The sequence below is a fragment of the Clostridia bacterium genome, from assembly GCA_026414765.1.
In the GTDB taxonomy this organism is placed as follows: Bacteria; Bacillota; Clostridia; order Acetivibrionales; family DSM-27016; genus SKW86.
Genome location: JAOAIJ010000043.1, coordinates 57,672 through 288,357, shown reverse-complemented (window position 1 = coordinate 288,357; position 230,686 = coordinate 57,672). Strand labels below are relative to the sequence as shown.

Here is a 230,686-nt window from a genome sequence, read left to right as displayed (position 1 = left end):
TGTTTTAGGAATAGGTACAAATGTTTTTCTGCTATCTATAAAGCTTGCTATAGGGTTTATCAGCAAAAGTCAGGCAATGATAGCTGACGGTTTTAACAGTGCCGGAGACGTTTTTGCCTCAACAATGACGTATACAGGTAATAAGATAGCAAGCCGTCCTGAAGATAAAAATCATCCCTTCGGACATGGAAAGGCCGAATATATTTTTTCAATGATCGTTAGCTTTTCACTGCTGCTTGTTGCCTATAAAATATTTATGAATTCCCTGAGTTCAATAATTAACCGTGCTCAGCTGGTATTTTCATGGTGGTTAGTCGCTGTTGCTTCTATTACCATAATACTTAAACTCATATTGTTTTTATATACACGCAGTGCAGGCAAAAGTCATGACAGTCTGCTTATACTTGCAAATTCCGAAGATCATAGGAATGATGTATTTGTAACCGCATCAACACTTATAGGGATCTTCATGAGTCAGGCTGGCATATACTGGTTTGATGGTATAATAGGTATCTTCATTTCTCTTTGGATAGCGTTTACAGGAGTAAGGATTTTCTATGGCGCATATAAAGTACTGATGGATACAAACTTTGATGAAACATACAGGGATGACATATACAAAGCTATAGAATCTATTGATGGAGTGGATCATATCGACAACATAAGTGCAAAGCCGGTTGGAATAGGTTTCATAGTTATTGCCAAAGTATCGGTCAACGGCACATTGTCAGTAAATGAAGGTCATAGTATAGCAGCCCGTATTAAGGAAAAGGTAAAAACCTGCAAGAACATAAAGGATGTTATAGTTCATATAAATCCAGCATAAAAACAAAATATAATTCAAACAAGTAGAAGAGGTATAAATAATGAAAGATACATTCGAAAAAACTTATGGTTTTGTTATGAAATATATGATGGCTGCTGCAAATCCATTTAAAAAAATCATAATTCAAACTGAATGTGAAATTCACAAATTTATAAATTTACAGGCACTGGAAATCATAAAAAATGATAACTACATCGATGCGTACAGTTTTTTTAGCGACTATATTCCCCAACTGAATGAAGGAGTAACATGGGCTGACCAGAACTTTAAAAGTTCAGGTCATTTCTACAGCCCTTCCAAAAATAAGGGGCTATACGGTAATAATAATGCTTTGTCCCTGGCTTTGGATTACTATGGCAAAGCGTTGCGATATTGGTATGAAGGTGACGCAAACACCTCTACATTTTACCTTGGTGCAGCAGTACACCTTGTTCAGGATATGACTGTTCCCCAGCACGCCAATATCCGTCTTCTGGATAACCACAGGCAGTATGAAAATTTCATTAAAAGAACATATCTCAGCACTCCCGAATTTGCTGTTTTCAAAGGAGGCTACTATATTGAAAATATTGAAGAAGCAGTTAAGTGTAATGCACGTAATGCTATAAAGATATACTCTAAACTTAAAGAAATACAAGAGAATGAAAAAAGGTACTATACCATTACCAAATTCACTCTTCCTCTTGCCCAAAAAACGACTGCAGGGTGTTTTATAAGATACTATAAAGATATTTTCAAACACGCTGATTAATCCTTTGTAATCAGCCAAAGCTTTATCATAAATGAAAAAAGCCAATACATTATTTCACCTATATTATTATTTTTATCATATGTCTGTTCATTTCAACAAAAAGTGTCCCAGACGTAAACATCACCATCGGGACACTTTTTAGGGGGTCAAAATGTATTTTGTGAGGCATTAATAATTATTTACATATTTCAAATTAATATACGCATTTTTTATTTGTTTGCAAAAAAAAACTACATACCGGCTTCACGCCGTACGTAGCTGTAATACAATTCTATTTCTATAGTGCCTTTACTTTTGGAATCATTAAGGTGTAGCCTTCACTCAAGTTAACTATCCGGTTATACCTTACCTCATATTCTATATGGTCATTATCCGGAAAAGTAACGTAAGCGTGTCCTACCATTTCTTCCTTATGTTTTTCAATCTTTACTTTAAACTGATCTTCATCTACTACTCTGTAAATTCCCTCGTAATAAAATCTATGGTTATATTCTTTTATAATATCAAAAATTATTTTTTCGTAAGGATCTGCCTGTCGAAGCATATAAACCCCCTGATGATAATTAGTTTGATTTATTAATGTTTATTATTCTTGGAATATTTCGTCAAATAATAGAGTTAATAAATAATCCCTTTTTTTACAATAATTATATCATAGTTTTTATTTGCATCAACAAGATTTCATTTATATTGTCAAGTATTTTTATGCAGTCTCTATAGACGCTGCATCTTGAAGGTTCAGTTCTTCTATAGCCATCTCCCTTAACTTGTACTTCTGAATCTTTCCGCTTGCAGTCATTGGAAAAGTGTCAATAAACTTAACATATTTAGGTACTTTATGACGCGCCATATTACCTTTTACAAAAGCCTTTACTTCGTCTTCTGTCAACACTTCTCCCTCTTTAAGGATAATATAAGCCATAACCTCTTCACCGTATTCCTTGCTGGGAACACCGATTACCTGGACATCCTTCACTTTAGGATGGGTGTAGAGAAATTCTTCTATTTCCTTAGGATAGATGTTTTCTCCACCCCTTATAATCATATCCTTGATACGTCCGGTTATTTTAAAATATCCGTTTTCATCCATAGTTGCAAGATCACCTGTATGGAGCCAGCCTTCACTGTCTATAGCTTGTGCTGTTGCTTCTCCCATTTTGTAATAGCCTTTCATTACATTATAGCCCCTTGCCACAAACTCACCTGCGACACCATGAGGAACTTCTTCGTTTGTTTCAGGATTGATGATTTTTGCTTCAACAAAAGGAAGTGCTCTTCCCACTGTCGCAACCCTCAAGTCTATACTGTCATCCACTCTTGTCTGTGTGCAAACAGGAGAAGCTTCCGTTTGCCCATAAGCTATTGTTATTTCACTCATATTCATCATATCCACTACCTGCTTCATTACCTTGATAGGACATGGTGAACCTGCCATTATACCCGTTCTGAGACTTGAGAAATCAAACCTGTTGAATTCTGGATGCTCAAGCATGGCAATAAACATTGTAGGCACTCCGTGTACTGCAGTACACTTCTCAGTCTGAATTGCCTCCATAACCTTGAGCGGCTGATAATACTCTATCGGGACCATAGTTGTCCCATGAGTTACACAAGCCATAATACCAAGCACACACCCAAAGCAGTGGAAAAACGGCACAGGTATGCATAGCTTGTCTTCGCTGGTAAGATTCATGCAGTCACCAATACACATACCATTATTTACTATATTGTAATGGGTAAGCATGACTCCCTTGGGGAAGCCTGTAGTACCTGATGTATACTGCATGTTTATAACATCATGGATATCAAGGCTGGACTGTCTTGTTTTCAGTTCTTCGTCGCTTATTGTGTCGGCAAGCTTGTACAGTTCATCCCAGTTGAACATGCCTGGGTGATTTTTATCCCCTACATAAATAACATTTTTCAAGAAAGGAAGATTGGATGAATTGAGTTTTCCGGGTTCAATATTCTTCAGTTCTGGACACAACTCATTAATGATATCGACATAGTTGCAATCTTTAAAACCTTCTATGAGAATAAGTGTACTGGAATCCGATTGTCTTAAAAGGTATTCTGCCTCAAAAATCTTATAGTTCGTATTTACTGTAACCAACACTGCTCCGATTTTCGCAGTTGCAAACATTGCCAGCAGCCACTCCGGATAATTAGTAGCCCATACTGCAACATGGTCGCCCTTTTTTACTCCCATTGCAATAAAGCCCTTTGCTACTACATTACATAAATCTCTGAATTCGGAGTATGTTTTTCTAAAAGGTCTGTCAGTGTATAGAACTGCATCATGGTCCGGATACCTGTCAGCCATCTGATCTAGTAAATCACCTACAGTAATTTTTATTAACTCCTTCATTGCAATCCCCCAATTTACAAAATAGATTAATTTTTATAAAGTTTATTTATTAATTTAATTAACAAATTACAAACACTTAAGCATTACTAAATAAAAAAGCCTCTCATCTCCTGTAAAAAGAGACGAAAGGTTTATATCCTCCGCGGTACCACTCTGTTTGACACAGTATATGCTGTGTCCTCTCGAATTCTGTTAACGGTAGATTCCGTCCGAACTACTTGCAGCTGCACCCGCCTTAAGACAGATGTGCATCAGCTTTCAGTCGAAAACTCCAGGGTGAGCTTCATCAAGTCATTCATTGCCTTACACCAACCGGCAACTCTCTTGAGAAATCCTTTGATTACTTATCCCCTTCATAGCCTTATTACTTATAAAAATAAGCCAGGACATTTCAGACGCAACTGCCCTTGGCCTATCGCCTATTATTCAATATATTACTATGCAACTATATTTGGTGTCAATAAAATGTTTTAAGAATTATACAATTTTTATTTCAACATCAATAAACGTGTTATTTCATAAGCATATTAGCAATATTGATTATTACCGGACCAATCAGTACGGAAAAAATAGTCGGAAAAATGAAAAGTATCATGGGAATCAACATCTTTACCGGGGCCTTCATGGCTTTTTCCTGTGCCCTCTGTCTCCTTTTCTGTCTCATTTGCTCTGACTGTATTCTCAGTACATTACCTATACTGACCCCTAGTTGATCCGCCTGGATTATTGAACTTATAAATGTCGTAAGATCCTGTACCCCAACCCTTTCAGCCATATCTCTTAGTGCATCCCTTTTCTGCTTTCCCACCTTGATTTCCTGCAGCACTCCGCCAAATTCTGTTGCAAGAGGACCGGGCATTTTCTCAATTACTCTAGCTAGGGCACCATCAAACCCCAGTCCTGCTTCTACACTTACCGTAAGCAAATCCAATATGTCGGGAAGTGAATTCCGTATACTCTTTTGCCTGTCAGCAACTTTTTTGTTTAGTATAAGATTTGGAAGGATCAAACCAAGAGAAATTTCTACCATTATCAGAAACAAAATACTTCTTACTTCCATATCTCTGTAATAACCCAGTGCAATTGACAGCAAGGGAAGGCATAATATGATTACAACCTGAAAGTTGATCCAGTCTTTTACAGTTAGATTAAATGGATTTCCTGCCATTATCACCTTTTTATCAAAGGCATTTACAAACTCTTTGGGAGTTATTTTAAGTATGGTCTTGCTTATATCATCCAGTACAGGTTTTATTATACGGATGAACAGAGGCTGGTTTAGCTCACTGTCATTACTCTTCATATCCTCTTTGGATATCTTCTCCAGTCTGATCCCAATCGTATTTTTATTTCTGAAAAGTGTTTTGATGACTGTATAAAAAACGAAGTAAACTGTCATAAATGTCATTGTAACTGTCAAAAACAGAAGCATAGAATCATCCCCCAAAATGCTAATATTTGATTATCATCTGCCTATACATCAATTTTTACAATCTGAGTTATGAAATAAATGCCTATAAGCTCCATAAATATTGAAAATACCAGTATTCCCAAGCCTATAGGGTTATTGAACAGCATCCCCACATGCTGAGGATTTACTACAAAAAGTATCAGTCCGAGCGCCGGAGGTAATAATGATATTATGATCCCGGACATTCTTCCCTGAGCGGTAACCGTTCTTATTTCACCCTTTATTTTGATTCTCTCCCTGATCGTAGTTGATATGTTGTCCAGGACTTCCGACAGATTTCCACCGACCTGTCTTTGAATCAATACAGCTGTCACAACAAGTTCCAGATCATCACTGTCGACACGGGCTACCAGATTTTCCAATGCCTTTTCCGTTGTCGTACCCAGGTTTACCTCTTTTTGCATTAATAAAAATTCATCAGAAATAGGGCCGTTCATTTCCTTCGCTACTGTATCAACTGCTTGAAAAAAACTGTAACCTGCTTTCAGCGAATTGGATATCAGTGTAATAGCATCACAAAGCTGATCATTGAGTTGTTTTAACCTTCTCTTTATTTTTGACTTTAAAAAAAACGTGGGGAGCAACCACCCAATCATACCTGCCCCCACGGAAAGGAGAATGGCTCTATTAAATGCTTCTTTACTTGTTATGAGAAAAGTAACAAGGGCTGCAGCGGTGAAAAAAAACAAGCATACTGTAATGTATTCTTCAGGTTTGAGAAGTATATGAGCTCTAGTCAGCTTCATCTGTATATTCTTTTTATACCCATCCAGGAAACGCGCATTTCCTATTTTCTTTGAGATAATACCAAATCCGATTTTAAGCTCCTTATTACTGCTTTTCTTCTTTTCTTCCCTTAATTCCTCCATGTTAATATATTTTTTTATCCTGTTTATAGAGTTCTTTTTTACTGCCAGAACCTTAAGAATAGGAAATAAAAACATTATTACTGTAATAAATGTAGCTACTGCAATCAATTGCAACATAGCAATACCTCCTGTTTTTACGGAATAAACAAATCCTGTGGTATCCCGATGCCTGCTCTTTCAAACTTGTCAAGAAACCTGGGTTTTATTCCTGTAGGTACGATTTCTCCCGTTATCTTCCCCTTCTCATCCTTTCCTGTCTGCCTGAAAATGAATAAATCCTGAAGGGTTATTACTTCACCTTCCATGCCCAGTACTTCAGTAATATGTGTTATTCTCCTGCTTCCGTCCCTTAATCTGGACTGCTGCACTATCAGGTCAACAGCAGATGCTATCTGCTCCCTTATAGCTCTGACAGGCAGATCCATTCCCGCCATAAGCACCATTGTTTCTAGCCTTGCGAGCATATCTCTTGGGGTATTGGCATGTCCGGTAGTCAGAGAGCCGTCATGGCCTGTATTCATAGCCTGAAGCATATCAAGAGCCTCTCCGCTCCTTACCTCACCTACTACAATCCTGTCAGGACGCATACGGAGCGAGTTTCTTACCAGATCTCTTATTGTGACTGCACCTTTTCCCTCTATATTGGCAGGACGCGTTTCAAGTTTTACTATGTGCTCCTGCCTGAGCTGCAGTTCGGCTGCATCCTCTATAGTAACTATCCTTTCATCTTCAGGGATAAAGGATGAAATGACATTCAGAGTTGTTGTCTTACCGCTGCCGGTACCTCCCGAAACTACTATGTTAAGTCTTGCTTCTACACAAGCTTTCAGAAACATAGCCAGATTTGGAGTTATTGTCCCGAAGTTTATCAGGTCTTTTACAGTATAAGGCTTATCAGAAAATTTTCTTATCGTAATAGTTGGTCCGTTCAATGCCAATGGAGGAATGATTATGTTTACGCGCGAACCGTTTGGAAGTCTCGCGTCGACCATAGGAGAACTCTCATCGATTCTCCTGCCTAGAGGAGCAACAATTTTTTCAATAACATGCATCACATGCTGATCATCCTTAAAATTTACATCGCTTAAAACCAGCTTTCCCTTCTTTTCAACATATACCATATCAGGTCCGTTTACCATTATTTCAGATACCGCGGGGTCTTGAATCAAAGGATTTATCGGACCAAACCCAATAGTCTCATCTATTATTTCAGAGATGATCTTTTGCCTTTCAGCCTTTGAAATGTACGTTCCCTCTTCATTCAATACATTTTCAACAATAGCTGTGATTTCCTGTTCAAGTTCTTCTTCTCCATTTTCCTGATCTATTGATTTTAGTGTATCAGCTTTTATTTCATCTATGATTTTTATATGAATCTTTTCCTTTATATCCTGGAAAGGATCTTCCTTTTGAAGTGATTGTACCTTTTTCACCTTCTGGCTTTTATTTTCACTGGTTTCCGTGATTCTTTCCTTTTGCAGCCTTTCCATAAGCGACATGACAAACACCCCCGTCAAAGTCCCAGCATTTTATAGTCCGAATATCTTCTTGAATATACTGCCATCCTTTTCTGAAATTTCTTTTTCATTTATTATTTCTCCGGCCATTGTGGTTATTGCTTTAGCTACCTTTGTTTCTGTTCTTGTCATTACGAAAGGAAATCCTTTATTGGCTGATGTTATGACAGTCTGGCTGTCTTCTGGTATAAGCGACCAGATAGGATGCTTAATTGTATTTTCAAAATCCTTGTATTTTATACCATATTGCTCAGACGCCTTATTCAATATAACTTTTATTTTATCCTTGGGGTAATGCAGGGAATCCATTACGTCCAGACCGGATTTTATGTTCTTAATAGTTGGAAGGTCCAATGTTGAGATCATCAGTATCCTATCAGACATGTCAAGAGACGCAAGTACAGTTTCGTGGAAGCTTGCAGAGGTATCGATCACTATGTAATGATTACTTGCCTTTAAGGTATTGATTATCTTTTCTATATGCATCGCTGTTATGTACTCTGCATACTCAGGTTTGACAGGTGCTGCAAGTACCCGCACCCCAGAAAAGTGTGTTACCAGGTATTCATCCATCAGATCTTCATCTAGCTGGTTAATTTCCTTAATAAGGTCACTGATAGTATTTTTTACCGATACATTAAGCATAATTGCCACATCACCAAATTGCAGGTCCAGATCTACTAAAGCAACTTTCTTTTTTGTTGCTCTAGCCAGACTTACTGCCAGATTTGAGGCTATCGTAGTTTTTCCTACTCCGCCTTTAGTACTGAATACCGTTATGACTTTTGACTTTACTACCTCTATATCCTTTTGCACAACAGTATGCTCTCTTCTCTTGTGTTCAATTTCATAAGTTTTAATAATTGTCCTCACCAGATCGTCACCAGAAAAAGGCTTGTTCAGAAAATCTCTTGCACCTGCCGTCATAGCCTTTCTCATGTACTCATTTTCCCCTTGCACAGACATAATAATAACCGTTGTTTCAGGCACATTCAGAGAGATTTCTTCTGTGGCCCTTATACCATCCATTACCGGCATGTTTATATCCATAAGAACTATATCAGGCCTTGCTTCCTGTGTTATAAATACGGCTTCCTCCCCATTTTCCGCTTCTCCGATGACCTCTATCCGCTTTTCAAAGGATAACAGGGCCTTAATATTATTTCTTGTTTCTTCTGTATCATCTACAATAACTATTTTAATCTTTTCCATACCATTCTCCCCCTTAACCATCCATCGTCTGCGGGTTTATTTATGTTTATTGTTTGGCAGCTCCCTGCATCAATGCTTTATTTGGCATAATATCTTTCTTTATAACGCCTTCCGGATTCGACTGTCTTTTATCTTCTGCATTTCTTAAGGCAAGCCTTATCCTACCAAATTCCGCTGCATATATTACTTTCTCTGCATCAGAGGGTGATACAGCAAGTGTCACAGTTTTGGGAAGCTCTTCCTTTTTTTCCTCTGAAACTGTCATTTCCTGTCCTAAAGCAAGGATTTGGACATTTTGTACAATAGTCCTTGTTACTTTTATAGTTCCTTCATCCTTGTCGAACTCAAAGCTTGCTACTACATCAACCATATCATCAGGCTTGATAAGATTTGCAACCTGTATTTCTTCCGTAACTGCTATACTTACCGCTCTTTTTCCATCAGGGACATTGTAGGCAAGGTTCAGCATCTTATCTTCTACCAATCTATCTCTTAAAATCTGCTCGCCTTCTATTATTCTGTCTTTTATTCTCTTTCCGATAATATCTGCCTTATTCAATACAGCGCTGACATTTACAAGTTCTCTGGTTACCTTTGCCTCCTTCAGATCATCTTCCTGTACTTTATATTTTGCAGGCATGGTTTTAGCTGCAACATAAACTTTGGTATATTCGACAGTTTCCGGCTTTGTAGTAGCCTTCTTTACGTACGTATAAACTAAAAATGAAGTAACCAGAGCCATAATCAATGCTAAAAATATTACTTTCTTATTTACAGATTCCATAAGTATCCCCCTTAAGAAACTGGTAATAACTAATCAATGGACAATCCTTATACCCGTAAGGCCAAAATCTTCTATACCATCACTGGTACTTCCCTTTATTGTTTTCCTCAAGAAAGTTCCTCTTAACTTTATATAGCCTTTATATTCTTCAAAGCCCTTAATAAAAAAAGCAGTAAAGCCTTTTATTTCCATAGTACTTTCTCCCGACAGTCCAAACTTATCTACTACCGGCAAAATCACTATCATTTTTTCATTTATTGTACTACCGGAATAATTTTTTTTTGTATCTCCGTATATTTCAAAAAATGTCTTAAATCCCTCCTTTGTGCTATTGTATATGTTATCCTTTAAGGCATACACACCGTCTCCTACCTGTAGTGATTTCCTATAACCGTACACAATATTTGCTTTTAAACTGCGTTTTCCCAGATCTATAGGAATTATTGAAACAATATTTTCGTCCGATTTCTTATTAGAAAGGACATATTCCTTCCCATATATAAACTTCTGCCTTGTTATAGCAAAAGGTCTTATTCCTACTACCGAACAGACATTTGATACTCTTGCGGTGCATTTTGCTTTTATCTGTTTTTCTTTAAATCCTATTAATTGCAAAAAGATGTATCCAAAAGGTTTTTCGAGCTTTACAGTCAATTCTTTTGAATTGCCGGATATATTTATATCAAGCTCGTTCAATTCACTGATGGTTTTTACTGCATATTTCCTAATCATATTTTCAGCATTACTTCTATCGGTAATCAATAACTCTGCACCGTATCTGGCTGATTTTTCCGCACCCTTCTTGAGCCTGAAATTTTCAACAGCAGCATAGGCTATGTCAGCGATTACCGCGGATCCCAATATTACTATAAGCGTAGTACATATTATGATTATCGGGGTGCTCCCTTTATTATTTATAAAGCATTTTACACTCAATTTTTCTTTACCCATACCGATCATCCTTTGTACCTGTAGAATTTATTCCATCCTCATCACGGTTTTACTCTTCAAATGTACCGGATTTGGAATTATTGAACCGATTATCGGTGTCAGCAACATGTTCTCATACTCTATTGTTACGGATACTTCGTCACCCTTTTTCCTGATGGATTCTGAAGGATAGATAGTAGTTCTTAGCTTTGTTTGCTGCAATGAAACTGTAAGATTGGTCACTACTACTCTGATTTGAACATCCGTCAAACCCACAGCAGCACTTCTTGCGGCTTCCCTGGAAGCATTAGACATGATCAGGTAGTTGTTAAACAGCAATCCAAAGTCTATAATACCCATCAAAATAACTATGATTATTGGTAGTACAAGCGCTGTTTCTACAACCGACTGGCCTCCCTGTTTTTTTCTTTTTAAACAGTACATTACTTCACCTCCAATGAACCTGGTTTGCCTGTAAATTCTAAAAATGCCCTACCTGCTGCCAGATAGGGCATTTTTGCATAGTCATGTCAGCCTCCGAGAGCAGTGACTATAGTCTGGAAGAAGCCTCTGATCTGTGTACCCATAGTTGTTAAAAGAGTAATTACGACAACTGCTATCAAACCAATAATCAAACCGTATTCAACCATACCTTGTCCTTTTTTGTTTCTTGACATAGCTTTCAACATTTTCATCATAAAATTACCACCTTTCACATAAATGATTTTTTCCATTTTCTTTTAATGCTGATTTCTCTTTAGTGGTTAGCGTTAGATTGTTTTATGTTCTTTTAGATGTCATATTGCACTCAGAAAATTAGTAAGAGATGTGAAGAAGTTTGAAACAGCCAGACCCAATGCCGTCAATGATAGTATTACAACCAGTGCTATGAGGGATACTATAAATAAATACTCAACTATCCCCTGTCCCTTTCTTTTCTTTATATATCTCTCCAGATATACGGCAAGTTTCTCTGTCACACAAGCAACCCCTCCTTCATCTGCTCTGTCCTGTTTTGTATCATAGTATAATTATAAAACCATAGAGCTTTTAAAACCATGCGTCAAAATAACTTAATTACATAATATATTTTTCCTAGAAACAAAACGGGAAGTAAGTACTTATAAGTACTTACTTCCCGGGACTTTTTTACTATCAGCCTATGAATATAGTTGACTATTATGTTTATAAACCAAACTGGTTTTCGTGCTTTCAGGTTTTTATGTTATGCTTGAATGCATATATTGCAGCCTGAGTCCTGTCTGATACGTTGAGCTTTTTAAAAATATTCGATACATGGTTTTTTACAGTTTTTTCACTTATGTAAAGTTGTTTTGCAATCTCCTTGTTTATCATACCTTCCGCTATGAGCTCAAGTACTTCAATTTCTCTTGAAGTAAGACTGTTTTCATCATTTTTATCCTTTTCGTGAAGAGTAACCCTGTTAAATTCCTTTACAAGTTCCTTCGTCATATTGGCCTGTATATATGACTGCCCCTGATGTACACTTCTGATAGCTTCTATCAGGACTGAAGGCTCTGCATCTTTCAGCACATAACCTTCCGCTCCCATTTGTATAGTTTTGAACAGGTATTCCCTGTCCTCATGTATTGTTAATACAATTACTTTTGAAGCAAGCTTCTCATCTTTGATTTCCTTTATTGCCTGTAAACCGTTCAATGTAGGCATGTTTATATCCATCAGCACAACATCAGGTTTTTGCTCTTTTGAAAGTCTTACAGCTTCACTTCCGTTTGAAGCCTGCGCCACGACAGTAATATCATCTTCAAGCTCCAGAATTTGCTTCAGCCCCTGTCTGACCATTGAGTGATCATCAGCTATCAAAACCCTTATCTTACTCATGTTTGACCTCCTCTTCCTGCAACAAAGGAATAGTTATGTTTATTCTTGTACCTTTACCCGGCTCAGAATTTATTTTAAACTCTCCGCTTAAAAGATCAATTCTCTCCTTCATGCTGAACAGCCCAAAACCACCGTTTATATCTTCACTTTTGACCTTTAAGTCATCCGTATTAAAGCCTCTCCCGTCATCATAAATATAGAGTTTTAAATCCTTTTCAAAGAATTCAAGGTTTATCACAGCATTTTGTGCAGCAGCGTGCTTTTTTATATTACTCATTGCTTCCTGAACAATTCTGAACACCGTTAAAGCTATAACAGGCCTTATATCATCAAACAAGCCTCTGGTTTTGAAAGCTACCGAAATACCGGTATCCTCCTGAAAGGTCATTATATACCTTTGAAGAGTAGGCACCAACCCAAGGTCATCCAAAGACATAGGTCTTAGATTGTAAATAATCTTCCTTACGTCCTGCAGGCTTTCTCTGACAATCTTTTTAAGATTGTTAAGTTCCACCTTTGCCTTGATAATATCTACATCAATAAGTCTTTCGCATATTTCAGCCTTTAATACGACGTTTGACATGGATTGAGCAGGACCGTCGTGGATATCTCTTGCCACTCTCTGGCGCTCTTCCTCCTGGGCTTTAATAATTCTTAATCCCATTAGCTGCCTTTGCTGGATATCTTCAAGCTGTACGCTCAGTTCCTGCAGATCTCCTGTCAGGTACCCCAATGCCACTCCAACGTGGGTAATGAGGTTGTCCGCCTTCTGTACTGTCTTATAGGATTCCTTTATCCTCACTTCAAGGTCATTCCGGCGCTTAATAAAAAACTGCTCCTGTTCACGTTTTACTGCCAACTCTATACGAAGGTTATCGGCTTTTTCATAAGCCTCCTTTAGCTCTTCCTGACTATATCTTTCATAGTTTTTATTTACCAGCAGCAGTTTTCTTTTGCTCTCCTTCAACTCAGCTTCAATGACTTCAACGTTTTCTATAAGTTCTTTAACCTGAGTTTTCAGCTGATTCAACTCTTCTTCAAGCCTCTTGCACTCTTTTCTGGCACCTTCGGCTATATCAAAAATTTCACTTTTTGATGAATTTATCGCTTCAATAGTTTTTTTTACTATCTTATCAAGTTTTACCACATCAAGCTTGTGACTAGTCATTTTTTACCTCACATTGAAAGCAAGAAGTTTCTATCCCTTATTACACTCTCTTCTCCGACCATATTATACAGAATATTACAGACTTAAACCGGCAGTTCCATATATATTTCGCGTAATATCGGCAAAAATATGGTGTAGCTGCAATAATTAAATTTTATTTTGGATTTATATAATAGATAAAACCGGATATATCAGAATACGTACTTATGAAATAAACTGAGTATTCCGCCAACTCTTACAAAAAGGTTATGAAACCCAGAGTTGATAGCAATAAGTATTATTCTGCATAAAAGTATATAATTCCTTTGTAACATTATACCATAGATATTTTCTTATGAAAATCGGAATATTATACATATAGTCAAAACATAAAAATATAAGAATTCTTAAAATTTACAGTTGACAAGTAGCACCTTTGCTCTTATAATATAAAAGTGTCCGAGAGAGATAAGCGCCATTAGCTCAGTTGGTAGAGCACCTGACTCTTAATCAGGGTGTCCTGGGTTCGAGTCCCCGATGGCGCACCAAAGAAATGAAGGCTTCCAAGATTATACTTGGAAGTCTTTTTTCGTGTTTTGGGGACAAAGTCTAAAAATTCTCTTAAGTATGCTTATTTGCTAAACCTGTAACACTTTATATATATCACCATTAATTTTATTATCAAAATACTGCTTAATCTCAAAAAAAGATTTCCATTTTGGAATAGTTAATTCATTAAAGCCCCTTCTTAATACAACATCAACAAGTCTTTTTTCAATAATATTTTACTTTAACTCTATTTTTTCTGGAAACGCTATCTTTCTAGATATATTCCACATCTTATCGATATAAGCCGTTGTGTATTTCTGTTCTAAATAATGATATATATATGCTGCCTTATTAGTTAAGTAGTACGTATTATTTTCTTTAATTAACAAACCTAATTTTTTTGCAATAAAAAACTCTATGCCAAACATTTTTGTGATCGGCTTACCTATTAGTCTTTCAAAAGCGTCTCCGTTTATATGAAGGCTATATGCACTCCAGAAAAGATAGTAAACCGCTCTCTGTCTTTTAGTAAAATTAAGAGTTAAAGCTGTAGGCAAATTATTACTGTAAACACGATTAATATATTCCTGTACAGAAAATGTGTTGATCTTAAAGATGTCTTGTAAGAGTGTTGTAGCTGATACACCAAATCCTAAAAATGTATCTCTTGTAACTGATGAATATTTTCCTGTTTTACTTTTTGCGAATGTCCATACGGAAGTTCGGTTAATTTCCGGCTTTGAACACAACTCGTTTAGGTATTCAAGCATAACTCTTTTTTCTTTATGAGATAATGGTTTATACTCATTATTTGCAAATGTAAAATCTATAAATGGATACGTTGAGATTTGGGTTGCTCCACATCTAAAAGCTGTCTCAATATCGTTTTTAAGCGTTTGTTTGTCTTGACCTGGAATTCCAAAAATCAAATCCATGTCAATAACTGAAAAGCTATATTTCTTTAATAAACTAAGTTTTTCCTCAATCCCTATATGTTTTCTCCCCAATTTTTGTAAACATTCTTCATTAAATGATTGTACTCCGATACTCACCATAGAAACACCTGCATTTTGCAACTTACCTAATATCTCGTCAGTTACTTCATCTGGGTGAATTTCAACTCCTACACCATCATTGATTTCAAAATATTCTTTAAGCTTTTGAATAATTTCAGAAAGGCTATCTATTAATAATGTAGGCGTTCCGCCCCCGAAATAGAGACTCGTCACAGCTTTTTTCCCGCGCATGCCTTTACAAACCAAATCTATTTCTTTCATTAATGTATCTTTATACCTTAAAGCTAATTTTTCATCATACAGTTCTTTGCAATATGGGCAAAAACTACAAATTGATTTACAAAAAGGTATATGGACATATAGTCCCAAATTTTTCATACTCGCAAAATTTAGCTGGTTAGAATATCTGCCTTTAAAAGTAAACGCTTTAAATGACCTAGTCAACAGAATTCTTAATAATGAAGTTAATAACATTTCAATTCCCCTAAATATATTTTAGATATGTTCTTAGCATATCGATAATAACGTTGATATTTCCGTCAAAAACCATTGCATATTCAGCAGCAAAAAAGTAGCCGCATTTTTCACACAATCCCTCTATATCCACACACCTGCCGCAGATATACTGTTTGCCGTCTTCGATAACCAAACATTGATAGCAGGGAGTGCGGAAGCTATTATTGACTATGTATTTGAAGGCACTTTTGAGGTTAAAGATAGGATAACCCTGTTTGATTAAGCATTCAATACGTTTACATGCATTTTTCTTTTCTTCTACACTTAAGCACAAGTATTCCGTATTAGGGTATGGAGTATGGAAGTTAAATGAAACAGCCCTTATGTTCTTCTGCTCCCTTGAAATCCGGCTTACTTCTTCTATATCGTTAAAGTTTATTTTGTTAATTGCCATATACAAGCATATATTATTTGAGGTCGCATTGCTAATATTGTTTATTATTTTGTCATACGTATCCCCTCTTATCCTGTTATGGTTTTCTTTTGCTCCATCTAAACTTAGAAGTACTAAATCTGCCTCAGGCAAATCAATTTTGAATGTTCCGTTTGTAACAACATTTACGATAAGAAACCCTATTTTTTTTGCCTCAACCACTAAATCTCTGATGTTTTTCCCATCATCTTCCCAGAGAAAGGTTTCACCCCCACAAAAAAATAATATTCGTATTCCTTGTTTATGAAGCATATGCATTTCTTGAACAATGCTTTTATATGGATATATTTTGCAATTGATGTTATTAACTGCACAGTGTTTACATGTCAAATTACATTTATCTGTAAGTATAATTGTGGCAAGGATTGGTTTCCTTTTCTTAAATAGAATAGTAGTTGTTCCAAACAAAGCGAACTTTATGAATGAACTCGCCTTTATATTGATTCCCCCTTCTTGTAAAGTGGCTTTAAATCCTTTTCTCTTTAGCATTTTTTTAGTTAAGTAATAAATCCCAAGAACTCTAATCTCGGGATTTATTATTACGCTAAATGTGTTATATCAAATTTCTACATAATTTTCAATATTTCTGCCGGAAAATATAATGAATCTAAGTTTTGCGCCAAGATAATATCGTGGTTTCACATTTACTCCAGATGGAACCAATCCCTCCAATAATCAGTAGCATCAAAAATCTTTTCATCTTCTTTATCAAGCTTAGTAGGATTATCAGGAAATCTTACATTATACCCAAGTTTAGATAAAATATTATTTGCTGTCGGAATCAGCTCAAACCATATTTTATACTCTTCACCTGGGCGTCTCCGTAAACGCAGAGCAAAAAGCTCGCCTTCATATAGCTTTTTAAACAAATATGTACTGGCTAATATTATCGAAAATTCATGGTAATTTCTTTCCAGATACAGTGTAATAAGGGCTTGTTTAATTGAAACCCATAAGTAGTCCAATCTGCTGTCCTTTTTTAGCACTTTTATTATTCTTGTATTTACAATGATAATATCTTCAATATCCCCTTCTATAGCAGCGATTTTATTTCCTACAATCAAATCTATGTAGTTGGTTTCTTTTAGCATCCTCCAGAAATCAATGTCTTTATTTCTGAAATCTTTCAGAACATCAATAATAAAATCTTCAGTAAGGATTTCTTTTAATTTTTTATCAATCTCTGAAGAATTTTTTACCCATTTTATTGATGTCCGCTGATGCTTCCTACTAAAAATTACCTTTTCTATATCATGTGATAAAATAAGCTTTTCTTTAATGTTTTCATATAGATCCAAAACAACAGGATTTATTTCCGGTGTAAACAGTTCTGGCGCATTCTTAATTAAGAAATCATTTATACTCATTTCCTTACCAATATCCCTTGATATAGTTCCCAGATTATCAACCAGCCTTGATTCAATAGTCCAAAATGAGCCCATATCCATTAATTCGTTCAAAGATACCAGTTTTCTATTTACATTATATCCGTTCTTCTCTTTCTCAACCTGTTCTATAACTACCAGTGGCAGATCTTCAAGCAATTTTTCCAGATATTCCACTATTTCCTGTTCCGAAGTACATTCTATAATGGACATATATACAAAATACCCTGCTGAAGATGCTTGGGATAATGGATTGTTACTATGACCTGATATCCTCCTGACTTCGTCAGCAACATGCCTAAAAAGCAACTTTGCACAGTTTTTCGCTACTGAATAGTATTCATCGTCATACTCCAAATCCGAACGAGAAACAGTTGTTCTTAGTTTTGAATTACCTCTTATCGACAATATTGCACAAATCTTTCCTTCATCAAATCCTGGCAATTCATCAGAAACCCTTATACCTTCAACGCACACAGCAGGAGTACTATTAGCACTACTAATACTTCCGGAAACTACTGTTTTCTCAGGATAATGCCCTTTTAGAGTAGTAAAGGCTAATTCAAAAACTTTTTCGCCTTTGTTTTCGTCATAACTTACTATATCATATCTTGACTCGATACCTTCCTTATGAATAAATTTCTCCGGGTAAAAATGCTTCAATGCATCTTGTAGGCATCTAAATCCTATATTTTCTTCCGGTTTATCCAGTTCTCTATAAACAACTTCACACTCAGGCAAAATTATCCAGTATTTCAATATTTCGTGTATGCTTCTACTGCTTAAGTCGATTGAAGGACGTATTTTTAGCTTGATTCTTGTTCCATGTGGTTCAATGTCTTCCAGTTCCTTTGCGCCTTTAAGTAGAGGCTTCAAAAGATAATTTGCATGTACCGAACGCATTTTTATCCGATGCCCGGAGGAATTTTTGCACGTGATTATTTCTATATCGTCCGATATCATAAAACATGTTAATATTCCGATGCCAAATCTTGAAATAGGTGAAAAATCGCTATTCTGGCTTAGAAAAACAGGGTTGTTATAGAAAGAGGAGCCTACACGCATTAAATGGTATTTTATTACGTCTTCATCCATTCCAATACCATTGTCCTTAATTACCAATTCCCTTTCTGACGGGTTCCATTCTACCTGAACTCTTCCCATAACAGGAGTATCCTTCTTATCAATTGTGATTTTCTTATCCAGGTAGAATTGATACCTTACAGCATCAATGGCGTTCTGCATCAGCTCTCTGATTGCAACCATAGGATCGTTATACAATGTATGTCCGACAAGAAGGTCTAACAACTTACCCCTGTCTAACTCAAACTTTAACGGTTGAGGAGAATTTCCTTCAACACTAATGTCACCTTCAATTTTATGCCAAGGAAAGCAATATTCTTTAGCATCTTCAATTTTACTACTGTTTTCTGCCCATCTTTTTGTTTGTTTCAGTTGCTCATCGGCATACGCCAAATACTGTGTTAATGAAAAAAATGGTGTTTCCTCCGAAAAATCTGCCTTAACTACTATGACATGAGTATCAGTATCACTCGGGTTATATTTCTTGCATTTCATATAAACGGCAGTAGTTCCCATATGTGTCTGCCATGCATCTATACCTCTAGGGTCTGATATGTTAATCAGTTTGTACATTGTCGATGGGGTTCTGTCTTTTGTTATATGAAGTAGATCAGCAGTCCTGAGAATCAATGCCGCATATTGAACATTTGCATATTCGTACCGGTTGCTCCCGTATCTTTCATATAGCGGAAATAATTCATAATTATCTAAATTATCACTATCATGGCTTTCACAAACATTTGCTAAGTTTAAAAGAAATCTTTTAGGCAAATTTCTTAGGGAATCTTGTAATTCACAAATCAAAACATTCAGGGAATCACTGTAGAAATAAGAAACCTTTCCTAATATCCATTCCTTAACTCTTAAAGCATGATTCTTTCTGACATATTCCTGATAAAGAAAACACTCTCTCTCATTAGCAGACAGACTTTTTAGCCTCAGTAAGTAATCGACATATTCAACGTTTGATTCAATATCGGATACAAATTTCTTAAAATCTTTATTGCTTTCCCTCTTATAGAATTCATCTTTGCTTACAAACATCCCCAAATCATGCAAGTAAATGGACAATACAATTAATAGCCAATCTACAGGACTCATCTTTTCCTTTGTATTATCAGGAATTAACCAGTCAAGCATTTCTAACATAGAGTTTATGTGCTTCATGTTATGTAAAGTATAGGTAGAGAATAAGTTTTCTACCTTGCCAATCATTTCAACTATACTCTCAATCTTTTCTTTAAGCCCTAGTAATGAAAAACTCTTGAATTCAGGTAAATCCCTTGATAAATCAGCCTTATTTTCTGCAAGAGTAAATAAATTCCGCAATAGCTCCCCCACCTTCCTTTATAATATTTTATATAATTTTCCTTATTTCTACAAGAAAATTTTACATAATATGACCAATATTACTAAATGGTAATTACAGATACTTGCGACCCTATAACGAACCAAAAGCTTGTAACTGTGCAGTTACAAGCTTCTCACATGACACTCCTAAGTACTACTAGTATTTCTTATGTATCCGTTGTCTCACAAAATCTCATTTCCTGAATCTATAAAATCTGACACTTTTTCGATGAGTTTTTCAACATCAAAGGGTTTGATAATATAATATTTTGCTCCAAGGGAAACTGCCCTCTCAATAAAAGTCTCCTGGCTAATTGCAGAAACAACAATAGTCGGAATTTTTTTATTTATCCGCTTCATTTCTTCCAGTAAACCAATACCGTCCAGAACCGGCATGATTATATCCGTTATAACTAAGTCTATATCCATGCTTGCAACGATCTCCAATGCCTCAAGTCCGTTTGAGGCATCAATGATTTTATAGTCAAATACATTATTCAGATGGATTTTTAGCAAATTACGGTATTCTATATTATCATCTACTAACAGGATGGTTTTCTTTGGAGTTATTTTTTCATTGCTTGTCGAAATACCGAGTTTATTTAGAAGCTTCTCCAGATTTATTTTTTCTTTTTCATTTATCAATATACAGTTCCTGTCTCTAATATCAAAAAGAAACCTAGTTATATTATTTACTATATTTTCATGTTCTTTAAATTCTTCAATAAATGGCATTGAGGCGACTTTATCAACAGCATCAATTATTTTGCTATACTCCAAATACTTACCTTTCCAGTACTTGTAATACTCGAAAATCATCTCATCTTCAAAAATATGCGAATCAATGGTAACAATAGGTAATATGCGGTTAGTATAGTATTCATCCTTAAGAAGTTCCATAACTTCATACATACACATTCTTGACTTCAGGTAATGTTCACTGACCAGCATCAAAACATAATCCGATTTCTGAACATTATGCTTCATAAATTCCCTTATACTTTGAGTATATACTAAATCGCGGATATCTCTTACTAAGCTTAACCCGTATTTAATAAACGTTTCATCTATCTCATCAACAATACTTCTGTTTTTATGTGAATATGAAATAAATATTTTCATAAGTATACCTCGCATAAATGTATGCTATATTTTTCTACACTAAATGATAAAATCCCTCCTTGATTTATGTATTTTTCAGATTATTTTACATACTTTTTCCTGTCCTGCCATAACTCTCTGCTCTTTATTTCTTTTCCCCGCCTGAAATGCGCAGCATAGTATTTCCACCTTTTTGAAACTCATAACCTACCTTTTCTTCCTCTACATCATAACCATAGTTTTTATATTTGAAGATGATTTCATTTACATAAGGTGATCTTACCGCATTTACATCTACTAAAGGAAATATCCTGATCTCTTTGGAAACCCGCAGCATTTCACTTATTGATTGCAAATGAAAATCCAGCGACAGATTGTCAGTATACAAAAAAAGAAAATGTGAAGCCAATGACAGCTCAAACTGATTATCCTGAAACGGCAGTACCGGTAATCCCGCAAATACATACCGGCCTTCTTTCCTTCCCTCTTCATAATCTGATAAAAACTCCTTCATAGCCGCCATCCTTACTTCCCCTAGGTCTTCAACAGTTTTAATTTTTGACCATATAAACTTATCCCGGTTTTGTCTGGTCTGGTTAATAACATTATGATATGTTTCTTCAATACGCCGGGCAATATCCTCGCCGCTGAACTGATAAACCGGATCAACCGATATTACCTTTTTTCCTTTTTGTTTCATGCTGCTGTTAAAGCCGGCTGGACCGTCACCACAACCTAAAATGCTCTTATCCAGATCGGATTGAGTTAAGTTGAACATATCGACATATTCCTCAAAAGACCTCCCCCAAGGGACAACTGATTCATATTTGAGTGCCATTTTGCACCTCCAAAATAATTTTTCTCAGATAATAAAAAAACTCTTGCCCTAAAATAGGACAAGAGGTATTTCTCCTGCTCACAAGCCCATTTAATACAAACATCCATATCGTATTTCCATCAGCAGCAACTCTCTGTGATTTCAACCTGTATCTACTCTTCCTGTTCATCATTTTAACCATATTTTAAGCTATTATATGTTAATTTATTCCCAGTGTAAACATCTTTTTTAGAAATAAGAACTTGAGTATCCACCTTTCCAGTTTTCTTTATCTTTAAACTGCAATAACATTATTTCCCAGTATTACATATAGCTGTTTTTTATAATATGGCTGTTGAAGCAAACCGGATTTTATACGATTTGCCCTGTCATGCCCGTAGTTTTACTGCCTTCCGCATCCGTTGATATCCTTTTTTTGAGCCTCTACAGCATATATATTACAGTATTCCTTGTTGCAAAATGGAAAATTTCCAAATTTTATATTATATTTACAATTACTGTGTTATAATAAAGTATATAGATAATTCTGCAATTTTACTGGGGGGAAGTGATACTGATGGATTCATTTTCTATATGGCCAATTTTACTCATAACCATACCGGAAGAATTTTTTGTATTGACAATATGTCTGTCTGTGTCAGGATACAAGGATGTTTTTAATTTCAGAAAGTCGGGGTATGCCGCAAAATTCATTGTAACCATATTGTTGATGACCGCATGCTGTGTCATTTATGTGCTTAACATGGAAGGCTCGAATACAATAAAATTCTTAGTTTTAACATTTATAAACTTAATAATTATAAATGTTTTGTTTAAACATAACATCGCTAAGTACATCGGTGGCTTAATAGTTTCTTCAATTATAATAATTATTGGAGAATCGATATCACTGATTATTTTATCAAAAATCTTTAATTTAGCTGCAAACCAAGTTTATCACAGTATAATATATGTAACACTTCTGACATTACCCACCAGAATACTTCAGATTGGAACACTTTACTGCATTTGTCATTTTAAGAAAATCCATATTGAAGTAAAAAGCCTGACTAAAAGCGAAGTATTATTACTATTACCCTGTATACTAATTATATTAATGTGTATGTATCAGATTGAATATCTTTTTAATATTGAGCAGGTTAAGAGCAACAAAGAAACCATAATATTACTTATAAATGCTTTTATTACTATACTATTTTCTGCTTTTACCGTATTTAGACTTATGCGTATAGAAAAAAAACTATTGTTTGAATCCTATTTATATAACTTTGACCTATCCAGAATTAAGCAGTTAATTGAAGAGGGTAATTCCGGTTATGCAGCAGAATTGATTGACTTAACATTAAAAGAGAGAAAATACTACAGCTAATCACTAAACTAAAAAGGTGGGATAATTATGAAATTTAAATTTCTAAAAACCGTAACAGTTATAATAACACTTATATCAACTACATCAGCACTTTTTACCTGTAGATGGCTCTTCTACCAGCCACGTGAGCCAAAGTGCATTAGACGCCTTAGTTAACAGCAGTGTCATGCCCTCTTCTTTAAATTTCATGTAAGTCCGATTTATTGTATTTAATCTCTCTTGCTTCATAAGTCATTCAATATTACCTGAATTTTATCAATACCCGGCAATTTGAAGGGTGTTTTATGTTATTTGTACTTTTATTTTTTGTGAGCAAAACCATATAAGTAGCCATAAATAGGGTCTTATTCTATTTACGGCTACTTATATGGTTTGTTAGCTTTTATTAAACTATTCTAAAAAGTCGTTTTTGTAACGCTTTTTTTTAGAATTGGAATAGACAATCTAAAGAGTAGGTATCCAACTATACACCCTACAAAATTGAGTAATATGTCATCTACATCCGTAATCTTGTAGGTTGCTCCTATTATAAATGATATCAAAAACTGCAACAGTTCGATAGCAACAGAAGCCAGAAATCCGACTAATGCTACCCTTTTAAAACTAAACAAGCTTTTGAAATTCATAGGGAGCAAGGCTCCCATTGGAATAAAAAGTATAATATTGCCAATTATTTGTCTTATTACCGTATGGGTATTGCCATCTTTAATCATGCCCCCAATACTTTTAAGCGGAACAAAATTATTTTTAAGATAGCGTGTTGTCTTTAAAAATTCTATATCTATAGAGTGTATCGGCAATGGGAACATTGTTACTGATACAACACCCACTATGTAAAAGTAAAATAAAAAGAAAACAATTTGCTTTTTAAAAGGCACCTTTCTCTTTATGCCAATTACTAAAAATGCTACATAAACAACAACAGAAATCAATTGTAATAACAATGCTTTTAACATGAAATTCCCTTTCTAGTAGTTATAGAAGCTTACTGTCGGATTGGATGAGCTTCCTGCAGTTAATGTTACTCCATCGACAGCCTTTGACAACTCTACATAATAGTTACCACTTCCTACATTAGTCCATTTAGCTGTACTTTTAGTGTCTCTATTCATTGTTACTATTCCTATAGTGTCATCAGTGAAAAAATTGGAACGTTTTAGTTTAACAGAATATGTTTTATTAAATGTATGAACAAAAGGCGATGACACAGCAGTTGCTGAAAATCCAATATTCTGTCCATCAAATGAACGCGTTTCACCACGAACATTGCTATCAAATGAAAACCAAGTATCATAACTACTTGCCTGAACAGCAACCATTAACAGTGACGATGTTATTATAACACCCGCAAAAATACCTAATAATTTTCTTTTCATGATAATATCCCCCTTAAGTTTAGTTTAATTATTAGTATTTTCGATTATATCATGTATATATTGTAAAAATTGACATTTTTTTGTCGTTCGCTAAAATAAAAAATTTAGTAATATTTTATGGAGAATAGACTACGAACTTAGCAACTGTATTAAGTAAGTTGATAGTAATAATCCTCTAATTTTTACCCTAGAACTTTTCTTAAAGCCTTGATCAACAAAACACCTGTAATTGCAGGTACTATCTGCCCTATGCAGATGCTTAAAGCCAGCAGCTTATACGGCACAGGCAGCAGGTAGGACAGCCAGAGGGGAACCATAAGCCCCGGCCCGAAAATAATAGGCACCACAATAAACCACTCGTTTAGTTTCATCCTTCTTATCAGATAAACAGCCCCTGATGTAATGATGCCTACTATGGTTCCTCCTATCATATCCAGAGGTCCGAGTCCTCCCATAAGTGTATTGCTCAGGAAGTTTGATATCCCCAAAGGAATGATAAGGAACGGATATTTGTAGCTCAGTGCATACATCGCTGTTGCAATCCTTATCTGATATTGGCCGAAAGCAAAACTCTGGGTTATAAACATTATAACCACATATAACGCTATTATTATAGCAGAAATCGTTAACTTCCTCACAGGCTTCATTTTTTTCTCCATTTCCGGCTCATAATAAATGAATTTGAATAAACTTATTTATCCGTAAAACTTTGCTTGTATCTTACAGGGTCTTCAAACCCTGCATCTCTAAAAGCCTTTATCCTCAACCTGCAGCTGTCGCAGACTCCACAGGCGTATTCATCTCCTCTGTAGCACGTCCAGGTACTGCTGTAATCAACTCCAAGCTTCATTCCAAGCTGTATCTCCTCAAATTTTTTCATATTTATAAAGGGTGCACGTATTGTGATTTTTCTGCCGTGCTCAACTGCACATACGGTACCAAGATTCACGGCTCTTTCCATCTCTTCAATAAACTCTTTTCGGCAGTCTACATAGCCTGAGTAATCAACCTCGCTGACACCGATAAAAATATCCTGTGCTCCTTTCACTTCTGCATATGACGCAGCATAAGCGAGGAATATCATGTTTCTGGCAGGTACATAGGTTACGGGAATACTGCTGCTTTCCGGATTTCCCTGCGGAACTTCGATACCTTTATCGGTAAGGGCAGACCCTCCCCAGGCATCCATATAGGTTTTGATTGTTATATGCTCCTTGACCCCGGCCATTTCAGCCAACCTCACGGCACAATCCAATTCTCTGAAGTGCCTCTGCCCATAGTCAAAAGACAACGCATATACTTCATACCCCTCCTGCTTTGCCAGATACAACACGGTAGCCGAGTCTAGCCCCCCCGACAGTAAAACAACAGCTTTTTCCATTACTGCTTCTTCCTTTCCATGTAATTGCAGCAGCCTATAGCCCCGTTAAATTGGGGATCGTAAAGAATAACAATTTCGTCATAATCATTTTTCAGGTATTCTGCAAGGGCATTGTTCCTTGCTACTCCACCCGACATTACAAGACTTTTACCGCTGAATTTTTTTAGCAGCGGCCTTAGCCGTTTATAAAGCGAGTAGTTAACCCCGGCGCAAAGCTGTTCGGTTTTATATCCTTCTGCTATCCTTCCGATCAGTTCCGACTCTGAGAAAACAGAACAGGTGGAATTCAGTTCTACAGGATTTTGATAATGTCCGGACATTTCGTCAAGGCTTATCTCAAGCACTGCCGCCATGTTTTCCAGGTATCTTCCGCAAGAAGCAGCACATTTTTCATTCAGTTCCAAATCCGTTATGATGCCTTTTTCCACTTTTACCACTTTCACATCCTGACCGCCTATATCCAAAAGGATAAAGTCCTTTAATCCGGTCTGGAATAACGCGCCATACACGTGGGCCTTTATTTCGTTGATGGCTTTAAACATGCCGATATCTGTATTATTTCTTCCGTACCCGGTTGAAACAGCAGCTTCTATCCCCCGTACATCAAGCTTGTTCATATCAACCTCAAGCTTTCCCCTGTATGTACAGAAGTCCCTGTAAAACATCATGGTACTGATTTTGTTCCTGTAAATTATATTTTGAGCATCCATTACTACGATTTTGACTTCTCTGCTTCCCAAATCAATCCCCAGTACTTTCAAACTGCAACCTCCTTCATATCCGACAGCATATCCAGAAAGGCCTCAAGTCTTAACTTTGTCCTGGACTCAAGGCAATTTGACTTGTCACCCTCAATAGTCAGAACAGGAATATCCAAATGCCTTTTTATTACAATGTCCTCTATTGCTCTGTGGCAAAACGCCTGAGTATAGTGGATAATTCCATCCAGCTTTCTTATTTTTATCTGTTTTTTTATTTCCCGCAGCCGGAAACTCATGTCATAAGGATAGGTATAATCAAAATACTGCCCGTAAATGTCTTTTGCTTCCGCCGCCCTTGGAAAAGCAAATTCTCTCTGCACCTCATTAAAAACAAAGCGTGAATTGAACTTTTCCACATATTCATAAATATCACAGGTCATTGGAGGCACTCCGATAAAGCCAAGACGGATTGTTTCCTCTCTGAGAGGCCTTTTCACTATCTCCGATATTCTTTTTTCAAGCATACGGGAACATCTGGAAATATCACTGCCGAAATCACTAAGCACAACCTGACAGATGTGGTTTTCAAAGCCGGTAGCTTTATTGTGTATATGAGTAAGCTCATCAATAACTTTTGCATACTGTCTGATGTCATTCAAATGCCTGCGTACAGCTTCCACCTGTTCTAAAGATACGCCAAACATCTCCATAAAACTGTTGATTGCCAGAGTGACATCACTTAATGTATGGCTGTGGGGATAAGAAAAAGCCTTAAGCTTGATACCCCTGCCTTTGAGAACCTCCAACAGCGCTCTGGTGTTTGAACAGTCCCCTTCCACAACTCCCACTACCTCATCTATTCCATTCTTTATGCAGGCGCCGTATATACCTTTTATCCATGCGCATGAGCTTTTGGGAAAGCCCTCCCTCTCCGCACAGTCTATATATTGGCCATACGACTCAGACGATATGAAAAGATTGTTTAGATCAATTACTTTATATCCTGCTGCTATCAGCACCTCAACCGGTACTGTTGTGGTAATCCCTATGGTTTTCATCAATATCACCTCCGCAAAGCAAGACGATTTTTTATACAACAAAAAAAAGGGCATACGCCCCCTATAAACAAAATAAGCTATCTTACCGATAGCGAGTCCGTAGTTTTGTTTATAGACAGGATGGTTTCGAACTGTCTTATTTAACTGTACTATTGTTAAATATAACATGTTCCTGTTTTACATGTCAATTCAAAATCTATGTAACTGCTATCAGATTTAACCAATAATAATCCCTATGTAAATACCACTATTAGGACTCACTACAGTCATATGGTTTAGACACACTGACATTAGTTTTTTAACTTGTGCTTATTCAGAACTTATACAGATACCATTTGCAGGTACTTATCTCGTACTTCAGTTCATACACCTTTTCAACCCCCTCTATTTCGCTTTGGCATCTGTAGATAAGCATCTTGTTCCCGGCCAGCTTCTCTTCACTGCTCTGTGTGATACTATCCACCTTTATAGTAATTAACTCCTTGCTGTCATCCTTGATTTGAAACCTTATAGGGGTAACTGCTCCGTTTTCATTTGACATGCATATCATTTTTATTGGCTTCATATATACCTTCATCTGCTACACCACCTATTACATATCCTACTACTAATATATTACAGAACACATGTTCGTATTCTATTATATATGGGAAATTACTTCTTGTAAAGTTAAGCTTTTCTAAACAAAATGAGCAGAACCTCAAAAAAACGGCATATTTACCCCATATTTTAAAATAAATGTTTGCACGAACACGTGTTCGGGGTTATAATATTATATATGAGGTGGAAAACTTATGAGTAAAAGGATTATATTCCACATAGATGTAAATAGCGCTTTTTTATCCTGGTCAGCAGTTCATGCACTTCAGCATGGCGCCACTATTGATTTTCGCGAAATACCGAGTATTGTAGGGGGAAATCAAGAAACGCGTCATGGGATTGTCCTTGCAAAAAGCATTCCTGCTAAAAAATTTAAAATACAAACCGGAGAGCCTGTTATTCAGGCTAAAAGGAAGTGCCCCAACCTGGTTATAGTTCCCCCTGATTACCTCCTCTATATGCAATGCTCAAGTGCAATGCTGGAAATCTTACGGGAATACAGCGACCGGATACAAATTTTCAGTATAGACGAATGTTTTTTAGACTATACCGGTATGGAAAAGATTTTGGGAGATCCTATCCAGACAGCCTATATAATAAAGGAGCGTATTAGAAGTGAATTAGGCTACAGCGTCAATATCGGAATATCTAGTAATAAGCTGCTGGCTAAAATGGGAGGAGATTTGGTAAAACCGAATAAAGTTATAACCTGCTTCCCGGAAGAAATGCAAACAAAGCTTTGGCCATTACCTGTTGAAGACTTATATATGTGCGGAAGGCAAACCGCACCCAAACTTCATTCAATGGGTATCTATACAATTGGAGATCTCGCAAATTCTGACTTGCAGCAGTTGCAATATAAGCTGAAATCATGGGGAATTATGTTATGGCAGTATGCAAATGGCATAGAAGACTCAGAAGTTACCCCGGGTGGTTCCATACCATATATAAAAGGAATAGGAAATGGTACTACTATACATTTTGATGTAGAAGACAGAGAAACAGCCTACAAGGTTTTGCTATCACTTACAGAAATGGTAGCAATGAGGTTAAGGCATGGGGGGTTCTGCTGCAGGCTCGTATCTGTAAGCATGAGGACTAATGAACTGCTTTCATACTCACACCAAAAAAAGTTGTATGTGCCCACTGACTGTACTAACCAAATATACCATGAGGCATGCAGGCTTTTTGACAAAGCATGGAAAGGGCAGCCCATAAGGCACCTTGGTGTGCGTGTAAGCGACCTCTGTACCAATGAATTCGTCCAGCTTTCACTGCTTGAAAACAATTTTGAAAAGCAAAGGAAAATAGACAGGACTATTGATAACTTAAGGATAAAATTCGGTACCAAATCTGTATTTAGGTCCACATTCCTACACTCCAGGCTATCTCCCATAACCGGCGGAATTACTGAAGAAAACAATTTTGTAATGAGTTCTATCCTATAAAATATAACATCCAAAAGCATATAATAGATTAGCTGGCAACTGCATGGTATCTTTATTGTTTGTCAAAAACTGGGGTACCTGTTTCTTTTTTGTGCAGGCAATATGGATAATTCCTCCCTGTACTTTGAAACTGTCCGCCTTGCAATCTTAATTCCTTTTTCCTCCAGTAATCTTCTTATCTGCTCATCACTTAAAGGTCTGGACTTATTCTCAGCTATAATAATTCTTTTAATCATATTCTTTACTCCGCTAGAAGATAAACTTTCGTCTAATGCAGAAGAAAAAAAGAATCTTAACTCATACACTCCCATTGGAGTTTGTATATACTTGCCATTCACAGTTCTGCTGACAGTAGATTCATGTACTCCTACACTATCAGCAACCATCTTCATAGTCAAAGGTTTCAGGAAGTTACAGCCCTTCAAAAAAAATTCCCTCTGATGCGTAACTATAAAGTCAGTAATATCCAATATGGTCTTTCTTCTTTTTTCTATGGCGCGAACAATGTCCAATGCCTTTGAAAGTCTGGCTTTTATATAACTGGTAATATCACTGCTAACCGGCTCTGACTTCAAAAGGCTTATATAACTGCGATTAATCCTGAGCGAAGGAGAATTATCATTTAAAAACATTACCGAAAATTCACTATTAATATTACGTACTTCAAGTTCAGGTTTTATATATTCAATTTTTCCTGCACTAAACCCAACACCTGGTTTAGGGCTTAGCGTTCTGATTATATTATGAATCCCGATTACTTCTTCGATGGAAACACCTAATGTTTTAGAAATCAAGGTATACTTTCTTTCACTGATTGCTGCCAGATGATTCATTATGATACTTCTTATCAAGCTGTTATCGATTTCTTTATCTCTAAGCTGGATTAAAAGACATTCTTCAAGATTCCTTGCACCTATTCCTGAAGGCTCCATATTCTGAACGCATTTTAGCCCGGCTTTCATATCAATTTCAGAAACCCTTATTATTCCAGCTGACCTCTTAATACTTAATTTGAAATATCCCTGTTCATCAATACTTTCAATTATATATGCAGCCGCTTTTCTAATTTGAGGTTCCAATTTCAACTCCTTTAACTGCATCATCAAGTACTCTTTTAGCAGAATTCCACTTTTAAAGTAAGCTGAAAACTCCGGTTTGCTTTGCGGATTAATATCATCATAATCATCTGATTCACAATCATTTGCATTTAACTCTATAAAATTTTCAACCTCATCACCATGCTCTTCCTCTTCAAGCAGCGGATTATCAACCATTGCATCCTCAATATACTGCTCAAGCTCAATAGCAGACATCTGAAGTATTTGTAACTCTTCCATTATTTTAGGTGTCATATGAAGTTGTTGACTTTGATTTATTTGATTGTCTAAAAAAACATCCATTCCAATCACCTAATTTCCATGCTATCATGTATTTGATAGTATGATATAACTCTGATGTGAAGATTTAATGAAGAATAGAAAATTGTAATATGTTAATGATTTCTACTTGAATTGATTTTATTTTGAAAATAGAAAACTAAGGATATTTCACCTTAGTTTCTATATAAATTAACTGGCACAAGAGGTTAAATTACTTCTCCTCTGAGAAAGTCAGCTTTAAAATAATTTTGACTCCATCCCTTACAACAGCTGCGTCTACTGTATCTCCTGCCTTATATCTCTTCTTTATTGCATCAAGGTCTTTCATCGTCTTTACTTCCTTCCCTGCAATACTTACCAGGATATCTCCTTTTTCAAGTCCTGCTTTATCCGCTCCACTGCCGGCAGTAACTTCCATGATGTAAACCCCAACAGGTAAGTCGTATTGAGATGCAAGTACTTCTGTAATCTCCTTCCCTGATATTCCGATGAGAGGCCTGCCTTTTACATATCCGAACATCACCAACTGATCCACTATGGGTTTTGCATCATTTATAGGTATAGCAAACCCTAATCCTTCAACCCCTGCTTCCGATATCTTTATGGTGTTTATTCCTATAACCTGTCCTTGAGAATTCACCAGTGCTCCACCACTGTTTCCAGGATTTATGGCTGCATCAGTCTGGATGAGGCTCATTGTCTTATCTTCAGTTTCTACTACTCTATTCAAAGCGCTTACTACTCCAACCGTTACAGATCCTGCAAACTCCATTCCCAAAGGATTTCCTATTGCAATTGCCGTTTCTCCTACTTCCAGTTTTGATGAATTCCCAAGTTCTGCAACAGGAAGGTTATCCAGCTCAATCTTTATAACTGCTAAATCATTCTTACTGTCCCCACCGATGAATTTGGCTTTAGCCTGCCGCTTGTCAGGTAAAAAAACTTCCAGTGTAGTATTCTTGCTTGTCCGCAGCTTAGTATCTGCATACTGAACCACGTGGTAGTTTGTCATTATGTATCCATCCTCGCTGATGATTACACCTGAGCCTTCAGCTTTCGATCCGCCGAGTCCATTGCTTAAGTATCCTGTCTGCTGGTTAGCAACCGTCATTCGTATCCCTACGATTGACGGTCCTACCTTCTTAGCTATTTCAGTTACAGGAGACCCTTTTGCAAGTGCAGTCTTAACTATATTTTTATTTTCTATTTCAGCATTAGTGTTATTCACATTAGATACTATCCCTGCTTTCTGAATTAAAGCAGTTTGCTTTTTCAATTCATTTGAAAATTTCGTAAAGAGCACGCCTCCTACTGCTGCACTGGTGACCATAGCTGTTGTCAGCACTAAAGCTATATATGTTTTGAAGCCGGATTTCCTGCTTTGTCTTTCGTACCTCGGTCTTGCGTACACTGAATTTTGTTTTTCGAAATCTTTGTTCTCATCCAGATTTATAACAGTATACTCATCATTATTCAAAAAGAACTTATCATCCATAATAAACACCCCTTTGTATTTGTTTATCTCATATCTTTATATTAGAAGGATTTTATGGAGATTTAATGAAGAATATTTGAATAATATGTGAAAAAACTTTTAAGAATATATGAAATATGCTAGAATCCTACTGATACCGGACTTTTTCCGGTATGAAAGATTGATCGAAAGGAATAGCTAACAAATGTTTGTCCAATATACTGCAGAATTTCTAGAAAGGTTAGGCATATTTGCTATCCTCGGAAGCATTGCATTGAGCACTATAATTGCCGTCATTGGTATACTTCCCTCATTCTTTGTTACAGGTGCTAACATATTAACTTTCGGACCATACTGGGGTTTCTTTATTTCCTGGAGTGGAGAAGTGATCGGAGCTTGGGTTTCATTTCACCTATATAGGATGGGATTGAAGGATATGGCTGGAAGTATTGGCAAAAAGCATTCCCTGCTCGACATAATAATATCATCCGGTGGAATTAAAGCTGGCTTGCTGATATTTCAAGGCAGGCTTATACCTTTTATACCTTCAGGGTTTGTAACTCTTGCAGGTGCTATATCCAATGTCAGCTATCCCATATTTATAATTGCATCCGCTCTAGGCAAACTCCCATCCATCGCATTGGAGTCTCTTATAAATAATGACATTATCAACTTCAATGGCAATTGGCTCAGACTCTCCATTACTCTTGTTTCAATCATTATAATTACAATTCTTCTGAAAAGGAATGATAAGGCTCATTAATAACAGTATCAGGTAACTTTCCCGGTCCCATCTCTTGAGCACTTCAAATGTTTTACAATATCCATCATGAGGTTTGTTTCCAATTCTACAGTCAATCCTGCTTTCTCCAGATTATCAACCGTATTCCTGTTTATATTTGCACCTACTATCCTTACTACCACAGGATTAAGTATATCCATAAAAAAACCTATAAAAGGTTTCTTGCTTCTGACATGCTCAAGCATTATGATTTTCCCATCCTTTTTACAAACCCTTCGTATCTCTCCCAGACCCTTTACCGGATCAGGAACCGAGCAAAATACACAAGTAGTCATCACTGTGTCAAAGGTTTCATCCGGAAAATCCAGTTTCTGAACATCCATTAGCCGTAAATCGACCTTTCTTCCAAGCTTTTCGACCTTATGTCTGGCCCTCTCCAGCATTTTCTCACTGAAATCTATGGCTATAATCTCTGCATCCTTGGGGTAATACTGAATATTTTTTCCTGTCCCCACACCTACTTCAAGTACCTTACCCTTGGCCTCTTCCCATATCATTTTTCTCCACTCTCCCATCTTGCCGCCTTCCATCATCTTTTCTGTCATATCAAAAAAACCGGCTGCTCTGTTGTATCTCTTCCTGATTTTTTCTGTTTTATTTTCCATGTCAATCTTCCCTTCACTATTATTCTTACCTCAGACAATATTTCTCAGATCATACGTACTAATAAGAAAAACAAGGTAATGTTACTTTCTTACCTTGCTTTCATCAATATTCCAGCCTATTTTCGTGTTTCTTGCTTGTTTATAGTCCCACTAAAATCATCCCTCAACAAACCAAATCCGGGTTACTGCAAGAATAGTTTACGTTATCATTCCTTTATCGTTATGCCGTTCGGCCCTTTACCTACAGCTACAGTGCCTACCACAGTATTTGATGATGTATCGACCACCGAGACGCTATTTGCTCCTGTATTTGTTATAAATACATTCTTTCCATCCTTTGATACTACTGCTCCGTGAGATTTAGAGGCTGCAGGAATTGTAGCAGTGACTTCAAGGGTTGCAGTATTTATTACGCTGACATTTGAAGTTCCTGTATTTGCAACATATACATATTTTCCATCGGGAGTGACAAAATTTTGCACCGGATTTCCGCCTACTGCTATAAGTTTCTTAACCTCTAGTGTAGAAACATCTATAACATCAACTCTATTCTCATCACCGATAGTCACAAATACCAGCTTGCTATCAGGGGTAACGGCAACCTGAGTAGGCATTTTACCCACTTTTATTGTTTTACTTACCTTATTTGCCGAAACATCAATCACCGATATATTATTTGAGTTTGAATTAGCTACAAATATATACTTCCCATCTGGTGACATCCTTAAGCCATGTGGCATCTGTCCAACAGGAATTTTAGCAGTCACTTTACCACTTGCCAGGTCAACAACATATACATTTCCCTTAGTATCAGAGCCACCCATATGAGCATCTCCGCTTTTCATCCCAGCGCTTTCAGCCATCTCGCCTACAGTGACATACGCTTTCTTGGAATCAGGTGAAAAAATGATGTGACTTGGCCCCTCGCCGACTTTTATAGTTTTAGTAACTGTATTCGTCTTCGTATCTATGGCAGATATTGAATTGCTTTTATTTTCTACAACATAAACAAAATTACCATCAGGTGTAACCTGTACATTATGCGGACTCTGTCCGACTGGTACAGTAACAGTAGTCTGCATGGTAGCCATGTTTATGACAGATACTGACGAGTCGTCCTCATTTGCAGTATACACATAATATTCGGTCATATTCCCCATAGGCCTCTGTGCTGTGTTTTGCTGCGGCGTTTGTTGAGTTTGGGCGGAATCAGTATTGTTTTGCTGCGGGGATTGCTGAAGTGTCCTGGGGTTACAGGCTGTGATAGTTATTGTTGATAATAAAGTAACAAGTAACATTTGTGTCGATTTTTTCATAGCAATTCCTCCGATTGAATTTTTCAAACTTATTATTTGCTACTTTAAAAAAAATAACCGCCATGCACACATAAGGTTTATTGACTTATCGCAGCCTGTACTTCTTAGAATACATTCATATTATGTCAAACACACTTCCGTATACCGTGAATATTATAAGAATGAAGTCATATAATCTAGGAGGGAATGTTTTATGCCTAAAAGCCGAATATATCAACAAATAATAACAATGAATCGTGAGATACATACTTATATGAGCCTGCTATGCTTAGTACCATGTGTCTATACAAGAAATGTCTTAATCAACCTCATAAATGATAGGCTTAACTATATCAATTCAATGATTTATAAATTAGATAATGAGGCTGGTATGTCAATAGCAGGTACAACTGTAACAAAGGGCATTCCTGACAGCACTTATTCTACCCAAAGCAGTACAAATAGCAGTGAAAGCGGAATCGAACAACTTACAAAAGGAATACAGCCAAGTGCCCTGTATAACATCAGCAGCATTCCGCCACAAAGTACCAATATTAATCAGTCAGTATTTACAGAAGAACAATTATCAAAATACGATGGTATAGACGGAAACCCCGCATATGTTGCTGTGAATGGTGTGATATATGATGTCACCAATAATGCCGCCTGGGCTGCAGCAACGCATTTCGGGCTTGTTGCCGGGCAGGATTTGACACAGGAATTTGCATCCTGCCATGCAGGTCAAAACATATTATCAAAACTAAATGCAGTAGGACGGTTAGTAAAATGAATAAAGAAGGCTTATCTTGTCCCGATTATCAAAGTAAAAGTCAAACTGCTAAAAGGCTTTTAAATGAAATAGACGAAAACATACGTAATGGGACTTTAACTAAGAGAAATCTAATTTGGCTAGAGCTGACCGGATGCTCAGGTAACATCATATCCCTCATAGATGGAACAAATCCTGATTATGAATATATGCTTACAAACATGGTAAACCTGCTTTTTAATAACAGCCTTATGTCGGACTGGGGTGAAGAAGCAATTGAAAAGCTTATGAACGCACCAGGAACAGATTATATACTTGCTGTGGAAGGTGCTGTTGCAACAAAAAACAATGGTTTATATAACATCATAGGAAGATGGAAAGGCAAACCTTTTACTGCGCTGGATGCGATAAGGCTATTAGGTGAAAAAGCTGCCTATGTAATCGCTGTCGGTGCATGTGCAACTCATGGGGGCGTCTCGTCTGCATACCCCAATCCATCACAAAGCGTAAGTATTCAGTCTCTTCTTAAACGAAGGGTCATAAAACTTCCCGGATGTCCATGCCATCCTGACTGGTTCTTAGGAACACTTGCACACATACTTCTATATGGCGAACCGGAGCTTGATGATGTGGACAGACCGATTCTGTTCTATGGTATCCGTATTCATGACAGATGCCCCAGAAGGTCTTTTTATGACCAGGGGATTTTTGCAACCAGACTGGGTGAGCAAACCTGTATGTACAAATTAGGTTGCCGTGGGCCGGTAACAAGAACCGACTGTCCTATACGGCTATGGAATAAATATGTGAACTGGCCTGTCAAGGACGACACTCCTTGCATCGGATGCTCACAGATTGGTTTTCCAGACAGGATGGAGCCTTTCATTAGCTATAATACGACAAGGAGAAGTGAATAAATGACACAAAGAATAATTATTAACCCTGTTACGAGGATAAGTGGTTTTTTGGAAATTGAGGTACAGGTTGAGAATAACATAGTTACTGAAGCCAGGACTAAAGGCTTCTTGTTCCGCGGATTTGAAAAAATGCTTTTAGGCAGGAGTCCCTTCGACGTTGTATATTTTACAGAAAGAATCTGCGGTATATGTTCTACAGCACACGCAACAGCTGCGGCACTTGTCCTCGAGGATGCACTTGGCTTCACTGTATCCGAACAGGGCAAGATTCTAAGAGATATATTACACGGTTGTGAATTCATACAAAATCACATAAGACATTTTTACCAGTATACAACCCCTGATTTTGTAAGACTCCCCGATATCCGCCCCCTCTACCCTGTTGAACATTCTGATTTCCGCCTTCCTGACAGTATAACCACAAGGATAGGCCAGCATTATTTTGAATCTCTGGAAATCAGCCGAAGCGCACATGAAATGCTGGCTGTCCTGGGAGGCAAAGTCCCCCATAACCATGGTATATTTATTGGTGGAATAACCACCCAGCCTACTACTGATAAAATCATCAAGATTAAGTCATTGCTTCAGAAGATAAACCAGTTCATAGTTGACAAAATGATGCCTGATGTCTATTCCATTGCGGAATATTATAAGGATTACTTCAGTATCGGAAAAGGCTATGGAAACCTTTTAAGTTACGGTATTTTCAATAATTATAAATCTCTTGGCACTTTATATGTCGATCCTCTTGTCTACTTTTCCGACGGAAGAACAGAAGGCTTCAACCCCGTTAATATTACTGAGGAAATTGATTATTCCTGGTTTTCAGGAGGTAAGAATACATATAAGCCCTTTGAAAATGGTAATATCACTGACAATATGAACAAAGCCGGCGCTTACACGTGGATCAAGGCCGCAAGGTATAAAAATCTACCTTTTGAGACTGGACCACTGGCAAGACAGTGGCTCAGTGGAGAATACAGACATGGTATATCCACAATGGACAGGACAGTTGCAAGAGCGTTGGAAGCGAAAAAGGCAGCTGAAGTTGTTGGAATCTTACTAGATAATGTAGTTCCCGGAATTTCACTGCAAAGTAAGTATGATGTTCCTGACAGCGCTCAAGGAAGTGGGCTGGTCGATACTACCAGAGGTTCTTTAGGGCACTGGCTTAAGTTAGAAAATAAGGTTGTGTCCTTTTACCAGATCATCACGCCCTCTGTATGGAACCTTTCACCACACGATAATGAAGGTCTTAACGGCGTAGCAGAACAGGCACTTATTGGTACAACCATTAAGGACACTGAAAACCCGTTGGAGCTGGGACGTATCATACGCTCCTTTGATCCTTGCGTATCCTGTGCGACCCATGTCTACTGTGAAGGGCGTGAAATAAAGTGTATTGAGGTAAACCCATGAAAATTATTGTTTTAGGTATAGGAAACCGGCTTTTAATGGATGACGGTATAGGCGTCTATGTTGTTGATGAGTTAAAGAAAAGAGATTCCACAAGTGTTATTACATATGTAATCGGAGAAACAGATATTGACTACTGTTTGGATGAGACGGAAGATGCAGATTATCTGTTCATTATAGATGCGGCCCAATCTGGGAATCCACCTGGACACATAATGGTATTCAAACTGGAAGAAATCGTGACCATGAATGATATAGGATTGACAATGCATAACCTTCATCTGTTTGATATGCTGGTATATTCAAAAAACAGACTTAAAGGTCTTATTATAGGAATAGAGCCTTATATGATAGATTATTGTTTGGGTTTAAGTATAGTTCTAACTACTAAGCTAAAAGAAATCACCGGTCATGTGAAGGATATTATTAGCCGCTCCTTACAAGAATACACATACTGATATATAATTTAATCATCTAAGAAATTACAATAATTTACCAGATGAATCTTCATAAATTCTTCACATATCTTTGATATCATTTTCAAAAAATGTCCTGGAGGTTCCTATGTCCAAAACAATAGCTATTGCAATTGTAATAATATCTGTTCTTTTAATTGCACTAGGAGGATTCTTTATCTTTGAACATTTTTACAGTAGTCATTCAACAGGGGATATAGCCCATACTTCTTCGGACACTTCATCTCAAGAAAAAATTTCTCCTGATAGTAAAGTCTTAGAAGATTCAAAAAATCTGAAAGATGAGAATACTCAGCCTCAAGCTTCAGAATCTGATAAGCAAAAGACATTCACCAAGGAAGACCTTGCAAAGTACAATGGTAAGGATGGTCAGCCATGCTATGTAGCACTTTACGGTGTGGTATATGACATAACCAATGTGAAAGGCTGGAAAAACGGTAGTCATGGTCATGGGATTCTTGGTGGTAAGGACTGGACCGCTGCTTTTGATAAGCTGGCCCCCAAAAGCCACAAGAACCCTGACTTTCTTAAAAAGCTGCCTGTTGTAGGAGTATATGTAGGAGAAAGATCAACAGAAATACCAAAACAATTAGATAAGCATTGATTGAAGATAATGGAGAAATTACTAAAGATTAGCTATTTTCTTGTACATTCATTTTCTGATGATATTTACTACAAACTTAACTGATAGGAATTATTTATATAAAAGCAGGGCTAAACCCTGCTTTTATATTTACGTATGCCAGGATGCATATATGTTATGGGAAATGCATCACCTATACTATTCAGGTTTATTGAATTTGTTATTAGGGTCAGGCGTATAATTGGATTTGAAATCTGTGTATTCTACGCTCTGCATCATGCCTCCGGCAGCATGATGTAGTTCGTGACAGTGCTGAACCCAATTGCCAGGATTATCTGCCTTAAAGGCAACCACATATTTCTCTCCCGGTTTCACTAATAGAGTATCCTTCATAATAGGTGCTCCACTGACAGTCTTACCGTTCTTGGACAATATCTGGAAGAAGTGTCCGTGAAGGTGCATAGGGTGATCAACCTCACTCTTGTTTTCATAGGCCATTTTTACCAAATCGCCGGTCTTTACCTTAAGAGCAGGTAACTCACTGAAAACTTTACCGTTTATTGTATATTGCTGTGTCTTTCCATCTGTCTTTATATTGAGCTCGGCATTGTAGTTTACTGTAAACTGTTGGTTCATTGAATACTTTCCTTCAGTAGGCGTTCCGTAATTAGCCAGATCAAAGGATGCATATTCAGCAACCATGGCTTCCTCCAGTGTATTTCCGCTTCCACCTTCCACATTTACGGGTATTCTGAGCTGTTCATTATAAGCATTGTCATCATGGGCATCTATCACAAAATTATCGTTTGAAGTCACTGTGAACTCTATATCATATCTTTCTCCGGGAGCAATATTAATTATTTTGTCCTTAATCAATCCTGCTCCATTTATGTCCTGTCCATCAGTACTCACTACCTTTATGTTCTGGCCCGGTATATGGATTCCATGGGAACGGTAGCCTGCATTGATGAATCTCAGCCTTACCATATCGCCCTTTTTCACATTCAAAGGTTTTATGAGATCTCCGGATTTACCGTTTACAGTATAAATATCATACATAAATGCCATCATTTCTTCTTCTGTCATCGGAGTACCGTCAGAAGTCATGTCCATACCCTCCATATGACCATCAGATTTCTCATTACTTCCTCCCATGCCCTCCATTTCTTCCATCCCACTTGGGTCACTCATCCACTCATCAAGTATAAGTGTAAAGTCCTTGTACTCTTTTATTTTTTCCTTAGGCTCGACTATCAACGCTCCATAAAGGCCTTTATCTACCTGAGATGAGCTTTCCTGATGTGAATGGTACCAGTATGTTCCTTCTACATCTGCTGAAAATTCATATACGAAGGTTTCTCCCGGTTTCACAGAGTCCTGGTTGATTCCCGGCACACCATCCATAGCCGATAAAAGCGGATATCCATGCCAATGTATAGTTACAGGTTCTTTTAGTTCATTCTTAAGTTCTACCTGTACAAAATCTCCCTGAGTTACCCTGATCTCTGTCCCGGGAACTGAGCCATCGTATGTCCATACGGGTATTTTTATTTCAGGTGCGATTTCTAAACTGCTTTCCTTAGCCACTATTGAAAACTTCTTAAGCGGTTGACCATCACGTGGTTTTACAACGTTTTTTGCGTAATCATGAGTGTTTTGATAAGTAATTTCAGATGATTTACCTGTAGCGGATGTATCTGTGCTTCCCTTCATATCCATACTTTTCTGCATCATCGGTGAATAGTTATTATACCAGGTCAGACCTGCTGCAGCTGCCACTATTACAGCTGTTATAGATAAAACCGCCAACATCCTGTTGCCCAAAGCCATACCCTCCTATTCCTATATAATTAATATAATATTAACACATACCAATGCTGAGGTAACGTGGATTTATTTGTTATCAAGATATAGCTAGGGCGAATCTACTGATTCGCCCTAGCTATATCTTTACCTTTTTTAAAAGGATTTTTTTACGTTGGCAGTGTCTACATCATGCTCATTCCCCCACTGCTCATGTTTCCACTACCTTGCTGCATATTGCCCATGCCCATCATTCCATTCATCATACCCATTCCACCCATATTATTCATATTTCCCTGCTGCATCTGCATGTTTCCACCCATGCCACCGTTCATCATACCTAATTGCTGTTGTATCTGAATCAACTGCTGCTGTATCTGGTTGATTTGCTGTTGCAGCATATCATTGTTGTTCATGTTCATATTACCTTGCATATTGCCCATCTGTGAATTCATATTCATACCATTCTGCATATTCATATTACCGTACATCCCCTGCTGATGCTGCTGGTGAACATTAGTTCCTTGTCCATTCATGTTCATGTTGCCATTTGATGAGATAAGACCCAGAACTGTAAAACTAATTAAAATTCCTGCCAAAGAAAACACCGCCAGTTTTATCCATCCATTGTTTGCCATAATACGACCTCCCATTTTTTCTTTTGATTCAGCTTTATTATCTGTTGCTTTAGCCTGTACTGCTATTTTGGCCTTTTCAGCCGTCTCGTACTTGGTTGTACCCCGATCCATCAGAAAACTGATGAATCGCCATAGTGCAAAGCCTGTACCCATGAAAAGAAGTATCAGCAAAACAACCATGTATAGACTACCTGCCGCCCCCAATAAATTCATATTCATCAATCCTCTCTTTGTCAAAGTATCGAATGCCCTGAGAGTATACTATCTTAATATCCATTATAAAAAATAACTATGACTTCCTTTAAACTTGATACACTATCAACTGTAGGTTAATAATCACTTCACCCATACGATTCCCAGTATTGCAGCTCCTCCTATTATCAAGGGTAAAAGAAAGAATACTATACCGGTCGTAAGAAAATTAAGCTTGAATACTATGTCTGATTGTCCCCGATGATGGCTGCTCATACTATTCATAGCACTCTTATTATCATCTATACTGAACAGATCATATATTGAAGCATTTGATACATGCATTTCTTTCATCATACCACCCATGTTCTTATCCATCATCGGGGCTTTATTCTCCTGTGGATGACTCCACTGAAATACAAGTGTCACCGCAATAAGCGCTATAAATATGAAAGTCAACCGCCAAAAGTTAATTTTCTTTTTATGGAACATTTTTCATCATTCCCTTCAGTCATGCATCTTACATTAATTGTTTTTTTAAACTTTTGACTATCAATTATCAACTGTAAACTGAACCTAGTCCCCCCTCTGTGCAGACCTGATTGCAAAACCTGCAATCACACACACCAGGATAATAGGTACTGCCATAGAAGAAGATAAAGCTATTACAGAGCTAAGAACTCCGTCATTCTCAATATTCATTGCCACGCCCATCATGGAACTGTCCATTGCGCTCATCATACCCGTCATGTACTTCATAACCTCATTTTCAGTAGGGCCGGGCTTCAACATTGAGATTATGACTCCGGAAGCAAGATAGAAGAAGAATGTTGCCAAAAACCATATGAATAGTTTGAACCAGGGTTTCTGCATCACAGCCTTTTCCTCCTAACCTTTTAAGTCTCGTTTACTGTCTTCTTTGGCCATATCAGGGCATGACATTATCATCGTTGTTATAAATGTAAACAGCTGATAGCCGCTTTTCCCAGACACAAACCATGCAAGAGGTTTCGTATCTTTTTTTATATTTCTGTATACTTCATAAACAATAGATATGAAAGTCATTATTACAAAAACTGCTGCTGCCATACGATGAACGTAATCAGCTGTTGTGTAATTGAAATTAAGTGGCCATCCGTATTTTGCCCCAATCATACTGAATCCGCTAAGTACAAGCAGTGACCATACTATCGCCCAAAGCCAGTGCATAATGAAATCAAAACGGATGTTCATTATGCTTCAGCTACTTTTTCTGTACCACAATCCGGACAGCATTTCCATTCGGCATTCATTTCTTTACCGCAGAATTTGCACTCTACCCTGTGTTTTGCGGCATCTTCTTTTTTCACCTTCTTTTGTACAGGAGTCTTCAAGAGGTTTGATATAAAACCCAAAATCCCAATTATCAAGGCTGTTACAAATATGATAAGTATTACATTAATCACACTGGCTGGACTTACATTTTCAAACAGTCCCCCGAATAAGCCGGCAGATATGGCTGTATGGTTCATCTGAGCGGTATCTGTATTGCTGCTGGTGTTATTTATATATGTCTGAACGGTATTTGATAGGATTATTGTCTGTTTTGTAAAATCATCACTAAGAAGGTTCAGTGCAGCCACACCCTCAGCAAGCTTGAATACACTCTGATGTATCTGGTTCATTCTATTCTTATCGTAAACTAGACCGTCTGTAGAAACGTAAGGATTGATATTGACAAGATTAGCTGCCTCGCTGACATATATATATGCCTGATTCAGTTTATTTTTGTTTTGTACAGTCTGATTATACTGATTTGAGTAATACTGAACCAGATTTTGAATACCAGAGCTTGCATTTTCTGCCTGGTAGGTCAGTTCATTATTCAATTGCTCCAATAATGCCATCCCTACAGAAATTTTATATAATCCAGAATGCAATTTTTCCATCTTATTAGGATCGTATGCTGTCCCCATATTCTTCATTGTAGTATTTGGAGACACCGCACCTGAAGGAGCAGCATTATCTTTTTTGGAATTACCCGCCTGCATATCTGAGGTATCCTCAGAATTTCCCTTATCTGGGGCATAAGGGTCAACTGTCATTAACTCCAGTGCTTCCTTGAGCACTGCTGTCGATTTATTGAGTTTCTCTTTATTCAGTAATATCACGTTTGCCTGATTCAGACCCACATGATTATTTAAGGATTGCTGATCGCCGGAACTATTCTGATTATGCTTGGAGCTGTCCTGCTGAATCCCCTGCATGTTTTGATGAGCGCTTGAAGCCGGATTAGTCTTGTCTGTCGATTCAACTGCGGTCGTGTTCTGTGTCCCTGACATATCCATAGCAGAATGATCCGTGTAAAGAAAACTGTATCCAATATAGCCAAGACCACCTATTATAATGGTTATTAGAAATAATACTAAGAACCCTTTTAAGAACTTCATTTTTACACCCCTTTGCCTATTTGTTGACAATTCCTTTCCTCTTTTCTGTCTGAACCTTTACCTTGATTGCCTATTGCTATCTCATCATATGGTGAACTGATACACCGGCTACACCCAATACCACTACTACAGCTATAACAACAAGAATTAATATCGTTTTTTTACTCACATTTTTCACCCTCTCACATAGAATTTTAGTTATTATCCTGATAAAACTATCTTATTTGAATGGTGTGAAGATTTTATGAAGATTTGATACTTTTTCCGGATTTTTTATGACAACTTGCTTTTCCTTAGCTCTCACTTCAGAATAGGCTATTTTACAGAGATTTTTTAAAGATAAAAAATAGAACCACCCTATGCGGATAGTTCTAAGTCTTCACATTAGCCCTTTTTCCAATTTCCGAACAATTCCTTGCTCTGTTCAAGGAACTCCTTAGATATTGTGATAGTGGAAGCATCTTCAGTTTTGTTTTCTTTCATTACTGGTACAGGGTTACAACCACCTCTTACTACCTCTACGTCATCAACGCCAAACCTATTCCCACAGTTCTGGCAAACAAGCTCACTGCCTTCCTGAACATAATAGCCTCTACCTGAATCGTAACATACCTGACATGTATTCAATGCGGTTCTTATAGTACCGTCTGATGCTTTTAACGCTACTACCTCCATATTAGTTTTGCCAACTTTATATGGGTAGAATTTTGCTGTTTCTGAAATCTCACTTTTTGTTATTACCAAATCCCCACCACTTGCAGAAGTGCTTTCTTTTTCATTTGATGAACCACTGCATGCAGCCAGACCAGTAACAAATATAACCGCAACACCTAAAATAACAAAAATACTTTTCTTTATTTTTTTTGTGTTTGCCATAGTTTTCACTCCTGTTTTTAAACTTTTGTTTGATTGTAACAGGAAGTTGTGAAGATTTTATGAAGAAAGCAAAATAAGACCTGGCCGCAAACGCCAGGTCTTATAAGAAATCTTAGTGCATTCCCATTCCGCCCATCATACCCATACCACCTTGCATGTTTCCGCTCATACCACCTTGCATACCCATCATGTCATGCATCATCATACCGCCGCCCATGCTTCCATTCATGTTCATACCACCTTGCATATTCATGCCACCATTCATGTTCATACCATCCTGCATATTCATGCCACCCTGCATATACATTCCATTATGCTGACTCATCTGCATTCCGTTCATCTGGTATCCATACCCCATATTCATCTGTCCATTGCTATACCCGCTAAACAGGCTTAAACCCCAGAGAATTCCAAAGCTTATAACAATACCAGCAAGTGATACAACCGCCAATTTTATCCATGAATTATTAAACATGCTATTTCCCTCCTTACTAAATATTTTGGTTATTTGCTTCTTTACCACAGTATGGACATACCTTCCAGTCATTTTCAAGTTCTTTACCGCATGTACTGCATTTCTCTTTGATCACAGCCGTTTTCTTTCCAGTGAAAGTACCTTTGATTTTTTCAACATCTTCAGCTGTAAACATATAATTCTTAATCGCCATTGCTATTCCTGCAATCAGTCCCACAATGAAAAGTACGAAAAGTATTTTTATTAGTGATAACAGCAAGAATGAAATCGTACCTGTCAAACCTAAACCATAACCCATATATAAATGCCCCCCATCATGGTTTCCACTGAAACCGATTCTAAATCCAGAACCTGTACCGTTTATTAATACAAGTATCAACCATAGTCCGATGATTACTGCCAGCAAGACACCAATAAGCTTAATGATCGGATTTTTAGCTGTCATAATTCTTTCACCCCCTTTTTTATTATGCAAATATAATAAGCAAAAACCATGCCAACCCTATATCAATGAAATAAACTGTGGATATATTGTGTTTTCATACAAGGCAAGTATAAAACTGTGCAAAATCCAACACCTGTCTGTATGAATTAGTACACCTGCATCAAAAACGCTCAAGTTATATAAATACGAAAAAATCAAATAAAAACAATACTGCTATCACTTGTTTAGTTCAAATTTATCCATCCGGTATATCAATGCATGTCGTGATATACCGAGTAGTTTTGCCGCCCGGGTCTGGTTCCACTCAGCCTTTTCAAGAGCCTGTCTTACAAAGCTTTCCTCAACTTCCTCAAGAGAAATTCCTTTGTCAGGGAGTATAAACAAATCTTTTTTATTTGCAAAAGATTCCTTTACCACATCCTTAGGTAGTACCGATGCAGTAATTTTGCCTTCAGCCGATAATATTACCGATCTTTCGATTATGTTTTCAAGCTCCCTGATATTGCCTGGATAATCATATCCTTTGAGTATATCCAGGGCATTTTTATCAATCCTTATACTCCCTTTATTCATCTCCACAGCATACTTTTCAATAAAAAAATTTATCAGAAACTCCAGGTCTTCCTTTCGTTTTCTTAGTGGAGGTATCTCTATGGGTATTACCTTTAACCTATATAAGAGGTCTTCTCTGAATCTACCTTCTTCCACCATCTTTTCAAGATCTCTGTTAGTTGCTGTGACTATCCTTACATCAGATTTAATAACCTCAGTTCCGCCTATTCTTTCATATTCATGTTCCTGAAGTACCCTAAGAAGCTTTACCTGTAGCGAGAGGCTCAATTCCCCTATTTCATCCAAAAAAAGTGTTCCCCCTTGAGCCCTGTCAAATCTACCGAGTTTTCTGTTCTGAGCTCCTGTAAACGCACCTTTTTCATATCCAAACAACTCACTCTCTATAAGGTTTTCCGGTATAGCACCACAATTGACTTTTATATAGGGCTTATTTTTCCTCAAACTTTTATTGTGAACGGCACTTGCAATAAGTTCCTTTCCCGTACCGCTCTCTCCAGTAATAAGAATAGTTGCAGACGTATCTGCCACCCTGTCTATGACTTCAAATATTTCTCTCATACTTTTACTGCTGCCTATGATCCGGTCATCATACCTTTCAGCAAACTGTAATCTTAAGCTGTCGATCTCATTGCAGAGCTCCTCAATTTTCAGAGCTCTTCCTATTGCAATTTTCAACTCCTCTATATCAAATGGTTTGGGCAAATAATCCAGTGCCCCAAGTTTTAAGGCTTCTACAGCAGCATCTGTACTGCCGTGTGCAGTTAACATTATAACTGGTATAGTATCGTTTATGGTCTTTATTCTTCTCAATGCTTCCATACCATCTATCACAGGCATTCTAAAATCAAGCAGAACCATATCCGGCTCTCTGTCTATGAACAGATTGAAAGCTTCTTCACCATTCACAGCTTCGATCACTTCAAAGCCCTCTTCCTTAAGGTTTTTTGACAGTATCCATCTCATATTCCTTTCATCGTCAGCAATCAATATCTTTTTCATAAACTGCTAAGATACCTCCTTTAGTTGAGGCAGAACAATCTCAAAGGTAGTTCCCTGTCCTCTCTTGCTAATGACATTTATCTTCCCGCCATGTTCTTCCACTATTCTATGGACTATCGAAAGTCCAAGCCCTGTACCATCATCCTTTGTTGTAAAAAACGGATTGAATATTTTACTGATATCTCCGTCAGTAATTCCTGTACCGGTATCTTTAAAGCTAATACCGACTGCTTTATCCAAATCCTCTTTTATGCAAACTGAAAGTTTGCCCCCGCCATTCATGGCTTGTACAGCATTAAATATTATATTTATAAATGCTTGCTTTAGTTGCTCCTTGTCACCAATTACATCTGCACTGCATACTTCTTCAAAAATCAATTCAACCTTGTGTTGTTCCATGTACTTTGAAGTGACGGTAAACACTTCTTTCAATATACTACTGATTGAGAGAGACATTTTTTTGTTTCCTCCCGGTCTTCCAAACTCCATTAGCGCCTTGACAATCCTGTTTGCCCTTTCAATTTCCTCATCTATGATTTCAAGTTCATTTACAACCTCAAGATTTGTACTCAACTCATTTTTCATTGTCTGTCCTATAGCTTTTATGATTCCTAACGGATTTCTTATCTCATGAGCAATGCCGCTTGACAGTTCTCCTAAAGCCGCTAATTTATCATTCCTTTGCACATGCTGCTGCAGTCTTTTTACTTCAGTTACATCTTCTAGGATAATTACAAGCCCCTTTTTTGTTTCTTCAAATATCAAGGGATACAGGCTTATTTTTATAGTTCTTACAGTATTATCATCTTTCATAATCAATTCAAGGTTATCATATGCAATACCTTTTCTTACTGAATCATATATCCTTTCATTCACTTCCTTGCAGCACGAAAAAGCATCGGAGAAATTCTGCCCTATACAATTATCTCCAACCTTAAGTATATTCTTTGCCCCTTTGTTTATCATCGTAATGAGAAGATCGTTATTTACAGCAACAACACCGCTTTTTATGCTCTCAATAATACCACTTGTATAGTTTTCAAGAAGGATATACCGTTTTAGTTCATCGTCAAGTCTCTTAAGACTCATGTTTTCCTTTTCAACGAGAATGCCTGTAATAATACCGATAGCAAAAAACAAAACTATATCTAGTAAATCATTTATGGCCTCCCACCCGAAGCCTCCAAAAGAAAGCAGTAAAAATGGAGAATATATTATCCCCACTAAAAGTGATACGGTTACCCCTCCTCTAAAGCCAAAGACAAATGCCGCAAGTATAATTGGTATATAGTATAGGAGCCTGTAAAAGCCATGGACCGGAGAATCGGGTAAACCCACAAAATAATGCAAAACACTTATCAGTACGACCATCATTGTAATAACAATTTTATACTTTATTCGCTTCTTCATCTTCCTCCACTTCCGTCTGTTGGCTCTTCGCAATAAGGGCAATACTTCCAGGATGTTTCAACTTTTTCTCCACATTTTTCACATTTCTTCTTTAGAGTTTCCTTACATATAGGACATACATTGAAATCCTCTTTGACTGGATTATGACAATTTGAACACCTTTTGGTTGTGTCTGAGGTTGCCTTAAAGATATTCTCTCCTTTGGTTATAAAAAAGTAATATATCGTTACAGCTATCATCAATAAAAAAAATAGAGTCATTTCACTTCACCTCTTTTGTATTTACGTTTGCCCCACAGTACGGGCAGACCCTCCAACGCTCATCTTGTATCTCCTTGCTGCATTTTGGGCACCTTGTACTGCTCCTTCCAGGCTTTATCAGACCGTATACCAGTATCCCTGAAGTCAGGATCACTATAATGACAATGAAGCGCGAGTCTACAAAGTAGTTATAATTGTTATACATTCTCCAGTGCATTCCCATACCCAACCGATTTTTATATAGCATCAGAAATGGAGCAATGAAATGGTTATATATCAATAAAAACCCCAGCACGCCTAGTAGCCATAACATGATTTTTTTATTTTTCATGTCTATCCCCCCATATTAGTTTTACATAATAAACAAGCAAGAATTATGCCAAGGATAACGGTGGTTAACACTTTTTTTGTTTATGTAACTGAACGGACTTTTCTAAGCAAAAAAATAAGAGCTAATTAAGATAGCTCTATTTTAAAGTATATTTATGAAGATTTTATGGAGATTGGGTATTACACTAAACCTCACCTATAAACATCAAAATATTGGGATATCAATTCTTTTGTTTTGTCTTTATCACTAGCAAAATAATACGTTTTATCCTTTTTATATATATCTTCTCCCGGCAGTATAAAAGTTTTTGCCTTTTCATAATTAATATTAGCCAGCTTAGACGCAATAATCGCTATATCTGATACCCCTATATTGGTTTTGATTTCCTTCAGGACAACATCAGCAACCTTAGTAAGTTTAGTAATATATCTTATTTTCATTTTTTGACGAACTATTTCTTTTATAAAATAATGTTGTGCATTTATCCTTTTCAGATCACTTCCGTCATAATACTTTGCTGTTTTTTCATCATAAATGTTTGATTTTCTGAATCGGACAAACTGCTCTGCTTTTTTCCCGTCTAACCTGTTCCACCCCTTCTTCAAATTTATATGCAGACCTTGCTTTTTGTCGTCATACTTCATATCAACAGGCACCTCAATATCTATTCCGTCCAGTATATCTATAACTTTCCGGAATAAAGCTGTATTGATTACTGCATAATAATCAATTTCTGCACCTAATAAACTCTTTACAGTTTCGACGGTTTTGTCTATTCCTTTAGCAGAGTATACTGAATTTATTTTTGTTATACTGCTTTTTGTATTTGTGATTCTGCTGTCTCTCGGAATAGAAAGTATATTCAATGTACCGGTGTCCGTATTAAGATTGACCAGCATTATTGTATCTGTATTTCCTGAAGTACTATCGCAGCCTAATACCAGCAAATTCAATGATTGCTTTACTCTTTTGTTTATCTCATCCGAACCGTTTATTGAAGCGTTATCATCCTGCAGGTTTACAGCTGCTTCTTCACCTTCTGCAGCATTTACAATCACACCGCTAAAGGGCATGTTTGAGTTAAAATACAGACTGCAGACTAAAGCTACTAAAAATATGCAAATTAATATTGATATGATCAAAAAAATTGATTTACGTTTCATAAAATTTTCCTCATAATGATTTCTCGATTTTTTTGTAATTTTTAAAGTAGATTTTGTTATTGTTATATGAAGAAAACACTGATAAACCATTATCTTTTTGAACTGAAGTATTTTAACACGGCTTCAGAAATAGTTTTAGCCAGCCTGGTCTGTTCCTTTTCATCGGTCAGCCATTCAAACTCATAGGGATTTGGTACAAATCCGCTTTCAATCAGAATTGACGGAGTCCATGTACCGCGTGTGACATAAAAATTTCTTCTGTTTGTACCATGTTTATTGCGATCCAAGCTTTCAATCGTACGGCTATATACTGCTTCAGCCAAATTCTTCGAGTGTACTCCACGATAAAAGACTGAAAATCCGAATATTTTGGATATATCTACATTATCGTTCATACTGTTTGCATGTATTGATATAAACATATCCGGCTTTTCATTTCGTGATGCTGCAAGGCGTTCTTCAAGAGATATTGTTTTGTCTGTTACTCTTGTCATAACAACTTTCGCTCCAAGCTTTTTAAGCTCAGTTTGCAGCTTCAGTGCCGTTTTTAAGTTTATAGTCTTCTCTGCATAACTCAAGCCCAACGGACCTGTTGCACCTGCCTCGCTGCCTCCATGTCCGGGATCGAGCATTATGGTAATACCTGTGAGAGGGGTCTTTCCCTTTTTGACATTTACAATTCTTTTTATATACAATGTCACTCCGGAGGACGTTTTCTCAACATAATACCCCTCAATACTCTGGTTTTTCTTTAATGACAAAGTATATTGAATACTACTGCCATCCTTAGACACCTCTACAGATGATAAAAGTGAATTTTTGGGCAACACAGGGATTGGTGCCGCGGATGTTCTTGAGATATTCATTTTTATTGCCTCTCCATCAAAGGATGCGATTGCCGCTACTGGATAAGATAAGTCAATTTTTATGCTGTCCCACTTCTCCCCAGCTTTATAAACCGCCCTTTTTATCACAGGACGTATTTGCTGTTTTGATGCATATATTTTTACATTACTCTTTTTTACCCACTGTCCAAATGACAGACGTACATAACTGCCTGTCATTCCCGTTACATAGTCCACCATTCCGTTATAAAGCTCAAAATCTGCACCGTTAGCTGAAGATGGACTTTCATAACTATCTACGACCCTATTGATGATTTGGGCATAGAACGGAGAATCTTTCATAATAACTCCTACTTTTGCAGGCGCAGAGCGCTTTTTCTCCGTACCCATATATTTCATTGTATAAACAGGTGTTCCAAGGTCAATATTCCGTGGAGTTCCTTTAAATGCCGGTACTATATATTCATAAGTATAGGTAGTGGGATAAGCTTCCAGACCGGCTGGAGCTGTAACCGAAGGTGTCATCTTATAGCTCCTGTCCCCTATGTCCACAGTAACTTCAGAACCTACAGGCGCCTGACATGAAAAGGTTATTTTCTCGCCTTCAGTTCGGTATTCCTGAGTCTGTGGAAAAACGGAAGAAGTAGGAATATCTATAGTATCCATCTTTTTTGGTTCAGATGATCCGGCTTCCCTGAATATGACCCGTGTATCGTATGAACCTTCCTGTGAGAAAGCAAATGTGTTCTGTCCTTTTTCAAGCGGCACAAGAATTCCGAAGTAGCCCCGATTTGAACGTTCCTCTATAAGTCTACCATTTAGATACAGCGGTTTACCTGGATCGGATGAACCATTCAGATAAAACTTTTCAAAGCGTGTACGTATATTTTCCGAAGGACGCGTCATATTAACCGGTATTTTGGCAACAACTCCGTCACGCTGCTCATATATAGCTTTTATAACTGCCCTCAAAGAAGGATTTTTTGTCAGAGCTCTATAATTAAAAAACATACTTCCTTTTACTTCTGGGGTTTCTGAATTAAGTCTGAGTTGTCTTGCTATTTCATTTACTCCATACCATGGACTTGACGGATCAGAATTTCCGGCGCGGTAAGCAGCCTGCCCGATATACAGGTCAACTGCCGTATCCTTCACCGTATTTTTCCACCATGATACCAGCTTGCTGTAATCTGCTACAGAATACCCTATATTCCAATACAGCTGAGGTGTGATATAGTCAATCAAACCATCCTTTACCCACTTCCGTGTATCGGCATATTGGTCATAATATGACTGCATCCCTTTTGTATCACTTCCTAAAGAATTCTTGCTTTTATTTGCCCATATACCAAAGGGGCTGATACCGAAACGGACATTTTTACCGGTGTCTCTTATTGAACTTGACAAATCACTGATAAGTGAGTCTACATTTGCTCTTCTCCAGTCGTCAATACTTTTATATTCTTTCCCATATTTCTCATATGCTGCCTTGTCATCGAAATTTTTACCCGGATAAAAATAATCATCGAAATGAATTCCATCTGCATCATAGTTTTCTATTATTTCCATAACACCATCTATTATAAGCTTTCTGACTTCCGGAATACCCGGATTGAAATATAGGTTTCCATCAGAATACTTCACGGTATATTCAGGGTTATTTACAGCAGGGTGTGAAAAATACAAATCAGAAACACCTGATACAGGTTCTTTAGTTATCCTGTAAGGATTTACCCATGCGTGCAATTCCATTCCTCTATTGTGTGCTTCACTAATCCAAAACTCAAGAGGATCAAAACCTTCATCAGGCATCAGTCCCTGACTACCGGTCAAATACTTTGACCACGGAAAATACTTGGATTTATATAAAGCATCAGAAGCAGGACGGACCTGCAGGATAATTGCGTTCATACCCATATCTTCTGCGTCTTCAAGTATTTTTACAGCTTCACTTCTTAGTATTTCCGGATCGGTTGCAGGCTTTGACGGATAATCCATATTTAGTACAGTTGCTACCCACAAACCGCGAAAATCTCTTTTTGTAATACTTCTTACAGCACCAGAGACCATTATTACAGGTAGTATTAATGAAAGAATCAAAAGTAAGGCTGTGGTTTTAAGTATCTTTTTCATATCAGGCTCCAATTTTATTTTTTTAGTAAATGAGTACAAAAAAAGCGGTCTGCTCTGTAAAGAGCTTCCCACCCCAGAAGCAACCAATCTTGAAAGCAGTTTTATCTGCCCAACCGTAATAGAATATTTAGCTTAAGTAAATTATATCACCGTAATAATTGAATAATCAATATATTAACCGAATTGTAAAAAAACTGTATTATTTTTATATTATTGATTCAAAACCCTTCTTGCAGTCATATATGATTTCAGATAATAAGCATCCGACAGACTGGTAATTGTGACATTATACCTGGGTGAAGCAGCATGAATGAATTTGCCGTCCCCTATGTATATTCCAACGTGATTAATGTTGGTACCTGTACCGTTAGTATCGAAAAATACCAGATCACCCATTAACAGCTTATCCTTTTCGACAGTGATACCTTGGTTTGCTTGACTGGCAGCCGTTCTCTCCATATTGATATTAAAGCTTGCAAATACATATTTGACAAAACCTGAGCAGTCAAAGCCTTCTTCTGGTGTATTCCCTCCATACTTATATTTTGCATTTAAGAGAGTTGATGCATATTCTATAACTTTCTGTCCTAGCGGCTTTGAATCTGTCTGTTCCTCCTGTGGAATCGTATCGGTTTGTATACTTGACGGTGTAACAATAATTTGCTGGACAGATGCTTGCAAATCCACTGGTGAAACGGCTATAACATCGTTCTGTTGAACTGAAGGTGCTTCTTTTATCTGAAGGTCTAAAGGCTCTTCATCTTTTATTTTTGTATTGTCCGGCCTTTCATCATTGCCACGGGATACCGGTATTTCTGCTTCTCTGGCTTTCATTGCTTTGTCTATTTTTATGTAATCACCATAAACCCAACCTTTTAAGTCATCTGAAGTTTTGATACTGTACCATTTCTTTGATGAATCAAGTATATAAAATGTATCACCTTTTTTTAACTTTCTGATAACTTCTGATGCAGTATCAGGTTTTTTCCTCAGCATTAGTACTTTTACATCCACTTTGCCGGTAGCTTGCACAGTTTCCGAAATTCCGGGAGTTTCAGTAATTTTCAGATAATCACTGCTTATCCAGCCTTCTTTTTTCTTATACATTACCTTGTGCCAGCCTTTTGAACTGTCAATTATATTAACTTTCTCTCCATATGTAATTTTTACAATAATCTTTGAAGAAGTATTCGGGGATTGTCTTAGATTTACGACTTTACCGGTAATTGTTCCGGTTTTGCAAATAGAACTGTTGTCAGCAAAAACAACCGCTGTAGAAAACAAAGTGCTTAGAATCAGTATCAAAGTACAAAAAAATACTTTTTTTCCTTTGTATTTCATTATTTTACCCCCTCATTTTCCCATTTGCTTGCTGACGGGCTAGAATAACCAGTAAATGAAAATTTTATCTGTTTTACATAAAGTATAGATTTTTATTGTCATTTTGTCAAATCTCTGGATAAGTGATATGAAAGGGATAAGTACATAATACACGATTTATAGACGTGATTATTTACCAATCTAAATTTATTATCGATTATCAGTATGATCAAAGCCGTAATGTAGAAAAGAAGGTATATTCCACCCTTCTTTTATATCTATATCAAAATGTGCTATCTTTTGTCTATATAGCCCCGGACTTAAGATGTATTAACTCTTATTTTAAGAGATTACTGCAAATTCCTTTCACCGATTCTTTTTGTAATCAGCTTCGGTACCAAAAATGCAAATCTTTTTATTAAAAGGAGAATAATTATAGTTAATACTAAGAAAATAATTATTTTAGTAAAACGAAAAGCTTTATTTTCTTCTTTTTGCTCAGGTATTGCTTCAATATTGCTTTTGGCAACAATATCAACCCTGCCAAGGACTATATTGTTGTTCATATACTCTATATACCCTACCTTATCTCCCTTGCTGACAGGAGCTTTCAAAGGCAGATTGTAGTTTTCCTTTTTAGAAATATTCCATTTGCTCTTGTCTAACGGAAGAGCACTTTTAAAATCGCTGGAAGTAACCAACTCAACTGTCTTTGTATTATTTGCACCAACAACATCAACTGTTTTAACTGTAACTCCTGCATCAATTAAAGTCTGATTAGAATAATTTTCAAACCCGTATTTTAATAATTCTTTTGCATATTTGAATACTGCGTTGTTGCCATGCATGACATGCATCACTACCGCAATCAGCTCCATTCCGTTCTCGTTGACTGCAGAACACAGTATGTTATTACCTGCTGCACTTGTATACCCTGTTTTGATTCCATTAACATAAAATTTCTTTTCTGCATTATCTATGCTGTAAGCATACTCATTGCTTTTCCATATAAGCCTGTTTGTAGTTCTGAAATAGCCCCATTTCTCATGAAAGTTTGTAGAAGGCATATCTCTGTAGTATTCTTTAGCAACTATTTCTCTGATTCCATGTATTGTCATGGCATGCCTTGCAATCATTGCCATATCCCTGGCGGTTGATAGGTGTTCCCTATCGGCTTTTGCATCGTCTTTACCGCACGGATTAACAAAATTGGTATTATAGGCCCCAAGAAAAGCGGCTTTTTTGTTCATCATTTTTACAAATTCCTCTTTGGATCCTCCTACATTTTCCGCAATTATATTTGCTGCTTCATTCGCAGACTTTATTAATGTTATGTTTACAAGGTTTTCAAGTGTAAGATTGCTTTCACCGGGCTCTATTCCGACATGCATCCCTCCCCTGCCTATGTCATATACAGCTTTTTTAGACACATTCATGATTGTATCAGGTTTGCAGTTTTCAAAAGCAAGAATAGCTGTCATAATCTTTGTTGTACTGGCTGGACGCAGTCTGATATCAGCATTTTGTTCGGTTATCACCTGTCCTGTTTTTGAGTCGATAAGTATATATGAAACATCGTCTGAAATATCCGGAAGACCTGCATAAGCAGTATTTGAAAGTATATTGAGTATAATTATAGCCATTATTACAATAAGACTTTTTTTCATATATTTCTCCTCAATAGTGTTTTACCAGCATAAATTTGATAATTTGTTTTTCCACACTATTATTTAAGCACTTGTTCTTCGGTTTTTCAACTGATTTATAGGATTTACACATATTACCTATTGTAAGATAAATAAAATAACACCATAAACTATATATAATAAATCCCGGTCATATGTTATAATAAAACCATATATTATTGAGTTTTACGTATTTGTGAGGTTTTACATATGAAAAATCATATTCAGGAATCACCCTTGATATTGAAAGATTTTTTAAATTACATGGAAACCATCCGGGGAAAATCTAAAAACACAGTTCAGGTTTACTTCTATGACCTTAGAGTGTTTTTCAGATTTTTAAAAATCCACTTTGGAGTTATAGATAAAAAAACAGATTTTGACTCAATAGCTATTTCTGATGTAAACCTGGATTTGATCAGCAAGGTCACTTTAAGTGTCCTTTATGAATTCATGTCTTTTGTCAGCCGGGAACGTGACAATACTGCAAGTTCGCGTGCACGCAAAGTAGCAAGCCTTAAATCTTTTTTCAACTATCTCACAAACAAGTCAAAACAACTGTCAATAAATCCTGCTAGTGAGCTTGAATCTCCAAAGCTTTTGAAACGGCTTCCCAAATATCTGAATATCGAAGAGAGCAAAAAACTTCTTACTTCTGTCAAAGGTAAGTATTCCGAACGCGACTATGCAATACTTACTCTGTTTTTAAACTGTGGAATGCGTCTTTCGGAGCTTGTGGGAATAAATCTGAATAATATAAAGAACAATACATTAACAATAATCGGCAAAGGAAATAAAGAAAGAACGGTTTATCTTAATAATGCCTGTATAAAGGCTATAGAAGAATATTTGAAAGTCAGATCTGTAGAAGGTGTAAAAGACAGGAATGCTCTTTTCCTCAGTGAGCGTAAACAGCGCATATGCAATAACATGGTTCAGAGAATAGTAAAAAGGTATATAATAGAAGCAGGTCTGGACCCTCAAAGGTATTCTACACATAAGCTGAGGCATACTGCCGCTACTCTTATGTACCGTTATGGCAATGTGGATATCAGAGCATTACAGGAGATCCTTGGACATGAAAGCATATCGACAACAGAGATATATACACATTTGGACAATAAGCAGCTAAAGGATGCAGTGGACAGTAATCCTCTTGCCAATTTTAATACAGGTAGTTTTAAAGATTCAAATTAAATTTTTGCTCGAAATATTTACAATCTTCTTACGTTTATTGAATTGCGGAACTTTATTTGGTAAAATTTTATTTATTGTTACTTTTAATGAGTATTTTAAAACAAGCTGCTTAATACATGATTTGACAAAAATTCCGATATTGTTATATACTTTAATTGTTTTTTGACATAATACTCTGAAAGCACTTGGAAAAGGCTTTTCAAGTGCTTTTGCATGTAAGGATTTATTTTTATTGATTTATTTTAGCCGGAACTTTGTAAGTATCGTTTCGTCATATTTATCATAATAACCATTTATTAATATGGGTTATTATATGTATTTTTAGTACAATAGTTGTTATAAGGATCTTAAGAAAAAGAGGTTAAGACATGAATGCAAGAAAATTTTATCTGACACTAAGTTCAATAGTATTGTTTTTTTTGTTTGCTGCGGGTATCGTTTTACTAGGATATATTAATAACAGTTCAGCAGGTGATTTTTTTGCCAGTGATATTATGAAGGATTTTTTCAGCAGCACAAACCCTGTAAATGTACTTGTTTTGGGCGGAGATAAGGTTAATGGCAATACTGACACCATGATGATCGTGAATTATAACCCTAAAACGGCAAATATCAGTGTACTTTCAATTCCCCGGGATACAAAAGTAAAAATTGACGGTTCTACCCATAAAATAAATTTTGCTTACCCTCACGGAGGAATTAAGCAGGCCGTATCTGCAATAAACGACCTGATAGACATAAATATTAATTATTACGTTTACGTTGATACATCTGTATTCAGAGATGTGATTGATGAACTTGGCGGTGTTGATATATATATACCTGCAAATATGGATTATGATGATGATATTCAGAAGCTTCATATACACTTGAAAAAGGGTCAGAGGCACTTGAACGGAAGAGAAGCAGAAGGTTATATGAGGTTCAGACATCCAAACTATTATAAGAAAAGCGATAAGGAACTGCGGAAGTATTATGATGGAAGCGATATAAAAAGGATTGACGCACAGCAAAATTTCATAAAAGAACTGATACGCCAAAAAGCTAATATTTTATACCTTCCAAAATTCAACAAAATATTGGATATGGTATTTGATAGAATAGAAACCAATGTTACACTGAATGAAGCTTTAAAAATGTCAAATAATATTACACAAATAAAAGCAGATAATGTAACCACCTTTAAACTTTTGGGCGAAGATAAAAAGACTAGCGGTAGTTGGTATTACGTATACAACAATAAAATACTGAATAACAATACTAAAGAAGTATTAAATGCCGATGCAGTTATTTCAGAGTTTTTCAAGGCAGATGAAAGCTTCAGTGAATTTAGTAACGGAGGAAGTAAGAGCAGGGATACGGAAAAAGAAAGTAATACGCGAAAAGGAAGTTCTAAAACAAAAAATACAGTTAAGCGGAGTGTTACAAAGAAAAACCCTTCAAATACAGAAAGCTCGATTAAAGGGACAAAAAAACCTGAACCGTGATTTTTACAGCAAATTTAGTATTTTAAACAAGGAGATTTCTGATGCTGGAACATATTGAAAAGATATTAAAAGTAATAATAGAAATAATCAATTCCTTCGGTTACTGGGGAATCGGTATAGGAATGCTAATCGAAAGTGCTTGCATTCCCCTGCCGAGTGAAGTTGTGCTTCCCTTAGGAGGAAATATGGTAAGGGCTTCAAACGGTGCCATGTCCCTTCTTGGTGCAAACATTGCAGTAAATCTTGGAAGCATGGTAGGTTCTTTAATAGCATACACTGTGGGTTATTTTGGCGGAAGGCCTTTTATATTAAAATATGGAAAATACTTTTTTGTATCACAAGACCATTTTTATAAAGCAGAAAACACCTTCAACAAATATGGTGTTGCAGCAGTTTTTTTCGGAAGATTGCTTCCGGTTATAAGAACATTCATATCGCTTCCTGCAGGTATAGCCAGAATGGACCTGAAAAAATTTCTTACTTTTTCTCTGGCAGGTATGATACCATGGAATTTTACCCTAATATATCTTGGGTACTGGTTTGGTAAAGACTATGAAACAGTTGTCCGCCCTATTTTCAAAAGATTTGAATATGTAGTAATAGCAGCAATTATCTTATTACTCTTTGTCATAGTGTTCAAAATGTTTTTTAAGAAGAAGAAAAATTGAGGGTTGTCTACAAAACATAATCTTCTACGAGGTAAAATATGAACATAAGAAAATTTGCACTTTTGACCAGTACGGTTGTTATGATTTTTCTCTTTGCTACCGGTATTTTTGTACTTAACTACCTCAGCAGCAGTACTGTCAGTGCAGCAAAAACTGGAAATAAAAATGTTCTTGGCGGTATTTTGGAAGGTATAAAGGAAATACAGGAACCCGTAAATATACTTGTGCTTGGCGGCGATAAGGTAAATGGAAATACTGACACCATTATGCTGGTTAACTATGATCCCTCATCAACAAAAGTAAATGTTATTTCGATTCCGAGAGATACAAAAGTATATATCGAGGAAAAAGAAAGAAAAATCAATTTTGCGTATCCACATGGAGGAGCAAAACTCGCAGTTGAAACTGTAAGTGGACTTTTACAGGCAAACATCAAATATTTTGTTTATATAGACACGTCAGTATTCCGTAAAATAATTGACAAACTTGGCGGTATAGAAGATTTTTATGTTCCACAAGATCTTAATTATGATGATGATGCTCAAAATCTCCATATCCATTTAAAAAAAGGACTACAGGATCTGGATGGCGACAAGGCAGAGCAATATATGCGATACAGAGGTTACGGCCGTAAGGCTACTGAATTCTATGACGGCTCTGATATCAAGAGAATAGATGCTCAGCAAAACCTGATTAAAGAGCTTATAAAGCAAAAAGCCAATATGTTTTACATACACAAATTTAATGATGTTGTAACAGATATATTTGACAGTCTGGAAACAAACATGATGCTGAGCAAGCTGATAGGGCTGGCACAAAATATAGGCAGCTTCAAATCGGAAAATGTTAGTTTTTATACGCTTCCCGGCAGTAGTAAATATTCAAATGGAGTATCTTATTTTATACATGAAGAAGAAAAAACAAAGGACATTATCTCTCAATTTTTTAGCGCCTCTGAAGGATTTGACGGAAGTGAACAAGTTATAGGAAATTACAGTAAATATGTTGAAGATATGACGAAAAAGAACAATTCAGAAAGTACTAACTCTATACCTAAAAAGAAAAAGAGTTATACAAAAAACAATCCTTCCAATAAAGATACAAATATCAAGAAAAATCAAAAGCCTGCACCATAAGCCTGTACCCTGCATTTATAAGCAGGGTACTGTTGTATTACGAAGAGCCTGACGGATATCCGTCAGGCTTCGCCATTTATCTTTTCCAAATATAGCTTTTGATATAATTTTACAGCACAAAACTAAACGAAGGATGCATACTTTATGACACTTATTATCAATATTTTAGTCTTCCACCACTATATACAAAAGGTTATCCTCCAGCATATAGAACAGTGGAACTATCAGTATGTTACGGTACTTCTCCCTCAGGCGTTTGCTTTCACTTAAAACAAAACCGATTTCATCGTTGATTTCAAATACAGGAGCAAAACTCATAAAATGTTCTTCTGCCTGTTCGGCATTCCATCCGGCGTTATTTATCATTCCTTCTACAAATTTTTCTTTTTTTGACATAAGGTTCACCATACCACATTCATTGTGGGCTATAAGCACTATACTCCTGACTCCGCCCATTGCAATGGCATATGATATCTTAAATTCATTATAGCGTAAATTTCCTCCACCGGTACGGATTATATAAGCATAGTTATTGGGGATACTAAGTTGTTTGCGGTTATCCATACACATTCCGACCAATAATTCCGCATTCTGATGGCTGCCGAACGTATGATTCAGATTATGATATTTAAGAAGCTGTTCTACAGGAGTATTTCTGTACTGCAGGGGTATATCCTTCTCGCTTGATACTTTGATTAACTTTTCCATATAATTGTTTCATCAGACAAATATATTAATAAATATGTCCGATAAATCATCTCTCCTATCTTTATACTATAGCCTCATGGGTATCAACTGTGCATAGTCATTCAGTGTACCGTTGCATATACAACACTCTATAATCTTCCTGCCTAACGGGTTTAGCTCAGGAGAAATGAATTTTGCAAGCTCCTTCTTAAAGAAATCCGAAAGTATCTTGGCACCAGCATCATACCCTTCAAAGCCTATCTCAGGCTGAAGATTAGGCTGTAAAAACGCCTTTGGCAGGAATGTTCCGTCAACCTTCAGGCTTTCAAGTGAATATCCAAGCAGCGAACATCTCGATTCAACCAGCTGCTCTGTCCTGAATTTGGCACTACCACGTCTTGCGAGATACTCTCTTGCTATCCACTGCGGCATGAATCCCACCTTATATACGCCTATGTGCTGATTCGGAATAAGTATATACCGGGTTCCCGATGTGTTGATTACCTGCTCAAGGAGGAGATTAGCCTGGTCAATCCTTCGTCCCGTGGCAAAAGGCCAATATGAGCCGACACCTTCACTACTCATCCCTTCAGAATCTGTTATGCTTGGGTTATCATAGCCTCTCGGTGCCACTAATCTCCATAACCACGCAAGGCTTGGCGGAAGTATATGAAACATTCCCATGATTCCGTATGTCGGCTTTTCACGGGTACAGGGCGGAGTTCTAACGCCAAAGCTTCTCACATCTATCTCAACCGGTTCATTTACTATATCCGGAATAAACCTCCTTGGCATTATAACCCTTGGATTGGGGCACGGTTTTCCTGGTTCGTCCATTGTATGCTCCCATATAAGACATGTTGAACCAGGTATTCCTTGGAGATTCAGAAATATAAGCGGCTCTTTAGGATGTACGCATAATTTCTCATAGTGTGGATCTGTACCATATTTGTTTATATGGTTTATTCTTAAAAACCATCCTTCTTCAGCGTCTTTTACTATAAGCTTTTTACTTCCATTCTGAAGCGATGGATGGCAAAGTGCCATATCATCGGTAACCGGCTGCAGCTCACAAGTCTCTTTCAGTTCAAGATAGGTCTTTTCATTGGTTACAAGATTTTTTCCGAGTAATATTCGTCCATCCATCTCCTTATGGACCGGCTCAATCATTTCACTTTTTCCTCCGCCGCTAGCACCCTCATGCATTACGGTTATTACATTCTCATAAGGTGTTATGACTTTTACAGTAGAAGCATGTACAGTAACCCATCCCTCAATTTCTCCTATATTAAGCAGTACGCCGTATATTCCCTTTTTTGCACTCGGTCCCGGGTACAGATTATATGAAAACAACTCATGCATTTCATTTAGTCTGTTATGCACCACAACCTGTTTCCCGTCAAAATGTGTGTGTCTGAAAGGTGGAGCAAGATATATCACTGCCTTAGGCTTGAAGCCCTGTGGTATTTCATTTTCAGGAATAAATCCCTGTAAGTCCGCAAGGCCTGCAGCAAAAAAACCTGCATTGACAGGCGCAACTAGTAGTGCCGGGTATCCTAGATCGTTTCCACCCGCCATAAATGGCATTACTATAAGTTTCTGCTGTTTCAACCAGTCAAAAGTCATGTTACGCAGGGGCTTGAAATCCTCTCCATATACATCCCTATATCTCGGTTTGTCTGTTTCTCCTATGTCAGCAACAACCATACAATCTGGGTCTCTTCTTCTCATATACATGTCCATATAGTTTACCACAGCGCCGTTTTTACACTTTGCCACAGTTGCTTCCGTTACTCTGCCATGATCAGGGACGTCATACCATACCTCAAACATCATATTCTCTTCATGTCCCATTGCAAGATTAAGAAGTTGTTTGCGGTTTGCGGGCACAATTGCCTTTGTACCGCTTTCAAGCATATTTTTTAGTTCTTCCGGTAAATTAAACCTTTCTAATACATTTTTGTCCATTATAAATCCTCCTTAAAAATAAAAAACCAATACTCATCAACCTGATTAATCAGGTTGATGAATATTGGCCTACACTACGACAAGTTTTTACCCTTCGTTTGGTCAACCAAAATATTCAGTTATGCTTTAAGCCTTTTTTCAAGGTCACAACCCACAGTAAGCACAATTACTTTTTCTCCTGTTTTAGTGCTTACATCCGAGTGGGTACTTAAAATCTCAATATCCACTACTGTCCTTATAAGCTTTTCAAAAGGCTCTCTCCCATTTTCAAATAAGGCTGTACGCATGTCCTTTATAAGTTTTATACCATGGTTATTGTCAGCAAGCTTTTGTTCGGACGGATTAAGAAAACCGTCAATAATAATAAGTATGTGATTTTGAATTATTCTGGTCTTTATATCCTTAGGGCCACGTCCCATGTATTCCTTTTCAAACTTGCTTACCATATCACTTATCCGGGCCTCAACCTGCCCCTTAGTCATCTTAACGTTATCCACGGTACTCCTCCAACCTTATAATATATAATACACAGGTTAACCAATAAAGTAAATAGGTTTTTGAATTTTTCACTAACTTCACTTGCATATTTAGCTGTTTCTGGATTAATACGTCTATTATTTTGAATAAATAAACATTACTTCCTGCATTCAAATTATTTTCTAAAATCTTTATTATATATTAAGCATTTTTCTTTAAAATTTTATTCGTCTGCTGTACATATATTTCTTCATATATTCACCAGACCATAAGTCAGTAACAGAGCTATGAGAAGTAGGGGAATAGTCGTATATCCTCCCGGAAAATATCCCTTTGCTCTTAACATAAATCCAATATGTCCAATAACATTCAGTATTTGGATTATAGCAAATACCCAGATTAAAGGTATGGAAACACTCTCATTTTGCATAGCCAAAACCAAGGTCAGCACCGCATATGAATAGATAACTATATTGACACCTACAAAAACCCGCTTTGGAATTTCACCAAAAGGAAACTTAATTCTGAAACCGGTCCGTATTTCTTCAGCAAGATGTACCGCTAAAGTAAGAACAAGTAAGACATACAGTTTGATTACCAGGCTCAAATTCATCCCTCCAAGTTACAGCCCTGTGTAAGAATAAATAAAAAAGACTCCTAACATAATCCTACCTATGGACTGTGTTAAAAATCCCGCTACCGTTACCGGTTCCAAATCCAGGTTCAATCAACCCTGCCAGTATGCCTACCGGCAATTAAACTATCTTATTAACAAGATGATAATATATCAACTGGAAATGTTTTGTCAATAACATCGTATATAATAATTTATTTTGTCTGATATCCCAAGTCATTTATTATATCCTTTATAGTATCTACTGAAACACGCTCGGGATCAAACTCAACCACTACTTTTTTACCCTCCAGATTTACATCAACATTCTCAACACCGTTTAATGCTCCGACAGCTTTTTTTATAGTGTTTTCACAATCTCTGCCGGATATTCCGTCAACTTTCAAGCTTACCATTTCTCCCGTCATACAATACCTCCATTTGTTCTTTATTAATAAGCCATTTATTAGTATATCATTTTATTAAAGTTTAATAAACATATTTTGGTATTTTGTCTAAAATTTTCATTGTTTTTTATGCCCATTTTACTCATATGCATAAAAATTCAATTAAATTTCTAAAAATATAAACTATATACTCTATAACGATATATTATCTTATATCAATTTAACATTGATTACTGCAGATTATACAGGCATATACCACAAATAAAAAGAGCACCCGCTGGTGCTCTTTCTTATTCTTATTACATCATACTCATTCCGCTCATGCCGCCTGAAGAACCTCCCGACATGCTGCCTGACGAACCTCCTGACATTCCTCCCATGTTCATCATTCCCATTCCGCCCCCGCTCATATTGCCCATAGGCATACCCATCATGCCCATTCCGCCCATGTTGCTCATTCCACCTTGTGGCATTGATTGCATCTGCATTCCACCCATATTATTCATCATGTATTGCTGCATCTGATTTATCTGCATCTGCATCTGATTTAACCTGTGCATAGTCATTGTATTCATATCAGGCTGCATTCCGGAAGACATATTCATCATCCCCATGCTACCCATATTACCCATGCTGCCCATAGGCATAGTCCCCATTGCTCCACTCATACCCGGCTGCATTCCCGCATGTCCTGTCATATTATATCCGGACATGCCTCCGGGTGACATGAAGCTAAGAACCGCAACAGCGATAATTATTCCAATAAAGGAGAAAAGCGCAAGTTTTAGCCATCCGTTATTCTGCATAACCAAACCTCCATTTCGAATATTCATTTTATTGTTTTGCTTTTTTGTGTTTTCCAGATTGAATATATACTTTGTAAATGCTGTTATTAATAGTCCTAATCCTATAATTAACAATAATATCAATATAAGCATATACAATGAGCCGATATTTCCCAGTATACTCATTAAATCTTATCTCCCTTCATTCTATTTCAGCCATATTATTGCCAGGAATATTGTTCCTGCTACAATAAACGGAAGTAAGATTATGATTGTAGCAGTAGTCAGGTAATGAGCAGAGTTCAAAAAGCTGCTAACCCCGCTGTGGTGTCCTGCCATACTGTCTTGTCCTGTCACGCTTTCCATTTTTTCCTGCTGTTTTATCAAATCCGACACCGTTATATTTTTAAGATGCATGCTGCTCATCATGTTGCCCATGCTTGTATCCATCATGCCTGCTTCTCTCTCTCTGTTGAAGCCGAATGAAACAGCCAGTGCCAATACAGTAATTGCTCCAAATATTAGCGCAAGCCGCCAAAAGTAAAGCTTTTTTCTATCCGGCATTTTTATTCCTCCTGAGAAACCTAATAATCAGCCCAAGCACAATACTTAATGCAATTAATAAGGGTGTAATAGCCGAAGCATTGGTAATAAGCCTATTTAAAGCAAAGTCATTCTCTATAGTCATAGACAATCCCATGAGAGAACTGTGCATCGCTTCCATCATCCCCCGCATGAACTGCATAACCTGAAGTTCGGTGGGACCGGGACTAAAAGCCGATATCAATATCCCCGAAGCCATAAAAAAGAAGGCAGTAGCTAAAATCCATATGCACAACTTAAACCAAGATTTTTGCATCATTGTTTTATCCTCCTCTTTGCTTATGGATACTTTTTCATGTGCTTTCAGTTCCCTTCTTTGTACCGGGCTTATTATTACCTGGCTTAGACTTAGAACGGGGCCAGACAAGTGCGTGGCACTTCATATAAATATGCCAGATTACACTGGCAACTACTATATAAGTCAGTTTTTCATGTATATATAGAGCAAAGGATACAGCAGTCATATTTGAATCCATGCATATCCATATGATTGCACCTGTTATTATGAATATCAGCGTCGTTATAAAAGTAAACAGCTGATATCCTCCTTTTCCTATCATAAACCAAGCAAGCTTTTTATCTTCGTTCCTTATTCCTCTTATAACTTCATAAGCGACGGAAACAAATGTAAGCAGGACGTATACAGCTGCTGAAAGCCTATGCACGTAATCGGCAGATACAATATCATAGTTCAGAAGCCACCCGTACTTTGCTCCAACCATTGCAAGTCCGCTCAATGTAAGCAGCGCAAATGCAACTGTCCAGAGCCAGTGAATTATAAAATCAAATCTAATCTTTTCCACTTTTATTTCTCCCATATTAAGTTTTACTGTGTATTAGCGTTATTCTCATTAGTATTTGTATTACCACCCTGATTAGCTGTATTGCCTTGGTTCGGACCACCGGTCTTCATAAAATTGAATGTCCCTGCATCATATTGTTTTTTCAAATAGCCTAATAGTGCAAGTATAAGGGATATCACCAATATAAAAGTCAAAACTCTGATGAGCAAGCTTAAAAGCCCCGCAACACTGAAGACAGGACTAAACCCTCCATATCTGCCGACATGACTCTCCATCCCGTATCTCACCCCTACACCGCCAAAGCTTCCCAGCAGTGCGAATAAAAGTATTATTCCAAGTACAGCAATAGTAATTATTGATATAGTTTTTAGTACCGGATCATTTTTTATAGACTGGAAAAACTGTGTACCTCCTGTACTATCCTTGAGAAATATATTCTTTATCCACATAACTATGCCGACTACTACGGCAATAATCAATACAGCCAATAGAAGCTTTATAAGCAGCATTAAAAATCCACCTAAAAGAGTATCGATTGAATATCCATAGCCTGTTCCAGCCATTCCTCCCATATGATCCATGTTTCCACCTCCTGTCATTTGATTGAAAAGAAATACGAATGCTATAGTTCCGGCTATTAAAGTTAAGATTGTCCTTATTAATAGGTTGTTTTTGTGGCCACCAGGCACTTTATCACCTCGGTTTAGCGTAATGTTGAGTCGTTATCTGAATTACTCCCGCCTGTTCTCCGGGTATTGTCATTCCTGAACACACTGAAAATAGCACCTAAAATTCCTGCAATCAGACCAACCACCATAACTATCAATATCAGATTGAATACCGTTGATGTATTAATACCGGAAAATAATCCCATTGTACTGTGATTCATAGTTTGTGTCTGATATGCATTGTTTGTAATACTCTGTATCATACTTGAAGCTATTGCCATCTGAGCTGTAAAATCTTCATTCAGTCTGTTCAGCATTGTCATTCCTTGTGCAAGCTTAAATACCCCCTGGTGAAGTTGAGCCATTGCATCTTTATTGTACGGATATCCGTCAGGACCTCCATACGGATTTACATTAATAAGCGTTGATGCCTGGTTAAGCAGGTTAATCGCATTATTCAGTTTTGTTTTGTTCTGTAAAGCAATATTATATCTCTGAACATGAGTCCGATAGTCCGGCGGATTAGTTTCCGCCATTGACGACTGGATAAGCAGGTCATCCCCAAGCTGGTTTATGGTCATTATCCCTTGGGCTAGTGTGAATATGCCGCTATGAAGCTGCTGAAGTTTACCCTGATCGTAAACATAATTCTGTTTTTCTTGTGTATTCACTGTACCCTGATTAGTATTTGCAGGCGGTGTCTGTTTATTAGGGGTATTATTGGCAGGTGGAGCAACATTTACAGATGTGTTCCCGTTTGGATATACATTGACTGTCCCACCTTGTGTTGATTGTATGTTGCCCTGACTTGCCGAAGGGAGTGTTGCCTTCGAGTACGGGTCAATACTTATTAAGTCTATAGCCTGATTTATCATCCCTATAGCCTGATTCAGCCTGTCCCTGCTCTGAACTGCAGCAGTATTAGGCGATGCATTTCCCTGATGAGTGCTGCCATGCTGGTTTTGTACATTCTGCCCGCTACCTGTATCAGCAGCTTGGTTATGACTTGGCGCTGTAGTTTCAGGCGTATTATTCATCCCCTGATGATTCATACCACCCATAAAAAACAAGCTATAAGCTATATATCCCAAGCCACCTATAATAACCAGTATAAGAAATGTAGCAAGCAATATTCTTAAAACTTTCATTTTCTTACCTCTCTTAAAACAGTCTAACTTGAAAAGAATAATATTCTCGTTTCATGTGTCCATATACCGCAAAAATCAACTCATTGCGCAACCAAACTACTCTAATTCAATATCTCCCAGCCTGATAAACAAGGAAATATTTTATATGTAATAGTTTCTTAACATTAATGCAAAATTATTCGCTATATCTTCAGTTCCAGAATATGCTTAGATTCTATTATGCAAATAGTTTCCAAGTATTTCTTCGATTATAAATACACATATTACGAACTCTCCAGAATATCAAAAAGAGCCCTATTCAGGCTCCTTGATATTTTTTATATCCCTGCTGACACGCTTTATCTGCTTCATCAATATGGCAACGTCCATTGCCAGTATCACAGTGTTTCTGAATTTCTTGCTTTTCACAAAATCACCTCTGAATTATTATGTCCAGGTTTATGTAAATTTATTATTTATGCAGCTTATATCAGGCTCCTAAATAATTGAACGATACTTCGACGGAGTCACTATAACTCTTTTTTTGAAGAAGGAAATGAAAAACATTTTCTTTTTTGATAAACTGAACAAGAGTAGATACAACTTTTTCCTTTTTAAGAAATATGAAAAGCTTCCAAACCAACCCTGGAAGCTTTATATGAATAGCATTATTTTTGTTCTGTATTAGATAAATATTTCATTTCCCCTGAATTCTCTGCCGTCCTCATTAGTAATTTCGGCATTTTCCTTGTTCCATGTTGTAATCTTACCGCACAATGGACAACATACCTCATTATCACACATGATAGCCATTTTTAAAGCATCTGTGCTTTCACAATAAACTGATGAATCAAATGATTTGTTACAGTTTGTACATTGAATATGAATTATTTTGGTATCGCCCATAATAATCCCTCCATTTCATACTTATACTTTTACTTTTTTTACCGCTTTTCTTATCAACCATCTACTGCCCAATTAATTTTATCATATTTTCCATATTTCCCATAGAATTATTATTCATTTCATCATTACATACACCATCCTTCCGAATATAGATACCCAAATGCAAGTCTTACTCTTAAGCTTATAGTTGGTTGCCTATAAATTATATTCATGCAAAGCAGTAAAAATAATAAGGTATAGTTCTATTATTCAAAATGGTATTATTTAGCGGTTGAAAGCCCATACACTTCAGAGTATAATTCATAAGCACTAATTTTATAATTTTTCCCGTTTTGAAGTATTAATGAAAAGAAATGCCTAAGTACGTAGAAAGAGGTGTTCATATGAATATGGATAAGTTTAAATATTTACTTACAGCTATTATACTTGCTTCCCTGCTCGTAGTCGCACAACCGTCAGTGAGTAGTGCACAAAAATCTAATATTGAATTTACTATACCAGCAATAGTGCTTGTACAAAACAAAACAGAAAAAATGCTTGTTAATCATAATTTTGAATCTGATTCAAAAATATATATTCCTATGGAAAAAGATACGGATTCAGGTTTTTATGTGACAATGCCTGGTTCAATGCGTTAGTTTATCGTATAGAACCTGATATGCTATGTTTCTGAATATATGTTATTGCTTAGATATGAAAAAGAGCGCTTTCAAGATATCAATAAAACAAGCGCTCTTTTCTTTATCACTTTTTATTTCAGTTTCTAGTCTTCACTAAGTTGATTTAGCGGCACTTCCGCCCTCTTTTTGCTCTCAAGGTAAGTAACTTCTGCATTTTCTCCCCTGATATTTTCCAACCATACTGAAGAATTTTTGTGCTTTACTTCTATTACTCCATTAGAATTAATGATCTGCCTTGCCCTGATACTATCCATGTTTTCAACTCCTTACATTTATTAGTACTGCTGGGATTATTACGACATATTCACCCTAATAATATTATTTCTTAATTCGTTATGTTTATTATAAACTTTATTTATTACCGTTTGTATCTTCTTCCGAAGGAGACTCCTTGTCATATTCATATACTATCACCTCCTGAGGCCGTATCAATATGTTATTATAAGTATATCCAGGCCTTACAGTACCGTGAATAGTGTTATTTTTTTCCTCATTTCCGGTTTTTATTATTTTGATTATTCTTTGTCTATCCTTATTAAACCTGCCCGATAACTCTATTTCGTGTAATCCTTCCTTCTTAAGGATATTCCCCAATTCAGTGTACAGCATTTCAACTTTTTCACCCTTGTTATCTCCAAACTCTGATTTCATAAGTAATACCTTGTCCCTTAGATCTATCAGTCTGAAAAAAACTCCGGATATTTGTGCCGTATTTTCGCTTAATACAGCTTCAACCTTTGACTTGCTCAATTCTTCTGAATTGACCCGTGCACTTCCTGACAAACTGACCTTAGCAGTTGCGTATCCTGAATTCATCTTATAATCCCTGTGTTCTCTTTTGTTTTCCAGAATCAATCTTTTTTCTAATCTCTCTAAAAGTTCATAGGATGTACCAAGAATCTTTCCTATCTCATTGTTTTCTCCCTCGCTAGGAGCTTTTAGTCCGTTCAGTTTGTAGGCTAGCTTCTCAATTCTATGAACCGTATTTTCAATTTCTTTTTTACCTTTACTTTCAAACAGCGAGGTTATAGACTTGAGTATCATAGTATCCCTTACCCCCTCACACTCTACCAATATTCTCCATAACAAACAGTAGTTTATGTTAATACTATGAATAAATATATAAATTAATTACTCACTTGGAAAAATGTTATTCATTCAAATATATGTCGGAAAACTCAATCTTTACCTTTTCCATCCCCAGTGCAGATTCATTATTCTCATCATTTGAATTATCTACCAATATAACAGGGAGTTCTATAAGAAATTCACTCCCTTTTCCAGTCTCACTTTCCACCCAGATTCTCCCCCCATGCATTTTAACAAGTGATTCTACTATTGATAAGCCTATTCCGCTTCCTTCATTCTCTCTTGTTAAAGATGAATTTACCTGTCTGAATCGCTCAAAGATGATTTTTTTCTTCTCTTCAGGTATTCCAATACCCGAATCCTTAATGGAGAGCAATACAAACTTACCCTTATCAGAAATCTTAACCCATATTTCCCCACCGGGCCTTGTATTTTTTACTGCATTTGAGAGGAGATTCAACACTATACGTTCTATCTTTTCTACATCACAGGCAATAACTTTATCTTCTACTTCAGTATCAAAAGTAAATTTTATGGATTTATTTCTTATGTATTCTTCCACAGACATAGATACACTCTCTACAATATCTACAATATTTTTGTTTTCCATTTTAATATTCATATATCCGGAATCAATTTTTGTAATATCTATAAGATTGTTTATCAGCCTTAGGAGCCTATAACTATTCTGTCTTATTGCTTTCAAATGCTTTTCCCTCTTTATCTGGCATTCCGTATTAACCGTGCATTTCTTCTCATAAGCCTCAAGCAGCTGAATCGTGCCCAGAATAACATTCAGTGGAGTTCTAAACTCATGGGAAATGTTAGTAAAAAGCTCTGTTTTCAATCTATCATATTCTATAGCTTCCTTAAGGAGTCTTTCATTATCCTTGTTGGATTGTTGAATTGCCAGAGTTCCTTTCTTAACAAGAAAAAACACCATAATAGCAGTCCCTGCCACATAGAACCATCCTTTAAAGGTTTGTAACTTTAGTATTGTTGATACATCTGCTGCATCCCCTGCTATAAGCTTATCGGAAAACAGCACCCATGCACCTCCTACAATAGAATAAATCAAAGCAATTCTCAATGGTACGTGTTTGTTGCTCCCTGTTCCAACAAATGAAATGATCCTGGCTTTAACAGTTTTTATAGTTTCTTTCATAAACCTTTCTCCTATTGCCTGTAATTTAGTTATAGTTATCAATTTATTCAAGTACTAATATATTACTATAAACATACAATATTTAATATAATAAATATTATGTAACCTGTATTTCTATAAATCCCATAGAGCAAATACAATCATTATGTTATTATTTATAGTAAGATTAATATAGAAAGATAGTGGTGAGTAATGAATAAAAGATACTACATTAAGAGACTGTTAATAATTTTATTATTCCCTTTAGGATTGGTTTTGTTTTACACAACACCCCAATTTCCCCTTTTTATAGAAAAGGCTTACTCAAAAGGCCTGTTCAAGATATTGTCCCAGATTCTCAGCACCATTACAGGGGTCTTACCCTTTTCGATGGCAGAGATAGGACTATACTTATTTTCACTTCTGGCGCTTTTTTGTATAGGTTATGTATTTTTCAGACTTGTAACACAGAAAAGGGACAAGCACCTGATCCTGGTGAGGTTTTCTCTAACTCTGGCAGCCGTATTAAGCATTGCATATTTCTTCTTTATGCTTTTATGGGGATTCAACTATAACCGTTTGCCTTTTTCTCAAATTGCAGGTCTAAATATACAACCCTCTTCAGTAAAAGATCTGTATGAAGTATGTGAAAAGCTGATAAACCAAGCTAATGATCTGCGTAGTCTGGTTGATGAAAACCAAAATGGAGTTATGTATATTAAAAATGGTTACAGAGAGGCTTTCAAGCGTGCGGACAAAGGTTTTCACAAAGCCTCGGAACTCTACCCCGAGCTGGGAGGAAACTATGGCAAACCTAAAGGCGTACTGCTGTCAAAATACATGTCATACACAGGAATTTCAGGCGTTTATTGTCCGTACACAGCAGAAGCCAATGTTGATATAGATATGCCCGATATACTTATTCTTAGTACAGCCTGTCATGAAATGGCGCATCAGCGCGGTTTTGCAAGAGAAGATGAAGCAAATTACATCTCATATCTTACTTGTAAAATGCATCCCGATAATGACTATAAATATTCTGGAACAATACTGGCACTTATACATTCAATGAATGCCTTATACAAATATGACAAGGAGAGTTTTTCCCAGCTGCATAAGAAATATTCTCCGGGCATCGTAAGGGATTTTTATGACAACAGTCAATACTGGAAGCGTTTTGAGGGGCCGGTCGAGCGTGCTACTGACTCCCTGAACAATGCATATCTGAAAGCAAACAGGCAAAAGGACGGTGTACAAAGCTACGGCAGAATGGTTGACCTACTTATTGCAGAACATAAAATGCAAAAGAATAAATAACTTATACAGTTTACACAATATAACATATTGTGCCAGAAATCTATTGATAGTAATAAATACAAATTAACCGGCACAACCCGTTTGCATGTAGCATATGAAGTGAATGCACCTGCTATTTGGTTACAGTATATGAACTCAAAAGTGTAGTACCGTCACCTGTAATAGTGATAGCATATGTTCCGGGCTTGGTTTTTTCATTCACACGCCATGACCATGATACTGTTCCTTCTTTATCAGCAGTCTTTGATTGGTACGCTGTATATGTCTTACTATCCAGAACATATGTAGAAGCAATCTCATACTCAGCACCAGCTTTACCTTGTACTGTAAATTCTACTTTTTCCCCGGCTTTTACTTCCTTCTTTGCACTTAAAATTTTTATTCCATCCCTGCTGTCAATTTGTTCTGTCTGCAATCTGACAAAATCCTGTCCATCTGGCATTCTTGTGAGATAGCCTGTATTACAGGCAGATAATATAGCCGGCAATAGCAATAAACAAAAAATCAGTTTCTTCATAAACCTATCTTCAACCTATCCTCTTCAGAAATTATAATAATATTATATCCCGAAGCAAAATTTTATATTTACAAAACAAAAAGGAGCTTAGCTTATCCAAACTCCTTTATTGCTGTCAACTTATTTTGTTGTGCTTATCTCTGTAACTCAAACAAATTGCTCCAGATGTTTTTTCCCCAGGAGTAAGCCCTCTTTTACCTTTTCCCTGCTGCCCTCATATACTGGATCTTCATGTTCAGTACTTAATACTCCATCATAACCGTTTTCTTTCAATACCCTAATGAATTTTCCCCAATCGACCTGACCCAGCCCGGGCATACGGTAACGCCAATAACCTGCTCCGTGTCCGCCCCCAAGCTGTCTGTTAAAAGCACCATACCATTTCAGTTTTTCTTCAAATATCTCTGTATCCTTTGCATGTGCATGGAAAATCCTGTCTTTAAATACAGGGATAACTGCCGTATAGTCTATAAACTGAAACAATAAGTGGGAAGGATCAAGATTCAATCCGAAGTTTTTGTTTGGTACCCTTCTGAACATTTCTTCCCAAAGTTCAGGGCTAAATGATATTGTGCCGGGAATTCCGGGTACTTGCCAGCCTTCCATGGGACAGTTCTCTATCATCAGCTTTATTCCTTTACTTTCAGCATAGGATACCAATTCTCCGAAAACTTTTTCAAACTCGTTAAAGTTTTCTTCAATACCCTTTTCCGGATTACGGCCTGCAAATGTGCCAACAAGCTTAGTATCCAGCATCACAGCAGCATCTATGCATTTCTTTACATGAAAGTTTATTCTTGCCCTTTTATCCGGATCATTGTGAAGATTATTATCATAGTATGCAAGAGAAGAAATTGTCAAGCCATATTCCTTCATAAATTTTTTTATCTCATCTGCCTCTTGTTGAGTCAAATTAGCCACATCAATATCACTCGATGAATAATCTCTTGAGTTTGATTTTGGCCAGCAGGCTATTTCCAAAGCTTTAAACCCGTTTTTACCGGCCCACTCCGCTTTTTCCTTAAACGGCATATCTCCCAGACTTACAGTCAAAAAACCTAGGTACATTTTTTTCCTCCTTATAATAAATAAATATTTTATTAATTTTACAGCTTGTGTTTATACCATCTTACAAAATGATCTCCCTTTTTATTTCCGCCGAACTATATATCCCATCTATTATCTTCATAAGCATTAAAGATTCTTCAGGAGTTGACACAGGCTCATTATCACTTCTTATACAATCTATGAAATGCTCGAATTCATTTACTGCCATTGAAGGATAGTTTGTATCCGGGCATATGCTTACACATGTATCCAGAACTTCAGAAAATAACTTAAGCTTACCGTCTGCAAAAGATATTCCACCTTTGGTTCCAAGTAATTCATAATAGTTGTATTCCTTTTCAATATTTGATGCCCAATTGAATTCAAAGTCTATAGTAGCTTCATTTTTCAGTCTGATAAACCCCGCTGCAAAATCTTCCACATCATATATACCGGTATTGTTCTTCCCGTAGTTCCAGCTGTTCCTGGAGTTGTTTTCTGCAAACTTGGAGTATGTTACACCTGTTACAGTGGATGCCTCTGGATATCCCATGAAGTACATAACCAGATCCAGAAAATGCACACCAAGATCTATAAGAGGTCCACCACCTGAAAGCTCCTTGTTTGTAAACCACCCACCTTTGCCCGGAATTCCACGCTTCCTTCTCCAGCCGCATTTTGCATGATATATTTCTCCTAAATAACCTTCTTCTATGTACTTCTTTACAAAGTATGATTCATTGGTAAATCTGTTGTTCAATGCAACCATAAGTTTTTTCCCGGAAAGGTTTTTTATCTTTATCATTTCCTGGACTTCTTGTGAATTCAATGCAACAGGCTTTTCACAGTGTACATGAACACCTTTTTTCAGAGCTTCTACCGTTACAGGTTCATGAAGGAAATTCGGCGTACAGACACTTATAAAATCAAGTTCTGTCTTATGCAACATCTCTTTATAGTCAGAAAAAACATTCGGTATATTGTATTTCTCCGCAAGCCTTTTTGCAGCCTCAGTGTTATTATCACAAATAGCCGATATTTCTACACAATCTATCTTTGAATACCCGTTCAGATGCTTATACTCAGCAATTCCACCTGCTCCTACACAGCCATATCTAATCTTATCAGTCATTGTAAAGACCCCCTAGTCTATTTTGACTGTAATCCCTCTTTCTGCTGATTCCATACAGGCAATAATAATTTTTAATGCCTTCAGACCTTCTTCCCCGGATATCTCAGGCGCTTTATTGACGAGAATGCAGTTAATAAACATATCTATTATACCGGATTTGGATTGCGATTCATTCGTCTGTATCTTACCAACCTTATAAAACACTTTTTCCCCGCTCTTTTTAGTAACTGTTATTGGATATTCTGGATTATCATATATTTTCATAGTACCATTGGAACAATGCAGGATCGTACTGTTGTCTTCTCCACCGTAATATGTCCAGCTGGCTGTCAGAGTTCCTATTATTCCTTTCTTTGATTTCAATATACATACTGCATTGTCATCCACCTCAATCAATGAACCTTTTTCATTCCTTTTATCCACTGTGCCGACAAATGCTTTTACCTCTTCTATTTCATCGTCAATCAGCCATCTGATCAAATCTGCCTTATGTACTCCCAAATCTCCCATAGCACCTACGTATGCATCCTTCTTCTTGAAAAACCATGTGCTAAGTCCATCCGCACTCCATACTTCCGGTCCACCATGCCCGAAGGCTGTACTGAAGCTTAATACTCTGCCCAGTTCCCCGGTTTTCAGTATTTCCTTCGCTCTCACATGAGCATCTGCCAGTCTTTGGTTGTGACCTATCATTAGAAATTTACCTGCTCTCTCAGCCATAACAACCATCTTTTCCGCATCTTCTACTGTTGTAGCCATGGGCTTTTCACAAAGCACATGCTTTCCTGCTTCCAAAGCTGCTATAGTTATCGGTGCATGCCAATAGTTTGAAGTACATACACTTACTGCATCTATGTTCTTATCTGAAATCAATTCGCTATAATCCTTGTAAACAACTCCGCCATATTTTTCTGCAAGTTCCTGTGCTCTTTCCGGCTTTTCATCACAATAGCCAACTATTTTACAAGCCGTGTTACCTGCATATTCGGGTGCATGCCTGTATTTTGAAATAGAACCGCAGCCTATAATTCCAATATTTATCAATTTAATTCCTCCTTATTTAATAGATGATTCTCGAATAATAAGTTCATGCTCCATAAATACATCCCTCGGTTCCTTAACCTCACCCTTTATTTGTCTTATCAGGAGGTCCATCGCAGTACACCCCAGATCATACTTGGGCTGTGCTACAGTTGTGAGCCTCGGATCGCACATTGATGCAAAACTGATGTTATCAAATCCAACTACCGCTACATCCTCCGGTACTCTTAACCCACTGTCCTTCACTGCTCTTAAAACCCCTATTGCCATAATATCCGATATTGAAAATATGGCAGTAGGCTTGTTTTTTATTGATAGCATCTGCTTTGCAGTCCTTAATCCGCTTTTAAAACTATAATCACCGTATTGAACCAACTCCGGATCGTAATCAATACCCGCTTCCGATAAAGCCTTTTTATATCCCTCCTCCCTCTGCTTTGTAGATAAAAAGTTGTTTTTACAGCTTATCATTCCAATCCTTCTATGTCCCAGCCCTATTAAGTGCTTCATTGCTTTATACGAAGCTTCCACATTGTCTATAGAAACATGTGATACATCCGCTCCTTCTTTGTACTCGCAGCATTGCACCACAGGATAACCTCTGCCTATATCCGATAATTCCTCTTTATTTAGTTCCGGAGCCATGAATATCACTCCATCCGAAAGCTTTTTCTTAAGCATTTCAATATATATTTTTTCTCTCTCTGCATCCGAGTCAGTATTACACAGCATCACATTATAGCCGTTCTTATGTCCCACGTCCTCTATTCCCTTAACTATTCTTGAGTAAAAAGGATTTGATATGTTCGGGAGCAGGACCAATATCATCTTTGTTTCAGAACGCCTCAGATTTCTTCCAAGCATATTAGGCTGATAGTTCAGCCTTTTTATTGCATCCATAACGGCCTCTTTTGTAGATTCAACAACAGACGGACTGTTGTTAAGTACTCTGGATACTGTCGCAACTGATACCCCAGCCATTTTTGCCACATCCTGTATTGTTGCCATACTTAATTTCACCCCACTTAATGTAACGGATTACATTCAAAAACAAAGATATTATTGATTTTTTTAGCTATATGCAATGAATAATATAAAAATTCCTGAATTACCTGCATAATCTTTTATATACAATATCTCTGATACTCCTCCGCTAATTGTCTTTATTTAAACACACATTATTATCATGTAACGGATTACATTTATTATTATATTATAATTCCTTTTTAAATCAAGATAATTTATAAAACTTTTTATAAAAAGTTTTATAAATTATCTTCCCTGAATCAATATGATGTAAAATATCTGTAACACAAACAGGTAAAGTGATACCTTTAGAAAGGCATAGACTGCATATCTATACTTTTTTAGACAGATCGTCAAAGTTGAAAAGTATACTTTTATTTTCCAATCCCATATCTCTAATATAGTTAAATACATCCTGTGTCTCTTTTGAAAGAAATGTTTCTTTACAAGGGGCGCAATAGTATACGGGAGCATTTGATAAGGTTACTATTTTATTGTTGATTTTCTTCTGAGCATTGATTCTGTGAAGAGTTGTAGGCTTGCCGCAAAAAAGGCACTTAATGAGCTGCATTTTATAATCCCCCTTTTCTCATTATTATTGTATATTAATTTTTTATGTCAAAAATGATTTTATCATTTTCCATATGTGAAGGTGTATCCATTTTTTCGCACAGCTTGATCTCTCTATATATAATTTCTGCTGCATCTTTACCACTCTGAGGTACTATCTGGGATACATCCCGTATTTTAAAGGGTATTCCAGATAGTCTCGCAAGCTTTTTATCCTTATATTCCATTTCCATCAGAAATCCCTGCTGGTTTTCAGGGTCTCTCTGATCAAATATGAAATTTCCGAGACTGTAGAATATTGGCTTTTCTTTGTAAATTTCTATACTTTGAAATCTGTGAGTGTGGTGTCCGATCAGTATATCTGCGCCCTGATCTATTATTTCATGAGCAATCTCAACCTGTTTTTTCGTAGGTTCATAAGTATATTCAATTCCCCAATGCAGCGAAACTATAAGCAAATCAACCATACCTCTTGCTTTCGCCATATCTTCCCTTATATATTCAATTTTTGTCGGGGCAACACCGGATTTGTTGTCTTTAGCAAGAAATGATAAAGGTGGATTACCCTTGTAAGTAATCTCTGCCATATCAGTATAGGCAAGCAAACCTACCTTTATTCCTTTTTTCTCAATAATAGTAAGTTTTCTTGCCTCTTCCAGATTTCTGCCTGCTCCGGCATAGGCAATTCCATTTTTGTTTAGTATTTCAATTGTATCATAAAGTCCTTTTTCATAGTAATCCAGTATATGATTATTTGCAAGGCTAAACAGATTAAAACCTGCATATTTCAAACCTTCTATAGCTTCAACTTCATTTTTGAGAACATATTTTCCGCCTTGTTTTATACCTGTAAGGCCTTTGGTACTCGAAGTAATAGATTCCTCAAGATTACCGAATACTATATCTCCCCTCCGCAGAAAGTCTGCAACCTTTTCAAAAGGATAAGCATATCTGCTTGGCTGTTTTATAACTCTTAATCCAACCGATCTTCCAAGCAGTATGTCTCCCACTGCCGTTATCTTTAGTATTTCATCATTATATTCTTCATTTTCAACAGCAGACTTATCTTCCATGGTTTTAGCATCAGCTTTGCTATCCTGGGTCTTTGTATTTTCATTTTTGCTATTAGCTTGTCCGTTACTGCCTGTACCCTGAGTTTGCACCATTGTCTCAACCGTGCCATCCTTGTCCGAAAGTTGGCTGAAATACAATACTCCTACCGCTACCATAACTGATAAAGATATTACTGTCATTATTAGTATCACAATAACTAAAACTTTTTCCTTCATTGACTGACCCCTTTGAAATGGATTAATGCTGCATTTTATGTTCTATATTTGTTTTAACCTTTTTATGTTTCCCTTAACAGATATTCCGATATAGGCGTGTATACCCTTTTATTTTCTACTTGCTCACTTTTAAATAAGTGAACCCTGTCTACAATTATTTCGTCAAATAAATGCTTATCAACTATACTTTTTATACCTTCAAATTCCATTTTGAAAGCTATGTCCTGGCCAATTGTGATATGAGGCTTATACACTCTTTTTTCTGCTTCAAAACCAATCTCTTCCAAACCACTGTCTATACCCGATTGCAGTTTTTCAAGCTTGCTCAGTTCTCCGTTTAAACCAAGCCACAAGACTCTGATATTTCCTTTTCCGGGAAAAAGTCCGGCTTCAGATATATTAAGTCTGAATCCGTCCGTGTTGTCACATATATTCATAATTTTGTGATTTATTTTCCCAACTTGAGCATTGTCAACTTCTGACAAAAATTTAAGAGTCAGATGGAAATTATCAATATACTTCCACCTTCCTGCTACAGCATGTGCTTTCAGTTTCTTTTGCAAGCCTGCGATCTGGTCCTTTAATCGCATGCTGAAATCTATTCCGACAAACATTCTCATAATAACCTTCCATTTTTAAAATCCGTATACATTTTATCACAGAATCATAAAAATTTGTATTTCTTTATTGTAATTCTACCCATATCAGTACTAGTTTTTATTTTAGCCGGATAATTTTTATCGGTAAAGTCATTTACCTCCACAGTTCCCATATTTTCAAAACTTATTCTTGATTCTTCAGGCAGCTGAAGATCTATATTGCCTGTGCGCGTCTCAAAAACATAATTTCCACGTTCCTCAAACTCGGCCTTTATATCTATGTTTCCGAAATTTACAGATACTTTTGAATCACTTCTTATTTTCCCGTTTTCTACTTTCAGATTACCCATATCACCTTTAACCTTAAGCTTTCCCTCCAGCCTTCTTACTTCTATGTTTGCCATATCTACTTCAATATTCAGACTGCTTTTCAAGTCATCCAAAACCTTGATTGTACCTGTACCAACTTTACACCCCACACTTTCAGCATTTTTAGGAATAAATATCCTGATGTCGGAACTGATATCCCCATGGCTTTTAATACTTTTCCCATACCTTGCTTTATAAACTACCATATTACCATCCTGAGACAAATTAATATCAAAATTCTTCAGTTTTGATTCCAGTTCCTTTTTTTCTCCCATTCCCCTTACTCTGTTCTTAATCTCAAACTTGACTTTTCCCTTGTCCCACGTATAAAATTCTATGTTACTTGAATCTGCATCAACAAACAAATCAAGATGCTCCTTTATTTCAATTGTTTTTTCAATGTGTTCAGCCACTTCCTTTTTAGGCCCCATTTCTACTACTGATGAAGAACATGAAGTAAAAAAAATAAAGCATAATACTACTGCTGATAAAAAATCCTTTTTACGCATATATTTACCTCCAAAAGTCACTTGTATGTTTATATCCGTATCCCTATAAAAATATACGTCCTACAGCTATTCTACTTTTATTGGTAATGATATCACGCAGCAGAATAATCCTCAAATATTTCCCTTACAAACAAAAAAAACGGTTAACTTAACCGTTTTTTTGTTTGGTCTTATTTTATATTATCTCTTATATAATACGCATAATGTGAAAATACCACTCCGGGATCTTCCAGATCCACGCACCAGCGCTTAACCCATTCAAGTGACACAAACCCATCATATTTGTTTTTCTTCAGCAGCTCAAGAGTTTCTCTTACTGGTACATCTCCATATCCAAGCATTTTGTACCTTATTTTGCCCTCTTCCACCTTAGAGTCCTTCATGTGTATAAACATTATGTAGTCTTTAAGCGCAGCATAAGTCTTTTCTACCGGTTCATTCATAAATCTGAACGGATGATGTATATCCCATAATACTCCCAGATTAGTATTATCAACTGCTTTTACCAGCTCAAGCATTTTCTCAGAATCAGCAAATATACCGTTTGTTTCAATCAAAATCTTTACATTCTTATCTTTGGCGTATTCCGTCAATGTTTTCAGGTTGTCGGCAACAAAACAAAAATCTATTTCATTGCCAGGCTCAGGATTTGCATCTCCAAGCACCCTTACAAATGGGGTTCCCAGCTTTTGAGCTATATCTATGTATTCCTTGCCTTCATTAATATAAAAGTCTTTCTTTGCTTTATCAAACAAATAGCATGCAGAGGTCAGACATGGAATTTCAAGACCCAGCTTATTTAGCCTTGCTTTTGTACCTTCTATATTTGTTACTGAAAAAGGCTTTGACTTGGGTACGTACAGCTCATTTTCAATTCCGCGGACTTCTATTCCGTTAAACCCCAGGTCCTTTGCTGTTGAAAGCATATCGTCCCAGGACCATTCAGGACAGCCAAGCGTAGAAAAAGAAATTTTCATACTATCGCCTCCATCGATGTAGTATAGCAGTAATTTTTTCCAAGTATTTAATACTCTCTTACACTAGTTCTATTACCTTAACAAGCAAGTATTAATATACTAATAATAACACTTTATATTTATTATGTCATCAGAGTTTTTTATACCTCTCTCTGCTATGTTTTTTTGAAATTCTTATCTTTTGTGATCTCTTCTGAACCCGCTATATGACAATCTTAATATTCTAACAAAAACAGTTAACATAATTCACCTTTTGTCTCGTTTATGTATACTATATAATATAAACTAAATCAGTAAAGGAGTGTTTTATATGACAGAATACCAGAAAATCTCTTATGGCGATTGCTGCGAAAAAAAACCGGAAGTTTACACCTATGATAAAGATTACGAAAAAGATTTTGATAAAGACTTTGATAAAAATTACGAGAAGGATTCTGACAAAAACTTTGATAAGGATTTCGACAAAAAATGCAAAAAGGGCTATTACCCGCCTGAAAAAAGAGTTAAATGCATTAAAGTACCTGAAGTAATCGGCAGAAATGACTGTCAGGTTTTGCTTGAATGTGTAATTCCTTTCCCTTGCAATTATCCTGCAGTAGAAATAAAGGATATAATGAAAGAAGTAAGAAACCTATTTATCAAGGTATGTAAAAACAAAGTTCTTATAAATGGCATTCTTCATAAGAATATAAACTACAAAACATTTGAAGATTACTACAAAGACAAATGTGATTGCTCATACGACACATACTACGGCAGTGTCAAGCACATTGGAGTAGATATACCTTTCAGCTGCTTTATAGAAGTACCTGGTGCAAGACCTGGGGATGACTATCAGGTTGAATTTGCCGGTGTTGAGGATGATTGCGAAGTAGATATTTTAGAAGATCCTATCCGTGTATGTGACGGCGGAGTTATTGCCTATAAAAAGGTAAGAGAAAAAGTAATCGTTAAAATCGATCTTAAAGTATTAAGACATGTTCAGATTACTATAAAACCTGAACACTACAATATTTGTCCCTGATAAAATCTTAAGTATTAATTTGTGAGTATTTTTACTGCATAGTCCTGCAAAGCAGGGCTATGCAGTACTTTTATGTTCAGCTATAACCTCAGCTTAACAAATCACGTTTTTAAACTTGGATTAATATGATGATATAAGACTATTACTATATTTAGTGGCGAAATGGAAAATAATGAATATAAAAGTTATTATGATTATTTGAACAGATATAACAGATATACAGGGCAAAAAAAAACCAAACCTATAATAGACGGTGACTCTGAAAGACATATTGATGTTCCCGAAATTATTGGCATCGGATACTGCCAGAAGCTTTTAGAGTATATACTCCCTATTCCTTCGCAATATCCTGCTGCAAATATCCTGAACAGTTTATCCGAAATTAACAACTTGTCTACAAATGTGTGCAAGGATGGAGTATTTGTAGATGGTACACTTTTCAGGGTTTTTAGTTATCAGTGCTATGAAGGTGTTTTTTCTTATAAGTATAACAATACCAAACACCGTGGTTCACACGGCTGTATCAGGTATATCTCTATTGACCTGCCCTTCAGCTGTTTCATTGAAGTCCCCGGTGCATTACCAGGAGACACGGTAAAATTCATCCATGCAGGAATTGATGATTCCTTAAAGTTTTGTATCCTGGAAGACCCTATCACCGGTACTGGCAGTACAATTAAAGAATATAAAAAGCTGAATGTAAAAGATATGATAAAAATAGAACTGGAACTGACACGTATAGCTCATATTGCCATATAGTAAACCGAACATGAAAACAGATTATTTTACTATAAGTTTTACAGCTATAACCATGATAATCACACCAATGACCCTGCTTGTATCCAAAGGAACTTTTGCAGTACCTAAAAGCCCCAGACTGTCTATAGCTATTCCGGTAACCAGCTGTACTGCAACCATGACAGTAACCGTAGATGCTATACCTATAACGCCGGCAACTCTTGCTCCTAAATATACTACAGTCGCTCCAAGCAATCCTCCAATCCATAGATATGGCGGTGCTTTAAGAATATTCCTGTATTCCTTGAAGCCTCCAGCTAATGCATTTATTATCAATACAAGAATAGTACCCAGTAAGAAACTGTGCAGTGCAGCCAGCCTTGGTGTAATCAGTTTTGCAAGTGCAGAATTCACCGTAGGCTCCAGAGCTACACAAATTCCAACTATTCCTGCCCCTGCTAAAGCAAAATAATAAGTCATATAAGTACCCCGACATTAACTTCTTATTCCGGAAACTTATATTATTCTGTGTCAAAAACATACATAATAATACATTGTCAGGATATTTTGCTTCCTTTATATTTCTTTTTTAAGCTTGTTATTTCTTCCAATCACCTTTAGAGTTCCGGGTATAAATATAATCCCCAATATTGTATCGAGTAAACCGACATAAAGATTCATCTTTTCTCCGCATGAAAATAAGTATATCCTAATATTCATAAATCCTGCAGAGAGTAAAGCTATCACCCCAATAACAGATAGTCCCAAGATTTTTTTGTTTCTATTTATTTTGGAAGCACTGTCACTATAGATATCAGGCAGCTTATCTCCGGATGCTTCTGTTCTGAAATATCTCCACATCATATAACGGCCAATATACTCCCAACCGGATTGATTGAATAATTCTAAATACTCTTCTATATTCCTATCGAAATCTTCTTTATAGTCAAGCCTGTAAACATAGTTTTTGGGTTCACCCTTCAAGAAATGATAAAATCCCGGCCATCTGAATCCCAATAAATGATATCCCCTCAAAGACATTTCTCTAAGCCATTTTTCTTCGATTTCATCCTGCCAGGGCCAAAACCACTTGAATTTCGAAACAAATTTGCTGAATTTGTCACTCATTTTCCCCATCCCCCAACCTGTCAAGTACATCCATTCCGTGCTCTACCAATTCTGCCAACCTTCTTATCTCCATAAAAAGAAGCTTTTTGCCTACATCAGTAAGTACATAACACTTTTTCCTGTCGTCAGCCAGAGTCATTTCTATCAGTTCTTCTTTTTGCAGCTTGCTAAGTGCACCGTATAAAGTTCCTGGCCCAAGCGTAATCTTACCCTTGCTCAGGCTATCCACATACTGCATAATAGCGTAACCATGACGGGGCTCAACGAGCGAAAGCAAAATATAGTAAGTAGATTCCGTTAAAGGCAGGTATTTCTTTATTAGTTTATCGCCATTCATTATTTTCACCTCTTATATCATAGCACGTTATATCCATGCTCGATATATCGTCTAACGATATATTATCTCTTAAAAAAATAAATGTCAATATTTTTCTTTTTTATATAGAGCAAACTAAATGAAAAAACGCTAAATCATTATGCATATTAAAAAGAGTACTTCCAAAATCATGGAAATACCCTTTTTATATTAGGCTTATTGTACAGTTTTATATTTTCTGATTATCTCCTTGCTTTACGGGTTGCTACGTCAAATACAACGGCAGCTACAAGTACGGCACCTCTTATTATATACTGGTACGAGATTCCAACCCCCATAAGATTCATACCGCTTACCAAAGACGACATTACCAAAGCACCTATTAAAGAGCCCGTTATCTTACCAACTCCACCTGCTGCTGATACGCCGCCTACATAGGCAGCTGCAACAGCATCCAGTTCAAAAAGTGTTCCCGCTGTGGGAGATGCTGACTGAAGACGGGATGCAAATAATATACCTGACAATGCTGATAGCAAACTCATAGAACAAAAGACCACATAAGTAATTTTCTTAACGCTTATTCCACTTAACTTAGCTGCTTCAGGATTACCTCCCACTGCATAGATATGCCTTCCTAATACTGTTTTTGTTGAAACAAAGTGATATATCGCTGCTGTAATCAATACAATTACTACTGTCCATGAAAGCCCATTGTATCCGGCAAGTATCCATGTGATATAAGCAATTACAGCTGAAATAAAGATTAATTTTATAACAAATATACTCACAGATGTAACTTCAAAACTATATTTTTGTTTATTTTTTCTGGTCCGGAGCTCACTCCATACAAAAAATCCGATAGCTAATGCTCCCAGTATAAGTGTAAGTAAATGTACATCCCCTACATCCGCTATATCAGGTATAAACCCATTTCCTATAGCATTAAAGAATTTATCACTGATTACAATGGTACCGGTTCCTTCAGTAACCCATAGGAGCAATCCTCTGAAGATAAGCCATCCTGCAAGGGATGCCACAAAAGACGGTATATCCAGTTTTGCAACCAAAAAACCATTAAAAAACCCTATTAGCAATCCCATCAGCAGTATAGCCGGTAACGTAACATATACCGGAATACCTATTTTAGTCAGCATTATAGCCGCTACAGCACCTAAGAAACCTGATAGAAAACCGACTGACAAGTCTATATGTCTTATGACGATAACTAGGGTCATACCTATGGCCAGTACTGCAATATACCCTGTCTGATTGATTAAATTACTGATATTTCTAGATGAAATAAATAATCCGCCGGTTGTAATAGTGAATGTTATCATAATTACAATAAGAGCGATATACATTCCATATTCACGGATATTATGCTTAAGCAAGGTCTGTGCTTCTTTAAAAAATTTCATGGCTGATCCTCCTAATTCGTTGCCATACCCATAATTTTTTCCTGAGTGGCTTCTTCTATCGGCAATTCACCGGTAATTTTACCTTCTGATACTACATATATTCTGTCGCTCATACCTAATACTTCCGGTAGCTCAGATGATATCATAATGATCCCCAAACCTTTTCTTACCAGCTCATTCATAATAGTATAGATTTCATATTTTGCTCCTACATCAATTCCGCGTGTAGGTTCGTCCAGTATCAGTATATCCGGCTTTGCAAACAGCCATTTTCCCAATGAAACTTTCTGCTGGTTTCCACCGCTCAGGTTACCCACTTTCTGTTCAATACTAGGCGCCTTTATGTTCAGATTCGATTTGTATTCGTTGGCAACCTTGATTTCTTCATTTGCATTGATCACGCCGTTTTCAGCAATGGACTTTAAATTGGCCATGGATATGTTTTGTTTGATATCCTGAATCAGTATCAACCCATTTCCTTTTCTGTCCTCTGTTACATATGCAATTCCTTCATTGATCGCATCACTGGGATGCTTTAGACCCTTTTTCTTTCCTTTTATGAATAAGTCGCCCTTTAACCGGTATCCTCCGGGGTTTCCGAAAATACTCTGTGCTAGTTCTGTCCTTCCTGCACCCATAAGCCCGGCAATGCCAACAATTTCTCCCTTTTTTACTTTCAGATTTATGTCCCTCAATATTTCTCTTCCAAGGTTAGGATCATAGCCGCTCCAATTTCTCAATTCCAGAACAACTTCATCCGAAGGCTTGAAATCCCTCTTAGGATAGATATTGTCTATCTCACGCCCAACCATATTTTTAATGATTATGTTTTCAGATATCTCACCTTTTTCAGCATCCAGCGAACAAATTGTTTGTCCGTCACGCAATACAGTAACTGTATCAGCAATAGAAATAACTTCCTTCAGTTTGTGGGAAATCATAATGCAGGTAATTCCCTGTTCTTTCAATTCCTTCAGCAATTTCAGCAGGTTTTCGCTGTCATCCTCATTCAATGCTGCTGTCGGTTCATCCAAAATAAGTAATTTAACATCCTTACTCAAAGCTTTGGCAATCTCTATCAGCTGTTGCTTACCGACACCCAACTCTTTGATAAGAGTTGTAGGTTTGACATTAAGCTTTACTTTTTTAAGCATCTCTCCTGCTTTGGAAATAGTCTCATTCCAATCGATAATAGAGCCTTTTTTTATCTCATGTCCAAGAAAAATATTTTCATATACTGTCATATCGGGAACTAAAGCCAGCTCCTGGTATATTATGGCTATCCCGGCTTTTTCACTGTCCCTTACACTTGTATACTTCTGAACCTCTCCATTTATGACAATATCACCCGAATATGTTCCGTAGGAATAAACTCCGCTCAAAACCTTCATTAGCGTTGATTTCCCAGCACCATTTTCACCAACCAGGCAGTGGATTTCTCCTCGTCTGACTTTGAAATTTACATTGCTTAAAGCCTTTACTCCCGGGAATTCCTTTGTAATATTTTTCATTTCCAGTATATGTTGAATCATAGTAGGAAAACGCCCCTTTTTTCACGCATCTTTGTATCAGAACAGCAGAATAGTGACAGTCTGGGCTATCACTATTCTGACTATACTAATTTAATGTGTGATTATTTTAAACCTTGAAAATCTTCTGCTTTGTAGTAACCAGAATCAACTAATGCAGATTTTACATTTTTCTGGTCAACAACGATAACTTCTGTCTGCTTTGCTTTAACCTTGATTTTTCCATTATCGTATTCACCGGATGTTTCAGGTGTGGAATCTTTCAATAAGGCAATCGCCATATCGATTGAATCCTTAACAAGAGTACGTACATCTTTGAAAACTGTCATGGATTGTTTTCCGTCAATTATATACTGTATGGAAGCTTTTTCAGCATCTTGCCCGGAAATTATGTAGCTCTTGACTGCACTGTCTGCCTTGAATGCATCTGCTATAGCACGAGCAGTACCGTCGTTTGGAGCTAATATGCATACATCTCCTTTATCTGCCGCAGCAGCAGCTGTCAAATGAGCCTCAGCCTTATTCTTTGCTTCATTGAAATCCCAGTTTGTCGTAACCTGTCCAATGATCTTGCTCATTTCGTCACGGCTCAATTGTGCTTTATCTTTTAATGCAACAGCTTCACTTGAATTTTTGATAACAAATGTTCCGTCTGCAATCTTAGGCTGTAATACAGTCCAAGCACCTTCGAAGAACAGAAATGCATTGTTGTCTGATGCAGCTCCGGCATACAGGTAAAGTGGTGTTCCCTTAGCCTTGGCATTGTCAACCAAATACTGAGCCTGAGCTTTACCTACTGATATACTGTCAAATGTTACGTAGTAATCAACTGCATCTGTGTTTGTAATCAATCTGTCATAAGATATTACTTTTATACCTTCTTTTTTTGCCGCTTCTACAGCTGCGGCTGCAGCTGCTCCGTCATGAGGACAAATAATCAGTGTTTTTATTCCCTTTGCAATCAAAGCATCAACATTTTCCTTTTCCTTTGCTGAAGATCCCTGGCTGAAAAGAATTTCAACTGAATAATCTGTGTTCTTCAAAGCATCTTTAAATCTGGTTTCATCCTGAACCCATCTAGGTTCATCTTTCGTTGGAAGAACTATGCCTACATCAACCTTTCCCTTAGATGAGCCACACGCAGTGAATACAGTTGCGAGCATTAACACTGCAATTAGAATTGATACTAGCTTTGAGTACTTTTTCATTAAAAAATCCTCCTTTAATATTCTTAGACACTTTACACGTCCATTCTATTATAGGAAGCATTTTTCTTCACTAGACCTATTTATCAAATATAATAATAAATTACTGCAAATATTTTTTTTGAGTATATAGTAGTAAAAAATTAATATTAATAATTTGCTACTGGCACAAAAATTTTTCACATAAAAAATCCCCTTTTAAGTACAGCTTTCTGTATGCCACGCTTGCAGCATTCCGCCAGCTTTACTTAAAGGGGATTTTATGTCAGATAAATAAATTACTGCTTGTCCACAGCGTTTTCCTCACCGTAAATTTCTCTATCCCACTGCTCTTTAGGCCATTGGGATTTAGGCACATTACGGAAAACATCTTCCAGTTTGTGGAATCCATCCTGTATTACAGTCTCAACTATATTTTCACGGGTTACAGCAATGGGCTTAATCATATAATAAGGAATGTCATATTTACCGTCATTTATTTTGGAATTGCATAATATATCCTGACCCTTTGCCAGCTGAACTGCAATGACCGCTGCTGACTGGGCTATTATATCTATAGGTTTGTATATGGTCATATGCTGTGTTCCTTCTACTACTCTCTGACACCCGGCAAGATCCGCATCGTGACCGGCTACAGCTACTTTACCTGCCAGCCTCCTCTCTGCCAATGCCTGAATAGCCGAAGCAGCCAGAGTATCATTCCCAGCTATGACTGCATCTATTCTTTCTCCCTTTTTCAATGTCTGTTCTATACATTTGTATGCTTCCTCAGGAACCCAGTCTTCAGCCCATATTTCCGAAACAATATCAATATCTCCTTTTTCCACATAAGGATCAAGTATTTTTTTATATCCCTTATTGAATAATGATGTATTATTGTCTGTTTTAGCACCATTTATTATTACATAGTTTCCCTTCGGGACTTTCTCAATAGTGTATTCTGCCATCAATTCGCCTACTTTTACATTATCAAAGGAAATATATACATCAACTCCGGCATTTTTAACCAAACGGTCGTATGAGATTACTTTTACCCCTTCCTTTTTTGCCAGCTGTACTATGGATGATGCCGATATGGCATCATGTGGTACTACAGCAAGAATGTCTATATCCTGCTCAAGCAAGTATTTGACCTGACTATATTGATCATCACTGCTGTTGTTGGCATTTTGGACAATAACCTCAGCTCCCAGCTCATTTGCTTTTGCTACGAAAATATCCCTATCACGCTGCCATCTTTCTTCCTGAAGTGTTCCCATAGAAAAACCTATTTTTATTTTTTTTGTATTACCTACTGAAACACCTTTTTCAATACTTGGATTATTTTCACTACATCCTGACAATGATGCAGAGAATAAAACCACTGTCAAAAATGTGCATACTGTTTTATTCCTGAGTCCTATCCTTGAATTCAGTCGGAGTGATTCCCGTAACCTTTTTGAAAATCCGGCTGAAATAGTTCGGATCACTGTAGCCAACCTGGTAACATACTTCTTTGACACTATACTTTCCCTCCTCCAGAAACTCCTTTGCTTTTTGAATTCTGATAAAAGTAAGGTATTCAACGTAATTTTCTCCTGTCTCATCTTTAAAGAGCTTGCAAAAATAATTAGGGCTTATATTTACTCCTCTGGCTACATCGTCAAGAGAAATCTCGTTGAAGTAATTCTCATCTATAAATTTTTTTGCATTAACAATTATTTTGCTGAGTTTTTTTTGTCTTATATTTCCTGCAAGGTGTGAAATGTTCTTTAAGCGTTCTTTACACCACGCTTTCAGAATCATAGCATCCTTAATGTCAAGTATTTCATGAATATAGTCATACCCTGTCAGAATTCCGTCTTCTCCATCTCCATATTCAGCAACAGTGCGGTGAATCAGAACCATCAGTTCTATTATCCTTGTTCTTATACGTTCAAGGTTGTCTGCATAGTCAAGCTGCAGACATTCAAATATCTGATTAAAGGCTTGCAGACAGAGATCCGTATCGCCGGAACATGCCTTCTCAATAATAGTCTTTTCCATTTCTGCAATGTATGCTGTATCCACTTTTATTTCAGCCGGTAAATCCATATAGTGCACAACACCCTTGCTTCCAGCCTTTTTTATTGCTTTGACGGATTCTTCATAGGATCTGCATAGATTTTCAATGCCTTTATAGCTCTTCCCTATACCTATTTGAAAGTCTGCACCTGTTTTTTCTGTGATAATTTCGTATATCTGCTCTGCAACTTTTAAAGCTTTAAGCCTATGATCATACTCTTCTTCCTGGCTGTCTTCCATAACAAAGGCAATAATTCTGTTTAGCATAACAGGTCCTACTATACATTTACAGAAACGTTTGATTGTATCTCTGAAGTACGGGTAGAAAGACTGACTCTTGACACTAAATCCTATTTTGTTTGATAAAACCCCATCTCCATTGGTTTCACCAAACTCAATAATCATTATGTATCCATATTCTTCGGTAATGTTAAGAAACTCCTTATAGTATCCGAGTTCCCTTCTATTATCTTCAAAGAACAGTATTGAGTATATAAAACCGTTTTCAAGTATGGGAATTATACTTTCAAGCCTTTCTTTAAGCTCAAGTTCCTTCCTTCTCTTTTCCCTTTCATTTTCTATAAGTTCAATTGATTTATTGATTATCTCAACAATTTTCATTCTATTGACAGGCTTCAGCAGGTATTCATATACCCCTAATTTTACTGCTTCCTTGGCAAAATCAAACTGGTCATATGCAGTGATTATTATGAATACTGCCTGACGGTATATTGATTTGATTTCTTTTATGGCCTCTATCCCATTGATTCCAGGCATGCTTATATCCATGAACACTATATCCGGTTTGAGGGTTTCAGCAGCTTCTATAGCTTCCCTGCCTGATCTTGCAGTGCTTACGGAAATATTACCGTCAAAATTCTTATCAATAATATACCTTATGGAATCCAGAACAATCTGTTCATCATCAGCAACAAGCAATTTATACAATAATATCCCCCCTCATATCACTGTCTTCATTTTTTGCCGGTATAGTTATCTCTACCTTTGTACCCTGCCCCGGACTGCTGTATATTTTAACAATGTCTTCATAGTTGTAAAACAATTTCAGGCGAATAATAACATTACTTATTCCGATTCCTGTAGTATGTCCTGTTTTTTTTGCATTTTGCGGACTCTGAAACTCCTTCGAATTAGCCATTATTGTATTTATGGTTTCTTCACTCATGCCTTTTCCATTATCCTCAATCTCAATTTTCACTGCATCAGCATCTTTTGACACCCTCAGTGCAATACTTCCACCTGTTACCATACTGCTCAATCCATGAATAAATGCATTTTCAACTACAGGCTGTAAAATCATCCTGGGTATTTCGATCTCGAGAGCATCTTCATCTATTTCCTGAACAAACTCAACCATATCGGCAAAACGTGTTTTTAGTATGAATATATACGAATTAACATTATCTACTTCATCTTTTAGTGTTACGGGCTTATCGAGCTTTCTCATATTATACCTGAAAAGAATAGCAACATTTTCTATGAAGAAAGATGTCTTATCCGCTCCTTCCAGCATGGCAATCTGAACTCCCGCATTCAGTGTATTGAATATGAAGTGGGGATTTATTTGCGACTGAAGCGCTTGTATCTCAGCTTCCCTCAAATGGTTTTTCATTATGAGGTTCTGCATCTCCTGCTCCTTTAACCGCCCTTCCAGTTGCGCCTTTTCTTTTATTTCATTTATGTAGTCTTTCAGACTTGCAGTCATACGGTTAAAAGCCCCGGCCATTATACTTATTTCATCACCTGTGTCCACATCCACACTTGCTATGTCAAAGTTCCCTTTTGAAATCTCATTTGCAGATTTTGATAACAGGACAATAGGTCTTGTAATTCTTAGAGTAAACCACAAAATGAGTATGATATTAAACAGTATTGAGCCGAATATAATAGCAATATTAAGCATTTTTACAAATTGAAGCCTGTTGGACTCAGTAATATACCTTTTTGTATTTTCCTGAAGCTGCTGTACATTCAACTTATTTATATATAAATTAATATATCCGTATACCTTGCTTGCTTCGGAATACTGGGTGATGTACTCATTGATATTTCTTCCCCTCTTCGCAAGTACCGCAGCATCCGTTTCATTAAGGTACGTGTTTATCATGTTACTTATATCTTTTATTAGCAGCCGGCTCTCCTGGGTAAAGTTTTCCTTTCCCATATCAAGCGACTTTTCCCGCAGTATTTCGCTGTAGCGGTAATACTCCTTCAAACTTTCATAATGCTTCGAGGACAGAAAGTTTTCCAGGCTTGTCTCCACTTTGTTGACAATGTCGTATAATTCGTTTAAATAGACATTGCTTGTAAACATAGTATCCATTTTTGTCATAAGCGTCCTGGAGTTATAATATGTATACAGGCTTGTTGCACCCATAAGGAGTGTAATAAGCATAAAGTATACTATAAGTTTTTTCCCTATTTTGTTATTGCTTAATATCCTGCGGAAAAGCGAAATCATTTTTTTAGCCCCTGCTCCTTCTTTTCCTTCTCAGATTCTGTATATTCTCCTACATTTTGTGCAGTTATTGCGTTTACACCTGTATCTATATATGATGAAGTCCTGTTGTTTTTCTTTACCTCGTATAACGCTTTTATGCTTTCATAGCCCATTTTCTCAGGATTGCTCGCAACAGTCCCGTATATTACTTTATTTTCTACATACCTCAGTATTTCAGGAGTGTTTCCGTAGCCTATGATAACAATATCCCCCAATTTGTTAAGATCTACTATAACCTGGGCTACTCCCAGTGTATCCTTTGAATTTGTACAGAGTATAGTGTCAACGTCGGGAAAGTTGTTCAGAATATTTTTTGTAATCTCCTCAGCACTGAAAATTCCGGGTTTACAGGTTTGCACGGTTCTTATCTTAATATCGGGATAGCTTTTTATTACATCTTTCAGTCCGGCAATCCTTAAGTTCTGCATTACATTTTCCCCGTCATTTTCATAACTGTTCAGTATGACTGCTATTCTGGCTGAATTAGTACGGGATTTGACTACCAGCCTTCCTCCCTCAACTCCCAGTCTGAAACCGCTTGTTCCTACATAAGATACCCTTTTACTGTTTTTAGCATCATTTTCAATTGTTACGACAGGAATATTTAGTTTTTCTGCTTTGTCTATGAGAGGCTGAAACTGTTCTTCGTCAAGCACATGTGTGATAATACCGTCTACCCTTGATGCTATGGCTATATCAAGGTATTGAAGTTCTTCAGCAATGTTTGTAAACCTTGGACCGTTGAATTCTACCGCTACATTAAACTCTTTTGCAGCCTCAAAAGCACCACTCCTTATGCTCTGCCAGAAGGAATCGTCCGTATTTTGAGCAATGACGGCAAAATGGTACTGTGGGCTTCCCACATCCTGAACCTGTACCACTGAATCCTTTAATTCTTTGGGTTCAATGAGAATAATTCCTATATAGAAAGCAGCCAGTATCAGAATTGCTACCGGTAAAACCCTAATTGTATTATGAATGGTCATTCTTCTTGTTTTCATCTTTTTACCCGCATTTTTAGTATATATCATATTGTATCATATTTGGTTATGTTTTTCAGAAATTAATTTAGCCTCTCATGCTGGTTGGTCTAAACTATAATAGTTGTATCGTTCTGGCTAATTATTTGACATGTAACTATTATTATAACAAAAACATGTGGTATAATCCTTCTATAAAACTTTACTAGGAGAAATCTGACAGGAGAAGAGAATGAAAACAAGATATTTGCCGATTTCAATACTTTATTTAGCCATACTTTTTATGTTTACATCCTGCTTAAATACTACAGGAGATTCAGCTGCGCAGGAAGCCTTCAGCAAAACAGCTGCAACTTCCGTACAAAATACCGAATCCGGTTTGAAAGGCACTGAACAAGCAGTACCCGTATACGATTCCAATAAACCGGAACCAAAAACCTTTAAATTCATTTCTAAATTACCTGATACCATAAAAGAGGGTATTTTGATAAAGAAATACTCTCCCGCGTATACAAGTTTCAGAATACGTACTTCAAAGGATATAACCATTATTACGGATCCCTATGAAATGGACGAAGACATTGAAGCGGATATTGTGACTGAAAGCCATCAGCACTTGGATCACTGTGATGTATCGAGAATCAAAGGCAGTTATAAACTTTTTACCGATCCCGGTGAGTATAATGTCAAAGGCATTAATATAGCAGGTATAGCAGGCCACCACAATGTCGGCGATATGGCAGGTACAAATAATATTTTCGTATTTGATATAGATGGAATCAGAATAGCAGAATTCGCCTCGCAGGGTCAGGAACCTGACGAAGAAATGTATAAAAAGATTTCAAGCGCTGATGTTCTTATCCTTCAGTTGTTTGACGGAAACGGTAAATTGACATTAGAAGAATGCAGAAAAATAACCACAAGATTAAAATCCAAGATAATTATTCCGGCCCACGGTGATGATAACCTGAAAGAATCATTTGCAGCGCTTGTAGGCGGCGATGTCTACATCGCTGACAGCAACGAGGCTTATGTCAGCAAGTCTGTTATCCAAAAAATCACTAGACCAAGGGTGCTTATTTTGGATAACTGGGAAAACAGAACAGGATATAACCCCTATACTTATGATGGAGAAGCTTATGACTGAATTTTGTAGTAATTGATACAGATCCTGTTACACAAACTCCTCCATAAAGGTGCCAACCATATTTTTATCCGTCACTTTATCTACAAGCGGCAATCCATCTTTTAAGAAATCTATTTTATCATGATAAGTGTTTTTATTCTCTTTATACAGGATTCCGAGCGGAATCCTGTCGCCCCATTCCATCGCTTTCGCCATAGCTGCAGGTTTATCTGCATAGTTATAGCTGCTATCCAATTTATAAACCCGCTTGCTGTACCATTGGAATGTATTAACTTTATTAAAGCTTATACATGGCTGCAGAATATCCACTAAAGCGTAACCTTTATATTTTATTGCCTCAACCATTATGGTTGTAAGGTGCTCATTTTCTCCACTGAAAGCCCTGGCAACAAAACCCGCACCCAAAGCTATAGCCAGAAGAAGTGGATTCATTGGATTGTTTATTGTTCCGTTTGGCTGTATAGCTGTCGTATGACCGACATCCGTTGTAGGTGAAGCCTGACCTTTTGTCAATCCATAAATCTGATTGTTATGGACAAAATGTGTTATGTCAACATTTCTCCTTATATTATGAATAAAGTGGTTTCCCCCCTCACCGTAAGAATCCCCGTCACCGGTACTGATTATAACTGTAAGGTTTTTATTAGCTATTTTCGCAGCTGCCGCAGGAGGAAGCGCTCTTCCGTGCAAGCCACAAAAGCCGTTTGTATTGATGTATTGTGGTGTCTTTGCCGCCTGTCCTATCCCTGCTGCTATAAGCACTTCATGTGGTCTCTTTTTTAAAATCTCCAGAGCATTTTTCAGAGCCTCCAGTATCTGAACATCTCCACAACCTGGACACCATGCAGTTTCACATATTCTGAAGCTATCATTAATCTGCATACTTTAACCTCCACTTTTTTCTTGCAACCCCATTCCTTTTTCTCATTTATTTCTTTTCTTGTAAATACATCATTATGTCCTGTGATGATATCTGCCTTCCGTCGTATTTCAGGAAACTGCTGCTGCACCTGATTCCCGTAATCTCAGCAATGACAGATGCAAGCTGTCCGGTAGCATTTTGTTCTATATTGATAATCTTGTCAGCTTTTGTAGCTTTATCTTTCAATAATACTGTAGGAAGAGGCCATATATCACCAAACACAAGCGCACCAAACTTATTACCTTCTTCAAGATTCAGCAGTTTTACAGCCTCCGATACCGGGCCATGCAACGATCCCCATGCAAGCAACAGTACATCACATTTTTCATTGCCTATAAAGTCCGGTTCCTGTAATTCCCCTATCAAATAATCCATCTTTCTCATTCTCTTATCACACATAGATGTTCTTATTTCTGCTGACTCGGTAATGCGTCCGTATTCATCATGCTCGTCACTATCTGCCAATACAGTTTTCCCTGGTACTTTTCCCGGAATGATTCTTGGAGATATTCCGTTTTCGGTTATCTCATATCTTTTGTATTCCTTTTCACCTATGTAATCATTGCTGCATAAATACCTGTTGTTTTCTATCCTGTCAAGTTGAAAAGGTTTCACTGTTGTTGTATGGTCCGCAAGAAACTGGTCGCCTAAAATTATTACCGGTATTTGATACTTATCGGCAATGTTAAAAGCCCTTACTGTCTGATAAAATGCATCTTCAAGGTTTTTCAACGCTATTACCATACGAGGGAATTCGCCCTGTGAAGCCGATATGACAAACTTGAGATCACTCTGTTCTGTTCTGGTCGGAAGACCGGTAACAGGCCCAGGCCTTTGAATCTCTGCTATTACCAGCGGTATTTCCATCATTCCTGACAGTCCCAATGCTTCGACCATTAGAGAAAAACCTCCGCCGGAGGTTCCTGTCATAGCTCTGACACCCGCATACGAAGCACCTATAGCCATCATTACGGCAGCTATTTCATCCTCCGCCTGCTCTACTACAATTTCTGCCTTATACATCTTCGAAGCCAGATAATCCATAATGCTTGTCGACGGTGTCATGGGATATGCCGAATAAAATTTACATCCCGCTGCTATAGCACCAAGTCCTATAGCCTGATTTCCATTGAGAAGAATATTATTTTGTTCTTCCTGCCTTTCAATACTGAAACTTTCTTTAACAAGCTTATGTCCTTCGATTAAAGCTGAGTTGTTCTGCGCTATAATGTCTTCACTGTCAAATATACCCTGGATTACTTCTTTACTCTTCTCTATTTCTATCCCGAAGGATTTTAGCACAGCCCCCAAAGCCACTGTTCCTAATATCCTGCTGTTTCCTATTGTCCTGGCAACTGTTTTTAATGGAAGTCTTATTTGTCTTCTATCAAGTGAAGGAATTTCCTCATCACATATAATAAGACCCGCGCTTTTAAGTCTGCCGGCATGGATAGTTAAAGTTTCTTCATTTAGTGCAACTATGCAATCCAATTCATTCCAATGTGACCTTAGTACCTCATTTCCAAATCTCACCTGTATAAAGTTATGTCCGCCACGTACTCTGGACATATAATCCCTTGTAGTAAAAATATGAAAGCCCTGTCGTTTAATAATTTTTTCAAGTAAGGAGGCAAGAGTATCCATGCCCTGCCCTGCTGCACCGCCAATAAGAATATTGTAATACATACCTTCACCCCGTTAAGTCAATCAAATAAACTCACATCTTATTTACCACTTTGAATTTATTAGAAACAAACAATTTTATTCCATTTTATCAAGAAAATAATCTAATAAAAAAATTGCATCTGCGCAAATTAAATATAAACCTGGCAATATACAAGCTTTAATGGCTGTCTATTGCCATCTTATCCGGGAGGCAATCATGTATCCGCATATTCACAAATATAAGCTTGAGTGCGAAAATTCAGACAATCATACTCATAGAATGGTGGGTTGTACAGAGAATCTTATAGGGTTTTCATCATTCCACTTTCATTATTATTATGGCATTACATCTTATAATAACCATACGCATTACTATACAGGAATCACCGGCTTGCCCATAAAAACAGAAAACGGTCATATACACAGAATCGAAGGTTTGCTGGAAGTGAATAACATGCATGATCATAAATACACCAGTAGTACATCGGAAGATGTCGAATACTTTTCAGATAAAAGAAGAAACGAAGCATATGTATAACAAGGGGATTACTACCAATCCCCTTGTATATCAGCATCTTTATGATCTACATTAAAATCCTTTTTATCGAAATATTTTCCACTGACACCAAAAGTACAATCTACATCAATCCATCTTTTTTCCGAACTGGAATAAACCTGGTTCCATGCATGATCTCCCCACATCACTCCGCTGTACCCCAGTCCTGTTACCAATCTCACCTTCAGACCCACTGCACGGCACATAGCCACATATAAACTTGAGTAATCAAAACATATACCTTTCCGTGTTTCATATGCATTGATTGCCCCCGACTGAACCCCTCTGGGATCTTTGCTTACTGCTTCAGCTTTTTCATAATCGTATTTAATGTTTTTACTTATCCATCTATATATTAAGTATCCTTTTTTATAGCTGTCCTTTTCATCTCCAACTATTTTTTTTGCCATGCTATCTATTTCATTATTGGATTTGATTGCTTCATCAAGTGTTACTCCGTTAAAATACTCAATTACCTTAATATTTCTCTTTTCAAGCTCCTTGGCAAACTTTTTTGCTGCATCGGATTTTGTACTGTCAGGCACCGGTATAACCTTGTCAAACGTCTTTCTGAACGAATCATTAACTATTACAGGAATTTGCTTTGCAAGATTTGAATTAAGCACAGGATATAATGCGTTTTTATATAGGAATTGATATGCCTGCGACTCATTCATCCAATCAGTGATCTTAGGTGTATAGAAGTAATAGGTATAGAAATTTAGCAGCAATCCGAATATAAGGACTCCAAAAAAAGCCTTTGGTATTTTTGATATCGCACTTATTATCCTTCTTGTCATGTCACTTGTTGACTCCAGAAGGCTATACGTCCTGTCAGCCAGCGGTACTAAAAAAATCCTATATAGTGGCAGGCTTATCAACCTTAGAATTACCATAATCAAGAGCAATACTAAAGGAACAAGCACAATATAAGTCATAACATCCTGACCTGCAAAAGTGCTTTTTATACTCTCAGGAATCATTCTGTATAACTTTGCATAAAAGCCTGCAGAATGCTCTATAAAAATTTTCCTTACAAGAAAAATAGACAATAACACACCCAGAAGAAACTCTAGATTGTCAAACAATGAAAACACCAAACGATGAATCCTGTCTCTCGAGAAATATTCAAATGCACCTGAAAGTACTGGTATAATCAGTATCAGCACTATAATAACGGTAACAAAATTAATGTTGTTCAAGTTTTCCGCCTTTCTATAAAGCAAGGTATCTATACCTTCTATTTTACTATTTCCCAATGTTAAAGTACAGGTTTTAAAATTTGGCAGGAAAAAAATATGAAATTTTAAAATTTTAAACTTGCATTTTTTTTAAAAACACGTTACTATAATATATATAAAAACCGTTATGTGTTTTCATAATAATTCTTTTAGTTAACAGAATAATAAACTTTTTAAACAATGGCGTTTTAAAAACAATAAATTTAAACGAACAAGGGCGTTTCAAATTTTTTTTGATGCGCCTTTTTTATTTTTGTTTTTATTTAAAATAATATGTTTATTACAGAAAGGGGTAAAAAAATGAGTACATTAAGTGAAATTTTCGGTTCAAGTGTTTTTAACGATTCAGTTATGAGGGAACGTCTTCCTAAGGCAACATATAAAGCTTTGAAAAAGACAATCGATGAAGGTCTGGCACTCGATCCGGCAGTTGCAGAAGTAGTTGCCAATGCTATGAAAGACTGGGCAATAGAAAAAGGAGCTACACATTTTACACACTGGTTCCAACCAATGACAGGTATTACAGCTGAAAAACATGATTCTTTCATCAACCCAACTTCCGATGGAAAAGTAATTCTTGAGTTTTCCGGCAAAGAATTGATTAAAGGTGAACCTGATGCGTCATCCTTCCCCTCAGGTGGTCTTAGAGCCACTTTCGAAGCAAGAGGTTACACAGCCTGGGATTGCACTTCACCTGCATTCATAAAAGATGATACACTCTGTATACCTACAGCTTTCTGTTCATATACAGGAGAAGCTCTTGATAAGAAAACTCCTCTTTTAAGATCAATGGAAGCTATAAACAAATCAGCTCTTCGTGTATTGAAACTTTTTGGAAATACTACTGCTACAAGAGTTGTTACAACTGTTGGACCTGAGCAGGAATACTTTCTTATAGATAAGGAAAAGTACGATCAGCGTAAGGATATTATATATACAGGAAGAACCCTTTTCGGTGCTAAACCTCCAAAAGGCCAGGAGCTTGAAGATCACTACTTCGGTACACTGAAAGAAAGAATTTCTGCATTCATGAAAGAGTTGGATACAGAACTCTGGAAACTAGGAATATCCGCAAAAACAAAACATAACGAGGTTGCTCCTGCACAGCATGAACTGGCTCCAATATTCACTACAACAAATATTGCTACAGATCACAACCAGCTTACTATGGAATTAATGCAGAAAATTGCAATAAGACACAATCTTGTCTGCTTACTGCATGAAAAGCCATTTGCTGGCGTTAATGGATCAGGAAAACATAATAACTGGTCATTGGGTACAAATGATGGTCAGAATCTTCTTGATCCGGGTCATACACCACATGATAATGCTCAGTTCCTGGTATTCCTCTGTGCAACAATCAAAGCTGTTGATGAATATGCTGACCTCTTAAGGGTAGCTGCTGCCAGCCCCGGAAATGACCACAGACTTGGAGCTAATGAAGCACCACCTGCTATTATTTCCATCTTCCTTGGTGATCAGCTTACCGACATACTTGACCAGATAGAAAACGGTGGAGCGACAAGCAGTAAACAGGGTGGTTTCCTGAAGATTGGTGTAAGTACTTTGCCTGCACTTCCAAAAGACACAACCGACAGAAACAGAACATCACCATTTGCATTTACAGGAAACAAATTCGAGTTCAGAATGGTTGGCTCTTCGCAGTCAATTGCTGCAGCCAACTTCACTCTTAATACAATAGTAGCCGAAATACTTGACCAGATATCAAACAGACTGGAGAAGGCAAGTAACTTTGATGCTGAAATACAATCTATACTTCAGGACATCGTTAAGAATCATAAGAAAGTAATATTCAATGGTAACGGTTATTCTGATGAGTGGGTTGCAGAGGCAGAAAAGAGAGGCTTACCAAATATAAGCACTACTGTGGAATCCATAAAAGCTTTAATAGCTGAAAAGAACCTTGCTGTTATGGAAAAGCATGGTGTACTCAGTAGAGTAGAAATGCAATCACGCTATGAAATCTCACTAGAGCACTATATAAAGACAATCAATATAGAGGCTTTATCAATGATAGAGATCGCAAAACGCCAGATATTGCCTGCAGTTATAAACTTTACTACTAAACTTGCGGATTCTGTAAATTCTATCAAATCTACAGGTTTAGCTGTAGATATAAGCGCTCAAGCTGAGCTTCTTACAGAAGTATCCTCTTTGGCTTCTTCATTAAAGAAAGAAGTTGCAGCTCTTGAATCTTCTGTTGAAAAAGCACAGGGCATGCATGGAGAAACATATGAACAGGCTCATTTCTACAGATTTGATGTATTTGAGAAGATGGGCAGCTTAAGAGTAGTCGCCGATAAGCTTGAAACATTAGTAGATGCTGACATATGGCCATTACCTACTTATGGCGATATGATATTCAACGTATAATACGGTTCTGGTAATATAAAAGCTGTTGCAAAACTGATCAAGTCAATTCTGCAACAGCTTTTTCCAATATAAATATGAATAGACTATTTTAAATTAGGCTGAATACCTTGATTTTCATGGTTCATACTTCGCAGTAACCATCTTTTGCATATACCCCGGAAATAGAGCATTAAATGCATGTCGTATTCTAGTGATCCGGGATGCATATACCGGTTGTCCTTCTATAGACGCATTAATCAAATCCTTTGCTACTACAGACGGGTACGCCATATCTTCTGTATTTTTAATCCTATTATATCTTAGCGCATTTCTCGCTAATTTTTGTTGAGTAGCGGAACTCATATGCGGCGGTATTCCTATTGTGCATGTAACTGATAACCCTTTCAACTCTCTGGCCAGGCTCTCCGCCCACGACCATAATGCCCCCTTTGAAGCAGCATAAGTTGAGAACAACGGAGTAGAATTACGGGCACCTGCAGTGACAATAAATAAAAGATGTCCGCTGTTGCGTTTGATCATCCCGGGCATAATGCTCTTACAAAGTTGAACAGGTGTAAAATAGTTTACATCAAAAATTTGCTTTTCATCCAGATTACTTTGTTCTATGACTTTTATTGCAGATGATGCAGCGGCAGTATATGCAAAGAAATCTAAAGAGGCACCTGCAAGGGTTTTGGATAAATAATCCACCTCGTTCTGGTCTGACAAGTTTACTTTAAGTTTTGAAACCTGGATATGATAGGTTTTTTTTAGCCTTAAAGCCAGGTCATCCAATGCTTTTTCATCCCTAGCCGTTAGATACAGATCATAACCCCTCGATGCCAGGTCTTCTGCAACTGCTTCTCCCAACCCACCAGAAGCACCGACTACTGCCGCTGTCTTTGTTTTTGGGAGAGAAGCTGTTTCATGCACTTGCTCTATTTTGCTACTTGTTCTCGTTTTTGTAAGATATTTTGAAAAAATATCAATTGTCTCCAGAATATGCTCTTCCCTTGTATGAAAGTGTGGTGCAATCCGAAAGTAATTATTCCGTCTTGTAACAGCAATATTTCTTTTTTCCAAGGCATTATCAATTTCTTCCGATAAAGCCTTCGAATCTAGCTCAAAAGAAACTATCCCCGACGGATTTCTTTGATAATCCGTGTTAAGAATTTTTACAGGCCAGCCTTCAGCCGCTTTATGAATCATATTCACACGTTTCTTTACTTCAGCTTCTATGTTTTTAATGTCAAAAGAATTATACAGTTCGATGTTTCTTCCAAGCGCGGCTATTACATTTACATCTGGAAAACCCGCTTCAAACCTTGATGCACCTTCAAGCCATTTCATATGCTCTGCATGAAAGAAGCCTGCCTTATCGACACTGGTCCAGCCCAGCATAGGCATCTTAACTTCTTCCATCAGATTTTTCCTTATAAAGATAAATCCGCTACCCATAGGACTATGAAGCCACTTTTGCCCCCCACATGCAAGAAATGAAATATCACACAAGTCACTCAGATCAATATCTAAAGCCCCAACAGCCTGAATAGCATCCACACACAAATATATGCCGTTTTCACGACAAAATTTTCCTATAGCTTTTAGATTATGACGATAGCCTGTATAGTAGGAAACCGCACTGAGGCTTATTACTCTCACTCTCGATATGTCGTACTGTGACAATGTTTCCAATAAATCTTCTCCTGTAGTGTATGAAAATGCGACAGCCTGTATTGAAATCTCATTACGGTAGCACATGCAATCCCAAATAAATCGGTTGGATGGAAAATCATCTTTATCATATAGAATCACATCCCCATTTTTAAAGGGAATCATATTGGCAATTAGCGATAAACCGGCTGAAGTACTCTGAACAAAAGCTATTTCATCTGCACTGGCCTTTAAAAGATTTGCAGTCTGTCTTCTTGCCTGTTCAATCATACCCAACCAATCAACAAGATGCTCATCCATCGGGTCCATTGCCTGGCGGGCTATCTTCCGCATTATTATGGAAGCTTCCTTCGTAATGGGATTTGTCGCTGCATGATTTAAAAATTTTGTATTTTTCTTTAGTTTAAACTGGCGATCAAAATGATTCATTTCCGGACTAAAATCTTTCATGCCGTACCTCACATATTTTTCTTTGCACTATTAGAAATATTCTTATCATTTTTTGAAACAGATAAGTTCCGATAAAATCTGATAGTTATGGTAATAATACCGCCGCCAATACACCACCAGATAAACCATCTTAAAACGGGCAAGCTATACCCTAATAGATAAGCAATAAAACCAAATACCGAGAGAAACATAAGAACCGTAATTCTATCTGTCTGTCCTACCGGGCCGACACTTTGAATTGGTTTTTTGCCTGTAAGTCCAACAAGTCCTGCAAAACTCGTAATCCAAGCCATTGCCAACACCCAGAATCCCAAGCCACTAGAATCATTTTGCTTTAAAACTATAGCCACAATGAGAATTACATCACATAATTCCGGAGTGATTCTATTCACAATTTCTCCCTCAGGGGAACATTTGTTATAGGTAACAGCCACTAAGCCGTCAAGTGTACCGAGAATCATCCTGACAAAAATCAGTATCGCCCCAAGCATCAGCAAACCAGGGTACTCATCTGCATAATAGTAGCATAAACCGGTAAATACACCCACAGGCAGCATGCTCACAGAGATAGTATTTGGAGAAATATTTTTTGTATAACGCAAGATACCCGATATGAACTTTCTGAACGGGTATTTTGCATTATATAAGCCTATATCCATATTAGCACCTCGCTAAAACCGTATTATAGTATTCATACTTATCCGATTTTTCACTAATCAGATTAACCCCGGCTTTTTCAAGCATTTTGCCCATTTCAGATTTACTTCTCATTTTCATTTTCAAGGGATCCCCGGTAAAACTGCTAAATGCGTATTGTGCCAAATCCAGACAAGGATGATCCATCTGATAAGATAGAACAAAATTGGCACCCGGCGCTGCAGCATTTTTAATTATTTTCATAGAATGTATAACAGTATCATCCTCAACAAGCCAGTCATAAAACCCTGATGAAATCACAATATCGGCATCACTTAATTGTTTGGATGCGAATGCTTCATTAAGCATATCCCCTTGTTGAAATTTTATGTTTTTAATTTTCAATGCAGCCGCTTTATCATTTCCTGCTTTTACCCAGCGTGGTTCAATATCGTAACAATATACCGAAATATCCGTATCATTAAGTTCTTTTAATACTGAAAACAGATATGATGCATATCCACATGCTATATCAACAATTTTTATTTTTCTCTTTTCCTTTTTTGCCATTTTTATAGCTTCTTTAATCAGTATTTCAATATTCCTTTTTCTTACCCTTACTGCTTCCCACCCAACATGATTCAGATAATTTTTATCAATTTTGCGCCCTATGAATGTTTTGCCCCTAGGTTCATTCTCATAGATATAATCCAGAACCTTTCCGGCTGTTAATCCCTCTTTTAGGGTCATGTTAACACCTGTACTTAGTCTCCCTATAGTATGGTAGAAAATCTTACTGCCTACTAAAACTATCTTATTCATATCTTCCTCCTATTTATTTATTAACTTTATTTTTATAAACTTGTTATGAATTCTTTAATGCAAGTTAACTATGTAAAAGTAAAAAACCGGAGCTATAAACAAAAGAGAATCTAACCGGTCCAATATACCCCCATGCCCAGGAATCAAGTTGCCGAAATCCTTGAGTTTTAGGCTTCTTTTAAACATCGACATTACTAAATCGCCCGTAATGCCTCCCAATGAAAGAATAATGCATAATATCAGAAAATAGCCGATAGGATATCCAGGAACGAGATAATGACGAAGGACAAGTCCTATTAGCACAGTTGCACAAATACCCACAATAAAACCTTCCACTGTCTTATTCGGAGATACCTTTGGAATAAGCCGGTGTTTTCCGAATATGGTTCCAAAAATATACCCGAAAGCATCATTGTTTATTAAGAGCAGGAAATAAATAAACAGGAATTCCTTACCGCTCCTTTCATTATATAGAAGCGGAAGAAAAATAAAAAATACCCCGCAAAATGTAAAGAGCAGCAATGACAATAGCAGTCTGTCCAGTCCTTTTTCCGGTTCCTGCCGCAGCAGGTAGTAAAATATTATCAGTACATACGATAGAAAATATAAGCATAAAAGGAGTTCACTTTTGTTTAAGAATACAGTTATGTAAAGTATGCATAAACAAAAAGAAATTATCAGTTTAGATAATTTATCATCTCTGAGTACCGTATGACGAGCAAACTCCATAATTCCAAGAATTGATACGACAAAGCAAAGAATGATAAACGCATTTCTTCCGGCAATCAGCGGTCCAAACAATATCGGAAGCATAATGAACCATGATAAATAAGTTGCCCAAATAGGCCTTCCACCCTTTCCTTTCTTTATTGCGGATAAAATTATAGTAGGAAATAAGTGTACAAACATGCAAATTAACAGAATGATTACGGCATAAAGCCTGAATTGGTTTATCAACATACCTTTTCACCCGAATCCTAATAAATTATTTAGTTTATAAAAGTTGCAAAACGTTATTATGTATAACTATCATTCATTACTGTTTAGCTTTACACTTTAACCAACTAGCTTTTAAGTGTATTTAGTTCTCTTATATCTGTATATTCAAGACTAGTTAGCATCTCAGCTACACATTTTCCAAGCTCTGCTTCACTTTTCCGTCTCACATTTTCATAATCAAAGCGACACTCATTACCAACAATAATCCTACAAGGATATGGCCTCGGAATTTTTTTATCTCTAGGTAACACATTATAAAAACCTTCCAGGTTAATAGGGATAATTGGAACATTTTTCTTCGCTGCAATTTTAATAATTCCACCATGGGTATTGTTGATTTCCCCTGTAAAAGAACGGGTCCCTTCAGGAAAAACTCCGACATACTTCTCTTCCAGATATCTTTTGTATTCTTTGTGTGAGTAGATTTTTGTACCTGTATCCGAAATCCTTACACCCCTTGATCCAATCACCGTATATTTCCAAATACGATGGTGGAATAGCTTGTTTTTAGCAAGAAAGATCATTTTTATTTGATGGCAATAAAGAAAATAACCCCGCAGCACTAACCAATCCATATAGCTTACATGATTGCTTATAAGGACAAATCCTTTTTCCATGTTTCTTCGTATGATTTCTTCATTTACAATTTTACCGTGACAGAATATCTTGAAATAAAAAAATGCTGTTAAGCATGTAATTTTCGCAATGACAGAACATATATAAAGATAAACCCTGCTATATTCACCACAAGTGTCATTTTCTTCTAAACTATCTTTTCTCATAAGAATTATCACTCCTTCATGTGAACTCAGGCCTAAACATAATATCCATATGTGAGTATGGTGTAATTTCAAAAACAGAACGTTTTATGATTTCTGTAAAAATTGATAATATTACCTCTTAGATAATGAATATACTTATCGCAAAACATCGACCAACAAATATCTGATATTTGTTTTATTAACATATTTTACATATATTCCCTTGGTTAGTATACTAAATTTGTCTAAGTTTGTCAACTATTCTTGCTATTATTTCCCATTTTTTGATTTTTGCTGGGAAATAGTTTGATATTATACATTTCAGCGTCGTATAATACCTTCTTTTTATTTTTTTCTGTATAAGCTAAAGATTTACTCCAAAATAAATAAAAGCGAACCCCAAAAGAGTCCGCAGATATTGCCATATATTACAATAGTTACTATATAAAGTTTTGTTCTACAATATACAACTATTTACTAAAAATATATTGAAAATTTTTTTGGCATCTTTAAATATAAAAGGATGATTCATATTGAATCATCCTTACTAATGAAAACTTCGCTGAATTTATGCTGCAACCTAAATAAGGCCTATTTCCTATGTTCCATCAGAAATTCATACCTAAATCCAATGCTTTCATTTCTTCCGGTATTAAATCATGGTATTTTTTGGGAAGAACTTTCTTAAGTGCTTCCTCAAAATTTTCTTTTTTTATGATACCGGTCTTTGCTATAAGTTTTCCCAAAAGGATTATATTCGCATATGTCAGATTTCCCATATCTGATGCCATCATCGTAGCAGGGATTTCAAACACATCTATATCCGTCCTTTTAACTTTTCTGTCTACAAGGGAGCTATCGGTAATTATTACTCCTCCACTGTCTACCATACTTTCAAACTTGTCCAATGAAGGTCCGTTCATTACAACCAAGGTAGTTGCACTGTTCAATATAGGTGAACCTACTGGCTCATCCGAAATTACTACATGGCAATTTGCAGTTCCACCCCTCATTTCGGGGCCATATGAAGGAAGCCATGATACATGTTTTCCTTCCAGCATACCTGCATAAGCAAGTAACCTTCCAGCTGAAAGTATACCTTGACCACCAAAACCGGCGATTATAATATCTTGTGTATTACTCATTTCAAAATACCCCCAAATTATACTTCTATGTCTTTTCCTTTAAAATTTCCAAGCGGATATACCGGAAGCATTTTGTCCTGTATCCATTTGAGTGCATTTTCAGGAGCCATACCCCAGTTTGTAGGACATGTAGACAGTATTTCAACTATTGAGAATCCCTTCTTGGCCATTTGCACTTGAAATGCCTTCTTAATAGCCTTTTTTGCATTATTGATATTTTTTATGTCATGCATAGATGCTCTCTCAACAAAAACAGCACCTTCCAGGGTTGATATCAAGTTACATACATTGATTGGGAAACCATTTATTTCAGGCTTCCTTCCGTAAGGAGAAGTCGTTGTAACCTGATTCACCAGAGTTGTAGGAGCCATTTGGCCTCCAGTCATACCATATATGGCATTATTGACAAATATGGTTGTAATGTTTTCTCCCCTGGCAGCGGCATGTACTATTTCAGCAGTACCTATAGCTGCAAGGTCACCATCTCCCTGATAAGTAAAGACAGCGTTTTCAGGATGAACCCTTTTCAGTCCTGTAGCCACAGCTGGAGCCCTTCCATGCGCAGCCTGTACCATATCGCAGTTAAAGTATTCATAATTATTATAAGTACATCCTACAGGAGATACACCTATAGTCTTTCCTTCTATCCCAAGTTCATCTATAACTTCAGCAATCAGCCTATGAATTATACCATGTGTACAACCCGGACAGTAATGCATTGAAAGGTCTTTCAATGCATGTGGTTTCTTAAATACAACAGCCATTTCAAATCCCCCATTCTTAAAAGCAATTGACATTCTGCAATTGACAACCAAACGGTATTTTCCTATATATTGTCACCTGTCAGTATTTGTTTTATCTTATCCAATATTTCCTTCTGTGTAGGAACCATTCCACCCATTCTACCATGGAAGTATACAGGTCTTTTCCCATTTACAGAAAGTCTTACATCTTCCACCATCTGTCCTGCATTCATTTCTACACTCAGAAATGCCTTAGGTACTTCTGCGTATTTTTCAAACGTACTTGTCGGAAAAGGCCACAAGCTTATAGGTCTGATCAAGCCTACTTTTATCCCTTCTTCAGCTGCTGTTTTTATTACATTCTTCACTATTCTGGCAACTGTTCCAAAAGCAGTAACGATTACATCTGCACCTTCGCAGTTATACTCTTCTACTCTTGTCTCATTACGTGCGATCAGCTCATATTTTGCCTGAAGCTTTTGATTATGCTTTTCAAGCATTTCAGGTTTAATATATATAGATGTCACAACGTTATTTTCTCTTTCCATCTTGGTGCCTGTTACAGCCCAACTCTTATCTGTATCTTCAATATCTTCCTTATCTCTGAACTCCACAGCTTCCATCATCTGTCCCAGAATCCCGTCACCCATTATCATGGTCACAACTCTGTATTTATCAGAAATATTAAAAGCATCGGTAGTCAATTCGTACAGTTCCTGTACGCTGCATGGTGCAAGGGTAACTATCTTGTAATCTCCGTGACCACCGCCTTTTACTGTCTGGAAGTAATCACACTGTGCAGGAAGAATACCTCCAAGTCCGGGGCCGCACCTTACTATATTCACAACAACAGCAGGCAATTCGGCACAGGATATATATGAGAGTCCTTCCTGTTTCAAGCTTATTCCCGGGCTTGAAGATGAAGTCAGTACTCTTGCGCCGGCACCAGCTGCACCGTAAACCATATTTATGGCAGCAACTTCACTCTCAGCCTGTACAAATGTACCGTTTACTTCCTGCATTTTTTTTGCCATATAATGCGCTATTTCGGTCTGAGGTGTTATCGGATACCCGAAGTAATGTCTGCAGCCAGCTCTTAATGCAGCTTCAGCTATTACCTCATTACCCTTCATTAATAATTTTTCTCCCATTATTTTAGTCCCCCTTTTCTACTTCTATTACGCAGTCAGGGCAGATAGTAGCACAAAAAGCGCATCCTATGCATTTTTCCATATCATCAACCCCTGCCGGATGAAATCCTTTAAGATTAAGCTTGTCCGTTCTCATGACGACTATCTTTTTTGGACATACAGTAACACACAATCTGCACCCTTTACATCTTTCTTCATTAAAGGTAACCTTAGCCATAATACCCCTCACTTCTATACTTATATAATTACTTACTATCCATTATTCAGAATCCACTCCGTTTATTATAAATCTCTTTATCCTTATTTTCAAGTTCATTGATGAATTCTGCAAAAAGTTTCTTATTCTTTACTATCCTATGTCAGATATAGAGACTCAAATGGTACAATACGTCAGCTTAATCCCACGGCAGTTTTATCAGTTTATCCATACCGAGCACTTCAGTTCCGATTTCTTTCTCTAATTTTTCAGGTTTATCAGTAATAAAGCTAGAAAAGCCGATTGGTATTTTTAGCTTTGCAGATACTTCCCTGATAAGTTCCATTCCTTCTAAAATATCCTTCTCCCTGGTATACTGAAGCAGGTTTGTATTGTTAACAAGCTTGGTTACCTTAAGTTTTGAGCTGTACTCAATACTATCTATCATTTCTTCTATCCTGTCAGGTGTATCTGTCATAGGGCGCTTCACATTTATAACAAAGAACATCTCATAGTCGTCTTCAACTATTTCCTTATTATATCTGGCTAACACCCTTGCTCCCAAGTCATCCCCGCCAACATCAAAAACTACACTGTATTCTTTTTTTTCAAATATGGCGTTAATATCACCCGGTAGGGCAGGTACGTCTACATTTGTATTTGCATACAGAGGAGTTATCACATATATATCTTTTTGTTCCAAAAAGCTTTTCACATCTGCAGTTCTAAAGTAGGGATTGACAATATCAAAATCTACTATTGCCGTCTTCTTTTTCATTTGAGCCAGCTTAACAGCGTAATTTACGGCAACCTCTGTCTTGCCGCTGCCAAAATGTCCTGTAAAAATACTGATACGATTATCAAACATGATTTTTACCTCTCCTGCCTGCCATCTTTCCTAATTAAGTCTTTTACTATTTCTCCTGCAATAATCAATCCTGCTACTGACGGCACAAAAGATATACTTCCCGGGACCTGATGCCTGACAGTACACTTTCTTGTTGTCCCCTTAGGACATACACATCCGACAGCACAGCTTGAAGTTTCTGTTTCTATCGGTTTTATGGGTTCTTCCTTCGAATAAACCACTTTAAGTGATGTTACGCCTCTCTGTCTCAACTCTTTACGCATCACCTTAGCCAACGGGCAAATTGATGTTTCGAAAAGATCAGCCACCTCAAGCCTGGTAGGATCGAGTTTGTTACCAGTACCCATGCAGCTTATTATAGGTATACCCTTTTCTCCTGCTTTCATAACAAGACCAATTTTTCCGGTTACTGTATCTATTGCGTCAACAATATAATCATAATCATCCTGTATCAATTCATCTTCTGTCTCTGGAAGGTAGAATTTCTGAAATGTAGTTACTTCTATCTTTGGATTGATATCAAGAATTCTTTCCTTCATTACGTCAACTTTTGGTTTTCCTATCGTCTTTCTTGTTGCATGAAGCTGTCTGTTCAAGTTTGTAAGGCAAACACAATCATCATCAATAAGTACAAGTTTTCCAATACCTGCCCGTACCAGCCCCTCTATTGTAAAACTACCAACGCCGCCTACACCAAATACTGCAACCTTGCTTTTCGCCAATTTTTCCAGTGCTTCTGCCCCTATTATAAGTTCAGTCCTTGAGAATTCATGCAGCATATTTTCATCTCCGTATCAGTTAACATGTTGTGCGAGTTTGATAAATTTACTGTCATAATATATACTCACAGTATCAATTCCCAGTAAAAAACAAACTAGCGCAACACGTTAATTATAAACTACTGTTATAGTTTTTGTTATTACCTTTATTTTAGCAATAATCCTTCAACCTATTCTAACATAATAAAACAAAAATAAGTAGTAATCTAGCCCTCTTTTTTCCTTAAATTCATTGTTGCTCCGCATACCTCAACCATTCTCTTTGCAAGGATTTCCGCACGCTTCACAGCAAACTCGTCATTTTCTGCCGGTCTGTGAGCACAGACTCCGTGGTGTCCGCAATCATCCTCTCCAAATCCGTCTGCTACCACTATCATACCATGAACCAGCATTATATCATGCAATGCTTTCATAGTTGTTTCCTGTCCGCCATATTTTGACGTTGCTACTGTAACCCCTGCAGCTATTTTGTTGTAAAAAGCCTTCTGCCCTCTTAATCCCCTAGTCTTGTCAAAAAAAGCTTTAAGCTGTCCGGAAACACTTCCAAAATATACAGGACTGCCGAGTATAATCCCATCAGCTTGTTTTAACAGCTCGAATGCTTCATCAAGTTTTGTTCCCTTATAGCATACACCCGAGCAAGGATTGCTGCACGCCATGCAAAAACCGTGTTTTGCAGTTCCCAATAGTTCATTTACATCCAAAATTTCTGTTTCAGCACCCAGAGCTGAAACCTTATTCATTACTTTATTTAATAAGTATTTAGTGTTACCATTTTTATTAGGGCTTCCATTTAGTCCTACAATAAACATTAAAATCACTCCAATATTCTTAATACTATTATTATACAAAAAAAGACCATAATTGGTATGGTCTTTTTTAGAAGAATTAAAACTTTAGTTGCATACTACTTAACCTGATCAAGTACTTCCTTTATCTTTGCTGCCGATTTCTGAAGTCCTGTAAGATCTTCATCACTCAGGTTTACATCATATAGTTTTGCGATTCCTTCTCTATTTACTACTGAAGGTACGCTGAGAGCCACATCGTTTATTCCATAATGACCGTCTATTACACTTCCCACCGTTAATATCGAATTCTGATCCTTTAGTATAGCTTCACATATTCTTGTGATGGAAGTTGCTATACCATAGTATGTAGCACCCTTGTATTTTATAATATTTGCGCCTGCATCCCTTACTTCCTGGAATATCTGTTCTTTGTTTATTGTATTATCGTCCGCCATTCTTCTGCCTGCTATATGAGTTACGCTCCATGCAGGTACTTCACTGTCTCCGTGCTCGCCGATGATATAACCGTGTATATTCTTTACATCTACGCCTGTATGTGTACTGATCTGATAACGGAACCTCGCGCTGTCAAGCACTGTACCTGATCCTATTACCTTTCCGACAGGAAGTCCAGATAATTTCTGCACCATGTAGGTCAATACATCTACCGGATTTGATACTACAAGTATAACTCCGCCATTGTAGTGTTCCATGATTTTCGGTACCATATCCTTTATTATAGACACATTCTTTTTGGCAAGATCCAGTCTTGTTTCCCCCGGTTTACGGGCAGCACCAGCAGTTATGATTATTATATCAGCATCTTTTACATCACTATAGTCCCCTGCTGTTATAGACATCTGTCCCATAAAGCACAAACCGTGATTTAAGTCCATAGCTTCACCCATAGCTTTTTCCTTAAACACATCTACAAGTACAAGCTCTGAGCAAAGACCGCTCATTGTAAGTGAATATGCTGCTGTAGCTCCTACAAAACCAGCTCCAATTATGACTACTTTCCCTTTTGATTTTGCTGTTCCCATACATTTCTCTCCCTTTAACTGTAAATATATTAATATAAATGAAAACCGCGATAAACACGATTTCATAATTTAAATGAAATTTTAACTATTCAACCCGTGAAAAGACAAGATGAATAATAATAAAACCCCATATAATTTCTACCATCTCATTTTGCATTTTAAACTGTATTATAGCAAATAGATTTTGTTTTGTACATATAAAAAAACATTTTTTTGTGAATATTTTATCAGAAAGTTTTATATAAGACACAACAAAGTACTATAAGCATTTATAGCTTCACCCCGTTGTGAAGATATGCAGTCAAATATATATTGCAGGCTTTTTCAAATGGAAGTTCCATATAATCAGCAAAACCCAGAAAATACTTGTACTTATTTATCAAATACCATTATGTGTATAGACTTTTATTCAAACTATATTAAACACTTTCATAGAATTAACTCCTAGAATAAGTTCCTTTTGATATCCTGTCAGATTCATTTTCAGAAATCTGTCTATATCATGGTTCGGACTTCCCCATGGATAATCGGAACCAAACAGAATTCTTTCCGCTCCAATTCTGTTTATTATATCAACTACAGCACCATCATCAAGCCAGCTTGGCTCATTTACAGCAGCAATTGAAGGGTATCCTGTAATTACAATTGATGTATCAAAATAAACATTTTTATAGTTTTCAGCCAGCATCAGCACATGTTCGATGTTGCCATCTACCATATGTGTAAGAATGAACGGAACTTCCGGATATTTTTCTATTACCGGCAGTATCATGTCAAGATCCGCATACTCATTTAGCCTTGCGTTTGACACTCTTCCACAATGAAATACAATGGGAAAGGAAGTTTCCCGGCAAGCTTCATATACTTCATCCATCCTCTTGTGGATTGGTTCAAACCCTTGTGCCATAGGATGAATTTTTATTCCCTTTGCACCTTTTTTTATATAGCTTTCAAGCAATACCCCAAGCTTTCCTTCCAAATCAGGGTGAAAGCTGACTAAAGGAATAAGTGACTTGTTTTCTTCTGAAACACTGATTGTCCATAGATTATTATTATGTAGAATTTTAGCAGGAGAGAAATTTGCCATTACAGTATAATCTATACCTGTTTTATTCATATTTTTCAATACATCGGATATGCTGCCTGTACCCGGGTTTTCAAATTCTATACTGTATGCTTTATTGAATGATTCGATAATCTTGCCTGCAACTTCCTCTGTAGGGAAAGTATGTACGTGTCCGTCAACTACCTTGTAACCACCTATCATGTTTATGCTACCTCATCCTGGTTTAGTATATTAACTCCAATGTTTTGGTTGTCCATATCCGAATCAAGCTGTTGCTAATAACACTAGGAAACATATTTTTACGCATAAAAAGCCGGCTTTATCAAACCAGCTTTGTTTGCTAAATTAGTATTAATAATATAGGAATTATATCAGAGATTCCATAATAATGCAATGTTTTTAGTCTAAACAGTTTTTACAATATCCATAAAATTTTACTCTATGGTCTTTTACTATAAACCCGTTCTTTTTCAATATTTGCTCTTCAAGTAATTCAAGCAGATCTTCCTGCGCTTCTGCCACCAAGCCGCACTTAGTACAGATCAGATGATGATGCCTGTGATCTTCCTTGTGGCGATTCAACTCGTACCTGCTGCAGCCATCATCTAAATCCAACTTATATACCAGCTCCATTCTGTCAAGCAGCAGTAGCGTCCTATACACAGTTGCAAGCCCTATTTCAGGGTGGTTTTTCTTGACAAGCTCATATATTTCTTCAGAGCTCAAATGTTCTCCCTCATGTTCAACTATCACATCCAACACAGCCTGTCTCTGCATCGTCAGCTTGTATCCTCTTTCTTTAAGCTGTTCTTTAAAATTAACATTATTATTTGTCATAGAAACCACTCCTAATAACTGAATACAGTGTTTCCCCAAAAAAATTAGCCGGATCAATAAATCAGATATCTTAATAATATTATATATCATTTTATGCCGTCATAGGTTTTATGCTACCATCATTTATAAAACTCCAGGCTCTTACGCATATTATAGCTTTTTAGCATAATTTTTGCAAATGATTGATATTTGCATGATTTATTATTTGCATAACAAATTATTTTTGCTATAATATTTAGTGTTTCTATCAAGGACACTTGTTCCGGTAGTAAAAACAAATTTTAAAAAATAATGAGGTTTCATATATGAAATATGTTGTGATTCTCGGCGACGGAATGGCAGATTATCCGGTTCCCCAACTAAACAACAGAACGCCCCTTCAGTGTGCAAAAAAACCAAATATAGATTACCTTGCAAAACATGGCGAAACAGGCCTTGTCAAAACCATTCCCCAAGGTATTGCTCCAGGGAGCGATGCAGCAAACCTCTCGGTAATGGGGTATAATCCGAAGCTGTATTACACAGGACGCTCACCTCTTGAAGCTGTGAGCATGGGTGTAGAATTATCAGATACGGATGTGGCATTCAGGTGTAATCTGGTCACTTTATCGGATGAGGAAGAATATACGGATAAAGTAATGATAGACTATAGCTCCGATGAAATATCAACAGAAGAAGCTAGTCAGCTTATTAAATCTGTTAATGAACACTTGAAAAATAAAACCATGGTTTTTCATGCAGGTATCAGCTACCGCCACTGCATGGTATGGCAAGACGGTCCTACTGGCTTAAACCTGACTCCTCCCCATGATATTCTGGAAAGAAAAGTTTCCGGATATCTTCCTCTAGGTGAGTATGGAAAAACGTTGCTCGATATGATGGTTGCAAGCAACAGATTTCTGAAAGGTCATCCGGTTAACAAAGCAAGAACTGAAAAAGGACTGAGGCCTGCAAATTCAATATGGCTGTGGGGTGAAGGGAAAAAGCCTGCTATTCCAAAATTCACAGATAAATACGGAATTAACGGATCTGTAATATCTGCTGTCGATCTGATAAAAGGCATTGGCATGTGTGCCGGGCTAAAGTCTGTTGATGTAGAAGGTGCAACGGGCAATATACATACCAATTTTTCCGGCAAAGCTGAAGCCGCTCTTAAAGAGCTTTCAGAAGGACAGGATTTTGTATATGTACATGTCGAGGCTCCTGATGAATGCGGCCACAGATATGAGATAGAGAATAAAGTCAGGTCCATTGAGTTAATTGATGAGAAAGTTGTAGGTCCAATTCTAAAGGGTCTGGAGAAGTATAAAGAATACAGGGTCTTAGTTCTTCCCGATCATCCTACACCGCTATCATTAAGAACTCATACCTCTGAACCCGTACCCTATATACTATACCAGAAAGACTGCAGCAGTATTTCTCAAGTAACAGGTTATGATGAATTTCAAGCAAAAGAAACAGGATTATTGATTACCGAGGGCTATACCCTTATGGATAAGTTTATAAAGGGCTAATAATAAAAAGGGTTGTGAACAGAGCTGATTACCTCTTTTCATAACTCTTTTCATAACCCTTTTTTTAACCTTTTACACTTCAAGTAAATATTATATTATATGAACTATTTATTTGAGGCGATCATTATGTTTTATCAATGTAACAGACAATGCCCCCCAAATACAGTCACATATATTGTGAAACCCGGTGATGTACTTTTCCGTATAGCCCAAAGCTTTAATACAACTGTATCAGCTATTGTATCACTAAATCCTGGAATAAATCCTGCTGTCCTGTACGTAGGACAGATAATATGTATACCCACTAAAACTCCCATGGGTATCTGTCCTGTCGGTATATTCCCATATAAAGTAAAACATGGCGATACTTTCTTTTCCATAGCACAGCGTTATGGAATAACCGTTGATCTGTTGGTCAGAGCTAACCCTACTGTAAACCCAAATGTACTTTTTGTCGGACAGAAACTATGCATTCCCGGATCAGCTGAAAAGTACATGAATCCTAAGTATCAAATCAGCCTCTTTTACCCTGTAACATGGCAATTTATTAATGATACGCGGTATGAGGGTGATGACGGATTCTTCCAGATCTCAGCTGTCTCCGGGAGTTCACTCAATGAAATTTGCCGTAATGAAGCATTTCATGCTTTAACACCATATGGAACACGACCTGAAGTCATTAATACTCAAATATACGGCCAGGAGGCTTGCTTTATACTTCCTTCCCCCGATCAGCCGCCGGAAATGGAAGGTCAGGCAGCTTTAGTTGTGAGGTATCCTACAGTGGTTAGTATTAATGGTCAGAACTATAATTTCTTTATACTTTGGGCTGATAAAGATCATATTCAGGAGATTGCAAACACAATAAGATTCCATAATAAATAAATTCTAACCACTCCCCTTTTTTAGGGGTTTTTTTTATATAGGAAATCTCATGCTTGGAAGTATATGAACATTTTTATTTGTTTATGTATAATTATGGGTTGCAAATTGCATTTTTGTTATAGAATAAATATAATATCAATAAAATCATACTCATAAAAACAAAATAAATATATCCGTACTTATCACATTAGTAATTTCTTCAGAAAGGGGACGCTTTGATGGGTATTAACGGAAATTTGATTTTGCAAATCCTTTTTCTTCTTATCCTTGTAGGAATAAATGCATTTTTTGCTTCATCAGAAATAGCAATTATTTCGCTAAATGATAACAAGATCCGCAAAATGGCTGAAGGAGGACATAAAAATGCAAAGCTTCTTCAGAACCTCACAAAAGAACCAAGCAGATTTCTTGCTACCATTCAGGTTGGTATAACCCTTTCAGGTCTGCTTGCCAGCGCTTTTGCAGCTGAAAGCTTCGCCGACAGGCTGACAGGTTTCGTAAAATCATCCGGATTTAAAGTCAATGATGCTGTTTTAAAGCCTGTCTCCTTAATAGTAATTACTGTATTGCTTGCATATTTTACGCTCGTTTTCGGAGAATTGGTTCCTAAAAGGATCGCCATGCAAAAACCCGAACCAATTGCAATGTTTTCAGCAAAGCCTTTAAGCCTGCTGCTTAGTGCAGCAAACCCATTCGTACGCTTTCTTACCTTTTCAACCAATATAATTATCAGGGTTTTCGGGGGCAATCCTACTGCTAACCAGGAAATTGTAACCGAAGAGGAAATCCGCATGATGGTGGATTTAGGTGAAGAAAAAGGTGTTATTGAGAAAACAGAAAAAAATATGATTGATAACATTTTTGAATTTGATGATACAGAAGTGTCTGAGATTATGACGCACAGAACCAATATAATAGCTATCCAGGTTGATTCTGACATAAATAAGGTAATGGATACGGTTATTGCAGAAAAATATACCAGAATACCTGTTTTCGCCGAAAACATCGATAATATAGTAGGTATACTTCATGTAAAAGATCTCTTAAATTTCATAAATAACAAACCAGCTGCTTTATTCAACTTACAAAGCATAATGCGTAAACCCTACTTTATTCCGGAATCAAAAAAGACCGATGAGCTTTTGAAAGATCTTCAGAAAACCAAAACCCATATCGCTGTCGTGATAGACGAATACGGTGGAACAGCCGGAATAGTTACTATAGAAGACCTTTTGGAAGAAATAGTAGGTAATATTTGGGATGAGTATGATGAAGATGAGAAGGAGTATGAAAAGACTGATGATAATACATATGTCATAAGAGGTTCGGCTCCTCTTGATCTTATAAAAAAACTCTTTAACGAAGATCTTCCGGCAGATGAATATGATACTGTAAGCGGTTTTATTATCGGTCAATTGGGGCGTATACCAGAGGATGGTGATAAACCTGTAGTGGAATTTAATAATATTATTTTTAAAGTAGAGAGTGTTAAAGAAAAAAGAATCTCTAGAATAAAGGTTTGCAGAACATAACTCATAAATTAAGAGTGTTTGCTGTGCATTCCTTTACTTACAAAAAATAATTGTCGAATAATCATTTCTTTTGGAATTCATTTGTGCACAACCTAAAATTGTGTTAAAATTTACACCGAATTAATTCTATGTATAATGCGATAAAGATTTTTTGTTTTTTATGAAGAAAGTAAAAACCGGTGATAAGTTATATTGACCTGTGAAAGTTTATCTTTCCTCACCCTGAAAAATCTTTATAGCTTCCTATATAGGAAGCTAAGTTTATTTTTGTCCTTCAAGAAGGCTAAGTATAGTAACATTTTATCGCATTTATCATAATACTATCAGAGATGGTGTCATAATGAACTTTGATTTTTATAAACGTATTTGTCCATTGAAAAAAGGTTGGGCTTACACTTTTTTGGCTAAATACCTTATAACACTTTTTATATGCTATATAGCAGCAAAAATACTGGCATTTACTCTTTGGCAGAGCAATACCAGCCTTCTTCATACTGTCCTTGAACTAACATGTGTATTTATTGCTATGTCATCATTCCTTGTAGTTATGTTTACGTACCAAGTAAATTCAGTCCCAAGCAGGGTTATCGGCTTTGGTTTTTTGGCTGTAGCCATATATGATATTTTTCATACGTATCACTTCCCTACATTGGGTTTGTATCCGGAAAACTATATTGATTTATCTACAAGATACTGGATACTGGGAAGATTTACAGAAGCAGTAATCCTGATAATCAGTTCAACTAAAATTATCAAAATCAAATACACCAGATTAAAGTCAGTATTTATAACACTTTTGTCATCTTTTAGTGCCTCACTGATTATTCTTAATTTTCCCGGAATAATGCCGGTTCTATATACAGAATCAGGCATTACCATTTCTAAAATAGTAATGGAATATATAGTAATTGCATTATTTTTTGTGAGCATGCTCTTTACGTTCAATATGGTAAAAAACAAAGGAATAATAACTTATGAATACATCTGCATGGCCGTTTTGCTGATAATACCTGCAGAACTATGCTTCACACTTTTCAAATCCATTACCTCATTTACTAATATTTTTGGTCATATACTGAAAATTGTATATTATTTTTATTTGTTTATGGGTATATTTGCCAGTGCCGTTACTTACCCCTATTTGACCATTAATAAATTCAAGAAAAGTCTGGAAGAAAGCAGAAATGATTTGAAAGAAATTCTAAATAGTTTGCCATTAGCTGTAATTACTTATGAAATTGGCGGAAGAATTTCTTTCGCCAATATAAAAGCTTACGATATGTTGGAATGCGAAGCTGCAGACCTTCTTGGTCTCACACTGGAAGAAATGTCATCAAAATTTTCACCAGAAAATAGAAACCTGTTTCAGGAACTCAGTAAAAATTCAAATCAGATTCAAAGTATTGTTAAAGGTTTTACAACCCTTAAAGGCAACAGCTTAACCCTTGAAATCAATGTAAATAGGTATAAGAACAAACTATTATTTTCATTTAATGATGCAAAGAAAGAACAGGAGCTGAATGAACTAAAAATCCAGACATATACTATTTTGAATTCCATCAACAATCTTGTTGTTATTACCGATACTGATTTTAAAATAATCATGTCTAACAGAGCTTTTTCTGATTATATTGAAATAGATATGGAGTCTATCATAGGTACCAACTTAAGAGAGTTAAACAAAATGCTGCAGTTTGCTTTAAACACCGATTACCACTATTCATATAAAGGTAAAACAGATATAGGCAGTGCTGTTGAAGCGAGTCTTGTAACACTTAAGGGGGATAAAAAAGATTTTCTCTTTCATTCCAGCCCTATTCTTAATCTGGATGGCATCGTAATAGGCTATATATGTGTTTCCTTAGATATCACTGAATTGAAAAAGGAACAGCAGAAGATCATGCAACAGGAGAAACTTGCCCTCTTAGGCCAGATGGGCTCAGGTATCGTTCATGAAACCAAAAACCATCTGGCATCAATAAAAGGCTACTGCCAACTACTAGCTCTCAAAATTACCGACGAGGAACTCTTAAAATACATAGAGAGGGTTGAAAGCATAACTACGGATGTAAATAGAGTTATAGTTGACTTTCTTTCTCTGGCCAAACCTGCAGAGACCATAATGGACATAACCTCGCTGAATGAGATATTGGAATCAATGCGCTATATGATTGAAAGTCCTTCGTTTATGAAAGATGTCAGAATTGAATTTCTTCTTTCAGAAATTGACGTTGACATATATGCAGATGAATCACTCATAAAGCAAGTGATACTAAACATAACACAAAATGCTATAGAAGCTATGTCGGGAGTAGAATATGCAAAACTTGTTATCTCTACAATTCCAAGCATAACAGGTAACGAAGTTCTTTTAAGCATTACAGACAATGGAAAGGGTATCAGTAAAGAGAATCTCAGAAAAATCGGCACACCCTTTTTCACAACTAAAAAAACCGGAACTGGTCTTGGGTTAAGTGTATGTTACAGGATAATCAAAGAGCATGGCGGCAATATTAACGTCCAAAGTGAGCTTGGTAAAGGTACTACCTTTACAATTACTCTTCCTTGTTTTAAAGAACCACCATTAGAAGCTGTAAATTAACTGAAGACAAGTATATTTCCTCAAATACTTTTTCAACTATAAAATTTCTGTTTTTGGAATAAGAATAATTCGTTAAGCAAAAAATAACTTTTAGGTAATATCTTAAAACATTTGAGGAATAATTTTACAGCACAGGTGGAACAAATGCATACTAAATATAGTAATGAAAAAAAATGGTTTATTCAGATTAGAAACGCTATATATTACATACTTGGTGTAATAGAAGTTCTTCTTGTCTTCCGCCTGATTTTTAGGCTTCTGGGCGCAAATACTTCTAACCCTTTTGTTGTATTTCTGTATTCAATTACCAAACTGCTTATTATACCGTTTATCGGTATTTTTAAGGCATTTACGGCTAACGGAGCATCAGGATTTGTTTTTGAACCGGCTACGATAATCGCCATGGTGGTATATGCCATTACAGCATATGGGGTTGTAAGTCTGGTAAGGCTGAAAACGGTAAATACATGATCAGGTTATTCCCTGCTGTACAAAACAGCATCCATACTAAATTACTACTACATCTTTGATAAATAAAGTTAGACTTTTCAAAAGGTCGATTTCACCTATAACACTTGTTTCATTATATATTCTAATAACAGGTCTTTGAGGGCTTCCCAGGTTTTGCCTTATAATAACACCTTTTAATCCGTTGCTTAGGAGCACAGTACATCCGTTTGGAAAGAATACGATAGTATCCCTGAAATGCTGGACAATTTCAGGATCAAGCTTACTGCCGGAAAAGGCCATAACATATTCATATGCCTGGTGCGGCATAACAGAATTGTTATTGTTTTCATAACCATGCAAGACATTATCATATACATCTGCAACTTTTATTACCCTGGTAAATTCCGAAATTGCACTACCCTTTAACTTTCTCGGATAACCTGTTCCATCAAAATTTTCATGGTGTTCATAACATACTATAGATGAATGAAGGCTTAGTCCTCTGCATTTTCTTAGTATATCAAAGCCTTTTTGGACATGCTCCGGTTTTTCGTCGCTTATGTTTTCTCTTCCTAAATCGTGTATCAATGCTCCGGTTACAAGATCACAAAGCTGGTTATAGTTAAAGTTCATTCTGTTTCCCAGATAAGCTGTCAATAAAGCAACATTTAAAGAATGCTCAATCACATAATCATCTATCGCTTCAGTAGATAAAATATTAACCCCTCTATCCTTGCAGGTTCTTACATACTCAACTATATCCTTGGCTATATCTTTAATAAGGTACTCGTCTACTTCTTTTGATTTCAAAATCTTATCATTTGTCTCTCTCAGTACCTGCATTGCATTATTTTTTACCCTTAAATCCAGCTGTTCAATAACCTCAACATCATCAAACCTACCGTCATTTATATAAACCTTGTGAATACCCAAATGTTTTAGTTTATCTATATATACATCTGTAAGCACAACCCCAGCATTTAGTATTATTTTCCCACTTGAAGCTGTAACCGGCAAAGCCAATGTATCCCCAATACTCAAGCTCTTGATTCCGACAAGTCTCATAAACCTGCCTCCTTGATCTGTTCATTATTAGTTTTGAATAAAACTGCTGTCTGTTTTCTTTACTGCAAACAAATAACGCTTTTTTTGGTATATCTATTCTCATAAGTAAAATAACTCAAGAAAACTAAAACTTATAGTATGCAGCTTTCATCCCATAATTTTTGAAGTAATTCTATCCAGTAAAACAATAAAAATATTTTGACAAAAAGTTTACTGTAAAAGGCAGGAAAATATTTTTCATATCAGATACCGCTCTCTTCCGGAATGGTCATTTACGATTTGCATCTATCTAAATACCTTATTTCGACATTTTTTTGAAATTTCCTTCTTTATTATAAATAAAATAATTATTTTAGATGTGTTTATCAGCAACTGCCTAAAGCAGGACTGAATTTAAAATCTACTTCCACTAATCCGGAAGGGTCATTCTTTTTTAGCACTCTATATTGTTCAGGGATATCTTCCTTTTCATAGACTGTTATTCTAAAAATAATGAGCTTAAGTATTTCGTTAGTTGCTTTATATTGTTTTATGCTATCGATAAATTCTTCAATTATTGTTTCCGTGTCTGAAATCTTAACTTTGCTTTTTCTTAGCTTTTCAATGTCATTTCTTATTTGCAGTATTCGATTTTCTATATTTAGATTCATTCTCAAAAACAATTGTTCGGAAATTTTCCCTTCAAGCTTATCCATATACAATATCTCCTGTTGCTTTTGTTTATTTGAAAGCATAAGCTCAAAACGACGTATTTCATCTTCATTTTTGCAAGTATTTGAATATATGTTGTTTATCTTTTCTACCAGCCTTGCCCTGACTGCAACATCATCTAGCAGCGCCAATATTTCATCGCAAATTATCTGCATTAAAAATGTTTCGCTTATATGATGGCTGCTGCATGCGCAACTTCCACGTTTTGCATATGTACTGCATATATAGCCTAGATATCTGTCTTTTCTCTTACGTGCAAACATAGCACTTCCACATTTCCCACAAAACAGTAAACCTTTGAATAAATGAATATCTCCCTTATATGAACTGCTGCCAGAGCTTTTTTCCAGCCTGATTCTCTGAATTTCAAGAAATTCTTCCCTGCTTACTATAGCCTCATGAGTATCTTTAGTAACTACCCACCTTTCAGGCGGTATTCTTCTTGTCTTTTTGCTCTTAAAGCTAATTTTTTCGCTGACTCCTTGTACTGTATCTCCTGTATAGACAGCATTACATAATATCCTCTTTACCGATATTGCATTCCATGTCCCTCGCAGTGATGGAGGCAGATACCCTTTTAAATTAAGATATTTTGCAATATATGCATATCCATGTCCTTGCTTATAGTATTCAAATACCTCTTTTACCACACTTGCTTCAAAAGGTTCAATGCATAACCTGTTTTTATGTATATCCGATTTTCTGTATCCATATGGAGCACTCCCTATATACTCCCCCTTTTGTATTTTATAGTGTATGCTTGCACGGATTTTTCTCGAAATATCCCTTATGTAGCGCTCATTATACCAAGTATCGATTCCGACTGTGTCATTATCTCTATAGCTGTCATACCTGCCATCATAAGTAATTACCCTTATCCCGTTTTCTTCAAGAAAGTCAAGAAACAAGAGTGTTTTCGCATTATTTCTCCCAAGCCTTGACAAATCCTTCAACACAACCATATCTATACTCCGGTTCAATACATCTTCCTTCAGCTTTTCCAGTCCCCTGCGTTCAAAAGCAGAACCTGATACATTATCATCTATATATGTACTATAAATCCTTCCAATCTTATTTTTATTTATATAGTCTATTAATAAATCCCGTTGTGTTTCAATGGTTTCATAGTTTTCTTCATTATCATCCCGGCTTTCACGTACATATATCCCAATGTTATAGTATATATTATTCATACTGCATCACACCTTACCGGTCAAACCTGATTTTATATAAAGGAAAATCATTTTATAAAGTGCTTCCTCGCATGGTGTTTCGTTTGAATATTTCTTTATTATGTTTTTATACTTCGGGTTTCTTTTTTTCCCTTTCATAACCAACTCTATACATATATTTGTCTAGTTCATATATATGTAAATAATAAATGTCCATATTTTAAAAATCATTCAAAATGTATATAATTTAAGCATCAGGAGGTTATGGAAAATGGAACGTAATATTCCGGAAAGATTGAAATACTTCATAAAAAACGGTATTAAGGATGTAGAAGACGGGTATGAGTATGCATCGGAGTTAAACAGAATTTTAAACTCCGACGACTGTCAAAGCTCTTTGACAGCTAATGAAATTAATAAACTAAGAGATTTTGCGGAAAGTGTAAAAAAAGTAGGAGAAATAACTTACTATACCGAGGAAAGGATTAGTGATATTGAGAAGGATATGTTCGGCAGTGCCGGTATTCAGGGATTTCTGGGTATATCCGGACAACAAAAGCCTATATGGCCTTTTTAGGAAACCTTCATTGCGGTTTATAAGTTGCAAAGGTGGAGTCTTCCACCCTTGCCTTAACTAATAAAATCCTTCATTTCAAAAACTCCCCAGGCACATTGAATATACTTTCCGCTTAATATTTCTTCAATTACTGATTCATGTACACCTATTTCATCCGAAATGGTTTTTTTGCTTATAGGACTCAAGAATTGTTTTCCCTTCTCAAAAAACAACAATTGGTATGCGACTATACATTCAGCAGCCTTTTTCAGCATATTCTTTCTTTCTTCAATACACTTAAGCAGCCAAGCTGCATTATCAATCCTGTGAACAATAAATCTTTTCACTTCATTTCCTACATCAGCACTAAGAATCTTCCTGTAGTACTCGTTGATATTCAATAACGGCACGGCATCCTCATTGACAACTGTCTCAAACCTGCCATTGCTGTTTCTAATGATAATGTCAGGAATTATATACTTTACCCCTGTATTGTTATAATACTCCCTACCGGGCTTTGGCTCCAAAGTTTTCAAAACCCTGAAAACCTCTTCTACTCTATGGAGCGGTAATCCCATGTTTTTTGCTACAAAATCCAATTTCTCCCCGGCGAGATCATCAAGATGATTTTCGACCAGCTTTTGGGCATCCTCCTTATCATTTATACTGAGCTGATTAAGTTGGATCAAAAGACATTCTTTCAAACTCCTGGCACATATTCCGGGAGGATCAAAGGTCTGTAAGTACTCTAAAACTTTTTTTACTTTTGAAGCTGTCACATTGAAAAATTCTGCAACTTCAGTAAGTCCAATGATCAGATAACCATTTTCATCAATGTTGTCAATTAAATATTCTCCTATACACATTTGATTTTCACTCAAATCGGAAGTGTGCAGCTGAAACAGCAAATGCTCCTTCAAGGACAGCTTTTCATCAGCACTTCCCGTAGACATGTTGTATTCTTCCTCGTTTTCATCCTCCCCTGGTTTCCTCAGGGTATCCGTATTAATATTACTGTCTCCCCATCCGATAGAGTCATCTTTATATGCACAATTATAGTAACCATCGCTGTTGACACTTTCCAGTATCTCCAATGCAGGATTTTCTTCCAATTGTTCTTCTACATATTCAAACAGCTCTTGGGAATTCATTCTTAGTATATCAAAAGCCTGTTTCAGTTGAGGAGTCAACAAGACCTTTTGTGATTGGACCAATTTCATATCAAAATATAAATCCAATGTGTCCACCTCGCACACAGGTTATATATATATATTATATACCCGGGACACAAAATATAGTCGTAAAGACAGGTTTACCGGTTTCAAGTTTTTTTGATACAACAAACTACAGACAACTATACTTCAGGTTAAAATCGTTTCTACTGTTACATTTGCCTCCATTTCCTTGATTTGTTTTGTAATATCTGTCTAAACCGATTATCCGGAAATATTCAATTGATTAATTTGGAAATAACCATATCAAGAATTGATATGCCTGTTATCAATACATAAAGAATCAAAGACACGATTATAGGCCAGTGGGAAAGAATAGACTTCACATCGTTTCCTGTACTGCTTATGGGAGGAGTGATACGTGCACTGTTTTCCGTTACTCTCTTAAATACTTTTAGGAGCAGCAGAATAATAATCAGGGCAAATATACCGAAAAAAATACTTTGAATCAACTCCATATTTGAAATGGATACTTTGGACGGAGTTGCTTCGTCACGGTAAATATATCCAATCACCTCCAGGATGGAGTTATGAAGAAAATGCGCCAGTACACCTGCAAAGATAGAATTTGTTCTCAATACATAATACCCAATTAATATACCAAGAAAAATAGGACTTAGGAAATTTGTAACATCGAAGTGAAAGAAGCCGAACATTATAGCGCTTATAAACACTGCTTTTATTGATCCTCTTCTTTCATACGCCTTTAAAAGCACTCCTCTGTGCAGTGCCTCCTCACATATTGCCGGAGCTATTCCTACTACACCTACACCTATTATTAGCTGAAAAATAGTTTGAGGAACCGGAATAGGGTCATTAGGTACATTTCCTATGAATTGGATTAGGTATATAGCAATGGAATTAAACATAATCGACGCAAAAATAGCCGGAATAGCCAAAAGAACAATCAATGCAGCAGGTAACAACTCAAGCTTGTTTATTCTTAATACTTCCCTTGCATCAAGCTTTTTCTTAAATATATAAATAAGCACAGGCAAAAGAATTAATACAAACTGTGTAAATACAATAGTAAAGTAAAAATAATCGTCTGTAATGTCTTTTCCTATTATGCCGCCCAAAATTCCTATGAAGACAGAAATAGTAATAAATACTGCAAGCACTGTAAAATATACTTTATTTGCCCCGGTTACTGTTATCTTTTTTTGCATGGCAATCTCCTTTAATCATATACTTCTTTTTTCAGTAATTATCATATCCATAGGTATATCATCACAGGCTGTTTCAATTTTTTCCACTATTTGTGTCTCAAAAGCAACTCCTATTTTCAGACAATCACTTCTTAGCACCGGCAGAAACCTGTCGTAATATCCTGCTCCATATCCTATACGATTCCTGCATATATCAAAAGCGACTCCGGGTACTATTACCAAATCAATATCCTTCGGATCAACAATCCGGATCTTGTCTTTTCTGGGTTCAAGAATGCCGTATGTTCCAGATTCCAAATCCTTATTCATATCCTTGATACGGGATGCAACCAAAAAACTCCTGCCAGAATCACTTTTTTCCATGAATGGTACTGCTACTTTTTTGTTATCTCTGAAACACAAGTTGATAAATGCATCCGTCATTACTTCGTTCTTAAAATCGAGATAACACATTAGAAGTCTGCTGCTACTGTAACATCCCAACTGAGTGAGCCTGCTGGTTATTAACAAACTCTTTTCTTTTACCTCATCTGCGGTGAGTCTTAGCCTTTTTTCGAGAACAGTTTTTCTGATTTCAACCTTGTTACTACAATATTTCATACTCTCTTTACTTCAATCTCCTTATAATACCAGCATTTCTTTTAATGGCTGCAGTATAAAATGTGATACCAGGAACATAATCATCAATATCACAGTGGTGGCAGCCAGTGTAGCCATCATTATAAATGTATCTCCGCGGACAGCTATTCGTTTAATTACTGTATACACTATCCTTCCAATAACAAATATCAAGGTAATCATGATTATAGCAGATATTACTGCCCAATGAATAAGTGAACCACTCAGAATTATCAATCCAAGTATTACAGCACAAAGCTGTACAACGGCAATTTCATGCCACTTATTTAAAAGCGGTTTTGTATTTTTTTCATATATTTTAAAATTAGCTGCCGGAAGAAGAAAAAACGGAAATGCAGCGCCAAACACCACTCCTGTAAACAGCCTTATAGTATTATCAGTTTCTCTTAATCCTATGTAGGAAGTTAATGCATCAATTATCATGGGAAGCATTAATATGCATAGAAGTATAGAATGCCCGATACCTGGCATCTTGTCTGAACCGGACCGTTTCCTGAAAAACAAATATACCAATGTTGTAAACATACCTGTATATATCCCTGTATCTCTGGCACAAACAGGCAAAAGCACATCTCCCGCTAATAGTGTTCTTGAGGGCAGTTGATGACAGACAAGTGACCCCAGTATATAGATCAGTTTTTCGAATATATCCATGACTACTGCTCAAAAGGAACAGAAAATGCCAGCAGCAAAATAAAACATGAAATGCATGACAGTACGAACATAACCAGACTGGAGACAAGCAATGCCAGACCGAAGGATTTCTTATCAGTGCCATACTTCTCATCCTCACTGTTCATTAAGACTATACTGATTATTATCCCCAGTATTTGTCCGAAACCCGGTATTACTGTACTAATAACAGTCAGGAAAACCTTGAGACCATTCCCCAGTGGTTTTCTTCCGTTGTCATCATTTATTATGTACAAATTTTGTTTTATTTGTGTATTTGAATTCTGCACTGTGTTGTGATGCCTGTTATTTACATCTGTTTGCTCCACCGCTTGCTTCAGTGGCTCTCCGTCATCACTTTTCATTACATTCTTCAGGCATTCACCATCAAGGCTATTTGAAACATTTCCACAGACTTCCGGCTCACCCGAATAATTATTATTTGTTTGAGCCTGATCATTATTATTAATGCAACCTACTGACGAATTTATGCTAAAATCGAGTAAACTTCCGCAATAGGGGCACCTGCTAAGTCCAACATCTATATCTTCTCCACAAAAGCTGCATTTTTTCTTTGGGACAATTGTATTATCCAATGGTTTTCCCCCTTAAATTTTGCATATAAACTCTCACGATACACTATTTACATTTTAAATTGTGAATATATATATGTCAATTCAATTTCTACAATTGCACCTGGTGGGATACGCAAGGAACTTTGGTACGGAATTACACCAGCCTCTGTTAACTATTTAAGAGAAATCGAAAAAAGGCTGCTGTCATTATTTGTATGACAGCAGCCTTTGCGTTTCTTACCTTACTGCTTAGCTCCACATTTGGAACAGAAAGCAGTTTCAGTTTCAAGTTCTGTACCGCATCCAGCACAAGTTTTCATGTTTTTCAATTCCATAATTTTCTGCTTAGTAGCTTTAACATTTTCCTCAAATCCTACTATTGAACTGCATAATTCCTTGTAAGCTTCCGCTACTTCTTCACCATTTGAATATGCCTGGTAAACAAGCTTTCCAATATCAGCATAAGCTTTTTTAATTTTATCTTCCTCTGCGCTTATGTTCATATTAAGCTTGGTTACCTCAACAAGCTCGCTGGATTTTTTTGCAGCCGCTTTAGCTGTATCGGATACCTTTTTAGTAATATTTTCAAAAACTGACATATGTAATCCTCCCTCCATGCTTTATAAGCATACTATTTAAATATATTCTTTTACACATAAGATGTTGCATTAATATAATATAACATATTCTAAAAAAAATCAATATATTTATTAAATTATTTTATTCCCCCTTTAACATTATTTAATAACCAATTAATAATATGAATTATTTATTCAGCTTTTTGCATTTCTCCCCTGCAATCATATTATTAATATATTAACTGCCCTGTTTTTTTCTATCCCTCTTTATTACTTTCCAAAATATATTACGTAAAAACAAATAATCTGTCTGATTTTTTCCAGACAGATTTCTGATCGGACTAATATCGTTCTTTATAAAACTTTTTATAAACCTTTTCACCACAAATAGCGCCCATTAGCTTCCAGTTGGCATAGACTGCTTTTTGAGGACATACCTTTTCACACATATAGCACTTAATGCATTTATTCCCTATTTTGATACTTCCGTTATCTCTAATATTACCGGCAGGACATACTTCTACACAGACATTACAATGCCTGCATTTCCTGTTATCCGCCTTAACTCCGGGCGAGAGCATAAAACTTCCCTTCCGGAACAGGCTCGCAAAAGGATGCCTTTTGGTTTTGTCAGAAAAATCATAAATAGCTCTATCAACCTTACCGCTTTTCAAATCCTTGATTATCTGATCGATATGGCAATCAAATTTTTCCAAATCCTTTTCATTCGGCCGCTCTTTGCTTATTTCCAATTTCTTAAGCGGCGGATAAGTACTCTCACAAATTGTACCTGATGAGTAAAGAATCTTTAAATTCTTTTTCTTAAAATACAAAGTCAGGTTTTCCAGCATATGCCTTTCAGGACTCTCTATATTTGCTGCCCCATAGGTTGAAAAAACTACTCCTGCCTTCCCGGTAAGGTCGGGCAGCCTGGAGATATATTCTTCCCATATCAAAGGTTCAACTCCATAATAAACTGGTGATCCGATAAATATAAGCTTGTAGCTGCTTGCATCATCGATAGTATCCTTTGGGACTGATTTTATATCTGCAGGTATTGATGCGTTTTCCAGCTTTTTCGATATCCGGTAAGCTAAATCTTTGGTATGGCCATACTGGGAAAAATATAGAATAAGTATTTTAGGCATACAAAACCCTCACTTTATATTATCATTTTGCAGTATTCATCCACATTTATCAGCTTAAGCAAGTCTATTTATTTCACTTAGCCATCTCCATCAAATCTTCCTCACTTATAACTCTGACTCCAAGTTCCTGAGCCTTTAATAATTTGCTTCCCGCTTCTTCCCCTGCAAGAACATAAGATGTTTTCTTTGAAACACTCCCTGAGACTTTGCCCCCATATGATTGTATCAATTCAGAAGCTTCATCCCTGGTCATTGTCGGCAAAGTACCCGTTAGCACAAAAGTAAGCCCTTCGAACCTGTTATCCTTTATCTCCTTTTTGCCATAGCTCTTCTGATTCACTCCTGCCACCCTTAGCTTTTCAACAGTGTCACGGGTCTGTTCCTGACTGAAGAATGTAACTAAGCTTTGAGCCATTTTCTCCCCAAATTCCTGAATCTTCACTACATCTTCCAGAGAAGCATTACCCAATGCATCTATGGAGTCAAAATTCTCGGCAAGTAATTGCGCAGCCCTCAGCCCTATATGTTTGATTCCGAAGCCGAATATGAGCCTGTCTATATTGTTCTCCTTGGACTTTTCTATGGATTTCAGGAGATTTTCTATAGACTTCTTGCCCATACGCTCCATATTTATAAGCTCATCTTTTCTACTATGCAAGTAATACAGGTCTGCTACGCCCGTAATGAATTTTTTCTCCATTAAAGCTTCTATTATGGCAGGTCCCAATCCGTCTATATTCATAGCATCTCTTGAAGCAAAATGTACAATACTTCTGAAAAGCTGGGCTGGACACTCTATCCCAGTGCACCTGAAAGCAGCTTCTCCTTCTTCCCTAATTACAACAGATCCGCATTCAGGACAGCTTTCAGGCATTATAAACTCTTTCTCCTGACCTGTACGTTTTTCAAACACTACTTCCAATACTTCAGGAATTATATCTCCGGCTTTTTGAATCCAAACCGTGTCCCCTATCCGTATATCTCTTTCCTTAATATAATCCATATTGTGCAGCGTAGCCCTGCTGACAGTAGTTCCTGCAAGCCTTACAGGCTCTAAAACTGCGTTAGGCGTCAGCACTCCGGTCCTTCCGACATTTGCCCATATATCTTTAATAACTGTCTGTTTTTTCTCAGCAGGATATTTATATGCCGCAGCCCATCTTGGAGTTTTGGTTGTACTTCCCAATACCTCCCTCTGGCTTATAGAATTAACCTTAACAACCGCTCCGTCTATTTCAAAAGGCAGCTCTCCGCGTTCTTCTCCTATTCTGTTTATTTCGTCCATTACTTCTCTGATATTGCTGCATATCTTATAGCCTGGGCTGACTTTAAAACCCAACCTTTTCATATATTCAAGAGTTTCAGCATGAGTAGACAAACTCTTTCCTTCTATCATCTGTATGTTGAAAACATAAATATCCAGCTTGCGTCCTGCTGTAACCTTCGGATCTAGCTGTCTTAAAGAACCGGCTGCAGCATTTCTTGGATTGGCAAAAACCTGCTGCTCCATACTCTCCTGTTCCTCATTCAGCTTCTCAAAATCCTTTTTGGAAATGTACACTTCTCCCCTTACTTCTATTAAAGGTATATTCTCTTTTAATATTAAAGGAATAGACTTTATAGTTTTAAGATTCAGGGTAACATCCTCACCTACAAGGCCATCTCCGCGGGTTGATCCCCTAATAAATCTTCCATTTTCATACTCCAGCGAAACAGACAACCCATCTATCTTTTTTTCAACAACATATTCCACATTATTTCCAATTGCTTCCCTGACGCGCTGATCAAAGGCAAATAATTCATCCTGACTGAATACATCTGAAAGACTCTGCATCTGAACAGTGTGAACAACTTTGTCAAACCCATCGAGGGGTTTTCCCCCGACCCTCTGAGTAGGCGAGTCCGGCGTAATTAATTCCGGATTTTCCGCTTCGAGGTTTTCAAGTTCCCGATAAAGTATATCGTATTCAAAATCATTTATTTCAGGTGCATCTTCAACATAGTATTTATAGTTGTAGTGATTCAGCAGTTCGCGAAGTTCTTCTATCCTCTTTCCTATACTTGACATATTTATTATTTCCTCCCCTTGTACGCTTTAGGTGTTTTTAAGAGTACTGCATTTATCGCTATAAATGCAATTGCAAGCCATATTATTCCCCATATTATCGCAGGTATTTTAGTCATCTCAGCAAGCTGCATCGCATCAGTCATATGCCTGCTTCCGTTCCAGCCTTTAATAACATGAAAAAACCTGTTTATCTGAAGCAGAATAGTATCTACAAAAGTATCATATACAGCATATGCAATTGAGGATATGCCTATTATATCTATGACCCATTCATTTATTCTTTCATTCTGTATCATATATAGCAGAATAACTGCTACTGCAAATACCACTGAGTACAGTAATGAAAATGACGGTCCTGAAAACCTGAGGGTAACAGCAAGCAGGGCTATTGCAACGGTGCCAAGTATATATTTCTTAAAGCCTGTCCTGCTTAAGTATATGATAAGCAAGGCAAAAAGAATACTTCCCAGGTACCCCCCATTTGCTATCATAAACGATGAAAACCAGCCTTTTGACTGAGCTATCGTATAACCGCTCTCATTTAAGTTAACCCTAAAACCACTGATTCCATGACCAAAAACAACAGCCATCAAAGCATGTCCCAGCTCATGTAAAAACACAGTGAATATTTTTAAAGGTCTTATAATTACAGTATTCCAGAGTACGACTACAGCTACCAAAATCAACAAATATCTTGTCATCTTTTTCATATACCATGTCTCCCATTAAAAACATCGATAGTAAAAGAGAAAGGATAACCCTTTCTCTCTTTTATACAAACCCTAAAGAAATTAATTCAATTTATTTCATTTCATTCAATGCTTTGATAACACCCCTATACAGAGCCTCTGCTGCCTTCTTTCTATATTCCTCCGAAGCAAGCTTTGCCCTGTCGGATTCATTGGATATATAGCCGACCTCGGCTATAATTGCAGGCATATCAGTTGCTACCAATACAGCAAGCCGTGGACGGAGTTTTATACCGTTATCCTTTGTACTGATAGCACCAGGTAATTCTCCTTGTATGATCTCTGCAAATTTTTTAGAGCTTACCTTACCTGTCTCAGATTTTTTATTTTTATATAACGTCTCACTTCCATTACAGCTTGTATCGTCTTCCATACTATTACAATGAATACTTAAAAAAAGATCTGCGCCCGCTTCATTTGCAATTTCTGCTCTTTTGCCGAGTCCTATGTACTCATCTTCTTCCCGTGTATACAAAACATGTATTCCTGCTTTTTCAAGCATTTCACCTAATGTTAATGAAATATCCAGACTGATATCTTTTTCTTCCAGCTTCTCAAAACTCGTTCCACAGTCTTTCCCACCGTGTCCGGGATCTATAGCAACTACCGCTCCTGCTGCTTTGCCGACAGGTATTTCCTGATTATAGACTCCGGTTCTGTTCCTGTCATCAAACAAACCTCTTCCAGCAAGATATAGTCCATACTCCCGTTCGGAGCCTCTTTGAGGATTACTGTCTTTATGAGCGACAGCTGCCTCTCTGCGATTCATATCTGGATTAAGCAAATCATGTGAAGAAAGTATACACAAAGATGCAATGAATAATAAAAGAATCAGTTTAATACGTTTGCTAAAAATTTTTTTCTGAACATTAGCTTTTTTCATATCTTCCCCATATTTGAGAATTACATTGAATGCTGTATTGATTGTATAAAAAAACTTGACTACTCTTTATATAATAATATTTTCCATAATAGCAGTCAAGTTTTTATGTTATTTAGTGTACATACCTGTTCACATCCTGTAGTGTAATTCCCTTGTGCAGTGCTATATTTAGCCCATTTGCTATAACTTTTGACACTCTTTCTATAATGTCATCTATTTCTTTGGGTGTCACTATAAGATTTCCTATATACGGGTTCAGCACCTCCTGTATCAGCTGATACTTATCATCCCTGTCTATGGTATTAAGCATATTATAGAATTCAGACCCATGGGGTGACTGCTTTATCATGCTGTCGAGCACAAGATCTATTGTGTCATTTGCCATTGTTGCGGCATCTACAACTGTTGGAACTCCTATTGCTATTACAGGAATCCCCAGAGTGGTCTTGGAAAGCTCCATTCTTTTGTTTCCTACTCCCGAGCCCGGAGCTATCCCAGTATCTGCAATTTGAATAGTTGTGCTTACACGCTCCATTTTCCTTGATGCCAATGCATCTATCGCAATTATCATTTCCGGCTTGATACGGTCTACTATACCCCTGACTATTTCTCCTGTTTCAATACCGGTTATGCCCAATACACCTGGCGCAATAGCACAAACAGGCCTGACTCCATCGTCAACCTGCTCAGGTACATATTCCAGAAGATGTCTTGTTACCATCATACTTGATATCACTTTGGGTCCAAGTGCATCAGGTGTCACATTCCAGTTCCCAAGGCCTACAACGAGCACAGTAGATTTTTCTCCAAGTTCGACGAGGCCAGCCAGTTCTCTTGCGAGTTCTTTACATGTATTTTCAAACAACTCCTGATCATTGTATCTTAATCCCGGAACCTCCAGAGTTATATAATTCCCCATTGGCTTTCCTATAGATGCCTCTCCTGTAGGTGAAGTAACCCTGACTCTGGTTATTTTTATGTCTTCAGTACCTGCATTTTCTATATCTACTCCAGGAGGCACACCACTTTCGTCAATTTTTTCATTCATTGCCTGCTGCTTGAAAAGCTCATTCGCTTCCAATGCAAGATCTGTTCTTATGTTTCTGCTTGTCATCCGATATCACTCCTAACAATCTTTAATACTAATTTATTATTGCGCTAACTGGTTTTTTTTATTAACTTTACAATATTTTAAGTTAACAGAGCACTTTTCCCCTTGCAATTTAGTTTTTTTCATGGTACAATGTTTGATGTTATTATGGTCGCAGGAGGTGAAAGGTTTGCCAAATATTAAGTCCGCAATTAAAAGAGTTAAAGTAACCAGGGTTAAGACTTTAAAGAATACAGTAAGGAAATCCGCTTTAAAGACTACAATCAGAAAATGCAAGGAAAGCATTGCGAAGAACGATTCTTCAGCAGTAGCAGTTTTAAAGGATGCTATCCAGGCGTTAGACAAGGCAGCAGCTAAAAACTTAATACATAAAAACACCGCTGCGAGAAGAAAATCCAGGTTGACAAAAGCGTTAAACGCTGCAAATAAATAAAAACGTACATGGGTACGTTTTTTTTATTTTGCTATTTGGAAAGCTTGCTTATCAGTAATTCAACAGCCATACGCTCATCGATTTTTCCGGTTTTTATCGCCAGGTCCATATCAAGGCTCTCCTCAATCGCTCCTTTTAGGTTTTCTACATCAAAAACCCTGGTCTGCTTTGATATCTTTCCTGCTGCATATGGTGTAATTCCCATCTTTGTGGCAGCCTGACCGGAATTCAGTCCTTCATTGTTCAGTAGTTTCATTTCTAAAACCTGCCTTAGCTGCCTGGTAATCATAAACAGTATCTTAGGGATCGGTTCTTTGAGTATTATCATATCGTTAAGAAGTTTCAAAGCTTTAGCCGTATTCTTTTCAGCTATAGCATCGGTAAGGTCAAATATTCTTCCTTTTATAGATTTAGTACATATTTTTTCTATATCATCATTTGTTACCCGTTGTCTATCACCCAAATACAATACAACCTTATTTATTTCATTAAGTATTTCCGTCATTCCCTGTTCACAGTTTTCTACCATACGTGAAGCCAAAACAGGGTCGATTTCTTTCTTATAAGTCTTAAAAACTTTTGAAACCCACTTAACAAGCTCTACAGGCTTCTGAAATACAAACTCCACAATTAATCCGTTTTTTTTGATGATATCTATAACCTTTACCCTTTTATCTATTTCCTCTTCAAAAAAAACAAGGCAGGTGTATTCGGGCAGGTTCTGCAAATATGAAACCAGACTGTCGTCACCCTGTTTTCCCTTTCCCTCGTCATCCTGCTTTTTCTTTGCTTTCAGCAATCCCGAATTCCTTACTATGACAATTTTTCTTTCTGAAAAAACAGGCATTGTCTCACAGGCTTCAGATATTCTTTTTATATCAGCCTTTCCTTCAAGAACTATTTTGTTAAGAGCTTTCATATCATCGCTGAGAATTTCTTTTTCCAAACTCTCAAGATAATACTTTTTTAAATACTCCTCCGGTCCGTAAAAAAGATACAGATTTTTAATCCTTTTATTCTTTATATCATCTTTTAAAATATCTATACTCATTTCATCTCTCCGATAGTTTTTCTGACACTTATTTTTTCTCCGTCGGAAGCAAACATCACCGCTCCGCACTCATCAGTCCTAAATATTTCTATGTTATTGTTTCTTATTCTGTCTAAGGTGCCCATTCCCGGATGCCCAAAGTTATTGTTTCCCACACAAATAACTGCCGCTTCTGGCCTCACTGAATCTATAAACGCTTCACTTGTGGAATATAGTGAGCCATGATGTGCAACCTTCAGAACATCTGCCTTCAAATCTGATTTATCTTCAAGCAGTATATCTTCAGCTTCCATTTCTATATCACCGGCAAAAAGTATACTGATTGCTTTGTATTTCAATTTTAACACTAAAGAGCTGTTATTTGAATATGATTTATCAATTTTAAAATTCCTTACAGGGTGAATAACCTCAAGGTATGTTTTACTGTCCAACCTGATCATGTCACCTTTTGAGCATTTATATACTGGTATCCCTCTTCTGCCTGCCATATCAATAAGCTTCTTGAATTCTTTTTTGTCAAAAATATCGGGTATTATCAGCTTCCGTACATTCATTTCACCCAAAACATACAGAAGTCCTCCAATATGGTCTTCATGCCCATGAGTCGCAATAACTGTATCAATGCTGGTAACTCCATAATCAAAAAGAAACGGTATAACCGTATTTTCTCCTATATCACTTCCACTTCCGGTATTTGCACCTGATCCGCCACCGTCTATAAGTATTGTTTTTCCCGTATGAGATTTTATGAATGTGCAATCCCCCTGGCCTACATCTACAAAAACAGCCTCAAGACGTCCCGGCAGGATTTTATAAATAAAGAAAGAACCGATTATCAACATGAAAATCATTACACAGTATACCGGTTTAATCCTTTTTTCCGGTCTGTGTATAGGCCTGTACCACAGAAAATAAAATGCCGCAGTATAATAGGTTAATATCAAAACAATACCGGGTGTAGCCAGTTTCAAAGCTGCAAACGGTAATTCGGAAGATATCTTGGTTACATACAGTATGAAAGTGAGAAGAGTGTTGCAAAACAATCCTATCAATTTAGAAAAGAGCAGGCTTATTTGCCCAACTATGGCCAGTATGAAACCGAGTACAGTAATTACACCTGTTAACGGAACTACGAAAATATTAGAAAAAACTGAAATAACGGATATCTTATTGAAATGATAAGCGGTTATGGGCAATACCCCTATTTGTGCTGCAAAGGTAACAGCCAGCAAATCAGTCAGAAGCTTGGGTATGAAACTGAAACTTAACTTTTCTTTGATTATTTTATAAAATAGAACCAATGAAAGTGTAGCACCAAAAGAGAGTTGAAATCCTACATCAAATAGTACATAGGGATTGTACAAGAGAAGTATCACAGCAGCCAGGGCAATACTTGTGAAAACGTCAGGCTCCCTTTTAATAATTTGTGCAGTCAGCACTATTACTGCCATAATTACCGCTCTGACGACAGAAGGAGAAAAACCGGTAATATATACAAACAAAATCAGTATTAGTATTATTATCGTATTTGACTGATTTTTTCGCACCCCTATCCTCTTAAAAAAGAAGGCTAATGGAAATATAATAAAAACGATATTTGAGCCTGAAACCGCCATTATATGAGAGAGGCCTGCGTTAGAGAAAGCTTCCTGTACATTATCTTCCAAACCGTCCCTATGTCCTATCAGCATCCCATTTAGCAACCCTGCCTGCTGCTTTGGCAAACTACTGTTAACGACACTGACTATTCTTTCACGTAAAAACAACCCGGATTTTATAAGAATATTTCTTTTTACACTACCAAGTAGTCTTATATTGTATTCCCTTGAAAAGATTGTCGCAGATATTCCTGCACCTGCGAGATACCTGCTGTAATCAAACCCTCCGGGATTTCTGCTTCCTTTTGGCAGCCTCAGTACACCGCTGATTTCCAATTCCTGACCATATCTGTAAATTTTACTGTTTTCTCCTCGCAAGACAGTAACAAGGACTTTTCCTTTTACCTCCTTTATATCTTCTTCTGCTGCTATTTCATAAGTTTTCATCACGTAAGTAATTTTTTGTTCCTTTATATCCGGTTCAGATACAAGATATCCTCTCAAACTTACATTCTCGCCAATAAATCCTGAAAATCTATTTTCAATAGAGCTGCTTACAAAGAGATATTCTATAGTACCTAATAAAAAAAAAGTGATGATTCCTGCTACAAGATAGCCTTTTAGGCCCAGCTGCCTCTTTAGAAATATTAATATTAAAGATATAATTACTGTAAAAAATACTATAATCAAAATTGAGCCGGAATAGAACGCAGTAAGGATTCCCATGATTAATGCAATAGAAAATAGCAGTAAAGGTCTGTTCACACTTCACCCCGCAAAAAAATCAATTTATAGTATGCAAAAAGGCTCCTCTTTTAAAGGAGCCTTTTTAAAACTTCTTAGTTAATTATTCTTCTTGATGTCATATATGACCTTGCATAATAATCATCTGAGAGTTCAGTAATTGTTACATCGTATCTTGGTGAAGAAGCATGAATGAACTTTCCATCACCGATGTATATTCCCACATGATTTATATTGCTGCGTCCACCATTTGTGTCAAAGAAAACAAGGTCACCGATTCTTAGGTTAGCTTTCTTAACCTTCTTGCCCTGTGTAGCCTGATCTGCGGAAGTCCTTTCAAGTTTGATGTCAAAGTGTGCAAACACATATTTTACAAATCCTGAGCAGTCAAAGCCTTCTTTCGGAGAATCTCCACCGTATACATATTTTGTACCGATAAATTTTTTAGCGTATGCAACTATCTCCTGGCCTGTAGTCGTATCTTCCTGAGTATCATTTTCATCAGCAACTGATTCATCATCTTCTGCAACCGCTTTACTGCGGTCTGCATCGTCACCTCTTGATGATTTGCTTCCTCTCGATACATCAGCCTTTTTTGTAGAGATATACTCAGCATAAACCCATCCTACTTCTCCATCCGATGTCTTAATTTTATACCACTCACCGGATTGATCCAGTATGCTCACCTTTTCGCCTTCCTTAAGTTTAGCTACGACACCTGCTGACAAATCAGCCTTGCTCCTTACATTAAGGGTTTCAGCTTTTACTACTCCTGTACCGCTTACCGTTTTCTTCTCTTCGGGTTTTATGGATAGTAAATCTTTCCGAATCCATCCTGTGACTCCATTGTACTTGACTTTTACCCAATTTTCCGAAGATGAGATAACAGTTACAGAAGTTCCCTTATTGCTGATGGTTTCAAGCACCTTTGCATCGGTACTTGCCTCCTCGCGGATATTTACCCTGTCATCTGTAGTTGTAGCCTTGCTGCCGTCTGCAAACGTAAGACCTGTACATAAACTTAGGACAAGCACTAGTACCGCAGAACTGAATAGCAATTTTCTGAGACTAAACATATTTTTCCTCCTATTTTAGCTTCCGAAGTTAGCTGTCGGGTTCGGGTAATAGGATCACCCCTACCTTACCTAAAACAAAAATTCAGATGTATGAAGTTAAACTATCAGAAAAACCGAAAATATTCTTCGCTTTCCGACAATACTCAGCATCATGTTTTCTGCTTCAAGCTTGGATTAACCCCAAAATTTGGTTCCTCCGTACCTCTTTTTTAAAGAGGATTCAGCTTTTTTTGGTTTTTTATGTTCACAGATATTATACCCTTCCAAAATTGGTTTGTCAAACCTATTTAGCGTTTTCCATGATTTACCTGTATTAGGAAGTCTCTATCTTAAGTGACATAAAATCCTTCTACTAAATTGTATCATAATCATGGAATGATCCATATAATATTTTCTTACTAAAGTAGATCGGGTTTATGGGTCATACTATAAGTCGTAATACCTATAGACAACTAAAGAATAATTGAGTTATGTTATTTGCAGAATGCTAAAATGCTTTATTGTAAAGAAAAAGCAGCTATGCTGCTTTTATACCTTAAATGTGCCTGTACATAATAATCGCATTTTGTTGCCGGTCATGGAGTTTTATATGTTTTTCTATTTTCCTGAGAACCTGAAAATTATGTTTAGCCCAAAAACTCTTACCCTGGATATTTTCTTCAATAACTGCCAGATAAACGGATTTTACCATGTTTTTCTGTTTTAAATAACTCAGTAACAGGCTTAATGCCGAACTCCCGAAGCCTCTGCGCTGATATTGGCTGTCGATAGCCAGGGAACTTATCCAAACAGCATCCTTTTCCTTATAGTGAAGCCTTCCTTTTAAAATACCGATCATCTTACTTTCACATCTATCAAAAATTCCTACAAAAAACTCATTACTGCATATAGCAACTTCAGCATATTTTTTTGTAAGCATTTCCAAAGTCATAGGAGTATCTATTCCCGTAGCAAACTTGAAATCGTCAACCTTATTATACCATTGAAGAATATAAGGCAAGTGTTCCAGTTTTATATCTTTAAAAAATATTGCATCATTTTGTATGTTTAATGAGAACATGAAGCCTCCAGTAATAAAACATTAAGGGTTGATTGAGTTTATAATGAATTATTAATTAATTGTCACGTAACTAACTCAAATGTCTTGCTTACAATCAGATATATTCGTTATAAATTTTAAAAAATCCTCCAACAATATAAATAAATATTTAGTAATGCCGTTAATCTGTTTTATACCATAATATTCTTGCAATAAAATTCTTGATTTTTATCAAAATAATATTACAGGAAATACATTGCAAGTTGTTAATATAAATGTATTTCCGAAAGAGATGTGGATATTTCAGCTTTTCTGAAACTGTCCATATACTCAAAGATCTGTTATCTCAAAGCCAGGAGGTGAAAATAACATGGCAAATAATAATAATCAGAAAGTAGTTCCAGCTGCAGCAGATGCTCTTGACAAAATGAAATATGAAATTGCTTCTCAGGTAGGCGTTAATCTAAAGCAGGGTTATAATGGAGATTTAGCAGCTCGTGACGCAGGCAGGGTTGGCGGAAATATCACTAAGAAGCTTATACAGATGGCAGAATCACAATTAGCAGGTAAGTAATTATGTTATTAAAAATAAAAAGGTCATGCATATTTAGTGCATGACCTTTTTTATAGGGAACTATAATATGTTTACATCCTCGCCTTTAAGAATTTTATTCATATTTCTGACAGCACACATTTTTCCGCACATCGTGCAGGTGTCTTCATGTTCCGGAAGAGAACTTTCTCTGTATTTCCGCGGTTTTTCTCCATCAATGGCAAGACTGAACATTCCTTCCCAATCCAGATTTTTTCTTGCTTCACTCATTTTGTAATCCCATTCTCTTGCTCCTTTTATGCCCTTTGCAATGTCTGCCGCATGAGCAGCTATTTTTGATGCTATTATTCCCTCCTTCATATCATCAAGGTCAGGCAATCTCAAATGTTCTGCAGGAGTTACATAACACAGGAAATCCGCACCGTTTGCTGCAGCTATGGCACCACCGATAGCACTTGTAATATGGTCATAGCCGGGTGCTACATCAGTAACCAATGGTCCTAAAACATAAAACGGCGCACCGTGGCAAAGCCTTTTTTCCAATACCATATTGGCAGCTATCTCATTTAAAGCCATATGCCCCGGTCCTTCAATCATAACCTGGACATTTTTAGCCCAAGCCCTTTTGGTAAGTTCTCCCAAAACAATCAACTCTTCTATTTGGGAAGCGTCGGTTGAGTCATTAATACTTCCGGGCCTGCACGCATCTCCAAGACTTATGGTCACATCATACTTTTCCATTATTTCCAGCACTTTATCATAATACTCATAAAAGGGGTTTTCATTCCCGGTAAGTTCCATCCATGCAAATATGAGTGAACCCCCTCGAGACACTATGTTTGTAAGCCTGCCATTCTTCTTGAAACGTTCTGCAGTAGCTCTGTTTATTCCTGCATGTACGGTCATAAAATCCACACCATCATGTGCGTGTTTTTCAACCACGTCCAGAAATTCTTCTGCTGTAATGCTTGACAACTCCTTATCATAAAAACCTACCGCATCATATACAGGGACTGTTCCTATCATAGCAGGCGACATCTCTATAAGTTTTTTCCTGAACTCCCTTGTTTTTCCATAAGAACTGAGATCCATTATTGCCTCAGCTTTTAGTTCAAGAGCCTTTTTTACCTTTTCAAATTCTAAATCGAAATTACAGCAATCCTTGGATATTCCCAGATTTACATTAATCTTGGTTCTTAAACCCTGACCTATTCCCTCAGGGTCAAGGCTCTTATGATTTTTATTTGCAGGTATGGCTATCTTGCCTTCTGCCAGCAAACTCCTGATTTCTTCAACATGTTTGCCCTCTTTTTCGGCTACAGCAGACATCTGGCCGGTTACAATCCCTTTTTTTGCTGCATCCATCTGTGTTGTATAATTCATATTATTCGCCCCCAAATTTATAATTTCTAATTAAAACAACGGATTATTTATGTATGTTCTTTACTGATTGTTTTACGTACACTTTCTATCTTCTTAACAATATCGCCAGCACCTACAATCTCAGTTACCATAGCTATAAGTCCAGCACCTCTTTCCGATACTTCCCTTACATTGTGTTCTTTGATTCCACCTATAGCTACAAAAGGAATTTTTATGTTCTTTACCGCATAATCCAGATATTCCAGGCCTACAGGCTCACAAACATCTTTTTTTGTAAAGGTTCTGTATAATGGGCCTACTCCTATGTAATCAGCTCCTCTTTTCACGGCATCAATAGCCTGTTCGGGCGAATGAGTTGAAAGCCCGATTATCATTTCCTCGCCGACAAGCTCCCTTACCCTTTCTATAGGCAGGTCATCCTGACCAATATGTACACCGTCTGCTTCTATCATAAGTGCAATATCTGTATTGTCATTTATAATGAAGGTAACACCTGCATCCTTTGTCATCTGTCTGATTTTCAGGCACTCATTGTATTTGTCTTTCAGTTTCTTGTCCTTTTCTCTGTATTGTATTATTTTTATCCCTGCACATATCAGTGCTTTTACAACTTCAATATTACTTCTCCCGTTTGAGTATTCCTCTGCAGTCAGACAGTAAAGGTCTGTTTCAAGCTTCCTTACTTTATTTTCTGACATGCATTTTCCGGCAAAATCTTTTTCAAGCGAGTATGAGGAAAATCTGTAACTCTCATAAAGCTTTGATAATTCATATTTTCCTGCAATCTTAAGATTTTCCTCTATAGTTCTCAGTGATTCCTGTACCCTTTTGAAATTCGCCGGTATAAGTTCCGACAAAGATGACTTGTTGTCCATCCTTAGTTCCTGAGAAATAGCAATTCCTACATCCTTCACTGCATCTCTCTCTTTCAGGCACTCAGAGGAAAGTTCACCGATTTCCTTTCTTACACTGTGTCTTAATTTTTTCAATTCTTCAGACAAGTTTTTATCATTAAAGTAAAATCTTGCTACGTCCTCTAATACCCTTATTCCCTCTGAAGCTCTATTTATATTTGCATCCAGTATTCTAAGTATTCTGTTCAAAGACTTCCACCACCCATATTGATTTATATATTAATAAGCTACAACTCGTTAATTACCCAGTTTAGAATCACATCCGCCTGTTTAGCCGCTGCCAGATTCACTCTTGGAGATGCAGGCGGCAACATCTCACTAACCTCTGATTCTAAATCACCTATGATATAAAAATTCGGATGTATCATTCTTGTAGTGATAATATCGCTGTTTCCCCATCCCGCCAAACCTGATGCAGAAACAAGAAATTTTCCTGATTTATAGTATTTTTCTACTATCATTGCTTTTGCCTCAGCCCTGTCAAAAGCTTCTACTACAACATCACAATCCCCGAACATACCTTCTGCGTTATCTCCGGTAATCCTTTCGTTTACAACCTCAAGCTCCAAATCAGGATTTATCCTCTTAAGGTTTGTACTCAACGCTTTAACCTTAGATATTCCTACCTGATCCGAAAAATAAAATTGTCTGTTAAGGTTTGATGACTCAACTACATCAAAATCCACAATTTTCAACTTTCTAAATCCACTTCTTACCAGGTTGAAGGCACAATTCGATCCAAGTCCTCCAGCTCCCGCAATTCCGACTTTTATGCCGTGTATCTTTCTCAGCCTGTCTTCTCCTATGTAAGCAGCCACTGCCTTATCAAAAAAATTCATATTTACCACCTGTAAATTAAAGTCTGTCCAGCCAGCAAAAAAGTATATAAAAATCGCTACACTCTATACACTTATCACAGCTCTAATCATATAGCCTGCCAATCTTTAAACACCGGCTGATACCCCTTCATATAAATCATATCTTTCATCTCTTCAACACTTCTGCAGTCAGAAATATTAAACTGTCCTTCTGTCTTTTCTTCTGAAGCATGCCCGCCCACTTCCGTAGATACGCCTGCAGACATCCTTGTGACTCCAAGTCCTACAAGATTATTTCTAAACTCCGCCCTCTCTCTGGTGGAAATGGTTATACCGGTACGCGGCATAAAAATCCTCAATGCCAGCATGGCTTGCACCATATTTCTGTCACTTACAATGCATTTTGGTTCAAAATGACCTACATGCGGCCGTATACGCGGAAGTGATACACTTATCTCAGTATCCAGGTATTTATTTTGCAGATAATCTGCGTGCAGTCCTGAAAAAAAGGATTCTTTTCTCCAATCCTCCATACCAAGCAACGCTCCGATTCCCACACTGCGCATTGATACGCTGCATGCCCTTTCAGGAGCATCAAGCCTGTAACTGTAATTCTTCTTTGGCCCCTTTAAATGTACTAAATCATATGTATGTTCATCATAAACTTCCTGATAAATAGTCAACCCGTCTACACCGGCCTCAATGAGCTCGGCATATTCAAAGGCTTCGAGAGGATATACTTCTATGGCGATTGATCTGAAGTATTTTTTCAGTATTTTTACACAATCCTTTATGTACGAAACAGGAGTTTCCTTTCTGGACTCACCCGTAAGTATCAGGATATGCCTTAATCCGGTCTTGGAGATATTTTCAGCTTCCTTTTCAACTTCATCCTGATTCAGCTTTCTCCTGGTTATTTTATTTGTAACATTAAACCCGCAATAAGCACACTGGTTAACACAAAAATTAGCCAGATACATAGGAGTAAAAAGGAAGATCACCTTTCCAAAGTGCTGTATCGTCAGCTGTTTTGCCTTAACTGCCATTTGCTCCAAATAACGGTCTGCCTTATCTGATAAGAGTGTAAGAAAATCCATACTGTTTATTCTTTCTTTGTTTAGCACATCCAGTACCCTGTCATCAGAAACCTCTTTAAAGAAGCTGTCAAAATCAAATTTTGCATATTGCTTGTATGTATTATAAAAACTCATTGATAATCATTCCCTCATCAACTGATATGTTTATTTATAAGCTGTTTAGAAAACCTGTAAGCGGAGAAGACGCTTCCGCATACTCCTTGACAGCTCCTGTACCTGAAACAAAAGCTTTTCTCCCCGCCTCTACAGCTAATCCGAAAGCCTCCCCCATCATTAGCGGATCACCTGCAGTAGCAATAGCGGTATTCACCAGAACGGCAGCCGCTCCCATTTCCATGGCCTCAGCTGCTTCTGAAGGTTTTCCCAAGCCTGCATCAACTATAATAGGAAGGTCTATTTCATCTATCAGTATTTTAACCAATTCTCTCGTCTTAAGCCCCTTGTTTGTCCCTATAGGTGCCCCCAAAGGCATAACTGCTGCTGCCCCTGCATCCCTAAGCCTTTTTGCTGTCATCAGATCCGGACTCATATAAGGCAAAACTGTAAAGCCTTCTCTGACTAAAGTATCTGTAGCTTTCAGCGTCTCATAGTTATCAGGCAGAAGGTATTTATTGTCAGACACTACTTCGATTTTTACCCAGTCTCCGCAGCCGGCTGCTCTTGCAAGTCTTGCAATTCTTACTGCCTCTTCTGCATTCCTTGCTCCTGAAGTATTGGGCATAAGAATGCATTCCCCTGGAATAAAGTTCAGCATGTTCTCTTCTACAGAATCGAAATCTATTCTGCGAAGAGCTACAGTTACAACCTGTGCTCCCGAAGCCTTTATTACATCCGGTATTATCTTGTTTGAAGGAAATTTTCCTGTCCCGACAAAAAGCCTGCTTGTTATTTCACAACCCCCGATTATCAACCTGTCACTCATTATTTCAACCTCCTCCTACAAATCTGAGTACTTCCAGTTTGTCATTATCCTTAAGCCATACGCTACCCCAATCTTCTCTTTTAATAATTTCATTATTGTACTCAACAACAACCTTTTTAGGATCAAGCCCTTTAGCCTCCAAAAAATCCAATAGCTTTAGTGTTTCTTGTATTTCCTCACATTTTCCATTTACCGTTATGTTCATATTTACCTCCGATAGTAATCAATATCCGGATTTCTTACCGGTTATTTCTTCAATATCTATTCTGATTATCACTATAGCATTTACAGCTTCCTGTCCGAATTCAAAATCTGATTTTCCTGTGTAGTGGTTCATTATGATATTCAAACCATTCACTTTTTCTTCGTACCCTTCCAGTACACGTGCTTTTCCGAAACCTATAACACTCCTGTATCTGTATGTCCAGCTACAGGGCTTATCATTTGTTACCAGTTCCGCTCCAGCCTCTACTTCAAAACAAACGTTACCGTTCTCCCTTATGATATCTATTTTTTTCCCTTCCTTAGCCGAATGAAGATAAACAACTCCATCCTTGTAACCGAAATTCATAGGTACTATGTACGGTTGATTGCCTTCACACAAAGCAATCCTGCACACATCAGTCTGTCGGAGTATTTCTTCGATCTCTGCTTTCTCTTTAATCTCCTTATCCTTCCTTCTCAAACCTGACACCTTCCTTTCTTCAGATATATAAGAACAAAATAAAAACGCTTACCTGCACAGGTAAGCGTAAAATACTAAAATTTAATCATCGCTTCCCTACGGTGGTGCTAACCACGTCAGGTTCAAAGGGTTAAGATTTCTCTTTCTCAGCCAAAAAGGCACCCCTAGCAGAATTATTAAGTTTTTTTTATTATATATCACTGCGGGTATACTGTAAAGAAATTTTTATTTGTTTTATTTATATTTTCACCTTGCAGATAATATCACATTTTTACTACAGTAAAAGAGCCGCTAATTCTTTTGCATTTGTTACAGCTTTGCCTCTCGGATGATTGTTAAACGCTATAACAGTCACAGGGGCATTTTGTTCAAGCTCCCTTATCCTTGGAAGCCATTCCTCCAATTCATCCTCACTGTATAGATAGTCATAGCGTTCAGAGCCTTCGCCCCCATACCACTTTTCTGCATTTCTGCCGTGTAATCTTAAGTATGAAACCTTCGAAGTCACTGCTGTCACCTGTTTTATCAACCCTCTGATGGAAGGTTCGTCTACAGCCACAAATCCCAACTTTTCCTTCTTCAAGAATTCTATGGTCTCTTGTCTTATCCATTTCTGGTTCCTGAATTCCACATTTACTTCCATGTCTCCAAACCATTCTCTAATCCGTTTAAGATAATCAACATTGTCTCTGTTGCAATGAAAGGAATACGGAAACTGTGCAAGAAGGCACGTAAGCTTTCCATTTTCTGTCAATGGCCTGATTGAATATTTAAATTTGTCAGCCTCATACTGGCTCAGGTTCCTCTCATGGGTAAACCCTCCAAAGAGCTTGACAGCAAATTGGTAATCCGGGGGAGTTTTCTTATCCATACTCTCAAACAATTGTAATCTGGGCATATGATAATATGAAGAGTTGATCTCCACAAAGTTGAAGTTATGTACGTAATAATCAAGCATTTCTCTGTCTTTTGTGCCTTCAGGGTAAAAAGGTCCTATCCAATCCTTGTAGGAATAACCTGATGTTCCAATCAATACCATACCGTCTACCTCTCATATGTACCTTTCATCACACGAACGTCTGTTCGGTTGTATTTTATCTCTCCTTCCCCTTAAAGTCAACAGTTACTTTAAACAATCTCTTATTTCCCAATTAGCTACTTGCACTCCCATAGTGCTTTAACCCCAACTTCCAGATTCGCTGACTGAGTAATGTAAATACAAAACAGACGGTAATTGTCAAAAGACAAGTCCAGCCATCCAGTAAACCTGTGAAAAATTGGGTAGGGATAGTAGCCATAAGACCATAAGGTAAAATAACATAAAAAACAAGTTTGCTTACGCCTTTAAACACCACTCCGGGAACACGGAAGCTGAAGTTTACCATTTCATTTTCAAAATCTGAAAGTGAATCAATCCTTGTAAACCAGAAAGCCGTAGACCGGATTATTATCATCAGATCAAACATCAGAACCAGCATAAGAACAATCAGAAAAACATATCCCAATACACCCCATACTGTTACAGTAATTCCCATCATTGCTGTACTGTAAGTTATCATCATAATTCCAGGGAATAAAAGCAGCAGTGATCCTAGATCAATACTTTCAAACGAAACAAAAAAGAGTGTATTGACAGGTTTTGATATATAAATATCCAGTTTGCCAGTAAGGATCTTATCCGGGATTCCAATGACACCAAAAAAATATGTACTCATATAAATACTATCCAATATAGTAAATGTCCCGATAAAAAATATCATCTGATTCCTGTTCCATCCGTTTATAGTGTCCACTTGCAGGAAAATAGCCGAAAATACAGCTATCTGTATTGCAAACAATGACAAATCAACAAATAGGACCATCCAGAAATTAAAACTGTACATCATCTGCCTGTTAAGTTTTAGCTTCACCAACAGGCAGAAAAAACGCAGATACTTTATGAATCTCATATCCCTACCCCCTCATAATCTTTTTTAAGCGCATTATAGGCAATACTCACTGTTATCTGCATTACTGTAATCCATATGGCAAGAACAATGAATGCCATTTGGATATTATCAGTTTCCCGGTTCATAAAAAGCATGGTAGGCATATAATAGATATAGTAAAACGGGAAAAACTTCATTCCATCCTGTATCCATCCGGGTAATAAAGCAAGAGGTATAATAGCACCGGTAAGAAACTCAAGAATATTGTTTTTTATCATGTTAAAAGCGCCGACATCCAGAAACTTAAAGCTCAGTATAGCTATAAAGTAGTTAAGAAGCATGAGGAAATACAAACCAAATAAGCTAATCAGAGCAGAATAGACATATGCCATATAATTTGTATGCAGTATAAAGTATTTGCTAAAAACCGCAGCGTATAAAACTGTTGCAATCCCGTTTATACCTAAAACAAATGCGGATTTTGAATAGCATATGGCTACAAAATAGTAAAATGGCTTCATTGGTTTTACTATATATTTTGTGAACTGACCTTCCCGTATTTCCGAAGATATCTGCCATACTATGCTGTCAGTGGTATCAAGCCTTCTGAAAAAGGCAACTGCAATATAATAAGTAACCATCATACTAAAAGAAAAACCAGCTATTTCATTCTTCTGCCCAAATACTGCTTTCCAAAGAATATATGCCAGTATTATTCCTGCAAAAGAAAGAAACACACCCGATATGACATTGAACCTATAAATAATCTGTGATTTGAACGTAATTTTTGCCACTTCGATATACCGGTTCATATACTCCCCCCTGTCCCTGCTGTATATATTTTTTCAACCACACTTCCTATTTCCTCATCTTCTATGCTGATATCATCGATTTCATAGTTTTGCATAACTGTCTGAAGTACGGGTTTTACATCGGTCTTTCTTACTTTGAATACAGATTTGAATGGGTTTTTTTCGATCCATTCAGCATCAAAATCCATTTGAATATCTGTAGGAGTTTCAAAAGATATACTAATTGTCCTGTAAAACTGATTTTTATCTAAAAGCTCTTGCAGACTGCCGTCATAGATTTTCTCACCATTTCTTATTACTATTGTTCTTTTGCACAGATGCTTTATATCTTCCATGTAGTGGCTAGTGAGTATGATCGTTACCCCTCTGGTTTTGTTAATCTCTCTCAGGAACTCTCTCATCTGTTTCTGTGCAACCGCATCAAGCCCTATAGTCGGTTCATCAAGGAAAAGCATTTTCGGATTGTGCAGCAGCGAAGTTACAAGTTCCATTTTCATTCTTTCGCCAAGAGACAGGTTTCTAACCTGTACCCTCATAAGATCTCCTATTGCAAAAAGTTCTGAGAAAAATGCCAGATTCTTTCTGTATTCATCATCATGTATTCCATAAATCTCCTTGTTCAGCAGGAAAGAGTCTACTGCTGGTAAATCCCACCACAGCTGGCTCTTTTGTCCCATAACTACTGCAAAACTCTTTTTAAAATCCTCTTTCTGCTGATGCGGTATATGTCCGAAAACAGACACTTCACCTGAAGCAGGATGTATTACTCCTGTCAGCATTTTTATAAGTGTGGTTTTCCCAGCTCCGTTTGGCCCTATAAGTCCTACCATCTCACCCTGTTCAATAACCATATTGAAATCGCGTACTGCAATCTTTTCTATGTTTTTCTTAACAAATAAGGATTTAAGACTCCCACGTATGCCTTCCTCTTTTTCAAAGGTCTTATACACCTTTTTCAAGTTTTTTGCTATAATCGCTTTTTCCACCTTGAATTCCTCCTGTCTGATAATAAAATTCAACCGTTGTCCTATCTGGTAAAATTCCAGTTACTTTTCTTGTAATTGATTTTCTTAGTTTAATCCACTCCCTAAAAAAAGGTATAAAAATCCGCAGTTGGTATACCTCCTGCGGTCACTGAACTAATCAGTCTAACATTTTGTGCAAGTCAGTTTTATTGTAAATATCTTTTTTGAACAATAAAAAAGCACGATAACCTTTACCGTGCTTACTACGCATCATTAACGAAAGGGTTACTCAACAAAGGCTGCAAAAGGTATGCCAAATAAAGACATTAATAACATGTCATTATTTCAAACCTTCTGCCGGTATTTAGTTACGCAAAAGCCACCTCACCTTTTGTTACTATCATACATACACTCCTTTCGTATTCTTCATATTTATATATATAAATTATATAGCAGGAAATTATCTCCGGTCAATAGAATAAACAATTATACCTGTCTTTTCTTCATACTCTTTCCGGAGCATCCAGACCAATAAGACTCAAACCGTTTGCCAGCACTGTTTTTGTCGCTGAAGCCAGTGAAAGCCTTGCATTCTTTAGCATCTCATCATCGATATTTATTTTATGCTTATTATAAAAGCGGTTAAAATCCTGGGATAGTTCAATCAAATATCTGGTTATAACGGAGGGCTCCAGTTCATTCATGGCTTGCATTACCTTTTCCGGGAATATATAGAGTGCTTTCACCAGATTGTATTCTTCGTCTGAATTCAACAAGCTTGTATCCAATTTCCCCTTAACTTCTCCACCTGCCTTTTGCAGTACGCTGCAGGTTCTGGCATGGGTGTACTGTACATAAGGTCCTGTTTCGCCGTCAAAATTCAATATCTCTTCCCATGAGAAGGAAACATCCTTTATCCGGTTGCTGCTCAAATCACTGAATATTACAGCACCGACACCCATCTGTTTGGCTGTTTCTTCCTTATTCTCCAGATTCGGATTTTTTGCTTCTATTATTTCAGTGGTTTTCTTTATTGCCTCAGAAAGTATTTCTTCAAGGAGTACTACCTTGCCTTTTCTTGTTGACAGCTTTTCTCCTCCAAGACTTACTATTCCGAAAGGAACATGCACCAGATCTTTTGACCATTCATATCCCATGAGTTCTATTACCTTAAACCATTGCTGGAAATGAAGGCTTTGAGCTGCACCTGTAACATATATACACTTTTCAAAATCATAATTTGTTTTACGGTAAATAGCGGCAGTAACATCTCTGGTTGCATATAAAGTGCTGCCATCCTTCTTCAATATTATGCAGGGAGGCATGTTATACTTTTCAAGAGCTACTATCTGTGCCCCTTCACTCTCCTCCAGAAGGTTCTTCCCTTTGAGTTCCTTTACTGTCGCATCCATTTTGTCGTTGTAGAAGCTTTCCCCTGCGTATGAGTCAAATTTCACCTTAAGAACATCATATACTTTCTGGAATTCCTGCAAGCTAATATCCTTAAACCACTGCCAAAGCTCAAGGGCTTCCCTGTCACCCTGTTCCATTTTGACAAACCACGCTCTGGCCTCGTCATCAAGCTCCGGATTCTTTTCTGCTTCATCATGAAATCTCACATAAAGATCCATGAGTTCTTTGATCTGCCCCTGCTCTACTTTTTCTTTGTTTCCCCATTTCTTATATGCAACTATCAGCTTGCCAAACTGTGTGCCCCAATCTCCCAGATGGTTTATACCCACACAATTATATCATTGAACTTAAAAACCTTATATATGGAATTGCCGATAACTGTTGAACGAAGATGCCCTACATGGAAAGGCTTGGCAATATTCGGAGCAGAAAAATCAATAACAACATTTCTTCCTTTTCCTACATCCTGTGAACCATACTTCTCTCCTTGATTCAATATATGTATAATAACCTTTTCCATAAAAGCTGTTCTGTTAATAAAGAAATTCAAGTATCCTGATAAAGCTTCTACCCTTTCAACAAATTCAGATTCAGGCATTTTTGCAGCCAGTTCCTGCGCTATAACCACAGGAGGTTTTCTCAGCACCTTGCTCAGCTTGAAGCAAGGAAGGGCTATATCTCCCATATCTGTATTAGGAGGAATTTCAAGCATGTCATATATCTGTGCAGAATCCATAGATTCAATAATACTATTTAAAACATCAGCTATTATCTGTTTTGTATTTATCATATAAATCTCTCCTTCTTACCCGTTTTCCAATTTTTATATCATACCATAATTTACAGCATTGCTGCAACCCAATCGTAACATTCCTCAAGCTGCCGGTCACTAATCAGTTCTGACCTGTGCTCAAACATAACAAGACATTCATCATTTATTTTTGCAATTTCTTTCATAAACCCTCCGATATCAGCCCAGCCCTCGCATGCCTTTTGCTCCTTAAGAACAGGATAATGACCTCCCGAAGTGTTGTTATCGAGTTTTACGTTCCACAGATGTATGACATGTGTAAAACCCGCTATATCTCTAATAAATTCAAAAGGTTTAAATCTCCGGTCTATAATGGATAGTTGATGTATTCTTCCTGTATCCAAACAGGCTTTCAGGATTTTATACTTTTCAAAAAGTTTTTTCAGTATGCCTGTGGTGTAAAAATGCCCATTTAGAATATCATGCTCTATTACTATCTGAACATTGTATGTCCTGCTCATTTTTGAAAGTTTTTCAAACATCATATCTGATAACTCCTCAAAAATCTCAGACGGATATTCATCTGAGTAACTATACTCCTTCAGCCTCCATGAAGACCAATCCAACTCCCTGTCCAGAACAGGCGGATAAGGATAATGTGTCAGTACATATTTTGCACTATATTTTTCAGATAATTCCAGGTCTCTTTCAAATACATCATATGCTCTTTCCCTTTCCTGCCTGTTTTTTGACAGGAACATCGGATGGGAATAGAAGTAATCCCTTTTTAGCAGTGGAAAATGTACACACAAATTATAGTTGTCTCTTTTAAGACGGATATCAAGTTTTTTTATTTCGTCTATACTACGGAAAGTACCTGCTTCCACGCCATAAAATCCGCTTTTTATATCTCTTCTATATTTATCTTCATCAAAAAAATCTCTCATTCCGATTAAGAATCTGTTCATAAAAACACTCCTGAAACAAGTTGCTATTGAATATAAATTATTTATTATTGTATTAAATGTACTCGGCAATATCAAGCAAATATATTCATATCATAAAAAGCAGTGCTGACCCTTTGTTAAAGGCCAGCACTGTTCTCATTTCAAGAATGATTCAAGCTGTAAACTGGTTTATACCAAATAGAAATAAAATTTAAAGAATACTTATTAATACACATTCAAACATCAGATATTCCGTAATAAATCGGTCTGACAACTATTTTTGCAGAAATCAATCATTTCCCACTGCCAGAATAGTTGCACCCCTGCACTTCATCCAACTACTTTATACACTTTCACCCCGCTATAAAGGTTTATTCTGAGTTTTCTTCTGAGTTCTTTCCTTTCTTTATGCTGCTTTATGTCCGTCATTTTGTTTGTCCTATCCACAAGGTCCTTTAGTGATTCCACATATTTTTGGAGATCGTCTTGTTTTTCCAGAAAAAGCCTGATTTCATTATTTGAAAAGTATAGCTTCTTTTTCTTAAAGAAAAACATCTTCCTCCATTGCAGATTAAAGCGTTCCTTCCATACCCTGCCCGGACTGTCTGACAAGTAAACCCTCATAGAATACAAATTGCCACCTTCAATACTGTTATTCACGGACTTATCAAGATTTAAAATTGAAATATGTTTAATAATCACTCTGCCCCCCTCCTTATATCCTCGGATATTATATTCATAATCACATAAAGATATGTATGTAAATAAAGTGATTTTTGAATAAATCCATATCGGCAGAGCAAAATTTCTATAAATTTTAAATTACTGTTTCAATATTCCCCCAAATATCCTCTTTGCCTTGCCTCGTCTCCGACGAATAAGGTATTACCTTTACAGCATCATCCACTCTAAGGAATCCTCTGATATCCCTGATTCTTGTTATTATCTGAGATCTACTTATCTTATCAGCCTTTGTAGCAACAATGAAATGATTGAACCCACTTGCAACCAGCCATTCGTACATTTGCTTGTCATCAGCCGAAGGTGTATGTCTTATGTCTACAAGCAAAACAATCAACTTCAGCTGCTGTCTGGTGGTAAGATATGTTTCAATCACCCCGCTCCATGTAGCCTTTTTTTCCTTTGATACACTGGCATAACCGTATCCAGGCAAATCAACAAAGTATAACACATCATCTATATTATAAAAATTTATTTCCCTTGTTTTGCCAGGTGTAGCACTTACCCTAGCCAGATTCTTTCTGTTTAGCAGTGTATTAATTATTGAAGATTTACCGACATTTGATCTTCCCACAAATGCTATCTCAGGCATGATGCTGACAGGGTATTGTTCGGGCTTAACCGCTGTAAGCTCATATTTTGGATTTTTTATAATCAATATGGTTCTCCCCTTTCCCGTATTTGCTTATTAACAAGCAAGTCAAATGCTTATTCACACTTATTAGATTATTACAATAATTATATATGGAGTCAATACCAGGCTATAATGTTTTTAGATAGTCTGAATACTCATCAATTCCTCCATTACAGATATAATGCAATTTATTTCCAAAAAAACTTTTGTACTTGTCTATAGTTTTATCCGAATTCAATAATACAACATCTATCTCCAAGCCTTCTTTCCTCATATGCTTTAGCTTCAACTCCGCTATCTTCAAAAGGTGTTTGAACTCATAATCTGCATCAGGAAGTGAATAGCCTATAAATATCCACCTGTCAGATTGGCATAATGAACTTTCCGCTTCATTCCAAATATCCGGAAAAGAATTGGCCCTGAAGGACTTCCTATAACTGAAAGTAGCAATATGTGAGGAAACAGGATCATTACACAACCTGCACAACCTGCTTTTTATAGCATTTTCTTTACTGTATGCATTATGAACGTAGCTCAGTAGTGAAAAATCAGTCTTTTGAAAACCGGCTCTTTCTATCAAACCCACTTTATTAAGCAGATCATAATACAAAGTACGGCAGTTGTCGCAATAAAGCCAATTGCATGATCCGTGTAGCTTCATGATCTTAACCGCTTCTTCAGGGGGACTATAGGAGCCTTCCTCCCAATTTATACCTCCATTACAATAATCAATTCCGGTTTTACCATTATTCATCAGCAAGTATTTTTCCAGTACATTATCCCAGTTTAGCACTATATACCTTGTTTTTACGCTTTTTTTGTTCAGTAGTTCTATCATTGAACCTATATATTTTTGGGGTGTAAAGCAGTTTTCGAGTATTGAGAAAACCCTGTATACCAAAAATCTTCTTATTCCCCTCAAGGTTAGCGGCGAGTAGCTTATTCCAAGATGATGCCCTGAATTTGTAGAAATATCAATACATGTAAAGATATCATCAAGATTCGGGAAATGACCGTCACCTTTATAACCATATATTTCTTCCATAAATTTTTTAAGCAACATATTTACATCGTTTTCAAAACCATTTCCTTTTCCGTATGAGATCAATAATCCGGGTATTTCCGATTGTACGGGAACTCCCGAATTTTTCGAAAATCCTGCGCCAAGTATTACTGTAGTATTCATTTCCTGTTTATATCTCCCGTCTTCATAAGATGGCCTGCGATGCCTGATAGTAATCATCGTGTATATCTTTTCCCAATTGGTTATTTATAATAAGTTGACTTAATAATCACAGAAATGGTTTGATAATACTCATAAAATTAGTTAAACTATATATTGAACAGCTAGAATACAAAAATAACGGAGGGATGTCATGGAAGAACTACTTATAGGGTTTACTTCACTAAATTATAAGCTTGTTATTATGTACATAATCGGTGCAGTATTGATTTATCTGGCAATAAAGAAGGATTATGAACCTATGCTTCTGCTTCCTATAGGATTTGGAGCTATTCTAACAAATATTCCTCTTTCAACCGTTCTTTCATATGAAGGAAAACCCGGTGTACTGCAGACTCTCTTTAATGCAGGAATTGCAACTGAATTGTTTCCTGTGCTGATTTTTATAGCTATTGGAGCAATGATTGATTTTACTCCACTTTTTAAAAATCCGTTTATGATTTTCTTTGGTGCAGCAGCACAATTCGGAATATTTGCTACCCTGATAGCAGCACTTCTTTTAGGCGACATATTTCCAGGTCTGGGTATAAATTTAAGAATCGCGTCAGCAATAGGTATAATCGGTGCAGCTGACGGGCCAACCGCAATATTTGTCGGAAACAAATTCGCCAGAGAATACCTGGGACCCATCACTGTCGCAGCTTATTCATACATGGCACTGGTGCCGATAATCCAACCGCCTGTTATAAAAGCTCTTACCACAAAACAGGAACGAATGATCAGAATGGACTATACTGAAGAGAAAGTATCCAAAACAGTTAAGATAGTTTTTCCTATTACTGTAACTGTAATAGCCGGGATAGTCGCTCCTATAAGCGTGCCTCTCGTCGGACTCCTTATGTTTGGAAATCTTATCAGGGAATCGGGTGTACTTGAAAGACTTTCCAATACAGCACAGAACGAACTTGCAAATCTGGTTACAATACTACTGGGAATCACTATAGGTTCCACCATGGTTGCCGATAAGTTTTTAAGTCTGCAGACAATACTGATTCTCTCCCTTGGTCTTGTAGCTTTTATATTCGATACAGCTGGAGGAGTTCTTTTTGCAAAGCTGCTTAACCTTTTCCTGAAAAATAAAGTCAACCCGATGATAGGTGCCGCAGGAATTTCAGCCTTTCCAATGTCTGCGCGCGTAATTCAGAGGATGGCTACAAAAGAAGATCCGACCAACTTTATATTGATGCAGGCCGTAAGTGCCAATGTTTCCGGCCAGTTAGGCTCAATTATTGCAGGTGGTCTGATTCTTGCACTTGTTGGGGCGTTAACAGGTGCCTAATACCTTAATACATAAATATACATTTCTATTTTCAAAACAGTTTTAGGAAATAAAAGGAGGCTGTTCATATATGATAGAGAGCTTAAAAAAAGCTTCTGAACTAAACCAGGGTCTTTTTGTAATGCTATGCGGTATTGGCGGAGTCTTCCTGGTACTTATACTTTTCTTTTTACTGATCAAAGGACTTGCAAAAGCTTTCCCTGAAAAGGAAGATAAGGAGAATACAAACACATGACTTATTTTTCCCAGCTTGCTTTGAGCCGCCGGAGTATAAGAAAATACGCAGACACGGAAATCTCTCTGGAGGAGATTGAAGAATTCATCAGAATTGCAACAAGTGCTCCAAGTGGATGTAACAGTCAGTGTTGGAGATTTGTAGCTATTACGGATAAAAACGTAATGGATGCTATTAGTAAAGCTGTTATAAGTAAGATGGATCAGATAATTAATTCCGGTACAGATGAAATCAGCAGTCAGTATTTGGATTCCAAACGCAAGATGCTGACTTTTTTTAGTAAAGCACCTGTAGTAATAGCTGTATTTATGACAAAAATGGAGTTCCTTGACACTGTTATGATAAAAGCTCTAAAAGATAAAGGTTATGATGATGAGGGAATTATGAAATTCTTTGCCTATCCCGATCTGTTATCTATTGGAGCTGCAGTTCAGAATCTTTTGCTGGCAGTACACGAAAAAGGATATGGAGCATGCTGGATGAATGATCCTGCCATAGCCGGAGATGAGATAAGAAAAATACTCGGCGTAACTCCTGACAGTAAATTTATCAGCCTAATACCCATAGGTGTACCTGCATATAGTCCACGTGAAAAGAAAATGAAGGATCTTTGCGAAATATATACTATTAAATAATGTTCAAAACATCCTGATAAAAGTTTTTCAATAAACGAAAAGCCCGGTATCCGGGCCTATAGTTTATTGGCTATATGGCAGCTGAGACTTGTAGTTTGTGAAAACTTCTACAGTATCTGCAAGCTGCTGTGTAGTTGCAACATCTGCCTGGTATTCGCCCATATTAAATAGTTCTCCGAAAACCCGGGTATGAAGATTCTGAGTATCATTCCTACCGTTTATCAATATTTGCCTGAATTCATCACTTATAGCTTCATTAATAGCTGTCTGGTAGTTTATGAGATTGTGTTTTTCTGTTGCCAGAATATCATTCACTCTGTCCCTGACATTTACAGTTGCATCTTTCACTTTTGGAAGTTCACTAGTAACCTGCTTCCCTATTTTTACAACTCCTGATTTTGAAGTTACAGTCATTTGGGTATCCATTAATGCATCTGCCCTCCCTGATTCTTAATCTGTGAAACATAATTCAATATATTTTGGTAGTTTTGCTGGTGCACTCTTGCAGCATCAAAAAATACCTGTGCATGGGGTGAATTGTTTTCCTGGTATGCGTATTGAAAGCATTTTTTTGCTGCCAGCAGTTCCCATGACATTATGTCATTAGCATAGTTAAGTTCCTTTGTCGACATATTCTTCATACAAGCTTCTCCTCCTTTAAACTTTTATGTTGATAGTTTGTCTTTTTATAAACTGATTTATTACATTTTATATCCGGTTTTTTTATTTCTTTACACGTCATTCGACTTTATCAGCTTTGTTTTACATAACATTACTGAATAATAACTTAATCGAAAAAACGCAAAAATGAAGAATAGTGCTCACTAAAGCACTATTCTTCATTTTAATTTAAGCAAAATCCAATGTGTCATTAAAAATATATATCCGAAAATTCAATACAAATCTTTTCTGCCTCACTGCAACCTGTACCATCGTTGATTATATTGCGTTTCAAATAACTTGGTGTATTTGCGGTTTTTTTCACAGGTAGCGTAACTACAAATTCACTCCCTTTACCATATTCACTAAATACCTTTACAGTTCCACCATGCATTTCTGTCAGAGACTTCACAAGTGACAATCCTATACCGCTGCCTTCATAATTTCTTGTCAACGATTTATCCACCTGCCTGAATCGTTCAAATATCATATCCAGTTTGTCTTTCTCTATTCCTATGCCATTATCCTTTACAGATAAAGCTACACTTTCACCAAGATCATAAATATTGATAAATATAGAACCTTGATTTTTTCCGAACTTAACCGCATTTGAAAGCAAATTGAGCATTATTCTTTCTATTTTTTCAGGATCACATGCAATAATCTTCTCTTCAACTTCAGTATCAAATTTAAACTCTATACCCTTGTTTTTTGTATATTTTGCAGCTGACATTACTATATCTTCAACAATACATACTATATTGCAATTCTGAAGGTATAGGTTGTAAAAACCTGCATCTATTCTGGTAGCGTCTATAAGGTTATTTATTAATCTCAAAAGCCTATAGCAGTTTTGTTTCATTACTTCTACAAGTTTTCCTATTTTTCTTTCGTTATCATCCTGACCACTGCTTTTTACCAAAAGCTCATATAACTGCAGCGAGCTGAGAATGATATTCAGCGGTGTTTTCAGTTCATGTGATATATTAGTGAAAAAGTCTGTTTTAAGCTTATCGTATTCTATTGCTTCATTCAGCTTCTTAACGTTTTCCTCTACCTGCTTTTGCAGTACATGTGCTTTTTTTTCTGCCGAGTTATCCTTTATAACTGTAAGTATAGCCTTACTGCTTCTATAGTTTAGTTTAGTTGAAACGGTTTCTACATTCAATAATGTGCCATCTGGCTTCTTGATTTTTGCTTCCTTTGTAACTACTTCACAATCACTTTCAACATCAAGCTGGTTATTCTCATCAACTATCCCACTGTCTTCCTGATGAAGAAAATCACTGAAATCCTTTCCGAGAATGTCATATATATTATTAGCTCCAAACATTTTTATACAGGAGGAGTTTACAAAAATAATTTCTCCTTTTTGATGCACAAATACTCCATACGGAAGAAAATCCATCAGCAAACGATATCTTTCTTCACTTTCTACCAATGTTTTTTCGAGTTGTTTCTGTGCAGTTATATCTCTTGCAACAGTTGAGGCACCGACTACCTTGCCTTCAGAATCGAAAACAGGAGATATGGAGATAGATACTTCAAGTAAAACTCCATCTTTTCTTTTCCTGATAGTCTCATAATGGCTTATACGCATACCCTGCTTTATTCTTTGGAGTATTCCGCTTATCTCCAACTCCTTGCCTGGAGGCGCCAGTATGGAAATATGTTTTCCTATCACCTCATCCAAGGAATATCCATATATGCGTTCTGCACCCTTATTCCAACTGGTTATATAGCCTTCTGCATTTTTTCCTATAATAGCATCATCAGAGCATTCAACAAATGACGTCAGACGTTTCAATTCCTCTTCAATGCCTGTTTTTGCCTTCTTACTTTCTTTGTCTATTTTCTCCAGTCTCTTTTGTACTGTGATATCACGCCACGTTGCTGCTATTCCATCATCCAGCTTTACCATTCTAATATCACAAGCATATCTTACTTGTTCTGCTCCCTTAATATTTTCATAGAATATAAGTTTTTTTACAAATGGTTCTCCAGTTTCTACTACAGTAATACATTCATTAAGCAATCCATTTTCTTTTATAAGTGGAAAGAAATCACTTATTTTCTTTCCAATAAACTTTTGAACTTCAAAATTCTTTCTAACACATACTTTTTCATTTAGATGTTCAATGCTGAAATCAGTAATTGTTCCACTTTCATCCCTTATAGCTGAAAATATGCCGAAAGAGTCCAGTAGACTTTCTATGGCAAAATTCAGCTTCTCTTCTACAACACTCATGTCTTTAGAACCGTATTTTATATGACCATCCACAGTGCTTCCCCCATAATCAGGTAAAGAGTAATGCCAAAATCATATGCATTTTTTCTACTATTTGAACATTTTATCAAATTGTATAAAATCTTACAATTACTATTTACAATTACATATATTTATTAAATTATAGTAATTTTCCAACTTAATACAGCAAATAATATTATCTTTGTTAAAAATCTTGTCACTTTGATAAATTTATAATACAATTATATCGTACTTCGATATCGACATCCTATAAGGAGGTTATCATGCAAGAAAAACTGTTCAGGAAGCTGTTCCTTGGTTTCATACATATACACATACTCCATCATGCTAAAAAAGAGCCTTTCTATGGAGTATGGATGATTGATGAGTTAAAGGAACATGGTTATGATATGAGTCCGGGAACCCTTTACCCCATACTACATGATATGGAAAACGGTCAGCTTTTAGAAAGAGAAGACAGACTTATAGAGGGTAAAATCAGGAAATACTACAATATAACTGAAAAAGGAATGATTGTTTTGGAAGAGGCTGTTAAAAAAGCCTCTGAGCTTGTGAAAGAAATAAAAAAGTAACCTGGGAAATGGAGGTTCTTATCAGATGTATCTGCTGAACAATGTCAAATACAAAGGAATATTACGAATAGCAAAACTGGAAATAAAATCTGGAAAAGTTACGTGTATTGTAGGTGAAAGCGGAAGTGGGAAATCAACTCTGCTCAAGCTTCTAAACAAAATGATCAGCAACGATGAAGGAAATATTATGTTTGAAGGCATTCCATTGGATAAGCTTAATTCAATAACCCTAAGAAGGAATGTAGCCATGCTTCCCCAGTCTCCTGCCATTTTTCCTGGCAGTATCAGAGAAAACCTTCTTATTGGGCTTAAGTTCTCAGAAAAACCTATTGTTGATGATAACACGCTAAATGAGACGCTAGAATTCGTATCTTTGACAAAGGCACTGGATGAAGACGCAGAGGTCCTCTCAGGCGGTGAAAAGCAGCGTTTGGCTCTTGGAAGAATACTGCTCCTTGATCCTCCTGTGTTTTTATTGGATGAACCATCATCTGCGCTTGATGAGAATACGGAACACATAATTATTGAAAAGCTTGTGGAGCATGTAAAAAGCCGGAACAAAACTATGATAATGGTTACACATTCAATAAAGATCGCACAGAAATTTTCTGATGAAATTATAGAAATAAGAAATGGAGAAGTTGTTTCATATAGGGAGGTACTATAAATGAACAGTGTTATTGAACTTAAAATATGGCAGATGGCGGCAGCATATATTTTTGTGGTTATTCTGTTATTTATTGTACGTGCCAGGGGTATAAACAGAGAAAAGGAAATTCTGATATCTACAGCCCGCATGACCATACAACTGGTACTTACAGGCTATATACTGGTGTACATATTTGAAAACAGCAATCCCTTTTTTACTCTTCTTATAATAACCGTTATGGAAGCATTTGCAATTAATAATGTTTATAAACGTGCCAAAACCAAAATTTCTGCAAGACTAAAAAAGTTAATCGCCCTTTCCATGATTGCAGGTACCGTATCAAGCCTGATCTATTTTCTCTTTGTTGTCATAAATGTATCTCCCTGGTATAATCCGAGGTATTTTATTCCTATTGCGGGAATGATCGTAGGAAATTCCATGACTGGTATTTCACTTGGTGTAGTAAGATTGATTGATGGAATGAAAACGCACAAACATCTGATTGAATCATCCCTAATGCTTGGTGCATCTCCAAAGACCGCCTCAAAGAATATCATCAACAATGCTTTTGATTCTGCAATCCTTCCTACGATAAACACCATGGTCAGCATGGGCATAGTATCATTACCTGGAATGATGACAGGTCAGGTGCTTTCAGGAACTTCTCCTGTCACTGCAATTGGCTATCAGATAGCAATAATGCTGGGAATATTAGGAAGCGTATCACTTACAGTAATTATTTTTGTTCAGCTTGGGTATAAGACATTTTTTAACGAACATCAGCAACTTGAGCTATGAAATATCTATTTGACAATGAAAACACTTATTCAGATATAAACCTCCATTTCAATATAGCATTAATATTCTGAGAAATGGAGGTTTTATTGTGTGAGAATACTTAAAACATATCATTTAAAGCCCGAGCTGCCGTATATATGCTTCCCACACCTGAAACGAAATAAGCAACACGCAATGTATCCATTATCTCTTCCTTTGTAGCACCGGCTCCGATAGCTTGTTTTGTCAATTCCCTTACTCCGTCTGTCGCTCCGTGAGCTGCATCAAGCGCTATTGCAATAAGAAGTTTTTCTTTCAATGGCAATGCACCATCTTTTAAAGCCATAGCTCTGACTGATGAAATATTTTCAAACAACTCCTCATCGCATTTCTTAATAACTTCCAACGGATTAGTATTCATTTTTTTCTCCTCCTGGCTTGATATTTTAAAATTATTACGCTGTGTTCAGAAGCACTATAAAGTGTAATGAGGTTATAAGATGTAGTAATTAGCTTTAGGAATTCCTTCCTTCCGAATAATCCAAAGACCAGGTAATACCGTAACAATCAGTTATAACTGCATGGTAAGAACCCCAAAATGTTTTTTGCAATTCAAATGTCACATTACCTTTTTCCTTGAGTGTATGAAACATCTTGTTTATTTCATCTTCATTTTCCAGTTGCAGTACCAAGCTTATATTACTGTTTTCTTTTTTCGGACCAAATATATCAGTCAGGTACATTATACAGTCATCATTGATATGCAGTTCAGAGTGAATTATTTTGCCTTCATGGCCTTTAAACATTTCTTTCCCGTCCGCCATCTGAATATTTTTTATTTCTCCTCTAAATACCTTATTATAATATTCAAGTGCTTCTTTGCAATTTTCCACAGCAATATTAGGAATGATCTTTCTCATTTATGCCTGTCTCCTTTCCAGCACCGGGTTTTGAGTATTTTTATGCAGCCAACCTCAGTATTCCGTTAAAGACATACTAATATATTGTTTACTTTTAGTAATTCAATATACTCAAATAATTAGATCGATTAATCTGCAAAGAAAAAGATTTGCTTTTTCAGCAAATCTTTGGTTTACAACTAAATGTTTATTTTATAGATTAACCAATTCGTCATATTTTGAAACAACTTTATTTACTATGCCGTAATTAATTGCTTCATCAATAGTTAACCAGTAGTTTTTATCCGTATCTTTTTCCACTTTTTCAAATGGCTGACCGGTAGCATCACTGATTATTTTGTTGATTCTTCTGCGCACTTTCAATATCTCTTCCGCTTCAATGCTGACATCCGAAGCCCGGCCGCTTACACCACCTGCCGGCTGATGTATCATATATCTTGTATTAGGTAACGAATACCTGTCTTGTTTATCAGCCGCAAGGTAAATGGTGAGACCGGCACTCGCAACCCAACCCGTGCCAATCACAATGACACGCGGCTTTACAAACTTGATCATATCATGGATTGTATCCCCGGATTCAACATGCCCGCCTTGACTGTTGATCAATAACTTTATTGGTTGATCTCCCATTTCCTGTAGAATCAAAAGCTGTGTAGTTATTTTTTCGGCCAAGGCTTGAGTTATTTCTCCAGAAATCATGATTGTTCTGGATTGTAATAATTTCTCCAGCATTAACCCGGAGACTTTTTGTTCTTGATCTTGTTTTTGCTCTTCATTGTTCATTGTATCATTCTCCTATCAATTAAGTTATTTCAGCCTGTTGATAACAGTATAATTATAATCAACTATTTTTTGTTTATGCAATTATAGCATAATTTCCCATAAAAGGCAAAAGGGTATTTTTGCTTGCTATATTCCTGATAAGCAATAGTTTACAGGCTAAAACTTTAAGGCTCAATACTCCCATATTGTCCTGAATACAGTTTGGTACAAAACTCTACAATAGGAGTGACTGATTTTATTTCATTCAGCAGCATCATATGGTTTGGTGCATCCACATCAAACATTTTAAAGTTAGTAAATTGACGCTCCCACTCCTGCCAGTAGTTAACGTTATCAAATGAAAACTCGCTATCAGATACGGTAAGATACGGTTTTAGGTCGCCTTCAAACAAGCCGCTCTTATTACGGAAATAATAACAATTTATCGTTTGACTGTCAAACAACGGCAGTATTTTATATTTATCCAACTCATAAGCAAGCTGTACTTTGACATTCTGTCCAACTAATACGTCCAGCTGCTTTACTGTTTTGGACAACCCATGAATTTGTGCCAGTTTAATTAGTTGCTCAAAAAATGCTTCATCATCTGCGCTAATATCAAGTTCCCCCTGGTGAATAAGCTTTTGCTCCGTTTTCCCGGTTTGCTGCAAAATAGAAGACAGAAGCATCATGTTAACCGTTTGGAAAATAATATTCTTATATGCATTTTTATTGAAACCGGCTAAACTTTCCTGAAACGTATTGTCGGGTGAATCCAGCATGACAATTGAATTGACAATCTGTCCCCTTTCCTGCAACTGTCGTGTGATTTCATATGCCAATATTCCCCCCATACAAAATCCTCCCAAATCATAAGGACCTTCCGGCTGCACTGATTGTATTATTTGGACGTAATACCCTGCCATTGCCTGAATTCCATGCAGAGGAGGATGTTCTGTCATCCAGCCGCGAGCCTGGATACCGAAAAACGGACGTTTGCAGTTTTGAGCAATCAATTTGTATGCTTCAACTCCACCTAACGCACCATGAATCCAGAATATAGGTTGCCCCTGGACACTCTCATTCAAACGGACAAGTTCGGGAAATTGTGGCCAAACTGCTGTTTTCAGGTATCTGTTCTGTTCTCTCGAAGTATCGGTATAACTTACATCAGAAGCTGAGGCTGATACCATGTTGATGATATCCTGTATAGTCCTGCATTTCTGCAATCCGGTCAGGCTTACAGATGGGTCTATCCTGGTTTGCAGCTGCTGCAGCAGCGGCATTAATAAGATAGATTCAATCCCGTATTGCTCAAGCGATATATTGAGATTCATTTCTGCAGGCTTCATTCCCAAAAAGCGCGATAAAATATCAGTTACACGATCAGCTGTTGCATATTTTTCTCCTGCACAGCTATTATGACCGCCAATTAACTCATCTTTTCCTGCAGCCTCCCCAGAACTTGGTTGTGAACCAATCCAATAACGTCGTTTCCCAAACGGATAAGTCGGTATGGCGATCCTCCTTACTCTTTTTCCTTCATGTATCATATCCCAGGGCAGATCATTACCTTTAGCCCAATAGAGAGCAAGCTTCTCAAAGTCGTTTTCCGCTAAAAGCGCCTGTAGTAATATATCTCCAATTTTCCCGGAGAACAACCCACATATTTCCATACGCTGCTCTTCCGGCTCGCTTTCAAACATAGGTATGAAAGCGTTTTTTTGTCCACTGCATTTTGTTGTGCTTATATACCACCTAAGACCTTTTTTCAAATCTTCCTTGCTGCTTACTACCATCGCAAGACGGTGACTCATTGCTTCACGCCCCACTTGAAGCGTATATGCAAGATCCGGCAGATGGAGGCTTTCCTGTGATTCAACAAATTCCAGCATTTGTCCGACAGCTGCCGCCAAGCGTTCTTTGCTTTTTGCTGAAAAAACTATTATCTGTGGGCTATTTTCAGAATAGAGCTGTTTAATTTCCTCTTTATCAGGAATATACTCCTCCAGGACCAGATGCGCATTCACTCCACCTAGGCCGAAGCTGTTTATGCTGGCACGCCGAGGAATTTTTCCATCCCTGGTATTTGAAGTTTCCTCCCATCCATGATTTTTATCCGTTATTTGAAATGGACTTCCTTCTAACGAAATATCTTCATTCAGTGCCGTAAATCGGTGAAGACCCGGAATAACCCCATTCCTTATAGCCAATATTGCCTTAATTAATGCGGCCATTCCGGAGAAAATCTCTCCATGCCCGATACTGGGCTTTAGGCTGCTGATATAGCAGGTTGAATATGAAATATCTGTCTCTTCCTTATTCGAAGCTATGAGTTCATAATACCCGGATTTTAACGCACCGATTTCGATACTGTCTGCAAGTGCTGCACCAATCCCATGAGCTTCAATATAAGAAACTGTCCTTGGATCAACCTCTGCTGTACGATATGCCTGAATCATAGCGTTTTTCATCCCTGCAGCGTTTGGCGCAAACAGGGAGACCCCTTTACCGCCATGAGCTACTGCTGTTCCCTTGATCACCGCATAAATATTGTCGTGGTCAGCTATGGCTTTTGACAATGGCTTTATGATTACAGCGCCGACTCCTTCACTTCTTACAAATCCGTCAGCATCTTTCTGGAAGGATTTGGCACGTCCATCCACACTTAAGAGGTTTGCTGATTCGAGGCTGATAAACCCTATAGGCGACAGGAGTAAATTGACAGCACCTACTACAGCCTGCTCGCATTCATTATTATTAATTGACTGAATTGCACGATGCAAGGCAACCAGCGCTGAAGAACATCCTGTTTCACAGCATTCACTCGGACCGCTTAGGTTTAGTATATAGGAAATACGGTTTGCTATCATTGACGGAGAAGGATTAGCAACCAATCCCGGATTATCCAGCGAACCGGCAGTAATTTTTACACGTTTGTATTCACTGAGTGCTGAAGCAATAAATACTCCTGTAGAATTCCGCGATAGTACCTTAGACGTAATACCGGCATCTTCAATTGCGCGCCATATGTATGTAAGCAATAGACGTTGCTCCGGACACATGAATTCAGCTTCCTTAGGCGTAATTCCAAAAAACAATGGATCAAATTCGGATATTCCGTTAATAAACCCTCCCCGTTTGCTCTTCATTGCTTCCATTTCACTTTGATAGTCACTATACCATTTTCGCCAGTCCTCCCAGCGTTCTTGAGGAATTTCTGAAATACAATCCTTTCCCTCAATCAGGTTGTTCCAGTATTCATCTGGATTATCAGCCATAGGGAACCTACCGCTTATACCTATAACTGCAATAGCGTCTTGTCCATATAAATTCCTTTGAGTTTCTTCTTTTTCAGTATATTCCGTTTCAGGCAAAACCCTTATCTTAGGAATCCAGTTCATCGTATAGCCGGAACTCAGTTGATTTACCTGTGCAGCAGCAGCTTCGGTTTCATGGAGATCCTTTTGAGCTGTATTAAGTTTCAATGACGAACCAATTATATCCCCGTATTTTGTTAGGATGAAATCCGTTAACTGGTTGATTGTATTATACTCAAACATTATTGTTATTTCCAGTTCAACAGCTAAAGCTTGACCGATAACCCTTACAAGATTGACTGCAATAATCGAATCAAGGCCGTAATCTGACAAAGATTCATCATAATCGATCCTGCCAATATCCACCTTTAATGATTCTGACATCTTTTGAGCTATCGTCTGCTTTATATGAGACTCAATTTGATTTGCATTGGATGAATCCGGCTTTTTCTCTTTATTGATAGCAGAATCCAAAGTTTTATCGCTTCCGGCGGATTGCTTTGCCTGTATTTTAGCTCCGTCTGCTATATGGTCTTTGTTATTGGCGTCCTCAATCCTTTGCCGGACCACCCCGTTGCTTTGGGCGGCAATAATCTGCTGTAAAAACTCCTGAGGGTCTCCATATGGAAGGAAAAATGAATGGAAGCCTTCTTGCTCCAGCAAATTCCACCAGGTCTCAGTTGCTAACCCGGGGCATCCCGGAATGCGCAATATCGGATCCTCATACATCCACCATCCATCCAGAAGACCAAACGTAAGATGGCTGAACAAATTATTGCTGCTGATTTCATTTAGTAGAATAAAGCCGTTTTCCTTTAAGACCGCTTTGGCATTACGTATGGTTTCGCGGATATTTCCGGTAGCATGCAGGACATTGGCGGCAATTACAATATCATATTTCCCTCCGTCTATATCTTGAGAGACAACCGGTTTTTCCACATTAAACATCTTACAGGTCAAGTATGGATTATCCTGGCTATATTCTTTTTCTGCATGTATCAGAAAAGCACGTGATATATCCGTGTAACAGTATTCCTCTATATAGTCCTTATAAGGCCGGAGTTTTTCAAAGACCACAACACTCGTACCTCCGGTGCCAGCGCCGAGTTCCATTATGCTTAACTTTACTTGCGGGTCCTGGGCGAGCCTTTCTTCAACATAGGCAACAACAGTATTGGCAAGTACTTCATTAAAATAATGCCCGGTCATGTTGTTTTTATAAACCGCTTCCACAAATTCCAGTGAAGATCCGGGGAACATTACTTCAGTGGCAAGTTTTTTCCCTTTTATGATTTCCGGTAAAGCTCTTAAGGTTTTCTCCACTAAAACCGCTTGGGCTTTCATTTCTGGATTCTCCCACCAGGAGATCTTTTTATGTTCCCATTCTTCCCATAATACCTCCATATCTACTGGAACATTATCTCTGACAGTGTATAAATTATCCTTGTATATAAGAAAATTTTGCTGCACCAGAAGCCTGACACTTTCTTCCAGCCAACGGTCATACATTCCGCGCAATTCTGCTTTTGCTTTCAAATCATTGAAGGATTGACCATTCCTCTCAAATAGCCCATTAGCTTGCAATTGTCCCCATAGTAGTTTATAGAGCAGTCCATCCATCTCCTTCATTTGCAGGCTTGTCTTTTCCAGGTCGCCAACCGGCAATTCCGGTATAATAGTCCGTTCATGCACCTTTCGTATATCCAAAGCTGCATTTTTCGGATAAATAGTAACCAAGTCTTTTGACAAACTCATTCCTCTCATACCTAGAGGTGAAGTAGTCTTTACAAATGACATTTGCGTCATCGGTCCTGCCAGCAATTTATCCAGTGCAGCAGCTGCTTCTTCAGGCTCAATCAACCCTATACCGGCCTGTTCCAGACGTTCCCTGTCCTTTGCATTATTAAAGAAATATCCCCAGTTTATTACCCTTACCGCACAAGGCCATTCTTGAGCTAATTGATGGACAAAAGCATCTTTAAATACGCAGCCGGAAGAATACGGACTTTGCCCCGGTGCCTTAAGATAAGAGTTTATGGATGAGAAGAATAGCATAAAGTCCAATGATTCTTTCTGAAAGACCTGGGCTAAATGCACGCAAACATTCACCTTAGACTCAAGCGCTGACCGGAATACTGTCTCTTCTATTTTTGAAAGACTTCCGCTCAAGAAGACCTGTGCAGAATGAACTACTCCATGAACCTGTGGATACTGCCGCTTTATTTCTTCATATGCTTGCTGAAGAGACTGCTGCTTTGTTGCATCTGCAGCAATATAAACTGGTTCTGATCCCAAAGCTGCCAAGCGGTCTATTTTTGCCTGAATTTCCGCATCCTTTTCTCTACGTCCGATCCAAACAATTTTCGCCTTGTAAGTGCGGATCATGCACTCACTCCAAGCTTCACCTATACTGCCGGCTCCTCCGATCACTACATATACCCCTTCATTTCTGTACAGAGTCTGTTCCTGCGGCATATTATCTGCCTGTACCAGCTGCTGCCTGTACCATTGCTGACCACGGTAAACCAAAGGATTTCCCCTCACGTCCGGTGTCAATGATAAAATGTCTTCCAGTGGCCAATCACAGCCTGCCTCCAGATCAACCAGCCTCACTTTCCAGTTTGAATATTCTTTTGCCATCGATCCTATCAAACCATGCAAGCTCGCGTGAGTCGGATTTACTCTGTCATTTTTATGGACAGGCTGAGTCTGAATGGTAATGAAAGTCCAGTTTAAAGCTTTTGCATCATAACCCAGGCTAAGTAAAGCTTTTATCATTCTGAAAACCTGGAGGACTCCAATGCTTTGTCCTTCTATAACCGTATCTTCCGATACTGATTGCAAAGAATCCTGTGGGCATACCCAGATCAGGTTTTCAACCGGACCAAAGTCAGCCAGCTTTTGGGCAATACACTCAATACTTTCACCTGTTTTTATATCCGGCACACTGACAGATTGGTAATAGCCGCCAACTTTTTCAGCAATTTCTTCTGTTCCACCGATAAGTAATACGCTTTCCGATGAATTTAGTAGTGTCTGGGCTTTTTCAGCCTGAACCGAGTCCCACACCGGTATCAGGGTAATATTTCCTACAAGCTGTGGATTAGGGCCTGAAGCCACTGCTTTTGGCGTACTAGCAGCTTCGACCTTTCCACCTGCAGCCTTTGTTGAAACCTTTTTCATCCGCACACAAAGCTTGCCTTGTTCGTCATAGAGATCAATATCGTACTTGATCATCTTATCTCCCGCCACATTCCCGTCATTGTACCGGATCAGAGCCCACATAGACGAAGTGCATCTCCCGGTAACCTCCAATTCCTGTAATGCAAAAAGCAGCGATGGCTTTAGATCATCAAGATTGCTAGTGGTACTAAGCATCAGTGACATTGATTGAAAAGCGGCATCAACCAAGCTAGGATGCAATACAAATTTGTTAAGAGTATCCGACACTACAGACGGCAATTCCAGCTGTATCAGAATCTGTTCCGGCCCGGTGTAAACCGCCTTTACAGCCTGATATGCATTGCCATAGTTTACTCCCAGTGTTTGAAGTGATTTATAGAATCTATCAGGGGAAAACGCGATTTCCCGGTATTTGGACTGTAAGTCCCGTAAATCCAGTGTATGAACATCTGCTGATGAATTCAGCCCTACCAAGCCCTCACTATACACAACAGGAGCTGCTCCCTGTTCTTCCTGCTCACTGTAGACTTTATACGCAATCTCCCCGTTTTCTCCCGGCAGGAGTCCGACATGAATACGAATAGCATTTCCCTTCACTGAAATAGGCCTTGCCCAAACCACATTTTTCAGGCGGATTACAGCCTGTTCAGGTTCCCTAACTCCAACAGCCTCAGCTATGGCTGTTCTCACCATCTCAAGATAAGCAGCCCCCGGCAGGATGTTTTCACCGTTAACCACATGATCGTTCAAAAAGAATTCTCTGCCTGTAAAATTTGAGCTGTACCGCAGTCCCGAAAAACCAGAGGTGTTTTGGTGTAATAACGGATGTATATGTTCTGCAGTAACGGTATCGTTTTTGCTGCCATCCAGCTTATCTTCTGCCTGTACTCCCCAATAATGCTCCTGGGCAAACGGATAAGTCGGCAGTGAAATGCGGCTGTACTGTCCATCTGAAAACAACTGCTCAAACTCAAGCCTGTATCCTTGAATATACAAATCGGCTATAGTTGCCAGGTTTTCCAGATAGTCACCGGCTTTTTCCATATCTGTGCAATCTATGATGCATTGATTTCCATAACGCTTCAGCGCTGTCTGCTTCCTATGGTCATTTCCAAGAAGTTCAGATACATATACCTGTGGCACTTTTCCCTTTTCCAGCCATTTTTTCAGTAATGCCGCAAGTTCACTGCTATTCTTTGCTACACAGGCTAAACGATGATTGAAATGTTTTCTTCCAAGCAGTAAAGTGTAACTCATATTACCACAGTCTGCGGAAGTATCATGTTCACAAAAGTCTACCAGTTGTTCGGCCTGCTGTTTCAACTGTTCATAAGTACGCGCCGACAATACAATCAAGTAACCACTTTTTTCGGAATGCCCTCTATAAACCTCAGGAGCTTCTTCGATGACTATATGGGCATTTGTTCCGCTAAATCCAAATGAGGATACTGCCGCACAGCGTTTTGAGTTAGGCTCGGTTTCCCAATCCTGAAGCCTGGTATTCACATAAAACGGACTCTCTTCAAACCGGATATTAGAATTACCCGATTCGAAATGTAATGACGGCGGAATTTTCTTATGCTTCAATGACAGCAGAATTTTGAGTACTCCGGCAATACCCGATGCAAGCTGAGTGTGTCCGATGTTGGTTTTTATTGTACCTATTGCACAGTATCCTTTTTTTGCAGTATAGTGCCTGAAAGCGCGGGTTAATGCCTGAAATTCAATCGGATCGCCTAACTTGGTACCGCTGCCGTGAGCTTCGATCATCTGAATTTGTTCGGGATGTATATTAAAAGTATCATATACATATCTCTCCAGGCGTTCCTGTGAATTTGCGCTGGGTGCAGTAATTCCATTTGTTGTACCATCCTGGTTGATCGCTGACCCGCGAATCACCCCATAGATGTGATCCCCGTCAGAAATAGCTTCGTTAAGACGTTTTAGTACAACAACTCCTGCACCTTCTCCAAGGATAAACCCATCTGCCTTCTCGGCAAAACTATGGCAACGACCCGTAGGCGACAGCATATTCCCCCTGTTGGCAGCCAGAAAATTCTTAGGCGTGCATTGAATGAACACACCTCCAGCCAGAGCCATTTCATTCTCCCCTGCCCACAGGCTTTGACATGCAAGATGAATAGCAACAAGGGAACTCGAACAAGCAGTATCAACAGCTATAACCGGACCGTGCAAATCCAGATAATAAGCAATGCGTGTGGGAATGACGGAACTCATATTGCCCCATATCGCTTGTGGAGGCAAATTATCTCCCAGCAGTTCCTGATAATCCCCTGCAGCACATCCTACATATACCCCGCACTTACGTTCCTGAAGCCCTATCCCCGCATATCCTGAGTCTTCCAGTGCCCTCCAGGATTCTTCCAGGAAAATTCGCTGCTGAGGATCCATATAGGTCGCTTCAAACCCGGAAATATTGAAGAACAGCGGATCAAAGCGATCAATTTCACATAAAAAGCTGCCGTACCTGCAATATTTATCATCTTTCGAATAGTACTTAGATAAGTCCCAACGGGTAACTTCATCTACCAAATCTACACCGTTTGATACATTCTCCCATAATTCATTTACTGTCTCGGATTTTGCAAATCGTCCGCTTATCCCTATAATTGCAATAGCATCTTTAGCTGCGGGATTATCAGAATAATCATTGTTTTCAGTTTTGACAGTATTAAGCGGTATTTTAGTTCTTGTAATGCTTTCAGTAGAATAGTATTCAGTCTGCCCGTATCCCCCACCGCAATTCGTCTCATTATCTGACAGAACATTTTGCTGCAAAAATGCAGAAACAGGCCCTTTGTAGCATGACAGAATATATTCAGACAGCTGATTTACCGAGCTGTAATCAAATAAACATGTCACTTCCAGCTCAATTGGTAAAGCCTGGTTAATCAGGTTAACCAGATTAATTCCACTTACAGAGTCCAATCCATAATCTGCAAAGGATTGTTCAACCTGCAACGCGTTAATATCAGTTTTTAGTGATTCCGACAATTTCTCCATTATTACATCTTTAACATAGTCCATAAGTGTTTGATAAGATATATCATCACTCTTAGATATCTTTTTCCGTGGTATATCCGGCTTGATTTGGCCGTTTTGCAGTGTAGCACCGCTGTTTTCGCCTGCTGTAATCCCTCTTGAGACAGGATTTGCATAGCTAACCTTCTGTTTTTGGTAACTTTTCAGTGCAAAGGGATAGGTAGGCAGACTTATGCGGCTAGGTTTGGCATCAGCGTAGAGCAGCTTCCAATCTATATTAATCCCTTTTGACCACAACTCTGCAATTTTCATGAAATCGCCTATTAACAGCCAATTATTGACTAGTTCCCTGCATTTTTCCTCATCTTCGAATATTTTAATTATATTATCTCCTTGTTTTACTTCACCGCTGAAACAATTGCCGATATTCTCACTTGAGCTAGTAAACCGTTCCAGTTTATCAATTAACTCTGATAGTGAATTGACGACAAAAATCACTCTACTTTCCATCATTTCTCTGCCAATCTGAAGAGTATATGCTAAATTTGCCGGATTCAAATCAGATGTATGTTGTTTTTTCAGGAAAGCAAGCATATCCTGTGCATAAACTCTCAGGCGTTCCTTATTTCTGGCGGATAGTGGAACCAGATAGGATACGCATCCGCATTCAGGCTCATTTTGTTTCAAGGCAGACTTATTTATGAATTGTTCCATTATTGCATGGGCATTTGTACCTCCGATTCCAAACGAGCTTAATGCTGCCCTCCACGGAACAGGCGCATCATCCCATTTCTTTGGTTTATCAACTACATAGAACGAAGAATTGTCAAAATCAAAGTTAGGGTTAGGCGTTTTATAGTTAAGCGTCTGAGGGATTTCTCCGTAATGCAGGCTTAGTGCAATCTTTATGCATCCTGCCAAACCTGCCGCAGTGTCAAGATGTCCTATATTGGTTTTTACCGAGCCAATTCCGCAAAACTGTTTTTTAGCCGTATAGCGCCGGTAAGCATCATTCAATGCTGCCAGCTCAATCGGATCCCCTAATTTTGTCCCTGTCCCGTGTGCCTCAATATAGCTGATGGACTCGGGGTTAATTCCGGTTATTTCCAAAGCTTTCTGAATAACTTCACTCTGTCCCTTGACGCTGGGAGCATAAAAGCCCACCTTATCCGACCCGTCGTTGTTAACAGCAACTCCTCTTATAAGGGCATAGATATGATCTCCGTCTTTAACAGCATCTATCGCCTTCTTGACGAGAATTACGACAACTCCCTCGCCTCCGACTATTCCATCCGCTGAAGCGTCAAAGGCTTTTACATGACCATTGCTTGAAAAATTCATTCCTGATTGATGCATATACCCTGAGGTATCTGAAAACGAAAATATCGAGCAGCCGCCGACCAGTGCATATTCTACATCGTCGGTCATCAGGCTCTGGTGAGCAAGATGCAGCCCTGTCAATGAGGAAGAACAATTAGTCTGGACAAAAAGGCTGGGGCCATTCAATCCTAATTTATAGGATACCATTGTAGAAATAGTCCCTCCCTGGGCAAAAACCCGTAAGGCATAATCATTTGAGTCTCCCATTATCTCATCTGATACAGGAGTATGATAAAAATTATTGCTTGCAGTCATAAATACACTGGTCTTGGGTATTTGCTTTGAAACATAACCCGCATCCTCGATAGCACGCCATGAATGGAGCAACAATAGTCTGAACTGCGGATCCATTAATTCTGCATCCTTTGGAGAAATACTAAAAAACTCCGGATCAAAAAGATCTTTTCCTTCCATACTTGATTGAACAGGAACAAAATTCGGATTGTTTATTCTTTCTTCAGACATACCTGATTTTATTAACTCTTCTCTAGAAATAATCTCAATACTTTCTTTCCCTGATTTCAAGTTTTCCCAGAATTCATAATGGTCTTTAGCACCCGGAAAAGAACCGGAAATCCCGATTATAGCAATACTATCCTTGTAATATTCGGGATACTCAGCAGAAGATACCGTGTGTTCAACTGCTCTATCTTCAATCTCTTTTCCCGGAGCTGTATACTTTTCCCGGATGGTATTCTTTGTACGAACTCCCTCTCCGGTCGATGCGATATATCTGCTCAGGTCTTTTATGTTTGAATATTTAAATAGTTCAGTCACATTTATATCCAGGCATAATTCCCTGTTTATCCTATCTGCAGCCATCACAGCCAAAATAGAATCTCCACCGATTTCAAAAAAACCATCTTTCGTGCTTATTTTCTCAATCTTAAGAATTTCCTTCCATATATCCAAAATTTTCTCTTCTATTTCCGATTGCGGCAGCAATACCTCTTCAGTCCTTTCCAGTTCGATTTTACGGTTCATTAAGTCTTTTCTGTCGATCTTACCGCTTAAGGTAAAAGGTATTGATTCTATTTCGATAAAAAAGGCTGGTATCATGTACTCAGGCAGTGTTATTTTCAAGTGGTTCCTTAGTACTTCAGGTTTTATAGAATTTCTTCCTTTTTCGCCCTCAATATTAGTTTTAGCTTTCCGTACATAATAGGCAACAAGTTGTTTGGTTTCCTGCTGCTCTTTTAAAACAACAGCGCAGTCATTAATCTCTGGATATGACCGGAGCTGAGTTTCAATCTCACCCAGTTCTATTCGAAATCCGTGAAACTTTACCTGACTGTCAATCCTACCCCAAAACTCAATATTGCCGTCAGAGCGCCATCTGGCCAAATCACCGGTCTTATACAGTTTAGTTCCCGGGCTAAAAGGGTTGTCAACAAACTTTTCTGCCGTCAGTGCAGGTTGATTAAGATATCCTCTTGCCAGTCCCTCTCCCGCTATACATAACTCCCCAACAACTCCCACAGGCAGGAGATTATTGCTCGGGCTGACTATAAACGCCGATTTATTCATAATAGGTTTCCCTATAGGCACGGTACTGCCTTCCAAAGCTTCCCCATTCCCGGGATATCTCCATATTGTAGAGATAATAGTATCCTCGGTAGGACCATAAGCATTAATATACTTCACTTTCTCCCGCCATTTTTCCAGCAGTTTAAAGTCTATTTCCGAACCGCCTGTTATTAGTGTTCTTAATGTAAGAATCTTTTCAGGATCTACATTAGCTAAATACGGAGGAGGCAAAAGAGCAATTGTGACTCTGTTATCATTCATATACTTTTCAAAGTTTCTTACGTCATCGATTTTTTCTTGAGGGATTATGCATAAAGTGGCTCCTGAAAGTAATGATATAAAAATTTCAAAGGCTGATGCATCAAAAGAAATACTTGCAAATTGTGCCATTGTATCACTGTCATCAAGTATCAGGCTATCTGCAAAGTACTTATGTAGATTCAATACTCCCTTATGTTCAATCATTACTCCTTTAGGTATGCCTGTGCTTCCGGATGTATATATCACGTATGCCAAATTGCTTGGTTTGACTTCGGTCATATACGCCGTATGACCTTTTGATTGACTTTTTACTACTGTAATTTCTTCATTTGAATTCAGAGTTATTAATTTAGTATCAACATCAATTATTTGCGACACCATATCGGTTAATTCAGTTTGAGTCAGTACAATCAAAGTACCGCTATCCTGAATCATATATTTAAGACGCTCGGCTGGATTCCTGGGTTCTAACGGCAGGTATACGCCTCCGGCTTTAAGAATTCCTAAAATACCAACTATCAGTTCCACTGACCGTTCCATACAAAGGCCAACTACACATTCAGGGCATACTCCTTCGGACGACAACCGGGCGGCAAGCCTATCACTTTTCTCTGATAGATCAGCATATGTAAGCTTCTTCTCTCCGCAAACTACTGCAATGGCTTCAGGGAACTTCCGTACCTGTTCTTCAAATAATTCATGGATACACTTATCCGGATATTCTGCCTGATTTGATTTCCCATCAAGCATCATGCTGCACAATTCTTTCTCCGACAACAAAGAATATTCCTCCAGGGATAAACCGGGGTTTTTTATTACTTCTTTCATAAGTCCTATATAGTGGTGCATCATTCTGCTTATAGTAGCTGCCTCAAACAGTTCGGGATTATATTTCATATTCAACACAAATTCATCTGCCTGTTCGTAGATTTCCAAAGCAAGCTCGTATTCACCTTCCTGATGTATCTCCTCAATAAATTCGACTTTAAGAATATCCTTATAGTGCCCCAGTATCTCATTTATTCCGTTTGATTGAAAAAAATTCTGATATGCAAAAGTGACTTGAAAAACAGGATTATTTCTTAAAGTCCGTGGAATATTCAATTCCCGTACTAATACCGGGAAGGGATATACAGCATGATCCAACCCGTCTATCAAGGTGAATTTCAGCTTTTGCAGAAAATCCATAAAAATATTTTTCCCTGATGTACAGCTCCGGACAGCAATCATATTTACAAAATACCCTATAATGGATTCAAACCGTTCTTCAGGTCGTCCCACTACCGGCATTCCGACAATAATATCATCTTGTCCTGTATAGTGGTACAATAAGAGTTTAAAAATTCCTAAAAACATGACCGATGTATTCATATTTGAGGATTTGGCAAATAACTTTACTTGCTTTACTAAATCCTGTGGGAGACGGCAGGTATATACCTGTCCTGCAAAGCTTTGCACTGAAAAACGGGCATGGTCTGCAGGAAGTTCCAAAACCGGCAAAACCCCGGCCAATTGCTTTTTCCAATACAGACTGTGTTCTTCCCCTTCTCTGCTTTTAAGCATGTCCTGCTCCCAAGCCACAAAATCTGAATATTCAGCCAGGTTAGGAACCTTCATCGGACTTTTGTTTTGTAGAAAAGCTTTATATGCATCCAGCAACGCTGTCACAAAAAGCAACATGGAGCTGCCATCAAATATAATATGATGAATAGTGATGAGTACAAAATATTCTTTGCTTTTATAGGACAAAAGACTGATTCGTATTAACGGATCATTTTTCAGTATGAAAGGCTCTTTTGTCTTTTTGGAAATATATGGTACAATATCACTGTATTCAAAGGAGGAAATATCCTCCTGAAACAACATAATATTCTGAAATGGCTGGACATTTTGAAAAGGTACCCCATTATCTTCGATGATTACGCTTCTAAAGACAGGGTGCTTTTCAACTACAAAACTGCAAGCCTGTCTGAATTTTTCTATATCCAGCTCTCCCCCCAGCCTGAAGCATAACGGCACATTATATGCACTCATACCGGGCGACAGTTTTTGCAGCATCCATAGTCCTTTCTGTCCCTCCGAAAGCTGACTGCGGTATGATAAAGCGACAGAACGGCCGTCATTTGACTGCGATTTGTGAATTGATTCCACACTCGTCGATTGATTGTTTTGGATATTTATTTTTTGAGCAAGGGCATTGGACAAAGATTGAATTGAGTCCTGCTCGAATATTTCACGGATTGTAAGATTAGTCCGGAAATTCTTCTCCAAGCCACGAATCAGCTTCATGATAATAATAGAATTCAAGCCATGACTTTGGACACTTTTTGCCGGATCAGCCCGATTTGGCAATATCTTTAGTGTTTCAGCCAAAAATTTAATAATAAATTCGCGGATGCTTTCCGCCAGCAAGTTTTGGGGGTTAATTGCAAACTCATATACATTTTCGGCTTGATCATTACTCTCAAACTCAATATCCGTACTGTAACGGCAGTACTGATAAAGAGCTTGAATACCTTGGTTAAGATAAGAGTTCCGGCAAGCTCTTCTCTGTATTTTGCCGCTGCCTGTTCTGGGAATACTTCCGGCAGAAACCAGTATAATCTCTGACAATTCCAGCTGATGTGTTTCCGTCACAGCAGCAAGTATTTCTTGTACTACCCTTTGATAGTCTGTTTCATCAGCTACTGCAACCTCCTGTACTACCACTACCTGCTCATGCTGATTGATCTCATGGGAAAAGACTGCCAGCGGCAGGTTCAATTCAGGGACATGTTTCTTTATTGTCCATTCAATATCAACGGGATGATAGTTTTTGCCATGTATAATAATTACCTCTTTGTCCCTTCCTACAATATAAAGCTGGTTGTCTTCAACAAACCCCAGATCGCCGGTACGCAAAAATCCCTTTGTCTTTGAATTGCTTAATACCCCGGAAAATGTTTTCTGTGTTTCCTCATTCCTGTTCAGATATCCCTTACCTACCAAGGGAGACTTAACCCAAATCTCTCCAACTTCACCATTAGGAGAAATCCTGCATGTTTCCGGATGGACAACTACTATTTCATTTGGAGCCTTAATCTCCCCACAACCGGTCAACCACATACTTTTCTTATTCTGGGTCGAATATATGACTTTCCCTACTTCCAAACCCGAAATATCCACTGAAAAAAAACGTAACGGTTCGCCTGGCTTTTTAGTAGTAACCGAGCCAATTTCCGACAAACCGTAATGCGGGCAGAATACTTCCTTTTTCAGTCCCAAAACCTGAAACTTCTCAACAAAGTTTTCATAGGTTTCTTTACGTATAGGCTCACCACCACAGATAATCGCCCGTACAGAGTCCAACGACAACTCCTTGACTGTAGAAATATCGACAGAAGAACAGCAGTAATCAAAAGCAAAATTCGGTGCAGCAGTATGAGTAGCTTGATACTGGCTTATCGCTTGCAACCATCCCTCCGGGTTTTTGGCAAAGCTGTCGGGAGATTGTATTATACTGGTTGCACCTCTTAATAATGGAGTCAATATATTAAAATAAAGTCCAAAGTTGTGAAACTGCGGCATCCAGGAAACAATACGGCTATCCTGGCTAATCTCCCATTGATCTGCACCGATGGAAGCTTGTGATATTACATTGGAGTGATCAAGCATAACCCCTTTGGGTTGAGATGTAGAACCTGATGTGTAAAGCAACAATGCCAGGTCGTCCGGTCTTTGCAATCTTGGTTCGGTAGTAATGCAACTGTTTTCGTCCAGTACATCTATATTGAATATACGAATTCCACTAAAAACTGACTGCGCATTTAAGAATTTTTCAAAATCAGTACTTGTTATGATACAGGCTGCCTGCGAATCCTTTAATATTGGTTCAACTTTTTCGATAACCTTGTCCGGCTGTGATAAGTCGGTTACAGACATGGGTATTGGTACGATGTTGGCATACCAGCAGGCCAATAATGTAAAAATGTATTCCAGCCCTTGTGGCATCAGCAGAACTGCTCTTGTTTGGGGTAACATTTCCTGGAGTACACTCCCTAAAACTTTTGATTTCTGAAGCAAAGTTGCTCCAGTAAGAAACATATTATTATCATTTCCTGATTGTAAAACAAACAATTTTTTTTCTGAAAATTGTATACAAGTTTTTTCAAAAACCTCCCTGGGCAGATTCATAAGAATTTTTCCGCCAATTTGTCGTTTCATATCCATTCCTCCGGTCTTAATCATTAATGTTCTCTAACTAATCCTTAAAAAAGGTAATTGGAAATTTCTCAGTAATCTTCCCGATGACATTTTTACGGTGGCTGACCAGATAAGTTCTGCATAGCAGCAACGTCTGTGGCAGAATATCAAAATAATGAGCTAAAGCCTCACAGGGCTCGGTCCAGTAACCGATAATTTCGCGATAGGTATCCAGTTTTTCTTCTTTCCATAATAGGCCAATAGGCATATCCGTTTCGGCTAGTTTCGCCTGAATTCCTGAAGAGAGTAATTCATAAATATAAATGGATGCGGCATACACATAATTTTTATTTTTGCCATTAAGCAGGATGTTTCTTCTTAAAATCCTTGTTTTAGGGGAACATATCAAAACTTCCTCTTCACCGCTGCTGGTGAATTCCTGTTCCAGTTTTTTTACTTTGATTGCTTCACCGGTGTAAAGTCTGAGCAAATCCGTAACTGTGCCGTCTGTGGCTAAAAGAATCTTTTGAAATAGACTCAATGATCCGTTTTGCATAAGAAAGCTGTTTAAGGGCATGATCATAGAATTTCTTCCGGTTTTATCAACAATCATGGTTTTTGTTTCTATCATATGACTGCTCCTTTTCAATTTAATTTTTTAGACATTAAAATTACATAAAGTATTTATGCATCCTCATTACTTTTTTCTGTGCAGTACAGTTTTAGTATTCTTATTTCAACATTCGTCGGTAGTTTCATAGAAAAATGTATGTACTTTATGGATTATTGTACATTTTTTACCAATTTGTGTCAATTGCATTAACAAATTCTTAATCTTCTATCACTCAAGTCTAAACTTGACATTTTATTTGGCTTAGGAGATAATTCTCTTTGTCGTTTGTTGAACAGCTATACAGGATATGCTTATGTCTTTGTACATATATGGTGATAGTAAGTTTAAAAAATAGCGAGGCTTAGTCGGAAGGTATCTTATAGGGGGTGCAATAATAGAAATGTCCAGCAAATTAAGCATCAATCAAAATCAATGCATAAATTGTAAAATATGTGTCAGTACATGCCCTGCAAAAGTATTTGCAGCAACTGATAACAAAGTTTCAATACAACAGCAAAAAGAACTTTTTTGTATAAATTGTGGTGATTGTATTTCCGTATGCCCTAAGGAAGCAATAAGTAACAGTGAAATAGCAGCAGAAGATTTTCAGAAAGATAATATAAACTTTCAGCCTGAAATTTTTTTAGATTTTTTAAAGTTCAGAAGGTCTGTCAGAAGCTATAAATCTAATACTCTATCAGAATACGAGAAAAACTATCTGGAGCAAATTGCTTCATTTGTACCAAAAGGAGGACACACACAATCTATTAGAAATACAGGCATAGTTATTGTTGAGAACAATGACCTTATAGAGAAAATAACAGACTATACATACGAATATATGAGTGAATTGAAGAAGAAACTCTCCTCTGTATGGATGAAAATTCCAAAAGCATTCAGTACATCCTTCAGAGATAATATCGACAGCACTATAAAACGCATCGAGCTAGCCTTATCGGCAAAAGAACAGAATATTAATCTACTGACGTATAATAGCCCAAGCCTGATATTGCTGCACTGCGAGAAAAACAATCCCATTTCCAGAGAAAATCTCACTGTAATGCAATATCAGTTAATGCTGGGTGCTGAAGCTTTGAATTTAGGGACTTGCTTTTTAGGATGGGTAAGTTTTGCTATGCAGTCCTATAAAGTGAAAAAATCTGATAAGTTAAAAATAATTTACGATCTGCTAAAAATTCCCGGAGGTAGAGAACTTTCAGGAGTATTTTCAATCGGTCAAAAAACAACACTGTATAGGAAACCGAAAGCAAGGGGCAATGCAGAAGTTACAGTTATCTAGCAAATTTTTTTTAACATCAAAATCCTCTGTATTTGTAAATACAGAGGATTTTTCATTTTCAAATCCCGCCTAACCCCCGCACAAACTTATTATGTAGAGCGGTTTTTGCAGTAACTTCAGGTCCATATCCCTTACTGAAGCTTTTCATCAGGTAGTTATGCCAGTTCTTAAAGCTGGTGCGATATTCTTCGGGCTAGTCTTATATGAAAATGACCTTAATAGCACCTCAGCTAAATGTGCAATACTGGTACCCTGGTCAAGTATTCCGATGTCGATTGGTAATCCAAGTTCACTCTCAATCTTGTTCTTTATGACTAATGACATTATTGAATCAACTCCCATATCCGAAAAGGACTCTGCAATATCCATTTCCGAAGGAGCAATGTTCAGCAGTCCTGATAATATTCCTTCGATATATTCATGTAATACATCTATTCCTTCCTGTAATGACACAGAATTCAGTTTACCAACCAGCTCAGGATTAACAGCTTTTTTTTCATTTTCGTTGACTGTATCGATTTTTGAAGTAATATCCGCTTCAACTTGCTTATTCCCGCCAAATATGCTTTCGTTAGTATAGTCTACCGGTCGGGTTGGCATAATAGCCTCGCTCCAGTATCTTTTTCTTTGGAATGGATAAGTTGGCAGAGGTATCTTACGTCCCATATTTCCTTTTTCAAACTCATTCCACTCGATAGTTGCTCCCATACAATACACTCTAGCAATTGCTTTTAGAAATGTTTCTTCTGTATTTTCATCAGAAACTGTATCAATAAGTTTGTAAGTGCTGTTAGAATCATTTGCACCTTTTAAGCCGTCCCCTATGTTTATAAAAACATTATATCCTTTCTCAGCAAGATACTGTAAACTAATTTCATGCGAGACAGTTTTTCCAAAAATATCCTTCCAGTAATCCATTGATACTGCCTTATCAATTTCTTTTCCGGACAAATTTGATAAATATCTTATTCTGGGTGTGTTAAAGCTTCCACCGAATGATATTTGACCAGGCATTTTGCATATTTCCTGCGCAATAACCTTAACAGCTGTTTCAAATGACATAATCCCCGCAGCGCAAGCTGCTGACAATTCACCAGTTTTTTCACCGAAAACCGCACCGGGTTTTATACCCAGGCATTTCCAAAAGTTCAGTATTGAATACTGAACAACCAGTAAACATGCTTCGCTTCTTCCCGGTTCTGACAAATCACTTGCACTGTTTCCTGAATTGATATATTCAATTAATGAGAACTCCAAATAAGTCTTAATTAATTCATCACAGTTTTCTAGTATTTCTTTAAATTTTGGATGCATTGCATATAACCTTTTTGCAATTTTCAGCATGCCATTCATCTTTGATTTAAATATGAATACAGGCTTTATCTGACCTTTAGGCTGAACTGTTCCAAGATAGTACCTATTTGGTGTAAATTCATTACTGTTTTCCGAAACAAAACTGTTTAAATCATTTCTTAGCCTTTCAAGGTTATCCGCCACGAATGCCGCTCTATTAGCAAAATGTGACCTGCCTGTATTTGAGGTATAGCAAATATCTTGAATTGAAGCATTTTTGTTATTGTCCAGATAATCGCAATAGGTCTTCACTTTTTCAATTAAAGCATCCATTCCTTTTGCTGACAATGTCAAAATATGAAATGAGTTTTGATGCTTATCTGTCTTGCGATTATATACAGCTTCAATCTCAGGTGCTTCTTCAACAATAATGTTTACACTTGTTCCGCTTAATCCAAATGAATTCATGGCACAAACTCTTTTTTTACCGCCCGTATCCCATATCGTAAACTCTGTAGGTACAATAGCAGGTATTTTTTCCAGATTAAGTTTAGGATTCATTGATTTTAGACGCATTGTCGGTGGTATCGCTTTATTCTTTATACAAAGTACTGTTTTGATAAGTGCAGAAACTCCTCCTACATACTCCCCATTATTGATATTTCCTTTGACACTGCCAACCATAAGAGGAACTTTACGATTTTTGCTGTTTCCATAAACCGACCTCAATGCCTCCATTTCGATTGGATCGCCCACAGGTGTTCCTGGTCCGTGAGCCTCGAAATAACCAACATCATCCGGTGAAAGTCCTGCGTTCTCTAATGATTTTTCCAAAAGTTTTTTTTGCTGAACTACATTTGGAGACGCCAGACTCCTGCCTTTTCCATCATTATTGACAGCACTGCCCTTTATAACAGCATGTATATAATCCCCGTCTTTTATTGCTTCTGATAATCTTTTTAAAGCGACAACGCCTACGCCCTCTCCTCTGCCGTAACCATCTCCATTTGCATCGAAAGGTTTGCACTTTCCATCCTTCGCCAGCACCTTTAGTTTACTTAAACCTATAAACACATCAGGCATTAATATCAGATTCGATCCTCCGGCCAATGCAATATTACATTCACCGCTTCTTAAAGCAGAACAAGCCAAGTGAATCGCAACTGCCGCTGCAGAGCATGCAGTATCCACAACTAATGAAGGCCCGTTTAATCCAAGGACATATGAAATTCTCCCTGATATCATATTCCCTACCATACCTGCAAATGAGTATGGAGTTATCTTTTTGGGATCCCTATGCATTGACCAGTAATCGCCGCAAATAAAACCTATATATACACCCGCTGCAAGGTCAGAAATTTTATTCATATCTACGCAGGCGCTTTCAAGTGCTTCCCATGAAACTTCCAGCAAGAGCCGCTGGTTTGGGTCCATTTCCGAAGCCTCACTAGGCGATATCCCAAAAAATCCCGCATCAAACAGTGTCACGTCATCACTTAGGAAAGACGCTTCTTTAGCATATGATTTCCCAGGCACATCCGGGTCAGCATTATAATAATCTTCATAATTCCATCTTTCACGAGGTACTTCAACTGAAACTTCCCCACCGTTTTTTAAGAACTCCCAAAACTTATCCGGGGTATCACTGTTACCTGGGAAACGGCATGCCATACCAATAATTGCTATTGGTTCATTTTCTCTCTTCTCCAGTTCTTCAACTTTCTTTTGTAAAATTTTTATTGCCTGCAGCGATTTTTGTAATAATACTTCTTTCTCGTGGTTAACTTGTTTTCCCATGGCAAATTCCCTTTCACTATATTTCTAAATTCTTATTCCAAAGCTATAATATTTCTACTTTCTTGATTAGAAAGATCAAATCCAATACTACGCTATGCTAAATGCATAATATTCCAATCATATTTTTTACACCTAAAATATCCCCAGTTTATCAATAACAGATTTGAGTTCTTCCTCTGTATATTCAGAATTGCCAGACTCTTCTTCACCTGATGATATTATTGTGTCTAAAAGCTTCGGAACTGTTCGGCTGCTGCTATATTTTAAGTTATCTTCTTCAGAAGTTTCTGCAAGCTTTTTGTGTTTTTCATTAATACTCTTCAGTTTATTTGTTTCTATTTCATCCAGCTTAATTATCTCTGATATGTACTCTGATAATTTTTCAATTGTTGAATATTCATACAGTATAGTGCTTGGAAATTCAACATTGAATTCTTCCTCAATTTTTGACTTGAAGTCTAGGATTGTCACTGAGTCCATTCCCAGTTCAAGGAAATTCACATAAATCTCCGGCAAACTTGGCGGAATATATGACAAAAAATCAGCTGTAAGCTTCTGAATATGTTCATTGACTATATCATTTCTTTCATATTCCGGAGAATCATAGAGAGTAACAAGAATATTCTGTTCTTTGTTCGTTAATATCTTTACTTGATTTGCTATACTGTTTGATTCAGTTTTATACTCACTTTGTTTTGATGTATTAACGGACTTATCTGGTTCAATTATCGTTTCTACTTGTTCAAGAAGATTTTTGACTTGTTCAAGAATATCTTTTACATTTTGAAACACACCCTTTTGTTGTTCTATCCAATACTTCTCCTTCGAAAAAGGATAGGTTGGCAATGGTATCCGGTTCGGTCTGTTTTCTTTATATAGTAAATCCCAATTAACTGAAACACCTGAAACCCATAATTCAGCTAATCTGTTTGGATCTTTATAATCCAGTCTGCCTCCCGCCAAATCATCAGCTTGTTCAGTATCAAGATTTAGATCTGAAGTCCTCCTGTTTGACATCGCATTACCCTGATAAAAACCTACGGGGATTTTCCTTTTTTCGCTGTACGTTATTAACTTTTCTCTGACTTCTTGAATATCGGATGCTGTAAAAGCTATTCTTTCCTCCATTTCAGTTCTTCCGGTCTGCAGGGTATAAGCGATATCACGAATGGAAATACCAGTGTTCATGCTAAGCCGTTTATCAATAAAATCCACAAAATCCTTTACATATTCTTTTAGTATATGGCGTTTCTTAGCCGAAAGAATGAATACCTGCCTATCACTATCTTGAACATCCTTATGTGCTTTATCAGTCACATACTCCTCCACAATAATATGTGTATTAACTCCTCCCGCTCCAAAGGCACTTATTCCTGCTCTTCTAGGATAAACTCTTTCAACACCGTCTTCTTCAATAACAGGCCGTTTCCAGTTTTCTAATTCATGCTGAACATAAAAAGGTGACTCTTTAAAATCTATTAGCGAATTTATTTCATCTGAATGGATAGAAGGCACCAACTTTTTATTTTTCATCTGAAGCAGCACTTTGGTAAGCGCTGCTATGCCCGCCGCTGATTCCAAATGTCCGATGTTTGTTTTTACCGATCCAATAGAACAATACTGTCTGTGGTTTGTATATTTGGTATATGCTATATTTAGTCCGTTAATCTCTATGGGATCGCCTAAAGCTGTACCTGTCCCATGTGCCTCAACATAGCTTATGGTTCGTGGATTTATATTGGCCTTTTTCAATGCTTTTGATATTACTTCCGATTGAGCAATTGGGTTTGGAACTGTATATCCATTAGTTTTACCGCCATGATTGATTGCACTGCCTTTTATAACAGCATAGATATTGTCCCCGTCTTGAACAGCTTTCTTTAATGGCTTTAAAAAAACAGCGCCAACCCCTTCTCCAGGCACATAACCATCTCCACGTTCTCCAAAGGCCCTGCATCTTCCATCACTTGATGCAAACCTTTTTTGGCTTAACAAGTAATACTTGATAGGGTGCAAAGAAAGATTGACACCGCCTGCGATAGCTGATTGGCATTCTCCTCTTCTGATGCTTTCACAAGCCATATGAACAGCGACAAGTGAAGATGAGCACATAGTATCTATCGCAATACTGGGTCCATGTAAATTCAAGAAAAATGATACTCGATTTGCAATGGAAGCATAGCTTGTCTCGCTGAACCTGTAGTTACCTTTCATCAATTCCTCTGCTCCGAAAAGCTGGTATTGTCCGAACATTACCCCGACAAATACCCCCATATCCGAATCAGACAAGCTACCCTTCTTATAACCTGCATCTTCAATAGCATGCCATACTGTTTCAAGGAATAATCTTTCCTGTGGATCTATTACCTCAGCTTCTTTAGGTGATATATTAAAAAATGTCGCATCAAACATGTCTATGTTTTCTAAAAACCCGCCCCATTTGCTGTAATATGTGCTTGTACTATATTTGTCAGGATCAAAGTAGCGGTTATTATTCCATCTATCCTTAGGTATCTCTCTGATACAGTCTTTGCCTGATTTCAAGTTTTCCCAAAAATCATGTAAATTGTCTGCCATTGGATACCTTCCGCTCAACCCAATAATTGCAATATCTTCCTCACTTGGGCAAACTGATACAGCTATGGTAATTTCAGAGTCTTTCAAATTATCTCTTAACTGATTAATACTATCTGAAATAGACATAGGCTCCCCTCCCGGTCACTAGAGTGGTAAATTGCCGAATTCTTTATAAATATCAGGTAAAATTGATGCCAGATGAGAGAACTCTTGTACATTATTAATTGCTAGTCCCATAGGTACTTCAACCGGTATCGTAACACCTCTCGGAAGTACTAACACAGGAAAGCCTTTATTTATTCTGTATCCCAACCAGTATATTGTTCTGGATTCTACACCATATTTGGTTTCCCGGAAATTATGAATCATTATGGCCGGCATTTTACCCTTATGCTTACCCGGAATAACTTCCCTGTTTTCTATCAGGCCATAGCCGCCAATTATTGTTGCTTTAGAAGTATCCAATTCTTCTGCGATTCCTAATTCTTTATGTGTCAAGAAATGTATAACTATATCCTGAAATCCTGCTCCAATATTCTCAACTTCGAAATGTATTACACCCCGTGATTTTTCCTCTAACGGTATGCTGGGATTTGTAATTTTTTCTCTGTGCTCATCTGAAATTGCAATAGTCTGGTGACAGAAGGGATTCCAAATTTTATAGCGTAAGCCTTCCAGCGTATGCCAAGCATACCACCAATAAATCATTTCCAGGCTACAGCCGGGGAATTCATTGCTTACTGTCATATATCCTGCGCCATTTTCCAAAATGCAATATCCGGTTTCGGCTTCAATATATCCATTTTTTATTAATTCATTTAAATTTTCAGGAAGAATTGCTTTTTGGGGATCTATAGGTCCTTTATTGAGTTTCTCCATTTGTTCAATATTGGGCTGAGCCAGCTGAGTTTTATAATATTTTGCATAAGGTCTTTTTTGTTCTTCCTGTGTCATCGGAATTGGTTGTTTTTCTATCAAGAATATATCCTCCTTTCTATTCCGGTTTATACTCATAATTCTCAAATGGAACTGCCATCTCATCAATTGCCAGACTGCCATTTATGTTCTTTACTGTATACCATTTTACTTCTTTTGATTTTTCTGGATAGTCTTCTCTTAAAAACCATCCTCGGGATTCTTTTCTTGATAATGAAGTTGTAAAAAAAAGTTCTGCACAAATCAGCATGGATTCAATTTCATTGCATCCAAATAATTGATGTGCGTCCTCTGCTTTCAGTTTTGGTGTCTCCGCCTTCAATTCTTGAATGCGTTTCAAAGCAGCCAGAATTCTTTCTTCATTACGATATAAGCTATTTCCAAGAGGCTGCATTACTTTATGTATTTCTGATAGGAAGTCCATAACGTCTATAGTTCCATTTTGTGATAAAGGTTTCATAAAGCGCACATCTATTTGTTCAATCGCAATTCTGTCTATATTTCCATGATTTACAACAGAGGCATATGCTGCAGCACTTGGTCCTGCTATACGCCCTGAATATTGGGCAAATGCCAATCCACTCCCCCTGATACGTCCCGGAGGTGGCGGCACTGCGCCAGCTGCAGCGGAACCTCCATAGCATATATCTCCGGCTGCAAATAATCCCGGGATTGTAGTTGCCATATTCATATCAACCTGAAGACCAGAAAATTCACCTATCAGACCCGGAACTACTTCATCGCTGGTATGCTGGGAAAAGGCATTAAAAAACAAATTGTTCCAAAAACGATCCGCATACGGTCTGTCGTAGAAAGAATTGGATGCTAAAACTGAAGTTAAATACGGCATTAGTGGATTTGCTTCCATACGGTAATGCATAGGTCCATTGCCATCACGCGTCTGCTTATACCATTCCGCAAGCGAATTTTGGTCTACATCCGGATGCTCTCCTCTTGTATGAGGCTCTCCTACATTTTCACCTTTATCATTAAACAAAGCAAACTCAACGCCCATGTCAGACTCAAAGTTGTCAAGCGAGGTCCAGTTATAGAAAGAGCCAAATTCACAATTTCTAAACTGCGCACCTGCCCTGAAAGCTGCTGCCAAACCTTCTCCCCGCCCAGGTGACCACATAGGCATAACTCGATAATTTTGTGAACCTGTCGCAAGTATAATAGATTTTGCTTGGAACACCATTTGTTCTTCGGTATCTATATTGTATCCGACCGCGCCACTGATTCTGTCACCATCTTTAAGCAGATCAACTATTCCTGTCCTATCAATAATTTTTATACCCACTTTTGTTGCATAGCGGCACACATTCAGCATATAATCCAATTCAATAGCGACCAGAGTCCATGGGAAATGATCAGGTTCATCAAAAGTTCTTTTTCCGTCTTCATCGGTACCGGTTATCTGTGCCAACCATTTCAGAGTTTTAAAGGAGCCATCTTTGTTTTTGCATACTTTTCCACCAGACCATTTATCCAGCAATCTAACGCCTTCATCAAGGTATGCAGCATATTTTCTTAATGCATTCTGGTCATTTAAATAATCTCCTATGTGATGAACATGATATCTTACATAATCTTCCGGGTTTGAATTGCCTATCATAACCATAATTCCGGCACCCCTGTTTGCCTTTCCGGCATAACCCGATGTATACTTTTCGACAACGGTAACTTCTAATTCAGGATATGCTTCCTTTGCAGTTATTGCTGCTGAAATACCTGCCAGACTGCCACCTACCACTAATACGTCTGTCTTTGTAATTTCCGGCATGATTTTTTCTCCTTTTTTACATTTCATTAATGTTTTCACGTGGAAACAGATAACTCCCATAATCCGGTTCCACTTTAACCGCTCTCTTTGGACAGTTGATTTCACAGTATCCGCACTGTACACATTCCTTTGGATATTTTACAATTGGCTTCTTAGATGCAGCATCCCATTTTATGACATCAATAAAGCACGATTTAAAACAGATTTTGCAACCAGTGCAGAGTTCTTTATTAATGATAATCGTGTTCATTATTCCCCCTCCTTAAAGAGAATTAATTGCACCCCAAAACTTAGCTGATATTTCTTTGTATATATTCACATAGGGATTTTATATTTCTACACTTAAAAATTGTTGACATCACAATTTTAATTTTAAAGGTTTTTTCCAATTGATAGGAGAAATCCAACAGTTTGACTGAATCAAGACCATTATAAGCAAACGGGGTTTGGACGTTTATTTTCTCGGGCGCTCTGTCAGAGAGGCTGCTTACAATTAATTTAGTCTGTTTTTCAATATCTTCAATTGTTTGAAAATCTGGTACGCAGTCACCGCTAAGTGTTTCTCGCCATGAATATACTATATTCATCTTATTGTTAAGAAATTTTTTCTTAGTTGCATTTCTTATCAATTTTCCAGTTGGTGATCTTTCTATCTCCCCTGGTTTTACAAAATTAATTGAGTAAACTGGCACCTCCAAAGCCAAATAAATCTTATTTTGTATAAACTCAATGATATTTGACATATCTTTTTGTGCAATTTCGTTTTCATTGATTTCACACACTAGCAAAAGCCTTTCTTTATCTGCTATTTCTTCTACAAATGATGCACATGATGCTGTGCTAAGAGATGGATGTGAACGTCCTACCAATTCATCAATATCGTCCAAATAATAGTTCTTTCCATTGATAATAATCATTGCCTTGCAGCGGCCTGTTAAATACAATTGACCTTCATAGAAAAAACCCATATCACCCATCCTATAAAACGGGCCTTCTCCTGTGTCCGCTATATATGCACTTGATAATTCAGTTATAACCTTTTCGTAACTATTCCAGTAACCCTTTGCTACAGTATTGCTTTTTACCCAAATCTCACCTATTTCATTGGCTTTACATGATTTTTCCGTATCCGGGTTGACTATTGCAACTTTTGCCAAACTATTTACTGTACCGGCACTCACCACCTGTTTATATTCAGGCCCGTCAACAGGAGATATATCAACTATGTTTTTCTCCATTTTCTTTTTATTTAAATACTTAACAATAAGCCCGCGTCCAAAAGTTAAACTTAGTGTTTCTGTCGAACCCAAAAGATTCTTTAAAGCTTCCGGTTTGTACCCGTACCTGCCGAATTTGTTGCAGAATTTGTTATATGTATCAACACGAATTTTCTCACCAGAGTTTAGCAAAGCTGTACAACTGCTTAAATCAAGACCATTGCATTGTTCATCAGTGATTTTCTTGCAGCAAAGCTCCAGCAGAAAGTTAATTGTGCCGGAATAATCAGCTTTGTACTTTGATATAGCTTTCAACCACTTTATAGGGCTCATAACCACACTTGTGTAAGGTAATAATACTACATTGAATTTATGGCAAAGTGAATTAACTGTGGCAACATTTAGTCCAAAAGCGTTGTGTAAAGGCATCCATGTAACTAATGTCCTTTCATAAGTAATTGGCATCCACGCTTCAGTAAAAGCATCCGCACTGGTCAAGTGGTTTTTATTTGTTTGCATAACTCCTTTTGCTGTACCAGTTGACCCTGAAGTATATAGGATGCTTGCTATGGAATCTGAATTTATTTGAGGAACAGTCCACTTATTTTCGTCATAATTTTCAATTTCTTCACCCGAAATAAAATGCTTGCACCCACACAAAGTTAATCGCTTGATAATATGTTCTATGTTCGAAAGCGTGCTGTTTGTTGTTAAGACGCACTTTGCCTGCGAATCGCCAACAATATCTTCCAAAATCTTTTCAGCTTTTTCTCCTAATGGCGGAGCAACTGGTATTGCCACCACTCCAGCATATTGACAGCCAAGAAAATATAAAAATACATCTATTGAACGTTCTGAAAAAAAAACAACTCTATCACCGGCTTTACAATAATTCAGAATTTTTAGTGCAAGACGTTTTGCAAACGTGTCAATTTCAGAAAATGTGTATTTTTCTTCAATTTCTTCTCCATCAACTAAATATGTAATTGCAGCAGAATAGGGCGTTTGATTAGCTCTTTCTCTTAAAACATCGACAAAAGAATCATACTTAGAACTGAAATATTCTTCACCAACGTTAGGTATTTCTTTAAATCCTGATTCAATCATATATGCCTCCTGGTTGTACATTATTAAGTATATGATTATTATCAAAACTAGATTTTCTAGCAAGAAAAAACAAGTTACATTTCTATACTTTTCCTAGGCAGTAAGGTGATTAATATGAAAGCTATCAAAAAAACTATGGATATAAAAGCAAGCGCAAATCTGAAGGATAGATTAAATACAAGCTTACGGTTTTTGTTTGATTCATCTTTCATCACTTTCAATATCGAATCTTCCACCTTTTTTGAAATCTGATTATTGGATTTTGCTTCCTCAAGCCGCTGAAGACAGGAAATAGAGCGCTGAGTTTCATTTTCAAAAAGTCCTTTAGAAAATGAAATCTTAAAGTCATCAATAATCATTTCCTCTAATTCTCTTGGTACTCCTATAGCCTGAAATTCGGATCGAATTTGCGGAACAGCCTTTTCAGCACTTATGCCTGCCTGATTTGCCAATACACCAAAAAAGACAACCCCGACTAAAGCAACACCTATCCCGTTGCCCATCTGTGTTACAGTATTGATAATCCCCGATGCAGAGCCGACATCATCGTTTCTGACACTTCCGAGAATAATATTAGTGAGTACAGGTGCTATCAACCCTATTCCCAATCCACCTATCACCATGAGTGGTATCATATTCCACGAGCCTATTGATATCCCTTTTTTAAGTACAGTTATAATCATTCCTGCCATAGCGGCAATTAATAAGACTACTCCTGTACGAATTAACTTTCTGCCAAATTTAGTTACAAGCCTCACTGAAGTTCCGGAAATTATTATTACACTGATTGACCATGCCAAGCTGGTTAGACCTGCATTTACGGTAGAAAAGCCCATCCCAATCTGCCAATATACCCCAAATGTAAAGAAAAATGCTGATATTGCTGAAAAAATACATAAATTAACAAGAAGTCCGGCAACAAACGATTTTTGTTTGAACAAACCAACAACAACCAGAGGAGATCCTGTTTGTCGGGCGATATGTTTTTCATATAAAGCAAAGACTGCAAATATCGGAATTGATATTATTATCATCAGGAAAGACCATATGGGCCAGCCTTCTTCTCCCCCTTGAATTAACGGATAAACAAAAAGCAGTAACCCGGCTGTAACAATCACCATTCCTATTATATCCAACCGCATTGCTTTTGAAGATTTTGACTCCTCAATAAATATAATAGTACATATTAAAGTAACAATACCTATGGGTATGTTGATTAGAAAAATCGTTCTCCACCCAAGACTAAATAGATTGCCATGAATTAAAAATGCACCGATTAATGGTCCGCTTATGGTGGCTAATCCCACCACTCCCCCATATATTCCCAAAGCTATCCCTCGTTCTTTAGGGGGAAATAATATATGTATAATTGATAATACCTGGGGTATCATTAATGCTGCCATTCCCCCTTGCATCGCGCGCGCTCCGATAAGTATCACAGCATTTTGTGCACAGCCACATATAGCTGATGCTAAAATAAAACCTGCAACTCCTAATATAAAAATACGCTTACGGCCAAAAATATCTCCTAATCTGCCTCCAACTATAAGAAGAATAGATAATGAAATGGAATATGCAGCTATTACCCATTGCATCAGCGTAAGACTTGTACCTATATCTCTTTGAATCACAGGTATAGCCAAGCCTACTATCGTACTGTCTAAAAGATCCATAAATACGGCAACAAGCACAATTGCTAACGAAATCCATCGGCGTCTTTGAATTTTTAACTCGCTGCTGTGTAGAATATTATTATCGCTTTTTATATTTTCCAAATAAATTCCTCCCTACTTTTCAACTTATACATTAATTGGCAAGCATGAGCTTCTAAGTATGAAAAAGTATTTTTAGTTTTATTCAATAGAGTCTTAATCAAATAAATTGGAATTTTTAAGATAATTTGCAATAAATGTTACCTCTTCATCAAGGGCTCTATCCTCATTTACAAATTTAGAGAATTTTCTCACTTCATGGTAAACCTTCTTTGATATTGAACCAAACTGCTCTACTCCAATCAGATCCATCGCCTGAACTACAGCTAACAGATGGATAGAATATTGGAGATACAAAAGATCAATAGCTTCTGATAATTTTCTTGCTGAAATTGTTCCTAAAGATACCTTGTCTTGATTTAGTGACTCTGTCGGTCTTGAGTGAATGCTGACCGGCCCGGATATAAAGTTAATCTCCGAACACAATGCAGTTACAGTAATCTGCGCAGCTTTAAAGGCATGGAATAAACCTTTATTTTCATCATTCTCTGCAAGATTTGGTGTGAGATTTTCTGTAAGATTATTGAATTTACCATCCACTAACAATTCCACTTGCTTGTCAGACAAATCGGCAATATTGGCTAGAGCTATTCTTAGATAATCATTTGCGGCGCAGATATGTCCACCATAGAAATTCCCGCTATTATAAATTATCTCATTTTCCACATCTATGAGAGGGTTATCATTGCTTGAGTTTATTTCATTTTCTACCAAAACTTTTGTAAAATGAAGAGTATCCCTCATAACTCCATTAATCTGTGGAGAACATCTCACTGAATACCTGTCCTGGATTTTCACTTCAGTTTTTTTGTAGGTATTATGTTCGATTGTTCCAAGTCTCTCAAGTAGTTCTTCGTATCTATGCACCCTTCTTGAGTCTGAAATTACATTTGCAATATACTCAGCGCTCTGTATTTGACCTATATGATTTTTTATTTCTGAAACCCTTTTTCTATATGGAACATCATTTCCACCTATGACTTCAATAGTTGCACCTGTCAAAAAGTCTGAGATGTTTGCCAGTTTTTTTGCTTTTCTCCAATTCAGAGCTGAAATAGCTGTCATGACACTTGTACCATTCATAATGGCAAGTCCTTCTTTTGCCTGAAGCTTTATTGGCTTAATTCCTTCTTCTTCAAATGCTTCTTGAGTAGAAACAATCATACCTTTGTAATATACTTTTCTTTCTCCCATCAAACAAGCTGCAATATAGCTTAAAGGTGTAAGATCTCCTGAAGCACCGACTGAACCTAATTCAGGGATAACAGGTATAATATCGCGATTTATTAATTCCAACATTTTCTCAGCAAGAACCGGCCTAATTGCTGAGTATCCCCTTATGTTTGAATTCAACCTTACAAGTAATGATGCTTTCCCAACCTCTCGAGAAAAATTATTTCCCAAACCTATCCCGTGAAAACTAACAAGCGAATGTTGAAGCTTTTCGGATTTTTTGTGATTTATCTGGTTGTGGCATGAATCACCAAAGCCTGTAGTTACTCCATAAACGGGATAACCCCTTTTAATGTAGTCCTCAAGAAATTCTCGGCTTTCGCTTAATTTCCGCCTAAATCCATCATCATCAGATAAAGCCACTTCCAAGTTATTAACACTAACTTGGTAAACGTCTTCGATTGTTAAGGATGATCCATCAATAAAAAGTTTCATTTATTAACACCTTCCATCACTATTTTTTTCATTCAGTTGTACATTAGCCTTTAATAGCCGTATTTGCAAAAGTAAGTTTCCCCTTTGCAACAACCCTGTCATCTATCTTTGCTTCTCCTGCTACAATAAAATAATTTTCTACTGCTTTAATCATATTTATCTCCATTACCAAGGTATACCCAGGGTGAACAGGCTCTACAAATCTCATTTCGTTTACAGTACCCAATACCAGAAACTCATCTTTTTTGTATTCATCATTTTCAATACTGCTAATCATTATAGAAGCTGCCTGGGCTAATGCCTCAATAACTAAAACACCCGGCAGGATGTAATGCTGCGGAAAATGTCCCATAAAAAATATTTCATTTCCAGTAATATTCTTAATAGCTTTTATTCTCTGTCCTGGTATCATATCTAAAACCCGATCCACCATAATAATGGGAAATCTCTGCTTTAGAACCTTCTTTATTTCTTCAAACTCCATCATATTTTTTTATCCTTTACCCTATTTATTGCATATGCGATACTTGCATTAACAAAATCCAATACCCCTGTATGCCTTCAATCTTTTATCCGTGCTGTCTACAAACACACTGTCGTGTTTTACCGACTGCTTTTAATGCTTTTTTGTCCAGGGACAAAACATAAGGCATTTTAAGCATCTTGCACAATCATAAACATTCATTATTTCTTCCCTGGACATATCTGTATTCCATGCTCTCCCTGTAAAGCAATTGCAAAATTCCTGGCATTTAGTGCAGCCACCACAAAGATTATCATGGATTTGAGTTTTCTCAGAACTGATATTGATTGGTGCATTAGTTAATACTGTACAAGTACTTAAGGCACATCCATAATCTCTGGTAACTAAAAGATTATTCTTTCCTATCCATCCAATCCCGCTTAAAAGCGCAATTGTTTTGTGTGGTAACAATGAAACCATAGTGTTTTCCATATAAGCACCATTATCAGTATTGCTTTCTTCTGATTGAGAACAAGCAGAGTATCCTTTTTTCTCAATATGTTCAGCAAGCAAATCTGCAATTGCATCCGTTTCTTTTTCAAGTTTCCTAAATTCCTCTGCATCTTCACATTGATAATTATTAAATCTCCTGATATATTCTTTTGACATAGGTATCGCAAACCAAATAGCCCTTTTATATCCTCTCGATTGGACTTTGTCCATTCCTTCAATATTAACGAATCTGACTATATTTACATTATGAGATAACAGAAAATCTTGAATGACAGCTTTCATATAAAATCTGCTCCTAGGATTATTAAGTTTTATACACAATATAGTGCAAACAAAACTATTTTACACAATGATAACAAGCAACTGCACCAACCGTTTCGAACTCAACTTTCGAATAATTTTTAGCTAACATATCATAAAATTCTTGCTTTGTTTGGAATGGCGGAGTAAACAGACATCGTGGGACAAAAAAACCATCAACAAACTTATCTGTAACTTTTCTAACTTCTCGCACATAAGAACAACCAATAAAAAGGCCACCCTGCTTAAGCACTCTTAGAATTTCATTAAATGCCACATCTTTATCAGGAAATACATGAAATCCATTCATAGAAAGAACAATGTCAAATGATTCGTCTTCAAATTGCATGTTTCCTACATCACCTTGTACAAACTCCACATTATTTATTGAAGCTTCTTTAAAGACCCTTGACGCCTTTTCCAACATATATGGTGAATAGTCTACGCATGTTATTTTCGCTTTTTTAAGGCGCGAATACTTCTTCCATGTAAATAAACCGCTTCCTGCAGGAACGTCCAAAAGGCTGCCATCAAAATCATCTGACAATCCATTCAGTAAGTCAGAAGCATGTGAAAAGTCTTTGAACCCCCATGCAATTCTGCATAAAAGCTTTGCCTTCAATGATTTTGCAGAAAGAAATTCATCATAATCATCCGGATCTTGATATCCTTTAAGTACTGATTCGTTCTGATTCATAAGATTCCCCTCCATATAGTAAATAATCAAGCATATCCTCAGCATCTGCTAAAATGACTGAATAACATATTTGATGCAGTGGAGCGTTTCTATCTGTGTTAATTGAAATGATCTTTGCTGTATTTCTCATTCCTTCCATGTGTTGTAATGAACCTGATATGCCAAAAGCAATATATAGCTCAGGCGATACACATGCTCCTGACATGCCAATAAGGTCGGACCGTTCGGCCCATCCCATCTCTACTACAGGTCTGGAAGCTCCAAATCCGGCATTATGTTTTTGGGCCAGCTTTCTGAGCTTACTTACATTCTCCTTAGAGCCTAAACCCATACCAGCAGCGAATATCACATCGAACTTATCTAATTTTTTGGTGTCAGGAGTGTTTAAGATAGGAGCACTATTAATGTAGATACCTTGATTTGACGTTGTTAATGACAGTTCTATTATTTCAATTTCCGGAATTTTCCCAATATTTTTCGATATTGATATTCCTTGATAGGGTGTTGGCAGTGTAGTTGACATTTTTATTTCGCTTTTTGATATGATGTGGGCATATGTATTTCCCTCAAACGTAGGTCTTATTTGTACTATTTGGTGATCCGTATTCACATAATATTGAGAACACTCTGCAGTTAATCCTGCTTCCATTGCGGTAGCTAATTGTGCTGCTACTATCCGATTATGTTGAGAGCCGCTAAAAATCAAGTATTGTGGGGTATATTTATTAAGCAAAAGCTGCATTGCTTCAATATATGCAAAATAATTGTTAATACCATTAAGCATGCTATTGGTTGCACAGTATATTCGGGATACATTTAAAGCCTGCAAATGCTGTAGCGGAATATCTTGGGCACACCGTTCCGCTCCAAGCGATATTACTTCCAGGATAAATCTGTTATCCTTAATGACCTCCTGCAATTTATATAGCGTTGATAAAGATCTGTCACGTTCAGCATCATTTGAAAAGTTGCAGTATGCCCACACTTTACTCTTGAACATCATCCAGCCTCCCCCCTGCGCTGATTATCCGCTTCAAAAATGATTTAGCTTGGTTGATATTCTCTTGAATAAGGTCATTAGGTACTTGAGCATGAACCTTTTGTACTTTTATAATCTTAGTCGGAGATCCAGATAATCCTACCTTGTTCAAATCTATCATTAAGTGCTCATTAGACCAGCAAATAACCTTCTTTTCCCTGGCATTCAGCACATTATGTATTGAAGGAAATGGCAATTCCCATTCTCTATTTACATCAGCCACTACAAGACCATCGTAATTCTTCAGTTTGTACCGCTCAGTTATGAATTCAAATTTGTTATCGATTAATTCTACACTTTGCAGGCAGTTACAGTACCGTGCGCTTAATCTGTATGCAAGCCCGGCTGCTACTTGCCCGGTATTACTATCAATAGACTTATCGCCACACAGTATCAAGTCTATATTAATCGATTTCATTATTTGTTTTATTGCTGTTGATAAAACAAAAGTAGTAGCCAGTGTATCAGATTCCGCATATGCCTTGTCGCTGACTAAATACACAGAATCCACACCATAGCTATACAGATCCTGCATAGAGACTATTGCATTGGCTGGGCTCATACTTAAGACTATCAATTTTGAGTTCTTATTCCGCATTTTTAGAGTTACTGCCATTCCCAAAGCATTGCGGTCATTTGGACTAAATGGAAGCCGTGATTCCATATAGTCAGGTATGGATCTTATATATTTCATACAAACGATTATGTTCATTCGTGACATCACTTCCTAACAATTTTTCCTCGTGAATTTCTCTCAAACTTGTCACAAAGTATATATTCATCCGGCAACATATACTCAGGCAAGCATTTCTTTAAATAATTTACAAGTGAATCTACACAAAGATTTGGATCAGCTTCTATTGTAACTATTATTTGATCGCGTTTTTGACTTCTACCTATTTTGGCATAGCAATCTATTACGTCCGGGTACCCTCTTATATTATTTTCAATATCTCCCAATTCCACTCTGAACCCGTTGACCTTCGCCATATGGTCTTTCCGCCCATGGAATATTAATAAACCATTTTCATCAATATGAACAATATCTCCGGTGCGGTAGTACTGATTTGTTCTCTCAAGCTTGTCAGCGCCTACATATCCCGCCATAAGTGAATCACTTATTACGCATAGCTCACCCGATTCACCGGCGTTTACCTCATTACCGTCTTCATCCATCACCTTGATGTTTGCATACGGGCAACTATAACCAATTGGAATCTGCCTGTCTTGCCGGTTCCATGTCTGATTATCTACATTATAGTATGTGATGACATTTGTTTCCGTTGGTCCATATAAGTTGTATAGATTAGCCTGAGGAAGCCGGTCTTTTATTTTTTTTGCATTTTCAATAGACATGGATTCCCCTGCATATATGATAGTTCTTAAATCGTTAATTTCATATTCATCAATATGTACATCAGAAAACATATTAACAATGATATACGGTACAGAATACCAGATGGTTATTTTCTTTGAGACAATATACTTTATAAGTGAAGATGGAAAACAGGAAATAGATTTTGGCAGCAAACATAGTTTGGCACCTGCGTATACCGATGCAAAAATATCGAAAATGGAAAGGTCGAAATGAAAAGGTGCATGTGAAGATAATACATCTGTTTCTCTGACCTTAAAATATTGTGCAGCCCATGAAATAAAAGCTATCGCACTGTGCTGGGTATGGATAATTCCTTTTGGTCTGCCCGTTGAGCCCGAAGTGTAAAGTATGTATGCGATAGACTCGGGAGATGCTTTGAACCGTCTGGAAATATCTTCAGTTGATATAGCGCGCCTGTCTAACAGAATCTGTTTGCTGCACAAGCCAACAGATAAGTCATAATTCTTCTGATCGGTAATAATACACTTAATGCCAGCATCTTTTACGATATACTCCAGGCGCTCGGAAGGAAGACCTTCGTCCAGCGGAACATATGCTTTGCCTACTGATAGAATTCCGAATACAGCTATCAGAAAATCAATTGATTTATCCATCAATATTCCGATGACCTGACAATCATTTTCAGCAACAGCAGTAATATGAGCACCTAATGACAGACTGGTTTTATATAAGTCTTTATAGCAGATTTGCCCGTTTTTGTCCTCTGTAACAATTTTATCGGGATATTTTTTTGCACTGTCTTCCAGAAAAGAAAAAAGCATCTTTATCACCTCATATCATGCTCGAAATAATATTTCTCTGGATATCTGAAGTACCTGAATAAAATAAGCTACCCAAACTATCTCTTAGCTGCTGCTCATTTTGATATTCCGTCATATATCCCAATGTTCCCATATTTCTCATAGAGTCCAGGGAATTAGCAACTAGGCTCTCACTAATAAACAGCTTGGCAACAGATGACATATAATAGGTGTTTTTCTTGTCTTTAATTTGATCAGCAATTTCCTTCAAAAGTAATTTACTAGCTTCAAACCTTACAGTCATGTCGGCAATCCTGTTTGAAATTGACTGATTTTCAATTATTGACCGCCCCCCCTGCTTGCGCTGTTTACAGAAATCAACATTTTTTGTTAACTGTGCTTCCATGATACCAACTTGGAAAGCTAACAAAAGCGGGCGTTCCATGGACATTGTGTAATTAAATACCGCCATTCCCTGTCCTTTCTGGCCAAGAAGATATTGTTTCTCTACGAAACAGTTATTCATATAGAGAGATGCCATAGGCGATAGGTGCATGCCCATTTTATTGATTGCTTCACCTACACAAAATCCCGGAGTATCTTTTTCGACAATAAAGCAACTAATGGATCTGAATCCTTTAGTACCTTTTTTCCTGGCATATATGAGATATGTATCCGCATATGGAGCATTTGTTACATAGTTCTTGGAACCATTGAGAATGTATCCGTCACCGGTTTCTTCGTAGGTTGTTTCCAAGCTGAACACATCAGAACCTGCAAGGTTTTCCGAAATTGCATGTCCACCGATTTTGGCGCCGTTACAAAAGCTTTTTAGTATGGGATCCTTTAATTCGGGAACTGCAAAATGTTGTACCGGATCGATGAAGGCCCAAAGATGAACATTAACAGAAAACATTATACTCATCATTTCCAAGCCGGCTCCTATTCCATACATCAAGTCCATAATGCAGCTGACCTTGTCAGGGTTTTGAAATATTTCCGCAGTAGTCTGAAATATGCCAAAGTCTCTGCATCGTTGCCACAACTCTCTGAAATGGTTTTCATGATCAGTATACTTAACTGGTTTACGCAATTCACGTCCAAACTCTATGCCAATTTCCTTATAACTCATTTCATAATAGTTTTTCATTTATTGCTCCTTTATCTGTATTCATGATTTATGCCTCAGCAAATTATGTTATTAGATAGCACTGATGCTTTTTCATATAAGTACTTACATGCGTTGCATTCACTACAATTAAATTTACATTTTCTCTTCCTGTCGAAAAGATCGTTTAGCTCCTTGTTTGAAACATAAATATACTCGGAAAGGTTTTCATCCTGCAGGAAAACAAAATTCCCATTATATTTCTGAGTACTGTAAGCATTGATCCTATCGATCAGACATGAAATAGACACCAGTCTGCCTACTATTTTAAAATTATCTGTAATCTGATGATAACGGATCAAGTCTTCTGGTCTGATCGCATTGTTTGTTAGGCAGAGATACGGTTCTTCGAGGAATTTTCGTTTGCAGTTTGCATGATAATCATGTTCAGTGTTTGAATGAGCATAATGTGAATGATGGAATCTTCGCCATGGACAATCCCCTAAACAATGTTCATTTACCATTATGCGCATTTTGGCGTTCTTAAGAGAATGTTTCATTTCGATAAGCTTTTCTAAACGGTAATTAATATTCATTGATGGAATAATAATATCTGCTCCCATATCTTCGTAATATTTTGCCATTCTTGCTTCTGTAATTTCACATATGGTAGATACAACTGCTTCCATATGTGTTTTCTTCTTCACCAATGAAATCAGGAACGGATGACTGGCAACAATACGATCTGCACCCAGCTCTTCCAGGGTAAGCAGATAATCCTCTATCTGTGTCCACCAGCCGGTATCTGATTTATCATGTAAACCGCATGGAGCATTTAAAGCAATTTCATAATGTATACCATTTTGATGAGCTAAAGAAATACATTGGGATATCTCAGTCAAGCTATCGGCATACTGAGGGCGCCCTCCTGCGATAATATTTCGGAGACCGCCGGAGTAGACACTTTCAATATTATCCCCAGTGGCAATTATCTGCCTTAGATCATCAACTTTACCATTGAATCCTATAGATAATTTTGGTTTTAATCCGTCCATTTAAAAGCTCTCCTTAAGATTTATTATTTCTGCAATTTGTCCGGTATGTGTCCACAAGCACCAGTGAGTAGCAAAATTAAGCATAATGTGCTTGCAATTGCCTACTTCTTTATCGATAAGTTCATTATTCGACAGCATTGATATGATATCGTTTGATGCTATAATATTTGTCATGGGAAAATTTATGCTGGATAGAGAATCTATTAAGTCATATTCCAATAATTCCTTTATAGAATTAATATATCTAGAAAAATAATCTATTTCTGAAAGTTTGGCTGATATCATATTCCAAACATCTGCTGGTATGCCAAAGGGGTTTTTTGCCTGTTTGGATAAAAAATACATGAATACTTTCCCAACATTAGTTTTGCTGTCACCATCCATTAAGGATGTCAAAGCCAGTGTACTGTTCTCAAATTCGGATAGTTGCCCGGCTCCATTAATTTTGATGTAATTACCTGTCACTGCATATAATTTAGTGAACCAACCCGGGTATTGCTGGTTGAACTGAGCAAAAACCTTGAAACCTGAGCACCAGGTCAAGGCTATTGCCTGCTTACCAATGCATTCTGATTCCAGAATAGCGTTGATTTTCCCCGGTGTCTCTGAAAATGAACCGTAATTGCCACTAAATATAACAAAATTGAATTGTTCATACAGATTTCCATATAGTCTCTCCCAAATAGCGATATCCACGTTATATGCGTTATAGGCTACAATAAACGGAAGGTTTTCATTTTGTATGCCTACCATGTACTCAATTTCATCTTGAGACTTCAGTATCGCATTAGGAAATCCACTTATCCACTTTTTCGCACTGAATATCGATTGATGTTGCAGATTATCAGAGATATCAGTTGATCTAAAATCCCGTATCTGATGGTGCTGCAAGAAATTAAGACTTATATCCTGATTCTCATCTGTCTCTGTACAAATGTAGGGAATATCCAGTACATCAAGAATTTCTTTTGTACATAAATAATGAACATCACCAGTATAAAATGATCTCAGATTAATTCTATTATTTAGTATACTTGCTGGCAAACTGATGCTTTCTTTGTTGTATCTATTGCTGAAAAAGTCAGTTAAGCTTTCTAAAAAAAACTCCAAATAGTAATTTATATTCATTGTTATTCCTCGACATTCAATAGATTTATCATGGCAATTCAAAATAAAAGGTTGATTATCCTCTGATCGATTGCATTAATATCCTTAGAGATTGATATTGCAGCCAGGTCGCTGTCACATATTTGATATAAATTGACGGAATGAGATATTAGTGATAATTTATACCACAGCGTATTTATGTATGCCTGTATGTATTCGGTATCTTTCAATTGTTTATATCTCCTGTATAATTTTTGAATTCTAGATATCAGTAATAATTCCAACTCAATCAAATCATTTGACGTTGCTGGCTTTTGATCAATTACAATGGAACCAGCTTTTAAATTATCTCTAAAATTCTCACCCTTTTGATAGACGTGATTGTATAAATCGAGCTTTATATCAACTGAATTAGTGTAAAATAATTCGATAATTACACTGTCACACGGCAATAAGCAGTCCATATCACTTAATATGTCCGGCCGCAAGTTGCGGTAATGCCATACGATAAGTTTAGAGTAATCCAGAGTATAAGGACCATGTATTTCCTGTGATATTTCATAGGAGCGGAAATACATGAGTTCAGCATAAGATTTTAGTAAGGCGATTATTCTATGAACAATATCTGGAGAAACATACTTAGAAGTTTGATAACTGGAGATCACATTCTCTGATCCATAAATCATATTCCTACCTGTTGAATTTAAAATATCACTTTTTTTAAGTTTTGATAACAAACTCAATACACCGCTCACCAATGCCCTATTTTCCTCTTTGGTGCTATATTTCATTGCCTTCACAAGAATGTCAAATGACCGGAGTATGCCGGTAGGTCCAACATTTGGCATACATTCGCAATTATAGGCTTCCTTAATTGCCATATTGTAGTCAGAATAATACTGCTGCAATACATCTTTTGTCAAAATTACGTTGCGATAAGGCCAGGATGCCATCTCTCCATTTTTCCATACATCTTTTAAAGCTGCTTTAAATTCTTTAACACTCATACACATTGCCGGCACCTGCATCCAGATAAACAGTCTGTCCGTTATTGATTACTGTCTCATGCCCAACCTGAGTAATACATGGTATCCCAATTTCCATCGCAAGCAGGCATGTATGTGCCAGAACACCACCTTCCTTGATAATCACACCTCCTGCTTTCATTATGAGAAGGCAATATATCGGATCACTGTTGTCTAATAAGAGTATTGTATTTTTATTTGTGTTTTCAAGAGCTGAATCGACATCGGTAACAGCAATAACGGAGCCTACTGCAGTACCTTGGGTTACTGACTTGCCTTGGCATATCAGTTTCATATCAATCACCAACCATTTCTATTTGATTTATTCTGCTGTATACTTATAAAAAAATCAGAGTTTTCATGGATGCAAATGCATTCCGGTATTTAAAACCAATTGATCAAATAATTGATACCTCTCAAGGATCTTTACAGCCCTTGTACAATTACCAAGACTCGTTCCTGAATGACAATCCGTACCAATAGAAATTTTAAGACCGTACTTTTGTACCAATTTCCAGAATACATCCGGGAAGGTTTCGAAATAATACAGTTCTCCTGTCATGTGTTTCTGTCTGCTTACCGCTTTTTCCCCACTGTAAATGGCTGAATCACTCATGTTTTTTTTAAGTGACAACAATTTACGGAGTGTTGCTGTATCGACTGATTTTTGTCCCAATGGCTCACCTTCACACAATTCTAAAAAGATGTCCCTTTCACTCATTTCCTTAATGATATTCTCTGTGTTTCCTGAAAAATTGTGTACAAAGTTATTATGAGCCAGACCTACCGGAACTGTCAGATGTTCACATATATCAAACAGCTCCCGTATGGATTTGCCATTCAAGATGCCCCAGTGTTCGCTCTCTGTGTCAACATATTCAAATAGGATATAGTCCAGCTGGTTAAAGTCTTCTAAATCCTGCAAGGAAATGTCGAAACCATATTTCCCTGAAAAATCGACTTCCAGGCCTGTGTAAACATTTATTCCCCTGCTTGCTGCCGATTGCTTCAAAACAGAGCACTTCTTTATGTACTGATGTATATCGCCAATATAGAATTGCTGCGAATATCGTTTAGTTTTCCAATGATCGGTGATGCCTACCGCGGCAACATTACTGTTCTCACAAAGTTCTATGAGGTTATCCATCTCAATCCGGCCATCCGACTTGGTAGTATGGACATGCATATCGATTTTCATAGTTAATAGCCCCCATTCAATTTATCTTTTCTGCAATAATATCTGCTCCGATGATAACACCCTTTTTCACCAGAAAATAGTAGCTGGAGTCGTGATCGGAAATGCTCGACAATAATTGAGATGAAGCTCTTTCAAACTCTGCCTTGACAACCTGAAATCCATGATATGTCAATAAATTGCAATACTCTTCATATGAATAATCTGCCATTTCAGTTTTTGTTGCTTTTAGCTTTTTATTACAAAGTGTACCTTGAAAAGCAATCTTACCTTTATGCTTTAATATACGATTGCATTCAGACAAGAATTTTTCTTCCAAGCCACCGTAGACCGCATGTTGACGAAAAACCACATCAAAGCACTTATCCTGAAATGACATTTTATAAGCATCGTCCTGTAAGAATTTCAAATTTTTATACAGCGCATCTTTAGATCGGAATACAGCATCTATGACTCTTATAGGATCACTGTCAATACCTGTGATAAATGTCTCCGGATATTTTTCCGCCAGGATACGTGCAGCTCCCCCATGCCCACAGCCGGCATCCAACACACTCATACTCCCGGATATCCCTGCCATTTCCGCAAGTTCCAATGTCGCCTCAGCTCCCCCCGGATGCATCTCATGGTTGGACGAACGTGAGGCTTTCTCATCCCGGCTGAATATTTTGGCATAATTACTGATATCATAAGACCCGCAGAAATCAATGAAACCTTGCTTATCAATAACATTCTGATTAATTAGGTAGTCTAAAAAACACAAAAACAGATAATAATGCCTTTCATACTGCGAACTTATCATGCCAATACACCCGGCCTCATCAGCTCAGCTGCCAATCCGCAAATTGTATCAAGGCTTTCTATCGAAAGGTCGTCAAAATCTATTGTTTTTTCGAGATGTTTTTCAATCTGGATAATGTACTCCAATAATTGGATTGATTCAATTTTGAGCCCATTAATCAATGAAGTGTTTTCATTTATCCCACCGCTCTCAACATTTAGCTGTTCAAAAAAGCTGCAGCACGACAAGGCTTCAAATAATTTTTGCTTAACCCATTCGATGTTCATTATTTACTCCTCCAAAATCAAAGTTTTTGTACTTCAACATCAGATTTTCCATATTTTTGATTTTCTCCGGCATGAAAAACGTTCTTATAAGATCGTCGATAAAGAAGACTAAATCATAAGATACCTTTATTGAGTCTGGAGTGACATTTACAAAACCAAGGTTCTCCATTTCCCTAAATTGAGCATAATGCTCATAAGGCTCTACTTTGAATTTCTTTTCAAATTTTGCCCGATCTATATTTCCACACTTCATTCCGAGAATGATACCACGCAGTATGATTTCATCATCAGACATTCTATACGCACTGGTTGGTTCAAAATTATTGTCCATATAGGAATCCATTTCATAGGTCTTTTGATATACACATCCGTTCAGTATGCCATTTGAAGCTATCCCCAATGCAATAAGGTCTTCTCCTGTATTCCTGTACTGTCTGTATTTTGAGACATATTGAGATCCTTTTGAAAAGCTGTATGTACTGGACATTAATTCGTATCCGTTCCCCAGAAGAACATCATAAAAATGTCTGGTAAAGGTTAATTCCTGCTCTTCTGTCATAGTATTTATACCATTTTCTCGACAGTATTGAGTTAACTTGCTGTTTTCATATAGCTGCATTTTGTAAACAGTGACATTTGCAGGGCTGATTTTAAGCAGCTGATTAATCGTATGATTCCATGAATCTTTTGTCTCCAGCAGCATACCGGACATAATGTCAATATTGTAGTTATCAAACCCAAGCTGGTTGAGCTTATTGATGAGCTCAATTCCATCATTAACAGAACAATTTCTTCCGTTGGCCCGAAGCACAGTATCATTAAAGCTTTGCATACCAATACTTATACGGTTTACACCAGCACTTTTTAAAAACTGTAGTTTTTCCACTGTCGCTTCATTACCCGGGCGAACTTCAACGCTTATCTCAATATCTTTAGATAAATTAAAATGTTCGCGTATACTGGAAAATAACTGAATAAAGCATTCCTTAGATATATAAGTCGGGGTACCTCCGCCTATATATATTGAATCAATCACTTTATTTTTGATTACTTCCTTTGTTCCGATGTATGCGATCTCCTCACACAACTTGCTGATATAGGCTTGTACCTTGCCCATCCCGGCCGAAAATGAGGTAAAATAGCAAAAATCGCATTTTCGAGGGCAAAACGGAATATGGATATATATGCTGGCTTTGCTGGTACTATCTTTTAGCGGAGTAAATAAGTCTTTAGCATCCTTCTTGTTATAAAGCATGATAGGGGGGTAAATACTAATCGGAATATCTCTCCGCAATTTATCTGAATTCATATTTATCAATCCTCTTATTAATATAGTCAACCAATAAATCAACATTTTCAAAGTCTTCTATTTTAAGATCTGCCTGATCAATAGTAATGTTCATTTTTTTCTCAATGAGCAATATCAGCTGTATTGTCTTAAGCGAATCCAATATCCCAATGTCAAATAATGAATCACTATTGCTATATTCAATACCTTTAAAGTTGACCTGGTCAATGAGTTTCCGAATATCATTTACTTTAACTGTTGACATGTATACACCTACACTTTCATATTCTCTAGTTTACTGGCAGAGTGTTCGAAGACCGCATTCAATCTGCTGCTAAACAGATCAATGTCATCTTTACATATTGCTGTATTTGAATAAAAAGTCGTCCTGTTTGATAATAGTATTCCATGGTCAAACATCGCTCTGCTTATCACGGTTTCCAACACATCAGGGAGTACGTTGGCATTAGGCTCCCACCTGCTGCAGGAAAACGAACTGCATGTTGGGTGTCCATGGATATCAATGTGAAAACCGTAATGCAAGGCCGCTTCCTTAAACTTTGCAAGTAATTCTGAAAAGTGACATTCCATATGTTTATAGATCTCTCCACTGTTACGTGCCAGTATATCTATTGTTGTATTGGCAGCGACCAAACCTAATGTGTATCCGTTGAACGTGCCGCCATGAGTGACCTTGTTAGTACTATATAAATCCATGATCTCCTGTTTGCCACCAATAACAGATAAAGGCATGGCACCGCCGGAAACAGCCTTTCCCAAAATAGTAAGATCCGGCTTGATTCCAAATAATGACTGCGCACCTCCTAAAGCCACCCTGAACCCGGTAATTACTTCATCAAAGATTAAAACAATGTTATTTTGTGTACATAGGTCCCTGAGAGCAGTCAGATATTCCGATGAGGGAGTCATACTTTTGGTATTCACGCAAATTGGCTCTGTAATAATTGCAGCCAATTCGTCCTTATGGGTTTCAACAAATGATTTTAGTATTTTCGCATCATTCCATGGGAGCATATAAGACTGCTTTCCCATGATGTCTAAGGCGCGGCCGTATGTTCCGCGGGGATCGCCGTTGTATTCAACAGGATAATAATCAATATTGTCCGCAGGCTTTCCGCCCATAATATTGTCTGAATTCCCATGATAGTGTGAAATAAAACGAATAAATTTAGGTTTTCCAGTATATCCCCGAGCAAGTCTTAATGCGTTTTGAACCGCCTCTGTTCCACTCAACGAAAAGCGGACTTTATCGACCGAGCTAAAAATTTCGCAGATTTTTTTACATAAATCATATTCCATATATGCCAGGCTTGTTGCTACTACCCGGTCAAGAGCACCTTTTATGGCATCTATATATTCAGGATTTTTATGACCCAGAATATTGGCTCCGAACTTACAAAAGAAGTCAAGATATTCATTGCCGTCCAAATCCCATGCACGTGTTCCCTGTCCATCCGTAAAGTGTACTTTTGTAGCGTCCCAGCTTCTTCTAAAATTATAATGTACACCTCCGGCAAGATATTTTTCCGTTTTTTTATTATATATTTTGGATTGCTCTGTTAAATTAGTCACAACTTCACACCCTTTTAAAAGCAATTTATATCAACCCGCCATCCATGGTGATAACAGAGTTTTGGCAAAAATGATCCCCTTTTGCCAAGAACATGACCATCTGTGCAACCTCGTTCGGTGTTCCGAAGCGATTAAGCGAAATCTTTTTCCTAAGAGAATCGTGCTGCTTCTCTCCAAAGTCTGCAATCATATCAGTTTCAATATAGCCAGGAGCTAAAACATTGACTCTTATTCCAAATTTGGCAAGCTCCAAACCCAGAGACTTTGAAAACGCGATTATTCCACCCTTGGATGCAGCATAGTTTGCACCTCCGATAGTTCCGTGAATACCGTGTGTTGATGAAATATTGACAATAAATCCTTTTCTTTTCACAAGCATGAGTTTTGCAAATTCCCGGCACATATAAAATGTTCCGTTCATATTTACATTAATAACATCATGCCATGTTTCGTCAGACATGTTGATGAGTAAGCTGTTGCTTGTTATGCCCGCATTATTGACCAGACCTGCAAGATCATATTTTTTCTGAATAAACCAGTCTTTAAAAATTCCAACTTCGTTAGAGTTCGAAATGTCAAGCTTATAGCAATCACACACAACATTGTTTTTATATGCAATATCCTTTAATTCCTCATAGTGCTTATTGCTATGCAAATAAGTATATACCACGGAGTAGGAATTTTTCAGAAATAACTTGACTGTTTCAAACCCTATGCCTCTTGACCCCCCTGTAACTATTACAGTATTTGTGCACATGCCCGATTTCCTTCTTTCATTTAACAATTCTCAGTATCCTGTAAATAATTTTTAAAAACCACCACAGAGTTATTTCCGCCAAACCCAAAAGAATGATTGACAAAAACACCGATATTATTATCTAAAGTTACCTCAGTGATAACATTGATATCACAATCTTTATCCAGAGGAATTGACTTGGAAGACGGTGGAAGAACACCATTTTTGTATATCATACATATAGCTACAACTGCAACAGCTCCTGCAGCCCCCATCATGTGTCCAATTGTTCCCTTGATGGAACATACGCCCTTAAGATTTTTCTTTTCCGGATAAGCCGCATCTATAACAGATGACTCTGTTTTGTCATTTGTCACTGTACCTGTGCCATGTGCCATTATATAATCAACATCCTTATAAGTAATACCGGAATACCTGAATGCTTTTTCTATCGCCAGTAGTATTCCCTGCTTATCAGGCTGCGTTAAGTGATGTGCGTCATTGCTGCTGCCAACACTCAAAACCTCGCAATAAGCACTCTGCTTTCTTTTTATCATATCTGATTCCCGTTCGAGCACAACAATGCCAGCCCCTTCAGTTATTGTAATACCATCTCTTAAGCTGGAAAACGGCTTGCATGTTGATTGACTTAGTGCCATTAAACTGTTAAACCCGGCATAATTCTTCAAGGAGAAAGAATCTGCACCTCCGGCAATTACAATATCAGCTTGTTTATTTTTTAGCATTGTATATGCTAAATCAATTGCCATATTTGATGAAGCACATGTGTTATGCACGCAGAAATTTAGTGCGTTCAGATTATAGTAATCTGAAACTCCTTTGGAAATGTTATAACTGGTATAACCATATTTTATAAGCTCACCTGTCTTGATAAAATTGTCAAACACGTCGGCTTCGGCATCATTATTACCGATGATAACAGCAACTCTTCTCCCAGATAGATTTGTTTCATCAAGCTCCGCATCTTTAAGTGCAAGACCTGCAGCATAAATAGCGTATTTTACCGTATTTGGTATATTTTCCGATCCATTTATTGTGTTATCTATATTATCTTTCTGCTCTTGTGTAAGACGAGCCGTCATTTTATCATTGCCGTGACCTGGAAATGCAGTTTTTTCGATAGTATGAGAATATTCTTCATTTATCAAATTGTTATAGAAATCCTGAGTGTTGATACCGATTGGCGACACCACTCCGATTCCAGATACAAGTATCCGTTCCATTTAAATCATCCCTCTCGCTATTCTTTATCTCTCACTGTTCTAATTCCGGTTACCGCAATTGGATTCATTGCTTTCGTATACTGCATATCAAACCTTTGCCTGCTCACCCAGAAATACTCTGCTGGAAATCAAATCCTGCATTAGTTCGTTATAGAATTCGAAATCTGAATTACGATCTTCTTGTGTAGTTTTTACCGCCTTATCAGCCCAGGATTTACAGTAATTACATTCATTACAGACTCCTCTGCACTTAAGATCTACAAATTGCTTTAGAAAGCCATCCAATGCCCTGTTATCAATATTGGGTCTGTGGGGCATAAATGTTGCAAGCTTAGCAAATGAAGGTGCTTTGATATCTTTCGCTCCCCTCATTACAGGTTCAAAATCCGGGGTTTGTACATCCTCTTCAACACCAATCAAAGAATAATCCAAGATATCCGATAAGTTTCCATCATATATTCTTGAAGAATATGCTTTGGCCGCTCTTGTAATCCAATGTGACTTCATCCTTCTGCCACTAACCTTGAATGAATCGAAGCCGATATTTTCATAATACTTTATGTCCTCGGGACGGATAAACCTTGCTGAAACCAGCAGGCTGGGATCATTCAGCCGGTCCAAGGTACAACGTATTGAACAGTAATCAATATAAAATCCATTTGTTTCATGGTTGGTTTGAGAAGCATGACCACAGGTATTGTAGTGATATACTCTATAAGGGCAATCATAAATACAGGCATCATTCAATAAAAGACTCAATTTGCAATTTACGGATTTCTTAATTTTCTCTAACATGCGGAAGTCCCGGTTTATCATATTATCAATCATGATCTCATCGGCACCCAGGCTTTCAAAATTTTTTGCTTTTCTGGCTGTACCGACATGGGCGGCAATTGATACTTTAACAGAGAGATGAGGATGACGCTTTTTAATAATCTCTATTACATATGGTATCGAGACCGTAAACCCATCTATTCCAATACTGGCAAGCCAATCAATCTGCTCAATCAAATCCCTGTGTCCTTGGACAGAATACTCCCGATTATTCATACAGGGAGCATTAAGTACATAGTTAAACTTAAGACCTTTTTCATGAACTCTACTAATATATGCCGGCGTGTCCTCTTTTGTTATTTTACCAAGCACCATGGATGGTCTTCCGGTTCCGACCGGAGTTGCACTATTGCAGCCATATACTTCAGATACTTCTGGTATTTCCGAAAGACTATTAATAAGCTGGGGGTCCCAGTTAATACCAACCGATAATTTCATATAAATACCCTCCTGAAAATAATTTGATGTCCGCCTATTTTATACCCTTTAGTAAAAATACAGTGTTGTCTCATAGTATACCTGTATTATGAGGTTTCCTTTTCTATATCCAGGCTAGCCACTAACCCGTTATCTGACAACAATACCCGGCATTCCTGCGAAGTTGTCGATTCTTTCAGGTGTTTCAGGCATTGCATTATTTCTGCGAAAGCAATAGACGGCCCAATATATGAACAGGGATAGCTTAAGGCTGACTCCACCAGTTGTCTGCTGCAGGGCTTATAGCAGCTATATAGTGTATTTGACACTAAAAAAGCTTCAATTGAGTCTTCAGATGATATAGCAACATTTTTAATAATATAGTTATTACTAAATTCATTTTTGTATTTGCTTAGCATAACGCCATTAATTGTCGAAAGAAAATGCTCAAATTCCATATACGAGGTATTGATATCCTCCATGGCAAACTGATTGTAATCATCACCGACCATGACGATGCAGGCATCCAGCTTGTCATCCTCAATATAGCTTTTTGCAATCATCAGAGCATAATAAAAACTTAAAACACCGCTGTTAATTGTTAAATTAAGTCCTTTTGCCTGTAATACTATTGATGCGGTAACTGTTGCGCTGCTTATTGTAGCGTTTGGAAATATTTGAGCCGAGATAGGTGACGGAGAAGAATGGGCAAGGTTCGCGAGGTTACACATATCTATGATATTGCCGAATTCAGTTGCCATAATGATTCCCATACGATAATCAGGGATATCAAATTTGCTAAGTTTTTTAGATATATATGAAGTTACTTTTGTAAAGTTGCTCTTTTTACCAGACCCGCGTTTTTCAATATAATCATACAAATCAGGCGGCTCATCCAAAGGGCGTACTTTATCGCTGCCAATTGTCTCATTTTGCACTGTAAAAAAAACATCTCCAAATTCTTCGGCCGAAGTGTAAGCATTGCTGTAATGTTCCCAATTATTTATGTAAACAGCCATGTAATCACTCCTTATTTTTGATAACTAAATCTATTACATCCTGCACTGTCTTAATCTGAGCCATTTCTTTCGGTGATATAACACTATTGGCTGCAACTTCTATCTGAGTAACAAAATCCAGGAACATAAGAGAGTCCATTGACAGATCATTAACCAGCAAAGAATCTTTTTTTATTTCACTTGAATCCAAATCGGCAATTTTGGCAATTAGATCGATAACTACCTTTTCTATATCCATTATTTATACCTCCCTGATCATAAGTTGTTAAGTTTTGTAGCAATGAGTACTTCAAAGCCGGCAATATCTTTAAGTTTTGTTGAAGCATTTACACGCGGTTTTTGCATTCCGGTTACAAAAAATTTCATCAGCAAAACAAGAAGCATATTCCACTCCTGACTTACTTCTGCAAACAATTCAGATATTTCCTTATATCCTTCCAGACCGGTTTCCTGATATAGTTGTTCACATACATTGCTTAATGCATTTCTGTTTAGCACAATATTCTGAAGCTTAGTAAATAAAGGAACAGTTTTTACATCATTATGTCCTTTAAATTCTTTATCCTTGTCTATATTTAAGATGGAATCAGCCATCACGAGCATATCTTTAAACATTTTAGATTCATCCAGCATTTTTGTATTTGCCTGCATGCACTCTTTAACCACAGCAATGATATTGGTTTCATTTGTGCTATAATCCTGGTATTCATGGTCAATAATGTGCATGATTCCCTTATCAAAGAGTTCTTCTGATAACATGACTGTTTCATCAAGGTAAAAAGAGTCCACACAAGTGTAGTTTCCATTTTCGTAACCTGTAATAATTAAGAAATGATCATAGTGATAGTTTAAGTAGTTGTAATTCCATGGACAAAAATAACTATCAAAATGGATCAGAACAATCTTTTGTTTTTCCAGCGATTCAATAACCGTCTGTTTATAGGCATTTGTATTCATAACAGTCAGAAACAGCCCGGTTGTCTGAAATATAAAGTCATAACATTGCGTGTACAGCTCATCCTCAAACAAACAGTCTTCCAGTCTTAAAGCAGGATTATAGCTAAAATTGAAATCCCAGAGGCAAGCATTATGTAAATATGTTTGGTTGTTGTAATGCTTTAGTAGAGTTGATAAAGTAAAGAAAAAGCAATTGCTAGTACTATTTCCTTTGATTGGTTGTAAATCTATAATCATTTTTCTCCTCCGATAATTCCAACAACTAGCTGTGTCATGGCAGAAAGCGAATTTAAATTAGCTGGTACCAAGTATTTGTCTGGTATTTCTATCTCGTATTCATCTTCTAAGGAAACTATAAGCTTTACAAATTGGAGAGAATCCAATACATCACCCAACTTTGCGTCATCAAGATCCGTAATATCCTTCTTTTCAGAACATTGCTTAATAATATCTGCTATCTTGTTATACACATCGATTTCTTTCATTGGAGTATACTTCCTCTCTTATTTATTTTTCTGCCATACCCGATTCAGTTTTCATTACTTCAGAAAAGAGTTCCAGAAATTCTGTCAGGATCAGGACCTCACGATTTTTAATATCTTTTAACCGATGCATACACAGCTCCTGATCAGATAACTTTTTACGCATTCTATTCTTAACAATTTTGTTGCGAAGCTCCTCTGCATCATTTGCCAGCTCTTTCATATTTTCTGACAGTGTAAGAATGTCCTTTTGCTTATCTGTAAATAATTGGGAGCAATATACAAAACGCTCACTCAACCCCTTCTTGTGATCATATATTAGGTGAAAAGGACGAAGATTATCATATATTTCACCTTTGGCATGGCTATATTTAATACTTTCCTCAAGAGCATCGTATATATCAGTACCCCAATACTTCTCTGAATACTTATCTACCAACTCATATTTTCTATAGTATTGTGTGGATTTTCCCGGGTGTATCTGATCATATATCTGTTCGCAGAATCGCTTGATATCAAATTCATGATTATAAGGATGGTACTTTACAATATTAATGCTTTTTGCAAATATACTGACTGTAAGAGGATCCGTATTATTCTTTGCCATGTTCAAACCTGAATTAAAAGCATCCTCAATTTCTTCAAATGTACAGATCATTTCTTCATATTTCTTTTCATTTGCAAAATCACTCATGTAAAACACTTGCTCATTCTTGTCATAACCATAAATCAACGGAGTATGAAGAAAGTGACCCGGCATATTAAACCTCTCTATAGCAAATAAGTCAATTGGTAGTTCTACATAGCAGCCGTCATCAATAAAATTGATAATTGATCCGATTACCGGATTGAATACTTTTTCAGCGTAATCTTTTATAGGAATACTATAAACATTGAAATATGGGCAATAATAGTTTCTTGCTTGAATCTCCGGATTACCATGGTCAAATAAATTCGGTAGGGTATAAAAATTCATGAAAACCTGACCCCCGAATGCTTTAATGACGTTTGCCTGAAGAACTATATAATTCTCCATACGCCATGGCTTTGTTTCTTTTTCAAAACTTTCAAGAATAGAAAGTGTATGTGTGACTCCTGCGAATGTCTGTAAAGAAGGATTTACTCTAGGCAATAGTTTTCTTGTCTGTTCGCTCGTTATATCCAAATCAGCATACCTCCTCACTATAATTTATATCTTTAATTATGTTATTATTGGTATATCTTACTGAATTTCCCTTTAATATTTAAAAACAGGCTTAATTTTTGATTACCACTCACAATATTCATATCAAACGTATTTTTTCAGGGTATCACTAACTTGCCGCCAAAAAGATTCTTCGCCTTTGTCAGCATCTATAAAGTATTCCTCCAGCATATCTACTTTGCGTATCTGAACAGAGCATTTTAAGCAACAACTGGATAGCACTAACCAATTGTTTATCATGTCATCCAAACTATTTACTAATGTATCTTCTTCATATTTTGCAAGATTCAAATCAGGTATAATAGCATGTAGAAGTTTACGATTCGGGATTACCCAAAGAGTTTTGATTATCCTATTAATTCTTTGAAGCAGCCATACCTTTCTCTTTTCATTACCTTCTTCTAAGGCTTCCTGGCAGTATCTACAAAATTCCATAACAGGCGATTTTTTTTCTTTACAGTAATCTTTAAGAATTTCAGCACTGTTACTATATAGACTACTGCGTAATATTGTATTCTCAAGAGATGTTGGCATTGATTCTCTTCTGGATAAGGTTATTATTTTTTTCGTCACATTAGTAATCTCAGGTTTTTCAATTTTATCTAATAATGCTTTTTCTAAATATTCAAGTTCAAAATCAGCAATGCAGTTTACAACGGGAGCACTTACTATAAGACTGTCTATTATGCGTACTAATCCAGGATTTATTTCCCTTTCTATAGCAATAGCATGTAAATAACCTTCTTCCTGCGAATAGTAGAAATCCGAATATTTCAGGTGTTTTGAGTTTAACCATACAATAATATGTTCATTTTCAAGTACATTTAAAATCTGCTTTTTTGTGTTTATCTGATCGATATCCTTATAATTTAGGCCAACCCCATATTTTTCACAAAATATATCAACTGTTTTAGTAAGTTCCGTAAATAATTTGGGATCGCCAAAATCATCTATAGCCGCATAGAATCTGAATCCGTTTCCTAATAAGTATATAATATACTCTTGTATTTCACTGCCAGTCAGGCGCATAACTTCACATAAACTACCAGTGAAGCAATTTGCAGCAGCACCAGGGTAGATTTCTCTAAAATACGGATATACAGCTTTTGTTGACATAACAGATCTCTTCCTTTACACTTTTTATGCGGTGTCTTTATCTTAATTCAGCATATTTATTAATCTATAATAATCTTCGTTAGACATAAAATCTTCTGTTAGTGCAGTCTCTGTCTCAGGCAGAAGCTTCGAGTATTTTACAATTTCTTCTCCTGCCCTATATAATAGCTTACTATACTCTTCTATCTTTGGACGCAACCTTTTAATACCAGTACTTAACAAAACACCCTGTGATTTATATATTTCTGCAATTACTTTCATACCAAAGTTTCGTGCAGTCCTGTTCATTAATTGCTTGATTGCTAGAAAATTTCCTCTTTCTGGATAGCCGCTATTTGCCATCACAACAATTTTTGGCATTACACAATGTTCAAAAAGTTTTGAGCGTGATCTTCTGCAATCTCCAGTTTCATCCTTTTCTAATCGAAGATTACCAAGGCAAAAAGTGCGGTCAAAAAATACCTTTAACATACCAGATATATTATCAATCATTAGTGGAGTTGCAATTACGGCAATATCTGATCCAATATATTTATGAATCAATATCTGCATATCATCTTGAATAACACACTGACCACCCAATCCCACGCACTTACGGCATCCTCGGCAATGATTAATCGTCATTTGAGATAAAAAAATATTTTCAACTTCAGCTCCTGAATCAGCTGCACCATTTAAAAGACTGCGTACCATTACTTCAGTATTGCCTTCGGGCCCTCTTGGACTCCCGTTAAATGCCGTTACTTTCATTGGTTGTTCACTTCCTTTATAGATAATAACCCTAGGCGATGTTTGCAAGAAGTATTAAAGGAAATATTTTTCGTCCATTTTAAATATGTAATAGGCCTAATATATCGATATAGTTACTTATTTTTTATAATTTAGATTATAATAATCTTTATGTTATTTCCCACTTTTTACCACTAAAATATTTTATGGCATGTTATGTATGTGTCGGTAAAATAATCGGTAAACCCCGAACTAAATACTCAATGTATGGTGATATCCATCTTAATAATTTACTTTCTAGTGACTTATAAAGTTTGTCTATGGCACAAATTGCGATAATTGCATAAGCCCAAACATGCTATTATTAAAACTGTGCTAAATACAAAAAAAGCTTGCTGTTATAGCAAGCCTTTCGTACATGGAAATTTATATGAATACAGATGCCAAACTACTATCAGACAAGCTCCTTTTTATTTTCACAAATTCTAATACATCATTAAGCTCATCCGTAGCTATCCGAGTGTGCAGGATAAGGCTGCAAGTATCGTTCAAAAATTGAAGGCAAGGAAAGTGGCAGAAGCATAGCCTCGAAGGTTTTGCTTACTGTATTCACATTATAAATACACTCAACAAACCATATAAACCCACTGGTATTAATACAATATCTTCGTATATTTTTTCCTTCTTCATCCCAAACAGTCCTGCTGTAATTCCTGTAGCTATAGCTATACATGATATTACTATAAGGACAATAGATTCTAATGAATTGGAATGAACTGCCGACAATATCCCAATTGCATAAGGAGCGGTCGGACAAGTATACACACCAAGATAAGCTGCATATTTATGACCTCTTAATATAACTCCTTCAATCGGATGAATCAATATACCCCATATTACCAGTCCAACGGAAATACTAATCTTCAAGGTATCTACCTGTTTTAAAACAAAGACTCCATTACCCCTTAGAAAAAATATATCAGCTGCTAGCAAAATACCTAGAATAAGGTTTATAAAAACAACAATTATCATGACTTTGCTTCTTTTAAGTAGACCTTTGAAAAGAAAAGGATATGTAATACCAACCCATAAATAGAATAGCACTATCGAAAATAGAGAATACAAAAGTGATATTTTACCCGGATTAAGAAACAGGAATAATGAAGATGCAGTACCAATAAAAACCATAATAATCTGTGCTGGGAAAACCTTTTTATTATATTCACACATATCCACATATAATGTACTATTCACGGTTGACCTCCTTATTGATTTTTTTTAGAAATTCATTGCGCAAGCTTTTTGTATACCAACCTTTACCGGTTAAAGGCCGCCCCAGCCTGATAGCATCTTTAGGACAGTCACTTATACACCTTACGCACCAAGTGCATTTATTGGGATTTACAAATACTACCCTTTGATTTTCATCAAACTTAATATTATGGTCAGGGCATTTTCGTACACATAATCCGCATCCTGTACATTTATCAGATTCAACTCTATAATATTTCATCACCTGCCCTTCCATCTTTACCAGCAACCAACTTAAAAGTGTCATAATCGGGTTACTTACCGTACTTATGCAAAACTGTTTTTTATCATACACAGCAAGTAGGTTTATAACATCTTCTGCATAGTTAGCGATTTTCTCCAGTAATTTATTATCGAATTTCATATTACGGCACAAAATAAAATTGGGGGAAAAGAGAGTAATCCAACCATTATTAGGGCAGATAAAGCTGCCTGTTTTTATGGTTAATAAATTATGCATTCTCATAAGTACAGCTAGATTTTTCATGCTGTTACCCGTGCTCCAGCCTTTGGTAGAAAAAATAAAAGCAGGAACGGCATTTGTATAGAATGGTAACTCTCGTATGGCATTGGCAATAATATCCGGATAATTCAAAGCATAACAAGGAAAACCAATACCGACAAGACTACCATTATAATTCTGCTTTTCAAGCATTTCCTTATCTTCAGCAGAAATTAATGATACAGTATAACCCTGCTTTATAAACGAATTGCAGATTTCCTCGGATACGTATTTGGTATTCCCTGTTCCGGAAAAATAAATAATAACTATATCCCTCATACTTACTCTCCTTCCGGAGCATTTCTCCCTCCTTTCTCATTCATTATGCCGAATGTAATTTTATTGAGTATTGACATTAATTGAATAAATTCAGTGTCATTAATATAAAGTCTAAAACTACCGATAATTCTTTCATGCATTTCATCATGCATTTTACAAACCCTTCGGCCTTTTTCAGTTAAGCTAATATAAAATGATCGTTTATCCTCCGGTGATTTTTCTTTTCTTACATATCCGGCATTTACCAGTTTTTCTACTATTGCTGTAATTGATGGCTTGCTTAATCCCAATGCCTTAGTAAGCTCACTAAACGTAGGCCTTCCTAACTGATTGATTATATCAATGTAGTATATTTGTTTCATTGACATATCAGCAAAAATATATTCCTTTTTTATTTCGGTATCACTTTCTACAAAGTATTGTGTTAGCCTTGAAATTATTTCTTTTACTGTAAAGTTACTCTGCATAGTATATTATCTCCCGTAAAAGTATAAATAGTTCGTTTATATGAACTAACTATATGATACTACCATATTTTTACACTGTCAAGAGGATATTTTATATCTTTTCTATTAGCCAGTAAAGATCATAGGGATAAAGTTACTATAAGAAAAAGTATGTCAAAAATGCTCGATGGCATCTATGTTACCGAGGGACAAAAATACGATGGTTAAAACCCCTAAAAGGCTAATGCCATGCGACTTTTGTCGCATGGTATCTAATATCTCTCTAAGTATACTCTCAGGGTTTCACCTACCAAGCTCAATATGCTTACTTCTAAAGGAGTACCCCCCTCGTGCTTTTTGGTACATATACTCAATTTATTGCTATGCAGAAGGTTATTTAAACCTTCACTTGTTTAATAAAGTGTTTTACTAGAAAAAAGTATATATTTCAGAAATCATGTCTTCATACTTGGATGTTCAATTTCTTTCTTTCCAAATGGATACTTCAAATAAAACATAGTACAAATTACAATCAGAATAATAATACCTCTCCACCAAGCAGTATTGGAAACATTTACAGAGTCTGCTGAAGAAATTAAAACATCTCCGACACCTCCGACCCACCACATTGGAAAGCATATGAGCCAATGATTTGCTATTCTGAAGATGGATATAAAAACGATACCTATAATAAATAGCTCGACAAACTCAGGTTGAAAACCCGCATGATGCAAGCTGTAGAAGGCTGCTGACAAAATAACTGACGGTATTATTCCTAATGCTTTTTCAAAATAATACCTTAGAAATGCTGCAAAAAATAACACCTCAAAAATGTTAACAATCATTATGTATAACATTAGTATCAGTTTCTCATTACTAAACAACGTACTCATTTCTCCCGATGCTTTTGTGATAAAATTAATTGCTAAAAGTCCTCCAAGGATAAGACTGATTAGAAGGTATTTAAGTGGCCTGTCAAAACGTATTCCTGAACTAAAAAAATTCGATTTATTCTTAGCCATTATCGTAAACGGAAGGACTATACCAATGATGGAAATCTGCAAGACATCCCTAATGATTGACCACATCAATATTGAGTCCGAAAATCTCACAAGTATTCCGGCAACAATTGCCGCTAGTCCCAGAATAAAAGCAAATACTGTTTCTTTATGAATATCTAAAGCAAACAACCTGTTATGTTTAGTTTTTAACATAATGTATAACCCCTTTCATTCCAAATTATTC

The 230,686-nt window shown here is 37.1% G+C and carries 217 protein-coding genes, 1 tRNA gene, 1 pseudogene, 2 riboswitches and 2 other annotated features (2 of these 223 only partly in view); of the genes and pseudogenes, 38 read left to right on the top strand and 181 right to left on the bottom strand.

Going from position 1 to position 230,686, the window contains the following annotated elements; genetic code table 11:
* Positions 1-826, top strand: partial view of a cation diffusion facilitator family transporter gene (locus N3I35_17560; GenBank protein ID MCX8131890.1) — the 3' portion only. The gene continues 32 nt to the left of window position 1, outside the view; only the last 826 of its 858 coding nucleotides appear in the window; its start codon lies off the left edge, out of view; its stop codon occupies positions 824-826.
* Positions 827-866: 40 nt separating this feature from the next.
* The gene (locus tag N3I35_17555) at positions 867-1,577 is read left to right on the top strand and encodes a zinc dependent phospholipase C family protein (GenBank protein MCX8131889.1); all 711 of its coding nucleotides are present in this window, start codon (positions 867-869) and stop codon (positions 1,575-1,577) included.
* 277 nt (positions 1,578-1,854) lie between these two features.
* Here N3I35_17555 and N3I35_17550 read toward each other — a convergent pair whose 3' ends face one another.
* From N3I35_17550 to N3I35_17490, 13 genes are all read right to left on the bottom strand, one after another.
* Positions 1,855-2,121, bottom strand: coding sequence for a hypothetical protein (locus N3I35_17550; protein ID MCX8131888.1), 267 nt, complete (start codon positions 2,119-2,121; stop codon positions 1,855-1,857).
* A 159-nt stretch (positions 2,122-2,280) separates the two neighbouring features.
* Positions 2,281-3,945, bottom strand: a complete 1,665-nt coding sequence (locus N3I35_17545) for an AMP-binding protein (protein MCX8131887.1) — start codon at positions 3,943-3,945, stop codon at positions 2,281-2,283.
* Between the two features lie 115 nt (positions 3,946-4,060).
* Positions 4,061-4,311, bottom strand: a binding site (T-box leader).
* Positions 4,312-4,456: 145 nt separating this feature from the next.
* Positions 4,457-5,377 (bottom strand): type II secretion system F family protein, encoded by a 921-nt coding sequence (locus N3I35_17540; protein ID MCX8131886.1) that lies wholly within the window; start codon positions 5,375-5,377, stop codon positions 4,457-4,459.
* A 41-nt stretch (positions 5,378-5,418) separates the two neighbouring features.
* A complete protein-coding gene (locus N3I35_17535) occupies positions 5,419-6,402 on the bottom strand; it encodes a type II secretion system F family protein (protein ID MCX8131885.1) in 984 nt (327 codons plus the stop codon).
* Positions 6,403-6,419: 17 nt separating this feature from the next.
* Entirely contained in the window at positions 6,420-7,784 is a 1,365-nt protein-coding gene (locus tag N3I35_17530; protein ID MCX8131884.1) for a CpaF family protein, read from the bottom strand.
* A 30-nt stretch (positions 7,785-7,814) separates the two neighbouring features.
* A complete protein-coding gene (locus N3I35_17525) occupies positions 7,815-9,014 on the bottom strand; it encodes a response regulator (protein MCX8131883.1) in 1,200 nt (399 codons plus the stop codon).
* Positions 9,015-9,060: 46 nt separating this feature from the next.
* Positions 9,061-9,798, bottom strand: coding sequence for a Flp pilus assembly protein CpaB (cpaB, locus tag N3I35_17520; GenBank protein ID MCX8131882.1), 738 nt, complete (start codon positions 9,796-9,798; stop codon positions 9,061-9,063).
* A 33-nt stretch (positions 9,799-9,831) separates the two neighbouring features.
* The gene (locus N3I35_17515; protein MCX8131881.1) at positions 9,832-10,749 is read right to left on the bottom strand and encodes a hypothetical protein; all 918 of its coding nucleotides are present in this window, start codon (positions 10,747-10,749) and stop codon (positions 9,832-9,834) included.
* A gap of 27 nt (positions 10,750-10,776) precedes the next feature.
* Positions 10,777-11,172 carry a pilus assembly protein gene (locus N3I35_17510; protein MCX8131880.1) on the bottom strand — a complete coding sequence of 132 codons (396 nt, stop codon included), beginning with the start codon at positions 11,170-11,172 and terminating at the stop codon, positions 10,777-10,779.
* A gap of 86 nt (positions 11,173-11,258) precedes the next feature.
* Positions 11,259-11,426, bottom strand: a complete 168-nt coding sequence (locus N3I35_17505) for a Flp family type IVb pilin (protein ID MCX8131879.1) — start codon at positions 11,424-11,426, stop codon at positions 11,259-11,261.
* Positions 11,427-11,525: 99 nt separating this feature from the next.
* Positions 11,526-11,708 carry a Flp family type IVb pilin gene (locus N3I35_17500; protein ID MCX8131878.1) on the bottom strand — a complete coding sequence of 61 codons (183 nt, stop codon included), beginning with the start codon at positions 11,706-11,708 and terminating at the stop codon, positions 11,526-11,528.
* A gap of 232 nt (positions 11,709-11,940) precedes the next feature.
* Complete coding sequence (locus tag N3I35_17495; GenBank protein MCX8131877.1) at positions 11,941-12,591, bottom strand: response regulator transcription factor; 651 nt, start codon at positions 12,589-12,591, stop codon at positions 11,941-11,943.
* Positions 12,584-13,759: a sensor histidine kinase gene (locus tag N3I35_17490; protein MCX8131876.1), complete on the bottom strand. Its 1,176-nt coding sequence runs from the start codon at positions 13,757-13,759 to the stop codon at positions 12,584-12,586. Before N3I35_17490 ends, N3I35_17495 begins: the two co-directional genes overlap by 8 nt.
* Positions 13,760-14,210: 451 nt before the next feature.
* On the opposite strand from N3I35_17490, the gene N3I35_17485 reads away from it, so the two are divergent.
* A tRNA-Lys gene (locus N3I35_17485) sits at positions 14,211-14,286 on the top strand.
* 237 nt (positions 14,287-14,523) lie between these two features.
* Here N3I35_17485 and N3I35_17480 read toward each other — a convergent pair.
* The 5 genes from N3I35_17480 to N3I35_17460 all read right to left on the bottom strand — a co-directional run bounded on the left by N3I35_17480 (position 14,524) and on the right by N3I35_17460 (position 22,009).
* A complete protein-coding gene (locus tag N3I35_17480; GenBank protein MCX8131875.1) occupies positions 14,524-15,777 on the bottom strand; it encodes a radical SAM protein in 1,254 nt (417 codons plus the stop codon).
* A 10-nt stretch (positions 15,778-15,787) separates the two neighbouring features.
* On the bottom strand, positions 15,788-16,690 hold the full coding sequence (locus N3I35_17475; GenBank protein MCX8131874.1) for a radical SAM protein: 903 nt from the start codon (positions 16,688-16,690) through the stop codon (positions 15,788-15,790).
* Positions 16,691-16,896: 206 nt separating this feature from the next.
* Positions 16,897-20,049: an ATP-binding protein gene (locus tag N3I35_17470; protein ID MCX8131873.1), complete on the bottom strand. Its 3,153-nt coding sequence runs from the start codon at positions 20,047-20,049 to the stop codon at positions 16,897-16,899.
* Positions 20,050-20,253: 204 nt separating this feature from the next.
* The gene (locus N3I35_17465; GenBank protein MCX8131872.1) at positions 20,254-21,192 is read right to left on the bottom strand and encodes a response regulator; all 939 of its coding nucleotides are present in this window, start codon (positions 21,190-21,192) and stop codon (positions 20,254-20,256) included.
* 124 nt (positions 21,193-21,316) lie between these two features.
* The gene (locus N3I35_17460) at positions 21,317-22,009 is read right to left on the bottom strand and encodes an SAM-dependent methyltransferase (GenBank protein ID MCX8131871.1); all 693 of its coding nucleotides are present in this window, start codon (positions 22,007-22,009) and stop codon (positions 21,317-21,319) included.
* 556 nt (positions 22,010-22,565) lie between these two features.
* Here N3I35_17460 and N3I35_17455 point away from each other — a divergent pair.
* Entirely contained in the window at positions 22,566-23,378 is an 813-nt protein-coding gene (locus tag N3I35_17455; GenBank protein ID MCX8131870.1) for a hypothetical protein, read from the top strand.
* Between the two features lie 27 nt (positions 23,379-23,405).
* Positions 23,406-23,534: a cyclic lactone autoinducer peptide gene (locus tag N3I35_17450; GenBank protein MCX8131869.1), complete on the top strand. Its 129-nt coding sequence runs from the start codon at positions 23,406-23,408 to the stop codon at positions 23,532-23,534.
* Between the two features lie 239 nt (positions 23,535-23,773).
* Here the strand turns inward: N3I35_17450 and N3I35_17445 are convergent, their stop codons facing one another.
* The 7 genes from N3I35_17445 to N3I35_17415 all read right to left on the bottom strand — a co-directional run bounded on the left by N3I35_17445 (position 23,774) and on the right by N3I35_17415 (position 28,471).
* Positions 23,774-24,334 carry a VanZ family protein gene (locus N3I35_17445; GenBank protein ID MCX8131868.1) on the bottom strand — a complete coding sequence of 187 codons (561 nt, stop codon included), beginning with the start codon at positions 24,332-24,334 and terminating at the stop codon, positions 23,774-23,776.
* Positions 24,335-24,346: 12 nt separating this feature from the next.
* The gene (locus N3I35_17440; GenBank protein MCX8131867.1) at positions 24,347-24,754 is read right to left on the bottom strand and encodes a hypothetical protein; all 408 of its coding nucleotides are present in this window, start codon (positions 24,752-24,754) and stop codon (positions 24,347-24,349) included.
* Between the two features lie 182 nt (positions 24,755-24,936).
* Positions 24,937-25,401, bottom strand: a complete 465-nt coding sequence (locus N3I35_17435; GenBank protein MCX8131866.1) for a QueT transporter family protein — start codon at positions 25,399-25,401, stop codon at positions 24,937-24,939.
* Positions 25,402-25,445: 44 nt separating this feature from the next.
* On the bottom strand, positions 25,446-26,135 hold the full coding sequence (gene queC, locus N3I35_17430) for a 7-cyano-7-deazaguanine synthase QueC (protein MCX8131865.1): 690 nt from the start codon (positions 26,133-26,135) through the stop codon (positions 25,446-25,448).
* Positions 26,135-26,896 (bottom strand): acyl-CoA dehydratase activase, encoded by a 762-nt coding sequence (locus N3I35_17425; protein ID MCX8131864.1) that lies wholly within the window; start codon positions 26,894-26,896, stop codon positions 26,135-26,137. The genes queC and N3I35_17425 overlap by 1 nt, the downstream gene beginning before the upstream one ends.
* Positions 26,893-27,894, bottom strand: a complete 1,002-nt coding sequence (locus tag N3I35_17420) for a 2-hydroxyacyl-CoA dehydratase (GenBank protein MCX8131863.1) — start codon at positions 27,892-27,894, stop codon at positions 26,893-26,895. The genes N3I35_17425 and N3I35_17420 overlap by 4 nt, the downstream gene beginning before the upstream one ends.
* A 313-nt stretch (positions 27,895-28,207) precedes the next feature.
* A complete protein-coding gene (locus tag N3I35_17415) occupies positions 28,208-28,471 on the bottom strand; it encodes a hypothetical protein (protein ID MCX8131862.1) in 264 nt (87 codons plus the stop codon).
* A gap of 217 nt (positions 28,472-28,688) precedes the next feature.
* On the opposite strand from N3I35_17415, the gene N3I35_17410 reads away from it, so the two are divergent.
* The gene (locus N3I35_17410; GenBank protein MCX8131861.1) at positions 28,689-29,942 is read left to right on the top strand and encodes a DNA polymerase IV; all 1,254 of its coding nucleotides are present in this window, start codon (positions 28,689-28,691) and stop codon (positions 29,940-29,942) included.
* Positions 29,943-30,004: 62 nt separating this feature from the next.
* Here N3I35_17410 and rpoN (N3I35_17405) read toward each other — a convergent pair whose 3' ends face one another.
* Together rpoN (N3I35_17405) and N3I35_17400 are read right to left on the bottom strand one after the other, a co-directional pair.
* Positions 30,005-31,342, bottom strand: coding sequence for an RNA polymerase factor sigma-54 (rpoN, locus tag N3I35_17405; protein ID MCX8131860.1), 1,338 nt, complete (start codon positions 31,340-31,342; stop codon positions 30,005-30,007).
* 190 nt (positions 31,343-31,532) lie between these two features.
* A complete protein-coding gene (locus N3I35_17400) occupies positions 31,533-32,816 on the bottom strand; it encodes a trypsin-like peptidase domain-containing protein (GenBank protein ID MCX8131859.1) in 1,284 nt (427 codons plus the stop codon).
* Positions 32,817-33,000: 184 nt separating this feature from the next.
* Between N3I35_17400 and N3I35_17395 the strand changes: the two genes are divergently transcribed.
* A complete protein-coding gene (locus N3I35_17395) occupies positions 33,001-33,558 on the top strand; it encodes a VTT domain-containing protein (GenBank protein MCX8131858.1) in 558 nt (185 codons plus the stop codon).
* Positions 33,559-33,566: 8 nt separating this feature from the next.
* Here N3I35_17395 and N3I35_17390 read toward each other — a convergent pair whose 3' ends face one another.
* Together N3I35_17390 and N3I35_17385 are read right to left on the bottom strand one after the other, a co-directional pair.
* Positions 33,567-34,202 (bottom strand): class I SAM-dependent methyltransferase, encoded by a 636-nt coding sequence (locus N3I35_17390; GenBank protein ID MCX8131857.1) that lies wholly within the window; start codon positions 34,200-34,202, stop codon positions 33,567-33,569.
* Positions 34,203-34,408: 206 nt separating this feature from the next.
* A complete protein-coding gene (locus tag N3I35_17385) occupies positions 34,409-35,518 on the bottom strand; it encodes a beta-propeller fold lactonase family protein (GenBank protein MCX8131856.1) in 1,110 nt (369 codons plus the stop codon).
* 193 nt (positions 35,519-35,711) lie between these two features.
* Here N3I35_17385 and N3I35_17380 point away from each other — a divergent pair, with 193 nt between their 5' ends.
* From N3I35_17380 to N3I35_17360, 5 genes are all read left to right on the top strand, one after another.
* Positions 35,712-36,287 (top strand): cytochrome B5, encoded by a 576-nt coding sequence (locus tag N3I35_17380; protein ID MCX8131855.1) that lies wholly within the window; start codon positions 35,712-35,714, stop codon positions 36,285-36,287.
* Positions 36,284-37,183, top strand: a complete 900-nt coding sequence (locus N3I35_17375; protein MCX8131854.1) for a hydrogenase small subunit — start codon at positions 36,284-36,286, stop codon at positions 37,181-37,183. Before N3I35_17380 ends, N3I35_17375 begins: the two co-directional genes overlap by 4 nt.
* Positions 37,184-38,602: a nickel-dependent hydrogenase large subunit gene (locus tag N3I35_17370; protein MCX8131853.1), complete on the top strand. Its 1,419-nt coding sequence runs from the start codon at positions 37,184-37,186 to the stop codon at positions 38,600-38,602.
* Positions 38,599-39,057 carry a hydrogenase maturation protease gene (locus tag N3I35_17365; protein ID MCX8131852.1) on the top strand — a complete coding sequence of 153 codons (459 nt, stop codon included), beginning with the start codon at positions 38,599-38,601 and terminating at the stop codon, positions 39,055-39,057. Before N3I35_17370 ends, N3I35_17365 begins: the two co-directional genes overlap by 4 nt.
* 106 nt (positions 39,058-39,163) lie before the next feature.
* Positions 39,164-39,679: a hypothetical protein gene (locus tag N3I35_17360; GenBank protein MCX8131851.1), complete on the top strand. Its 516-nt coding sequence runs from the start codon at positions 39,164-39,166 to the stop codon at positions 39,677-39,679.
* A 177-nt stretch (positions 39,680-39,856) separates the two neighbouring features.
* On the opposite strand, the gene N3I35_17355 is transcribed toward N3I35_17360, so the two are convergent.
* The 17 genes from N3I35_17355 to N3I35_17275 form a co-directional block, all read right to left on the bottom strand.
* Positions 39,857-41,482, bottom strand: coding sequence for a multicopper oxidase family protein (locus N3I35_17355; protein ID MCX8131850.1), 1,626 nt, complete (start codon positions 41,480-41,482; stop codon positions 39,857-39,859).
* A gap of 164 nt (positions 41,483-41,646) precedes the next feature.
* Positions 41,647-42,312 (bottom strand): hypothetical protein, encoded by a 666-nt coding sequence (locus tag N3I35_17350; protein ID MCX8131849.1) that lies wholly within the window; start codon positions 42,310-42,312, stop codon positions 41,647-41,649.
* A 123-nt stretch (positions 42,313-42,435) separates the two neighbouring features.
* Positions 42,436-42,672 carry a hypothetical protein gene (locus tag N3I35_17345; protein ID MCX8131848.1) on the bottom strand — a complete coding sequence of 79 codons (237 nt, stop codon included), beginning with the start codon at positions 42,670-42,672 and terminating at the stop codon, positions 42,436-42,438.
* A 195-nt stretch (positions 42,673-42,867) separates the two neighbouring features.
* Positions 42,868-43,167: a hypothetical protein gene (locus tag N3I35_17340; GenBank protein ID MCX8131847.1), complete on the bottom strand. Its 300-nt coding sequence runs from the start codon at positions 43,165-43,167 to the stop codon at positions 42,868-42,870.
* Positions 43,168-43,179: 12 nt separating this feature from the next.
* The gene (locus N3I35_17335) at positions 43,180-43,524 is read right to left on the bottom strand and encodes a hypothetical protein (protein MCX8131846.1); all 345 of its coding nucleotides are present in this window, start codon (positions 43,522-43,524) and stop codon (positions 43,180-43,182) included.
* Positions 43,524-44,720 (bottom strand): hypothetical protein, encoded by a 1,197-nt coding sequence (locus N3I35_17330; GenBank protein ID MCX8131845.1) that lies wholly within the window; start codon positions 44,718-44,720, stop codon positions 43,524-43,526. The genes N3I35_17335 and N3I35_17330 overlap by 1 nt, the downstream gene beginning before the upstream one ends.
* A 384-nt stretch (positions 44,721-45,104) precedes the next feature.
* On the bottom strand, positions 45,105-45,596 hold the full coding sequence (locus N3I35_17325; GenBank protein MCX8131844.1) for a DUF2318 domain-containing protein: 492 nt from the start codon (positions 45,594-45,596) through the stop codon (positions 45,105-45,107).
* 112 nt (positions 45,597-45,708) lie between these two features.
* Entirely contained in the window at positions 45,709-46,071 is a 363-nt protein-coding gene (locus N3I35_17320; GenBank protein ID MCX8131843.1) for a hypothetical protein, read from the bottom strand.
* A gap of 16 nt (positions 46,072-46,087) precedes the next feature.
* Positions 46,088-46,516, bottom strand: a complete 429-nt coding sequence (locus N3I35_17315; GenBank protein ID MCX8131842.1) for a zinc ribbon domain-containing protein — start codon at positions 46,514-46,516, stop codon at positions 46,088-46,090.
* A gap of 216 nt (positions 46,517-46,732) precedes the next feature.
* Positions 46,733-48,088, bottom strand: coding sequence for a sigma-54 dependent transcriptional regulator (locus N3I35_17310; GenBank protein MCX8131841.1), 1,356 nt, complete (start codon positions 48,086-48,088; stop codon positions 46,733-46,735).
* A gap of 6 nt (positions 48,089-48,094) precedes the next feature.
* On the bottom strand, positions 48,095-49,498 hold the full coding sequence (locus N3I35_17305; protein MCX8131840.1) for an ATP-binding protein: 1,404 nt from the start codon (positions 49,496-49,498) through the stop codon (positions 48,095-48,097).
* Positions 49,495-49,758, bottom strand: coding sequence for a zinc ribbon domain-containing protein (locus N3I35_17300; protein MCX8131839.1), 264 nt, complete (start codon positions 49,756-49,758; stop codon positions 49,495-49,497). The genes N3I35_17305 and N3I35_17300 overlap by 4 nt, the downstream gene beginning before the upstream one ends.
* Position 49,759: 1 nt before the next feature.
* Positions 49,760-50,089 (bottom strand): zinc ribbon domain-containing protein, encoded by a 330-nt coding sequence (locus N3I35_17295; protein ID MCX8131838.1) that lies wholly within the window; start codon positions 50,087-50,089, stop codon positions 49,760-49,762.
* 191 nt (positions 50,090-50,280) lie between these two features.
* A complete protein-coding gene (locus tag N3I35_17290; GenBank protein ID MCX8131837.1) occupies positions 50,281-51,252 on the bottom strand; it encodes an LCP family protein in 972 nt (323 codons plus the stop codon).
* An 89-nt stretch (positions 51,253-51,341) separates the two neighbouring features.
* The gene (locus N3I35_17285; protein ID MCX8131836.1) at positions 51,342-54,230 is read right to left on the bottom strand and encodes a family 10 glycosylhydrolase; all 2,889 of its coding nucleotides are present in this window, start codon (positions 54,228-54,230) and stop codon (positions 51,342-51,344) included.
* Between the two features lie 62 nt (positions 54,231-54,292).
* Positions 54,293-54,345: a sequence feature (sodium ion sensor (DUF1646 type); this cis-regulatory element may regulate processes involved in with the transportation of sodium ions), on the bottom strand.
* Between the two features lie 95 nt (positions 54,346-54,440).
* Positions 54,441-55,571, bottom strand: a complete 1,131-nt coding sequence (locus N3I35_17280; protein ID MCX8131835.1) for an SH3 domain-containing protein — start codon at positions 55,569-55,571, stop codon at positions 54,441-54,443.
* 329 nt (positions 55,572-55,900) lie between these two features.
* Entirely contained in the window at positions 55,901-57,217 is a 1,317-nt protein-coding gene (locus N3I35_17275) for a D-alanyl-D-alanine carboxypeptidase (GenBank protein MCX8131834.1), read from the bottom strand.
* A gap of 228 nt (positions 57,218-57,445) precedes the next feature.
* Between N3I35_17275 and N3I35_17270 the strand changes: the two genes are divergently transcribed.
* The 4 genes from N3I35_17270 (at position 57,446) to N3I35_17255 (ending at position 61,723) form a co-directional block, all read left to right on the top strand.
* A complete protein-coding gene (locus N3I35_17270) occupies positions 57,446-58,432 on the top strand; it encodes a tyrosine recombinase XerC (protein MCX8131833.1) in 987 nt (328 codons plus the stop codon).
* Positions 58,433-58,800: 368 nt separating this feature from the next.
* Positions 58,801-59,919 carry an LCP family protein gene (locus N3I35_17265; protein MCX8131832.1) on the top strand — a complete coding sequence of 373 codons (1,119 nt, stop codon included), beginning with the start codon at positions 58,801-58,803 and terminating at the stop codon, positions 59,917-59,919.
* Between the two features lie 41 nt (positions 59,920-59,960).
* Positions 59,961-60,587: a DedA family protein gene (locus tag N3I35_17260; protein ID MCX8131831.1), complete on the top strand. Its 627-nt coding sequence runs from the start codon at positions 59,961-59,963 to the stop codon at positions 60,585-60,587.
* A gap of 38 nt (positions 60,588-60,625) precedes the next feature.
* Positions 60,626-61,723, top strand: coding sequence for an LCP family protein (locus N3I35_17255; protein MCX8131830.1), 1,098 nt, complete (start codon positions 60,626-60,628; stop codon positions 61,721-61,723).
* A gap of 165 nt (positions 61,724-61,888) precedes the next feature.
* Here N3I35_17255 and N3I35_17250 read toward each other — a convergent pair whose 3' ends face one another.
* From N3I35_17250 to N3I35_17195, 12 genes are all read right to left on the bottom strand, one after another.
* Complete coding sequence (locus N3I35_17250) at positions 61,889-62,431, bottom strand: carbonic anhydrase (GenBank protein ID MCX8131829.1); 543 nt, start codon at positions 62,429-62,431, stop codon at positions 61,889-61,891.
* A gap of 66 nt (positions 62,432-62,497) precedes the next feature.
* The gene (locus tag N3I35_17245; protein MCX8131828.1) at positions 62,498-64,378 is read right to left on the bottom strand and encodes a DUF4914 family protein; all 1,881 of its coding nucleotides are present in this window, start codon (positions 64,376-64,378) and stop codon (positions 62,498-62,500) included.
* A gap of 119 nt (positions 64,379-64,497) precedes the next feature.
* Positions 64,498-64,860 (bottom strand): DUF2294 domain-containing protein, encoded by a 363-nt coding sequence (locus N3I35_17240; protein ID MCX8131827.1) that lies wholly within the window; start codon positions 64,858-64,860, stop codon positions 64,498-64,500.
* A gap of 245 nt (positions 64,861-65,105) precedes the next feature.
* Positions 65,106-65,462, bottom strand: coding sequence for an HXXEE domain-containing protein (locus N3I35_17235; protein ID MCX8131826.1), 357 nt, complete (start codon positions 65,460-65,462; stop codon positions 65,106-65,108).
* 221 nt (positions 65,463-65,683) lie between these two features.
* Positions 65,684-65,896, bottom strand: coding sequence for a copper ion binding protein (locus N3I35_17230; GenBank protein MCX8131825.1), 213 nt, complete (start codon positions 65,894-65,896; stop codon positions 65,684-65,686).
* A 278-nt stretch (positions 65,897-66,174) separates the two neighbouring features.
* Positions 66,175-66,681: a hypothetical protein gene (locus N3I35_17225; GenBank protein MCX8131824.1), complete on the bottom strand. Its 507-nt coding sequence runs from the start codon at positions 66,679-66,681 to the stop codon at positions 66,175-66,177.
* A gap of 186 nt (positions 66,682-66,867) precedes the next feature.
* Positions 66,868-67,224, bottom strand: a complete 357-nt coding sequence (locus N3I35_17220; GenBank protein ID MCX8131823.1) for a hypothetical protein — start codon at positions 67,222-67,224, stop codon at positions 66,868-66,870.
* Entirely contained in the window at positions 67,214-67,522 is a 309-nt protein-coding gene (locus tag N3I35_17215; protein MCX8131822.1) for a hypothetical protein, read from the bottom strand. Before N3I35_17215 ends, N3I35_17220 begins: the two co-directional genes overlap by 11 nt.
* Positions 67,523-67,556: 34 nt before the next feature.
* Positions 67,557-68,066, bottom strand: coding sequence for a cytochrome b/b6 domain-containing protein (locus N3I35_17210; protein MCX8131821.1), 510 nt, complete (start codon positions 68,064-68,066; stop codon positions 67,557-67,559).
* Positions 68,067-68,089: 23 nt separating this feature from the next.
* Positions 68,090-68,647: a hypothetical protein gene (locus N3I35_17205; GenBank protein MCX8131820.1), complete on the bottom strand. Its 558-nt coding sequence runs from the start codon at positions 68,645-68,647 to the stop codon at positions 68,090-68,092.
* A gap of 122 nt (positions 68,648-68,769) precedes the next feature.
* On the bottom strand, positions 68,770-69,882 hold the full coding sequence (locus N3I35_17200; protein MCX8131819.1) for a hypothetical protein: 1,113 nt from the start codon (positions 69,880-69,882) through the stop codon (positions 68,770-68,772).
* Between the two features lie 663 nt (positions 69,883-70,545).
* Positions 70,546-70,767, bottom strand: coding sequence for a hypothetical protein (locus N3I35_17195; GenBank protein MCX8131818.1), 222 nt, complete (start codon positions 70,765-70,767; stop codon positions 70,546-70,548).
* Between the two features lie 383 nt (positions 70,768-71,150).
* Between N3I35_17195 and N3I35_17190 the strand changes: the two genes are divergently transcribed.
* Positions 71,151-71,405, top strand: a complete 255-nt coding sequence (locus N3I35_17190) for a hypothetical protein (GenBank protein ID MCX8131817.1) — start codon at positions 71,151-71,153, stop codon at positions 71,403-71,405.
* A 125-nt stretch (positions 71,406-71,530) separates the two neighbouring features.
* On the opposite strand, the gene N3I35_17185 is transcribed toward N3I35_17190, so the two are convergent.
* From N3I35_17185 to N3I35_17175, 3 genes are all read right to left on the bottom strand, one after another.
* Positions 71,531-71,701, bottom strand: coding sequence for an H-type small acid-soluble spore protein (locus tag N3I35_17185; protein MCX8131816.1), 171 nt, complete (start codon positions 71,699-71,701; stop codon positions 71,531-71,533).
* A gap of 97 nt (positions 71,702-71,798) precedes the next feature.
* Positions 71,799-72,491, bottom strand: coding sequence for a nucleotide exchange factor GrpE (gene grpE / locus N3I35_17180; protein ID MCX8131815.1), 693 nt, complete (start codon positions 72,489-72,491; stop codon positions 71,799-71,801).
* A gap of 106 nt (positions 72,492-72,597) precedes the next feature.
* Complete coding sequence (locus tag N3I35_17175; GenBank protein ID MCX8131814.1) at positions 72,598-73,701, bottom strand: HAMP domain-containing histidine kinase; 1,104 nt, start codon at positions 73,699-73,701, stop codon at positions 72,598-72,600.
* A 192-nt stretch (positions 73,702-73,893) separates the two neighbouring features.
* Here N3I35_17175 and N3I35_17170 point away from each other — a divergent pair, with 192 nt between their 5' ends.
* Positions 73,894-74,997 carry a DUF3810 domain-containing protein gene (locus N3I35_17170; protein ID MCX8131813.1) on the top strand — a complete coding sequence of 368 codons (1,104 nt, stop codon included), beginning with the start codon at positions 73,894-73,896 and terminating at the stop codon, positions 74,995-74,997.
* Between the two features lie 112 nt (positions 74,998-75,109).
* Here N3I35_17170 and N3I35_17165 read toward each other — a convergent pair whose 3' ends face one another.
* The 10 genes from N3I35_17165 to N3I35_17120 all read right to left on the bottom strand — a co-directional run bounded on the left by N3I35_17165 (position 75,110) and on the right by N3I35_17120 (position 84,073).
* Positions 75,110-75,514, bottom strand: coding sequence for a hypothetical protein (locus tag N3I35_17165; protein MCX8131812.1), 405 nt, complete (start codon positions 75,512-75,514; stop codon positions 75,110-75,112).
* 147 nt (positions 75,515-75,661) lie between these two features.
* Positions 75,662-76,582, bottom strand: coding sequence for a sugar phosphate isomerase/epimerase (locus N3I35_17160; GenBank protein ID MCX8131811.1), 921 nt, complete (start codon positions 76,580-76,582; stop codon positions 75,662-75,664).
* Between the two features lie 61 nt (positions 76,583-76,643).
* A complete protein-coding gene (locus N3I35_17155) occupies positions 76,644-77,693 on the bottom strand; it encodes a Gfo/Idh/MocA family oxidoreductase (protein ID MCX8131810.1) in 1,050 nt (349 codons plus the stop codon).
* Positions 77,694-77,705: 12 nt separating this feature from the next.
* Entirely contained in the window at positions 77,706-78,743 is a 1,038-nt protein-coding gene (locus tag N3I35_17150; GenBank protein ID MCX8131809.1) for a Gfo/Idh/MocA family oxidoreductase, read from the bottom strand.
* A gap of 6 nt (positions 78,744-78,749) precedes the next feature.
* The gene (locus N3I35_17145) at positions 78,750-79,742 is read right to left on the bottom strand and encodes a LacI family DNA-binding transcriptional regulator (protein ID MCX8131808.1); all 993 of its coding nucleotides are present in this window, start codon (positions 79,740-79,742) and stop codon (positions 78,750-78,752) included.
* A gap of 349 nt (positions 79,743-80,091) precedes the next feature.
* Positions 80,092-80,331: a YgiT-type zinc finger protein gene (locus tag N3I35_17140; GenBank protein MCX8131807.1), complete on the bottom strand. Its 240-nt coding sequence runs from the start codon at positions 80,329-80,331 to the stop codon at positions 80,092-80,094.
* A 34-nt stretch (positions 80,332-80,365) separates the two neighbouring features.
* Positions 80,366-81,619, bottom strand: coding sequence for a CapA family protein (locus tag N3I35_17135; protein MCX8131806.1), 1,254 nt, complete (start codon positions 81,617-81,619; stop codon positions 80,366-80,368).
* 62 nt (positions 81,620-81,681) lie between these two features.
* Positions 81,682-82,239, bottom strand: coding sequence for an RNA 2',3'-cyclic phosphodiesterase (thpR, locus tag N3I35_17130; GenBank protein MCX8131805.1), 558 nt, complete (start codon positions 82,237-82,239; stop codon positions 81,682-81,684).
* Between the two features lie 44 nt (positions 82,240-82,283).
* Positions 82,284-83,096: a DUF4097 family beta strand repeat-containing protein gene (locus tag N3I35_17125; GenBank protein MCX8131804.1), complete on the bottom strand. Its 813-nt coding sequence runs from the start codon at positions 83,094-83,096 to the stop codon at positions 82,284-82,286.
* 170 nt (positions 83,097-83,266) lie between these two features.
* Positions 83,267-84,073, bottom strand: a complete 807-nt coding sequence (locus N3I35_17120) for a sugar phosphate isomerase/epimerase (protein MCX8131803.1) — start codon at positions 84,071-84,073, stop codon at positions 83,267-83,269.
* A gap of 310 nt (positions 84,074-84,383) precedes the next feature.
* Between N3I35_17120 and N3I35_17115 the strand changes: the two genes are divergently transcribed.
* Positions 84,384-85,097, top strand: coding sequence for a DUF3794 domain-containing protein (locus tag N3I35_17115; GenBank protein MCX8131802.1), 714 nt, complete (start codon positions 84,384-84,386; stop codon positions 85,095-85,097).
* Positions 85,098-85,259: 162 nt separating this feature from the next.
* A complete protein-coding gene (locus tag N3I35_17110) occupies positions 85,260-85,856 on the top strand; it encodes a DUF3794 domain-containing protein (GenBank protein ID MCX8131801.1) in 597 nt (198 codons plus the stop codon).
* Positions 85,857-85,877: 21 nt separating this feature from the next.
* On the opposite strand, the gene N3I35_17105 is transcribed toward N3I35_17110, so the two are convergent.
* The 10 genes from N3I35_17105 to N3I35_17060 all read right to left on the bottom strand — a co-directional run bounded on the left by N3I35_17105 (position 85,878) and on the right by N3I35_17060 (position 96,996).
* Positions 85,878-86,315: a DMT family transporter gene (locus tag N3I35_17105; protein ID MCX8131800.1), complete on the bottom strand. Its 438-nt coding sequence runs from the start codon at positions 86,313-86,315 to the stop codon at positions 85,878-85,880.
* A 96-nt stretch (positions 86,316-86,411) separates the two neighbouring features.
* Complete coding sequence (locus tag N3I35_17100; protein MCX8131799.1) at positions 86,412-86,963, bottom strand: DUF2812 domain-containing protein; 552 nt, start codon at positions 86,961-86,963, stop codon at positions 86,412-86,414.
* The gene (locus tag N3I35_17095) at positions 86,956-87,300 is read right to left on the bottom strand and encodes a PadR family transcriptional regulator (protein ID MCX8131798.1); all 345 of its coding nucleotides are present in this window, start codon (positions 87,298-87,300) and stop codon (positions 86,956-86,958) included. Before N3I35_17095 ends, N3I35_17100 begins: the two co-directional genes overlap by 8 nt.
* A gap of 221 nt (positions 87,301-87,521) precedes the next feature.
* Positions 87,522-88,697, bottom strand: coding sequence for a sugar ABC transporter permease (gguB, locus tag N3I35_17090; protein MCX8131797.1), 1,176 nt, complete (start codon positions 88,695-88,697; stop codon positions 87,522-87,524).
* 11 nt (positions 88,698-88,708) lie between these two features.
* Positions 88,709-90,229, bottom strand: coding sequence for a sugar ABC transporter ATP-binding protein (gguA, locus tag N3I35_17085; GenBank protein ID MCX8131796.1), 1,521 nt, complete (start codon positions 90,227-90,229; stop codon positions 88,709-88,711).
* A gap of 101 nt (positions 90,230-90,330) precedes the next feature.
* Positions 90,331-91,434, bottom strand: a complete 1,104-nt coding sequence (chvE, locus tag N3I35_17080) for a sugar ABC transporter substrate-binding protein (protein MCX8131795.1) — start codon at positions 91,432-91,434, stop codon at positions 90,331-90,333.
* Between the two features lie 275 nt (positions 91,435-91,709).
* Positions 91,710-92,933, bottom strand: a complete 1,224-nt coding sequence (locus N3I35_17075; protein ID MCX8131794.1) for a substrate-binding domain-containing protein — start codon at positions 92,931-92,933, stop codon at positions 91,710-91,712.
* Positions 92,818-94,422 (bottom strand): response regulator, encoded by a 1,605-nt coding sequence (locus tag N3I35_17070; GenBank protein MCX8131793.1) that lies wholly within the window; start codon positions 94,420-94,422, stop codon positions 92,818-92,820. The genes N3I35_17075 and N3I35_17070 overlap by 116 nt, the downstream gene beginning before the upstream one ends.
* Complete coding sequence (locus N3I35_17065) at positions 94,415-95,956, bottom strand: sensor histidine kinase (protein MCX8131792.1); 1,542 nt, start codon at positions 95,954-95,956, stop codon at positions 94,415-94,417. Before N3I35_17065 ends, N3I35_17070 begins: the two co-directional genes overlap by 8 nt.
* The gene (locus N3I35_17060) at positions 95,953-96,996 is read right to left on the bottom strand and encodes a substrate-binding domain-containing protein (GenBank protein ID MCX8131791.1); all 1,044 of its coding nucleotides are present in this window, start codon (positions 96,994-96,996) and stop codon (positions 95,953-95,955) included. Before N3I35_17060 ends, N3I35_17065 begins: the two co-directional genes overlap by 4 nt.
* A gap of 211 nt (positions 96,997-97,207) precedes the next feature.
* Between N3I35_17060 and N3I35_17055 the strand changes: the two genes are divergently transcribed.
* On the top strand, positions 97,208-98,122 hold the full coding sequence (locus N3I35_17055) for an MBL fold metallo-hydrolase (GenBank protein MCX8131790.1): 915 nt from the start codon (positions 97,208-97,210) through the stop codon (positions 98,120-98,122).
* Positions 98,123-98,149: 27 nt separating this feature from the next.
* Here N3I35_17055 and N3I35_17050 read toward each other — a convergent pair whose 3' ends face one another.
* Positions 98,150-99,004, bottom strand: coding sequence for a thiamine pyrophosphate-dependent enzyme (locus tag N3I35_17050; protein MCX8131789.1), 855 nt, complete (start codon positions 99,002-99,004; stop codon positions 98,150-98,152).
* A 46-nt stretch (positions 99,005-99,050) separates the two neighbouring features.
* Positions 99,051-100,730: a 2-oxoacid:acceptor oxidoreductase subunit alpha gene (locus N3I35_17045; GenBank protein ID MCX8131788.1), complete on the bottom strand. Its 1,680-nt coding sequence runs from the start codon at positions 100,728-100,730 to the stop codon at positions 99,051-99,053.
* Positions 100,731-100,926: 196 nt separating this feature from the next.
* On the opposite strand from N3I35_17045, the gene N3I35_17040 reads away from it, so the two are divergent.
* Complete coding sequence (locus tag N3I35_17040) at positions 100,927-101,247, top strand: YmaF family protein (protein ID MCX8131787.1); 321 nt, start codon at positions 100,927-100,929, stop codon at positions 101,245-101,247.
* An 11-nt stretch (positions 101,248-101,258) separates the two neighbouring features.
* Here the strand turns inward: N3I35_17040 and N3I35_17035 are convergent, their stop codons facing one another.
* Entirely contained in the window at positions 101,259-102,467 is a 1,209-nt protein-coding gene (locus tag N3I35_17035) for a transglutaminase-like domain-containing protein (GenBank protein ID MCX8131786.1), read from the bottom strand.
* A 339-nt stretch (positions 102,468-102,806) separates the two neighbouring features.
* Between N3I35_17035 and N3I35_17030 the strand changes: the two genes are divergently transcribed.
* Entirely contained in the window at positions 102,807-104,900 is a 2,094-nt protein-coding gene (locus tag N3I35_17030) for a glutamine synthetase III (GenBank protein MCX8131785.1), read from the top strand.
* Between the two features lie 114 nt (positions 104,901-105,014).
* On the opposite strand, the gene N3I35_17025 is transcribed toward N3I35_17030, so the two are convergent.
* The 15 genes from N3I35_17025 to N3I35_16955 form a co-directional block, all read right to left on the bottom strand.
* Positions 105,015-107,003, bottom strand: a complete 1,989-nt coding sequence (locus N3I35_17025) for an aminotransferase class V-fold PLP-dependent enzyme (GenBank protein MCX8131784.1) — start codon at positions 107,001-107,003, stop codon at positions 105,015-105,017.
* Positions 107,004-107,011: 8 nt separating this feature from the next.
* Positions 107,012-107,662: a hypothetical protein gene (locus N3I35_17020; protein ID MCX8131783.1), complete on the bottom strand. Its 651-nt coding sequence runs from the start codon at positions 107,660-107,662 to the stop codon at positions 107,012-107,014.
* Between the two features lies 1 nt (position 107,663).
* Positions 107,664-108,461, bottom strand: a complete 798-nt coding sequence (locus tag N3I35_17015; protein ID MCX8131782.1) for a class I SAM-dependent methyltransferase family protein — start codon at positions 108,459-108,461, stop codon at positions 107,664-107,666.
* 54 nt (positions 108,462-108,515) lie between these two features.
* Positions 108,516-109,421, bottom strand: coding sequence for a phosphatidate cytidylyltransferase (locus N3I35_17010; GenBank protein MCX8131781.1), 906 nt, complete (start codon positions 109,419-109,421; stop codon positions 108,516-108,518).
* 104 nt (positions 109,422-109,525) lie between these two features.
* Positions 109,526-110,242: a 1-acyl-sn-glycerol-3-phosphate acyltransferase gene (locus N3I35_17005; protein ID MCX8131780.1), complete on the bottom strand. Its 717-nt coding sequence runs from the start codon at positions 110,240-110,242 to the stop codon at positions 109,526-109,528.
* A gap of 587 nt (positions 110,243-110,829) precedes the next feature.
* The gene (locus N3I35_17000; protein MCX8131779.1) at positions 110,830-111,366 is read right to left on the bottom strand and encodes a 2-oxoacid:acceptor oxidoreductase family protein; all 537 of its coding nucleotides are present in this window, start codon (positions 111,364-111,366) and stop codon (positions 110,830-110,832) included.
* 17 nt (positions 111,367-111,383) lie between these two features.
* On the bottom strand, positions 111,384-112,130 hold the full coding sequence (locus tag N3I35_16995; GenBank protein MCX8131778.1) for a thiamine pyrophosphate-dependent enzyme: 747 nt from the start codon (positions 112,128-112,130) through the stop codon (positions 111,384-111,386).
* A gap of 62 nt (positions 112,131-112,192) precedes the next feature.
* On the bottom strand, positions 112,193-113,260 hold the full coding sequence (locus tag N3I35_16990) for a 3-methyl-2-oxobutanoate dehydrogenase subunit VorB (GenBank protein MCX8131777.1): 1,068 nt from the start codon (positions 113,258-113,260) through the stop codon (positions 112,193-112,195).
* A 4-nt stretch (positions 113,261-113,264) separates the two neighbouring features.
* A complete protein-coding gene (locus tag N3I35_16985; protein ID MCX8131776.1) occupies positions 113,265-113,477 on the bottom strand; it encodes a 4Fe-4S dicluster domain-containing protein in 213 nt (70 codons plus the stop codon).
* A 178-nt stretch (positions 113,478-113,655) separates the two neighbouring features.
* Positions 113,656-114,324, bottom strand: a complete 669-nt coding sequence (locus tag N3I35_16980) for a hypothetical protein (GenBank protein ID MCX8131775.1) — start codon at positions 114,322-114,324, stop codon at positions 113,656-113,658.
* Positions 114,325-114,329: 5 nt separating this feature from the next.
* Complete coding sequence (locus N3I35_16975) at positions 114,330-115,103, bottom strand: tRNA threonylcarbamoyladenosine dehydratase (GenBank protein MCX8131774.1); 774 nt, start codon at positions 115,101-115,103, stop codon at positions 114,330-114,332.
* A 206-nt stretch (positions 115,104-115,309) separates the two neighbouring features.
* Positions 115,310-115,915, bottom strand: coding sequence for a flavodoxin family protein (locus tag N3I35_16970; protein ID MCX8131773.1), 606 nt, complete (start codon positions 115,913-115,915; stop codon positions 115,310-115,312).
* Between the two features lie 95 nt (positions 115,916-116,010).
* Entirely contained in the window at positions 116,011-116,937 is a 927-nt protein-coding gene (locus tag N3I35_16965; protein MCX8131772.1) for an L-lactate dehydrogenase, read from the bottom strand.
* A gap of 409 nt (positions 116,938-117,346) precedes the next feature.
* On the bottom strand, positions 117,347-118,204 hold the full coding sequence (locus N3I35_16960; GenBank protein MCX8131771.1) for an amidohydrolase family protein: 858 nt from the start codon (positions 118,202-118,204) through the stop codon (positions 117,347-117,349).
* Between the two features lie 198 nt (positions 118,205-118,402).
* Positions 118,403-118,840 carry a transcriptional repressor gene (locus N3I35_16955; GenBank protein MCX8131770.1) on the bottom strand — a complete coding sequence of 146 codons (438 nt, stop codon included), beginning with the start codon at positions 118,838-118,840 and terminating at the stop codon, positions 118,403-118,405.
* 305 nt (positions 118,841-119,145) lie between these two features.
* Here N3I35_16955 and N3I35_16950 point away from each other — a divergent pair, with 305 nt between their 5' ends.
* The 5 genes from N3I35_16950 (at position 119,146) to N3I35_16930 (ending at position 125,844) form a co-directional block, all read left to right on the top strand.
* On the top strand, positions 119,146-120,354 hold the full coding sequence (locus N3I35_16950) for a cofactor-independent phosphoglycerate mutase (protein ID MCX8131769.1): 1,209 nt from the start codon (positions 119,146-119,148) through the stop codon (positions 120,352-120,354).
* Positions 120,355-120,480: 126 nt separating this feature from the next.
* Complete coding sequence (locus tag N3I35_16945; protein ID MCX8131768.1) at positions 120,481-121,239, top strand: LysM domain-containing protein; 759 nt, start codon at positions 120,481-120,483, stop codon at positions 121,237-121,239.
* A gap of 236 nt (positions 121,240-121,475) precedes the next feature.
* On the top strand, positions 121,476-122,771 hold the full coding sequence (locus tag N3I35_16940; GenBank protein ID MCX8131767.1) for a hemolysin family protein: 1,296 nt from the start codon (positions 121,476-121,478) through the stop codon (positions 122,769-122,771).
* Positions 122,772-123,111: 340 nt separating this feature from the next.
* Positions 123,112-125,373 carry an ATP-binding protein gene (locus N3I35_16935; protein ID MCX8131766.1) on the top strand — a complete coding sequence of 754 codons (2,262 nt, stop codon included), beginning with the start codon at positions 123,112-123,114 and terminating at the stop codon, positions 125,371-125,373.
* 144 nt (positions 125,374-125,517) lie between these two features.
* Positions 125,518-125,844: a YggT family protein gene (locus N3I35_16930; GenBank protein MCX8131765.1), complete on the top strand. Its 327-nt coding sequence runs from the start codon at positions 125,518-125,520 to the stop codon at positions 125,842-125,844.
* 36 nt (positions 125,845-125,880) lie between these two features.
* Here the strand turns inward: N3I35_16930 and N3I35_16925 are convergent, their stop codons facing one another.
* The 3 genes from N3I35_16925 to N3I35_16915 form a co-directional block, all read right to left on the bottom strand.
* Positions 125,881-126,888, bottom strand: coding sequence for an HD domain-containing protein (locus N3I35_16925; GenBank protein MCX8131764.1), 1,008 nt, complete (start codon positions 126,886-126,888; stop codon positions 125,881-125,883).
* Between the two features lie 365 nt (positions 126,889-127,253).
* A complete protein-coding gene (locus N3I35_16920; GenBank protein ID MCX8131763.1) occupies positions 127,254-128,792 on the bottom strand; it encodes a recombinase family protein in 1,539 nt (512 codons plus the stop codon).
* Positions 128,793-128,798: 6 nt separating this feature from the next.
* Positions 128,799-128,930 carry a hypothetical protein gene (locus N3I35_16915; protein ID MCX8131762.1) on the bottom strand — a complete coding sequence of 44 codons (132 nt, stop codon included), beginning with the start codon at positions 128,928-128,930 and terminating at the stop codon, positions 128,799-128,801.
* A 112-nt stretch (positions 128,931-129,042) separates the two neighbouring features.
* Between N3I35_16915 and N3I35_16910 the strand changes: the two genes are divergently transcribed.
* The gene (locus N3I35_16910; GenBank protein ID MCX8131761.1) at positions 129,043-129,348 is read left to right on the top strand and encodes a hypothetical protein; all 306 of its coding nucleotides are present in this window, start codon (positions 129,043-129,045) and stop codon (positions 129,346-129,348) included.
* Positions 129,349-129,401: 53 nt separating this feature from the next.
* Here N3I35_16910 and rpoN (N3I35_16905) read toward each other — a convergent pair whose 3' ends face one another.
* The 11 genes from rpoN (N3I35_16905) to gpr all read right to left on the bottom strand — a co-directional run bounded on the left by rpoN (N3I35_16905) (position 129,402) and on the right by gpr (position 140,154).
* On the bottom strand, positions 129,402-130,565 hold the full coding sequence (rpoN, locus tag N3I35_16905) for an RNA polymerase factor sigma-54 (GenBank protein MCX8131760.1): 1,164 nt from the start codon (positions 130,563-130,565) through the stop codon (positions 129,402-129,404).
* A 212-nt stretch (positions 130,566-130,777) separates the two neighbouring features.
* Positions 130,778-131,728: a CPBP family intramembrane metalloprotease gene (locus N3I35_16900; GenBank protein MCX8131759.1), complete on the bottom strand. Its 951-nt coding sequence runs from the start codon at positions 131,726-131,728 to the stop codon at positions 130,778-130,780.
* A 15-nt stretch (positions 131,729-131,743) separates the two neighbouring features.
* Positions 131,744-132,328 (bottom strand): 5-formyltetrahydrofolate cyclo-ligase, encoded by a 585-nt coding sequence (locus N3I35_16895; protein ID MCX8131758.1) that lies wholly within the window; start codon positions 132,326-132,328, stop codon positions 131,744-131,746.
* A 21-nt stretch (positions 132,329-132,349) separates the two neighbouring features.
* The gene (locus tag N3I35_16890) at positions 132,350-133,021 is read right to left on the bottom strand and encodes a DUF2085 domain-containing protein (protein ID MCX8131757.1); all 672 of its coding nucleotides are present in this window, start codon (positions 133,019-133,021) and stop codon (positions 132,350-132,352) included.
* 2 nt (positions 133,022-133,023) lie between these two features.
* Positions 133,024-133,635 (bottom strand): hypothetical protein, encoded by a 612-nt coding sequence (locus N3I35_16885; GenBank protein ID MCX8131756.1) that lies wholly within the window; start codon positions 133,633-133,635, stop codon positions 133,024-133,026.
* A 221-nt stretch (positions 133,636-133,856) separates the two neighbouring features.
* Positions 133,857-134,213, bottom strand: a complete 357-nt coding sequence (locus N3I35_16880; protein ID MCX8131755.1) for a zinc-ribbon domain-containing protein — start codon at positions 134,211-134,213, stop codon at positions 133,857-133,859.
* A 320-nt stretch (positions 134,214-134,533) separates the two neighbouring features.
* Positions 134,534-135,340, bottom strand: a complete 807-nt coding sequence (locus N3I35_16875) for an EFR1 family ferrodoxin (protein ID MCX8131754.1) — start codon at positions 135,338-135,340, stop codon at positions 134,534-134,536.
* A 73-nt stretch (positions 135,341-135,413) separates the two neighbouring features.
* The gene (gene ligA, locus N3I35_16870) at positions 135,414-137,408 is read right to left on the bottom strand and encodes an NAD-dependent DNA ligase LigA (protein ID MCX8131753.1); all 1,995 of its coding nucleotides are present in this window, start codon (positions 137,406-137,408) and stop codon (positions 135,414-135,416) included.
* 5 nt (positions 137,409-137,413) lie between these two features.
* Positions 137,414-138,118 carry a M50 family metallopeptidase gene (locus N3I35_16865; protein MCX8131752.1) on the bottom strand — a complete coding sequence of 235 codons (705 nt, stop codon included), beginning with the start codon at positions 138,116-138,118 and terminating at the stop codon, positions 137,414-137,416.
* A 91-nt stretch (positions 138,119-138,209) separates the two neighbouring features.
* Positions 138,210-139,040 (bottom strand): N-acetylmuramoyl-L-alanine amidase, encoded by an 831-nt coding sequence (locus N3I35_16860; protein MCX8131751.1) that lies wholly within the window; start codon positions 139,038-139,040, stop codon positions 138,210-138,212.
* A gap of 112 nt (positions 139,041-139,152) precedes the next feature.
* Positions 139,153-140,154 carry a GPR endopeptidase gene (gene gpr / locus N3I35_16855; protein ID MCX8131750.1) on the bottom strand — a complete coding sequence of 334 codons (1,002 nt, stop codon included), beginning with the start codon at positions 140,152-140,154 and terminating at the stop codon, positions 139,153-139,155.
* 166 nt (positions 140,155-140,320) lie between these two features.
* Between gpr and rpsT the strand changes: the two genes are divergently transcribed.
* Positions 140,321-140,584 (top strand): 30S ribosomal protein S20, encoded by a 264-nt coding sequence (gene rpsT, locus N3I35_16850; protein MCX8131749.1) that lies wholly within the window; start codon positions 140,321-140,323, stop codon positions 140,582-140,584.
* Positions 140,585-140,615: 31 nt separating this feature from the next.
* Here the strand turns inward: rpsT and holA are convergent, their stop codons facing one another.
* From holA to N3I35_16830, 4 genes are all read right to left on the bottom strand, one after another.
* Complete coding sequence (gene holA, locus N3I35_16845) at positions 140,616-141,635, bottom strand: DNA polymerase III subunit delta (GenBank protein MCX8131748.1); 1,020 nt, start codon at positions 141,633-141,635, stop codon at positions 140,616-140,618.
* Positions 141,632-143,998, bottom strand: a complete 2,367-nt coding sequence (locus N3I35_16840; protein ID MCX8131747.1) for a DNA internalization-related competence protein ComEC/Rec2 — start codon at positions 143,996-143,998, stop codon at positions 141,632-141,634. The genes holA and N3I35_16840 overlap by 4 nt, the downstream gene beginning before the upstream one ends.
* A 74-nt stretch (positions 143,999-144,072) precedes the next feature.
* Positions 144,073-145,053 (bottom strand): SH3 domain-containing protein, encoded by a 981-nt coding sequence (locus tag N3I35_16835; protein MCX8131746.1) that lies wholly within the window; start codon positions 145,051-145,053, stop codon positions 144,073-144,075.
* Positions 145,054-145,055: 2 nt separating this feature from the next.
* A riboswitch (cyclic di-AMP (ydaO/yuaA leader) is annotated at positions 145,056-145,289 on the bottom strand.
* Between the two features lie 299 nt (positions 145,290-145,588).
* Complete coding sequence (locus N3I35_16830; protein MCX8131745.1) at positions 145,589-146,113, bottom strand: GNAT family N-acetyltransferase; 525 nt, start codon at positions 146,111-146,113, stop codon at positions 145,589-145,591.
* Between the two features lie 349 nt (positions 146,114-146,462).
* Between N3I35_16830 and N3I35_16825 the strand changes: the two genes are divergently transcribed.
* Positions 146,463-146,666: an alpha/beta-type small acid-soluble spore protein gene (locus N3I35_16825; protein MCX8131744.1), complete on the top strand. Its 204-nt coding sequence runs from the start codon at positions 146,463-146,465 to the stop codon at positions 146,664-146,666.
* Between the two features lie 60 nt (positions 146,667-146,726).
* On the opposite strand, the gene thiC is transcribed toward N3I35_16825, so the two are convergent.
* From thiC to N3I35_16745, 16 genes and pseudogenes are all read right to left on the bottom strand, one after another.
* Complete coding sequence (gene thiC / locus N3I35_16820; protein ID MCX8131743.1) at positions 146,727-148,028, bottom strand: phosphomethylpyrimidine synthase ThiC; 1,302 nt, start codon at positions 148,026-148,028, stop codon at positions 146,727-146,729.
* A 47-nt stretch (positions 148,029-148,075) separates the two neighbouring features.
* A complete protein-coding gene (locus N3I35_16815; protein MCX8131742.1) occupies positions 148,076-149,131 on the bottom strand; it encodes a thiamine phosphate synthase in 1,056 nt (351 codons plus the stop codon).
* A gap of 38 nt (positions 149,132-149,169) precedes the next feature.
* Positions 149,170-149,781, bottom strand: a complete 612-nt coding sequence (thiF, locus tag N3I35_16810; protein MCX8131741.1) for a sulfur carrier protein ThiS adenylyltransferase ThiF — start codon at positions 149,779-149,781, stop codon at positions 149,170-149,172.
* Between the two features lie 86 nt (positions 149,782-149,867).
* A complete protein-coding gene (thiH, locus tag N3I35_16805; protein ID MCX8131740.1) occupies positions 149,868-150,971 on the bottom strand; it encodes a 2-iminoacetate synthase ThiH in 1,104 nt (367 codons plus the stop codon).
* A 34-nt stretch (positions 150,972-151,005) separates the two neighbouring features.
* A complete protein-coding gene (locus N3I35_16800; GenBank protein ID MCX8131739.1) occupies positions 151,006-151,779 on the bottom strand; it encodes a thiazole synthase in 774 nt (257 codons plus the stop codon).
* Positions 151,780-151,783: 4 nt separating this feature from the next.
* The gene (gene thiS / locus N3I35_16795; protein ID MCX8131738.1) at positions 151,784-151,984 is read right to left on the bottom strand and encodes a sulfur carrier protein ThiS; all 201 of its coding nucleotides are present in this window, start codon (positions 151,982-151,984) and stop codon (positions 151,784-151,786) included.
* A gap of 18 nt (positions 151,985-152,002) precedes the next feature.
* The gene (locus tag N3I35_16790; protein ID MCX8131737.1) at positions 152,003-152,473 is read right to left on the bottom strand and encodes a pyridoxamine 5'-phosphate oxidase family protein; all 471 of its coding nucleotides are present in this window, start codon (positions 152,471-152,473) and stop codon (positions 152,003-152,005) included.
* Between the two features lie 67 nt (positions 152,474-152,540).
* Positions 152,541-152,640: riboswitch (TPP riboswitch) on the bottom strand.
* A gap of 98 nt (positions 152,641-152,738) precedes the next feature.
* Positions 152,739-153,503 (bottom strand): DUF72 domain-containing protein, encoded by a 765-nt coding sequence (locus tag N3I35_16785; GenBank protein MCX8131736.1) that lies wholly within the window; start codon positions 153,501-153,503, stop codon positions 152,739-152,741.
* Between the two features lie 112 nt (positions 153,504-153,615).
* The gene (locus N3I35_16780; protein ID MCX8131735.1) at positions 153,616-154,413 is read right to left on the bottom strand and encodes an ABC transporter permease; all 798 of its coding nucleotides are present in this window, start codon (positions 154,411-154,413) and stop codon (positions 153,616-153,618) included.
* The gene (locus N3I35_16775) at positions 154,410-155,204 is read right to left on the bottom strand and encodes an ABC-2 family transporter protein (GenBank protein ID MCX8131734.1); all 795 of its coding nucleotides are present in this window, start codon (positions 155,202-155,204) and stop codon (positions 154,410-154,412) included. Before N3I35_16775 ends, N3I35_16780 begins: the two co-directional genes overlap by 4 nt.
* Positions 155,201-156,190 carry an ATP-binding cassette domain-containing protein gene (locus tag N3I35_16770; protein ID MCX8131733.1) on the bottom strand — a complete coding sequence of 330 codons (990 nt, stop codon included), beginning with the start codon at positions 156,188-156,190 and terminating at the stop codon, positions 155,201-155,203. Before N3I35_16770 ends, N3I35_16775 begins: the two co-directional genes overlap by 4 nt.
* Positions 156,191-156,672: 482 nt before the next feature.
* Positions 156,673-158,372, bottom strand: a pseudogene (gene argS, locus N3I35_16765) (arginine--tRNA ligase).
* A 50-nt stretch (positions 158,373-158,422) separates the two neighbouring features.
* Positions 158,423-159,301: a sugar phosphate isomerase/epimerase gene (locus N3I35_16760; GenBank protein ID MCX8131732.1), complete on the bottom strand. Its 879-nt coding sequence runs from the start codon at positions 159,299-159,301 to the stop codon at positions 158,423-158,425.
* 309 nt (positions 159,302-159,610) lie between these two features.
* Entirely contained in the window at positions 159,611-159,982 is a 372-nt protein-coding gene (locus tag N3I35_16755) for a hypothetical protein (GenBank protein ID MCX8131731.1), read from the bottom strand.
* Between the two features lie 115 nt (positions 159,983-160,097).
* Positions 160,098-160,679, bottom strand: a complete 582-nt coding sequence (yihA, locus tag N3I35_16750; GenBank protein ID MCX8131730.1) for a ribosome biogenesis GTP-binding protein YihA/YsxC — start codon at positions 160,677-160,679, stop codon at positions 160,098-160,100.
* A 103-nt stretch (positions 160,680-160,782) separates the two neighbouring features.
* A complete protein-coding gene (locus N3I35_16745) occupies positions 160,783-161,841 on the bottom strand; it encodes a hypothetical protein (GenBank protein ID MCX8131729.1) in 1,059 nt (352 codons plus the stop codon).
* 190 nt (positions 161,842-162,031) lie between these two features.
* On the opposite strand from N3I35_16745, the gene N3I35_16740 reads away from it, so the two are divergent.
* The 3 genes from N3I35_16740 (at position 162,032) to N3I35_16730 (ending at position 164,047) form a co-directional block, all read left to right on the top strand.
* Positions 162,032-163,177: a sodium ion-translocating decarboxylase subunit beta gene (locus N3I35_16740; GenBank protein MCX8131728.1), complete on the top strand. Its 1,146-nt coding sequence runs from the start codon at positions 162,032-162,034 to the stop codon at positions 163,175-163,177.
* A 70-nt stretch (positions 163,178-163,247) separates the two neighbouring features.
* The gene (locus N3I35_16735; protein MCX8131727.1) at positions 163,248-163,412 is read left to right on the top strand and encodes an OadG-related small transporter subunit; all 165 of its coding nucleotides are present in this window, start codon (positions 163,248-163,250) and stop codon (positions 163,410-163,412) included.
* Positions 163,409-164,047, top strand: a complete 639-nt coding sequence (locus tag N3I35_16730) for a nitroreductase family protein (GenBank protein ID MCX8131726.1) — start codon at positions 163,409-163,411, stop codon at positions 164,045-164,047. Before N3I35_16735 ends, N3I35_16730 begins: the two co-directional genes overlap by 4 nt.
* Positions 164,048-164,110: 63 nt before the next feature.
* On the opposite strand, the gene N3I35_16725 is transcribed toward N3I35_16730, so the two are convergent.
* The 3 genes from N3I35_16725 to N3I35_16715 all read right to left on the bottom strand — a co-directional run bounded on the left by N3I35_16725 (position 164,111) and on the right by N3I35_16715 (position 166,988).
* Positions 164,111-164,473 carry a spore coat protein gene (locus tag N3I35_16725; GenBank protein MCX8131725.1) on the bottom strand — a complete coding sequence of 121 codons (363 nt, stop codon included), beginning with the start codon at positions 164,471-164,473 and terminating at the stop codon, positions 164,111-164,113.
* Positions 164,473-164,688 (bottom strand): hypothetical protein, encoded by a 216-nt coding sequence (locus N3I35_16720; GenBank protein MCX8131724.1) that lies wholly within the window; start codon positions 164,686-164,688, stop codon positions 164,473-164,475. The genes N3I35_16725 and N3I35_16720 overlap by 1 nt, the downstream gene beginning before the upstream one ends.
* Before the next feature lie 230 nt (positions 164,689-164,918).
* Positions 164,919-166,988 (bottom strand): PAS domain S-box protein, encoded by a 2,070-nt coding sequence (locus N3I35_16715; GenBank protein MCX8131723.1) that lies wholly within the window; start codon positions 166,986-166,988, stop codon positions 164,919-164,921.
* A 251-nt stretch (positions 166,989-167,239) separates the two neighbouring features.
* Between N3I35_16715 and N3I35_16710 the strand changes: the two genes are divergently transcribed.
* Genes N3I35_16710 through fetB form a run of 3 tightly spaced genes read left to right on the top strand, consistent with a single transcriptional unit; the run spans position 167,240 to position 168,995 of the window.
* Positions 167,240-167,548, top strand: a complete 309-nt coding sequence (locus N3I35_16710; GenBank protein MCX8131722.1) for a PadR family transcriptional regulator — start codon at positions 167,240-167,242, stop codon at positions 167,546-167,548.
* A gap of 25 nt (positions 167,549-167,573) precedes the next feature.
* Positions 167,574-168,215: an ABC transporter ATP-binding protein gene (locus N3I35_16705; GenBank protein MCX8131721.1), complete on the top strand. Its 642-nt coding sequence runs from the start codon at positions 167,574-167,576 to the stop codon at positions 168,213-168,215.
* Entirely contained in the window at positions 168,216-168,995 is a 780-nt protein-coding gene (fetB, locus tag N3I35_16700; protein MCX8131720.1) for an iron export ABC transporter permease subunit FetB, read from the top strand. It begins immediately after the preceding gene.
* A gap of 100 nt (positions 168,996-169,095) precedes the next feature.
* Here fetB and N3I35_16695 read toward each other — a convergent pair whose 3' ends face one another.
* The 5 genes from N3I35_16695 to N3I35_16675 form a co-directional block, all read right to left on the bottom strand.
* A complete protein-coding gene (locus tag N3I35_16695) occupies positions 169,096-169,395 on the bottom strand; it encodes a carboxymuconolactone decarboxylase family protein (protein MCX8131719.1) in 300 nt (99 codons plus the stop codon).
* 94 nt (positions 169,396-169,489) lie between these two features.
* Complete coding sequence (locus N3I35_16690) at positions 169,490-169,894, bottom strand: VOC family protein (GenBank protein MCX8131718.1); 405 nt, start codon at positions 169,892-169,894, stop codon at positions 169,490-169,492.
* Between the two features lie 192 nt (positions 169,895-170,086).
* Positions 170,087-170,677: an ATP-dependent Clp protease proteolytic subunit gene (locus N3I35_16685; protein MCX8131717.1), complete on the bottom strand. Its 591-nt coding sequence runs from the start codon at positions 170,675-170,677 to the stop codon at positions 170,087-170,089.
* Between the two features lie 164 nt (positions 170,678-170,841).
* Positions 170,842-187,533 carry an amino acid adenylation domain-containing protein gene (locus N3I35_16680; GenBank protein ID MCX8131716.1) on the bottom strand — a complete coding sequence of 5,564 codons (16,692 nt, stop codon included), beginning with the start codon at positions 187,531-187,533 and terminating at the stop codon, positions 170,842-170,844.
* A 37-nt stretch (positions 187,534-187,570) separates the two neighbouring features.
* The gene (locus tag N3I35_16675; protein MCX8131715.1) at positions 187,571-188,143 is read right to left on the bottom strand and encodes a chorismate pyruvate-lyase family protein; all 573 of its coding nucleotides are present in this window, start codon (positions 188,141-188,143) and stop codon (positions 187,571-187,573) included.
* A gap of 382 nt (positions 188,144-188,525) precedes the next feature.
* On the opposite strand from N3I35_16675, the gene N3I35_16670 reads away from it, so the two are divergent.
* Positions 188,526-189,425, top strand: coding sequence for a nitroreductase family protein (locus tag N3I35_16670; protein MCX8131714.1), 900 nt, complete (start codon positions 188,526-188,528; stop codon positions 189,423-189,425).
* Positions 189,426-189,572: 147 nt separating this feature from the next.
* Here N3I35_16670 and N3I35_16665 read toward each other — a convergent pair whose 3' ends face one another.
* From N3I35_16665 to N3I35_16470, 40 genes are all read right to left on the bottom strand, one after another.
* Positions 189,573-192,515, bottom strand: coding sequence for an acyltransferase domain-containing protein (locus N3I35_16665; protein MCX8131713.1), 2,943 nt, complete (start codon positions 192,513-192,515; stop codon positions 189,573-189,575).
* Positions 192,516-192,647: 132 nt separating this feature from the next.
* Positions 192,648-195,218 carry a phosphopantetheine-binding protein gene (locus N3I35_16660; protein MCX8131712.1) on the bottom strand — a complete coding sequence of 857 codons (2,571 nt, stop codon included), beginning with the start codon at positions 195,216-195,218 and terminating at the stop codon, positions 192,648-192,650.
* An 18-nt stretch (positions 195,219-195,236) separates the two neighbouring features.
* On the bottom strand, positions 195,237-196,070 hold the full coding sequence (locus N3I35_16655; GenBank protein ID MCX8131711.1) for a hydrolase: 834 nt from the start codon (positions 196,068-196,070) through the stop codon (positions 195,237-195,239).
* 16 nt (positions 196,071-196,086) lie between these two features.
* Positions 196,087-197,811: an FAD-binding protein gene (locus N3I35_16650; GenBank protein ID MCX8131710.1), complete on the bottom strand. Its 1,725-nt coding sequence runs from the start codon at positions 197,809-197,811 to the stop codon at positions 196,087-196,089.
* Positions 197,812-197,827: 16 nt separating this feature from the next.
* Complete coding sequence (locus N3I35_16645; GenBank protein ID MCX8131709.1) at positions 197,828-198,061, bottom strand: 4Fe-4S binding protein; 234 nt, start codon at positions 198,059-198,061, stop codon at positions 197,828-197,830.
* A gap of 40 nt (positions 198,062-198,101) precedes the next feature.
* Entirely contained in the window at positions 198,102-200,135 is a 2,034-nt protein-coding gene (locus N3I35_16640) for a non-ribosomal peptide synthetase (protein ID MCX8131708.1), read from the bottom strand.
* A 74-nt stretch (positions 200,136-200,209) separates the two neighbouring features.
* Positions 200,210-201,910, bottom strand: coding sequence for an MFS transporter (locus N3I35_16635; GenBank protein ID MCX8131707.1), 1,701 nt, complete (start codon positions 201,908-201,910; stop codon positions 200,210-200,212).
* A 93-nt stretch (positions 201,911-202,003) separates the two neighbouring features.
* Positions 202,004-203,575: an aromatic amino acid ammonia-lyase gene (locus N3I35_16630; GenBank protein ID MCX8131706.1), complete on the bottom strand. Its 1,572-nt coding sequence runs from the start codon at positions 203,573-203,575 to the stop codon at positions 202,004-202,006.
* Positions 203,576-203,618: 43 nt separating this feature from the next.
* On the bottom strand, positions 203,619-204,062 hold the full coding sequence (gene fabZ, locus N3I35_16625) for a 3-hydroxyacyl-ACP dehydratase FabZ (protein MCX8131705.1): 444 nt from the start codon (positions 204,060-204,062) through the stop codon (positions 203,619-203,621).
* A gap of 129 nt (positions 204,063-204,191) precedes the next feature.
* Positions 204,192-204,833 carry an epoxyqueuosine reductase gene (locus N3I35_16620; GenBank protein ID MCX8131704.1) on the bottom strand — a complete coding sequence of 214 codons (642 nt, stop codon included), beginning with the start codon at positions 204,831-204,833 and terminating at the stop codon, positions 204,192-204,194.
* Between the two features lie 55 nt (positions 204,834-204,888).
* Positions 204,889-205,548 carry a class I SAM-dependent methyltransferase gene (locus N3I35_16615; protein MCX8131703.1) on the bottom strand — a complete coding sequence of 220 codons (660 nt, stop codon included), beginning with the start codon at positions 205,546-205,548 and terminating at the stop codon, positions 204,889-204,891.
* Complete coding sequence (locus N3I35_16610) at positions 205,523-206,551, bottom strand: electron transfer flavoprotein subunit alpha/FixB family protein (protein MCX8131702.1); 1,029 nt, start codon at positions 206,549-206,551, stop codon at positions 205,523-205,525. Before N3I35_16610 ends, N3I35_16615 begins: the two co-directional genes overlap by 26 nt.
* Positions 206,535-207,299: a hypothetical protein gene (locus N3I35_16605; protein ID MCX8131701.1), complete on the bottom strand. Its 765-nt coding sequence runs from the start codon at positions 207,297-207,299 to the stop codon at positions 206,535-206,537. Before N3I35_16605 ends, N3I35_16610 begins: the two co-directional genes overlap by 17 nt.
* Before the next feature lie 8 nt (positions 207,300-207,307).
* Positions 207,308-208,747 carry an AMP-binding protein gene (locus N3I35_16600; GenBank protein MCX8131700.1) on the bottom strand — a complete coding sequence of 480 codons (1,440 nt, stop codon included), beginning with the start codon at positions 208,745-208,747 and terminating at the stop codon, positions 207,308-207,310.
* Positions 208,748-208,757: 10 nt separating this feature from the next.
* Positions 208,758-209,876, bottom strand: coding sequence for an acyl-CoA dehydrogenase family protein (locus tag N3I35_16595; protein ID MCX8131699.1), 1,119 nt, complete (start codon positions 209,874-209,876; stop codon positions 208,758-208,760).
* Positions 209,877-209,911: 35 nt separating this feature from the next.
* Complete coding sequence (locus N3I35_16590; GenBank protein ID MCX8131698.1) at positions 209,912-210,889, bottom strand: U32 family peptidase; 978 nt, start codon at positions 210,887-210,889, stop codon at positions 209,912-209,914.
* Positions 210,890-212,017 carry a hypothetical protein gene (locus tag N3I35_16585; protein ID MCX8131697.1) on the bottom strand — a complete coding sequence of 376 codons (1,128 nt, stop codon included), beginning with the start codon at positions 212,015-212,017 and terminating at the stop codon, positions 210,890-210,892.
* Between the two features lie 38 nt (positions 212,018-212,055).
* Complete coding sequence (locus N3I35_16580; protein ID MCX8131696.1) at positions 212,056-213,003, bottom strand: hypothetical protein; 948 nt, start codon at positions 213,001-213,003, stop codon at positions 212,056-212,058.
* Positions 212,993-213,316 carry a PEP-utilizing enzyme gene (locus tag N3I35_16575; protein MCX8131695.1) on the bottom strand — a complete coding sequence of 108 codons (324 nt, stop codon included), beginning with the start codon at positions 213,314-213,316 and terminating at the stop codon, positions 212,993-212,995. The genes N3I35_16580 and N3I35_16575 overlap by 11 nt, the downstream gene beginning before the upstream one ends.
* Before the next feature lie 63 nt (positions 213,317-213,379).
* The gene (locus tag N3I35_16570) at positions 213,380-214,219 is read right to left on the bottom strand and encodes a PHP domain-containing protein (protein ID MCX8131694.1); all 840 of its coding nucleotides are present in this window, start codon (positions 214,217-214,219) and stop codon (positions 213,380-213,382) included.
* 16 nt (positions 214,220-214,235) lie between these two features.
* Positions 214,236-215,018: a class I SAM-dependent methyltransferase gene (locus tag N3I35_16565; GenBank protein ID MCX8131693.1), complete on the bottom strand. Its 783-nt coding sequence runs from the start codon at positions 215,016-215,018 to the stop codon at positions 214,236-214,238.
* Complete coding sequence (locus N3I35_16560; protein MCX8131692.1) at positions 215,015-215,284, bottom strand: acyl carrier protein; 270 nt, start codon at positions 215,282-215,284, stop codon at positions 215,015-215,017. The genes N3I35_16565 and N3I35_16560 overlap by 4 nt, the downstream gene beginning before the upstream one ends.
* Complete coding sequence (locus N3I35_16555) at positions 215,265-216,593, bottom strand: coproporphyrinogen III oxidase family protein (GenBank protein ID MCX8131691.1); 1,329 nt, start codon at positions 216,591-216,593, stop codon at positions 215,265-215,267. Before N3I35_16555 ends, N3I35_16560 begins: the two co-directional genes overlap by 20 nt.
* On the bottom strand, positions 216,580-216,837 hold the full coding sequence (locus tag N3I35_16550) for an acyl carrier protein (protein MCX8131690.1): 258 nt from the start codon (positions 216,835-216,837) through the stop codon (positions 216,580-216,582). The genes N3I35_16555 and N3I35_16550 overlap by 14 nt, the downstream gene beginning before the upstream one ends.
* A gap of 8 nt (positions 216,838-216,845) precedes the next feature.
* Complete coding sequence (locus N3I35_16545) at positions 216,846-218,165, bottom strand: aminotransferase class III-fold pyridoxal phosphate-dependent enzyme (protein MCX8131689.1); 1,320 nt, start codon at positions 218,163-218,165, stop codon at positions 216,846-216,848.
* Between the two features lie 25 nt (positions 218,166-218,190).
* The gene (locus N3I35_16540) at positions 218,191-218,922 is read right to left on the bottom strand and encodes an SDR family oxidoreductase (GenBank protein MCX8131688.1); all 732 of its coding nucleotides are present in this window, start codon (positions 218,920-218,922) and stop codon (positions 218,191-218,193) included.
* A 20-nt stretch (positions 218,923-218,942) separates the two neighbouring features.
* The gene (locus N3I35_16535; protein MCX8131687.1) at positions 218,943-220,145 is read right to left on the bottom strand and encodes a hypothetical protein; all 1,203 of its coding nucleotides are present in this window, start codon (positions 220,143-220,145) and stop codon (positions 218,943-218,945) included.
* A gap of 87 nt (positions 220,146-220,232) precedes the next feature.
* Complete coding sequence (locus N3I35_16530) at positions 220,233-221,417, bottom strand: U32 family peptidase (GenBank protein MCX8131686.1); 1,185 nt, start codon at positions 221,415-221,417, stop codon at positions 220,233-220,235.
* An 86-nt stretch (positions 221,418-221,503) separates the two neighbouring features.
* Positions 221,504-222,415 (bottom strand): hypothetical protein, encoded by a 912-nt coding sequence (locus N3I35_16525; GenBank protein MCX8131685.1) that lies wholly within the window; start codon positions 222,413-222,415, stop codon positions 221,504-221,506.
* Positions 222,416-222,419: 4 nt separating this feature from the next.
* On the bottom strand, positions 222,420-222,653 hold the full coding sequence (locus tag N3I35_16520) for a phosphopantetheine-binding protein (GenBank protein ID MCX8131684.1): 234 nt from the start codon (positions 222,651-222,653) through the stop codon (positions 222,420-222,422).
* Between the two features lie 17 nt (positions 222,654-222,670).
* Positions 222,671-223,609: a hypothetical protein gene (locus N3I35_16515; protein MCX8131683.1), complete on the bottom strand. Its 939-nt coding sequence runs from the start codon at positions 223,607-223,609 to the stop codon at positions 222,671-222,673.
* On the bottom strand, positions 223,606-223,857 hold the full coding sequence (locus N3I35_16510; GenBank protein ID MCX8131682.1) for an acyl carrier protein: 252 nt from the start codon (positions 223,855-223,857) through the stop codon (positions 223,606-223,608). Before N3I35_16510 ends, N3I35_16515 begins: the two co-directional genes overlap by 4 nt.
* A gap of 22 nt (positions 223,858-223,879) precedes the next feature.
* Positions 223,880-225,019 carry a BtrH N-terminal domain-containing protein gene (locus N3I35_16505; GenBank protein MCX8131681.1) on the bottom strand — a complete coding sequence of 380 codons (1,140 nt, stop codon included), beginning with the start codon at positions 225,017-225,019 and terminating at the stop codon, positions 223,880-223,882.
* A 123-nt stretch (positions 225,020-225,142) separates the two neighbouring features.
* Positions 225,143-226,174 carry a hypothetical protein gene (locus tag N3I35_16500; GenBank protein MCX8131680.1) on the bottom strand — a complete coding sequence of 344 codons (1,032 nt, stop codon included), beginning with the start codon at positions 226,172-226,174 and terminating at the stop codon, positions 225,143-225,145.
* Positions 226,175-226,216: 42 nt separating this feature from the next.
* Positions 226,217-226,924, bottom strand: coding sequence for a flavodoxin family protein (locus N3I35_16495; GenBank protein MCX8131679.1), 708 nt, complete (start codon positions 226,922-226,924; stop codon positions 226,217-226,219).
* Positions 226,925-227,512: 588 nt separating this feature from the next.
* Entirely contained in the window at positions 227,513-228,157 is a 645-nt protein-coding gene (locus N3I35_16490; protein MCX8131678.1) for a DUF6064 family protein, read from the bottom strand.
* Entirely contained in the window at positions 228,150-228,995 is an 846-nt protein-coding gene (locus N3I35_16485; protein ID MCX8131677.1) for an EFR1 family ferrodoxin, read from the bottom strand. The genes N3I35_16490 and N3I35_16485 overlap by 8 nt, the downstream gene beginning before the upstream one ends.
* Positions 228,996-228,997: 2 nt before the next feature.
* A complete protein-coding gene (locus N3I35_16480) occupies positions 228,998-229,462 on the bottom strand; it encodes a MarR family transcriptional regulator (GenBank protein ID MCX8131676.1) in 465 nt (154 codons plus the stop codon).
* Between the two features lie 434 nt (positions 229,463-229,896).
* Entirely contained in the window at positions 229,897-230,655 is a 759-nt protein-coding gene (locus tag N3I35_16475; protein ID MCX8131675.1) for a hypothetical protein, read from the bottom strand.
* Positions 230,656-230,670: 15 nt separating this feature from the next.
* A protein-coding gene (locus N3I35_16470) for a PadR family transcriptional regulator (GenBank protein ID MCX8131674.1) crosses the window boundary here: on the bottom strand, positions 230,671-230,686 show its 3' end. 569 nt of this gene lie beyond the right edge of the window; 16 of the gene's 585 nt are visible here — the last part of the coding sequence; its start codon lies beyond the right edge, outside the window; the stop codon is at positions 230,671-230,673.

Bases quoted from the DNA above. Each gene is read 5' to 3' on its own strand.
- N3I35_17555 (MCX8131889.1), top strand. From the start codon at position 867: ATGAAAGATACATTCGAAAAAACTTATGGTTTTGTTATGAAATATATG.
- N3I35_17550 (MCX8131888.1), bottom strand. From the start codon at position 2,121: ATGCTTCGACAGGCAGATCCTTACGAAAAAATAATTTTTGATATTATA.
- N3I35_17545 (MCX8131887.1), bottom strand. From the start codon at position 3,945: ATGAAGGAGTTAATAAAAATTACTGTAGGTGATTTACTAGATCAGATG.
- N3I35_17540 (MCX8131886.1), bottom strand. From the start codon at position 5,377: ATGCTTCTGTTTTTGACAGTTACAATGACATTTATGACAGTTTACTTC.
- N3I35_17535 (MCX8131885.1), bottom strand. From the start codon at position 6,402: ATGTTGCAATTGATTGCAGTAGCTACATTTATTACAGTAATAATGTTT.
- N3I35_17530 (MCX8131884.1), bottom strand. From the start codon at position 7,784: ATGTCGCTTATGGAAAGGCTGCAAAAGGAAAGAATCACGGAAACCAGT.
- N3I35_17525 (MCX8131883.1), bottom strand. From the start codon at position 9,014: ATGGAAAAGATTAAAATAGTTATTGTAGATGATACAGAAGAAACAAGA.
- cpaB (MCX8131882.1), bottom strand. From the start codon at position 9,798: ATGGAATCTGTAAATAAGAAAGTAATATTTTTAGCATTGATTATGGCT.
- N3I35_17515 (MCX8131881.1), bottom strand. From the start codon at position 10,749: ATGGGTAAAGAAAAATTGAGTGTAAAATGCTTTATAAATAATAAAGGG.
- N3I35_17510 (MCX8131880.1), bottom strand. From the start codon at position 11,172: ATGTACTGTTTAAAAAGAAAAAAACAGGGAGGCCAGTCGGTTGTAGAA.
- N3I35_17505 (MCX8131879.1), bottom strand. From the start codon at position 11,426: ATGATGAAAATGTTGAAAGCTATGTCAAGAAACAAAAAAGGACAAGGT.
- N3I35_17495 (MCX8131877.1), bottom strand. From the start codon at position 12,591: ATGAGTAAGATAAGGGTTTTGATAGCTGATGATCACTCAATGGTCAGA.
- N3I35_17490 (MCX8131876.1), bottom strand. From the start codon at position 13,759: ATGACTAGTCACAAGCTTGATGTGGTAAAACTTGATAAGATAGTAAAA.
- N3I35_17480 (MCX8131875.1), bottom strand. From the start codon at position 15,777: ATGTTATTAACTTCATTATTAAGAATTCTGTTGACTAGGTCATTTAAA.
- N3I35_17465 (MCX8131872.1), bottom strand. From the start codon at position 21,192: ATGAAAATATTTATTTCATATTCACATAAAAACAGAAGTATTGTTGAT.
- N3I35_17460 (MCX8131871.1), bottom strand. From the start codon at position 22,009: ATGGCACTCAAATATGAATCAGTTGTCCCTTGGGGGAGGTCTTTTGAG.
- N3I35_17455 (MCX8131870.1), top strand. From the start codon at position 22,566: ATGGATTCATTTTCTATATGGCCAATTTTACTCATAACCATACCGGAA.
- N3I35_17450 (MCX8131869.1), top strand. From the start codon at position 23,406: ATGAAATTTAAATTTCTAAAAACCGTAACAGTTATAATAACACTTATA.
- N3I35_17445 (MCX8131868.1), bottom strand. From the start codon at position 24,334: ATGTTAAAAGCATTGTTATTACAATTGATTTCTGTTGTTGTTTATGTA.
- N3I35_17440 (MCX8131867.1), bottom strand. From the start codon at position 24,754: ATGAAAAGAAAATTATTAGGTATTTTTGCGGGTGTTATAATAACATCG.
- N3I35_17435 (MCX8131866.1), bottom strand. From the start codon at position 25,401: ATGAAGCCTGTGAGGAAGTTAACGATTTCTGCTATAATAATAGCGTTA.
- queC (MCX8131865.1), bottom strand. From the start codon at position 26,135: ATGGAAAAAGCTGTTGTTTTACTGTCGGGGGGGCTAGACTCGGCTACC.
- N3I35_17420 (MCX8131863.1), bottom strand. From the start codon at position 27,894: ATGAAAACCATAGGGATTACCACAACAGTACCGGTTGAGGTGCTGATA.
- N3I35_17415 (MCX8131862.1), bottom strand. From the start codon at position 28,471: ATGAAGGTATATATGAAGCCAATAAAAATGATATGCATGTCAAATGAA.
- N3I35_17410 (MCX8131861.1), top strand. From the start codon at position 28,689: ATGAGTAAAAGGATTATATTCCACATAGATGTAAATAGCGCTTTTTTA.
- rpoN (MCX8131860.1), bottom strand. From the start codon at position 31,342: ATGGATGTTTTTTTAGACAATCAAATAAATCAAAGTCAACAACTTCAT.
- N3I35_17400 (MCX8131859.1), bottom strand. From the start codon at position 32,816: ATGGATGATAAGTTCTTTTTGAATAATGATGAGTATACTGTTATAAAT.
- N3I35_17395 (MCX8131858.1), top strand. From the start codon at position 33,001: ATGTTTGTCCAATATACTGCAGAATTTCTAGAAAGGTTAGGCATATTT.
- N3I35_17390 (MCX8131857.1), bottom strand. From the start codon at position 34,202: ATGGAAAATAAAACAGAAAAAATCAGGAAGAGATACAACAGAGCAGCC.
- N3I35_17385 (MCX8131856.1), bottom strand. From the start codon at position 35,518: ATGAAAAAATCGACACAAATGTTACTTGTTACTTTATTATCAACAATA.
- N3I35_17380 (MCX8131855.1), top strand. From the start codon at position 35,712: ATGCCTAAAAGCCGAATATATCAACAAATAATAACAATGAATCGTGAG.
- N3I35_17375 (MCX8131854.1), top strand. From the start codon at position 36,284: ATGAATAAAGAAGGCTTATCTTGTCCCGATTATCAAAGTAAAAGTCAA.
- N3I35_17370 (MCX8131853.1), top strand. From the start codon at position 37,184: ATGACACAAAGAATAATTATTAACCCTGTTACGAGGATAAGTGGTTTT.
- N3I35_17365 (MCX8131852.1), top strand. From the start codon at position 38,599: ATGAAAATTATTGTTTTAGGTATAGGAAACCGGCTTTTAATGGATGAC.
- N3I35_17360 (MCX8131851.1), top strand. From the start codon at position 39,164: ATGTCCAAAACAATAGCTATTGCAATTGTAATAATATCTGTTCTTTTA.
- N3I35_17350 (MCX8131849.1), bottom strand. From the start codon at position 42,312: ATGAATTTATTGGGGGCGGCAGGTAGTCTATACATGGTTGTTTTGCTG.
- N3I35_17345 (MCX8131848.1), bottom strand. From the start codon at position 42,672: ATGATGGATAAGAACATGGGTGGTATGATGAAAGAAATGCATGTATCA.
- N3I35_17335 (MCX8131846.1), bottom strand. From the start codon at position 43,524: ATGAACATCCGTTTTGATTTCATTATGCACTGGCTTTGGGCGATAGTA.
- N3I35_17330 (MCX8131845.1), bottom strand. From the start codon at position 44,720: ATGAAGTTCTTAAAAGGGTTCTTAGTATTATTTCTAATAACCATTATA.
- N3I35_17325 (MCX8131844.1), bottom strand. From the start codon at position 45,596: ATGGCAAACACAAAAAAAATAAAGAAAAGTATTTTTGTTATTTTAGGT.
- N3I35_17320 (MCX8131843.1), bottom strand. From the start codon at position 46,071: ATGTTTAATAATTCATGGATAAAATTGGCGGTTGTATCACTTGCTGGT.
- N3I35_17315 (MCX8131842.1), bottom strand. From the start codon at position 46,516: ATGACAGCTAAAAATCCGATCATTAAGCTTATTGGTGTCTTGCTGGCA.
- N3I35_17310 (MCX8131841.1), bottom strand. From the start codon at position 48,088: ATGAAAAAGATATTGATTGCTGACGATGAAAGGAATATGAGATGGATA.
- N3I35_17305 (MCX8131840.1), bottom strand. From the start codon at position 49,498: ATGAAGAAGCGAATAAAGTATAAAATTGTTATTACAATGATGGTCGTA.
- N3I35_17300 (MCX8131839.1), bottom strand. From the start codon at position 49,758: ATGACTCTATTTTTTTTATTGATGATAGCTGTAACGATATATTACTTT.
- N3I35_17295 (MCX8131838.1), bottom strand. From the start codon at position 50,089: ATGAAAAATAAAAAAATCATGTTATGGCTACTAGGCGTGCTGGGGTTT.
- N3I35_17290 (MCX8131837.1), bottom strand. From the start codon at position 51,252: ATGAAACGTAAATCAATTTTTTTGATCATATCAATATTAATTTGCATA.
- N3I35_17285 (MCX8131836.1), bottom strand. From the start codon at position 54,230: ATGAAAAAGATACTTAAAACCACAGCCTTACTTTTGATTCTTTCATTA.
- N3I35_17280 (MCX8131835.1), bottom strand. From the start codon at position 55,571: ATGAAATACAAAGGAAAAAAAGTATTTTTTTGTACTTTGATACTGATT.
- N3I35_17275 (MCX8131834.1), bottom strand. From the start codon at position 57,217: ATGAAAAAAAGTCTTATTGTAATAATGGCTATAATTATACTCAATATA.
- N3I35_17270 (MCX8131833.1), top strand. From the start codon at position 57,446: ATGAAAAATCATATTCAGGAATCACCCTTGATATTGAAAGATTTTTTA.
- N3I35_17265 (MCX8131832.1), top strand. From the start codon at position 58,801: ATGAATGCAAGAAAATTTTATCTGACACTAAGTTCAATAGTATTGTTT.
- N3I35_17260 (MCX8131831.1), top strand. From the start codon at position 59,961: ATGCTGGAACATATTGAAAAGATATTAAAAGTAATAATAGAAATAATC.
- N3I35_17255 (MCX8131830.1), top strand. From the start codon at position 60,626: ATGAACATAAGAAAATTTGCACTTTTGACCAGTACGGTTGTTATGATT.
- N3I35_17250 (MCX8131829.1), bottom strand. From the start codon at position 62,431: ATGGAAAAGTTAATCAAAGTATCAAGCGAGAAGGATATACCCCTGCAG.
- N3I35_17245 (MCX8131828.1), bottom strand. From the start codon at position 64,378: ATGGACAAAAATGTATTAGAAAGGTTTAATTTACCGGAAGAACTAAAA.
- N3I35_17240 (MCX8131827.1), bottom strand. From the start codon at position 64,860: ATGACTAAGGGGCAGGTTGAGGCCCGGATAAGTGATATGGTAAGCAAG.
- N3I35_17230 (MCX8131825.1), bottom strand. From the start codon at position 65,896: ATGACGGGAGAAATGGTAAGCTTGAAAGTTGACGGAATATCCGGCAGA.
- N3I35_17225 (MCX8131824.1), bottom strand. From the start codon at position 66,681: ATGCAGAATAACGGATGGCTAAAACTTGCGCTTTTCTCCTTTATTGGA.
- N3I35_17220 (MCX8131823.1), bottom strand. From the start codon at position 67,224: ATGCCGGATAGAAAAAAGCTTTACTTTTGGCGGCTTGCGCTAATATTT.
- N3I35_17215 (MCX8131822.1), bottom strand. From the start codon at position 67,522: ATGATGCAAAAATCTTGGTTTAAGTTGTGCATATGGATTTTAGCTACT.
- N3I35_17205 (MCX8131820.1), bottom strand. From the start codon at position 68,647: ATGGATCATATGGGAGGAATGGCTGGAACAGGCTATGGATATTCAATC.
- N3I35_17200 (MCX8131819.1), bottom strand. From the start codon at position 69,882: ATGAAAGTTTTAAGAATATTGCTTGCTACATTTCTTATACTGGTTATT.
- N3I35_17195 (MCX8131818.1), bottom strand. From the start codon at position 70,767: ATGGGCGATACCAAAATAATTCATATTCAATGTACAAACTGTAACAAA.
- N3I35_17190 (MCX8131817.1), top strand. From the start codon at position 71,151: ATGAATATGGATAAGTTTAAATATTTACTTACAGCTATTATACTTGCT.
- N3I35_17185 (MCX8131816.1), bottom strand. From the start codon at position 71,701: ATGGATAGTATCAGGGCAAGGCAGATCATTAATTCTAATGGAGTAATA.
- grpE (MCX8131815.1), bottom strand. From the start codon at position 72,491: ATGATACTCAAGTCTATAACCTCGCTGTTTGAAAGTAAAGGTAAAAAA.
- N3I35_17175 (MCX8131814.1), bottom strand. From the start codon at position 73,701: ATGAAAGAAACTATAAAAACTGTTAAAGCCAGGATCATTTCATTTGTT.
- N3I35_17170 (MCX8131813.1), top strand. From the start codon at position 73,894: ATGAATAAAAGATACTACATTAAGAGACTGTTAATAATTTTATTATTC.
- N3I35_17165 (MCX8131812.1), bottom strand. From the start codon at position 75,514: ATGAAGAAACTGATTTTTTGTTTATTGCTATTGCCGGCTATATTATCT.
- N3I35_17160 (MCX8131811.1), bottom strand. From the start codon at position 76,582: ATGTACCTAGGTTTTTTGACTGTAAGTCTGGGAGATATGCCGTTTAAG.
- N3I35_17155 (MCX8131810.1), bottom strand. From the start codon at position 77,693: ATGACTGATAAGATTAGATATGGCTGTGTAGGAGCAGGTGGAATTGCT.
- N3I35_17145 (MCX8131808.1), bottom strand. From the start codon at position 79,742: ATGGCAACAATACAGGATGTGGCAAAAATGGCTGGGGTATCAGTTGCG.
- N3I35_17140 (MCX8131807.1), bottom strand. From the start codon at position 80,331: ATGCAGCTCATTAAGTGCCTTTTTTGCGGCAAGCCTACAACTCTTCAC.
- N3I35_17135 (MCX8131806.1), bottom strand. From the start codon at position 81,619: ATGAAGGAAAAAGTTTTAGTTATTGTGATACTAATAATGACAGTAATA.
- thpR (MCX8131805.1), bottom strand. From the start codon at position 82,239: ATGAGAATGTTTGTCGGAATAGATTTCAGCATGCGATTAAAGGACCAG.
- N3I35_17125 (MCX8131804.1), bottom strand. From the start codon at position 83,096: ATGCGTAAAAAGGATTTTTTATCAGCAGTAGTATTATGCTTTATTTTT.
- N3I35_17120 (MCX8131803.1), bottom strand. From the start codon at position 84,073: ATGAAAATTTCTTTTTCTACGCTTGGCTGTCCTGAATGGTCCTGGGAC.
- N3I35_17115 (MCX8131802.1), top strand. From the start codon at position 84,384: ATGACAGAATACCAGAAAATCTCTTATGGCGATTGCTGCGAAAAAAAA.
- N3I35_17110 (MCX8131801.1), top strand. From the start codon at position 85,260: ATGGAAAATAATGAATATAAAAGTTATTATGATTATTTGAACAGATAT.
- N3I35_17105 (MCX8131800.1), bottom strand. From the start codon at position 86,315: ATGACTTATTATTTTGCTTTAGCAGGGGCAGGAATAGTTGGAATTTGT.
- N3I35_17100 (MCX8131799.1), bottom strand. From the start codon at position 86,963: ATGAGTGACAAATTCAGCAAATTTGTTTCGAAATTCAAGTGGTTTTGG.
- N3I35_17095 (MCX8131798.1), bottom strand. From the start codon at position 87,300: ATGAATGGCGATAAACTAATAAAGAAATACCTGCCTTTAACGGAATCT.
- gguB (MCX8131797.1), bottom strand. From the start codon at position 88,697: ATGAAATTTTTTAAAGAAGCACAGACCTTGCTTAAGCATAATATCCGT.
- gguA (MCX8131796.1), bottom strand. From the start codon at position 90,229: ATGATTCAACATATACTGGAAATGAAAAATATTACAAAGGAATTCCCG.
- chvE (MCX8131795.1), bottom strand. From the start codon at position 91,434: ATGAAAAAGTACTCAAAGCTAGTATCAATTCTAATTGCAGTGTTAATG.
- N3I35_17065 (MCX8131792.1), bottom strand. From the start codon at position 95,956: ATGATTTCGCTTTTCCGCAGGATATTAAGCAATAACAAAATAGGGAAA.
- N3I35_17060 (MCX8131791.1), bottom strand. From the start codon at position 96,996: ATGAAAACAAGAAGAATGACCATTCATAATACAATTAGGGTTTTACCG.
- N3I35_17055 (MCX8131790.1), top strand. From the start codon at position 97,208: ATGAAAACAAGATATTTGCCGATTTCAATACTTTATTTAGCCATACTT.
- N3I35_17050 (MCX8131789.1), bottom strand. From the start codon at position 99,004: ATGCAGATTAATGATAGCTTCAGAATATGTGAAACTGCATGGTGTCCA.
- N3I35_17045 (MCX8131788.1), bottom strand. From the start codon at position 100,730: ATGTATTACAATATTCTTATTGGCGGTGCAGCAGGGCAGGGCATGGAT.
- N3I35_17040 (MCX8131787.1), top strand. From the start codon at position 100,927: ATGTATCCGCATATTCACAAATATAAGCTTGAGTGCGAAAATTCAGAC.
- N3I35_17030 (MCX8131785.1), top strand. From the start codon at position 102,807: ATGAGTACATTAAGTGAAATTTTCGGTTCAAGTGTTTTTAACGATTCA.
- N3I35_17025 (MCX8131784.1), bottom strand. From the start codon at position 107,003: ATGAAAGATTTTAGTCCGGAAATGAATCATTTTGATCGCCAGTTTAAA.
- N3I35_17020 (MCX8131783.1), bottom strand. From the start codon at position 107,662: ATGGATATAGGCTTATATAATGCAAAATACCCGTTCAGAAAGTTCATA.
- N3I35_17015 (MCX8131782.1), bottom strand. From the start codon at position 108,461: ATGAATAAGATAGTTTTAGTAGGCAGTAAGATTTTCTACCATACTATA.
- N3I35_17010 (MCX8131781.1), bottom strand. From the start codon at position 109,421: ATGTTGATAAACCAATTCAGGCTTTATGCCGTAATCATTCTGTTAATT.
- N3I35_17005 (MCX8131780.1), bottom strand. From the start codon at position 110,242: ATGAGAAAAGATAGTTTAGAAGAAAATGACACTTGTGGTGAATATAGC.
- N3I35_17000 (MCX8131779.1), bottom strand. From the start codon at position 111,366: ATGAGTAATACACAAGATATTATAATCGCCGGTTTTGGTGGTCAAGGT.
- N3I35_16995 (MCX8131778.1), bottom strand. From the start codon at position 112,130: ATGGCTGTTGTATTTAAGAAACCACATGCATTGAAAGACCTTTCAATG.
- N3I35_16990 (MCX8131777.1), bottom strand. From the start codon at position 113,260: ATGGGAGAAAAATTATTAATGAAGGGTAATGAGGTAATAGCTGAAGCT.
- N3I35_16985 (MCX8131776.1), bottom strand. From the start codon at position 113,477: ATGGCTAAGGTTACCTTTAATGAAGAAAGATGTAAAGGGTGCAGATTG.
- N3I35_16980 (MCX8131775.1), bottom strand. From the start codon at position 114,324: ATGTTTGATAATCGTATCAGTATTTTTACAGGACATTTTGGCAGCGGC.
- N3I35_16975 (MCX8131774.1), bottom strand. From the start codon at position 115,103: ATGCTGCATGAATTCTCAAGGACTGAACTTATAATAGGGGCAGAAGCA.
- N3I35_16970 (MCX8131773.1), bottom strand. From the start codon at position 115,915: ATGTTTATTGTAGGACTAAATGGAAGCCCTAATAAAAATGGTAACACT.
- N3I35_16965 (MCX8131772.1), bottom strand. From the start codon at position 116,937: ATGGGAACAGCAAAATCAAAAGGGAAAGTAGTCATAATTGGAGCTGGT.
- N3I35_16960 (MCX8131771.1), bottom strand. From the start codon at position 118,204: ATGATAGGTGGTTACAAGGTAGTTGACGGACACGTACATACTTTCCCT.
- N3I35_16955 (MCX8131770.1), bottom strand. From the start codon at position 118,840: ATGACAAATAATAATGTTAATTTTAAAGAACAGCTTAAAGAAAGAGGA.
- N3I35_16950 (MCX8131769.1), top strand. From the start codon at position 119,146: ATGAAATATGTTGTGATTCTCGGCGACGGAATGGCAGATTATCCGGTT.
- N3I35_16945 (MCX8131768.1), top strand. From the start codon at position 120,481: ATGTTTTATCAATGTAACAGACAATGCCCCCCAAATACAGTCACATAT.
- N3I35_16935 (MCX8131766.1), top strand. From the start codon at position 123,112: ATGAACTTTGATTTTTATAAACGTATTTGTCCATTGAAAAAAGGTTGG.
- N3I35_16930 (MCX8131765.1), top strand. From the start codon at position 125,518: ATGCATACTAAATATAGTAATGAAAAAAAATGGTTTATTCAGATTAGA.
- N3I35_16925 (MCX8131764.1), bottom strand. From the start codon at position 126,888: ATGAGACTTGTCGGAATCAAGAGCTTGAGTATTGGGGATACATTGGCT.
- N3I35_16920 (MCX8131763.1), bottom strand. From the start codon at position 128,792: ATGAATAATATATACTATAACATTGGGATATATGTACGTGAAAGCCGG.
- N3I35_16915 (MCX8131762.1), bottom strand. From the start codon at position 128,930: ATGAAAGGGAAAAAAAGAAACCCGAAGTATAAAAACATAATAAAGAAA.
- N3I35_16910 (MCX8131761.1), top strand. From the start codon at position 129,043: ATGGAACGTAATATTCCGGAAAGATTGAAATACTTCATAAAAAACGGT.
- N3I35_16900 (MCX8131759.1), bottom strand. From the start codon at position 131,728: ATGCAAAAAAAGATAACAGTAACCGGGGCAAATAAAGTATATTTTACA.
- N3I35_16895 (MCX8131758.1), bottom strand. From the start codon at position 132,328: ATGAAATATTGTAGTAACAAGGTTGAAATCAGAAAAACTGTTCTCGAA.
- N3I35_16890 (MCX8131757.1), bottom strand. From the start codon at position 133,021: ATGGATATATTCGAAAAACTGATCTATATACTGGGGTCACTTGTCTGT.
- N3I35_16880 (MCX8131755.1), bottom strand. From the start codon at position 134,213: ATGTCAGTTTTTGAAAATATTACTAAAAAGGTATCCGATACAGCTAAA.
- N3I35_16875 (MCX8131754.1), bottom strand. From the start codon at position 135,340: ATGCCTAAAATACTTATTCTATATTTTTCCCAGTATGGCCATACCAAA.
- ligA (MCX8131753.1), bottom strand. From the start codon at position 137,408: ATGTCAAGTATAGGAAAGAGGATAGAAGAACTTCGCGAACTGCTGAAT.
- N3I35_16865 (MCX8131752.1), bottom strand. From the start codon at position 138,118: ATGAAAAAGATGACAAGATATTTGTTGATTTTGGTAGCTGTAGTCGTA.
- N3I35_16860 (MCX8131751.1), bottom strand. From the start codon at position 139,040: ATGAAAAAAGCTAATGTTCAGAAAAAAATTTTTAGCAAACGTATTAAA.
- gpr (MCX8131750.1), bottom strand. From the start codon at position 140,154: ATGACAAGCAGAAACATAAGAACAGATCTTGCATTGGAAGCGAATGAG.
- holA (MCX8131748.1), bottom strand. From the start codon at position 141,635: ATGAGTATAGATATTTTAAAAGATGATATAAAGAATAAAAGGATTAAA.
- N3I35_16835 (MCX8131746.1), bottom strand. From the start codon at position 145,053: ATGTTTAGTCTCAGAAAATTGCTATTCAGTTCTGCGGTACTAGTGCTT.
- N3I35_16830 (MCX8131745.1), bottom strand. From the start codon at position 146,113: ATGTTCTCATTAAACATACAAAATGATGCAATATTTTTTAAAGATATA.
- N3I35_16825 (MCX8131744.1), top strand. From the start codon at position 146,463: ATGGCAAATAATAATAATCAGAAAGTAGTTCCAGCTGCAGCAGATGCT.
- thiC (MCX8131743.1), bottom strand. From the start codon at position 148,028: ATGAATTATACAACACAGATGGATGCAGCAAAAAAAGGGATTGTAACC.
- thiF (MCX8131741.1), bottom strand. From the start codon at position 149,781: ATGAATTTTTTTGATAAGGCAGTGGCTGCTTACATAGGAGAAGACAGG.
- thiH (MCX8131740.1), bottom strand. From the start codon at position 150,971: ATGAGTTTTTATAATACATACAAGCAATATGCAAAATTTGATTTTGAC.
- N3I35_16800 (MCX8131739.1), bottom strand. From the start codon at position 151,779: ATGAGTGACAGGTTGATAATCGGGGGTTGTGAAATAACAAGCAGGCTT.
- thiS (MCX8131738.1), bottom strand. From the start codon at position 151,984: ATGAACATAACGGTAAATGGAAAATGTGAGGAAATACAAGAAACACTA.
- N3I35_16785 (MCX8131736.1), bottom strand. From the start codon at position 153,503: ATGGTATTGATTGGAACATCAGGTTATTCCTACAAGGATTGGATAGGA.
- N3I35_16780 (MCX8131735.1), bottom strand. From the start codon at position 154,413: ATGAGATTCATAAAGTATCTGCGTTTTTTCTGCCTGTTGGTGAAGCTA.
- N3I35_16775 (MCX8131734.1), bottom strand. From the start codon at position 155,204: ATGAACCGGTATATCGAAGTGGCAAAAATTACGTTCAAATCACAGATT.
- N3I35_16760 (MCX8131732.1), bottom strand. From the start codon at position 159,301: ATGAACAGATTCTTAATCGGAATGAGAGATTTTTTTGATGAAGATAAA.
- N3I35_16745 (MCX8131729.1), bottom strand. From the start codon at position 161,841: ATGAATACTACAGTAATACTTGGCGCAGGATTTTCGAAAAATTCGGGA.
- N3I35_16740 (MCX8131728.1), top strand. From the start codon at position 162,032: ATGGAAGAACTACTTATAGGGTTTACTTCACTAAATTATAAGCTTGTT.
- N3I35_16735 (MCX8131727.1), top strand. From the start codon at position 163,248: ATGATAGAGAGCTTAAAAAAAGCTTCTGAACTAAACCAGGGTCTTTTT.
- N3I35_16730 (MCX8131726.1), top strand. From the start codon at position 163,409: ATGACTTATTTTTCCCAGCTTGCTTTGAGCCGCCGGAGTATAAGAAAA.
- N3I35_16725 (MCX8131725.1), bottom strand. From the start codon at position 164,473: ATGGATACCCAAATGACTGTAACTTCAAAATCAGGAGTTGTAAAAATA.
- N3I35_16720 (MCX8131724.1), bottom strand. From the start codon at position 164,688: ATGAAGAATATGTCGACAAAGGAACTTAACTATGCTAATGACATAATG.
- N3I35_16710 (MCX8131722.1), top strand. From the start codon at position 167,240: ATGCAAGAAAAACTGTTCAGGAAGCTGTTCCTTGGTTTCATACATATA.
- N3I35_16705 (MCX8131721.1), top strand. From the start codon at position 167,574: ATGTATCTGCTGAACAATGTCAAATACAAAGGAATATTACGAATAGCA.
- fetB (MCX8131720.1), top strand. From the start codon at position 168,216: ATGAACAGTGTTATTGAACTTAAAATATGGCAGATGGCGGCAGCATAT.
- N3I35_16695 (MCX8131719.1), bottom strand. From the start codon at position 169,395: ATGAATACTAATCCGTTGGAAGTTATTAAGAAATGCGATGAGGAGTTG.
- N3I35_16690 (MCX8131718.1), bottom strand. From the start codon at position 169,894: ATGAGAAAGATCATTCCTAATATTGCTGTGGAAAATTGCAAAGAAGCA.
- N3I35_16685 (MCX8131717.1), bottom strand. From the start codon at position 170,677: ATGAACAATGAAGAGCAAAAACAAGATCAAGAACAAAAAGTCTCCGGG.
- N3I35_16680 (MCX8131716.1), bottom strand. From the start codon at position 187,533: ATGAAACGACAAATTGGCGGAAAAATTCTTATGAATCTGCCCAGGGAG.
- N3I35_16675 (MCX8131715.1), bottom strand. From the start codon at position 188,143: ATGATAGAAACAAAAACCATGATTGTTGATAAAACCGGAAGAAATTCT.
- N3I35_16670 (MCX8131714.1), top strand. From the start codon at position 188,526: ATGTCCAGCAAATTAAGCATCAATCAAAATCAATGCATAAATTGTAAA.
- N3I35_16665 (MCX8131713.1), bottom strand. From the start codon at position 192,515: ATGGGAAAACAAGTTAACCACGAGAAAGAAGTATTATTACAAAAATCG.
- N3I35_16660 (MCX8131712.1), bottom strand. From the start codon at position 195,218: ATGTCTATTTCAGATAGTATTAATCAGTTAAGAGATAATTTGAAAGAC.
- N3I35_16650 (MCX8131710.1), bottom strand. From the start codon at position 197,811: ATGCCGGAAATTACAAAGACAGACGTATTAGTGGTAGGTGGCAGTCTG.
- N3I35_16645 (MCX8131709.1), bottom strand. From the start codon at position 198,061: ATGAACACGATTATCATTAATAAAGAACTCTGCACTGGTTGCAAAATC.
- N3I35_16640 (MCX8131708.1), bottom strand. From the start codon at position 200,135: ATGATTGAATCAGGATTTAAAGAAATACCTAACGTTGGTGAAGAATAT.
- N3I35_16630 (MCX8131706.1), bottom strand. From the start codon at position 203,575: ATGAAACTTTTTATTGATGGATCATCCTTAACAATCGAAGACGTTTAC.
- fabZ (MCX8131705.1), bottom strand. From the start codon at position 204,062: ATGATGGAGTTTGAAGAAATAAAGAAGGTTCTAAAGCAGAGATTTCCC.
- N3I35_16620 (MCX8131704.1), bottom strand. From the start codon at position 204,833: ATGAAAGCTGTCATTCAAGATTTTCTGTTATCTCATAATGTAAATATA.
- N3I35_16615 (MCX8131703.1), bottom strand. From the start codon at position 205,548: ATGAATCAGAACGAATCAGTACTTAAAGGATATCAAGATCCGGATGAT.
- N3I35_16610 (MCX8131702.1), bottom strand. From the start codon at position 206,551: ATGATGTTCAAGAGTAAAGTGTGGGCATACTGCAACTTTTCAAATGAT.
- N3I35_16605 (MCX8131701.1), bottom strand. From the start codon at position 207,299: ATGAACATAATCGTTTGTATGAAATATATAAGATCCATACCTGACTAT.
- N3I35_16600 (MCX8131700.1), bottom strand. From the start codon at position 208,747: ATGCTTTTTTCTTTTCTGGAAGACAGTGCAAAAAAATATCCCGATAAA.
- N3I35_16595 (MCX8131699.1), bottom strand. From the start codon at position 209,876: ATGAAAAACTATTATGAAATGAGTTATAAGGAAATTGGCATAGAGTTT.
- N3I35_16590 (MCX8131698.1), bottom strand. From the start codon at position 210,889: ATGGACGGATTAAAACCAAAATTATCTATAGGATTCAATGGTAAAGTT.
- N3I35_16585 (MCX8131697.1), bottom strand. From the start codon at position 212,017: ATGAATATAAATTACTATTTGGAGTTTTTTTTAGAAAGCTTAACTGAC.
- N3I35_16580 (MCX8131696.1), bottom strand. From the start codon at position 213,003: ATGAGTGTTAAAGAATTTAAAGCAGCTTTAAAAGATGTATGGAAAAAT.
- N3I35_16575 (MCX8131695.1), bottom strand. From the start codon at position 213,316: ATGAAACTGATATGCCAAGGCAAGTCAGTAACCCAAGGTACTGCAGTA.
- N3I35_16570 (MCX8131694.1), bottom strand. From the start codon at position 214,219: ATGAAAATCGATATGCATGTCCATACTACCAAGTCGGATGGCCGGATT.
- N3I35_16565 (MCX8131693.1), bottom strand. From the start codon at position 215,018: ATGATAAGTTCGCAGTATGAAAGGCATTATTATCTGTTTTTGTGTTTT.
- N3I35_16560 (MCX8131692.1), bottom strand. From the start codon at position 215,284: ATGAACATCGAATGGGTTAAGCAAAAATTATTTGAAGCCTTGTCGTGC.
- N3I35_16555 (MCX8131691.1), bottom strand. From the start codon at position 216,593: ATGAATTCAGATAAATTGCGGAGAGATATTCCGATTAGTATTTACCCC.
- N3I35_16550 (MCX8131690.1), bottom strand. From the start codon at position 216,837: ATGTCAACAGTTAAAGTAAATGATATTCGGAAACTCATTGACCAGGTC.
- N3I35_16540 (MCX8131688.1), bottom strand. From the start codon at position 218,922: ATGTGCACAAATACTGTAATAGTTACAGGGGGGTCAAGAGGCATAGGG.
- N3I35_16535 (MCX8131687.1), bottom strand. From the start codon at position 220,145: ATGGAACGGATACTTGTATCTGGAATCGGAGTGGTGTCGCCAATCGGT.
- N3I35_16530 (MCX8131686.1), bottom strand. From the start codon at position 221,417: ATGAAATTATCGGTTGGTATTAACTGGGACCCCCAGCTTATTAATAGT.
- N3I35_16525 (MCX8131685.1), bottom strand. From the start codon at position 222,415: ATGGCTGTTTACATAAATAATTGGGAACATTACAGCAATGCTTACACT.
- N3I35_16520 (MCX8131684.1), bottom strand. From the start codon at position 222,653: ATGGATATAGAAAAGGTAGTTATCGATCTAATTGCCAAAATTGCCGAT.
- N3I35_16515 (MCX8131683.1), bottom strand. From the start codon at position 223,609: ATGATTATAGATTTACAACCAATCAAAGGAAATAGTACTAGCAATTGC.
- N3I35_16510 (MCX8131682.1), bottom strand. From the start codon at position 223,857: ATGAAAGAAATCGATGTGTATAACAAGATAGCAGATATTATTAAGCAA.
- N3I35_16500 (MCX8131680.1), bottom strand. From the start codon at position 226,174: ATGTCAACAAAAGCTGTATATCCGTATTTTAGAGAAATCTACCCTGGT.
- N3I35_16495 (MCX8131679.1), bottom strand. From the start codon at position 226,924: ATGAAAGTAACGGCATTTAACGGGAGTCCAAGAGGGCCCGAAGGCAAT.
- N3I35_16485 (MCX8131677.1), bottom strand. From the start codon at position 228,995: ATGAGGGATATAGTTATTATTTATTTTTCCGGAACAGGGAATACCAAA.
- N3I35_16480 (MCX8131676.1), bottom strand. From the start codon at position 229,462: ATGCAGAGTAACTTTACAGTAAAAGAAATAATTTCAAGGCTAACACAA.
- N3I35_16475 (MCX8131675.1), bottom strand. From the start codon at position 230,655: ATGTTAAAAACTAAACATAACAGGTTGTTTGCTTTAGATATTCATAAA.